A 230686-nucleotide genomic window follows, 5' to 3' on the forward strand; every position below is an offset into this window, starting at 1 on the left:
TCGGGCAGCCTGGTTCGCATTCATCTTTATCGTCGTAGGTGATCACAAAAGGTAGTGGAAAAACCTGAATAGGCGTATTCATAATAGGTATATCACAGGCAATATAATGCCAATACACCATTTCCCATGGCATGTCGGTCAGGTCATAGACGTCGAACTGAGAGCCCTCATCACGCCTTTGAAACCGACTTACCCCTGGCAAGGTACTCACGGTTCCGGAGTAATAATTACCGTGCATATCGGTCAGCTCGCACCATCCGTTATACACAACAAACTGGTCATTCTGCTCGACAAAATCAGTACACTGCGCTATCACCTCGGCCAGATTATTACCCGATAAAACCGTCACTTGTTTACTGCGATCAAAGAACTCCCTGAAGTAATTAAACACCACATCTAGATCTACATCCTCATGAGGCTCACCATCTCCCATATATATTTCGGTTAGAGGATAATGATGCCCATACCCAGCTTCTGGGCCATTGAAGTCAATAACATTGCAGTGATAAAGCGGCGCGCTGGCCTGAACAGCAAAGCTGCCCAGCAGATGCCATAAGGTTAACAAGCAAAACAGCAGCGTACGAATCAACATAGCGATACCTTCCCTGATCAAATTCAGTAGAAAGTACCAATTACAAGAACAAATTGCAATTTAAACGTTGCAAAATTAAATGAAGATTTAATGAATATACTTTTCAGCGTTACAATAGGTGTAAAAAAAGCCCGGCTGGAAATCCAGCCGGGCTTTCTTGTACGTACAATTCGCTTATTTGGCTTCTGGCCGCATATGCGGAAACAGAATCACATCCCGAATGGATGGCGCATCGGCCAACAGCATTACCAAACGATCGATGCCTATGCCCTGGCCAGCCGTAGGCGGCAAGCCGTGCTCCAGCGCAGTCACGAAGTCCTCGTCGTAGAACATGGCTTCATCATCACCGGCATCTTTTTGCTTCACCTGCTCAAGGAAACGCTCGGCCTGATCTTCAGCATCGTTTAGCTCGCTAAAGCCATTCCCCAGTTCGCGGCCACCGATAAAGAACTCGAAGCGGTCGGTAATCTCAGGGTTATGGTCGTTACGACGAGCCAGTGGTGATACCTCTGCTGGGTACTCGGTAATAAAGGTAGGATGACGCAGCTTGGTTTCTACCAGCTCGTCAAATACCTCCATCAGGATACGGCCATGGCCGTAGTTGGCTTTGACGTCAATACCCAGGCTTTTCGCCAGTTCAGCCACTGCTTCACGCGTAGCCAGTTGCTCTTTGGTTACTGTCGGGTTGAAGTGCAAAATGGACTCGGTCACCGACATCCGGGCAAAGGGCTTACCAAAATCAAAGACTTCACCCTGATACGGCACTTCGGTACTGCCCAGTACTTCCAGCGCCAAACCACGGAATAACTTCTCCGTTAAGTCCATTAAGTCGTTGTAATCCGCATACGCCCAGTAAAACTCCAGCATGGTGAATTCCGGGTTATGGCGGGTCGAGACCCCTTCGTTGCGGAAGTTACGATTGAGCTCAAAAACTTTTTCAAAACCACCAACCACCAGCCGCTTTAAATACAGCTCGGGCGCTATCCGCAAAAACATTTGCATATCCAGTGCATTGTGGTGGGTTTCAAAGGGGCGCGCCGAGGCGCCGCCTGGAATGCCTTGCAGCATTGGCGTTTCGACTTCTAAAAAGCCTTCATCATTGAAAAAACGACGGATATAGGCCACGGTTTTGCTGCGTACCAGGAAAGTTTTACGCGATTGCTCGTTGGAAATTAAGTCCAGATAACGCTGGCGATAGCGCGCTTCATTATCGGTTAAGCCGTGGAATTTATCTGGCAAGGGCCGCAGGGCTTTGGTCAGCAGGCGGATATCCGTCAGCCAGACCGTTAATTCACCGGTCTGGGTTTTAAATAAATGGCCACTGGCACCGATAATATCGCCCAGATCCCACTTTTTAAATTGCTCGTTGTACACGCCTTCCGGCAGGCTGTCCCGGGCTACATAGAGTTGAATTTTACCGCCCATATCGGCAATGGTGGTAAAGCTGGCTTTGCCCATAATGCGCCGGGTCATAATGCGCCCACCCAGACTGACGGTGATCTTCTGTTCTTCCAGCTCTTCCTTGCTCAGGTGGCCATACTTGGCAATCACATCACTGGAAATACTGTCGCGTCGAAAATCGTTCGGGAATAGAAAACCGTCTTCGCGCAGCGCCGCTAATTTATGTTTTCGCTCAGCAATCAGCTTGTTAACGTCCTGAATTTCGTTATCTTGGTTCTGCTGTTCGGCCATGTTTGATTCCTGAGTGTTGTAAGTAAGAGCGTTTGGTGACTTATAAGCCGGCTTTTAAGCTGGCTTCAATAAACTTATCCAGATTGCCGTCTAACACCGCCTGGGTATTGCGGGTCTCAACGCCGGTACGTAGATCTTTGATACGGGAGTCATCCAGCACGTAAGAGCGGATCTGACTGCCCCAGCCAATATCGGACTTGCTGTCTTCCAGCGCCTGCTTCTCGGCATTTTGTTTTTGCAGCTCCAGCTCATACAACTTGGCGCGCAATTGCTTGAAAGCATTGTCACGGTTTTTGTGCTGCGAGCGGTCGCTTTGGCACTGTACCACCGTATTGGTCGGTAAGTGAGTGATCCGAATGGCTGAATCAGTCCGGTTAACGTGCTGACCACCAGCGCCGGAGGCGCGGTAGGTATCAATACGTAAATCGGCCGGATTGATTTCAATTTCAATATCATCGTCAATTTCCGGTGCCACAAACACCGAAGCAAAGGAAGTATGACGGCGATTGCCGGAGTCGAACGGACTTTTGCGCACCAGCCGGTGCACACCGGTTTCAGTGCGCAACCAGCCATAGGCGTATTCACCACTGAACTTGATGGTGCAGCCTTTGATACCAGCCACATCACCATCGGTGACTTCGTAAAGCTCAGGGTTAAAGCCTTTGTCTTCACCCCAGCGCAGATACATCCGCATCAACATGCTGGCCCAGTCTTGCGCTTCGGTGCCACCCGAACCCGACTGAATATCCAGATAGCAGTCGGAGGCATCGTGTTTGCCAGAGAACATCCGGCGAAACTCGAGTAACTCCAACTGTTGCACCAGCTCCGCCAGCTCAGTTTTGGCTTCTTCAAAAGTATCTTCGTCGTCGGCTTCTACCGCCAGCTCTACCAGGCCAGCCACATCCTGCACGCCCTGCTCCAGCTTCTGGATGGTGCCAACCACCTGCTCCAATGCCGAGCGCTCTTTACCCAATGCCTGCGCTTTTTCCGGCTCATTCCAGATGGCAGGATCTTCCAGTTCGCGGCTTACTTCTTCCAGGCGTTCTTGCTTGCTATCGTAGTCAAAGATACCCCCGAAGCACAGCAGTGCGCTCGGTAACGTCTTTGATACTCTGGTGGACTGGGTTAACTTCAAACATGGGATCTGAACCTTGCTACGGCGACAAAAAAATTGGCGTGGATTGTAGCAAATTTCCACGCCAAGGGCAGTAGTTTTCGCCGTTTATACGGCCATCATATGCCGCACCAGCAATTGCAGGTTTTGTTGTTGGCGAAATTCGTTCACATCCAGTTGATAGGCCAGCCGCACCTGCTGCACATTCACATCCGGCCAGTTGTTGCGGTCGGCATTAAACCAGATGGCATCCAGCAATTGCCCCGAACTGTGCTGCAGCATCAATTTGAGATGTTTATCAGCCAGCACTTTTTGTTGCAGCAGGCGAAACTCGCCTTCAAATACCGGCTCTGGGAAAGCCTGCCCCCAGGGGCCCGCTTGCTGCAGTAGCTCAGCAAACTCCAATGCCAGACAATCTTGCGGTAACTCACCGTCGGTGAGCAGCTCGGCCTGCAATAGCTCGTCACTGATCCAACGACTTGCCACGTAATTAAGTGCTAACTGAAAAGTATCCAGTCGCTCAGCATCGATGGTAAGCCCCGCAGCCATCGCATGACCGCCAAATTTTTTCAGTAACCCCGGATACTGGCTGGCAATGGCTTCAAGCATATCACGGATATGCAAACCAGGAATGGAGCGGGCCGAGCCTTTTAGCTCGCCGCCATCGCCCTCGGCAAACACCACCACAGGGCGATGGTACTGCTCTTTGATGCGACCTGCCAGGATGCCAATCACGCCCTGATGCCAGTCGGCCTGGTACAAGCACAAACAAGCAGGCAACTCAGCTTGTTGCAAGGATAACTGCCGCAAAAACTGCTGCGCTTCCAGTTGCATGCTTTGCTCAATGGCCCGCCGCTCCACATTAAGCTCATCCAGCCGGGCAGCCAACTCTCGTGCTGGCCCAAGTTCTGGTGCCAACAGGCAACTGATACCAAGCGACATATCATCCAATCGGCCAGCAGCATTAAGCCGCGGTGCCAACGCAAAGCCAAAGTCGCTGGCTGTCAGCCGGCTGGCCGTGCGGTTCGCCACATCTATCAGGGCCTGAATACCTGGCCGGCAACGTCCAGAGCGGATCCGCTGCAGCCCCTGATGCACTAAAATACGGTTGTTGCTATCCAGCGGTACCACATCGGCGACAGTACCCAGCGCGACCAAATCCAGCAACTCCGCCAGGTTGGGCTCTTTGAGTGCTTTTTGCTGAAAATACTGCTGCTCACGCAAACAGGCACGTAACGCCAGCAATAAATAAAAAGCAACCCCAACCCCGGCCAGGGCTTTACTTGGAAAGTCACAACCCGGCTGGTTTGGATTCACTATCGCATCGGCCGCTGGTAACTCACTGCCCGCCAGATGATGATCTGTGACCAGTACCTTGACACCAGCCGCCTTAGCAACCGCCACCCCATCGACAGCAGAGATGCCATTATCAACAGTAATAATCAGCTCTGCCCCCTGAGCTACCGCAAGTTCGGCTATTTCCGGGCTTAAGCCATAGCCGTACTCAAAGCGATTGGGTACCAGGTATTCCAGGTATTTAAAACCAAAGGCTTTCAAGCCGGCCATCAGCACTGCGGTACTGGTGGCACCATCGGCATCAAAGTCTCCAACAATCACAATATGCTGCTGGCTTTGCAATGCTGTGATCAACAGCTGGGTGGCCGCATCCATGCCTTTTAGTTGCTGCCATGGCAGCAAGTCAGCAGCAGCACGATTCAACTCTTTGATATCGCGTATGCCGCGGCTTAGGTACAAGCGCTGCAACACTGGGTGCAAATCACCAGCCAGGGTGGCACCAGGTACGCTGCGCTGACGAAGCTGCTTGGTCATCATATCAATTGGTCAGTTGTTGAATCAGTGCAGCAGCCGGTTGATAACCAGGGATCATCTGGCCACTTGGTAACACAATGGCCGGGGTGCCAGTCACACCAAAAGCCTGCCCCAGTTGGTAGTGATTCGCCACCGGGTTACGGCACTCAATGGCACGAACTGAACGCCCTGCTTTGGCATCATCCATGGCACTGTTTTTATCGCGCGAGCACCAAATAGCAGCCAGATCTTTGCCGGTATCGGATGCCAAACCACCACGAGGGAATGCCAGGTAACGTACTGTGATGCCGGCTTTGTTGTAATCAGCAATTTCCTGATGCAAACGACGGCAATAGCCACAGCTTGGATCGGTAAATACCGTCACCACATGGCGCTCGTCTTTGGCTTTGTACTCAATGTAATCGCTGTGCTTGTCTAGTTGCTGCTGGCGGAATGGCCGCATTTGTTGCTCATTCACCAGTTCACGATTTTGAATATCGAACAGGTTGCCTTCAAAAAAGAAATTGCCGTCGTTGCTGACAAAAAACAGCCCGCGATTGGTAAACACCTGCACCAGGCCAGTAACTGGCGATGCTGTCATCGAGTCAACCTGCAAACCCAGCTGGCCTAATTGGCGGTTAATGTTGGCTTCGTCGAAGGCAGTTGTACTTTCCGCCAGCGCCGAACCAGCCCATAAACCAAGTGCAGCCATTAATGTTGTCAGTCGAAGCATGATGAATCCTTTACTCTACTTTGGTTAACCCCGAGGGTGATGTTGTTGATGCAGTCCCTTCAAGCGGGCCTGCGCTATATGGGTATAAATCTGGGTGCTGGACAAATCGCTGTGTCCAAGCAGCATTTGCACAACCCGCAAATCAGCGCCATGGTTCAATAAATGGGTCGCAAAAGCATGCCGCAAGGTGTGCGGTGACAGCGCGCTTTGAATGCCCGCTACCTTAGCGTAAAACTTGATACGATGCCAGAAGGTCTGCCGGGTCATCATCTGGCCCCGGCTACTCGGAAACAACACCTCAACCGGCTGGTTAAGCAGCTCTGGCCGGGCATCGGTTAAATAATGCTGCAGCCAGTCCATCGCTTCTTCACCTATGGGTACCAGCCGCTCTTTGCGGCCTTTGCCCTGCACCAGCAAGACCCCCTGGCGTAAATTCAGTTGCCGCAGGGTCAATCCAACCAACTCACTCACCCGAAGGCCAGCGGCATACAAGACTTCCAGCATGGCTTTATCACGCAATCCTATGGTAGTTGTCAGATCAGGCGCAGCCAGTAAAGCCTCCACCTCACTTTCCGACAAGCTTTTTGGCAAGTTGCGCCCAAGCTTAGGGTTGAGCGTTTGGCTAAGCGGATGATCTGCCCTTTGGCCACTCTGCTGCAGCCAGCCATAAAAACGGCGCAGTGCACTCAGTCGCCTGGCGGTGCTGCGTGCACTGTAGTTTTCATCTTGCAACTGTGCCAGGTAAGACTCAATCGCCTGCGGTTGCACCTGCAACAGATCATGACCCAAGTCACTCTGTGCCAAAAAACTGGCAAATTTGCGTAAATCACTGCCATAAGCGCTTAACGTATGCCTGCTCGCCGCAGACTCCAGCCAGAGTTGCTGCAAAAAAGTTTCAATCAACGGGTGCTCAGCTGCCGACACACTCTGCTCTTTCACGGTCAAATTCATCGGGCTGCTAGTGTACCGCGAACGGGATCGGACACAAAGCCTTCGCCTTACTTTTGCCAACAAGCCGCTTTTGGTAAACTTAGCCTTTCCAGAGCGATGCGGAGTACACGACTAATGCAGATTGGTCTGTTTTATGGTTCCACCACCTGTTATACCGAAATGGTAGCAGAGAAAATTCAGCAACTGCTGGGGCCTGAGCTGGTGGCACTGCACAACCTGAAAGATACCCCTCTGAGCCGAATGCAGGATTACGACATTCTTATCCTGGGTATTTCTACCTGGGACTTTGGTGAACTGCAGGAAGACTGGGAGGCTTGTTGGGCCGATATCGCTGAGTTGGATCTGAACGACAAAGTCATTGCGCTTTATGGCATGGGCGATCAAATCGGCTACACCGAATGGTTTCAGGATGCGCTGGGCATGCTGCACCACGCCATTAGCCACAATCGCTGTGACCGTATTGGGCTATGGCCCAATCAGGGCTATGAATTCGAAGCATCTAAAGCACTGACCGAGGATGGTCAGTGGTTTTATGGCCTGGCACTGGATGATGAAAACCAGTACGAGCTAACGGATGCCCGCCTACAGCAATGGGTTGATCAGTTGCTGGCTGAGCTGGCAGCGCTGTAACAACACCTAAAATTTCAGGTAAAAGTCTTTTAACAGTTGCCGGTAGTCCCCACTATACTGGCCATCGCTCTGTTGGATACACAACTGGCTGTACTCCGGGACAGCCGGTTGCCGGCTGAGCTGCAGCAAAGCACGGCGCACGGCTTTCTGTGGGCCTGGTTGCACCCGGCAAAGTCGTTTTAGCTGCCAGCCCGCCAGCGTGGCTGCCTGCAGCAACAACGACACACTGCTATCCGGGATCACCAGCGCAAAATCTGCATCATCACTGGCCAATTGCGCCGCCTGTTGCAACAACTGTGGCCAGGGCAGGCTATCACTATGCCGTGCCAGCTGGCGGGCAGCATCCCGTGCAGGCACGGCCTGATGAAAATAAGGTGGATTGCACAGCAGCAAAGAGTAACGCTCCGCCGGCTGATAGGTTAGAATATCCTGTTCCAGCACTTGTATGGCTGATCGCCAGGGGCTGGCTGCCACATTCATACGGCTTTGCCGCACGGCACCGGCATCCAGATCCAATGCAGTAATAGGCTGCAGGCCCTGGCTGCGCTGTGCCAGCATCAGGCTAAGAATGCCACTGCCGCAACCAATATCCAACAGGTTGCCGCTGGCGGGAATACGGACCCAGGCACCCAGCAAAAAAGCATCGGTGCCCACTTTCATCGCACAGTGCTGATGGCCGATGAAAAACTGTTTACATTGAAAACCTGCTGCCATAATCCCTCCGGGGCCAAGTGTATCTGGCGGCAGCCACCTTGTCATCCGCCCGGCGTTGTTACGGCAAAAGCCCAGCGGTTTATAACAAGAGCCCGGCGGTTTATACCAAGAGAGTAGTGCATGCAATTTGATGAGTTCGATCTGCACCCGGCCTTAGGCCGGGCGTTGCAAAAATGCGGCTTTAAGCAAGCCACCCAGATCCAGCAACTGGTGTTGCCCTATGCACTGGAAGCGCGTGATATCCTGGCGTGTGCCCCAACAGGCACCGGCAAAACGCTGGCGTTTTTAGTGCCAGCGATTCAATACCTGCTGGATTTCCCGCGCCGCGCACCTGGCTTTGCCCGGGTATTGATTATGACACCGACCCGGGAACTGGCGTATCAGGTGCATCAGGAGATCCAGCGACTGATCCAGTTTACCGAGCTCAATGCTGGTGTGATCACCGGAGGCAGCCATTACGACAGCCATACCGATGTGCTGACTAAGAACAACGATTTACTGGTAGCCACCCCAGGGCGCCTGATCGAATACCTGGATAAAGAAAAATTCCAGGCCGAGCATATTGAGCTGCTGATCCTGGATGAAGCTGACCGCATGCTGGATATGGGCTTTATTGGCGAAATGAACCGCATTGTGCTGGAAGCCCGTCAGCGCAAACAAACCATGTTGTTCTCTGCCACGCTGGAAGGTGCCAATCTGGAGCGTTTTGCCGGCCACTCGTTGCATGAACCAGAACGGATTGAAGCTGAGCCGCCCCGGCGTGAGCGCGGTAAAATTACCCAGTGGATCCACCTGGCCGATGATCTGAACCATAAGCTGGCGTTGCTGACACATCTGCTAAAGCAAGATGAGGTACACAAAGCCATTGTCTTTGTTAAAACCAAAGAGCGGTTGGCACAACTGACCGGCCAGCTGCAAACCGCTGGTATTCGCAATTGCTGGCTGCAAGGCGATATGCCACTGGATAAACGCCAGCAAGCCATCTTCCGCTTTCGACAAGGCCAGTCTCCGGTGCTGATCGCTACCGATGTGGCGGCCCGCGGCCTGGATATTGACGACATCAGTCATGTGATCAACTACGATATGCCACGCACCGCCGATATCTATGTGCACCGCATTGGCCGCACCGGTCGGGCCGGCAAAAAAGGCACCGCCATCTCGCTGGTCGAAGCACACGATATGGCGATTCTCAGCAAAATTGAACGCTACACCGAGCAAAAACTGAAACGCCGCTTTATCGAAGGCCTAAGGCCAAAGCACAAAGAAGCCAAGGTACCGGTAAAAAAGAAAAAGCCAGCCGCCAAGAAAAAAGCCAAAAAGAAGTAAGGATCTTTCCACCTGCTTATGCATAGTCAGACCACATCAGCCAGCAAGGCAGCCACCCCATCCCTGGCACTGGTTGCCTTGCTGGCCGCGCTATTTGCCACCACTCCCCTGGCCATCGACATGTACTTGCCGGCCATGCCTACCATGGCAGAGGGCATGGGCGCTCCGATCGGTATGGTGCAACAATCACTGAGCATATTTTTGGTTTTTTATGCACTAGGGATGTTGATTACCGGTCCACTGGCCGATAGCCTTGGTCGCCGCAAACTGGCATTAAGTGGCTTAGCAGGCTTTGCCCTGGCCAGCGTAATGCTTAGCCAAACCAACTCCATTGAAGTCTTCCTGTTTTGGCGGGCGATCCAGGCCTTTAGTGGTGCCGCGGCAACCGTGGTTGTGCCAGGTATTATTCGCTACCTGTACCAAGAGCATACCGCCAAGGGCATGTCGTATGTCGCCATGACCATGATGCTGGCACCTTTGCTGGCACCTGCTCTTGGCAGCCTGGTAATGTGGTTCAGTAGCTGGCAAATGATTTTTGTCAGTCTGGCACTCTACGCTGCAATCATGTTATTAATTTGCTGGCGTTACCTGCCCAATATAAACCAGAGCAAGCCGGCAGAAACTGCTGCCAGGCTGCAATTCCTGCATGGCTATAAAACGGTGCTTTCGCTTAAAGCCGCCAGACCCGACATTGCCACCTCGATGTTCAGTTCATTTGCCTTTTTCTGCTTCCTGACTGCCGTACCTTTGGTGTACATCGAATATTTTGGTGTCAATGAGCTCTGGTTTGCCTTGCTGTTTGCTTTTAATGTGTTGTTGTTGATGCTGGCCAACTTACTGAACAGCCGCTTAGTCAGCCGGACCGGACCTGAGCGCATGCTAAAACTGGGCGTAATACTGGCTCTGAGCAGTGCCAGCTTGCTGGTACTCTTTAATGCCTTGCACTTATCCCTTTGGTTTACCGTACTTACGATAGGTCCTTTAATGGCCAGCCTTGGTTTAATTGCCACCAACGCCGATGCGATGATTCTAATGCGGTTTCCCGAACATACCGGAACAGCCACGGCAGTGATAGGCACCTTACGCTTCGGTTCAGGTGCTTTGGCCGGCCCTTTACTGGCTCTTACTTATACAGGGACGGCTTTGCCGTTTTCTGTGCTGATGTGGCTGGGTGTCCTGTGCATCCTACTCAGCCAATGGCATAAGCAGAAAGCATTTCGATGAAACAAAAAAAGCACCCGAAGGTGCTTTTTTTGTAGAGAGCAGGCGTAATTAACGCTTGCCCACCATGCTGAAACGCTTTTTGAAGCGATCAACACGACCACCAACGTCCAGTACTTTTTGCTTGCCGGTGTAGAATGGGTGGCAGGCAGAGCAGACGTCCAGGTGGATGTCTTTGCACAAGGCTGAACGGGTTTTGAAAGAGTTACCGCAAGTACAGGTTGCAGTAATTTCTTGGTATTCTGGGTGAATTCCTGGCTTCATGGGTTACCTCAGTTTAAGGCCGTATCGCCACCTGGTCGCTAAACGCCGGGCACCATACGCGGTTACAGTTCAATTAGGGCGCGTAGTTTATTCGATCTACTCTGGCCTTGCAAGCAGCAGAGGTACGATTCAACATGCTTTTTCGGTTGCGAAGCCATGGTGCCAGTCGATACACTAGCCGTATTACGAATCGGTGGCCCAGGGCCACACTCAACGGGTAGCCGTGCCAGTGTCAGTGATCCGGGTTGCTTTGCCAGTCCCCTTGCGTCAATCCTTTGATTATCGGTTGCCTGTCGGTATCGAAGTGCAGGTGGGTTGTCGGGTTTTAGTGCCTTTTGGCAAACGAGAATTGGTAGGAATTGTCTGGCAACTGCAACCAGCAGATGCTTTTGCTGAAGACGCCTTAAAATCCATAGTTGCAGTGCTGGATGACAGCCCTGTGCTGTCCGGGCAGCTGTGTCGGTTGCTGTCTTTTGCCGCCGATTACTACCATCACCCGCTGGGAGAGGTGCTGATCTCTGCCATCCCTGCTTTGCTGCGGGAGGGCAAGCCACTGCCTGGCTATCAGTCGTTGCATTACCAACTTACCCAGGCAGGTCAGGCTGTCACCGAGACAGATTTACAGCGAGCGCCCAAACAATTGGCTCTGTGGCAGCAACTGCGGCAAGGGGGATTAGCGGCTGATAGCATCACCTCCGAGCAGCGGCCGGCACTGCGAGCACTGCTGCAAAAACAACTGGTAGCCGCCATCGAGGTACCTTTTTCTCCTTACCCTGCAGTCACCAGTACCCAAGCAGGTTTAAAACTAACCACCGATCAGGCGCTGGCAGTATCTGCGATTGTGCAGGCGCAGGGTCGTTTTCAGCCATTCTTGCTGGAAGGTATTACCGGCTCTGGCAAAACCGAAGTGTATTTGCAAAGCATCGCCCCTTTGCTGGCAGAGGGGAAACAGGTGCTGGTGCTGGTGCCAGAGATAGGATTAACCCCGCAAACGCTGGCTCGTTTTGCCGATCGTTTTCAGGTACCGGTGCTTAGCTGGCATTCCGGGCTAACGGATACCGAACGCCTGGCCTGCTGGCAACAAGCCGCCACCGGCAGTGCCGCTATTGTGATTGGCACCCGCTCGGCGCTGTTTTTACGCTTTGCCAGCCTTGGCCTGATCGTAATCGATGAAGAGCATGATGCCTCGCTAAAACAGCAGGACGGCTTTCGCTACCATGCCCGTGATCTGGCGGTAAAAAGAGCTGCTTTGGAGCAATGCCCGGTAGTACTGGGCTCAGCCACTCCCAGCCTGGAAAGTCTGTACAATGCTCTGCACAAGCGCTTTCAACTGCTGACACTTAGCAGCAGAGCCAGTGGCCAGCAATTGCCAACACTGGAACTGGTTAATTTACAACAGCAAGCAGTGCAATTTGGTCTGGCCGATAGCAGCATCCAACAAATAAAGCACACCTTGCAGCAAGGCTTTCAGGTGATGCTGTTTTTAAACCGGCGCGGTTTTGCCCCGGCTTTATCGTGCGATGAATGCGGCTGGGTCGCCGATTGCCAGCGCTGCGATGCCAGCATGACCTGGCACAAGCAGGATCGCCAGCTCAATTGCCATCATTGCGGCAGCAGCCGGCCGGTGCCCCGGCAATGCGGCCATTGCGGCAGCACCCGGCTGGTGCCGCTTGGTCAGGGTACCGAGCAACTGGAAGCCCAGTTGCAACCGATGTTTCCGGAGGTTCCGGTAGTACGGCTGGATCGCGACAGCACACGGCGCAAAGGCAGCCTGGTCGAAGCACTGCAGCACATCACCGCAGGCGGACCACAATTAATCGTCGGTACCCAGATGCTGGCCAAAGGCCATCATTTTCCCAAAGTCACTTTGGTGGTGATTGTCGATGTCGATGGCGCTCTGTTTAGCAGCGACTTTCGGGCACCGGAGCAACTGGCGCAATTGATCACCCAGGTGGCTGGTCGAGCTGGCAGGGCGCAGCATGCCGGCAAAGTGCTGCTGCAAAGCCGTTATCCGGACCATGGTATTTTGCAGGATATCATTCACAACGGCTACGACTCCTTTGCCCGGCTGGCTTTAAAAGAGCGCCAGCAAACCCTGCTGCCCCCCTATCAGTATCTGGCGCTGTTTCGCGCCGAATCGCATCAGGACGACGCCCCCAGGCAATGGTTGCAACAGTTGGTTGAACTGGCGCAAACAGAGGCGCCCAAAGTACAGCTGCTGGGTCCAATTCGGGCACCGCTGGAACGCAAAGCCGGCAAATACCGCTGGCAACTGCATTGCTACAGTGCCAGCCGCGCTGGCCTGCACCAATTGCTTAATCAGCTGATTGCCGCCAGTCAAAGCTGGCCACTGACCCGCAAGCTGCGCTGGCAACTGGATGTAGATCCTGTGGATTTGTCCTGACTAGCCCCAAGATGTGTTCGAGTGTCGATTGCACTGCTGTCCCCTAAACCGCTAGAATAGCCATTGATTCGATGTTGGAGTACCAGGCCCACCATGCCAAAACATGATTATGTAAAAACCGCCCGCCCCAAAGCCAAACCCCGCAAAAAAGCGCCCGCAAAAGCGCCTTTTCCCTGGCTGGTGCTGTCGGTTACGGCCGGGTTGGTGCTTATTTTTGGCTGGTTTCTCTGGACCATCAACCAGCAAGAGCCGGTAACCACCAAGCCTCAGCCTCCTGTGGCAGTGAAAGATGAGCTACCTGAGCGCCCGACAGAAGAACCGTACCAGTACATTCGGGAGCTGGAAAACCGCGAAGTGGTGGTGGAAGTACGTGAGCTCGAATCGCGCGGGCCTTTCCAGATGCAATGCGCCTCCTTTCGCAGTGAAGAACAAGCCGATGCGATGCGGGCACAGATTGCTTTTGCTGGTTTTTCTTCCAGCATCCGCCGCACTGAAGGCAGCAATGGTGTCTGGTATCGGGTAGTGCTCGGCCCATACGACAGCCGCCGTCAGGCCGAGTCTGATCGTAACCGGCTGCGCCGTAATGGCATCAACAGCTGCCAGATCTGGAATTGGAACTAACTGCGTCATCAGTCTCCCCTTGAAAAGCGCTGACGGAGCCCTCAGATAGCTTTCATCGAAAATGCCATAAGGGCTCCTCATGACTACCATAGTTTCTGTCCGCCGTAATGGCCTGGTCGCACTGGGCGGCGATGGCCAGGTTTCTCTCGGCAATACCGTAATGAAAGGCAACGCCCGCAAAGTACGCCGCCTGTATCACGACAAGGTACTGGCTGGCTTTGCCGGTGGCACTGCCGACGCTTTTACCTTATTTGAGCGTTTTGAAGCCAAGCTGGAAATGCATCAGGGCCATCTGATGCGAGCTGCAGTGGAACTGGCAAAAGACTGGCGTACTGATCGCATGCTAAGACGCTTAGAAGCATTACTTGCAGTAGCTGATACCACCGCATCACTCATCATCACCGGCAACGGCGATGTGATCCAACCGGAGCATGATCTGATTGCCATCGGCAGCGGCGGCCCTTTTGCGCAGGCTGCAGCCACCGCTTTGCTGGAAAATACCGAGCTGGCCGCCAAGGACATTGTCGAGAAAAGTCTGACCATCGCTGGCAATATTTGCGTATTTACCAACCAGCACCACACCATTGAACAGTTATAAGCAGGTTACCTTATGTCCGATATGACACCCAGAGAAATTGTGCACGAGCTGGATCGGCACATCATCGGCCAACACCAGGCCAAGCGAGCCGTGGCCATTGCGCTGCGAAACCGCTGGCGCCGGATGCAGCTGCCTGAAGCCCTGCGCCAGGAAGTCACGCCGAAAAATATTCTAATGATAGGCCCGACCGGGGTGGGTAAAACCGAAATTGCCCGGCGTTTGGCCAAGCTGGCCAATGCGCCTTTTATCAAGGTCGAAGCCACCAAGTTCACCGAGGTGGGCTATGTCGGCAAAGATGTGGAAAGCATTATCCGCGATCTGGCCGACAGTGCGGTAAAAATGCTGCGCGAGCAGGAAATTGCCAAGAACCAGTACCGGGCGGAAGAAGCGGCCGAAGAGCGTATTTTGGATGCTCTGTTGCCACGCGCCCGTGATAACTGGCAAGACGAGCAGCCGGCAGAAAACAGCAACACCCGTCAGGTGTTTCGCAAAAAGCTGCGCGAAGGCCAATTGGATGATAAAGAAATCGATATTGACATCGCTCAGCAGCAAATCGGTATCGAAATTATGACCCCGCCTGGCATGGAAGAAATGACCTCGCAGTTGCAAAGCATGTTTCAGAACCTCGGCAGCGAGCGTAAGAAAAAGCGTAAACTAAAAATCAAAGATGCCTTTAAACTGCTGGTAGAAGAAGAAGCCAGCCGCCTGGTCAATCCAGAAGAGCTGAAACTGCAAGCCATTGAACTGGTAGAGCAAAACGGCATTGTGTTTTTGGATGAGGTGGACAAAATCTGTAAGCGGGAAAATACCGGCGGCCCGGATGTCTCCCGCGAAGGGGTGCAACGTGACTTACTGCCATTGATTGAAGGCTGTACCGTCAACACCAAGCACGGCATGATCAAAACCGATCATATTCTGTTTATCGCTTCGGGTGCTTTCCAGATGAGTAAGCCGTCGGATTTGGTACCAGAGCTGCAGGGCCGCTTGCCCATCCGGGTCGAGTTATCCGCGCTTACCGCCGACGATTTCGAACGGGTATTGACCGAGCCCAAGGCTTCGCTAACCGAGCAGAGCATTGCCATGCTGGCGACCGAAGGGGTCAAGCTGGAATTTACCAAAGATGGCATTCGCAAGCTGGCTGATGCGGCTTTTCATGTCAATGAAAAAACCGAAAACATCGGTGCCCGTCGTCTTTATACCGTGATGGAGCGTTTGCTGGATGAAATCTCCTATGAAGCGGCTGATCATGCCGGTCAGAGCGTGTTGGTCGATGCAGCTTATGTGGATAAACATCTGGATGCATTGGTGCAGGACGAAGACTTAAGTCGCTTTATTCTGTAATCATGACCAAAGCTGCTGTGGTCCGCAAGCTGCATTATCACAGACGCAGCAAGCAATTGGAGCTGCATTTTGCCGATGGCAGCAGTGCCACCCTTTCGGCCGAGTTTTTACGGGTGCATTCCCCCTCGGCCGAAGTACAAGGCCATGGCAAACCGGTATTGGTAGTAAATAAGCAAGCGGTAGGCATCGAACGGCTGGAGCCGAGTGGTCATTACGGAGTACGAATTTGCTTTGATGATGGCCATCAAGCCGGAATTTATCGGTGGGCCTACCTGCACCAACTGGTAACAGAGCAAGCAAGGCTATGGCAGCAGTATCAGCAGCGGTTGGCGACAGCCAAAGCACAGCAAGATAATGTGCCCATTCGCTTTATTGATGCTTCAGCCCCACCCCACAGGGACTAAATCCACTAGCAGTGTCATTCTGGCCGCTCGCGCGGCATCGGTTGCGAAACACCATGCAAACGCTGCCAGGCCTGTTGCAACCGCTCCACTAGATGGGGATCGGTTGTTTTACTGGCAGCCAGGTAAGCGGCAGCACCTGATACAGGCAATAGCCATAACAGCTGCAAAGTATCACCAGGCAACTGATAAGGCTCTAGCAACTCAGTCAGTAATGCCGGGTTTTCGACCACCGCATCCACCCGTTTATGCACCAATAGCTGAAAGGCCTCGTCGGTAGTGGCCGTGAAAAACAGATCCAATTGGCCAGCTTCAGGCATCGCCTTGAGCAACGGCACCGCAGCATGATCACGCGGCACCGCCAAACTCATACGGCCCCCCTGAAGTAACTGCTGTTTGAGTGCCGCCTGTTGTTCTGTTTTTACCAGTACTGCCAGCTCAAAGTTGGCGATAGGGCCAATCCAGTGAAACTGGCTTTCACGCTCGGGCAGGCGGGCCATGGCGTAGATCAGCACATTGGGCTCGGTTCGTGCCAGTTGATAGGCCCTGGCCCAGGGGTAGATAACAAAGTCTGCATCCAAACCTGCTTCATTAAGCAGTTGCCGCACCCAAAGCGTATTGCTGCCGGCCACTTCCCCATCGACCATGGTCTGGTAGCTACCCATCGGAGTGGTGACGGCCGTTAACGGCTCTGTTGGTACAGCATTCGCTGCCAGCATAAGTGCGGCTCCCAACAACAGCTGCATGCCTCTCCCCCTCTGCCACACCTTACCTTGTCACCTCAGGCCTTAAAGCGATCCACCGTCTGATGCAAGCGGGCTGCCTGCACCGCCACTTCATCACTGACCTCTGCATTGTGCTGCGCATGCTGATAGGACTGCACCGAGATATCACGAATTTTCACCACATTCTGGTTCACTTCGGCAGCAACCTGGCTTTGCTCTTCGATGGCCGCCGCTATCTGCGTGGTCATGTCCATAATACCACTGACATCTTCGGTGATTTGCTCCAGCAACTGCCGGGCCAACTGCGCTTGGTCAGCACTGGCCAGCCCCTGCTCCCTACAATGCAACATCACCTGGACAATGTCTTTGGTCCGCCCCTGCAACCCCCCAATAATCTGTTCAATCTGCCGGGTCGATTCCTGCGTCCGCATCGCCAGGTTGCGAACCTCGTCCGCCACCACCGCAAAGCCCCGGCCCTGTTCACCAGCACGTGCTGCTTCAATCGCAGCATTCAGTGCCAGCAAATTGGTCTGCTCGGCGATGCCGCGGATCACATCCAGCACCGATCCAATGGTTTGGCTGTCTTGCTCCAGCGCTTCGACCACCTGGGTAGCATCCTGTAATTCAGCGGATAACTGCTGAATACCGGCCACTGTTTTTTCGACCTCCTGCTGACCATGCTGAGCGTTGTCGTTGGTGCTGCTGGCCCGACTGGCCGTGCTTTCGGTATTGCCGGCAATTTCATTGATGGTGGCGCCCATTTCGGTGACAGCCGTTGCCACCATATCGCTTTCCTGCTGCTGCAGCTGCATGCCATCGCTGGTTTCATTGGTCGATTTGGCCAGTTGCTGGGTCGCGGTATCCAGCATCTCCAGGGCCTGGTTGACATTATTCACCAGATCCTGAAAGTCACCAATCATGCCATTGACATCATTGGCCAGCTGGGTCATTTCATCCTTGCCTTCCACCTGAATGCGCTGTCGGAAATCATTGTCGCGCCGAATCAACCCCACCGTCTGACACACAGCCAGTATGGGTTGCAAAATGCTGCGGCTGGTTGCAAATACCAGAGACAACGCCAGTACGAGTACCAACACAAAAAAGCTTAAAGCCAGCCATTGGGTACGATCTACGGCACGGCTGATGGCTTGACCGGTGGCCTCGGATAGTTGCTGCAAACTTTGCTCAGTAGCCTGAATCGCCCGCCGCATTTCTCCTTGTAAGCCAGAGTTCTGATCCAACCCGGCCTGCTGGTAAGCCGAAACCAGATTGGAAAAAGCCAACTGGTAAGCCGATAGCAACTGCTGCATTTGCTGGCCGCCTGCAGCATCGACCATATCAGTCTGAATAGCGCGCTGCAGAGTTTGTACTTCACGGCCGAAACGCTGGTAATAATCCGCATCACGTCGTAACAGGAAATCCTTCTCATGGCGACGCAACAACAGCAATTGCGCCATCAGACGATCATCGCCACGCCGCTGCACCAGTTGTTCAATCTGCTGGGCGGCCTGACGCAACTCCCCCTGCAACCCCTGCTCTGGTGTCAGCCCCATGCGCTGATATTGCTGCACCAAAGCTGCAAAGCTTTGCTGGTAGCGCTCGGTCAATTGACTGAACTCCTGCAAAGGGCGACGATCAATGCCATGCTGCTGCAGGTTGGCATCCAGGCTGCCGACTAATTGCTGCGTACCGCTATAATGCTGCTGCATGCGCTCCAGGTAACGGCTTTCAAATCGCAACAAGAAATCCTTTTCATGGCGTCGAAACATCAATACATCGGTATTGAGCCGCTGCACACTTTCCTGCGCCTGAGCCAGACTGGTTAACTGACTGCTTTGGTAAAACAGTAGCCACAGCATCACCAACATGGCAAGCAGTAACGCAATACCATTAGCCATCAGCCGTTGTTTGATACTAAATTGTCTGAACATACTGCTCTCCTAACAAGCGAAGGTTTTTGAATGCATTAACAAGCATAGTCAGTGCCTGGAAAAGGTGCGCGAGAATAGCAGAAAAAAATCCTGCCAGATACCAAGTACCCTACTTAACTTCCTGATAGCGCAGATAAGCGCTTGAGCTGTCACACAGGCCAGTTATACTATGGGTTACCCGCGCTGTTCATCCGGAGCCACCCATGGAATACAATACTTCTGAATTATCCGATCTCTACGCCGACTCAATTGATGTGGTAGAGCCTATTTTCAGCAACTACGGTGGCCGCCGCTCCTTTGGTGGCCGGGTACGCACCATCAAGTGCTTTGAAGACAATGGCCTTATTCGTCAGGTACTGGCTGAACCAGGTGTAGGCATGGTATTGCTTATTGATGGTGGAGGCTCCAGCCGCCGTGCTTTGCTGGATGCCGAGCTGGTGTCGCTGGCTAACAGCCAGGGCTGGGAAGGCATTGTCTGCTATGGCTGTGTGCGGGATGTGGATGCACTGGAGGATTTCGATGTCGGCGTTCAGGCCATCAATGCCATCCCGGTTGGGGCTGATGACAAAGGCTTCGGCGAACTGGATGTGCCGGTGAATTTTGCCGGTGTTACCTTTTTACCCGATGATCACCTCTACGCCGACAATACCGGCATTATCCTGTCTCCCGATCCATTGGATATTGAATAAGCCATGGCACTGCTGCGTTACACCACCGAGCAACTGAATGCCTGGTTTAAAACCAGACCAGCAGAACAACGCCAGGGTCAAAGTGTCCTGCTGCCAGACCCGGCACTGCCAATCGCCGAAGCTTTGCAGCAAGCCAGGGCCAAAGGTGCCCGCTTTGCCCTACTAGGGATCCCGGAAGACATAGGCCCAAGAGCCAACCTCGGTCAGGGGGGAGCAGAGCTGGGCTGGCAAGCCTTTTTACACTGCTGGCTTAACTTGCAAGCCAATGCCTTTACCCAAGCGGCAGGCCCAATCCTGCTGGCTGGCGAAGTGGATTGTAGCAAGCTGTTGCGGCAAAGCCGTGAGCTGGATGCCACGAACCCAGCGCAATTGCAACAACTGCGACAGCTGTGCGCAGAGTTGGACCAACAAGTAGAGCAAGCCATACTGCCGCTCTTTGCCGCAGGTTTTGATGTTCTGATCATTGGCGGCGGCCATAACAATGCCTACCCTATTATAAAAGCACTGGCCAAGCAAACAGCTTTGCCTGTCAGCTGTGCCAATCTGGACCCTCATGCAGATTTCCGCCCGCAGGAAGGTCGTCACAGCGGCAATGGCTTTAGCTATGCGAAAACAGAGCAATTACTGGATAAGTACTTTGTCTTAGGCCTGCATGAACTAAAGAACAATCAAGCCAGCCTGGATGCTCTGCAGCAGGCAGAAGCAGAGTTTATCAGCCTGCAAAAGCTCAGCCCGCGACATGAGATCTCCTGGCCTGAGGCCGTGGATCAGTGCATCGACTTTGTGGCCAACTCCGAAGGTGCCATTGGTATTGAGCTGGATACCGACAGCATTGAAGGCATGCCTGTCAGCGCTTTTACCAGCAGCGGGCTTTCGGTACAGGCCGCCGAGCACTATGTCTATCAACTGGCTCAATTACCACGCTGTCGCTATGTGCACCTGGCTGAAGCAGCACCTGCCAGACACCCTGCCGGCATCGAAGCTGGCATGCTGCATACGGGCCAGGTACTGGCCACCTTGTGTTATGCCTTTATTCAGGCGCGGGCGAACCTACCGGACCAGACGACTTCTGCCACTGTTTAAGCCAGGGAGCCAGCCCTTTTAGCTCAAAAGGCCGGGAGTAGTAAAAACCCTGGCCTCTGGTGCAACCCATCGTCAACAGCTTTTGTTCAACCTGTTTCTCCTCAATCCCTTCAGCAACCACCCCCAAACCAAGGTTTCTGGCAATATCGATAATAGCCCCGGTAATGGCAATATGGGTATCGCTTTTATGCAGGTCGTTGATAAAGCTGCAGTCAATCTTCACATGGCTGATTGGCAACTGCCGTAAATGAAACAGGGAAGAAAAACCGGTACCAAAATCATCCAGCGCCAACTCAACACCCAACTGCTGCAAACGCAACAACATGGTAATTGCCTGCACGGGTTCATGTGTCAGAGCTCGCTCGGTCAGTTCAAGCACCAGGCTAGCCGGCCTGACCTGGTGTTGCAGCAATAAGGCTTGAATAAAATCCACCAACTCATCCTGCAACAGATCTTTGCTGGATAAATTCACTGCCAGCTTCATCGCTGGAAACTCTGCCTGCAGCTCTGCCAGGCTTTGGATGGATTGCTGCAACACCCATTGTGTCAGTGAATAAATAACCCCAAGCTGTTCGGCAGTCTCCAAAAAATCATCCGGCGCTAACTGGCCAAGCCTTGGATGTTGCCAGCGAACCAACACCTCAGCAGCCTCTAAGGTTCCTTGCTTTAGATCCATTTGTGGTTGAACATAGAGCGCCAACTGCTGCTGTTCGATGCCCTGGCGCAACTCGGCCATAAAGCGTAATTTGTCATCGGTGTATGTCAGCAGACCAGGATCAAATACCGCATTATCTGGGGTATGCCAGCGGTGGTGTTGCAACGCCAGATAAGCCCGCTCCAATAATTCATTCAGTTGCCCTCCGTGCTCCGGAAAGTAGGCAATCCCGGTGCATACCTGATAGCTCATCGCACTACTTTGCAGCAATAGCGGCTGCACAACATGCTGCTCCACTTGCCTTGCTAATTGCTCTGCCAAATAAGGGGACCTTGAAATATCCGCCCAGGCTACAAAATCGACACCACCAAGATGACACAGCCGGATGGCTTTTTGCTCCCGCAGCTCCAGGCAAAGCAAAGCCTCCTGTGCATGCAATTGCTCATTAATGCGGTGGGCCAGTTGCATCAGCAGTAAGTTGCTGTTTCGATAACCCAGCGCTTCATTGATGGCCTCAAACTGAGTCACTTTGAACAACAAAAGAGCACAATGCTTATCAGCTTGCTGTTGAAACACGGTGGTCAATTGCTGGCGCAATAATTCTTTGTTAGGAAAACCTGTGATTTCATCGTGCAAAAGCTGATGCACGCGCAACGGGGACTCCGCTGACCTGGCCAGTTGTTGCTGCAGCCTTCGGTTCTGCCATAACAGCACCACAATCGGTAGTACCAGCAGCAATGGCCACCAGGGCAGCCAGGCAGAGAAACTGTCATCAGCGGCCCAGACAAAATAAGGACATGCCCCCAGGCACAAGAGACTCAGATAGCGCATTTGGGATAACTCAGCATCAGGTATTGGCTTAGCATAACGACTTTGTCTGGATTGTAAAGTAAAGGTCAAATCTGTAGCTGACGCCCGGCAACAACCAATTGTCGCAAAGGATTTACCCCCTGCTGATACACCAACTCCGCCGGCTGGCTGATGGCATAACAGCCAAAGTTGGCTTTGTTGCCAACCGCCAAAGTTCCGGCATCACGGATACCCAGCGCTGTCGCGGCATGACGGGTCACACCAAGCAAAGCTTCTTCCGGGGTTAGCGCAAAGAAGGTACAGGCCATATTCAGCATCAGCGGCAGATTGCACAGCGGCGAGGTGCCTGGGTTAAGATCGGTGGCAACCGCCATCGGCACCTGGTAGCGGCGCAGCAGCTCAATCGGCGGCTTTTTGGTTTCTTTTAAAAAGTAAAAAGCACCCGGCAGCAGCACTGCCACGGTGCCGGCTTTGGCCATCGCCTGCACACCGGCTTCGTCCAGATACTCGATGTGATCGGCCGACAGGCCGCCAAACTCGGCCACCAGTGCACTGCCACCCAGGTTGGACAACTGCTCGGCATGGGCTTTGACCGGCAATCCCAGCGCTGTGGCGGTTTCAAACAGCCGGTGGCTTTGCTCAACGCTAAAGCCGATGCCTTCGCAAAACACATCGACCGCATCGACCAGCTGCTGTCGGTGCAGCTCGGGCAACATGGTCTGGCACAGGTAATCGATGTAGGCATCGCTGTCACTAAATTCCGGCGGCAAGGCATGAGCCCCTAAAAAGGTGGTATGGATACGAATGGGATGATGGACCGCCAGCTCACGCGCTACCTGCAGCATTTTTTGCTCGCTGGCCAAGTCCAGCCCGTAGCCGGATTTAATTTCCACTTCGGTTACCCCTTGCGACAGCAAGGCATTGAGCCGGTCTTTGCCTAGCACAAACAGCTGCTCGGCACTGGCCTCGCGGGTGGCTTTAACGGTGGAGCGAATACCGCCCCCGGCTTTGGCAATGGCCTCATAGCTGGCCCCTTGCAGCCGCAGTTCAAACTCATTGGCCCGGTTGCCGCCATAGACCAAATGGGTATGGCAATCGATCAGCCCCGGCAGAAGCCACTGCCCCTGCACATCGTACAAAGGGGTACTAAGCGCATCAAAGGCGGGAAGTTCGCTTTTCGGGCCCAGCCAGGCAATGCGGCCATCTTTCACAGCAATAGCACCATCGGTGATGGCGCCATAGGGTTCGCTGCCGGCTTGCATGGTGGCCAGATTGGCATTGAGCCAAACCGCATCAAATTCAGTCATTAAGCTACTCCGGGATCAATTAAGTGCTGTTTTAATAAAAATAGTGTACCGCAAAAACTTGTATATACAACCAAGATCAGCTATTTTTATTAGCAACCGTTGCCACCAAGGGATCGCCAGCGCATGGCCGTTGCCAAATTTGCTGAAATCAAAGATTTTATGCTGACCCAGATCGAAATCGGTGCCTGGCCCGAACACAGCCGGGTGCCGTCCGAGAACGAGCTGGCCGAGCAGTTTGCGGTGAGCCGGATGACCGCCCGCCGCGCGCTGCAAGAGCTGACCGAGCAAGGCATTTTGTACCGTACCCAGGGTGTGGGCAGCTTTGTTGCGGCACTGAAATCGCAATCCTCCTTGCTGGAAATTCGCAACATTGCCGATGAAATCCACAGCCGTGGTCACAGCTACCGGGCAGAGCTGATCCAGTTGACCGAGCTGCCCTGCCCGGCCACCGTGGCGGCGGCGCTGGGTTTAAAGCACAACGAGCGGGTGTTTTTCTCACTGATTGTGCACTTTGAAGACCGACAGCCGCTGCAGCTGGAAGCCCGTTACGTCAATCCGCGGCAAGTTCCGGATTACATGGCGCAGGATTTTTCCGCCATCACACCGCACCTGTATTTAAGCCAGGTGGCACCGCTGACCGAGGCGGAGCATACGGTGGAAGCCATCTTGCCGGATAGCTTCACCTGCCAGCATTTGCAATTGAAAAAACCCGAACCCTGCCTGCGTCTGACCCGTCGCACCTTTAGCCGCGATGGTGCCGTCAGCCTGGCGTACCTGACCTCCCCCGGCAGCCGTTACCGGCTCGGGGGCCATTTAAATTTCGCGCCAGCAGGCGCAACCAGGAGCTAATGATGTCTGATCCACGTATCGATAACAGCCGGGTGATCCGCGCCACCAGAGGCGCGGAAAAAACCGCCAAAAGCTGGCTGACCGAAGCCGCCAAACGCATGCTGATGAACAACCTGGACCCGGATGTGGCCGAGCACCCGCAATCGCTGGTGGTGTACGGCGGTATCGGCCGGGCGGCCCGCGACTGGGCCTGCTTCGATAAAATTATTGAAGTACTGGACCGGCTGGAAGACGACCAGACCTTGCTGGTGCAAAGTGGCAAGCCGGTCGGGGTCTTCCCCACCCACCCGGATGCACCCCGGGTGCTGATTGCCAACTCCAATCTGGTGCCGGCCTGGGCCAACTGGGAGCACTTTAACGAGCTGGATAAAAAAGGCCTGATGATGTACGGCCAGATGACCGCCGGCTCCTGGATTTACATCGGCTCGCAAGGCATCGTGCAAGGCACTTACGAGACCTTTGTGGCCATGGCTAAACAGCATTTCAATGGCGATGCCAGCGGCAAATGGATCCTGACCGGTGGCCTGGGCGGCATGGGCGGCGCTCAGCCACTGGCCGGCACCATGGCCGGTTTTCATATGATTGCCTGTGAAGTGGATGAAAGCCGCATTGATTTCCGGCTGCGCACCGGCTACGTCGATGTCAAAGCCACCAGTCTGGATCAGGCGCTGCAGCTGCTGGAGCAAGCCAAAGCCTCCGGCAAGCCGACCTCCATTGGTTTGCTGGCCAATGCCGCCGATGTCTTTGCCGAGCTGGTAGAGCGCAACATCATCCCGGATGTGGTGACCGATCAAACCTCTGCCCACGACCCACTGAATGGGTACCTGCCACAAGGCTGGAGCATGACTGAAGCAGCCGAACGCCGCCTGCAAAACCCGGATCAGGTGGTCAAAGCCGCCAAGCAGTCAATGGCAGTGCAAGTTCAGGCCACGCTCGATATGCAGAGCAAAGGCGCCGTCGCAGTTGATTACGGCAACAACATTCGTCAGATGGCCAAGGACGAAGGCGTGTACAATGCCTTTGATTACCCGGGCTTTGTGCCGGCCTACATCCGGCCGCTGTTTTGTGAAGGTGTTGGGCCATTTCGCTGGGTGGCGCTGTCGGGCGATCCGGAAGACATTTACAAGACCGACCAAAAAGTCAAAGAGCTGATCCCGGACAACCCGCACCTGCACCACTGGCTGGATATGGCGCGTGAGAAAATCCACTTCCAGGGTCTGCCAGCCCGTATCTGCTGGATTGGCTTAAAAGATCGGGCCCGCATCGCACTGGCCTTTAACGAAATGGTGCAAAACGGCGAGCTCAAAGCTCCTATCGTGATTGGCCGCGATCATTTGGACTCCGGCTCTGTTGCCAGCCCGAACCGTGAAACTGAAGCCATGCTGGATGGCTCGGATGCCGTCTCCGACTGGCCACTACTGAACGCCTTGCTGAACACCGCCGGTGGTGCCAGCTGGGTCTCGCTGCACCACGGTGGTGGTGTCGGCATGGGCTACAGCCAGCACTCAGGTGTGGTGATTGTGGCCGATGGCACCGAAGCGGCCGCCAAACGACTGGGCCGGGTGCTGTGGAACGATCCGGGTACCGGCGTGATGCGCCATGCCGATGCCGGCTACGACATTGCCCAAAACTGCGCCCGCGAGCAAGGGCTGGATTTACCGATGCTGAGCACCAAGGAGTAAGCTATGACCACCCCATTTACCTTGACACCCGGCCAGCTCAGCCTGAGCCAATTACGCCAGCTTTGGCAAAATGACCAAGCCATTGCCCTGGATAAAGCCGCTTACCCGGCGATTGCAGCCTCGGCCAAAACCGTGGCCGATGTGCTGGCCAAAGGCAAAACTGTCTATGGCATCAACACCGGTTTTGGTCTGTTGGCCAATACCAAGATCGCCCCGGATCAATTGGAATTGCTGCAGCGCTCCATCGTGCTATCGCATGCCGCCGGCTATGGCGAGCTGATGGCCGACCAGACGGTGCGGCTGATGATGATTTTAAAGGTCAACTCCCTTTCGCGTGGCTATTCGGGGATCCGGCCAGAAATCATCGATGCGATGATTGCCATGATCAATCAAGGCGTGTACCCCTGCATTCCGGCTCAGGGCTCGGTCGGCGCCTCCGGCGATTTGGCGCCGCTGGCGCACATGGTACTGCCGCTGATTGGCGAAGGTGAGGTGCGTTATCAGGGCAAGCAACTGCCAGCCAAAGAAGGCTTGCAACTGGCTGGGCTTGCGCCTGTGGTGCTGGCGGCCAAAGAAGGTCTGGCGCTGCTAAATGGCACCCAGGCCTCCACCGCCCTGGCGCTGGAAGGTCTGTTTAAAGCCGAAGACTTGTTTGCTGCAGCCAGCGTGATTGGTGCACTCAGTGTGGAAGCCGCCCTTGGCAGCCGCTCGCCCTTTGATGCCCGCATTCATGCCATCCGTGGTCAGCAGGGGCAGATCGATGCTGCTGCCATTTACCGCCATCTGCTGGCTGAGCGCTCTGAGCTTGGCGACTCGCATCAGGATTGTGAAAAGGTGCAGGATCCCTACAGCCTGCGCTGTCAGCCACAAGTGATGGGCGCTTGCTTAACGCAAATCCGTCAGGCCGCTGCGGTGCTGGAAACCGAAGCCAATGGCGTCACCGACAACCCACTGGTGTTTGCCGATGAAGGCGACATTCTCTCCGGCGGTAACTTCCACGCCGAGCCAGTGGCAATGGCGGCCGATAATCTGGCGCTGGCCATTGCCGAAGTCGGCTCTTTGTCCGAGCGGCGGATGGCACTGCTGATTGATGCCAGCTTAAGCAAGCTGCCGGCCTTTTTGGTCAACAATGGCGGTGTCAACAGTGGCTTTATGATTGCCCAGGTTACTTCGGCGGCTTTGGCATCGGAAAACAAGTCGCTGGCGCACCCAGCCAGTGTCGACAGCCTGCCGACCTCGGCCAATCAGGAAGATCATGTGTCGATGGCGACCTTCGCAGCACGGCGGCTGGCCCAAATGGCCGACAATACCCGTGGTGTATTGGCCGTCGAGTACCTGGCTTCGGTGCAGGGGCTGGATTTTCGCGCACCGCTTAAATCCACCGAGCGGCTGGAACAGGCCCGGGCGCTGTTGCGCGACCAGGTCAGCTTTTATGCCGAAGATCGCTACTTCGCGCCGGATATCAAAGCCGCCGCCGAGCTGCTGGCCAGTGGCCGCTTAAGCAGCCTGCTGCCTGCGGCCATGCTGCCTAGCCAGTAAGCGATTAAAGCACTAATACCGCACCCCATGCACCAGGCTGCAAGCCGGCAGCCGCACTGGGGTGCTTAGTGGTAACAAGCGGGTAATGGCCGCCTTGCCAATGGCATCGCGGCTATCACTGCGCTCAATCTGGTAATAAAAGTTCAGGTAGGGCTGTTCCTGATACAGCTGCAGATAAGGGTAACCGGTAAGACGCCAGTTCGCCTGAAAGGATGGATACGCCGGGTTGTCGCTTTCAAACACCATGCGGCCATCTGGCTGCAAGTTAAGCCGATAATCAAAGTCACAGTCTTCGGCACTGTAGGGATGCGCAAAATCCACCTCGGTGCGGCCACCATGCACCTGCACCCCGGCCGGTACCAGAAAAAGCCCCAGATTATCCCGGGTAAACCATTGATTCGACTCCACCAGCAAGCGGTTGTCGCGCAGATGCCAACCGGTGTCATCCAGCGCTTGCTGCAACCGGCTGGCTGTTGCCTCTGGGTTTCGCAACATTGGCGAGTAGATCAGGGTGTTTTCACTGACTCGTGCCGGAAAAGGATGCTGATTCAGTTCCACCCGTAGCCCTTGCTGCTGCAATGCAGTGACCAATACACTGGTCTGCTGCGCATCCAGATAACGATGGTTCAAGTGAACGGTTGGTTGGGCGCAGCTTACTAACAGCAATAGCGGCACCAGGGGAGCAGCGAACATGACCACTGCTTTGCTCAACAAGGGATGACCAGCCACAGAAAAAACCACCTATAATTAACAAAACAAGAAAGGATAGCAGTAACATCAAAACAAAATCAAGCAAACATTAACAATTTCCGTTCCTTTTACTACTCAGAAACTGAACATCGTGAGCAGCGGGATCTGGCTAGACCAGTTGTGCAAAGTTTGCTAAGGTCAGGACCAGCTATAATAAAAAAAACAATCAGGCTGGAACCTTACCATGACGCTAACCATTGCTCACCGTATCATCCTTGGATTTGGCTTGATGATCCTTCTGCTGATTGTGGCCAGCGGCTCTGCGCTGCTGAGCTTTCTGTCCATCGAAGCCTCCACCCGCAATGTGAATGAGCGCGCTATTCCTGCTCAGCAGCTTAGCAATCAAGCGCAAATTCAGCTACTAAGCATGGCCAACGCCAGTGCTCAGGGGTTTGCCGCCGAACAACCTGCTTTGATCAATCAGCAACACCAGCTATTTGCACAAGCCGACCACGGTCTGGTGCAATTGCTGCAACAAGTGACAGAACTTTCCCAACAACACAGTGCGCTGCAACAGGCTTTGCAGCAGAGCGAACAATACAGCAGTGCCTACCGGCAATCGGTGCAGCAGATGTTTGCGCTCAGGTTGGAGGTGGAGCAAAGCCGGGCGGAGGTGCAGCAGGTATTTCAGCAATTAGAGCAGCAATTGGATGCTCTTGGTGCTCTGTTACTGGATCTATCCTATCTGGATGGGGTCGATAGCGATACGCTGGAGCTGATCGAAGGCACCGCTGGTCGTATTGACGGCCAGTTGCTTGGCCTCATCAATACCTTACGAGAGGTGGCGAATGCCACCGAGCTCGGCCAGTTGCAGCGCAGTGAAGACAATATAAACTTCGCCTATAGTGATATGCAGGTCAATATCGACTACCTGGCTCAGTTGGTGGCAAACATTGACACCGCTGGGCTTTGGTCGGATTTTCAGGCTCAGCGACAACAACTGGAACAGAACTTACTTCAGGAGCAACCGTTACTTCGCCTGCAACTGCAGCGCCTAACGCAACAGCAACAAGCTCGCCAGCATCTATACCAGGCGGAACAGGAGCTCAGCAACGGCATCATGGCCCTGCAACAAATGGCCAGTGCCGCCGATCAGCAAGTCAGTCAACTGCAGCAAGCCGTTAGCCGTACTATTTCACAAGGCAATTGGCGCAATGTCATCATATTGCTGGTGCTTATCGTGCTGGCCACAGCCATTGCCTGGGTGACCATCCGCGCTATGCTGCAACCATTGGCCAAAATCAACCAGGTGCTGGGCGTGATGGCCAAAGGCGATCTTAGTCAGCGTTTGACCATTCAGCGCGATGACGAGTTTGGCAAGTTGGCCAATAACGTCAATCAGTTGGTCGAGTCGCTTAGTAGCCTGGTCCAGCGTATTCAAAACTACGCCCGCGAACTGAACCAGAATGCACAGCGCTCCGGTTTGGATGTGCAGGATATTCGTCAGGCCTTGCAGCAACAAACCAGCCAAATTGCCAACATTAACACCAGCACACACCAATTAAGCACACAAAGCCAGCATATTGCCGAGCAAGCAGAGCAAGCAGTGCACGAAATGCAGCAAGGCATGCAACACAACCAGCAGGTACATCAGCTATCAGAGCAAAACAATCAACGCATAGGCCACTTAGCTGAACAACTGCACAGTATTGATGCTTTGATGCAACAGGTGAGTGAGCAAGGCAAACAGATTGGCGGCATTCTCGATACCATCAGCAGCATTGCCGAGCAGACCAACCTGCTGGCGCTGAACGCTGCCATAGAAGCAGCCAGAGCAGGTGAGCAGGGCCGGGGGTTTGCCGTGGTCGCTGATGAGGTACGCACCCTGGCTGGCCGCACCCAGCAAGCCACCAACGATATCCAAGCCATGATAGAGACCTTGCAGCACAGCACCATGGCGGCAGCAAAAGCGGTGCAACAGGGCAATCAGGATGCCAGCCAATGTGTCGAGGAAAATCAGCAGTTATTGCAGGCGCTGCAGCAAATACACCATGCTATCCACCAAATACATGGCATCAATAGCAAAATCGCGGATGCAACCGCGACACAGCTGAGTCAGGGCGAAACCATAGGGACGGCGATGGAGTTGGTAGTGCAACTGGTGCAAAACAGCTCGGATAAAGCCGAAAGCACCCAGGCGCATAGTCAAGATGTCACCAAGCTGGCATCAGAACTGGAGCACGCCAGTGCGACCTTCCGCTTGCGGGGTTAAACCGAAACTAAAACGAAATTCTTTTTCCATCAAGGCTGGTTGGTACTCGATCAGTTCAATATTTGCTTCGCGGGCAAAAATACGCTCCTGACTGGTAAAACTTTGAAAGCTGATAATCATGCCTTGCTGGCAATGAAAGCCAAGCATTTGCTGAAAGCGCTCCCGCAAACACTCCATGGATACCATGCTGTCGGCATCAGGATGAAAATACACCAATGTTTTACTCTCTGGATTGTGCCAAAAGAATACCTCGTTATCATCCGCGGTTGCAGGCTCCAACTCACCATGTTGCTGCAAAGACTGTTTCAGGCGACTGAAAAAAAATTCCTGCTGCCTGAGCCGTTCCTGCTCTCGTTGAAACCGTTGTGGCAATGACAACCAGCGGTTGCCAGAGTCCATTTCAATAAAAGCTATCAAATTAAACATCAGGGCCGACACAAACAGCAGGACAAAAGCCCACAACAGGAAAGTGGACCAGAACTCTGAGAGCACCAGAGCGGGTTGGGAAAAAACGATGGAGTGTTCAGAAAAAAGCAAAAAAATAGCACCTGCCGCTATCCCTAGCAAAGTACTGATAGTGGATAATAATAACCATTGGCTACGCATAACGACTCTACCCTGAGTGGCAAAACTACTAAGGTTAGTATGCGTAGCCAGGCACGCTAAGTCCTGACAAAAGCCTGATAAAACTCCGATAAAGTCACTTTTACTCTGATAAATTTGTGTCTGAAGCAGACAATGGCGGCTTATCAACCAACTTCAACGCATCGAGTGCTGATGCATAGCGAAACTGGAATGGCAGTTGACGGCCGATCTGATCCGACAGCACCCTCCGCTGATTATGTCCTTGTGCTACTCCAATTTGCAGAGCATCCAATGCCAGACTGGCTCTGGCTTGCTGATAAAACTGCTGACGACTGGCCCGCACCGGGCAACATAGATTGAAAAGCGCCGGCCAGGCTTGTTGCCGCACAATCTGCTGCACAGCTGCCAGCACATCGCTACTGTGCACCATATTCACAGCTGCATCCGGCTCATCAATCACCCCGGAGCGCAAAAAGTTGGCAGGATGCCGGCCTGGTCCGAATAACCCTCCCAACCGCAAAGTGCAAGTGGGAACTGCGGCTCGCACAATCTGCTCTCCTTGCACCAGCAACTGTACTTTGGCATCACTGAGCTGCAATGGCGTGGACTCATCCACCTCACCACTCAGCCCCTGATACACCCCGGTAGAACTGAAATGGATACAAGCCAGACTGCCGGCAGTCTGCATCAGTGCAGCCAGTGACTCCAGTGCTGCTACATAGCCAGCGCCAGCCTGCTTGCGCCAACCCGGGGTCAGCGAACAAATCACCACAGCCTGCTGAAATAGCGCCTGCAACTCTGCCGTGATTGGCTCCGACAGCGGCAAACTAAGAACCACTCCTTGCACTGTACCCGGTAACTGCTGCACGGCGGCGGCTGATTGCCGGGTCACAATCAACTGGTGACCATCCTGCTGCAACAGCGGCAACAGTTGCTGCCCCAGCCAGCCACAGCCAAGCATGATAATTTTCATGGCGTATTCCTCGGTAACAAGGCTTTGTAGTGGCCGGAAAACAGGGCCACTACTTTATTGGCACTAAGCAGCTCCACGTCGATCCGTTGGCTGGCATTTTTCCCCTGCCGCAATACGGTCAGATCCCCTTTAGCCCCCAGCAAGGAGCAGCGTGCTTGCGGCTGAGTTTGCATGGGTTTCAGATAACGGATGCTGGCATCTGCCAACACCAGGTCCGCCTGCAACTCAAGCGCTTGCAGCTGCAAATGCAGCAACCCCCAACCTGTGAGCGTCGCCAGACTGTAGATACTACCGGCGAACATGGTGCCATGCAGATTGATGTTAGGTGGCAGCGGCACCTGGCATCGTAGTTCACAGCCATCGAAGGCAGTAATCTGCAATTGCATAAACTGGCTGAGTGGAATTTGCTGATGCCAAACCTGCTCTAACTGCTGACATTGCTGTTGCCAGCTCCCGGTGTTAGCTGTGAAACGAATGAAACGCTGCATCCGAAAGTGACGAACACCAAACTGGCTGGCCAGCTCCTCTTGTTGGCTGTAACCCAGCTTTTGATAAAAGCCGAGTGCATTTTCGCGTGCGTTGAGCACCACTTCGCTGCAGCCCAGAGCTAAAGCCTGTTGCTCCAGCTCTGCAACCAGCCTGGCACCTAATTGCTGCCCCTGATAACTGGAGGCAACCGCCATATAACGCAGCTGCGCTCTGGTCGCATCCACCTGATGCAGCCGCCCTACCCCAACCACAGTTTCGCCATCCAGCAGCATGCGATGAATGCTGCTTGTCTCCAGCTCGTCACGTTCCGAGCCTATCGGCTGCTGCCAAGGGGCTCTGAGTTGCTGCCAGCGAAACTGATAATAGGCTTGCCATTGTGCATCCGATTGCGGACTGCTTAGTCGAATACGCATAAATTAGTGATTATCCGTTTGCAGTAAAAAGGTTACAGGGCCATCATTGACTAAGGCAACCTGCATATCTGCTGCAAATCGGCCGGTTGCAACCTGGAGTTGATGTGCTTCACAGCGCTCGACAAAATGCCGGTATAACAGCTCGGCTTGTGCAGGGGCGGCTGCCTGCGAGAAACTGGGCCTTAGCCCCGAGTTGGTATCTGCCGCCAGGGTAAACTGTGATACTACCAGCAACTGTCCTTTGATTTGTTGCACATTCAAATTCATCTTGCCGTTATCATCGCTAAAGATCCGGTATTTACAGACTTTATCCGCCAACAGGGCGGCACTGAGCTCGGTATCCGCTTGCTCCACGCCCAAAAGAACCAACAAACCCTGCTCTATCTGCGCAATTTGCTCGCCAGCCACGCTGACACTGGCGTGACGGACCCGTTGAATTAAAGCTTTCATTCGCAGCATTCCTCCGCTTCGCTGGTATCACCCCCGCTAAGTTGCTCCCAGTCTTTCAGGTAAGCAGTCAGTTCTGCTCCGACTAAAACCACCAGCCAGCACAGATACACCCATAAAAATAAGATGGGAACTAATGCCATGGCGCCATAGATCACCTGGTAGGATGGAAAGTGGGTGATGTAGAGCGCAAAGCCGTACTTCAGCACTTCAAACAGCAGCATGGCCAATAAACCGCCCCAAAAAGCATGCCGGATCCTTACCTTGGTATTGGGCACCACCAAATACAAAATACAAAATGCCAGCCAGGACATCAGATAAGGCACCAGGCCCAATAAGAAGCTGGACAAGCCTGGGGTAAAATCATCGGCAAAGCGGGTCAGCGTGACCAGATAGGAGCTAACCGCGATCGAGGTGCCAAACAAGATAGGGCCTAAAGTTAAAATCATCCAGTAAATGGAAAACGAAATCACCGGCCGTGGCCGCTTGCTAATCCGCCAGATCTTGTTCAGCGTTTTGTCGATATTGTGAATAAGCAGCAAGGCCACTACGATCAGTGCCGAAATACCTATGGCCGTCATGCCCCGGGTATTGCCGATAAATTCATTCAGATAGTCTTTGATTTCATCGCCACGCGACGGCACCACATTGGCATAGAGCAGACTTTCCAGGCTTTGGCGGAACTCCGAAAACATCGGAAAAGCGCTCAGCATGGAAAACATCACGGCAATAAAAGGTACCAGTGATAACAAGGAAATATAGGCCAGATAGCCACCCACCAGATTGATCTGATCCTGCTGGCAACGCTGAATATAGCCTTTGATAAATTGCGGGCTGGCATTGATATAGTCCCGCCACCTGATTGCGTGCACTCACCATCTCCTTGCGTTGGACGCCTGGCTATCATGGTATCAAAAAAATACGCTAAGAACCTGCCTGACGTACAACAACTTTAGTTGATTTGGTGCCTGCTGTTTAACTGGTTCGCCTTAGCAGATGCATCTGCATAGCAAGTTCATCCTGCTGTTTTTGCTCCTGTCGCCGCAGTAACTGTTGCTGATGCAGCTGACGCTTTTGCAATAACTTTGTCATCGCCAGATTATAGGCCGCCTGCTTATTGCAAGCTTGTTGCTGCCTGGCAACATCCTGCTCTGCCTGCACACTCCGCTGCTGCTGCTGCTCTGTCAGGCCCTGCAAGATATGTTTTAAACCGGATAAGTTCTGCAGGCTTAAACTGCACAGCATCTGCTGATTGGATTCCAGGCTGCCTAAATGCTGTGCCAGTGAATAACTCCGTGCTTGTTCCTGCACCGCCAGTGCCTGCAACTGGCTGTGACGACTTTGCATGACTTTGAAGTTTTCTTGTTGGGTTTCCAGATATTTTTTAAGCATACTTCGCCACCAGAGTTGCCAGCTGTTCTTCAGTTTCTGCCAGTGTGACTTGTTGCTGTAAGCCCTGACACAAAAAATGCTCGATGTCTGGATAGAGGGCTACCGCTTTATCCAGTTCTGCGTCCCGTCCCGCCTGATAAGCCCCTAACGGGAGCAGCTCCCGCACTTCCTGGTAACGGCCATACAAACGCTTCAGGCTGTAACAGTGCTTCAGTTGTTGCTCTGAGACAATATTGGGCATCACCCGGCTGATTGAAGCACCGATATCAATGGCCGGATAATGACCACTCTCAGCCAGCTCCCGGCTTAACACCACATGACCATCCAGAATAGCACGGGCGGCATCGGCAATCGGATCCTGCTGGTCATCCCCCTCGGCCAGTACCGTGTAAATAGCCGTCATGCTGCCAGAGCTGTCGTTGCTGTTACCGGCACGCTCGACCAGTTGAGTAAGCTTGCTAAACACCGAGGGTGGATAGCCCCGGGTAGCAGGTGGCTCGCCAACAGAGAGGGCAATCTCCCGCTGCGCCTGGGCATACCGGGTTAACGAGTCAACCAGCAACAACACATGCAAGCCCTGATCACGAAACCAGGCCGCTAACCGGTGCGCCAGCTCTGCACTGCGCATTCGCAACAATGGCGACTGATCGGCCGGAGCCGCCACCACTACAGCTTTACGCATGCCATCACGGCCCAGACTGTGTTCAATAAAATCCTTAACTTCCCAGCCACGCTCTCCCACCAGGCCAACAATAACCACATCAGCACTGGTAAAGCGTGTCATCATGCCAAGTAATTTACTTTTTCCCACCCCGGAGCCGGCAAATAAACCCAGCCGCTGCCCTTGGCCAACAGTAAACAAGCCATTGATGGCTTTAATACCAACATCCAGTGGTGTGGTGACCCCTTTCTTTTGCATGGGATTCACTGCGGTCAATTGCGCTGTGATAGGCTCACCTTTGTTCAAAGCCGGGCCAGCATCCAGCGGCTGCATCAAGCCATCGACCACACGTCCAAGTAAAGCATGACTGACTGTGAGTGCCTGATCCTGCATCAACGGCCGTACCCGGGCCCCGGTTGTTAAACCACTGGCATCCGTCAGAGGCATTAAAAAAGCCTGGTCACGATCAAAGCCAACCACTTCCGCTTCGATCCAGTGGCCATGTTGCCCTTCCACCTGGTAACGCTGCCCCAGGGTATACTGACCGCCTGCAACCGTGAGGATCATGCCATTCACCCGCACCAAGGTGCCAAAACTCAGGCTAAGTGGGCCAGGTTGCACCTGTTGTGTTGCTTGCTGTAAGCGCTCAAGCACCGGCATCGGTCCCCCCCAGCAATTGCTGCTGCAGCTGCGGCAACATAGCCGTCAGGCGCTGACGAAAGTCTAGCAGGTGCAACTGCGCCGCCCCCACAAAGACCGCACTGCCGGCGGTGACACTGGGATCAGCCTGCAACTGCACACTGCCCAGGGTGGAGACGTCCAATTGCTGCCATACCAGCATATCCTCTGGTGCCAGCTTCACCGTGTGGATCTGTTCTTTTAACTGCAACAGCGGCAGCAATGACTGCACGGCCTGCAGTAAATGCCTTGGTTGCACACTGAGCTCTGCTTCCAGGGTACTTTCAGCCAGGGTACTGACCAATTCATACAGGGCCTGGGCCAACTGCTGTTCCTGCAGTTGCTGATGCTCTGCCAATTGCTGCTGTAACTGCTGCAATTGCTGTTCGAATTGTTGCCGTAGCGCCCGTACAGCCTGCCTGGATTGTTCATCCACCGTACGCTGTGCCTGCTGCTCAGCCTGGTGTAAAGCCTGCTCTTTTCCTGCATCAATACCCAACAGCTTCCCTTCAGCCAACCCGCGCTCATAGGCCAGTTGCACTTGCTGCTCAATGCTTTGCAGGGATGTATCACGTTGCACACCGGGAAAACGATACAGGTCCGCCATCATTTACCCCAGGGTTGCTTCTTCGTAGAGGCGATAGTCCACTTCACCTTTGGTCATCATTTGCCGGATCATTTGCATTATCTCTGCCCTTGCCGCTTCAACTTTGCTGATGGTTTGTGCTTTGGTGTTTTCAATTTGCTGCCGGTACACCTGAGCCAGCCGCTTTGGCAAGGCCGCCATAATGTTGTTTAGCAGCTCTGCCTCACAGCCTTTGAGCGCAACCACCCATAGTTCATCCGGAATTTCATTGAGCAAATACGCCAATACATCCGCATTTTGCCGCGCCAGCGAGCCAAAGTCGTACATTTTGTCCTGCACCGCTTCCGCCGTTTCTACATTGTGCAGTTTCAGTAAATCCATGATCTCGGCTTTATCCCCGCGGTACCGGTTCATGATTTCGGCTACTTTTTCCACCCCATTTACCCGGGCCCCAACCTGCTCTCCAACGTAAGCAATGCAGGCATCCAGTGTATGGCGTAAATCATCCATCACGTGTTCACTTACTTCGCGTAAACTGGCAATCCGATACAAAATATCGTCATGCTTCGGCTTGGGAAACAGCATAATCACAGCAGATGCCTGCTCGGCTGGTAAAAATGCCAGCAAGAGTGCTTGCATCTGGATATGCTCTTGCTCTAAAAAGCGCGCCAACAGCTCTGCTGGCACCCATTCCAACCGGCGAATATCATCTGCCAGTGCACCGCCATAGATATCATCCAGCATACCCCGCGCCAGCTTGCGCCCGACAGCCCTGTCCAGCGCTCGTTCCAGATAAAGCCGGGAAGCACCACTGACACCACTCTCACTGCGGTAGCAATCAAAGAAGTCCTGCAAAATCAACGCAACATCTTCTTGCGTCACATTGGTGATTTTCGCCATCCGCTCAGACAAAGCCTGGACTTCATGCCGGTTCAGCTTTTTAATGATACCGGCTGCATTTTCTTCGCCCATGCTCAACAATAAAATGGCCGCCCGATCCAGATCGGTGATGCTGCGGCCAGACTCAGATCTTAGTTGATTCAATGCTGACTCCCTGCTCTACCCAATATTTAATCACTGCGGTGACCCGCTCAGACTCTTTGCTGGCTAACAGCTGCATATGAGCAATTTGCTCAGCAAATTCAGAGCCAACCTGTGGCAAACTAATGACGTTAAAGCCAGGCTGCGGCATATCCCCGCTGTTTGCTTGACGATTGTCTGTCGCACTGTCATTCAGCGAAGCTGCCTGACGGTCAGACAATGCTGCAACCGGCTCATCTTGCGGCAGAGCAGCCGTCGGTTCGGTATCCAGAGGGCGTTGCTTTTTGCCACTAATCAGATGATTGACCAAGGGCCGGACCCCAAACAGAATAAGCGCCAGCGCAATTAAGCTGCCAAACAAGTAACGGGCGTATTCTCTGATCTCCGGCAACTGCCACCAGGGCAAACCAGCCAGCGGGGTGCTCAGGGGCGCTACCGGCATAAAATCAAAACTGGTAATATTAAACTGGTCACCACGCTCGGCCTGAAAGCCGGTCGCAATTTTGACCATCTCACCCAATTGCTGCAGTTGCGCCTCGGTCCAGCCTTCCTCGCCGGCGGCTCCCTGATTCACCAACACCGACACACTCATTGACCGGAGCCTCCCCACTTCATAGCGGGTGTGGGTCACCGCCCGGCCACTCTCAAACTGCCGGCTGCTTTCATTGCGTTCAGAGGTACGCTGATTATTGTCTGCGGCTTGCTGATCGGCCGGCAGGGGTGGCTGATTTGCCAACGCGCCAGGGATCCCCATGGCCAGTTGATCCAGCATGGTATCTGTTTTCACCGACTCGGAGCGAAGCACTGAGGCAGGATCGATGGCTTCACGGGTTTCTTCGACCACACTAAAATCAACATCAGACGACACCTGAATGCGGTAGTTGCCATCGCCTAAAATAGGGAGCAGCATAATGGCAGCACGCTGTTCGATATTGCGTTCCAGCTTCTGCACAAAGGCGAGTTTCTTATCTGTTTCTTTGCCGATTGGGGCATCGTCGTACAAATCACCGGTCAGCAACCGGCCTCGTTGATCCACCACAGATACATTGCGGGGATCCAATCCGGAGACACTCCCAACAATCAGGCTCACAATCGCCTCGACCTGATTACCGCTTAGCTCATAGCCCGGCGCTAAATCCACCATCACCGAAGCTGCGGATTTCTCTTCCTGCCGGCCAACAAACAAACTCCGTTTCGGAATAGCCATATGCACCCGGCTGTTACGAATACCATCCATGGTAATAATGGTACGTGCCAACTCACCTTCCAAGGCATGCTGATACTGCATGGACTCCATAAACTGACTGGTTCCCATCGTGACTTTGTCACCAATAGTCGACAGCCCCTCAGGCATGGCAGCTTTGACACCGCGAGCCGCCAGCATAATGCGCGCATCAGCTAAACGATTTTGTGGCACCATGATATTGCCGGTGTTGGTATCAATACGAAAAGTGACCTTCTCCCGGTCCAGTATTTCCAGAATTCCAGCTTTGTCGTAATGCTCCTGGTTGCCATAGAGCGGCACATAATTCTTGGCGGAAGTCCAAAGAATTAACACAATGGTGGCCGCCACCAGCGTTGCCAGCAAGGCAATGGACGCAATGCTCCGGTCCCCGGCCTGCAACCAGCTGAAACGGCTGGACAGGTTAATAACCTTCTCCCGCAAGTTACTGTCGCTGGCAGCCGCTGGCGTGGCTTTTACAATTTCACCTTTCATCACAGTGTCCTTACAATGACATCCGCATCACATCATCGATGCCGCTCAATACTTTATTGCGTACCTGCAGCAACATAGAGAAACTTAAATCCGCTTTTTGGCTCGCAACCATAGCGCCAACCACATCATCGCTGCGACCGGTATCCACAGCCGTCATCAGATCCGCGGCAATATTCTGTTGCTGGTTTACCGCGCGAATGACCTGGGAAAAATCACTGCTGATGCCGCTGTCATTGCGGGCAGGCGCAATGCCTTCATTCCCGGCGACTTGCTGCAACCTGGTCATCATGTCCAGCATCTGGCTTTGACTGTTTACGGGTGAAATCATCATCGTTATCCTTAAGAAGCTAATGCATCAATGTTGACACCATGCTCACGCATGGCAGCTAATTTGTAACGCAGGGCACGGGTGCTCACCCCCAATGCCTGGGCAGTGAGTGTACGGTGACCGTTGAACTTGTTGAGTACATTTAAGATGTAATCAAACTCAGCATTTTTCTTGCTTTGTTTTAACAAACTGGCGCAAATCGCCGCCGCTTGTGGATGGCATTGCGGTAAATTCAGATCGGCAATTTGCAGCTCCATACCACGAGCCATCACCAATGCCCGCTGCATCACATTCTCCAGCTCACGCACATTGCCCGGCCAGTTGTATTGCAGCAGCACATTCGCCGCGTCACGACTTAAGCGATAGTTGCCATTGCCGTATTTTTGAAGAAAGAACTCCGCCAGTGGCAAAATATCGTCCCGCCGCTCACGCAAGGCCGGCCAACTGAGTGGCAACACATCCAGCCGGTAAAATAAATCTTCCCGGAATAAGCCTTGCTCCACCTGGCTGCGCAGATTTTTGTTGCTGGCGGCAATCACGCGAATATCCAGCTTGATGCGATTGTTGCTGCCCAGCCGCTCTACTTCACGCTCCTGCAGTACCCGCAACAGCTTGGCTTGCAGCGCCAGCGGTAGCTCTGAAATTTCATCCAGCAAAATAGTGCCGCCATTGGCGGCTTCAAATTTACCAATCTGCTGGTTTACGGCCCCGGTAAAGGCGCCTTTGTTGTGGCCAAATAACATGGCTTCTAACATATGTTCAGGAATGGCAGCGCAGTTCACTGCAATAAAAGGCTGGTCGGCACGATCTGAAGCCTGATGAATAAAGTTAGCCAAACGCTCTTTACCTGTGCCGGACTCGCCAAGGATCAACACACTGGCTTCTGTTTGCGCGGCCCGGTTGGCCAACTGCAAAATCTGCCGGCTTGCATGCGAAACCGCGACCAGATCTTGTAAGCCCCGGCTCATTGCTGTGGCATTGCGAATGGACGTTTTTAACTGAGACGTAAAAAAAGGCTTCAGTAAATAATCAATTGCGCCGCTTTGTAAGGTATCGGATGCTACTACACTTTGGTCGTTACCCACCATGCTGATAATTTGTGCTGACGGCAGCTTGCGACACACCAGACTGACCAAATCCGGCAACGCCATTTGTGTCATATCGCAATCGATAAACACCAGCGCCGGTTGATAATCATGGCACAGGCTGACGATGTCAGTAACCTGGGCGGTATGCAGCAGTTGATAGCCTTCACTACAGATACATTGGCGGATTTCCGCATCCGGCTGTTGTTGTGCTATCCAAAGGACATAAGCAACATTCATCGAGTAGTAACCTCCTGTTCTGTTCCTGCGCGAATAAGTCGGACGGTAACCCGACTGTTCGTCGCTCCAGACGTGCCTTGGTGATGTAACAATGGGTAGCGATTACCATGGGCCCTCACCTCCAACATGGCGGCTTTGACACCCAGCTCGATCAGCTGTGCAGCCACTTCATCGGCTCTTTCTTTTGATACCAGTCGGTTGGCTAACGAGGTACCCACATCATCACTGTGGCCATCAATCAGAATTTTGTGGACGGATGGATCAAATTGCAGATAACGCACCAGTTGAGCCAACTGCACCAGCTGTGGTCGGGTGAGAGTACGCTGGCCAGCTTTAAATGGAATGTCGCTATCTCTGGCTTGTTGCCAGGACAGCGGTGCCATCTGTGCGATGCAGCGGCGAAACTGCGCGACAGCTTCCGCGCCACGCACACTGGTGAGTAACAGTGGTTGTACCTGACCCGGAGCACCCAACTCGAACTCCAGCCAATGGCCGGATTGTATCTGTTGCAATAGCGGCAAAGCCGCTGCGATAAAGCTAACCTGCCGGTCGTGGTACAACTCAGCACTGTAAGGATAGGAGCTAGTGGCAACGATGCGCTGCTGCCAGTCTGCAGGCCGGGCCATCACACTGGCCTCGGTTAACGCCTGATGCGGTTGTATCAATTCCAATTCCAGCCGCAGAGAATAACCGGGCTCTACCAGGAAACTTACCTGGCCAAAACCACGAACTTCCTGTTGCATACGGCAATAAAAGGCACTGCCGTGCAACTGCCAGTCAGCCCGTTCCGCCGGTTGCACCAGCACAGGTGCAGGCAGGGCACCAGCTGCGGCAGTGAACCAGAGAGTCAGAAATACCATAGACACATCGTAAACCTTTTAATAAACCACAACGGTCACTGCCAGGCAGCAACACCAAGGTTGAAGAAACTAAAAGGAAAACTGCATAGAAAAGCGCTCTGCTTTGCAGCGGACAGCCGCGCAGACAGAGGCAACCCAGAAGGATGCCGCTAAGCTAATGCAACCCCGCTATCGTAGCGTACACATACGCTGTAGACCGGAGGCTTTGCGTCCTGCCCTTTCGGTGCAGTTTGCCTTTTAATTGTCTTAACATTTTTCATAAACAGCAGTGCTGATTATGAATTGAAACTGAACAAATTAAACGATAACTAAATCAGTACCATAAGGCAAGCATATTTTCTTGCACCATGGTGTTTACTTTTTAAAATCACAGGCTTATCGCCGTACATTTTTTCACCTATCACAAATACACTGCCGTAACTGTTCGGACCAGAGTAGCTTATGCAAGACATTAATGTTAATAAACCGGTGCCATTTCGCCAGGAAATGCAACCATAGCACCGGGCTGTGACCAGCAGATGACAGCCCACTATTCAGCCTGGCTGACCGTTCAATCACCACTTAACCCAAGGCCCCAATCACGTTAACCCGCACCGTTTCCGGGATTTCATTGTAGGACAACACCGCCAGTGAGTTTTGCGTAAAAGTACGGGCATAACGTGCCAGCAAAGGTCTTAATTGTGGCACCACTACCAGGGCTGGTGTTAAACCTTGCTGCTGCATCTGGCTGCTGATCAGTGGCATATGGCGCTGGAACTGACTGAGCAGATTGGGCGCAACCGGAAAACTATCCAGCGCCACCTTACCCGCCTGCATCGCCTGGTTCAGCGCACTTTGCAGCGTTTGCTCCAGCTTCTCATCCAGCGTATAGGCACTGAGCTCTTCTTTGTCACCACTGATTTGCCGCACCAGCGCCCGCTGCAAAGCGCAACGCACATCGGACGTGAGCAGAATAGGATCTTTGGTCACCTCGCTGCTGTCGAGCAGGGTACTGGCAATGCTGAGAATATCACCAAGACTGACCTGTTCACGCAGCAACAGGCGGTACACCTTCAACTGCACAGTATCGCTCAGGGCTTTATCCAGGGCTTCGGCCAGTACTGGTGCTACCGCAGCCAGTCGCTTATTCAGTTGTTTTACATCTTCATACACAAAGAGATCGGCCAAATGCTCTTTAATGACTTTGCCGGCATGGGTGGCGATCACAGTAGCCAGATCCACCACCGAGTACCCCAGGTTCAGAGCTTTCGCCCGGTTGTCAGCTTCAACCCAGACGGCCTCCAGGCCATAGGCTGGATCCCGGGTTATTTCCCCATCCAACTGGCCATAGACTTCACCAGTGTTCAGTGCCAGTAACTGCTGCGGATTTAACCGGCCGGTTGCTAAGGGCACCCCCGCCAGTTTGATACGGTATTCCTGCGGGTTTAACTGCAGGTTATCCCGCACCCGCACTTCGGGTAATAAAAAACCGCTCTGTTCAGACAAGGTTTTACGAATGCCACGCAAGGTCTGCACCAGTTCCTCCCCTTTGTCTTTGTCGGCCAGATAGACCAGTCGAAAGCCCAGCTCAATCGAAATACGATCCACATAAGGGATATCCTCCCAACTAAGCGCTGAGGGGGTTTGCACTATGGTCTCGGTAAATTGCTCCACCTGCGCCAGCTCGCCCTTATCCACCCGCTGCTGCATACGCCAGGCAACATAAATAAGCGGCAAAGCAAAGCCAATAAAAGCCATCCCCGGCATACCGGGGACCAGCCCCAGGATCAGCATAATGCCACCAGTGGTGAACAATACCCGTGGTGATGCCAGCAGCTGCCGCCCCACTTCATCGGACATTTCACCTTCATCGTTCATCCGTGTCACGATAATGGCCGCCGCTACGGCCAGCAGTAACGAGGGGATTTGCGCCACTAAGCCGTCACCTATGGTCAGCAAGGCAAAGCGCTGGAAGGCTTCCCCCATGCTCAGACCATGCTGGAAGGCACCAATGCTGATGCCACCAATCAGGTTGATCACCAGAATAATTAAGCCGGCAATGGCATCCCCACGCACAAACTTGGAAGCACCATCCATGGAACCATAGAAATCGGCCTCGCGCGCCACTTCATTGCGTCGCTCTTTTGCCTGCTCCGGGCCGATTAAACCGGCATTTAAGTCGGCATCTATCGCCATCTGCTTGCCGGGTAAGGCATCCAGTGTAAAGCGGGCAGCGACTTCCGAAATCCGCTCGCCCCCTTTGGTGATCACCACAAAGTTAATCACCATCAGAATAACAAACACCACCAGACCGACGACGTAATTGCCGCCAATCACTACTTCACCAAAGGCCTGGATCACCCGACCAGCAACATCAGAGCCTTCATGGCCATGCAACAAAACCACCCTGGTTGACGCAATATTCAAGGTTAGCCGCATCAGGGTAGCCACCAGCAACACAGTTGGAAACACTGAGAAGTCCAGCGGCTTCTTACTGGATACCGCCACCAACAAGACGATCACGGACAGTACAATGTTGAAGGTAAACAATGCATCCAGCATCCAGGCGGGCAATGGCAACACCACCATTGCCAAAATGGCCAGCAGTAGCACCGGTATTGCGGTGTAAGGTTGGGTAAGAGTTCGCCAGTTCACTGTTTAACTACCTCGGACATTCGCTTTATCTAACAAACTTTTCGGGATCTCCAGCGCCGGTAAGGGGGCTGGTTGCTGACCACGGCCATTTTTATATGCCTTTAACTGCATCACATAGGTCAGCACATAGGCGACCGCCGTGTATAAACCTTTCGGGACTTCCTGATCAACCCGGGTCGAGTAATACACCGCCCGGGCTAATACCGGCACTTCCAGCACTTCAACCTGGTGACGCTGCGCCACCGCTTTAATCCGTAGCGCCATCTCATCAATGCCTTTCGCCACCACATAAGGGGCTTTGGCATCTTGCTCACTGTAGCGAATCGCCACCGCATAATGGGTTGGGTTCATTACGATGACATCGGCCTTCGGCACCCGCTCCTCAATTTTTCGATTCGCCATCTGGAACTGGATCTGACGGATCCGCCCTTTAATTTCCGGGCTGCCATCCGACGACTTCCGCTCTTCTTTGACTTCCTGCTTGGTCATCTTCACCTTGGAGGAAATCTTGTACTGCTGATAAGGCACATCTATCGCTGCAACCAGCAACAACAAAGTGACTGTGATCATCAAACTCAATGCCAACAGGGCAAAGCCTTCCTGCAGGGCGGCGGTGAACCCCATCCGTTGTAAAAACAGCAAGCGTGTCCAGAGCTGACTTAAAAAGCCATACAAGCAACCGCCCAGCAGCACTACCTTAATGATGGATTTCAGCAGCTCGACCAGGGCATTCATGCTAAACATCCGTGCCAGACCAGTCAGCGGGTTGAGCTTATTAAACTTGGGTGCAGCCAAAGCTGCTGAAAACGTAAAACCGCCCGGCAAGGTCCCCACAACCCACATCGCCACAAACAGCAAGACTAAAAATGGTGTCAGCGCACTCAGCATCGCCAGCAATGCCTGACCAAGCGCCAGCGGCATCAGTTTATCGTTTGCCAGCATCTCTTTATTCAGTTGCATGCTGCTTTGCATCAGTTGCATAAACAGCGTGAACAACAACTGCGAAAACCACAGCAAACCACCGACTCCCAACATCAGCAAGATGGCCGTATTCAATTCTTTCGAGCGCGCGACCTGACCATCTTTACGGGCTTTTTTCAGGCGTTTTTCGGTGGGCTGTTCGGTTTTTTCCTGGGAACTGTTTTGCTCTGACATCCCTTACCCCACCAGCAACCGCATGCTATCCAACACCTGGCTTGCCAGTGCCGCATAATGCACGCCAGTTTGGCTTAAGGTTAAATACACGCAGACAAAGCCAAGCAGTAAGGTCATCGGAAAACCCAGCACAAAGAGGTTTAACGATGGTGCCGATCGCGTGGCCACCCCAAAGGTCAGATTCACCAGCAGCATGGCTATCACCGCCGGCAAAGCGACCAGCAGTGCAGCCCCAAACATCCAGCCAAACAACTGCAGCAACACCCCAATATTCAACTGATACAAACCACTGCCTACCGGCCACAAGGTCAGGCTGTCGACCAGAATAGCCAGCGTCACCAGATGGCCGTTCAGCGAAAAAAACAGCAGAGCTGACATCACCCAGAATAAATGGCCCAGCAAGGATGTCGAATCACCGCTGCCGGGATCCATCATCATCGCCATCGACAAGCCCATCTGCATCGATAAAATAAGCCCGGTCAGGGCCAGGACTTCAAACAAGATACGGACAGCCAGCCCCATCATAATGCCAAAACTAATTTGTTCGACCGTGATCACCACCGCATCCAGCGAAAAGGGATCCACCTCTGGCATGGCCGGTAGGGTTGGCCCTACCAGAAAACTTAAAAATAGCGCCAGAATAATGCGCGAGCGTGGTGTCACCGCCGGGTTATCAAACACCGGCATCGCCCACAGCAGCGCCGACAACCGGATAAAAGGCCACCACACAGTGCCTATCCAGCTCATCAACTCACCACTGCTTAGCGATATCAGCGAGTTCATCCAAATACACCCGGAATAATTTGCGACAAATTTGCAAACCAGTTCAGCAGGGTTTTAATCAGCCAATGGCCGGAAAACACCACCATCAGCAACGTCAGCAACATCCTGGGCAAAAAGGTCAGGGTTTGCTCCTGAATCGAGGTTGCCGCCTGAAACACGGCGACGACGATGCCAAGGATCAGGCCCGGTACAATCAATACCAACAACATCTGAATAATGGTATAGACGGCCTGGGAGATCAGCTCCGTGGCCTGTTCCGGACTCATGGGAAGGCTCCGAACGTCGCTGCCAGGGTTCCTGCCACCATGGACCAGCCATCGGCCAGCACAAACACCATCAACTTAAAGGGTAAACTGATAATCAGGGGGGACAACATCATCATACCCATCGACATCAGCACACTGGCCACCACCAGATCAATGATTAAAAAAGGAAGAAACAACATAAAACCAATCTGAAATGCCGTGGTTAGCTCACTGAGCACAAAGGCCGGCATTAATACTTCCAGCGGCACATCAGCCGCGGCCATGCTGGTGGGCTCATTGGCAATCAGCAGCACCTGGTGCAATTCGTTTTCACGTGTTTGCGCCAGCATAAACTGCCGTATCGGCTGTTCAGCCCGGGCCAGCGCCTGCTCCATGGTCATTTCTTCAGCCTGGTAGGGTTTAAAGGCGTTCTGGTAGACGTCCTGCCATACCGGCCGCATAATCAGCAGGGTTAACATCAAAGAGATACCAATTAATACGCGGTTTGGCGGGCTTTGCTGCAAGCCCAGTGCCTGGCGTAATATCGCCAGCACAATGATGATGCGGGTAAAGGACGTCATCACCATGAGCAAGCCGGGGATCAGGCTGAGCGCCGTCATCAACAACAGGATTTGCAGTTTAACACTGTACTCCTGGCCACCATCGGTATCCCGGACCGATAGCAGGGTAAGCTCATTCGCCGACGCCAAACTTGGTACCAGCAGCAATACCAATGGCAGCAGCCACAACAGACCGGACGACAGCTTGTTACGCATCTTGTTCTTCCACAGCATTGCGCTGTACAAACTTAAGACCATATTTGCCATCGACCATCACCACTTCGGCTCTGGCAAAGAGGACACCATTGACTTTTACATCCAGCGGCTCTCCAACCGCTTTCTCCAGCGGCAGTACATCCCCTACCGCAGCCCGGCTCAGCTCACCTAAGGTGACCTCAGCACTGGCAACTTCCAGGGTGACGGTCAGCGGTACATCACGAAACATTGACAAGCCATCGGTTGAGGCTGACTGCGGCAGACCTTCCGGCTCAAACATCTCGTCCATATCCATCATATCCAGTCCGGCCAGGGCTGCATCCAGACCATTGCTGTTATTCAGAGTGTCGCTCATTGTTCTTGCTCCCGGGTGACGATATCAGTAATTTGAAATACCAGACGGTTGCCTTCTTCAGCTACTTTGCCGTAAAACAACCGCTCTTTATTTAAGTGAAGCGCCATAGCACTGTGCAGCTCAATAGGTAGCACCTTGCCATTCAGACAGTCCTGCAACTGGCGCAAGCTAACTTTCTTACGTGCCATCTCAATGCTGCACTGCACAGGTACGTGCGACCATTGGGCAGCATCTACCGCGGCTATCTGTACCGGGCTGCTGTTGTCTTCTGGTTGGATAAAAAAGTCCTGTGGTAACCACAAATACCAACTGATGGCTTCGCTTTCGAGCAGCAGCCGCACCTTCAAGGGCAGATATTGAAACTGTTCCGACTCCAACTGCTGCTTCACCGCCGTAGCTGGCAACACCGATTGCTCCTTAAACAGCCGCTGCTGCATGGCCTGTAACTGGCGCTGTGCAATGCGGCTGCAAATGCGTAACTCAGAGGCACTCAACTCGGTTTTATCTTCGCTGGCAACGGCTTTACTCAGTTGTCCCCCCAGCATCAGATCCGCCAGGTGGTGTACACCCGTGTAATCCAGCGCCAGATAGCAGTTGCTGTCTGTCGGCACCAACACCGGACAGTGCAACAGTAAACGACCGGGTTCGGCCAACCAGCTGTCCAGGCCTGTGCCCTGACATAGATTCATCTCAATACTAAATTCAACATCTTGCAGCAGGCGGCTAAGCTCCAGCTCGACGGCCTGAGCCAGCTCTGGCAGCCTCTGCCTGGCCAGTACCAGCGCCCGGCTATAGTTGCGTTGGTCCAGCACCAGTGCAAAAGGTGGATAGCCTGCTGCCTCAGCGGCAGGTATGATTTTTGAGCGTGTCATCATCTTATTCATCTGCGGTTTTTTGTGTGGTGCGGGCACTGTCTTGCGACAGGCGATACGCTTTTTTACTTAACAGGCGTAGTAACTTCAGTCGCTGTTCACGTTTAGCATCCAGCCAGCTCAAACCAAGGAACACCAGCTTGTCACTGACCTGACGGCGGTAAACCACTTCAGCAGCCATCCGGATCCGTTCATCGTACTGAACCAGAATCACATCCGGCACGTTTTTACTCAGCGGCGCCAGCAAGCCAACACCCCCTAAACTCATATCCTTGACGACAGCCTTACAAATCTGGCTGCCAAACAAGCTGCTTTGCCACAGCGTCACCGGCACTCCCTTCGTTTGCACTTCATGAGGCTGATTTGCCGCACAAAAGTACCAGCGTAAATACTTGCGGGATACATCTGTCTTAGTGATTGGCATCGTGTACCTGTACCCCTGAGCGTCCGACGGGCTGATTACGACGTGCAGCATCGGCCGCATGCTGTACCGCGTCTGCGCCATGATCCGGCGAAAACAATTTATTCAGCTCGGCTTCGGCCGCACTGGTTAAAATAAGCAGTTCAATCCGGCGATTTTCGCTGCTGCCTTTATCTGCTTTGTTTAACGGCCGGTTTGCTGAAAAAGCCGCCACCTGAGCCACCCGCTCTGCTGGCATGCCACCAGCCACCAGCACCTGGCGGGCCTGAAGAGCCCGATCTCCAGACAGCTCCCAGTTGCTGTATTGGCTACCGCTAAAGGGGGTATTATCGGTATGGCCGGAAATAATCAGTTTGTTCTGCACTTTGACGAACACCGGCCCCAGGCTAAGCAGCAAATCTTCGAAAAAGGGGGTCATGTGGATTTGCCCACGCACGAACATTTGCCGCTCCTGTGCATCGCGAATAATCACTCGTAAGCCGGATGGCACTATATCCAGTTGAATGTGTCCCTGCGCCAACTGTTCTGCCATCAGTTGCTCAAACGCCTGCAGCAGTAAGCTTAGCTGGGCCGGGCTATCAAACTGACCGTCAATCAGCGAGTTTAGCTTGTCCCCCATGCCAGCCAGCGGCTGCTCATCACCAGAGGGAACCTGCAGGTACTCCGACATGCCTGGTATCGGGTTATCCGGTGGCAATCGATTGGCCGAGTGCGAGTCCGCCACCGATGGAGTCCCCCCCAAATCAACCGGAAATGGGCTGTTTTTTGGGGCAAAGGGATGTGGGCTGCCATCAAAAATGGAGTGGGTGCGCATGTAATTAGCAATCTCCGCCCGCTCTTGCACGTTTGAAACTTCTAAAATCCACAGCACCATAAAAAAGGCCATCATCGCCAGGGTAAAATCGGCAAAAGCAACCTTCCAGGCACCACCGCCTTTGCCTTTTCCTGAGGCGCGTGGGCCGCGCTTAACTATTATTGGCATGCTGTTCATCAGGCGGCCCTGTCATTGATCCATTGTTCCATCGTGGTGAAAGATGGCTTTTGCTCTTCATTGATCATGCGCCGGCCTGAGTCCGTTGCTACGATAGCAACATGCCCTTTGGCGTGCGCCACCAGGATAGCCCGTACACACTCCAGCAAGGCGATCTGCTTTTTCACATACTGCTCCATCGCAGCACTGAGCGGTGCCATAAAACAATAACAGCCGAAAATACCGATAAAGGTCCCCACCAAAGCTGCGGCGACGTGATAGCCGATGCTGCTTAAAGGCCCATCCAGATGCTGCATGGTGATAATAATGCCGCCGACAGCAGCCAAAATACCAAAACCGGGCATGGCCTCAGCAATCACCCCCATCGCCGACGATGGTTTCAGTTTTTGTTGCTCGATGGTGTAGATTTCCTGCTCCAGCAAGCTGTCAAAGTCGTGGGCAGTTAATTTGCCCATGCTCATCAGCCGCAGGTTGTCGCAGACAAAGACCACCAGGTCCTCATTTTCCAGCACCAGCGGGTAGGCCAGAAAAACGGAGCTGGTACTGGGGTTTTCCACATGCTCGTCCAGCTCGCGTAAACCTTTACTCTTGGCCAGATCCAGCAAGGTATGCATTAATAACAGCAGCTCTCGATACAAGTCCGCACTGTTTTTTTGTTTGATAAATTGCGACCGTACCTGACTCCACATTTCTTTTAAGACATAGCCGGAGTTCCCCACGATTAAGGCGCCAAAACCAGCACCGAAAATAATCAAAAACTCGGCTGGTTGCCACAAAGTGGCGACATTGCCCCCGGCAAACATATAGCCACCAACCACTGCACCCAGCACTATGGCAAACCCTAAAATTCTCTGCATGACGTTGCTTCCTGTACCCTTACCACTGCGCCAGCTTTTTGCTGAGCATTTCGACCGATTGTTTATGCAACTGACACACCCTGGACTCTGTCAGCTCCAGTACCAGCGCAATCTCCTTCATATTCAGCTCATGGCTGTAATACAGCTGCAGCAGCAGCCTGTTGCGTTCCGGCAGCGATGCCATGGCTTTTTTTAACGATAGTTTCAACTCCAACTGATTCAGATTGCTGCTGCCCAGCTGCGATTCGGACTGCTGCTCCAACAGCATATCGAGGCTTTCCATGGCTTCAGCCTGGCCGACATACTGCAGCTCCAGCAAGGTTGTCATATCAATACCTAAGGCGGCACACAGTGCCTCATCACCCGGCACATGCCCAAGCTGCCGGGTCAACTCACGGGTTTTATCCCGTAATTGATGCGATTGCTGCCGCAACTGACGTGGGCGCCAATCGGTCCGACGAAATTCATCCAGCATGGCACCCCGGATCCGTTTAAAGGCATAGGATTCAAATTGCTCATCCGGCTCCCGGCCGTACCGGCGCAATGCACTGAGCAGGCCCATCAAACCAATTTGCTGCAGATCATCTTTATCGACCATGCTGCCCACCAGGCTGCGCAAGTGGGCTGCCGCCCGCTTCACCAGATATCCGTAGCGGTTCAGTGCAGCGGTTTCCTGCGCTTCTGTCCGTGTAAAACTGCCAGCCTGCTCAGGCTCACACCATTGATTGGTTGCCAACATCATCGCGCCTTACTGGATAAACACATTCGTAACCAGCACCTGTTCAATCTGATGACTGAACTTGTGCAAACGTAAAGCCTGATTGAACTCGTGCAGCAGTTGCGCCTGCACCTGTGGAATATCTTTAAAGTCATTCTTCACATCAAGATGCTGGCTGTTGCTAAAGTGCTGGACCAACGCATTGCGCAGCAATGGCACAGCGTCCTGCAACATAGCCAGCACCACAGGATCATGGCTGACCAGGGTCAGCTCCAATACCAGATAACGAGAGTGATGCTGGCTGTCGACACTGATTACAAAGCGTTCCAGCGGAAAAAACAGTGGCCTGGTCGGCTCTGCTACTTGTGGGTTTTGCTGGCTGTACCAGTAACTACCACCCACACCCACCGCAATCAGGCAAACGGCTGCAACGATCAAAATTAATGTTTTCATCTTTTTGGTTCTCCTATACCAGCCGGTCCAGCCAGCCTGTACCCTGCTGCGAAGCCGCCGTGTTCAGTTCGGCCTCCTCACTGCCCTGCTGGCTGGCAATCGTCTGTACTGCACTTTGATGGTGTTTTGTCTGCTGTTGCGCCTGATCACGCACATCCAGCTCCAGGCTATGTTCTGCTCCAAAACGCTGCGTCAGTTGCTGGCGCAATTGGTCAAGATGCTGTTGCATGGCCTCACGCAGCTGGCTGTTCGCGGCGTACAGCTGCACACTGGTTCTATCGCCATCGACACTCACACTCAGCTCAATCACACCCAATTGCGGTGGGTCAAGCCGAATTTGCGCGCGCTGAATCTGTTGCCCCAGTTGTACATTGATTTTGTCTGACAGCAGATGCACCAACTTTTGCCCCCACTGGCTGCTTTGTAGTCCGGTCAGGTCAGCTTTCCAGTGTGTCAGTGGCTCAGCCGCCTGGGCGCTACTGCCGGTAGCTGTTGCACTTGCCAAGGGGCCGGAGACAGCAGCAGGGTTATCCTGCTGCTCAATGTTCACCGCCTGCCAAAGCAACGGCGGCAAGCTGGTATTTTGCGGCGATAACGCCTGATGCAAACTGGCAGCATGCTGCGCCGCAGGCAAGACAGTTAAGCGTTGCTCAGCTGCCTGCACGATGCTTTGCTGCACGGCGGCTGGCTCTGTCACCGTTGCCGTAATACCGTGGTTCAGACCATGCCCGCCAGACAGATCTGGAGCAACACCGGTCTGCATGGTGCTGTAAAACACACTTCGCTCTGCGCCAAAGCTGTAAGACAACTGCATTGCAGCGTTCATGCTGTCACTTTGGCTGCTGTGCAGAGACTGCTGGCTGCTTGTTGTTGCTTCCGTCAGCTCCGCCACGACCACGGCCACTGCCTGATCGGCTGCGGTTAACAACGCTGCGTCACTATCGCTTCGACCGGTATCGTCCGCCGCGGCCAGCGGTGTTGTCTGCTGGGTTAAACCAGCAATCAAGGCTGCATAGTCCTGCAACCCGGCATCCGGCTCTTGAGAGACCGCAGAGTTGCTTGGTAACGCCGCTGACTGCGACTTGTTAATGACGGCTAGCAACGGGGTCACGACAGCTTTCCTTCCGTCGTTTGCCTGTAGGCCACCAGCCCCTGTCGCTTTTGATTGAATTGCTTCATTTGGATCTCAGTGCGTTTCAGTTCATTGTTAGCCAGCTCCAGCACATGCTGGTAATTCTGCCGCAGGGTACTTAGCTGAGCCGTAAACAGTTCTTTCACCCCGGCCTGCTCCAGTTGCTTTACTAAAGCCAGCAGTTGCCGATCCAGGCCACGCAATTTCTGCCAGTCCTGCGCCCGTACCGCCAGTAACAAATTGTGCTGCAACCGCATCAGCTGCCTGGCTAGTTCAGTTGTCTGTAGAGGGGTTAATGCCACATTCAGTCCCGGTTCAATACATTTCAGCTACCTGTGTTAGCCATCAAGGTTAGCAAGTCACGGGCCACAAATTAAACTGTTGTTTTTGAAGGATTTAAATCAATTGGAACCAAGAATGCGGAAGTGTTACTTCCGCCAAACGGAACTGCTGCCGATGCTGTTTTCCGTTCGGACAGCGGTTGCCATGATGAAGGGGGTGTCAGTTATTCAATACAAAAACCGCTGCAAAAGCAGCGGTGCAACCTGGTATGGTATGACAAAAGCAGCAGGTAGAACCTTTGCTGTTCAGGCTGCCTGTTGTGCCAGCCCTTGCCAGCCTTCCTGCAGGTTGGTCATAACAACCCGAACAGTATCCAGTTCGGCTAGATCGTTTTTAAGGCTGGCATTAAGCAGGGCTTGACCACAGTGCTGATACAGCTGTTGCATCGTCGCCGCTACTTCGCCGCCATTTTGCTGATCCAGTGAAGCATCAAGGCCCCCAAGAATTTTCAGCATACGCTCGATACCCGCAGCCTTTTTATTAAAGCGCTTTGCCTGGATATGCCCCTCAACCCGTGCCAGTTCATCGAGAAAGCCATCGAACAACATCAGCACCAGTTTATGAATGTCAGCACCGGCGGCTTTGCCTTCAACTGAAGTGTTTTGGTACGCCTGATACCCATTGGAAAAATCTAACATAACTTGTCTCTCTAAAATCAAAACTGGCCAAGCGAGCTTTCCAGTTGCGCTATGGTCACCTGCATCTGGGTAAACTGGCCCAGATAGCGTCGAAAGGCTAACTCCATGGAATAATCATGCCGCTTTTTTTGATCGGTGATTAAATCCAGACTGGCCTGTAAAGTTTTCTGCTTATCGGTCAATAAACCAAAGTTTTTGCTGTAAGGCTCTATGGTATTTTCCAGCTTTGCCAGCATGCCGTCCTCACCTGTCAGCATGGCCTCCAGCTTGGCTGGATCTGCTGCCAGTGCCTGCTCAAACCGGCTTGCATTGATACTTAAAACACCATTGCGATCAAACTCAATACCAATGCTGTACAAAGAGCTGCCTTCGAAAGTGCCCTGCAAAGCAGCCCGGAACTGATTCTGAATACTGCGGGCCATACTGTCTCTTTTCAGGCTGTCATCTTTGCTGATGCCGCTCACCACACTGTTGTAGCTGGATATAAACTGTTGCAGGTTATCTTTAATCGCCTGCTCATCCTGACCAATGGTGACGCGAACCGGACCATCGGTGCCAGCCTGGGCTCTGAGCAAGTCGATGCTAACGCCTTCAATCACATCGGTCAGCGTATTACTGGCGCTGGTCACACTGATGGCTGCATCACTACCAAACCGCACTTTGGCATCCTGTGCCTTAGTCAGCTCTTGTCTGGCTGCCAGGGCCGCGGTGATATCAGCACCGGCGGCATCTGCACCGGGGGTAAAATCAAGCGTCAGCTGATTGGCCTCTCCGCTTTCTTCACTGGAAATCACCAGGAAGGTTTCAGTACCGCTGCGCATCAGTGTTGCCTTCACGCCTGGATTATCGACATGATTATTGATGGCTGCCGTCAGATCCGTTAACGTTGCCCCGGCAGGCAAGCTGGCCAGGTCGACTGAAAAGCTGCTGCCAGCCAGATCGATACTGAATTCACCATCCGTGGCCAGGGTGGCATTGGGATCAAAGGACATCGCCAACTGATGATTTTGTGCCAGTTGCTCGACAAAAATCTCATAACTACCGGCGACTGCTTTGGCACCGGCTTTCACACTAAGCGTCGACTCACTGCTGCTAGTGGCAGTATTTGCCAGCATGCTGTTGTCGCCGCTGCGAAAATCTTTTAACTGGGTAGAGAAGTCTTTTAAAGCGGTTTGTAACTTTCGAATCGCATTCAACTGGCCGGTAAATTGATTCGCTTTATTGGCCAATACTTTATCTTTGCCAGCCCGTTCAATTTGGGTGTACTGGCTGGCCAGATACTGCGGATCTATCGTAAGAAATGACGACATAGTCGTTCCCCTTTGCCAGAGAATAAGGTGTTAAAGCACCCGGCGACCATGGCCGCCAGGATGCGAATACAAAAAGCACGGGGCACGCAGGCCCCGGCTAGCTGCGATTAACGTAGCAGTGAACCAATCATCTGAGTGGTGCTGTTCGATGCGCTCAGTACAGAAATACCAGAGTTCATCAGCAACTGCTGCTTGGTCATATTGGAAGTTTCTTTGGCAAAGTCAGCATCCATCAGCTGTGAAGCCGCCGCTTGCGTATTTTCTGTCATATTGGTCAGGTTATTGATGGTATGATCCAAACGGTTCATGCTGGCACCCAGTGATGCGCGAGCAGCACCGATATTGTCAATCAGGGTATCCACGGTAGCCATCGCAGCAACACCAGCGGCCTGATCACCCAGAGCACCTGGTGCACCAACTGACGCAGCAACAGCAGTAATTTCAGCAGAGATATCTACTTCCAGCGTTTCCGCAGCAGAAGAACCAATCTGGAATGTCACGGCAGCAGCAAACTTACCACCATCCAACAAGGTAGTACCTGAGCCGTAAGAGGTATTGGTCATAATGCTGTCCAGCTCTGCAGCCAAAGCCTGGTACTCGCTGTCTAAAGCAGTGTATTCAGACGCGTTGTTGGTACCGTTAGCCGCCTGAGTTGCCAGCTCTTTCATCCGGAAAGCAATGTTGGTCATCTCTTCAAACGCGCCTTCTGCGGTTTGCAGCATAGAATTGGCATTGTTGGCGTTGTAAATAGCCGCTTCCTGACCACGCACCTGCGCATTCAGGCGGTTAGCAATTTGCAGACCAGCCGCATCGTCTTTCGCTGAGTTGATACGGAAACCAGAGCCTAAACGCTCCAGCGCTACCGACAAATCGCTGTTGGTGCGGCTCAGTTGGTTTTGAATTGCTTTTGACGCCATATTGGATTGAATTGATAAAGCCATCGTAGGATCTCCTGTAATTGATGCTCAAAGATATAAAGCGACAAGGCGCCAACAGAACTGAAATTTTTTCTCGAATTTTTTCACGATGGCTGAGGGATGCTTTGCGCCGGCAAAAACAAAAAATCCCGCCGTAGCGGGATGCATTGAGACTAAGGACGACACACTCAGCCTAAACCAAAAGCAACCAGACTGCGGGTAATATTGGCCTGAGACATCACCACCGACACCGTACTTTTCGTGCCGCTTTGCATATCCAGCCGTAACTGCTCACTTCGTGCCTGCAACTCTGCATCACTGCTCTGGCTCTGCTGGATGGCTGCCAGCTGTGCCTGCAGGGCTGTACGCTGCGCCTGCACCTTGCTTAGCACTTCTTTTAATTGCTGCTGTGCCTGCTGTATCTGTTGCCGGTACTGCTGCACAGTGTCAGCCGAGGTTGCTGCCTTGCCCAGTTGCGTTAACAAGCTGTCTGCCGGCTGCAACTGCACACTGACAGGGTTGCCGGCTGCAACGCGAACCCCCTGGCCAGTCATCAGCCAGGGCTCCTGCAACTTACGGGCGTCACGAGCTTCGGCAGAAAAATACAGCTGCTGCTGTGAATCCACACTGACGCTGATGTGCTGACGACTGAATGCCTGCTGCACCGCCTGCAGGTTTTGCCCGGCACTTTGGCCGGCAGCCAGGGTCAGACTCACCGCACTGCCACTTCGACCCAGCAGTATCTGAACCTGCTCGGTTTGACGGCGTTCACTAAGCAAATCAATACTCTGGTTTAAGGTGGCTTTAAAAGGGACGGCTGTGGCCCCGGCAAGGGTCAGATTCTTCGTCAGAGCCCCAGCAGACCCTTGCAGCCGCTGCTCCAACTGTTGCAGTTGTTGTTGTGCGTCTTGTTGCTGTTGGGCCGATAACTTAGTGTACGCAGGTGAATTTAGCTGTCGCTTTAAACGCTCCAGTGCCTGATAGGCCTGGCGGATCTGTCGTTCGGTTTGTTCAGTCTGGCTTAATTGCTTGCTGACATCCGCTGCCTGCGCCCATTTACTTAATACCTGAATTTGCCGCGCCTGACGCGATATCGGTACCTGCTGACCACTATCATCCTGGCGAACAGCCTGAATCACCGCCGCCCGATCGGTCGCACTAAGGGGACTAAGAGCACTAAGGCTGATCGTATCTGACGTAGCGGATAGCTGCATGAACGAACCTTATTCAGACGTAAGAAAACAGTGTCAGCCTGGACACACTGGAATAGACTTTTAACGAGGATTCATACGATGCCATCGCCTGATTCATCTGCACAAAAGCCGTTGGGTAATCGACGTTTTTAATATCATCACGCAAAGTTTCGGTAAAAAGCGCTATATCATCATTGCCCATTGCCATCTCATCCAGCGACGCCAAAGTGCCACCTATACGGGTTACCTCGCCGTTGACTGTGGCCAGAAAACTGCTGATATGAGCCAGCATGGCACGCGATTCATCACCGACACCAGCTACCGGCGCAGTACTGATCAGATCCAGGTAATCCTGCATCTGATTTAAGAAGTTAACCCCCGGGTCCAGCGCACTGCCCACGATGTTGCCTGGCACACTGGAATTGTCCGATACGGCGATCTGCCGCACCCTGTCATCCCCTTGGTACTGATAAACACCCAGCGCATCCCGTTCGAAAGGTTTGACACCGGTTAAACTGCCGGAGAAATAATAATTGCCGTTGCCGTCGGTGGCATTGAGCAGATCAACAATGGCTGGAAACAACACCGACAACTCCTGGCTAAAAGCTTCCAGCTCGGCTTGCCCCATGGAGCCATCGGCTGCAGTAGTGACAATTTCCTGCACCGAGTACAGCGTATTGATGATGCTGCTGAGTTGGGTTTCCTGCTGCCCAAGATTAAAGTGCACCGCATTCATATTTGCCTTGAACTGTTCCAGCTTGGTCAGTTCACTGTTTAATGTCAACAGCATGACGGTACCCAGCGGATCATCCGACGGCTTTTGAATACGTTGATTGGTGCCAAGCTGAGTGGATAATTTGCTGTACTCAGCTGTCGCTTGCTGAATATTGCGAATCGTATTCAGGTGGTATTGATTGCTGCTCACGCGCATAGCCACGGCCTCAGAAAATGTTAATCAGGGTTTTAAACAATTGATCGGCGGTGCTGATAACCCGGGCATTTGCATCGTACAGCTGCTGGTAATACATCAGGTTTGCGGCCTCTTCGTCCAGGTTGACCCCGCTGACATTGTCGCGCGCTGCCACCGCATTCTGGTTTAACAGCTGTGCTGTTTTAATGCTGCTTTGTACCTGTTTGCTTTGAATCGCCAGATCACCAATCAGGGTATCGTAACCGGCGGTGCCCCCCTGTAAAGACGACACCAGATTGGCAATATTGCCATTATCACCACGACCACCAGCCGGGATCCAGCCACCAAAGCCATCGTCCACCCGGCCGATAAATGCCAGATCATCTGGCTGCAGCGAGTCGTTTACCCGGATAGTGCCCAGTACATCAGCCGGGTTGTACTGAAACAATGGCTCTCCCGGCTGTCCGTTTAGATCAAAGCCTTCGGATAAAGCCGTATTCACCGAGTCGGCAATATTGGTGACAATCTGCTCCAATTGCAGCCTGGCCGGTTGCAGCACAGTCGCATCGACATTCAGCAGGCCACCGATACGGCCACCAATAAATTCATTCAGCGGAAAATCCAGACCATTGAAGCTGACATGAACGTTGGTGCCGCTGACATGCACTTCAGATGCTTTGGAGCCAACCACCAAAGGGGCGCCATTTTTACTGCTGACCGTCAGGGTACCGTCCCCCGGATCAAGAATGTCCACCCCGATAAAACCGGCCAATTCGCTAATCAGCACTTCACGAGCATCGGCCAACTCCGCAGTTGCCTGGCCCAACGCCTGAGCTTTACTGATTTTGCTGTTTAACTCGGCCACTTGCTGCAGCAAAGCAGTGCTGTTATCCGCCAGGTTGGAGAGCTCTTTGCTCAACTTATCCTGCTGATCCGACAAGGCACCATTGATTTGCGATAAGTCCTGCACCAAAGCCTGAGATGAAGACAACACCTGCTGGCGATAGGCGTTGGAGTCTGGTGCAGACATGGCGGCATTAAAGGCAGCATTAATCCCAGCAACTGCATCGTTCAGGTTCAGTGATTCAGTCCCGAGAATTTCCTCCAGATAGCCCAAATAGCTGTGAAACCCTTGGTAATAATTGAGATCCGAGCCGGTGCGCCAAATGTCATCGTTCAGAAACTCATTCACGATGCGATCCACCTTGACCACTTTGACGCCATTTAAACCACCGGCCGCGGTTTCCAGGTACACTGTCTGCCGGCTATACCCTTTGACCGCCGCATTGGCCACATTTTGCCCGACCACGTTCAGGGCACTGTTGGCAGCGTTAAGCCCGGACACACCGTTTAGAAGCATACTCATAAGCTGGATTTCCCACCCTTTTCAACCGGCCATAATGGCTGGCTAAAGGCGCTGTTTGTGTATTTAAGTGCTGTTGACGACAGCACCTCCTTCTCTGGTAAAGCGACCGCCTCCGCCAGTTGCTTAAATTTATTTTCGGTTTGGCTTAAACCTTCACCCAACTGCCGGACGATGGCTTCTGCCAGACCAAGCTGCTGATTCGCGGCTAAGCTTTGCGCCAGTTGGGCATCATGCATCTCGCGGAAAGTGCCGGCCTCTTTGCTGCTGAACAGGCCATGCTCACCCGCCATCGCATCGGTACCAGCGTGCATTTTTTTAAGCACCAGTTGTAAAAAGATGGCTTCAAACTGCTCGGCGGCTTTGTTCAGACGCTCTGCCGGCGATTGATTGGCATCAATGGCTGCAGCAGCGCGAGGATCGATGGCCAAAGCTGCACCAACTTGGGTCTGGCCGGACAAAGGGGGAATAGTCATTCAAATCACCAGTAAATCAGCATCCAGTGCGCCGGCATTATCCAGCGCGATCAGGATGGACATCAATTCTGCCGGGGTAGCCCCCAGCGCATTTATCGCCTGCACAATGGCATCCAGCGAACTGCCTTCCGGCCACAACATCATGTTGGCGGTGCGCTCTTCCACACTGACATTGCTGTTTTGCACCGGCATGGTGGTCCCACCGGAAAAAGGCGGTGGCTGGCTGACCCCATGCTGCTCACTGATGGTGATGGTCAGGCTGCCATGGCTGACGGCTGCCCGCTTCACCCGCACCACGTCGTTCATCACCACGGTGCCGGTACGGCTGTTAAACACCACCCGGGGGCGCTGGCTGCCCACTTGCACCCGGATATCCTGCAGCAATGACATAAAGGTGATGCGGCTGTTGGCATCCCGCGGTGCACTGACAACCAGTTTCCCCTGGTGTTCAGCACGGGCAATATCGGGGCCAAAGACATCATTGATGGCCGTCACCACATTGCGTGCAGTTTGAAAGTTCGGCTGTTTCAGGTTCAGCACCACTTCGTGCGGTAAATGATGCTGCGGCACAGCCCGCTCAATAATGGCACCAGAAGGAATAATACCGGCTGTTGGCACATTCACAGTGACCGAAGAGCCACTCTGGCCGCTGGCACTGACGCCACCTACCACCAGATTGCCTTGTGCCAGGGCATAGACGTTGCCATCCACCCCCCGCAGTGGGGTGAGCATTAAGCTGCCGCCATGCAAACTTCTGGCATCCCCAAGCGACATAATGGTGACATCCAACTGCTGGCCGGGACTGGCATTGGCCGGTAACGTCGCCGTGACCGCAACGGCAGCTACGTTCCTTGAGCGGGGCAGGCTGTTTTCATCCAACTGCACACCAAACTGCTTGAGCATATTATTCAGCGACTGGGCCGCAAATGTCACCTGAGCCCGATCACCGGAGCCCGGCAAGCCAACCACCAACCCGTAGCCAACCAGTTGGTTATCCCGAACCCCCTGAATATCAACCAGATCCAGCAAAGGCCGGGCTTGCAGCAGCAACGGACACAATAAGCATACCAACGCAGTGATTACACCTTTCATCATAGCTTTGCTGCCTTAAAATGGATTCAAATAGCGGTTGAACAAGCGGGTGAACCACCCTGGCCGGCTGGCACTGGCCAGATCGCCCTGCCCCGAGTAACTGATGCGGGCATCGGCGATGCGTTGCGAGGAGATACGGTTGGTAACATCAATGTCTTCCGGTCGCACCAGCCCTTGCAACCGGATGTACTCATCGCCCTGATTGAGCTTAATTCTCTTTTCCCCACGAATGGCCAAAGCGCCATTGGGCAGTACATCGGTCACCCGCACCGTGATAGAGCCCCGTAAAAAGTTCTGCTGACTGGCTGAGCTTTCGCCGTCAAACTGCGAACGGGAATTTAGCTGCATCGCCAACTCCGACGTATTCAAGCCCCCAACCAACGGCACCCCCACATTAATGCCGGTATTTCTGTCGATACTGCTGTCGGCACTCTTACTGGATTGCGTCCGCTCATTCAGTTCAACCGTCAGGATGTCGCCAACCCGGTAGGCTCGTTTGTCTTCGTACAAGGTGAACATATAACGATCGCTGTACAGGCTGCCGTGTTGCTGTGACAGCACTTGCTCATCGGCACTGCGCTCAGCCACCACTTGTTCCCAGTCGTCCTGATGCACCGGCTCTGGCTGGCTGGCACAGCCCATCAGCACAAAAGCACCCGCCAGAAAGTAGAATTTGTTCATCCGATTACAGGCTCTGATTCAAAAAGCGCAACATGTCGTCTGCTGCAGACACTACTTTGGCGTTCATCTCGTAGGCACGCTGGACAGCGATCATGCTGACCATTTCATCCACCACACTGACGTTCGAGCCTTCAATGGTGTACTGCTGCAAAGCACCAAAGGCATCCTCACCGGGGATGCCCTCAATGGCTTCACCGGAGGCGGCGGTCGCACGGAACAGGTTTCCTCCCAGCGCCTCCAGCCCGGCCGGATTGACAAAGTTCACCGTTAGAATTTGTCCCAGCTCCACCGGCTGTGCCTGGCCGGCAACGGTCGCGCTGACAGTACCATCACGACCAATGGTGACACTCATGGTGTTCTCCGGTATGGCAATGTTTTGCAGCAGTGGCAAGCCATTGGCATTCACCATCAGCGATTCGGCATTTAACTGGAACTGACCATTGCGGCTGTACAGTACCTCACCATCCGGATTTTCGATCTGGAAAAAACCCTGGCCGGCAATCGCCAGGTCCAGCGCATTGCCACTGGTTTCGAAATTGCCTTCAGTAAAGACTTTCTGGGTACCATTCACCCGTACGCCAGTGCCCACCTGTATGCCCGACGGCACCTGATTCAGCTCATCGGCCTGAGCACCGGGCTGGCGCTGCACCTGATAAAACAAGTCCTCAAACACCACCCGGTCTTTTTTAAAGCCGGCGGTGCTAACGTTGGCCAGGTTATTGGAGATGGTGGTCATACGCATATCTTGCGCTGCCAGGCCGGTTTTACTTACCCATAAGGCAGAATTCATTGCACTGCTCCTGTTAGCTGTTGCCGCTGATTAATTTATTGCCGGAAACCGCCAGTTCATCCGCTGTTTTCATCATGCGAATATTCATTTCAAACTGCCGGCTGATGGTCATGGTATTCACCATTTCTTCCACCGCATTGACGTTCGAGCCTTCCAACGCACCAGTGCGCAGGGTGATGGTGGCATCGGCATCCAGTGGCTGCTGTTGCTGCGGCCGCAATAAGCCATCCAGCCCTTTGACCAGGGTGTCTCCGGCTGCACTCACCAGCTTTAACTGACCTTCCTGCACCAGAACACCACCACCCACTGGCAGCAAGTTGATGCTGCCATTGCTGCCAATCTCGATGGCGCCGAACTCCGGCAACAGGATATCGCCCTGATCGCCCTGCACCGCGTAACCGTTGAGCGTTAAGCGGCCATCGGCTTCCACCATCAGGTTACCGGCGCGCGTATAGGCTTCATTGCCATCAGCATCGGTCACCGCCAGAAAGCCACCGTCACTTAGCACGACGTCCAGATCCCGGCCGGTTTGCTGCACCGGACCATTGCTAAGACTGGTAAAGACCGGCATCAACTGCGCCTGATAACGGGTACGAAAACCATCCCCACCAATCATCCTGGCCTGAGCCTGCTCGATATCCGCTTTAAAGCCAGGCGTATTGACATTCGCCAGGTTGTTGGCCGATACCCGCAGCGCCGTTTGGTTGAGCTCAGCGCCGGATACTGCGGTATAAATTAAGCGTTCCATATCGGTTCACCTTTAGGTGGCGTTAAACAAAATCTGCATCATTTGATCGGCACTACTGATGGTTTTAGCATTGGCCTGGTAGTTTTGCTGAAACGCCATTAAATCCACCAGTTGCTCGCTGATATCCACGTTCGAGCCAATGTAAGCGCCGGATAACAAGGAGCCATAGCTGCCGGAATCCGGCGTTCCATAAAGAGCGGCACCGGATTCATTGCTGGCATACCACATGGTTCTGTTAGCGGTTTCCAGGCCATGCAGATTAGAGAAATTCGCCAAGACCACCTGGCCCTGCAATTTGGTTTCACCATTGGTGAAAGTAGCGAATACCTCGCCACTGGCCGCAACGGCAATGCCGGCAAACTCACCGGCGGTAAAGCCATTACCATCGTTCTTATAAATATTGAACCCGCTGCCAAACTGGGTACTGTTGGTCAGGTTGATATTGAAGTCTAAATCTTCCGCCCCGTTCATGGGGTCATGGGTTAACGGTACAGTTACTGCGGAAGTCAGTTGACCACTGGCATTAAATGTCATCGTTGATGGCGTTCCAAGCGAATCGCCATTCACAAAATAATGCGCTTCCCAGGTGTTCGAGCCGGTATGAATAAAGTACTGGGTTAGGGTATGGCTATTGCCTAATGAATCAAAAATTTCGGTCGATTGCGAATAGTTGTAACTGCTGCCATCAGTGGGATCAAAAACACCTGGGGGTACTGGCGCTGCGATAATATCACTGGCCGAGCTTAAATTCAGTGAGAACTCTACTTCGGTCGTGGCTTCGGCCGGAATATTGGCCGCTTCCACTTTCAGGCTGGTTAATACGCCCGGTACCAGGTTGCCATTGGCATCAATGCCATAGCCCTGCAGTTGGTTGCCATTGGCGTTTACAATCTGCTGATCTTTATCCAGCCCAAACTGACCGGCCTGGGTATAGGCCATGCGGCCATTCTCAGACACCACAAAAAAACCCTGACCGGTAATGGCCAAATCCAGTGCCGAGCCAGTACTGACCACGCTGCCTTCGCGGCTGAAGTTTTCTTTAATATCGCTGACCGTCACACCACCACGCTGGCCGCCGTTGTAAACAGAAGCAAACTCGGCACTGCCGCTTTTAAAGCCAGCGGTGCTGGAGTTGGCAATGTTATGGCTGGTTACTTCCAGCGCTCTTTGCGTGGTTTTCAGCCCACTTAAGCCAATAGTAAACATAGACATAGTACAGAGTTCCTTAACTGTTGCTGCCAAAGGCCAGCTGATTGGTGTCTAACAAGGCATGGTTACCCAAGCCATTGACCTGCAAGATAATGTCGTCTTTGTTGCTGCCAACCGATACCCGCTCCACGTCACCGCTTAACCAGGTTTGCAGTGGATGAGGCTGGCCATTGATGGTGGCATCGGCCTGCACGTAGTAACCGCCGGCCGCTTGCTGTTCAAAGGAAAAACGCAACGTACCAATGCCGGTATAGGGCAGCTCCTGCTGCTGCATCAACTGCCCCTCGGCGTTGTACAAGCGCAGCGTAATGCTTTGCGCTTCGACCCCGAGGTTGATAGCGCCTGTCACCGCAGCCGGCTGCTCCAATACAATGGTGTCTGCCGCTACGTCCACCTGCTTACCAATTAAGGCAGTCGCTTGCAGGGCTTGCTGGCTGGCTTGCAGGGCCAGATTTTTACCCGAGTCGATTTTCAGACTTTGCAGACTTTCAACATTGGCAAACTCAGCCAGTTGACTGACATACTGAGTGCCATCCATCGGATCCAGCGGGTTTTGGTGGCTGATTTGTGCTACCAGCAACTCCAGAAACATGGTGGATAAGCCTTCGGCCGCTACGGTGCCATTTTTGGCAACTGCATGCTCATGGCCGGAGGCCGGGTTCGCTGCAAAACCGCTGATTGTTGTCACTTGATACTCCTTACTGGCCTAACCGCAGCACACTTTGCTGCATGCTGGCGACTCGCCCCATCACTTCTACCGAGGTTTGGTAACTGCGTGATGCGGACATCATGTCGGCCATCTCTTCGAGCACATTGACGTTGGAGTAAAAAACATACCCCTCCTGATTCGCCAACGGGTTGTTTGGCTCATAGCGCTGTTCTACCGGCCTGGTTGAGGTAGTCACACCCAGCATCTGCACCTCTGCCGACAAACTTTGCTGCTCGGTGGTTTGTTTGTACAAAGCAGCAAAAACCGGTTTTAACGCCCGATATGCCGTTGCTTCGGTCGGCGCTGCCGTATTGGCATTAGCCAGGTTCGAGGCAATGGTATCCAGTCGCATCACCTGGGCCCGCATAGCGCTGCCACTTACCTCATAAATACTGTTAAATGACATCCTTACTCTCCCTTAATGGCTTTGTGCAGGCCATTGATCTTCATATTCATAAAGGTCAGGCTGGTCTGAAAATCCATGCTGTTGGCAGCAAAGTTCGCCTGTTCTATGTTCAGCTCGGCTGTGTTGCCATCGGCGGATGGCTGGTACGGTGTGCGGTACAATAAGCGATGGCCCTGCTCTGCCGCCGCATAGGGCCGTGCCTTACCCTGTTCGATGCCGTAGGCGACATCCTGCATCACTTGCTTGTAGTCGATATCGCGTGCCTTAAAACCGGGCGTATCGACATTGGCCAGATTGCCTGCAATAATTTCTGCTCTGTCCAGCCGCAGCTGCAATGAAAACGGGTGTACACCGAGTGCTTTATCAAACATATTCTGTAGAACCTCTTCACACAGGTTGTCACATGCTGAAGCTCTATGTACAAGCTCCATGCCAAATTTAAAAAGCGATATTTATCAATGAACTACTATAGATTTAGCACCATTCAACCCCAGAAAGCGGAAGCTGTACTTCCGCTGCGGAAGCGACGTATTTTGCCGGCGCTGCAATGGGTTGCGCTGTGGTGCTTACTCTGGCTTGCTTTACTACCGGTTGCGACTGCTGCCACCATAGAAATGCAGCTGCAGCAGCATGTGGAACAGGAATTAACCCAATTTTTGCAGCAGTTGGGTAGGCCCGCTCAGCAACAAGACATTCAACTGACCGTACCTGCAGCGGTTGCCAACAGTCAGTGCGATAACTTACAGATTTCCAGGCGGCAGCAACAAGAGCCGCCACTTGGCAGGGTGAGCTACACCTTAAGCTGCAGCAGCCCGCAGCGCTGGCAAAGCCGTGCCACCGCCAGGGTAGAACTGTGGCTGGAGCTGGTTGTCGCCGGTCGTACTCTGGAGCGCGATGAAGTATTAACGCAGGACATGCTAAGCCTGCAAAGCCTGCCGATTAGCAGTATCCGTCGGGGGCTGGAGTTTGACAGCGACGCGCTGTTGGGTATGACCGTGCGACGACGCATTAACCTCGGCAGCCCAGTAAGCCGCCATTTGCTGCATGCCAACTGGCTGGTGCAAAAAGGGGCTCAGGTCACCGTGCAGTTCAGTGGCGAAGGCTTTGCTGTCAGCACCAAAGCCCTGGCCCTGAGCAATGGCCAGTTAGGCGAAAGGATCAGCGTGCAAAACCTCAGCTCCGGCCAGATCATTGATGCCATAGTGGTCGGTGCTGATTTAGTAGAAACCGGCCATAAATAAATTTAAGTTGCAGCACCTTTTGGTCGCTTTAACTAGACAGAGCCAGATTGTGGAAGAAAAACCATGCATATAGATCCAAAAAATACCCTGCAGGTAAACCCGGTAAACCGGCTACAGAATGAGCAGCAGCCTGCTGCCCGTAAGGAGACGGCCGTCACACCGGGCCAGGGCGAAGCGCCTCAAAGCCAGGTCAGTGCCTTTAGCCGGGCACTGGAGCAAAGCTATCAGGCGCTGTCGGAGCATGACAGCATTGATATGGCCAAAGTGCAGCAGGTAAAGCTGGCGATTGCCAATGGCGAGCTGAAGCTGGATGAAGACACCATTATCAATGCCATGCTGGATATGCATAAACGATGAGCGCTCAGCTGCTAAAACAGTTTATCAGTAAGCTGCAACAAGATGTGCAGCGGTTGGATCAGCTCAGCCATCTGCTGGAGCAGCAATATGAATTGATGAGCCAGCGCAGCTCCGGCCCGCTGGAGGAGCTGAATCAACAAGCACTGCAGTTAATGAGCGCTTTGCAGCACAACCAGGTGAGCCGGGACCAACTGTTACAACAATTTGGTCTTGAGCACAGCAGTGACGGCATGCACCACCTGGTCAGTCGACTGCCAATCCCGGTGCAACTAGGTACCAGGCTGTTGTTGCAGGAATTAACACTGAAAGCCCGGCTGTGCCACGCGCAAAATGAAAAAAATGGCATTTTATTGGCATCACAGCGTCAGTTATTAGCCAAACTGACTGGGATGCAAAACCGTACCAGCTATCCTGCGATGCCGTTGTAAGCACCCTGGCTGGAACTATTACAGGAAGTCCAGACTATGTTCTTAACCAAAACAGCTACAAACAACGCAACCTGCAAAGGCACAACCATTATTTCTGAAGGCTGTGAGCTGGAAGGTGACCTGGTGCTGGATTGTCCGATGCAAGTTTATGGTCAGTTGCAGGGGCATATCCGCTGCAGTCACTCGGTCACCATCAACCAGCCAGGCAAGGTGCTGGGTAAAATAGTAGCCGATCATATTATTGTGAAAGGAGAGGTCGAAGGCGAGTTTTATGCCGACCGGGTTGATGTGCTGCAATCCGGGCTGATCCGGGGAACTATCTACAGCGATAACCTGAGCATTGAGCAAGGCGGTCGCTTTATCGGTGAAGTGCACGCAGCCAGCAGCCAACAACAACAGCGACCACAAAGCAAGCCTGCGGCCATTGCCAGAACCCAGGATGCAGCTGGGTTAACTCTGCAGACTACGGCCCCCTCTGCCAGCTAATTCGCTGCCGCGCTCCCACACCTTCCCCCCAGAAACAACATGGCCCTGCGCAAAGCAATGATTGCTTAACAACAGGGCCATAAAAGCTGTGAGCTTAGGCACCACTGAAGTCACAGTGGTGCTTCACACACTAAAGCAAGCCGACGGATGCTCAGGAAGCAGTCCGAGATGCCCGCTTCCGCTCGTTCTCTGTCAGGTGACGCTTGCGAATACGGATAGACGCTGGGGTAACTTCCACCAGTTCGTCGTCGTCAATAAACTCCAGTGCCTGCTCCAGCGTGTAACGGATCGGTGGTACCAGGTTGATGGCTTCATCGGTACCGGATGCACGTACGTTGGTCAGCTGTTTACCTTTTAAGCAGTTCACGGTCAGGTCATTGCTGCGGCTATGAATACCAATCACCTGGCCTTCGTACACTTCTTCAGCATGGCCAATAAACATCCGACCGCGCTCTTGCAACGAGAAAATGGCATAACCAGCCGCTTTGCCCATCGCATTGGAAATCATCACACCATTGTTGCGCAGACCAATGGTACCGCCTTTGAACTCACCGTAGTGATCAAAGCTGTGGTACATCAGGCCAGTACCGGAAGTTAAGGTAATAAACTCGGTCCTAAAGCCAATCAAACCACGGCTGGGCACCACGAAATCCATCCGCACCCGGCCTTTGCCGTCCGGCTGCATGTTGGTCATCTCCGCCTTACGCTCACCCATTTTCTCCATCACGGCGCCCTGATGCGACTCTTCACAGTCGATGGTCAGTTGCTCGTAGGGCTCCATTTTAACGCCATCAACAGTTTTCATGATCACTTCCGGCCGGGATACTGCCAGCTCGAAACCTTCGCGACGCATGCTTTCAATCAAAACACCCAGATGCAATTCACCACGGCCGGAGACACGGAACTTATCGCCATCTTCGGTTTCCTGTACCCGCAGCGCTACGTTGTGTTTCAGTTCGTTTTGCAGACGCTCTAAGATCTGGCGCGAAGTCACAAACTTGCCCTCTTTGCCGGCAAATGGCGAGGTGTTAACCTGGAACGTCATGGTGACGGTTGGCTCATCCACCGACAAGGCAGGCAGAGCCTCCACCGCCGAAGGCGCACAAATGGTATCAGAAATTTTCAGTTCACCCAGACCGGTAAAGGCCACGATATCGCCCGCTGTTGCTTCAGTGGTATCGATGCGCTCCAGGCCAAGGTAACCAAAAACCTGGCCCACTTTGCCATTGCGTTTTTTGCCATCGGCACTGACGATGGTAACCTGCTGGTTCGGCCGCAAGGTACCACGTTTAATCCGGCCAATACCGATAATTCCCAGGTAGCTGGAGTAGTCCAGCTGGGAAACTTGCAACTGGGTGTCACCTTCCGGATCAACATCCGGCGGTGTGACATTATCAACAATGGCCTGGAACAGCTCGGTCATGTCGGTTTTCGGCTCGCTGTGATCCAGTGTGGCCCAGCCATTTAACGCCGAAGCGTACACAATTGGGAAGTCCAGCTGCTCATCGGTCGCACCCAGGTTATCAAACAGGTCGAACACCTGATCAATGACCCAATCCGGCCGGGCACCAGGACGGTCGATTTTGTTTACCACCACAATCGGCTTCAAGCCATGGGCAAAGGCTTTTTGGGTGACGAAACGGGTCTGTGGCATCGGGCCGTCAACCGCGTCAACCAGCAACAGCACCGAGTCGGCCATCGACAATACCCGCTCAACTTCACCACCAAAATCGGCGTGTCCCGGGGTATCCAGAATATTGATGTGGTAATCGTTCCAGCGCACCGAGGTGTTTTTCGCCAGAATGGTAATACCCCGCTCTTTTTCCTGATCGTTCGAGTCCATCACCCGCTCTTGCAATTTGGCACGCTCATCAAAGGTACCCGACTGCTGCAGCAGTTTATCGACTAACGTGGTTTTGCCGTGGTCAACGTGCGCAATGATGGCAACATTACGTAGTTTCTGAATATCGGTCGCGGTAACGCTCATGCTTTCTCTTTCCTCTGTGGCACCCTGTGACCGTCAACGTGACCACCTGGCAAACAACAAACTCTTTAAATAAGGGCGCATATTCTACTCTGTTTCGCGCAAAAGAAGAACAAAAGTCGGATTTTTTTCCCTCTGGCAGTCAAAGCCCCCTGCTGTCCCTTGGAATTGTGCTAGGCTGGTATGCACCAACATAGAGAATGACTGCATCAATTTGGTGCGCCAACGCAGTGCAAAGGCATTGTGCAAGTTTTATCTATTTGATTTTAATGGCATTGAATGAATGGCACATATCTGGCATCTATTCAGGCGATAAAAATTTTCCTATGGAACCAACTGGAGGAACCCATGGCTGCATCTGTAATGAAGATGATTGAAGAGAATGAAGTCAAATTTGTTGATCTGCGTTTTACCGATACCAAAGGCAAAGAGCAGCACGTGACCGTGCCTGTCAGCCAGATTTCGGAAGACTTCTTTGAAGACGGTAAAATGTTTGATGGCTCTTCCATCATGGGCTGGAAAGGTATTAATGATTCCGACATGATTCTGATGCCGGATCCAGAGACTGCCGTGATGGATCCTTTCTTTGAAGAAAGCACTCTGAATATTCGCTGCAATGTTATTGAGCCAGGTACCATGCAGGGCTACGATCGTGATCCGCGCTCTATTGCGCTGCGCGCCGAAGAGTACCTGAAATCTACCGGCATCGCCGATACGGTGCTGTTTGGACCGGAGCCAGAGTTCTTCATGTTCGACGACATCCGGTTTCATACCGATATGTCCGGCTCTTTCTTTAAAATCAACGATGGCGAAGCCGCCTGGAACTCCGGCGCTGAAATGAACGATGGCAACAAAGGCCACCGCCCACGCGTCAAAGGTGGTTACTTCCCACTGCCTCCGGTCGATTCGTCGCACGATATCCGTAGTGCCATGTGTACTGTACTGGAAGAAATGGGCCAGGTGGTGGAAGCCCACCACCATGAAGTCGCTACCGCCGGTCAAAACGAAATTGCCACCCGGTTCAATACCCTGACCAAGAAAGCCGACGAAGTACAAATTCTGAAGTACGTTATCCACAACGTAGCAGACATTTACGGCAAAACCGCTACCTTTATGCCAAAACCACTGTTTGGTGATAACGGCTCTGGTATGCACTGTCACCAGTCACTGGCCAAAGACGGTGTCAACCTGTTTGCCGGTGATAAATACGCCGGTCTGTCTGAAATCGCCCTTTACTACATCGGCGGTATCATCAAGCATGCCCGTGCCATCAATGCCTTTACCAACCCATCGACCAACTCGTACAAGCGTTTGGTGCCACACTACGAAGCACCGGTGATGTTGGCCTACTCGGCCCGCAACCGCTCTGCCTCCATCCGTATTCCGATGGTACCCAGCGCCAAAGCACGTCGTATTGAGTGCCGTTTCCCGGATCCGGCAGCCAACCCTTATCTGGCCTTTGTTGCTCAGTTAATGGCTGGTCTGGACGGTATCCAGAACAAGATCCACCCGGGCGATGCGATGGACAAAGACTTGTACGACTTGCCAGCAGAAGAAGCGGCCAACATTCCACAAGTTGCTACCTCGCTGGATCAGGCGCTGGATGCGCTGGATGCCGCCCGCGAAGTTTTCACCAAAGGTGGCGTGATGTCGAACGATATGATTGATGCCTACATCGCCATCAAGCGGGAAGAAGCCCGCCGGGTGAATATTGCCATTCATCCGCTGGAGTTCGAACTTTACTACAGCGTCTAAGCTTGATACCGTTTGTTAAGCCCACCGCTTGGTGGGCTTTTTTTGGCGTCTGCTTTGCTTGTACCAAGAGCCCAACAAATCTGGCTAAATGGTTCAAACAAGCGTACAGTTAACAATGGTGTATTGAGCATTGAACGAACAGGACTGATACAGTGATCACACGACTCCTTACCACTGTGGTTTTGCTTCTGCTGTGTTTGCCTGTCACGGTGCAGGCCAATAGTGGCAAAGTCTATGTATGGCGAGATGCCAACGGCGTGCTGGTATTTTCAGACAGTCCAAAACCAGGGGCTGAAGAAGTCAACCTGACCACCAAAATCAACCTGATGGAAACCGCACCATCCTTTCGGCCACCACCATCAGAAGCCTCCGTCTCCTTTACTGTTGAAATTACCAATCCAGAGCAAGAAGCCACCATTCGTGACAATACCGGTACCGTCCATGTTGCCGGGCGAGCACTGCCCCGTTACCCCCGGGGTTTTCAGATCAGTCTGCTACTGAATGGCGAGCCCTACCAAAGCCCGCAAACTGGTACCAACTTTGTACTGCGTGATCTGGAACGCGGTGAACATCACTTGCAAATGGAATTACTCGATCAAAACGGCAAGCTAATTGCAAAGAGTGAGGTCATCACCTTTTATTTGCACAGAGCAACGGTGATACCCCCTAGATAGCGCATTTGTGATGCATTTCTAAGCTTTGTGACTTACACTGGCATCGCAAATGCACCATTATGGTGCGAAGAGGATAAGCCGTGATCGAGTCAGAGCAACAGCCAACAAACACAACGGTTTTTCAAGCAGAACAACTAAGTGAACTGTTAAATACAGCCGTATTGGTGCTGGACCAGCAACTGCGTATCTGCTTTTTTAATGCCGCAACCTGCCAGGTATTGGCCATCAGCGAAAAACGCCTGAATGGTCAGCCATTCCCGGAGCTATTTCAGCACTGCGATCTGGGTAAAGAGCCCTTGCTCCGTGCATTGCAGCAACAGACCAGCTTCGCCATCAGTGATGTACAAACCATCCTGCACGATGGCCACCCCACGTTACTGGATCTGTATCTCAGCCCTTTTGAACATCAACAGCAATGGTATTTGTTGATGGAAGTGCGCCAAATTGAGCGCCAGCGTAAAATCAGCCAGGAAAATGTGCAGCAGCACCAACACCATGCAGCCCGGGAGTTGGTTCGTAACCTGGCGCACGAAATCAAGAACCCGCTCGGCGGCTTGCGTGGTGCCGCCCAGTTGCTGGAATCCTCTTTATCCGACGAGCAAAAAGAATACACCCAGCTGATCATTGCTCAGGCCGATCGGTTACGCAAACTGGTCGATCGACTCCTTGGTCCTTACCGGCCGCCGCAGCAGCAATTTGCCAACTTGCATCAGGTGATCGAGCGGGTCTGCCAACTGGCGCAACTGGATAACCCAGCGCAAATTCGTTTTCAGCGCGACTACGATCCAAGCATACCGGTCTTCCGCTTTGATCCGGAGCTTATCGAGCAAGCCTTGCTCAACATAGTCCGTAATGCCCAACAAGCGCTGGAGCAAGGCGGTCAAATCCTGCTGCAAAGCCGGATCCTGTACCAGCACACCCTGAATGGTCAGCGCCATAAATTAGTCGCTGCCATCAAGGTGATCGACAATGGCCCCGGCATTCCGGCCGACATTCGCGATACCCTATTTTATCCCATGGTCAGTGGCAAACCCGGTGGCAGTGGCCTTGGTCTCACCATAGCGCAAACTCTGTTGCACCAACATGGTGGCTGGATCGACTGCGACAGTTGGCCAGGCCATACCGAATTCACCTTGTATCTTCCCATCAGTGACACAGAGGAAAGCGTATGAATCAGGATGTATGGATCATTGATGACGACAACTCCATTCGTTGGATTTTGGAAAAAGCACTGCAACGTGCCGAGATCCCGTGCGAAAGCTTCGCCAGTGCCGATTTGATGCTACAGCGGTTGGAATATCACCAGCCAGCGGTGGTGGTTTCCGATATTCGCATGCCAGGTACGGATGGCATGGCATTGCTCGCACGCTTGCAGCAACTAGCACCAGAGTTGCCGGTCATTATCATGACCGCACACTCGGATCTGGACAGTGCCGTCAATGCTTTTAAGAGCGGTGCCTTTGAGTACCTGCCGAAGCCTTTTGATATGGACGAAGCTGTGGCTCTGATCAGCCGGGCTCTGGAGCACAGCAAAGCCAGCAGTAAAAAAAGTAAATCCACTCAACCACAGCTGTTACCAGAAATCATTGGTGAAGCTCCTGCTATGCAGGAAGTCTTCCGTGCCATTGGCCGGCTGAGCCGTTCCAGCATCAGCGTCCTGATCAACGGTCAATCCGGTACCGGCAAAGAGTTGGTTGCACAAGCGCTGCACAAACACAGCCCCCGCAGCGACCAGCCTTTTATTGCACTGAATATGGCAGCCATTCCAAAGGATCTGATCGAATCCGAGTTGTTCGGCCATGAGAAAGGCGCCTTTACCGGTGCCGCCAATGTGCGTAAAGGTCGCTTCGAACAAGCCGATGGTGGCACTTTATTTCTGGATGAAATTGGCGATATGCCACTGGATGTACAAACCAGGCTGCTGCGGGTACTGGCCGATGGCCAGTTTTACCGGGTTGGCGGTCATCAGGCGATTAGCGTCGATGTGCGTATTATTGCCGCTACCCACCAAAACTTAGAGTTACTGGTTGCCAAACACCAGTTCCGGGAAGATTTATTTCATCGCCTCAATGTGATCCGGGTGCATTTACCCAGATTGAAGGAACGACGCGAAGATATCCCGGCCCTGGCGCGGCACTTTTTGCAACAAGCCTCCCGGGAACTCAATGTCGAAGCCAAACAACTCAGCACAGAGGCGGAAAAGTTTTTGCAGCAACTGGACTGGCCAGGCAATGTGCGGCAACTGGAAAACACCTGCCGCTGGCTCACCGTGATGGCCAGCGGCAAACAAATCCTGATTTCGGATCTGCCTCCCGAGTTAAGTGGCCCACCACCGCAGGAAAACATGGCCAGCGCAACAGAGCCTGGTAACAGCAGCTGGCAGGACAGCTTTCGGCATTGGATGCAGCAGCAACTGAAACTCGGCCGGATGGATATCCTGAATGACGCCAGCCAGCAACTGGAAAGCATCGCTTTGCAACAGGCACTGCAGCATACCCACGGCCATAAACAAGAAGCGGCCCGCTTTTTAGGCTGGGGCCGCAATACACTGACACGTAAGTTAAAAGAGTTGGATCTTAGTAAGCATCAGGCCTGATGGTTAACATGACGACCACCACGTTGTCTTGGCTTAGCTTCTGAGCGTTGCTGTTGCAACTGCTCACGCTGTTCATTGGTCAGCAACTGCCAGACCTGATGACGAAACTCGAGCTTTGCTAACTGACGCTCCAATTGCTGTTGCTGGCGTTGCTCCAGCAGCAAACGTGCAGCCGTGGCATCAAAATTGTCGGCTTGTACCAGTTGCTGCAATTGCTGATGCTGCTCACGCTGTCCGGCTCTGTCACCAGCCTGCTGCCGATGCTCGCGTCTTAATGCTTGCAACTGCTGTTTCTGCTCATCGGTCAGGTTCAGTTGCTGCCAACCGTAGCGTCCGGCTCTATCCGCTTTTGGGCTATGCTTGCCAGTACCTTGCTGCCAGCGCCGGGTACTGCGCGGCTCGAATGTTGCGGTGCCTGATTCGGCACTGACTTCATGGCTACCAGCCAACACTGGTGCTGCGGTACACAACAAAGAACCGGCTACTACTAGGGTCATCAAATACGTTGCTTTCATGGTCTGTCTCCTTTTGCTTGACGATTTCAGATTAGCAGGTTGAATGCAAAGCAGTGCAAAGGCAGTGTAAAGGTTCCGTAAAGCCCTGTTCGCCAGAGAACGATAACGTTAGACTAACCAAAAAGTCGATAACCCGAGGCTGCCATGAACCGTATACTGATGATCGATGATGATGTCACCCTGACCGGGCTGGTCAAAGACTACCTGCAGTTGGATGGCTTCGATTTCTCTGCTTGCCACGATGGCCCGACTGGCTTGGCGCTGGCCCGGGAAGAGCAACACGATTTACTGCTGCTGGATGTGATGCTACCGGGTATGGATGGCTTAACCTTGCTGCAGGAACTGCGCAAAACCAGCAGTTGCCCGGTGTTGATGCTGACAGCCCGTGGCGACGAAGTGGATCGTATTGTTGGGTTGGAGCTGGGGGCCGATGATTATCTGGCCAAGCCCTTTAACCCGCGTGAATTGGTCGCACGTATTAAGGCCATCTTCCGTCGCATCGAATTGGTGCAGCACAACAAGCAACAGCAAACCGCCGTGCTTGAACTGCACGATCTGCGGCTGGATACAAGCAGCCATCAACTAATGGCGCAACAACAGCAGGTACCACTGACAGCGACCGAGTTCCAGCTATTGGATTATCTGATGCGCCGGGCCGGCCAGGTGATCAGCAAAGAAGAGTTAAGTAAACAGGTGCTTGGCCGCACTCTGCAATTGCATGATCGCAGCCTGGATATGCATCTGAGCAATATTCGCCGTAAGCTGGCGCAATACAGTGAACAAGAGTACATTCAGACCCTGCGCGGCAGTGGCTTTCGCTTTATCCCGGAGCCAGCAGCATGCTAAAAAATCCCATGCATTATTTGGCCAGCCGGATTTTTCTCTGGTTCTGGCTGGTGATTCTGGCCACAGTGGCAGGTACTTTGCTGATTGGCCGCGGCTTACCAGAACATACCGAGATCAGACGTTTACCGCCGCCACTGCAACATCAGTTGCATAATGCTGCGCGCTCATACAGCGACGCAAGCTCGCTGGAAGATCTATTGCAGCGGCTGGAACGAGGACGTCAAGGCCGCTGGTTGCTGGTCGATCCACAACAGCAGCAAATCCTGAATCCCGATGGCTTGCCAAGGCAATTTGATCACAACTGGCTGACCGAGCTATCCAACCTGGAACAACCACGATTGCTCCGTCACTCCAACCTGTATTTAGCCGGCCCTGTCACGGTAGAAATAGAGGGAAAAACCCTGGCACTTTATCAACAGCGACAACGACCAAAGCAACCCTGGTGGCAACTCAGTGCTCTGCCGCAATCGCTGTTATTGGTCAGTTTGTTTCTGGTGTCTGCAGTAGCCAGTTTATTTCTGGCCGTATCCATTACGCGGCCTCTGCGGGAGCTGTTGCATAGTTACCAGAGCTTTGCTGGCGGCGACCTGACTCAGCGCAGCAACAAACTGGCCAGGCGTACCGATGAGCTGGGCGCTTTGGGTCGGGGCTTTAATGCGATGGCCGATCGGATCAGCGGCTTGCTGCAGGCCCAGCAACGCTTACTGCGGGATGTCTCCCATGAGTTACGTTCACCACTAACCCGGGCGCAACTGGCACTGGCTTTGGAAGAGCGCCAGCAACTTGGCGAGCAGCTCCCTCGTCTGCAGCAGGAGTTAGAGCAAGTGGATGCGCTGCTGGATGAATTGCTTACCTACAGCAGGCTGCACAGTGGTCATTATCCGTTTGAACCTGAACGGCTGGATGCTGCTGACATCGTACGTCAACTGATAGCGAGCAGTCAGTTAGAAGCCCAAAATAAACAGCAGACCATCCTGTTGGATAGTCCGGCCACAGTAGAGTTGCTGGCTGATAAACGTCTGCTCTGCCGGGCGCTGGAGAATATTTTGCGCAATGCCATCAAATACAGCCCGCCGGCCAGCACCATTCACTGCCAGTTGGCGACAACAACAACACAGGTGTTGGTGCGTATCTGTGATCAGGGTCCGGGTGTGCCAGAGCCACAACTGGCCGCTATTTTTACACCTTTTTACCGGGTGAGTGACAGCCGTAATAGCCAGACCGGCGGCTTTGGGTTAGGGCTGGCCATTGCAGCAGAGTCCATTCGCCATCATGGCGGGCAATTGGCAGCTACCCCGAACCAGCCACAAGGTCTTTGCCTGCAGCTAACCTTACCACGACACCCGACTGGTACTAAGGAAACTGGTTATGACAGCCTCTGACAACACCGCAACAGACAACCTGGTACAACAAAACTGGCAACGGCTGTGGCAGCCTTTATGGCAACAGATGCATCATGGCAACTTAGCCAATCAGCGTGGGCTGCAATTGCACTACAGCCATTACCGGCAGCCCGGTGTCAGTACTGCCGTTGTGATAAGCTCAGGCCGTATTGAAATGGCGGTTAAGTACAGTGAAGTGATCTTTGAGCTGGTGCAGGCTGGCTACAGTGTCTATATTCTGGACCATCAGGGGCAAGGCAGCTCACAGCGTGAGTTGAGTAACCCGCATAAAGGTCACATCAGCAATTTTGATCACTACAGCGATGACTGGCAACGCTTTATGCAACACGTCGTTCTTCCCGGCCAACACCAAGGCTACCTGGCTTTGTGCCACTCTATGGGCTCGGCCATTTTTGGCAATTATCTGCTCCGGACTCCGGATCACCCGTTCTCTGCGGCCGTACTTTGCTCACCGATGCTGGGCATTTATTCCGGACCGGTGCCTTTTGCTGCCGCTATGCCACTGGTTCGGGCACTGCGCTGGTTAAACTTGCAATTGGCAACGCAAAGCTGGTACCTGCCAGGTCAGGGCAACTACCGGCCTGAGCCGTTTCATAGGAACCGCCTGACCAGTTGCCCGGCTCACTATCAGTGGCTGCTGTCTTTGTATCAGGCTGAACCGGCCTTGCAGCTGGGAGGTGTTACCCTGGACTGGTTGCTGGCAGCTCATCAAGTGATGCAACGACTAGCCAGCAGCGGCCATAGTATAGAACTGCCATTGCTGGTTCTGCAGGCAGGTGCCGATCGGGTCGTGGATAATAAAGCGCAACAACGCTTTGTCGCCCAGCGCCCGGAGCTACGCGAATTACGTACTCTGGCTGGCGCTAAACATGAGTTATTATTGGAAAATACCCCTATCCGTCAGCAAGTCATGCACTGGATACTGGCATTTTTTGCGCGCTATACCGCAACCGATAAGGTCTCTGGCGGCTAAAGACCACCGGCAAAGTCATGCTGGCGCCAGGCCTCGTAACTGATAATGGCAACCGCATTGGCCAGGTTCAGGCTGCGGCTGCTTTGCTGCATCGGGATACGGATCCGCTGCTCTGGTGGAAAAGCATCTCGGATAGCATCCGGCAAACCCGAGGTTTCCGAGCCAAACAACAACGCATCATCGTGTTGATACTGCACTTTGTGGTAGCTCTGACTACCTTTGGTGGTGCAGGCCAGAATACGACGAGACCCAATGGCGGCTTCAAACGCAGCATAATCTGGATGGCGATGCACCCTGGTTAAGTCATGGTAATCCAAACCGGCACGGCGTAACTTTTTTTCCTCCAGCTCAAAACCCAGCGGCTCTATCAAATGCAACTGAGCACCAAGGTTGGCACATAAGCGAATGATATTTCCGGTATTTGGTGCAATTTGTGGCTCAAAGAGGGCGATTATCACAGGGGAACCTCATAACAATAGTTTGGCTGCGCAGAAAACGAATGAAATATAGCAGAAAGACAGCCCTAACTCACTCGCCATGCACCGCTTATGTAAAGCCTTCCGACACTTAATGTCACATTAGCTTGCACTTAAACAAATTGTTCGACAAAGTGCTGTAGAAATGGGATTAACAGTTGCTTTTCCGTACAAGCGGGCGCTATAGTTAAATTCGGTTTTTTTGTATACACAGGGATGTTGTGATCATGGCACTGTTCTGCCGCCTACTTTGTTTTGGCTCCCTGCTGGCTGCGAGCTGGCCGGCGGCGGCGTATCAGTTTCCTTATGTCTCTTTACCAGGCTCCCTGGCGCTGCTTTTTCTTAGCATCCTGTGCCTGATTTTAGGGTGGAAACTACGCAGTTCAATGCAAAAATCCCAGCAACTTGATAACTTCATGCAACACCATCAGGATGCTGTCTGCCTGCTTAATGCCGAGCTGCACATGCTGCAAGTGAATCCCGCCTTTACTGCCATTACCGGCTTGACTGATGCTCAGGCAATAGGTCAGCCCCTTAAACTGTTTAACAGCAAAGGCGAACCAGAGAATATCGCACGTGCGATTCAAAAAGCTTTACTAAAACATCAGCACTGGCGTGGCGAGATCTGGAGCAGAAAAGCCAATCAGCAAGTCTTTGCTTTGGATTTGGCTATCAGTTGTATTCGTGTGGCGACCAAATCGCAAGCGGCATTGTATATGGCAACCTTCTGCGACATCAGTGCCCGGAAAATGAGCGAGCTGGAGTTGCGACGGGTGAATACCAAGGATCCGGGAACCCGGCTGCCCAATCGAGCCGTATTTTTAGACTACCTGGAGCGGGAAATACAAACCGTTTCGGAGCAACACCCAAGATTCGCGGTTATGATTTTGCGTATTGAGGCCTTATCCTCCCATGAGCTGCAGCACCAGATACCACTGGCCGAATTAGCTGCAACGATCCGTGCTGAAGTACCCCATGGGGCCATACTGGCCCGCCTTAGTAGCAATGAGTTTGCTGTGTTGCTGCCGGCACATTTAGTCAGTCAGCGTATTGATTTGCAAAGTTACCGGCTGGCCCAGCGGCTATTGTCCGCGCTGGCGGCATCGTCACAGATGGCACTGAATCCATGCCTGGGAATTGCATTGTATCCCGAAGATGGTCACAGCTATGATCAATTACTGCGCAGTGCTGATCATGCCTTGCAGCGTAGTCAGGTTACCGATGCCCAACCCGTGCAGTTCTTTCATCAGGCGGCTCTGCCCCGCACCAGTGAGTCTTTTGCCCTGGAGCAAGAGCTGCAACAGGCTTTGCAACAGCATCAACTACGCCTTAGCTACCAGCCAAAGCTCTGCGTTAGCAGCAACCGAGTTACCGGGCTTGAGGCACTGGTTCGCTGGCAACACCCCAAACGCGGCTTATTATTACCCCAACAATTTATCCCCATTGCCTCTGAAAGCCAGTGCATGGTGCAGTTGGATCAGATGGTGCTGCAACAAGCTTGCCAGCAGTTGGCTCAATGGCAAAGCACAGGACTAATGCGCGGCCGGCTGGCATTGAATATAGCCAATCAGACTTTTTTCCAGCCAAGCTTTTTAGCGCAATACTTGCAACGGATACAGCAGCATAATCTTTCACCAGAACAGTTCGAATTGGAACTGGATCAAAGCATCCTGACCGAGCAACCAGAACTCAGCAAGCAGATTTTAGCCAACGCCAAAGCAGCCGGTTTTTTTCTGGTGCTGGACCGCTTTGGTAGCGGTTTATCAGCCTTACAGCATCTAAGGGATTACCCTTTTGATCAGATCAAGATTGATGGCCGCCTGATACAAAAGCTGGAGCAATCGGAGCAAGATCGTAACATCACAGCAAGTCTGATCCGCATGGCTGGCTATTTGCAGTTGTCCGTTGTTGCCTGTCAGGTTGAAAATGAGATGCAGGCCTATTTGCTGCATGTGATGGGCTGTGAAACCATCCAGGGCCACGTGTTCAGTAAGGCTGTTTTGCCTTCCGAGCTGGCAGCAGTACTCACCCGGGAATCCAGAGCCATCCAGCAAAAATCGGGCTGACAGTGAATACAGTTGTACAACATAAAAAACGCGCTGTCAGAGCGCGTTTTTTATGTTGTCACTAAAAGCGGAATCACTTAGTTGATTTGTGGAGCTTCGCCCGCTTCTGCCTGACGCTTTTGTACATACTGAGCAAACAGAGCATCAAAGTTTACCGGAGCCAGGTTTAGCTGCGGGAAAGTACCACGGTTCACCAGGTTAGAAACTGCCTCACGCGCATAGGGGAACAAAATGTTTGGGCAGAACGACGCCAGCATATGCGCCAGCTGATTTTCTGGTAATTGTGCGATACTGAAAATACCGGCTTGCTGCACTTCACACAGAAAAGCAGTTTCGTCACCGACAGTGGCGGTCACGGTCAATGACAGAGTCACCTGATAAACATCGTCTTCCAGTTTGTCACTGCGGGTATCTAAATCCAGCTTAACTTCTGGCTTCCACTCTTTGCGGAAGATGGCTGGCGCATTAGGAGCTTCAAACGAAATGTCTTTCACAAAAATACGCTGAATGGCAAATTGAAGTGCTTGTGGATCCTGTTGCTCTGATGCAACGCCGTTTGCTTGTTGTTCGGCCATGATAAGTCCTAAAAATATTGATTCATTTAATTAAATAGCGGGTCCAGTTTGCCGGCCGCATCCAGCGCAACCAGATCATCGCATCCACCAATGTGTTGATCATTGATAAAGATTTGCGGCACCGTGCTACGGCCACCGGCCTTTTCAATCATCTGCGGGCGCAGTTCAGGCTGAACATCAATACGGATCTCCTGAAATGCTACTCCTTTGCTGTTGAGAAGTGTCACTGCGCGAACACAATAAGGACAATACGCCTTGGTGTAAATAGTTACGTCTGCCATAGGGTTCCTCACTTTGCACGAACAACAGGTAAACTTGCGCCAAGCCAGCTGTTCATTCCGCCTTGTAACACTCTGACCTCACTACAACCTTGCTTCGCCAGAGCAGCGGCGGCTTTTTGTGCGGAAATACCAGCTTGACAGACTACAATAATGGGGTTGGCTTTAAGCTTTTCAAGCCCCTTGGCCTTGCCTTGAATAATGTCGTCTAATGGCAAGTGCTTAGCGGCGGTGATATGACCTTTGGTGTAATCTGCTTCCGGGCGAATATCGAGCACCGCTGCATTTTGTCGGTTCACCAGCATGGTCAGCTCAGTTGGACTCACCAGTTTGATGTTGGACAAGCGGGCTTTGATCATGCCAAAAATCAACATAAATGCCAACGCAGCCCAGATCAGACTTAATATAAGGTTATTGCCGATAAATTCTATCCACTGCTCCATGACGCTCTCTTGCACTCTTAGCAAATTGAAAGAGCAAGAGTATACCCGCTTTGCATCAATAAAACAGCCCCATCAGCCCAGCTTGAGGGCTGCAGCCTGCAGAAAAAACAGGTAAGATAAATGACAAAGAACGAGGCCTAACACGATGGAGAAATCAACAGCATGAGCCAGGCAAAAAAACCGTTAGTATTGATGATTCTGGATGGCTGGGGTTACCGTGAAGACAAGGATGCCAATGCCATAGCTCAAGCGGCTACACCAGTGATGGACCGCCTGTGGCAAGATTACCCGCATACCTTGATTTCAGGCTCTGGCATGGATGTTGGCTTACCCGATGGTCAAATGGGCAACTCCGAAGTTGGTCATGTCAATCTGGGTGCCGGTCGCATCGTCTATCAGGACTTTACCCGGGTAACCAAAGCCATTCAGGACGGCAGCTTTCAGCAGAACCAGGTGTTGCAACAGGCCATTGCCAAAGCGGTTGCCGCAAAGGGTGCCGTGCATGTGATGGGCTTATTGTCACCAGGCGGTGTGCACAGCCACGAAGACCACCTGCTCGCCATGCTGGAGATGGCAAGGGCGCAGGGAGCCAGCAAGGTTTATCTTCATGCTTTCTTAGATGGGCGTGACACTCCACCTCGCAGTGCTGAGGCTTCATTGCAGCGGATACAAGACTATTTCACACAGCAGCAATGCGGCCAAATCGCCTCCATAGTGGGCCGTTATTACGCCATGGATCGGGACAATCGTTGGGATCGGGTTGAAAAAGCCTATCGTTTGCTAACACAGGGGCAGGCTGATTACCGCAGTGGTGATGCCATCAGCGCTTTGCAGCAAGCCTACCAAAGAGATGAAAACGATGAGTTTGTAAAACCCACAGCTATCACCGATACACAAGGGGATCTTATCCGCATGTGTGATGGCGACAGCCTGATTTTTATGAACTTCCGGGCCGATCGAGCCCGTCAATTGAGCCAGGTGTTTGTGCAATCAGACTTTACCGGCTTTGACCGGGGACAGCGTCCGCAATTAAGCCAGTTTACAACCTTAACCGAGTACTCTGCCGAGCTGAAAGCACCTGCAGCCTTCCCGCCTGAGGGGCTGGACAATGTACTGGGCGAATGGTTGGCTAAACACCAGAAAACCCAGTTGCGGATTTCTGAAACGGAAAAGTACGCCCATGTCACCTTCTTCTTCAGCGGTGGTCGCGAAGAGCTTTTCTCTGGCGAAGAGCGTATTTTAATTCCCTCTCCGCAAGTAGCAACTTATGATCTGCAGCCTGAAATGAGCTCTGAGGAATTGACCGACCGCCTGGTCGAAGCTATTCACAGTGGGAAATTTGATGTCATCATCTGCAACTACCCGAATGGTGACATGGTTGGTCATACCGGCATCCTGTCAGCAGCCATTCAAGCTGTTGAAGCGGTAGATCACTGCATAGGCCGGGTGGTAGAGGCTCTGCAGCAGGTGGGGGGTGAATGCCTGATCACCGCCGATCATGGCAATGCCGAACAAATGACCGATCACCACTCCGGTCAGGCACATACCGCTCATACCAGCTGCCCGGTGCCACTGATTTATGTTGGCCGGCCGGCCAAGGCGGCCCAACATGGGATCTTAAGTGATATCGCACCAACCATGCTGCGTCTGATCGATATGGCTATTCCTGCCGAAATGACAGGCCACAGCCTGTTTGAGTTAAGCTGACAGATGCCGCCACGAGCATCCATGCTGTTTGGTCTGCTGTCTCTGCTGATAGCAGCGCCAGCAGCGAGTGATCCCCGCACCAGCTCGGAGCAAGAGCTGGCAGAAGTGCAGGCATCCATTCGTCAGACGGAACAGCAACTAAAACAACAGCAACAGGCCCTGCAACAAGCAGAGCAGCAGTTGCAGCAAGCCGATCGAACCCTGGCACAAGCCGGTCAGCAAGTACAGCAGCAGCAACAGGCGCTGGCTGAAACGCAGCAGCGGATGCAACAACTGGTTGCCGAGCAACAAGCATTGGAACAACAGTTTGGGCAACAGCAACAACAGTTGGCAACACAGTTACGCAGTGCCTACCAACTGGGCCAGCATGATTACAGTCAGATGCTGTTAAATCAACAGGATGCCAGGCAACTGGAGCGGGTACTCACCTACTATCAGTACTTTAACAGAGCCAGAATGCAACAACTGCACGCTATCCGGCAGACCGCCGAGCAACTGACGCAAGTACAACAAGAACTGCACTCACGTCAGCAGCAATTGGAACATCAGTTGCAGGCACTGCAACAACGTCAGCAGCAGTTGCAGCAAGCGCGTACCGAGCAACAAAGCACTATTCGTTCGTTGCAACATTTGCTGCAAGAACAAGGGCAACAACTAAGCTATTTACGCCAGAATGAGAGCAGCCTGCAAGCCACTATTGACGCCTTAAAAGCCAAAGCTCAGCAGGTGCAACTGGCTGGTTTGACTGCGCTCAAAGGCCAGTTGCAATGGCCGCTGCAAGGTCGTTTACTGCAACGTTTTAATGAGCTGCGCCAGGGCGGGCTTCGCTCACGAGGAGTGCTTATTGAGGGTACCGAAGGCAGTGCCGTCAGTGCCATCGCCAATGGCCAGGTGATCTATGCCGACTGGTTAAAAGGCTATGGCTGGGTGCTGGTACTCGACCACGGTGATGGCTTTATGAGCTTGTATGGCCACAACCAATCCTTACTCAAAGAGCCAGGGGAGCAAGTTATGGCAGGAGAGCAAATCGCCCAGGTCGGCCGCAGCGGTGGCCAGGCTACAGCCGGCGTCTATTTTGAGATCCGCGAAAAAGGTGAGGCCGTTAATCCACAAGCCTGGTTGCAAAGTCGCTAGCTTGGTATGGCCAGCCTGGATGGTGACCAATTTGCGCTTCCCCTGCCGGAAAAACGATTTATAATGGCACCACGAGCTAAAGGTGAAGTACCTGACAGTACTTTTACTACCAACAATAAAAACGAGCGCGAACTGTGCACGGATTACTAAAACTGCTCTTGCTGTGTCTGCTTGGCTGCTGCACCAGTGCGGCAGCCAAACCACAAATTGCCATTATCATTGACGATATTGGCTATCAGCGTAGTGATCTGGATATGGTACGCCTGCCCTATCCCCTGACCATTGCGATCCTGCCCTTTACACCTTACGGTCAGCAATCCGCTCAATTGGCTTACAGTCAGCGCAAGGATGTGATGCTGCATATGCCAATGCAAGCCAGCAATGGCAAAGCTCTGGGACCAGGTGGGCTTACCCGGGATATGACTCAGGCTGAATTTACCCACCAGCTTAGCCTGGCCTTGCAGGATATCCCCTACGCCATTGGTGTGAATAACCATATGGGCAGCCTGTTGACCGAGCTGGACCAACCGATGGCCTGGTTAATGCAATATTTGCATCAACGGCAGTTATTTTTTGTCGATAGCCTGACCACGGTGCAAAGCCGGGCACGCCACCAGGCCAGGCAACATGGCGTTACCAGCCTGAGCCGGCATGTGTTTTTGGATAACGACGTCAGCGAAGAGGCCTTGCAACAGCAGTTTGATCAACTTCTCCGCATTGCCAGACAACACAACAAAGCCATTGCCATTGGTCATCCCTACCCGGAAACGTACCATTTTTTACAACAACAATTGGCTAAACTACCGGAGCTTGGAATAGAGTTGGTACCGATTTCAGCATTCTTACCAAAAGAACACCGTGTCATTGCCGCGGGTTACACGGCACCTGCGGTAGCAGCCCTAGAGTAACAGTGCACCGCACATACCCAGCAACATCGGGGGCAAAACAGTCAGGCGACTATTTCGCATCATCACGCCTGTCGTTCATTTCAGCTCCTTGCCATTGCCAATCACAGTCCAATCAGGCTTTTTTTACAAACTCAGATTTTAACTTTATCGCCCCGATACCATCAATTTTACAATCAATGTTGTGATCTTCATTCACCAGGCGGATGTTCTTTACCCTGGTGCCCACTTTTACTACCAGGGAACTGCCCTTCACTTTCAGATCTTTTATCACTGTTACGCTGTCGCCATCCTGCAACAGATTGCCATGGGCATCTTTTACCACCAAAGCATCGTCTTGTTGGGCTTCATCACCCGCTTGCCATTCATGGCCGCACTCGGGGCAAAGTAACATCACCCCATCTTCATAGGTATAGGAGGAGCCACAGCTCGGACAGGCAGGTAAATCACTCATGGTTCAAAGCTCCATTGGTCTGGAATTTCGCAGCGCCAAACCATACAGCAAAGCGCTGTTGTTTACCACCAGTCCGTTGCATGCAGGCATTGTGGTGCGGCTATCAAACCCCAGGCTCGGGCAGCACAGCAGCCGTACTGTCCATAAAGGTGAGGAAGCGTTGCCAAATTTCATGGGTACGCCCCTGGGTCTGTTGCGTCATACAGGACAGTGCCATAGCTCCCCGAATGGTGCCATCACGCCACTGGGTATAAACCGCCTGACAATGCGTATTGGCATAACGCTCCCAATCCTGCTGGGCTGCTTTTATCGCCTTCACCAATTCGGCATCATCACTGTTGTGCTCAAGTGCGGTGTCCAGGTAATAAGCCAGCTGTTGGTTGGCTTTGTCCAACTCCATCGCTGCGCACTGATTGATTTCGAAAGTCGTGTAGGCCTTGTCGCAATCAATCCTATGCTCCTCACAGGCAAAAACCGCCAATGAGCACAAGCCAAACCACCATACCAAAAAGTTTTTCATCGCATCCTCTTAGTTTGATTTATCTACATCGATACAACTCTTTCCCCGCAAACGCTGCATACCTGCGTATGAACTGAGTCAAGACGACAGTAGTTCGTAAGTACGGCAAGGTAGTTGTTTGCTATTTTTCAATGCTTTCAATCTAACCCAAAAAACATACTTTATCCGCATAATTCTAATAACGACGAATTAAACCCCTTATCGACCTGCAACTTAGACATAAAAAAACCACCGTCCTGCGGTGGTTTCTTGAAACGGGACTGCTTAGCTCATGGCGGCTTGCAGTTTCTTCATAGCATTTTTTTCCAGCTGGCGTACCCGCTCGGCAGACACCTCATAACGTGCAGCCAGTTCCTGCAGTGTCATCTTGTTCTGCTCCAGCCAGCGTGCCCGGATAATATCCTGGCTGCGCTCGTCCAAAGTACGCAATGCTGCGTACAGTTGATCGTGCGCCATGTCATCGGACTGCCGCTCTTGCACCTGGCTGGCCAGATCTGAGCTTTTATCTTCCAAATAATAGGCCGGTGCAGTGTACGCCTGGTCGTCATCACCTTCTGGTGCATCAAAAGGCATGTCGTAGTTGCTCATGCGTGATTCCATTTCACGCACCTCATGCTCTGCGACACCCAGCGTCTCTGCAACATGGGCGACTTCATCCTGGCTAAACCACCCCAGGTGCTTCTTGGATTTACGCAGGTTAAAAAACAATTTACGCTGCGCCTTGGTGGTGGCAATTTTAACAATACGCCAGTTTTTCAGCACATACTCATGAATCTCTGCTTTAATCCAATGCACAGCGAAAGAGACCAGCCGCACACCTACAGCAGGATTGAAGCGCTTTACCGCTTTCATCAGGCCGATATTGCCTTCTTGCACCAAATCGCTTACCGGTAAACCATAACCTGAATAGCTGCGGGCAATATGCACCACAAAACGCAAATGCGACATGATCAGTTGCCGGGCTGCCGTTAAATCACCTTCATTATGCAGCCGTTCAGCCAAACCTTTTTCTTCTTCCGCACTGAGCATCGGAATGGAGCTTACCGTCTGCGTATAGGCTTCAAAGCTGCTGCTGGCGCCTAAGGTCAGGGTCATAAGTTCAGATGATTTCGTCATGATGTACTTCCATCCATCTCAAGTTGAAAAATATCTTAGCACTCTTTGACCGAGAGTGCTAATTTTAGTTTCTGCCTTTTTATAACTGATTTATCTAAAGAGTTTCTGGTCATGCTAATACGCAATATACGGCCTGATTAAATTGCATTACACTGAAGCTAACTTATTGACGGAGCAGAAAACATGTACAGCTATATTGCTCGTCAGCCAATTTTTGATCAGCGGCAACAACTGATTGGCTATGAATTGCTGTTTCGCGATGGTGAGCAAAACAGTTTTCCGTCTATCGATCCGGATGAAGCCACCAGCCGGTTGATCACCGAGCACCACTTCCTTGTCGGGCTGGAGCGTATTACCCAGCATAAACTCGCTTTTATTAATTTCACTGAAGACAGCCTGCTGTACCAGTTCCCGCACGCTTTGGATCCCGCCAACACCGTGATTGAAATCCTGGAGTCGGTCCCCTTTAGCAGTGAGCTGTTAACTGCCTGCCGCCAGTTGCATGAACAGGGTTATCAACTGGCACTGGACGACTATACCTTTAACCCACAGTGGCAACGTTTAATGCCTTATATTCATTTCCTGAAAGTGGATATCCGGCAAAACCCTTTGCCCACACTGGCAGCACAACTGGCACAGTTGGAAGACTTTCGCGGTAAGTTACTGGCTGAAAAAGTGGAAACAATGGAAGAGTTTCAACAATTGAAACAACTTGGTTTTGATTATTTTCAAGGGTATTTTTTTGCGCATCCACAGATGCTCCGACACAAAAAACTGGGTCACCATCAAATCCATCTGCTGGCACTCATTGCTGAAGCCGCAGAGCCAGAGCTTGATTTCGATAAATTAGTGCGCGTGATGGAGCGGGACTTGGGCCTGTCATACAAATTACTGCGCTTTATCAACAGCGCTTTCTACGCCCGCACCAAACCCATCCAGACGCTCAAACATGCCATGGTATTTATGGGAGCAATCGAGTTAAAAAAATTCATCGCCCTGGTAGCCTTATCCAACCTTGCTGAAAACCAGCAGCCTGAATTACTGAAGCTGTCCATTATCCGGGCCCGGTTTTGCGATCTGATTGCGCAAGCGAGCGGCCAAGCGCAACTGCAATCCAGCGCCTTTTTAACCGGTTTATTATCCCTGATCGATGCTTTATTGGAACAACCGCTGCCGCAGGTACTGACACAACTACCGGTGCAAGATGCGATCAAGCAGGCGCTATTGAATCAACAAGGTCCGTTAAGCCAACCTCTGCAACTGGTGCTGCACTATGAGCAGGCAAATTGGCAGAGCTGCCAGCAACAGCTGCAGCATCTAAGCTCCGAGCCCATGGATGTTCGGGCTATGTACCTGGATGCCATCGAATGGGCCGAGCAGCTGCAGTTGTAAACTCGGGTTTGGGCCAGTTAAGGCCCGGTAGGCTCAATGGCACGAATATGCCGGCTGACGGAAATATAGGAGCCTGCCAGGCCAAGGGCAACAGCCAATAGCAGCAAGCCAAGGAACTCGCTAAAAGTCATCGTCATCAGGCGGAAGTGACTTTCGTACAGCTCGGTAATTTGCCCTATGGCCCCCTCCAGCCACCACACCATCATCTCGACCACCAGAAATGCCAGCAAACCACCAAACAAACCAAACCAAACACCGGTGTATAAAAAAGGTCGCTGAATAAAAGCATCGGTCGCCCCCACCAGCTTCATTACTTCAATTTCTTCTTTTTTATTCATAATGGATAAGCGAATGGTATTGCCGATAATCAGTAACACCGCGGTTAATAACAACAAAGCAATGGCCAGCACCGCCTGGCGCAACAACAATAAAATAGCATCCAACCGCTCTAACCAGGCAATATCCAGTTTGCCAAAATCAACAATACGCTCTTGCTCAATCCTGCGCCGTAATTGTTCTGCCGCTTGCGGATGGGTATGGCGCGGCATTACCAGCAGCACATCAGGCAATGGATTGTTGTCCAGCAGTTGCAACGCCTGGCCGAAACCGGAAACTTGCTGAAACTCTTCCATAGCCTGCGCTTTGGAAATAAAGCGCACCTGCTCTACATCGGCATCAGCACTGAGCATGGTGATCAGGGTAGTAATTTGAGCATCACTGGCACCATCGTGTAAAAAAAAGCTAATTTCTGCCGCCTGGGTAAAGTTGCCACTGATGCTCTGCACATTTTTCACCAGCACATGCAAGGTAGTCGGTAAGGTTAGACTAACGCCCAGTACGGCAATCGTCATTAACGAAGCCAAGGGCGTGCGCCACAGCTCGCCTAAACTACCAATGCATTGACGCAGATGCTGTACCCAAAACATCACCCAACGCTGCACCAGGCTGATTTGCTTGCTGCTGGCACCAGCCGCCCGGCCAGAAAATAAAATACTCACAGTGGCTCCTCGTATTGCAATAAGCCATCGTTGATCATGCTCCCCTGTTTCAGAGTGAGGGTGCGATAACGCATGCGCGCGACCAAACCGTGATCGTGGGTTGCCACCAAAACTGATACCCCCACCTGGTTGAAGGCTTCAAATACCTGCATAATGTCTTTTGATAGTTCCGGATCCAGGTTCCCCGTGGGCTCGTCCGCCAATAGCAAAGGGGGCTTATTCACCACCGCCCGCGCAATACCGACCCGTTGCTGCTCACCACCCGACAAGGTTTCCGGCAAGCAACGGACCTTATCCAGCAAGCCAACTTTATCCAGCGCTGCATGCACCCGTTTCACCATTTCTTTACCGGTAAAGCCTTCAATCACCAACGGCAGCGCCACATTGTCGAATACGGTATGCTCCATCAGCAAACGGTGATTCTGAAAAATAATGCCGATATCGCGCCGGATATACGGCACCTGGGAGCGGCGAATGCGCTTTAAATCGACGTTGTTGATCAGCACCCGGCCACTGGTCGGGCGTTCAATCAGGCTGATAAGCTTCAATAAGGTGCTTTTACCAGCGCCAGAGTGGCCGGTTAAGAACGCCATTTCGCCTTTGGCCAGCTCGAAACTGATGCGGTCCAGCGCGATAAAACCACCGGGATAACTTTTACTAACCTGATCGAAAGTCAGCATAATCAGGAGTCCTTGTTAAACAAAGCCTGGATAAAGTCAGTACTGTTAAAGGTTCGCAAATCATCGATCCCTTCCCCAACCCCAATGTAACGGATCGGTACTTTAAACTGGTCGGCAATAGCAAAAATGACCCCGCCTTTGGCGGTACCATCCAGCTTGGTCAGGCTGATGCCCGTTAAAGGGACGGCCTGGTTAAAAATTCGTGCCTGACTTAATGCATTCTGACCGGTACCGGCATCCAGGGTCAACATGACTTCATGTGGCGCATCCGGTTGGATTTTTTGCACCACCCGGACTATTTTTTTCAGCTCTTCCATCAGGTGCGCTTTATTCTGCAACCGGCCGGCGGTATCAGCAATCAAGACATCTACCTTTCGGGCTTTGGCAGCCTGGTACGCATCAAAAATAACCGAGGCACTGTCGGCTCCGGTATGTTGCGCCACTACTGGGATCTGGTTACGCTCACCCCACACCTGGAGTTGCTCGACCGCTGCAGCCCGAAAGGTATCTCCTGCCGCCAGCATCACACTTTTGCCCTGCTGCTTAAACTGCTGTGCCATCTTACCAATGGTGGTAGTTTTACCAACGCCATTCACCCCGACCATCAGAATGACAAAGGGACCATCGCTGTGGATTGGCAGCAGTGGTTGTTCTACATCCTGCAGTAAAGCGGCCATATCCTGCTGCAGCTTTTGGTACAGTTGCCCGGCATCTTTTAGCGCTTTACGATCCGCATGCTGTGTCAGTTGTTTGATCAATTTCTGCGTGGTTTCTACCCCGACATCGGCCAGCAGCAACTGAGTTTCCAGCTCCTCGTATAATTCGTCATCAATTTTTTTGCCCAGAAATAAAGCGGCCAGGCCAGAACCAAGGTTTTGGCTGGTTTTGCTTAAGCCCTGCCGCAAACGGGCAAAAAAACCTGGTTTATTAGTCACTGCAGGCTCAGGTTGACTGACCGGCAATTGCTCTGACCTGGCACTGGCGACTGGCTCTGGCGCTGCAGAAGATTCAGGTTGGGTGCTATCAGCTAACTCTGGTGTAGCCTCAGCTTGAGGGCTGATTGGTTCTGGGCTATCGGTTGGCTCAGGGTTGTCTACTGGCTCAGGGCTGTCTACTGGCACAGTTGTGTCTACTGGCTCAGGGTTGTCAGCTGTTGTCGATTTCTTACCAAAGCCAAGCCAGGAGAAGAGTTTGGATTCTTTGCTCATAAGTCGGTGTCAGTGCACTTCAGATCGGGTAAAATTGGTGGTTATACTAGCATCTTCACCAACAGGCATAAACCATTAGATGAGACGATCAGCAGCAGGAAAAAAACCAGCCAGCCCGGGACAAATCCGAATCATCAGCGGCCGATGGCGGGGCCGGAAAATTCCGGTCGCCGATGCCGAAGGGCTCAGGCCCACCACTGACCGGGTGCGGGAAACACTCTTTAACTGGTTGATGCAGGAAGTTGCTGAACAACGGGTGCTGGACTGCTTTGCCGGCAGTGGAGCCCTGGCGCTGGAAGCTTTGTCCAGAGAGGCCAGCTTTGCTTTGCTGCTGGAAAAGGACAAACCACAAGCCCAGCAACTGAACAATCTGTGCCAAAGCCTTGCTGCCAGTGCAGAGGTACAACAAACCGATACGCTGCAATTTTTGCAACAAGGCTGCAGCCAGCCCTTCGATCTGGTGTTTATAGACCCACCATTTCGCCAAAACCTGGCCGAGCCCTGCTGTCAATTGCTGGAGCAACACGGCTGGCTTAGTGGCAATGCCTGGATCTATCTGGAAACCGAAAAAGAATTGCCCCTGCAGGCACTGCCAGTCAACTGGCAGCTGTACCGGGAAAAAATCGCCGGTCAGCTGGCATATCGACTGTTCCGCCGAGAGGCTTAACCTTTCTTTCTGGCCTTCGGCTTGCCTTTAGCTGCCGGCTTGCCTGGCCGGCCTTTGGCTGCGGGTTTGGCTGCAACGGCCTTACGCTTGGTTCCTGCCGGCTTTTTCGCACTTTTGACCACCACCTTGCCTGGCAACGACGGAGCCGCCTCTTTGGCTTTGCCCTTACTACGGCGCGGCGTACCTTCTTCTTCCAGTGCTAAGTCAATGGTACGGCTTTCCAGGTTCACAGCCATCACCTTGACCTTGACCAGATCGCCCAGCCGGTAGCCCTGACGCGAATGCTCCCCCATCAGGATCTGGCGCTCGGCATCAAAGTGGTAGTAATCGTTTTTCAACGAGGTCACATGCACCAGCCCTTCGATATAGAGTTCAGTCAGCCGGATAAAGAGGCCAAAACTGGTCACCGTGGAAACGACCCCATCGAACTCCATGCCCAGATGATCCTGCATGTACTCGCACTTCAACCAGTCCGATACTTCGCGGGTCGCGTCATCAGCCCGGCGTTCGGTCATCGAGCAGTGCTCACCGAGTTGCTCCACCTGCTCAGGGCTGTAGCGATGAGCCCCTTTGGTCTGCTGACCCTGCTGCTGCAAAATCGATTTGATGCTGCGATGCACCACCAAATCCGGATAACGCCGGATTGGGGAAGTGAAGTGGGCATAAGCCGGCAGCGCCAGGCCAAAGTGCCCCTCATTATCGCCCTGATAGACCGCTTGTTTCATCGAGCGCAGTAAGGTGGTTTCAATCAGCTCACGATCGGGTCGGTCGGCCAGCTTTGCCAACTCCTGCACCAGTTGCAGCGGCTCTGGCTCATCCGGTAAGGTGGTTTCAATGCCAAGCTCGGCCAGGAAACGGCGGAAGTTGGCGAAACGATCCGGATCCGGCTGCTCGTGCACCCGATATAACGCCGGGGTTTTATGCTTCTCAAGGAAGCGGGCCGCCGCCACATTGGCCATGATCATGCACTCTTCGATCAGCTTATGCGCATCGTTGCGGTGCACCGGTACAATCTGCTCAATTTTGCGATGGCTATTGAAAATAAATCGGGTTTCAACGGTTTCGAATTCAATGGCTCCACGCTGGGCACGGGTTTTGGCCAGCCGGCGGTACAGGCTGTACAAGGTTTCCAATGCTGTCAGATTGGCCTGGTATTGCTGACGCAACGCCAGATCGCCTTGCAAAATTGCATACACTTTGCTGTAGGTCAACCTTGCTTTAGAGTTCATGACCGCTTCGAAAAAGCGGTAATTCATTAATTTACCATTGGCGCCAATATCCATTTCGGCCACCAGGCAAAGCCGGTCGACATGAGGGTTTAGTGAACAAAGCCCATTCGACAGTGCTTCGGGCAACATCGGCACCACCTGATCCGGGAAGTACACCGAAGTACCACGCAGCAGCGCTTCCTGATCCAGCGGCGTATCCACCTGAACATAGCTGCTGACATCGGCAATGGCCACCCAAAGCCGCCAGCCACCATCATCTCGGGACTCGGCATAGACAGCATCGTCAAAATCACGTGCATCTTCACCATCAATGGTGACAAAAGGCATAGCGGTTAAATCGACCCGGCCGGCTTTATCGCTGCCGGCGACCTCTTCACCATACTTGCTGACTTGTTTGTTCACAGCTTCCGGAAACTGATGCGGGATCTGGTGATTCCGAATGGCCACTTCAATTTCCATACCAGGCGCCATATGCTCACCCAGTACTTCAATCACCCGTCCCACTGCATTCACCCGCTTAGTGGGCCGCTCGGTAATCTCCACCAGCACCACCTGACCATGCCGTGCTTCGCCCTGAGCACCCTCCGGTACTACAATATCCTGGCCGATGCGCGGGTCGTCCGGCACCACAACAGCCAGCGCATAGTCTCGGTAATAACGCCCTACCACAGCTTCAGTACGAGGCTCCAGCACCCGCACGATGCGAGCTTCGGTTTTTTGCCGGCCGCGACTGCTTTCGGTCAGGGTCGCTAATACCTGATCGCCGTGCAGCAAACGATGCATTTCATGATTGGGAATAAACCAGTCCGGACCGCCTTCATCCAGCTTCAGAAAGCCAAAGCCATCACGATGACCAATAACCCGGCCTTTCTTTAAGTCCATCCGATCAACCAGCCCATAGCGCCGGTTTTTGGTAAAGATTAACTGGCCGTCACGCTCCATAGCGCGCAGCCGCTTTTTCAAGGCAAAGATGTGATCGTCATCACTCAGCTGCAACTCGGCAACCAGCTCTTCAAAGTAGGCAGGTTGTTGCCGCTTTTCAATGTGCTCCAGAATAAATTCCCGGCTTGGGATCGGATTGTCGTACTTTTCCTGCTCACGGGCCAGGAAGGGATCTTTAATGGTCATGCATGACTCTTCTGTAACCTAACTAGCCTTTAGTGTAACACCTTCAGCGCATCCTTGTATGACATTCAGGACACAGGTCGACGCGCCCGCTGCACTACCCGATCCGGCATCCGTTGTTCGAACTGACGCAACAACTGACTGATTTTCTGGTGCATTGATGCATCGGCCGTGACCGAATGATGCAACCAGCGGTATACCTGCTCGTAATCTCGCGGACTGCCGGCATCGGCAAGCAGGATTTCGGCCAGCCGGATGGTGGCGGGCAAATTACCCAGAGCTGCGGCTTCTCGCAGATAGACAATGGCTTTTTCGGCATCAGGCTGCACAAAACGGCCAATATGATAATACCGGCCTACTTGCTCCAGCCCTTCAGGTAACCCTTGCGCAGCCGCGTCTTGCATCAACTGCCAGCCACGTTCAATATCGCGAGGTACACAGACGGCGTAAGCCAGCATATCGCCCCATAAAAACTGGTAAGCCGGTAATTTCATAATATCGGCCCGGGCTTCAATGTCTCGAACCAGTTGACACTCATCATCCTGCACCCGACGCAAATGACTGTTGGTGCGGATCAATGCCAACAATTCATCCTGGGTATACAGCTGTACCGCCTCCAACTGCCGGATGCGGTTTTCCTCGGCCTGAGCTGCACTTACCAGCATCAGTCCCAACACCACTGCCTGCCAAAAATACCGTATCATCTCTGTTCTCTTTTCCAGTGCTGCCAGGCATCTTCCTGGCATGGCTTGGTTTCGTCTTGACTGACAAAACTCCTGACAAAACTATAGCAAAAAAAAGGCCAACCCGGTGAGGTTGGCCTTTATCACTGTGCTTTTATCGCCTACTGCTCGTTCCACTGCCGCCAGAATGGCTGCGCCAGATTTTGCTTTGGAGCTGTCAGTCGAACTTGTTCAGCCGATTGCGGCAACAGAGGGGCAAAGTACTGCTGCGATGCACTGGAACAACTTTCGGTGCTCAAATAATACAGAGCCTCCTGCAGCAAGGCTTCAGTCTCTAGCCCCCAGTCACCCGGTATGGTTTCGCGCACCGGACAGTGTGGCATCAGGCCATCGAAATAGTCACCAAAGCCCAGCGCATTGACGGTTTGGAAATTCACTGCAAACATCACCTGCTGCCGACGGTCAAAGTATTCCGGCTGCTGGCCAACCGGCTTGCCACAGGTGGCTTCACCAATTTGCACCACTTCGATAAAAGGGGTCAACGAATTGATCACCAACTCGCTGGAGGAGCAGGAACCCGGCGTAGTAAGTACCAGCACCCGAGATAAATTCAAGAAGCTCTGGCCTCGCTGCCCCAGGCTAAACTGCCAGGTCCGGTTGTTTTGCGGGTTCTTGTCATTGTGGGAGAAAGTAACAAAGGTCTTGTTTTGTAATGTGGGCCAGGCGATGTGCGAGGCCAATTGACTGGCCACCCGAATCAAACCTCCACCGTTGTATCGCACATCCAGCACCAGTTCATCAATATTTTGTTGTTTAAAATAGCTAAATGCCTGCTCCAGTTCGGTTTCCGACAGCTCAATAAATGAATTAAACACCAGATAGCCAATACGTTTACCTTCCTTTTCCAACACTGAGCGATGCAACACCGTATTGGTAGTGACCTCACGCTTAATAAAATCGGCTTGCAGAGCAGTACCGTCCGGTTTAATCCAAGCAAAGTGGCGCATCACACCATCATCATTTGCACCAAACATATCATCGTTGGTTGCCCGGCCAGCCTCTATATCGGCGTACCACTGTGCCACCGTTTTGCCTTCAATTTCAGTAATGCGATCGCCACGTTGCAAACCATTCTCTGCAGCAGAGCCATCGCTGTAAACAAAACGGATCAACAAAGCACTCTCGTTATCAACGATCTGAAACGACATGCCATAGCCGAAAAACCTGGCATCGATAAAGCGCGCCTCATACTCTTCAGCCGATAAGACATAACTGAAGCGATCATGCGATGCACGGACGGCCCGCACCAATTGATCGGCGCTGTTAAACTGGTTCAGATTGACCCGCTCTGGCATCTCCCGATACCACAGATAATCTTGGAACATCAGGCAAAATGCTTCGGCGTTGGCAGAAGCCGTCGATGGGCAATGCTGACCAGAGAACTGCGCAGGGTTAACCAGGTTGGCACCCGATGAGCCGGATGAACCAGAGCCGCCGCATGCCGCCAATAAAAACGATGCAAAAACAAGAAGATAAAATTTCATTGAGGCAACCCATTCATTACTTGATAACACATCATATAAAAAAAGCTGCCCGAAGGCAGCTTTTTTCAAGGATGCGAACAAACAACCTCAGGATTCGATAAACGGATGCCGTAAAGTGATCGTTTCAGTTCTGTCCGGGCCGGTAGAAATAATATCAATTGGCACACCGGTCAGTTGTTCCAGCCGGGCAATGTAATTACGTGCCGCTTGCGGCAGAGCCTCCACCGACTGACAACCAAAGGTGCTGTCCTGCCAGCCTGGCATGGTCTCATAGACAGGTGTTACCTGCTCGTAGCCTTCAGCTGCCAGCGGCGGCACATCCAGCACTTCACCCGATGGCATCCGGTAACCGGTACAAATACTGACAGTTTCCAGCCCGTCCAGTACATCAAGTTTAGTCAGGCAAAAACCAGAAATGCTGTTTAATTGCACAGCACGGCGTACAGCGACGGCATCAAACCAACCAGTACGACGTTTACGGCCGGTAGTCGCACCAAACTCGTGGCCTTTCACCCCTAAATGCTCACCAGCAGCACAGCTTAACTCGGTCGGGAATGGACCAGCGCCTACCCGGGTAGTGTAAGCTTTAACAATACCCAGCACATAATCCAGGTAACGGGGACCAAAACCACAACCGGTAGCAACACCACCTGCAGTGGTGTTGGAGGAAGTGACATAGGGGTAAGTCCCGTGGTCAATATCCAGTAAGGTACCCTGAGCCCCCTCAAACATAATAGCTTTGCCATCCCGACGCGCTTTATCCAGCAAGTCGGTGACATCGGTTACCATGGCTTTTAAGGTATCCGCAATCGCCAGTGCATCATCCAGGGTTTGCTGGTAATCCACCGCGTCGGCCTGGTAGTACTGGGTCAGGGTGAAGTTATGCAACTCCATCACAGTTTTCAGCTTCTCAGCAAACAGCTCTGGGTTGAACAAATCACCAACACGTAAACCACGCCGTGCCACTTTATCTTCATAGGCCGGGCCAATGCCGCGACCCGTGGTACCAATGGCTTTGGCGCCCCGGGCTTTTTCACGGGCAATATCCAGTGCTACGTGAATAGGCAGGATCAACGGGCAAGCCTCACTAAGCACCAACCGCTCTTTCACCGGAATGCCGCGTTGCTCCAGCATCGCCATTTCTTTTAACAGCGCTTCGGGAGATACCACCACACCATTGCCAATAACGCAGGTGACATTGTCACGTAAGATACCGGATGGGATCAGGTGCAGGACTGTTTTCTCACCACCAATCACCAGGGTATGACCTGCATTATGCCCGCCCTGATAACGCACCACATACGAGGCTTTATCAGTTAACAAGTCAACGATTTTACCTTTACCTTCGTCACCCCATTGGGTGCCCAGCACAACGACGTTTTTGGCCATGGTTCCTACAACATGGAAAAAAAATAGGCGTGGATTCTACCAAAACTCTGAGCAAACTGCATCTGGATGGCTGAAAAAAAGTCAGCTGCTCGTCGAAAATAATGCCAGACAGCCCAAATCAAACTGATCCGCGCATTGGTACATGGCAAAGCCAAAACGTAGCCGGTTGCCCCGGTAATCCGTAAGAATATGATGTTGCTTTAAAAAATTGGAAACAGCAGCGGCATCATCGGCGGTTGGCAAAGCAAAGGTCAAAAAGTGACCATGCTGCTGCAAATTCCGTTGTAAAAGCTGTGTCTCATTCAGCACCGATGGCACCAAAGCTCTTAATTGCTGCAAAAAGACCTGTTGCAACTGTTGCACATACCGATGAATAACCGGCACCGTCAGTTGCTCTTGCTGCAATAACAATAAGACAGCACGCAACCGGTATAAGGCGCTGTAGTCCATAGTAGCGCCGGCAAAGCGAAAGCCATTGGTGCTGTAAGGTACCTGTTCCGGACGTTGCTGTGCCAGTGCGCCAAACTCGGCAAACCAGCCGGTGTAGACAGGCCGGTATTGATTCCCTTTTGGGCACAGCATAAAGCAACAGCCTTCACCGGCCTGGGCGTACTTATAACTGCCGGCCAGATAAAAGATGCGTGATTCAATCGCTGATACATCCAGCGGCAGCGCCATAAAAGCGTGGTAACCATCGATGGCGATCATGGCCTGCGATACCGCTGCCAGTTGCTGGACAAAATCGGTCAGATCGGCAATAGCCACGCCTGAGTTAAAAAACACCTGGCTGCAGAAAATCAGCTCAAACTCATTGCTGTTTGCTGCTGCAATAAAGCGCTGTTCAAAATCGGCAAAGGGTTCGGTCGGGATCACCGTCAACTCAACCAGGCCGTCCTCCTGCATCCGGCTTACCTGCCGTTGGAAGCTGTAAAATTCACTGTCGGTGGTTAACACCCGGATCGGCTTACGCCAGTCAAAACAGCTGAGCAAGCGCATCACCAGTTCATGGGTATTGGGTGCAAACACCAATTGCTCCGGTTGCTGGCTGCCAAGCTGTGCCGCCAGCAAACGCTGCGTTTGTGGTAGCACCTCAGCAAAAATAGTTTGCCATTTTTCATCCGAGCAACGCGCACTTAAGTCCCAGTAATCCAGCATCGCCTGACGGGTTACATCCGGCCAGAAATGATGCGAGTGGCTGGCAAAATGCTGCTTACCCTGATGCCCTTGTAAAAAGTGTTGGTACAGATGCTGATACATAAAAGCTCACCCAGTAAAAAGGCCCCGCAGGGCCTTTTTCATTTATGGTTTCTGATTGGTTTTCATGTGTTTAAAGAAGTCATTGTCTGGTTGAATCACCAACACATCATCTTTATTACGGAAACTCCGCCGGTACGCTTCTAAGCTACGGATAAAGGAGAAGAACTCGGCATCTTTGCTGTAGGTTTCTGCGTAGATGTTGGCAGCCTGGGCATCTCCTTCACCTCGGACGGTACGGGAGTTACGCTCTGCATCGGCCAACATAACGGTCACCCGGGCGTCGACATCAGCACGAATTTTCTCCGCATCTTCCATACCACGGGAACGATGCTCCCGCGCTACGGCCTGACGTTCGGCACGCATCCGGGCGAATATTGAAATACTGATTTCATCCGGCAGGTTGATTTGTTTCACCCGAACATCAATGACCTCAATCCCCAACTCATTGGCTGCGATGCCAGCCTGCTCCAATGCACTTTCCATCAACTCGGTCCGCTCTCCGGAAACAATTTCCGGAATGGTACGGGTACCGAACTCGGTCCGTAAGCCGTTGTTGATGTACTGCTTTAACAGCACTTCAGCCTGTTGGGTATTACCGCCGGTACTCAAAAAATACTGACCGAAATCACGAATACGCCATTTCACATAGCTGTTCACCAACAAGTCTTTCTTCTCTGCGGTGACAAAGCGGTCTGCCGGATCATCCAACGTCTGCACCCTGGCATCCAGTTTGCGGACCGTCTCGATCATTGGAATTTTAAAATGCAGGCCAGGCGCAAACACCTGCACTTCGCCTGCTGCATCCCGCTGAATTTTACCGAATTGAATCACAATGGCCCGCTCGCCTTCCGGCACCACAAAAAGTGCCGAAGACAGGATCAGGCCGGCAACCACCAGGATTGCAACAATTAAATTTTTCATGCCTTAACGTCTCCCATCACGAGTAGTGGTACCGCGAATGCCATCCTGCCGCGGCGCAGTATTTTGCGACTCCTGCAGTGACCGCTGTGGCGTTACCGGAAGTGCACTGGAAGAACCAGAGCCAGCACTACCACCTTTAAGCATCTGATCCAATGGCAAATACATGATGTTGTTGCCGCTGGTCACATCGATCAGCACTTTGGAGGTATTGCTATACACTTCTTCCATCGCTTCCAGGTACAGACGCTCGCGGGTTACCCGCGGTGCAGCAATGTATTCTGGCAACAGTTGTTGGAAACGGGCAACTTCACCCTGAGCGCGTAGAATAACCTGTTGGCGGTAAGCTTCCGCCTCTTGCATCACACGGTTGACCTGACCACGGGCACGTGGCTCGATTTCACGGGCATAAGCATCCGCTTCCCGCACAAAACGCTCCTGATCTTCCTGCGCCGCTATGGCATCGTCAAAGGCATCACGCACTTCTTCCGGCGGACGGGCATCACGGAAGTTGACATCGACCAGCGTTAACCCCATCTGGTATGGGCTGATAATGGTTTCCAGCTCCTGGCGGGTATTTTGCCGCACGACTTCACGGCCACGGGTTAGCACATCATCCATCAGGGAGTGACCAATCACAAAACGCAGTGCCGCGTCAGTCGCTTCTTGCAGACTGTTGTCGGCATTCACAACCGAAAACAGGTAAGCACGCGCATTGTACACCCGGTACTGAATTTCAAAGGTCACCCGCACCAGGTTCTGATCCTGGGTTAGCATAAAGCCATCGGTACGGAAAGAACGCACACTGGCGATATCGACCGGTCGTACCTGGTCAATAAAGGTGGGCTTCCAGTGAATGCCAGCTCCAACTTCAGTATGGTATTGACCAAAACGCAGGATCACACCGCGCTCTGATTCTTTGATGGTGTAAAAGCCACTAAAGGCCCAAACCAAAGCAGCAACAATGGCAACCAGCAATAACACCGTGGAAACGGAGCCACCACCTGAGGTGCCCCGGTTGCCGCCACCGGCTCCACCGAAAATACCACCAAATTTTTTGCCAAAGTTACGAAATACTTCATCTAAATCGGGCGGGCCCTGATCACGACCACCTTGCTTCCAAGGATCGTTATCTTTGCCATTCTTGCCCGGCTCATTCCAAGCCATGGTCTACTCCACTGATAGTACGATTTGGGTTAATGTATCAAAAAAGCGGTTCACTGACGATATAGTTTTCCAGCAAGCCTGCACTTTGCTGCAATAAGCGCCCCCAATCGGCCGCTGACACACGAATGTGTAACTCAGTGTTGCCTTGTTCAGTAAAATGTTCTTGTTCTACCGCCTGCAACTGATGCAAGCGAGCTCGCCAGAGCCCCGCATCGGTTGGCAAGAGCAAGGTAAGCCGTAAATAATGCTGGGCCAAGCGTTGCCGAATGGCGTCCAGCAACAAAGGCAGACCATCTCCACTTTTGGCCGACAGGTAGACAGACTGAGGCAACCCTTGCTCGTCATAATCAATACGTGGCGCCAGCGCACACTGATCAATCTTATTCCACACCAACAATTGCGGCACATCAGCAGCATCGATATCAGCCAGCACTTTTTGTACCTGTGCAAGCTTGGAGGGATGATCTGCATCGGCATAATCCACCACCAGCAACACCAGATCGGCATCACGGGTTTCTTGCAAAGTGGATTTAAAAGCAGCCACTAGATCGTGCGGCAACTCACGGATAAAACCAACGGTATCGGCCAGTACCACGGCACCAAAGTTAGCCAGTTCCAGCCGGCGTAAGGTGGGGTCCAGGGTAGCAAACAATTGGTCGGCTGCATGCACATTGGCTTGGGTCAGCCCGTTAAACAACGAGGATTTGCCTGCATTGGTATAACCTACCAGCGCCAAAACCGGCACCGCTGCTCGTTGTCTGGCTTGCCTTCCCTGCTCGCGCTGTCGCGTTAGTTTGTCAATACGCTGGCGCAGCGCCGTCATCCGTTGTCGCAATAAGCGCCGGTCGGTTTCCAGCCGGGTTTCACCCGGACCACGCAAACCAATACCGCCTTTTTGCCGCTCGGCATTGTCCCAGCCTCGCACCAGCCGTGAAGACAGGTGACGCAATTGCGCTAGCTCGACCTGCAACTTCCCTTCGTAACTGCGGGCTCGCTGCGAAAAAATATCCAGGATTAGAGTTGTACGGTCAATAACCCGGCACTGGCAACAACGCTCCAGATTACGCGTTTGCGCAGGACTCAAATCGTGATTAAAAATAAGTACCGTCAGCTCAAGCGCTTCTACCTGCTGTGCCAGAGACTCCGCAATACCAGAGCCAACATAATAGCGGCTATCCGGTTTTTGCCGCCGGCAGCGCATAGTATCAACCACTTCAACCTGAGCAGAATGAGCAAGCAATACCAATTCCTGCAAAGTCTCCTGCGGCCATTGCGCAGAAAACTCTACCTGAACCAGAATTGCCCGTTCATGATCCACTGCAGATACATCTGAAGTGTTTAACCGTGCTGAGGCCGGGGAATTAATCGTCGGCTTCGTCAGATTCATTTCCACTGTTGGTGTGAGCTATCATGGTGTTCACCGCCCGTGAAGGCACCACAGTAGAGATGGCATGTTTATACACCATTTGGCTGACGGTATTTTTCAGCAGAATGACGAATTGATCAAAGGATTCAACCTGTCCCTGCAATTTAATACCGTTTACCAGATAAATAGAAACCGGGATCCGCTCCCGCCGTAATGTATTCAGGAAAGGATCCTGTAATGATTGGCCTTTTGCCATGTGCCGCATTCCTTATTGTTATAAGTCCGCTTGATCTATGGATTCATTCAAATTTTTCAAGATGTACAACTGACTATATTTTTGCGTCCCGGATTTTAGCTTAGCGAAGATACCACCGCTTGCAAGTTTTCCGTCAGTTTTGCTTCAGTTTTCAACCAGTTTACATTATTCCAGCCTCGCAACCAGGTTAGTTGTCGCTTTGCCAGTTGCCGGGTCGCAGCGATCCCTTGTTGCTGCATCTGCTGATAATCAATGTCACCATCCAGATAATGCCACATCTGTCGATACCCAACGCAACGCATCGATGGCAATTGCAGGTGCAAATCACCCCGTTCTTTCAGTTGCCGGACCTCCTGCTCAAAACCAGTCGCCAGCATCTGCTGAAAACGCACCTCAATACGTTGGTGCAGCTGAGCCCGATCGCTTGGCGCAATCGCAAACTGCTGTACCGGAAACGGCAAAGCAGGTCCTTGCTGCGCGGTCAGTTCTGTCATACTCTGACCTGTGAGCCGAAAAACCTCCAACGCCCGGTTGATGCGTTGCGGATCATTTGGGTGTATCCGAGCAGCTGAGACCGGGTCTATCACAGAAAGTTCCTGATGCAATGCCTCCCAGCCTTTTTCTTTAGCCTCGGACTCCAGCTGTGCCCGCATCACCGGGTCGGCTGCCGGCAACGGGGAGATGCCCTCCAGCAATGCCTTAAAATACAACATGGTGCCACCCACCAATACCGGCAAGCGGCCTCGCTGCCTGCTCTGCTCAATACAAGCCAATGCATCGCTACGAAAATCTGCCGCTGAATACGCTTCCGCCGGGTCCTTAATATCAATCAAATAATGTGGAGCTTGCGCCAACTCTTCCACTGTGGGTTTCGCAGTACCAATATCCATTCCCCGGTAAATCAACGCACTATCGACACTGATAATATCCACCGGGCGTTCAGCTGCAAGCGCCAGTGCCAAAGCAGTTTTACCTGCTGCGGTCGGCCCCATCAAAAAAAGCACCGGACTTTGCGGCATACTTAGCTCTCCAACGTGTTGATAGCGGCACTTAGATCAACAGATACAGTCGCTTCCATAAGAGTAGCTGTCAGCAGCTCAGGCAAGCATTCTACGAGATCGTTCAACGCAACCCAATGCGCCTTAAGTAGCATATCAAATGCAGCAACCAAACCGCTTTGCTGCAGTTGCTGAAAGAATGGCAATAAGCAATGCTCGAGCGGGCTACGCTGCAACCAACGCGGCATGGCCCGCACGATCAGCAACTGATCACGTAGCACTGCATCAAAGCCAAGCGCTACCAGGGTGTCCGCCTGCTGCTGCAGCAACATCACTTCGTCGGCACTGAGCTTCAATCGCATAGGTACCAATAAGGCTTTAGTGGCTTCGCAGGGCTGACACAGCTCGGCCATGGCTTTTGCTGCACTGCGCAGCTGCACAGCGTCATCGGTCTGCAGCAGTATAAAGCGATTGTGCAGCAACATTGGTTTCGGACCTGCCGAAGTTGTTGCTGCAGCGCCGGCAGGTGCCAACACATAGGCGGCCTGGCTGGCTTCCTGCAAAGTATCCAGGTACTGCAACTGCCGCGCAACCTCAGCCGGCTTAGCTTTCGTAAGCGGATAGCCTGCGCGGCCAGCAGCGGCTCGTGATGCACTGCCCACTGCCATGGTCGGTTGTGGTGGTGTTTGCGGCGGCCAGGCCGCTGCAGTGTGTTGCTGGGCCTGTAGGTCCTGCGGTTGCAGTTGCCCCAAAGCACTGCTCAGAGCGCTAACGACAAAATCATGCACCAGCCTGGCCTGATGAAAACGCACTTCGTGCTTGGCCGGATGCACATTTACATCCACTTCGTCTGCCGGTAGTTGCAAATAGAGCACGAACACCGGCTGTTGATCGTCCCCTAACCAGTCACCGTAAGCCTGACGAATCGCATGGTTCAGCAGTTTATCGCGCATCATGCGGCCATTCACGTAGCTGTACTGGCAGCCGGGTTGACGCTCGATGGCCGTCGGAGGCAACAACCAGCCCCATAATTTCAGTTGTTGATGCTGATTTTCAATCCAGCAGGCACTGTCAGAGAAGCGACGACCACAGAGTGTAGCTACCCGCTGTAATTGCTGCTCCGGTGTCATCGCAGGTTTAAGCCGACGGACGTTTTGACCGTTATGAGATAGAGTCCAGCCAACATCAAAACGACTAAGTGCCAGCCGCTTAATCAGCTCATCAATATGGAAAAACTCGGTTTTTTCAGTCCGCAGAAATTTGCGTCTGGCCGGCGTGTTGAAAAATAAGTCCAGTACTTCGACGCTAGTCCCCACCGGATGAGCGGCAGGTTGTAACTGCACTTGCATGTCGCGACCTTCAGCACTGGCTTGCCAGGCCGTCTCCTGACTGGCAGGTCGGGACGTCAGGCTTAAACGCGCCACCGAACTGATACTGGCCAAGGCCTCACCACGAAAGCCCAGGCTGAGTATGCGTTCCAGATCATCCAGGCTGCTGATTTTGCTGGTGGCATGGCGGCTTAGTGCCAGAGTAAGCTCTTGCTGAGCAATACCACAGCCATTATCCCGGATACGCATTAACCGGGCCCCACCTTTCTCAATCTCAATATCAACTTGGCTGGCACCGGCATCCAGCGCATTCTCTACCAACTCTTTCACCACAGAGGCTGGACGTTCAACCACCTCCCCCGCCGCAATCTGGTTAGCCAGTTGTGGCGGTAAAATCTGAATCGGCATTAGTCTGGGATCCGTAGCACCTGGCCAATACGAATGGTATCGCCATTAAGCTGATTATGCTGGCGCAGCGCCTCTACCGACACATTGTACCGCTGTGCCACCAGGGATAACGACTCGCCGCGCTCGACCCGATGCTCTCGCGAGCGATGCTGGGCAAACAATGAATCGGCCGGCGGTGATTCACGAAAATGCCGGCGCAGGCCTTGGAACATTGACTGCGCCAAACGTTGCTGATGCTGAGCCGTACGAAGCTGCTGTTCTTCCTGCGGGTTAGAAATAAAGCCCACTTCGACCAATATTGAAGGAATATCGGGTGAGCGCAGCACGGCCAGGCTGGCCGCCTGTGGCTCGCGCCGGTGCAAACGGGTGATTTGCCCCAGCTCCGACAGGACATGGGTGGCAGCCTGGTGGGCCGACACCATCGAGTGGTTCATTGATAAATCCAGTACCGTTTGCGCCAGATAACGCTCTTGCGCCGAGTCACGGATAATTTCGCCGACCCCACCAAGCAGCTCAGAATGACGTTCTTTCTGCTCCAGCATCCGGCCGACTTCCGAGGTGGCGCGGCGTAGCGACAATACCCAGACGGCTGCTCCACGGGGCTGTGGTGAAGTAAACGCATCAGCATGGATCGACACCAGTAAATCCGCCTGCATCTCACGGGCAATGTCGGTACGGCGGTTCAAATGCACAAAATAATCGCCAGTGCGCACCAGCACCGCTTTCATGCCTGGCTCGTTGTTGATGAGTTCGGCTAGCCGGCGGGCAATTGGCAACACCAGATTTTTTTCATAGGTTCCGGCAGGCCCGATCGAACCTGGATCCTCACCGCCATGACCTGCATCTATGGCAATGATAATATCACGACCAGGCTGACGCTGCGCTCTGGCCTGAGCTACCGGCAGCTCGCGTTGCTCCCCTTTGAAATCAACCACCAAACGATGACCATAGGGCCCGGTCGGCGGCAAGCTAAAGACGTTGGCAGACGCTTTATCCGATAGATCCAGCACAATCCGTAGGGTCTGATTATTGGCCGTGTAACTGGAGCGGATACTCTGGATTAAGCTGGCTTCCCCCGTTGCCGTCGGCAGACGGTTTTGCGTCTTATGCTGCCGTAAATCAATAACAAAACGGTGGGGGTTCTCCAACGAAAAACTGCGATGATCCGGTGCAGCAGCTAAATCAAACACCACCCGGGTGTTTTCCGGCGATGGCCAGATACGGATGCTCTGTACTTCATTGCTGGCGGCCCAAAGCGAACCAGCCCAACAGCACCACAGCAGTCCTAACCAGCAGAACCTTTTTCTATTGTTAATCATGCGCACTCATCGTTTGTACTATCGAGCGACCAAGCTCAGTCTGGCCCTGCATTTCAATGCAGCGAACAGGCTCATCATCTGCAGCCTGGTAACTTAGCTGCACTACTAAATCCGGTTCTGGCAAAAATCCCTGCCCCTGCTCTGGCCATTCAATCAGGCAGATTGCCTGGTCGCTGAAATAGTCGCGACCCCCAATAAATTCAAGTTCTTCCGGATCTGTTAACCGGTATAAATCAAAATGGTAAATTTGTCTAGCACCCAGCATGTATGGTTCTACCAAGGTGTAGGTTGGGCTTTTGACCGCGCCCGAATGTCCCAGCGCTTGGAGCAAGAAACGACTGAAGGTAGTTTTACCGGCACCAAGTGGCCCTTGCAAAAACAACACCGCCCGCTCTGGAAGCAATAGAGCCAGCCGGGCAGCAAGTTGCTCCGTTACCGTCTCATCCTGCAAAATTCGTTGATAACTGTTTGCTGCCTGCACGCGGTTTGCCTCTGCCCATTTGCTGCTATGACCGGAGATTTTAACAAAAATTCCGTGCAACTGTTATACCCGATAGCAGTGGCACGAAAGATTACCTGCCAAGGATGCTTATGCTACCATCTGCACATCCGATCTTTACTTCCCCCATGGTATGAGCTTAGCAGCACTGGCAGCGCACATTAAAACCTGGGCCAAAGAGCTTGGCTTTTCCGACTGTGGCATCACCGATACCGATCTGACGCGGGAAGAGCCGCGTTTACAAGCCTGGCTGGAGCAAGAATTTCACGGCGAGATGGATTACATGGCACGCCATGGCATGGTACGAGCAAGGCCCGGTGAGTTATTGCCAGGTACCCAAAGAGTCATTTCGGTACGGATGGACTACTTGCCACAGCGTGCAGCCTTCGCCAGCAACCTGCAGGATCCCAGCCAGGCCTATATCAGCCGTTATGCATTGGGACGCGATTACCACAAAGTGATCCGTAAAAAACTAAAGCAGTTGGCCGAACGCATAGAGCGGGAGGTTAGCGAACTGGGCTACCGGCCTTTTGTCGATTCAGCGCCGGTGCTGGAGCGGCCACTGGCGCAAAAAGCAGGGCTTGGCTGGGTAGGCAAACACAGCCTGTTGCTGAACAAAGAAGCAGGCTCCTGGTTTTTTCTGGGCGAGCTGCTGGTGAACCTGCCGCTGCCCATCGATCAGCCACATCAGGGCGATTGCGGCAGTTGTGTGGCCTGCATCACCAGTTGCCCGACTCAGGCCATCGTCGCCCCCTTTATCGTGGATGGCCGGCGCTGCATTTCCTACCTGACCATTGAGCTTAAAGGCGCGATTCCACTGGAGTTTCGCCCTTTGCTCGGCAACCGTATCTATGGCTGCGATGATTGCCAGTTGGTTTGCCCGGAAAACCGGGCGGCACCCCTTAGCCTTGAGGCTGATTTTCAAATCAAAAACCATTGGCGTGATCAAAGCCTGCTGGCTTTGTTTCGCTGGGATGAAACCACCTTTTTGCAGCGTACCGAAGGCAGCCCGATCCGCCGGATAGGTTTTGAGCGCTGGCAGCGTAACCTGGCAGTCGCCCTTGGCAATGCGCCTTTTTCAGAGGACATCGTGCAGGCACTGCACCAAGCCCAGGCTGACGCAACCGAACTGGTGCAAGAGCACATCGATTGGGCCTTGCAGCAACAGCAGAAAAAACAGTGGCTGGAGGACTCGATCCTGCCACGGCAAACGGAACGACTGGTACGGATTGTGAAAAAAGGCCTGCCCCGTGATGCCTGAAGCAACTTCGCGCTCATGGCCTGGCTCAGGGTAGAAAACAAAAAAGCAGCCAGAAGGCTGCTTTTTCAGAATTTGGAGCGAGTTACGAGGTTCGAACTCGTGACCTCGACCTTGGCAAGGTCGCGCTCTACCAGCTGAGCTAAACTCGCAATACACATCAGGCCTGGTAACGTTCCTGATGCCGCGCATTTTACAAAAACCAGCGGCCAATGCAAGCCCTTTATTGCGGAATTTTGAAAAAATGCGTGCGATAGGTGACTAATTCGCCGATGGAGTCGCGAATATCATCCAGCGCCAGGTGGCTGCCCTGCTTTTGCACCTGCTTCAGTACCTCTGGTGCCCAGCGCCGGGCCAGCTCTTTCACGGTACTGACATCCAGGTTGCGGTAATGGAAAAAGGCTTCCAGCTCTGGGGCGTACTCCACCAGAAAACGGCGGTCCTGACCAATGCTGTTGCCGCACATCGGCGACTTGCCGGCTGGCACATACTGGCGTAAAAACGCCAGCGTTTGCTGCTCGGCCTCGGCCAGGCTCACTGTGCTGCTGCGACAGCGCTCGGTCAGGCCGCTTTTGCCATGCTGCTCGACACACCAGGGATCCATGCCATCCAGAACTGCATCCGGCTGCTTAATGGCCAGCGAAGGCCCTTCCGCCAAAATGTTCAGTTGGCTGTCGGTGACGATGGTGGCGATCTCCAAAATCACATCTTTTTTCGGGTCCAGCCCGGTCATTTCCAAATCCAGCCAGATTAAATTGTGTTCATTCACTGCCATCGCTGCCTCATCTGCTTACCCGCTTAAACAGCAGGATGCTTTGTAACTTGTTGGATAAGCGGTATCATACACCGCAATTTCCCATGCGACCAGCCGGCTTACTGCCTCAGCCGAGCCCGCGCAAAACAGGCAAAACCGAGTGAGCCCGAAACGACGCTTAACCAAACAACAACAGGCACGCATTGCCCGTCAGAATGAGAAACGCTTAGACACCAGCCAACAAGGTGCTTCAAGCGATGACGATCTGTATTTGCCAGCCGAGCCGGGGCTAATTTTAAGCCGCTTTGGCAAGCATGCGGATGTTGAAGCGGCAGATGGCAGTGTGATCCGCTGCAATCTGCGCCGCACGTTAAGTTCGGTCGTGACTGGCGATCGGGTGGCCTTTCGCCGGGTCCGCCAATCGCAAGGCAGTGTCGATGGCATTATTGATGCGGTAGCCGAACGTGACACTGTGCTGCTGCGCCCTGATTTTTACGATGGCTTAAAGCCGGTAGCAGCCAACATCGACCGTATTGTGGTGGTGTCAGCGGTACTGCCCGAGTTTTCTGCCCACATCATCGATCGCTATCTGGTGGCGGCCGAAGTGACCGGTATTCCGCCGGTGCTGGTGCTGAATAAAACCGATCTGCTGAGCGCTGAACAACGACACGCCTTGCAGCAACAGCTGGAGCTCTATCGCGAGCTGGGCTATGCCAGCTTATGGCTGAGTGCTAAGCAGGGCGAAGGCATGGACGCACTGCAGCAGTTGCTGCAAGAGGGCACCAGTATTCTGGTTGGGCAATCCGGTGTCGGCAAGTCATCCATTATGAATGCTATTTTGCCGGAGCTGGCACTTTCTACCCAACAGGTCTCGGATGTATCTGGCCTTGGACAGCACACCACCACCGCCTCACGGCTGTACCATTTGCCTGGCGGTGGCCAGTTGATTGACTCGCCCGGCATTCGTGAGTTTGGCCTGTGGCATTTTAGCCCGGAGCAGGTCACCGCTGGCTTTGTCGAGTTTCAACCACTGCTTGGGCATTGTAAGTTTCGGGACTGTAAGCACATCAAAGACCCAGGCTGTGCTATTCTGCAAGCAGTGGCCGATGACAACATCAGCGAACAGCGGTACCAAAGCTATCTGCGGATTCTGACCAGCATGGCAGAAGACAAACCGAATCATTTTTAACAGCAAAAGAGCCCGTTATGGACCAAGTAAAAATCATCCTGCAATACATTCTGCCCAAGCACCTGATCTCGCGACTGGTCGGTTACCTGGCAGCCGCCAGATTGGGCTTCTTCAGCCATCTGCTGATCAAGCTGTTTATCAAAGCCTATAAAATCGATATGACCGAAGCCAAGTTTGAGCAGGCGCGTGAGTACCGCAGCTTTAATGAGTTTTTTACCCGGCCACTCAAAGACGGTATCCGGCCACTGGCGGACGCTGCCGATATCATCGCTCACCCGGTCGATGGCACCATCAGTCAGTTGGGACCCATTACCGATGGCAAGCTGGTACAGGCTAAGAACCACGATTATTCGCTGCAAAGCCTGCTGGGTGGTGAAGCCGAGACCGCGGCGCCCTTTTTGGGCGGTCTATTTGCGACCATCTATCTGGCACCGAAAGATTACCATCGCATCCATATGCCGGTAAGCGGCACCCTGCGCGAAATGATCTATGTGCCGGGCGATTTGTTCTCCGTCAATCCTTTAACTGCAGAAAATGTCCCTAACCTGTTTGCCCGCAACGAGCGGGTAGTCACCATCTTTGATACCGAGCTGGGCCCGATGGCGCTGGTCTTGGTCGGTGCGACCATTGTTGCCAGCATCGAAACGGTGTGGGCCGGCACCATTACACCACCAACGGGTAAAACCGTGCATCGCTGGCAGTACCCGGCCACCGGCCCCACAGCAGTGCGACTGGAAAAAGGCGCCGAAATGGGTCGCTTTAAACTGGGCTCCACTGTGGTGTTGGCGTTTGCCCCAGAGCAACTGGAATTTTTAGCCGACCAGCAGCCCGGCAGTACCACTCGCATGGGCGCAGCTTTTGCCAAAAGACTGCAGCCAAACGACTAACGGCAGCCATTGACGGCCAATTAGGCTAAGCACCAGCATCGTTTTTAAGGAGCCTGTATGCAGATCATTGCCCATCGCGGAGCCAGTGGTGAGTTTCCGGAAAATACCTTGCTGGCCATCGCTCAGGCCATTTTGCAGGGTGCCGATGCCATTGAAGTGGATGTGTATGCAGTAGAAGGCGAACTGATCGTCATTCACGATCCCAAGCTGGAACGCACCACTAACGGCAACGGCACCATTTACCAGCACAGCCTGGCGTATCTGCGACAACTGGATGCCGGTGAGGGCGAGCCCATTCCAACTCTGTGGCAGGTGCTGGAGCTGGTACAAGACCGCTGCTGGTTGAATATCGAACTGAAAGGCAAAGATACTGCTCAGCCCCTGCTGGCCTTACTGGCCAAAGCTGAGCAAGAGCTTGGCTTATCACTCAGTGATGTGCTGGTGTCGTCTTTTAATCATCATCTGCTGCTGCACTTAAAACAGGCGTTGCCAGAGCTGCGATTGGGGGCTCTTACCGCCAGTCTGCAACTGAACTATGCTCAGTACGTGCACGATTTAGGCATGTACTCGGTGCACTGCGATCTGAATTTTATCGACCAGCAACTGGTGCATGACGCCCATCAACTCGGTTTGAAAGTCTTTGTCTATACCGTGGATGGGCTGGATGATATCACTGAGATGCAGCAGCTGGGTGTGGATGGTATCTTTACCAATTACCCGGCGCGCAGCCGGGTGTGGGCATTCGAAGGCGGCTAAGCTTTAACTTTGCTGGGTCACAGCCTCATTATCTTTGCAATCAACCTCTGTTTTGCAACCGCTGCAGCGCTGACACAGCCGCATATTCATCACATGAGCCAGCACCACAAAAGCAGCGCCAATGGTCAACACCGCCGGCTCCCAGTGATGGCCGAAAATATCTTTGTGCCAATAAATAAAGCCACCTAAAAACAGCGAATAAAATGGGTAAAGCTTGCGGTGATAACGGTGAAAACCGGAGAACAAGGCTATGAAGCCCAACACCATGGTCAGTAGTAAGACGGCCCGCTCAAAGCTTTCATCGGCCAAAAAGCTGGCACCCAGCAAAGGCAGCACTGGCAGCAAAACCGGCAGTACAATGCAGTGCACAGCACACAATGATGTGAGCGCAATACCCGCTTTATCCAATACATTTCGTCCCAGGCCAAGCACTGTAATTACCTTCGATGAGCAACAGGAATGAGATGATATAACAAATCGGCAAAAAATGAAATACAGAGCGAGCTGAAGCGGCTGCGGGTCGCCAGGCTTTATGGCATAATTGCCGCATGATGTTGTATGAGACCGGGACTATGGACCAACTGCTAGACCAACTGGATACCAACCTGAAAGAGTTGTACCGCAAAGCGCTGGATGCCGATCAGACCTTGGATGCATTAAAGCAGCAGGGGAAAGGTAAGTATCAGGCAATTTTCCCGGCCAGTGCCGGTTTTCAGGTACAAAGTGCCCGCTTTATGCCGTACTTAGCCGAAACCGCCGAACTGGTGGCTGCCATGCGTCAAAGCCAGCAGTTCAGTACCGCGACCTTGCAACGAGCAGTACAGCAACTAAAACAACTGCATCAAACCTTGCAAGAGTTCCAGCAAGCTTTAAAAACCCATTAAGCAAAACGGCAAGCTCAAGGCTTGCCGTTTTTACCCAGCCAGGCTTACTACTCGCTCACTTTAGGTAATTTGGCCTGATGTGCTTCAATTTGTGGCATCAGGTCACGCTCAAACCAACGCTTTAACATGGTGTACTCGTAACGTAGCTCCTGGTGACGTGGTCCCACCATGCGCGGACTTTGCAAAAACCCCATATCACGAAGGTTTTCATCACCAGCGGCGACCTGCTCGCCATAGCCATCACGCAGCACATGCGTAAAAGCGACTCTGGGTGAGTACAAGTCTTTCACCACCCGGATATCCTGCCCTGTGCGGCTGTACATCGGATTGACATCACCGGCCAAATCAATGTCCGTCACTGTCACCTGCCATTGATAACCTTCCGGTAGCTCGGCGGCAAATTCTTCAAAAATTCGCTCAAAACCTGCCAGTGTCCGCTCACGAAAACGCGCCCGGCTTTCATTGGCGGGCCGGATATCGGTGAACTTTTCCGGCTCCTGGAAAGTCAGGGTTAAGTTGGATGCATCCTCCGCCAGACCATGAAAGCTTGCGCTCATCAGCCCAGCCAGGGCACCTGCCATCATTAGTTTGCGCCAAATAGGTGTGGTCATTGTTGCCTCCAATTAATAGCATACACCGCTACCAAGCCCGACAACACAGCGATCGAGCCTGACTAAATTCTAGTCAATATTATATGACTATAGACTGAATTGGATTCATTAAGTTGTCATTTATTGTTATTTATTGTGCCTGTTTCCAGAACGCTACCCAATAAAAAACCCGGCACCAAGGCCGGGTTTTCAGGGGTTCAGACGGGGTCTGAGGGCATCACATCATGCCGCCCATGCCACCCATTCCGCCCATGCCACCCATATCTGGGGCAGCGGCTTCGTCTTTTGGTACTTCGGTCACCATGGCTTCGGTGGTGATCATCAATGAACCAACAGAAGCAGCGAACTGCAGTGCAGAACGGGTTACTTTGGTTGGATCCAGGATACCCATTTCCAGCATGTCACCATAGGTTTCGTTGGCTGCGTTGTAACCGTAGTTGCCAGAACCATCTTTTACTTTGTTCACGACCACAGACGGCTCTTCACCGGCGTTGGCGACGATTTGACGCAGAGGAGCTTCCATCGCACGCAGGGCGATTTTGATGCCGTGGTTCTGGTCTTCGTTTTCCGCTGTCAGGCCTGCCAGCTTGGCAGCAACACGAACCAGAGCGACACCACCACCAGGGACCACGCCTTCTTCCACCGCAGCACGGGTAGCATGCAGCGCGTCTTCAACGCGGGCTTTTTTCTCTTTCATTTCGATTTCAGTCGAAGCACCAACCTTGATCACGGCAACACCGCCAGCCAACTTGGCCAGACGCTCTTGCAGTTTTTCTTTGTCGTAATCCGAGGTCGCTTCTTCGATTTGCTGACGGATTTGCTTCACGCGGCCAGCAATGGCTGCTTCGTCACCAGCACCATCAATGATGGTGGTGTTGTCTTTGGTCAGTACCACGCGCTTGGCAGTACCTAAGTCTTCCAGCGTGGCTTTTTCCAGATCCAGGCCGATTTCTTCTGAAATCACAGTACCGTTGGTCAGTACAGCGATGTCCTGCAACATGGCTTTACGGCGGTCACCGAAACCTGGTGCTTTGACTGCCGCCACTTTGACGATACCGCGCATGTTATTCACCACCAGCGTAGCTAAGGCTTCACCTTCCACGTCTTCAGCGATGATCAGCAATGGCTTGCCTGCTTTGGCCACACCTTCCAGCACCGGCAACAGCTCACGGATGTTGGAGATTTTTTTATCCACATTCAGGATAAACGGGCTTTCCAGCTCAACCTGACCAGCTTCCTGGTTGTTGATGAAATATGGAGACAGGTAACCACGGTCAAACTGCATGCCTTCAACCACGTCCAGCTCGTTGGCCAGCGCCTGGCCTTCTTCGACCGTGATCACGCCTTCTTTACCTACTTTGTCCATTGCATCGGCGATGATTTGGCCAATTTCTGAGTCCGAATTCGCAGAAATAGTACCTACCTGAGCAACTGACTTGCTATCAGCACACGGCTGAGACAGGTTTTTCAATTCAGCAACGGCTTCAACCACAGCTTTGTCGATACCGCGTTTCAGATCCATTGGGTTCATGCCAGCAGCAACGGCTTTCACACCTTCGTTGATAATGCTTTGAGCCAGTACTGTGGCGGTGGTGGTGCCATCACCGGCTTCGTCATTGGCTTTAGAAGCAACTTCTTTCACCATCTGAGCGCCCATATTTTCGAACTTGTCTTCCAGCTCGATTTCTTTGGCGACAGACACACCATCTTTGGTGATCAGCGGTGAACCGAAGGATTTATCCAGGATCACATTGCGGCCTTTCGGACCCAGAGTGACACGAACGGCATTGGCCAGAATATTGACGCCTTTCAGCATTTTATTGCGGGCATCATCACCAAAACGAACTTCTTTTGCTGCCATTTTCATTTTCCTCTAAATTCAGTTAGTGCAATGATTGATTAGGCTTCGACAACAGCCAGGATATCGTTCTCACTGACGATCAGCACTTCTTCACCATCAATTTTTTGCGTCTTAACGCCGTAACCATCGTTGAAAATCACAGTGTCGCCAACTTTGACATCCAGTGCTTTCACATCACCGTTATCCAGAATGCGGCCATTGCCAACGGCGATCACGGTACCGCGGGTGGATTTTTCTGCAGCAGAGCCAGTCAGAACGATACCACCGGCTGACTTGGATTCAGCTTCCTGACGTTTGATGATGACGCGGTCATGTAAAGGACGAATATTCATGCTCTATCTCCTAAAGCGAGTTTGCGTTTTAACATGGGTTGTTAAAATGGGTTGCGCTGTATATGGGGCAAGCAAAAACTGAATCCAAGGGGGAAGCTAAAAAAATTTTCTGCAGAGATCTGTGTGGCAACAGATTTTGCTAATGATAGCAGCAAACTGGTATTGTATCGCTTCAGACAAGACTGGAACCTGTCGGGCAGCGTATAGTCTGACCTGCCTGAAACCAAGAAGAGAGCCGATAGATGTTACGATCGTTATTGACTGGCGTGTTGTTGTGCTGGCTGGCGCTGTTGCCGGCCCAGGCCAATGACAGTGTATTGGCTGCCATTACCGGTGAGTCGTCACGCTTTTTACCGGTCGATCAGGCCTTTCAGTTTGATTTTCGCCAACAGGACGATGAGCTGCTGCTTAGCTGGACCATTGCCGACGGCTATTATCTGTACAAAGAGCAATTTCAGTTTGCCGGTATTGCGGTAAGTTTCTCACACCCCAGCTACCCGGCGGCCATGACCATTGAAGACGAATTCTTCGGTGTGACCGATGTGTACTACCATCAGGTGATTTTGCGCCTGCCCTTATCGGATATTGGCGAGGACGCCGAGTTACGGGTGCGTTATCAGGGCTGTGCTGAAGCTGGCTTTTGCTACCCGCCCACCACCAAAACGGTGCCGCTTGGCGAATCTTCCGGTAGCTCTGCCGTCGATGCTGCCAACGGTACTGCAGCCACTTCCGCTTCTGCACCGGTATCCAGCCAGAATACCCTGGCCGAGCGTCTGGCAGGTTCCGGCTTCTTACTGACGCTGGGCGTGTTCTTTGTGTTAGGCCTTGGCCTGGCGTTTACCCCGTGCGTGTTTCCGATGTACCCGATTTTATCCAGTATTATTGTCGGTCAGGGCAAGGATTTATCCAACAAGAAAGCCTTTCGCCTGTCCTTTGCCTATGTACAGGGCATGGCACTCACCTATGCCTTGCTCGGTTTAGTGATTGCCAGCCTGGGGGTACGTTTTCAGGCCATGTTGCAACACCCGATGATATTAGTGCTGGTCAGTCTGTTGTTTGTGCTGCTGGCCCTTGCCATGTTTGGTGCCCTGAACTTCAGTTTACCCAGTGGCTGGCAGGCCAAAGTTGCCGCTATCAGCAACAAGCAACAACGTGGCTCGGCCAAGGGCGCTTTTGTGATGGGCAGCTTATCCGGCCTGATTGCCTCCCCTTGTACGACAGCCCCATTGACTGCCGCCCTGCTGTACGTAGCGCAAAGTGGCGATCTGCTGCGCGGTGCCATTACGCTCTATGTACTCAGTCTGGGCATGGGGCTGCCACTGCTGATCCTCGGCAGCTCGGGCGCTAAGCTGCTGCCTAAAGCCGGCCAGTGGATGTATGCGGTGAAAAATATCTTCGGCTTTTTGCTACTGGCGGTGCCGGTCTGGTTATTGGATCGTTTTGTGCCTGGCTGGGTGACTCTGCTGCTGGGCTCGGTACTAGCCTTGTCTGCCGCCTTGTACCTGCATTATGTATCGCAGCAACTAAGCAGTGCCAAAGCCCGTAGCGCGCTCTGGCTACCGGCGCAATTGCTGCTGATTTTAACTGTACTGGTTAATGTGCAACTGCTGTGGCCTCAATCGGCCAGCCCTTCGATGGCAACAACTGTTGCAGGGCAACAAACCCCGGGCCAGTTCCGGCTGGTAGCCGATCAGGCAGAATTGGATCAGGCGCTGGCCGAGGCCAAAGCCAATGGCCAGGTGGTATTACTGGATTTGTACGCGGAGTGGTGCGTGGCCTGCAAAGAGTTCGAGCTGCTGACCTTTCCAGCCGAGCAAGTACAGCCCTACTTGCAGCAAATGGTACTGCTGAAAATTGATGTCACCCGCATGACCCGGGCCAATCAGCAATTATTGGATCGCTATCAGGTGCTGGGCCTGCCCACCCTACTGTTCTTTGATGCCGATGGTGAGGAAATGACACAATCCCGTGTCACCGGCTTTATGGCAGCCCGCCCCTTTGCCCGCCATTTAGCAGCCATTCTGCAGTAAGCTGCCATGTCGCAACAAGGCGCTATATGGGTATAAACGGCAGCTTAGTGAGAACAAACTGGTCTTTTCCTGCTGATTAGACCAGTATTTTGCTGCCATTTGTCACGATTTCACTATAATAAGCCGTTAAATCGGAACCAAGCGCACGTTATTTACTCATAAAGCTCGAGGCAGCTGTTTATTCTGGCTGCTTCAGGCATAATGCAGAGAACTAACGTGAACGTGCAGGAAATGTGCAGCTTATGGTGAATAAAACGCGGATTCTGTTGTTAAATGGCCCCAATCTAAATATGCTGGGTGTACGCGAGCCTTCGGTCTATGGCTCGCAAAGCCTGACGGAGCTGGTGCAGCAACTGCAGGATTTTGCCTCGGGTTTGAACGTGGAGCTTAGCCACTTTCAGAGCAATGCCGAGCATGAACTGCTCGACCGCATTCACCGGAGCCTGGGCCAGATAGACTTTATTGTCATCAACCCCGGTGCTTTCACTCATACCAGCATTGCCCTACGTGATGCCCTGCTGGCAGTAGCCATTCCCTGCATCGAAGTGCATCTGAGCAATGTGCATGCCCGCGAGCCATTCCGGCAGCACTCGTATCTTTCGGACATTGCCAAAGGCGTGATTTGTGGCCTGGGGCCACAGGGTTACCGCTTTGCCATTGAGGCAGCAGTGTCTTTTACACAATCCAATCCATCCACCTAGAATGACAGGTTAAACCTTTATGGACATTAGAAAAATCAAGAAACTGATCGAGCTGGTTGAAGAGTCCGGTATCTCTGAACTGGAAATCACCGAAGGCGAAGAATCGGTTCGCATCAGCCGTCAAAGCACAGCACCACAGCAAATCCACTATGCGGCGGCACCAGCCCCTATGGCTGCACCTGCCCCGGCAGCAGCACCAGCGGCAGCACCAGCCGTTGCCAGTGCACCGGCAGAAACCTCAGGCCATCGGGTACGTTCACCCATGGTTGGTTCTTTCTACCGTTCGCCTTCGCCAACGTCCAAGCCATTTATCGAGGTCGGCCAAAGCGTGAAAGTCGGCGATACCCTCTGCATCGTCGAAGCCATGAAAATGATGAACCAGATCCAGTCCGACAAAGCCGGTGTGGTAAAAGAAATCCTGGTTCAGGACGGCGAGCCGGTAGAGTTTGACCAGCCACTGGTTATCATCGAATAAGCAAAAAAGGCCAATCCTATGTTAGAAAAAGTCTTGATTGCCAACCGGGGCGAAATTGCACTGCGTATTCTGCGCGCCTGCAAAGAGCTCGGGATCAAGACGGTCGCCGTGCATTCTACGGTCGATCGTAATCTGAAGCATGTGCTGCTGGCCGATGAAACCATCTGCATCGGTCCGGCGCCTTCGCCAAAAAGCTACCTGAATGTACCGGCACTGATTGCAGCGGCCGAAGTCACCAATGCCCAGGCCATTCACCCTGGCTATGGCTTTTTGGCAGAAAATGCTGAATTTGCCCAGCAAGTGGAAGAAAGCGGCCTGGTCTTTATTGGCCCGCGGCCCGACTCCATTCGTCTGATGGGCGATAAAGTCTCGGCCATCGAAGCGATGAAAAAAGCCGGTGTGCCTTGTGTGCCAGGCTCGGATGGCGCCGTCGGTGATGATGCTGCCACCAACAAAGCCATTGCCAATCGCATCGGTTACCCGATCATTGTCAAAGCTGCTGGTGGCGGTGGTGGCCGCGGCATGCGGGTGGTCCGCTCTGAAGCCGAACTGGTCAGCTCGATTGAAATGACCAAAGCCGAAGCCAAAGCGGCTTTTGGCAACGATATGGTCTACATGGAAAAATTCCTGGAAAACCCCCGCCATGTCGAAATTCAGGTACTGGCCGATGGCCAGGGCCATGCCATCCACCTGGGTGAACGTGACTGCTCCATGCAGCGCCGTCACCAGAAAGTGGTGGAAGAGGCACCTGCCCCGGGCATTAGCCAGGAGCTGCGTGACTTTATCGGTGGCCGCTGTGTCGAAGCCTGTAAGGTAATGAACTACCGCGGTGCCGGCACCTTTGAGTTCCTGTTTGAAAACGGCGAGTTCTTCTTTATTGAAATGAACACCCGTATTCAGGTGGAACACCCGGTTACGGAAATGATCACTGGTGTCGATCTGATCAAAGAGCAGTTGCGCATTGCCTCTGGCTTGCCGCTCAGCATTAAGCAGGAAGACATTGTGATTCGTGGCCATGCCATTGAATGCCGTATCAATGCCGAAGATCCGGCCAGCTTTATTCCGTCGCCGGGCACCATCACCCGCTTCCATCCGCCGGGTGGCCTCGGAGTGCGTTGGGATTCGCACATTTACGCCGATTACACCGTACCACCGAACTACGATTCGATGGTCGGCAAACTGATCACCTATGGCGACACCCGCGAAGTGGCAATAGCTAAAATGCGCAATGCGCTGTCTGAGCTGCTGGTGGGTGGGATCAAAACCAATATCCCGCTGCACAAAGACATTATGAATGATGCTGGTTTCTGCGCCGGTGGCACCAACATTCATTATCTGGAAAAGAAACTCGGTTTATAAACCGGGTGTTCAATCCTTTAAAACAGGCTCTGCGGAGCCTGTTTTTATTTTCCACGGCGGCTTTATTTCAGCTTTGATGCCAGCAAGTGTTAGAATGGGTGTTTCGTTTTGCCAGCAAGAGACCCTCAATGCCCTGGATCCAACTTCGAATTCAAACCACCGAGCACCACGCCGAACAAGTGAGTGACATGCTGATTGGCTGGGGAGCCCAGGCCGTCACCTTTATTGATAGTAAAGACACCCCCATTTATGAGCCTCTGCCCGGTGAAGTCTTGTACTGGCAAGACACCACCGTGATGGGCTTGTTTGAAGCCGATTACCCGATGCAGTCGGTGCTGGATAAACTGCAGCAAACTGCTTTGTTTAAACAGGGTTTAAACTACAAACTGGAGCAACTGGAAGACAAAGACTGGGAACGTGAATGGATGGATAACTTCCACCCTATTCAGTTTGGCGAGCGGCTTTGGGTTTGCCCCAGCTGGCGTGAAATACCAGACCCGGACGCCATCAATGTGCTACTGGACCCAGGTATTGCCTTTGGCACCGGCACCCACCCAACCACCGCCCTGTGCATGCAATGGCTGGACGCGCATATCCAGCCAGAGCAAACGGTGGTGGACTTTGGCTGCGGCTCCGGCATTCTGGCAATAGCAGCTTTAAAGCTTGGCGCTAAACGGGTGGTCGGCATTGATATCGACCCGCAAGCCATTCAGGCCAGCCTGGCCAATGCCGAACGCAATGGAGTTGCCGATAAACTGGAGCTGTATTTACCGAAAGACCAGCCCAGTTTAAGTGCTGATGTGGTGGTGGCCAATATTTTGGCCGGCCCTTTGGCCGAACTGAATCAAATCATTGCAGCCTATGTCCGCCCTGGCGGCAGCCTGGTGATGTCCGGCATTTTGCCGCAACAGGCCGAGCAAGTGATGGCGGCCTACCGCGACCGTTTTGAATTCGATGCTGTGGTCGAGCAGGACGAATGGGTACGACTAAGTGCCCGTAAACTGAACTGATTCGCTTCCATCCTGCAACGGCATCCATGCCGTTTCGCCCAGTTGCCAGGGAAAACACCGTTTTCCCTGGCTCGAAATACAGCTCCGATCATCGTTCAACAGCTTAAAATTCCAGCCCAAGAGGCTGGTCAGCCCCACCGGTTTGGTGTTATGTTATAACAAATCATAACATACTGTCGGAGACTTGCTGTGCGCACTTCAACCTCTTTTCCTTTGGCTGCCACTTTGGCATTGGCCAGTGGCTTAGTATTAATGGGCTGTAACGACAGCCATACCTATCAGGATACGGTAGCAGAGGATCCACATGACCATGACCATGATCATGGTCATGACCACGGCCACCACAACACGGAAGGTGGCCGATTGGTCATCACCGCAGCGCCGCATCATGACGATGATCACAGCCATGACCACGATCATCACCATGTCTATGTGTTTGATTTGCATGATAACGAAATCATCGCCGAACTGGAAACGGAGCATGAAGTATCCCAGCTCTATGCCAGCCCGGGTTTTCGCTTTGCGCTGTTGAATCAACGCAGCGAAAATAGTACGCAAATTCTGGATGGCGGCCAGTGGCAGGAGGATCATGGCGATCATATGCACGATTATGTGCAGGCTCCTGCGATGCTGAGCTTTGAACTGGCAGGGCCGGCACCCACTCATTACGAAGCACACGAAGGCCTGGCAGCACTATTTTACGATGGCTACGCCGATCCACAGCAAAATGCTGCTGTATTCGTGTTCAATGATGATGACTTAGCTCATGGCCGCATTGGTGCCAGCCTGACGCTGGCTATCAACCAACATGGTACAGCCGAAGTACGGGGTGACTACCTACTGACCACTTACCGGGCAGAAGGCACAGCAACAACCCTGCCAAGCCAGGTGGAGTTGTACCATCGCCATGGTGATCACTATCACTATGAAATCCGCTTTACCGAGCCCTGTGCCAGCCTGCATGGCAGTTATTCAATTGAGGATTACACCCTATTTGGCTGCGCCGACGGTGTGCTGTTGGTAGAGCAACGCGGTACTCAATTTTTAGCCAGTAAAATTGCCAATGCCGACGGCCTGACTGGTCGTATTGGTAGCTTCAGCGGCCATAAGCACCAGCATGAGGTCATTGGATATGCCGGTCAAACCATTTGGATCATCGATGCTGTTCACGGCACCATGCGTGAGCTGGACTGGCGTGGCGACAGTGAAGTCACCCGCGTTGCTTCAGCGGTCGATGCGCATGGCGAGCATTATGCGGTCTTGGATAGCAGTGGTGCCCTCCATGTCTTTGACTGGGATGCGGACTTTGCCTTGAAAGACAGCCTGGCATTGATCGAAACCATCGATAACAACAACAGGCCACGCATTGCTGTGAACCAGCAAAACGAAACCATCTACCTGACCGATCCGGTCGCCAAACAGCTGGTGGTAGTCGATTTGCACAGCCTGACGGTTGAGCGCATTGCACTGGATTTTGAGCCGGCTCTGATCACCTGGCTCGGTGTGGCTGAGCCATCCGATGATGAGCACGATCATTAAGGATTCTGCTCCTCCCTGTTTCCTGCACCTCTGTTCCTGAGTGTTGGATATTGGCGCTGCCTATGGGTAGCGCCTTTTTTATCCTGAGGGTAGCTCTGGCCTGATGCCGAATAAAATTCAATCAGTTAGCTTTTGTCAAGGCTTCAGGGCGCAATAAATTTCAACATTGTTTAAATATTAGCCTTTGCAAGGCGGGCAAAAATCCGTAAACTTGCGCCCCCTGAGGGTAAGAGCTGTGCGAGCGGAGCAAAAAGTGCGAATCGGTCCCTATCAACTGCCGAACAATGTGATTTGTGCTCCGATGGCAGGTGTAACAGACGTCGCCTTTCGTCAGCTGTGTCGTCGTTTTGGTGCTGGCCTGGCCGTATCGGAAATGCTCTCCAGCAATCCGCTGGTGTGGCAAAGCGAGAAATCACAAAAACGCATGACGCATCAGGCTGAAACTGGTATCCGCTCGGTACAGATTGCCGGTGCCGATCCGGCACAAATGGCCGAAGCCGCTCAGTACAATGTGGCGTTGGGCGCCGATATCATTGATATCAATATGGGCTGCCCGGCCAAGAAAGTGAATAAAAAACTGGCTGGTTCTGCTCTGCTGCAATTTCCGCAATTGGTGGAACAGATCATCCAGGCCGTGGTCCAAGCCGTGTCGGTGCCAGTTACGCTGAAAATTCGTACTGGTTGGCATCCGGACCACAAAAATGGGGTGGAAATTGCCCGTATAGCTGAAGCCAATGGCATTCAGGCGCTGGCGGTTCACGGCCGTACCCGCGCTTGTATGTACAAAGGGGACGCAGAATACGATACAATTCGCGCCATCAAACAGGCAGTCACCTTACCGGTGATCGCCAACGGTGATGTAACCTCACCACAAAAAGCCAAAATGGTGCTTGATACCACCGGCGCGGACGCCATTATGATAGGTCGCGCAGCGCAGGGGCGTCCTTGGATCTTCCGGGAAGTAGTACACTTCCTGGCCACAGGGCAAGAATTAGCGCCCCCTGAGCTTTCGGAAGTCGAGTCCATTTTGCAAGAGCATGTGCAGGGATTGCATCAGCTCTATGGCCCACATTTAGGGCCACGCATCGCACGTAAACATGTCGGCTGGTATCTGGCCGAACATGATGCAGCCGGTGCATTTCGCCGAGAATTCAACGCCATCGAACTGCCAGAGCAGCAGTTGGCAGCGTTAACTATGTATTTTCATCAACTAGCAGCAACTTAAGTAAAGAGAATCGCAATGTTTAATGAAACTGTTTCTTCGCCTTTTATCACCAATGCCCATGTGCAGTCTCAGGAAAAACCTCAAGCGCTGAGAACCGCTGCGCAAAAAGCCGTTGCCCACTACCTGCAGCAGCTAAATGGCCAGGACGTCAACGACCTGTATGAGCTGGTATTGTCTGAGCTGGAGCGTCCTTTGCTGGAAGAAGTGATGAAATATACCCGTGGCAACCAGACCCGTGCTGCCAACCTGATGGGTATTAACCGTGGCACGCTGCGGAAAAAATTAAAACAGTACGGCATGAGCTGAGACTGATGCAGGGGCCCGGCCCCTGCTTAAAAGCACCGCCAGGTGCTTTTTTCATTTTTAATCGCCCCGTTTAAGCAACAGAGAAACAAAAATGACTACCTATCGCCCCATTCGTCGTGCACTGCTAAGTGTGTCGGACAAAACCGGTATTGTTGAATTTGCCAGCGCTTTGCATCAGATGCAGGTAGAAATCCTGTCCACTGGCGGTACCGCCAAACTGCTGGCCGAGCATGGCATCCCAGTGCAGGAAGTCTCCAATTACACCGGTCACCCGGAAATTATGGCTGGCCGCGTTAAAACGCTGCACCCGAAAGTACATGGTGGCATTCTGGCACGTCGTGGCCAGGACGAAGAAGTGATGGCCGAGCATGGCATCGGTGCCATCGATCTGGTAGCCGTGAACTTGTATCCTTTTGCTAAAACCGTTGCCAACAAAGAGTGCAGCTTAGAAGATGCCATCGAGAACATCGACATTGGTGGCCCAACCATGGTGCGCGCAGCAGCAAAAAACCACAAAGACGTGACCATAATCGTCAATGCCGCTGATTACGAGACCGTGTTGTCCGAAATGCGTTCACATCAGGGCGGCACCACCCACGCCACCCGCTTTAGCCTGGCCATTGCTGCGTTTGAACACACCGCTCAGTACGACGGCATGATTGCCAATTACTTTGGTGCCATGCTGCCAGCCTATGACAGCCCAGCCGAGCCTGCCAGTCGTTTCCCGCGTACCTTCAACAGCCAGTTCGTGAAGAAGCAGGATTTACGCTACGGCGAGAACAGCCACCAGCAGGCGGCATTCTATGTGGACCCAACAGCACAGGAAGCATCGGTATCAACCGCCACCCAGCTGCAAGGCAAGGCTCTGTCGTACAACAACATCGCCGATACGGATGCCGCACTGGAATGCGTGAAAGAGTTCAGTGAGCCAGCCTGTGTCATCGTAAAACACGCTAACCCATGCGGTGTGGCCATTGGCGACAGTATTCTGAGCGCCTATGAGCGTGCTTACCAGACGGATCCAACCTCCGCTTTTGGTGGCATCATAGCTTTTAACCGTGAACTGGATGAGACCACCGCCAAGGCCATCATTGATCGCCAGTTTGTCGAAGTAATTATTGCCCCGGCAGCCACCGAAGCGGCTGTTGCGGTGATTGGCAGCAAGCCAAATGTCCGCTTGCTGGTGTGTGGCGCCTTTAGCGCCCCAGCCCCGGCAGTGGATATCAAACAGGTCAATGGCGGTATTTTGCTGCAAGACCGTGATCAGGCCAGGGTCAGTGCCACAGATTTGACAGTAGTCACCAAGCGTCAGCCAACGGAGCAGGAACTCAAAGATTTATTGTTCTGCTGGAAAGTGGCCAAGTACGTCAAATCCAACGCCATCGTTTATGTGAAAGACAGCATGACCATCGGTGTCGGTGCCGGCCAGATGAGCCGGGTGTACAGCGCCAAAATTGCCGGCATCAAAGCGGCTGATGAACAGCTGGAAGTGAAAGGCTCGGTAATGGCATCCGATGCTTTCTTCCCGTTTCGTGATGGCATCGATGCAGCCGCTGCTGCCGGTATCACTGCAGTGATCCAGCCGGGAGGCTCAATGCGCGATGCTGAAGTCATTGCCGCTGCCGATGAGCACGGCATGGCCATGGTGTTTACCGGTGTGCGTCATTTCCGCCACTAACAGCACGACTTCCCCATGCAACGGCAGCCATCGGCTGCCGTTTTTATTTGCTACTTTGCCACGCTTACCAAACAGGCTACTCTATACTTCAGTGTCCAACAGAGTATCAATGGAGGCTCCATGCACCACGAACGCTGGCAACTGCAGATCCATGGCAAAGTACAAGGCGTGTTTTACCGTGCCTCTACCCAGCAACAAGCCCGGATGTTGGGCCTGACCGGCTACTGCCAGAACCTGGACAATGGCCGGGTACAAGTAGTTGCTGAAGGCATGCCCGATCATTTGCAACAACTGCTGGAGTGGTGCTGGCAAGGCCCACCTCAGGCACAAGTCAGCGCCATTGATATCGATAAAGACATACCAACTGATGAATGGCAGGATTTTCAAATTAGACGTTAGTTTAGGCTCCTTAAATTCAGGGGTTATTCAGAGAGCCAGCCTATACTGAACTGGTTTTTTAGAGCAATCGAAGGACGATGCGATGAACTATTTACCCGCAAGCTTTTTAGTAGCCAGCATGTTATTGCTCGGCTGTGCCGAACCGGATGTGTCTTTAAATGCTGATAATGGCACCACAGCAGCAGTAGCAGACCCGGCTCACAGCAGCCGCAATGCTCTGGACTGGGATGGGCGCTATGAGGGTGTGTTGCCCTGCGCCGACTGCGAAGGTATTAAAACCAAACTGACCCTGCACCAAGATGGGCATTACCAGTTAGAAACTCAGTATCTGGGTAAATCCAACGAAGTATTTCGTGAAGATGGTAACTTTGACTGGGACAGCAGTGGCCAGATCGTACGTTTGCAGCGGCCACAGCCTGGCGGTGACCAGTTTTTTGTTGGTGAAAACATACTCTGGCAGTTGGACCTGAACGGCCAGCGTATTACCGGTAAGCTGGCAGATCATTACCAGTTGCATAAAGCCCCTCCCCCACAACTAGCCACAGCACCGCTGGCCGATACCAAGTGGCAACTAACAGAGCTGATGGGGCAACCATTAGCAGCCGACAACCCGATTTATATCGTATTTAGCGGCACCGAAGCCAGAGTGTATGGCCATGCGGGTTGTAATCGTTTCTTTGGCGGTTATGAGCTGAACAGCGATGCTCTGCGGCTACGGGTTTCCGGCGTTGGCATGACGCAAATGGCGTGCCTGCAAGACAATTACGAGTCGGAGTTTTTGGACGTTCTACAAAGTTTTGACAACTTTAACCTGACCGATGACAGCCTGACACTGAACCGGGCCAGGATGGCACCACTGGCGCGCTTTAGTGCCGCAGGGCCAGCCGGGGAATAACCCGGCTCCCCTGCACAAACAAGATGACAACGTTGTCATTTATCCTTATTTCTGCTATGTTAGCTGCCTAAAATTCGGCCACCTGCGCCAGGTGGCTTTGCTGTAAAAACCACAGGAAGTCGTTATGCAGATCGTGATCCAGCCCAATGCCGATGCTGTTGCTGAGTACGGCGCCGACCAGTTCAGTCGTTTGCTGAGTAAAAAGCCCGACGCTGTGCTGGGACTGGCCACCGGCTCTACCCCGGTTGCGCTCTATCAAAAGCTGATTGGCCGTTACCAGGCGGGCGAGCTGAGCTTTGCTAAAGCTACCAGTTTTAATCTGGACGAATACCTGGGTCTTTCACCCGAACACCCGCAAAGCTACCGCTATTTTATGCAGCAGCAATTATTTGATCTGATTGATATTGCCCCCGAGCATACTCATGTACCACCGGGCAATGCCGCCGATCCCATCACCGCCTGTCACGATTACGAAACCCGTATCGAAGCAGCCGGAGGCATTGATTTGCAATTGCTGGGGATTGGCCGCAACGGCCATATTGGTTTTAACGAGCCATCATCCGGCCTGCGTTCGCGTACCCGGGTAAAAACCCTGACCCAGGCCACCATCCACGACAATGCCCGCTTTTTTACTGAGGGTGAGTACCAACCGCACTTGTCCATCACCATGGGCATCGGCACCATCCTGGATGCCCGCAAGGTGCTACTGCTGGCAACAGGTGAAGCCAAAGCCGATGCGGTCAAAGCCATGGTGGAGGGCCCGCTAAGCGCCGCCTGCCCGGCCTCGGCACTGCAACTGCATCAGCATGCGGTGGTGGTGCTGGATGAAGCCGCTGCCAGCAAGCTGGCTGATCTTGAGTTTTACCGCCATATCGAGCGGGAAAATCAGCTGCTGCTGCAGCGGTTGGGGAAAAGCTAAGCCGCTAATCTGCGGCTTTACTGGCCAGGCCAGAGTTCTCTTGCCGCACCCCTTCCAGGTAGGCATACAACTGCTCGGTAAAAAAACCATGCATTAAAAAGCGCTGGCTTAAATTCCAGGGCCCTACCAGATAATGCGGGTGTTTGTTGTACGCCATCTCGGCCAGCTTGGGATTGCCCACCAGATCACCAATGCGTAAAGCAATGGACTGATCCAGATTGAAGCCATTGATGGCGTCCCGGTATTCTTCCCGCGTTAGCAACAAGCAGAACAAACACATAAAAAGCGCGTGAGCACTTTCAAAGTCCAGCCACTGGGTGCGCTTTTCGACAAAGTGAAAATCTGCCATCTTTACTGGCTGCCAGTGCTGCCAGCTCAGCTCATCGACCGGCAGGGGCTTGGCCGGATGGTGCCAGACGCCAAGCTCCCCGAACAAACGAAACAACTGCTGGTCATGCTCGACAAAGCTGGCGTCCAGCATGTCATCAATGCTTTTGGGGTACAGCTGCACCGGCTGATAATGGTCCACCGCACTATTGGCAGCCAGAAAATTCAGTACATTGGATTCGGTGGCATAATGACGCAGGATCAACAGATTGGCTTCTTTACTGACAAAGTGGCGGCAAAACCAACAAATCAGCCGTTGCAAGCTCTGATGCGCACTGAACTGAGGCAGCGGCAAGCGCTTAAAAAACCAAATCAAGTGCAGCAGGATGGCAAAGACAAACTGCAGCAAGGGCCGGATGCCCCAGCGCAGCGGATTTTGCAAATCCTTCAACCATAAATCCAGCGCACTTTGCTCTATGGGCAGTGAGTTGTCACGCGCAATGGCTTGCAAATAGGCGCTGGGTTTACTGGCCATGTTCCACCTCTTCCAATTGCAGACAGTACAGCCTGGCAACAACTTTGGCAGTCCGGACAATGGCGGCCAATTGCTCTGGCGTGCTGCATACCCTGTCCAGCAACTGATACAGTTCCTGCATATGGTGTTCATCCTGCGAGCCATGGTAACGCATAAAGCGGGTGCAGTTGCTGTCACAGCCAGTGGCCTGTTCGATTTGCCCGGCCCAACTTGAGGCCATTTTCTGCCCCAAGCCTTCGATAATCCACATGGCACCGACTAAATCGACCGGGTTGGGCTGACTGGCCCGATACATAATAAAACCATGCAGGGCTTCCGAGCCGATGTTATCCGCTCTGCTGGCGGCATGAATGGTCGCCAGTTTCCCGCCGGCGGCGACAAAGTCCTGCTCCAGCATTTCATAATCCCGGTGCTCGTCACGGGCATGGCCAATAATGGCAGAGCGCACATCGCTGTAATTGCGATCAAAGCTCGAGGCGCAGCGGCTGATCCAGCGCGAACCCTCAATCACCTGCTGACGCCAGTGCAGCAACAGTGTTTGGTAATCGTCCAGCGAAAACTGGCCACGCTGCAGACGCTGCAACAAAGGGATACGTCCGAGCTGACGCTCGAAATCAAACCAAACCCGCATCAGGGCCTGCAAACCTTGTTGGGCAACCTCACTCTTGATGACTTCCGACATCCGGCTCTCCTAGTTCAATCCATCACGGTTAACTGCATATAGACCGTATTAAAGCGACCGCTTTCCGGTACCATGCATAAGATGGTGTCGCCCGGCCGATAGCTCTGGGTCCGTCTGAATTCATCCAGCATAATAAAGATCGAAGCACAGCCGGTATTGCCGCGCTGATACAGATTGCTGTACCACTTGTCCTCAGCCAGCCCGACACCAGCCCGCTGCATCATGTCGAAAATCTTGCCTTTGAAGTAGTGCGATGAATAGTGGCACAGCACATGATCAATGGCCTCGGGTTGGATAAGGCCCTGTGCTATTAAGCGCAAATAACCATCGCCCCCCAGTTTGACAATGGCATCCAGTACCCGCACATCTTGCCTCAGTAACAAAGCCCCGGCGGCTTCTGCTTCGGCATAACTTGGATAGTCTTGCCAGCTTCGGCTCTCATTCGGTGCCTGGCCGACACTCATACACACCGGGTAAGCATCAGCATGGGAAAAGCCGCGGATCCAATCAATCCGGAAACAACCTGCCCTTGGATTGCTTTCCAATAACAAAGCTCCGGCACCATCCGACAGCATCCAACGCAGAAACTCGGCATTAAAATCCAGCTCGGCTCCGGCCATTTCGTAACGGCGCGCTTTAAACAAACGCGATGTCAACTCACTGGCAACCACCATGGCCGCGCGATGTTCGCCGGCCAGAATACCGGTATAGGCCGCTTTGAGCGCCATCATGCTGCTGGAGCAAATACCATGACTGGTATGCAGTTCCACATCAGCCAGTTGCAACTCGGCCTGCACCATGGAGCCAAAACCAGGCAATACCATATCGCCCTGACTGGTGGCAGCACTGAGCATAGTCAGTTGTGGTTTGCCGATAAAGCTGTTTGCCAGACAATCTTCTACCGCCTTGGCAGCCATATCACTGTTGGAAAACAGGGTGCGGTGCTCTGCGTCGATCGCATAATGGCGTTGCTGAATGCCATTGGATTGCAAAATACGCCGCCGTAACCGGCTGGGTTTGCCATGCACCAAACCAAGGATCGGCTCCATCTCCTCATTGCTAATCGCCGGGCCTGGCAGGAAGTGCCCTGTACTGGTGATAAATACACTCATGCCGCCGCCCTTTGTTGCAGATAGACCCGCAAACAGCGCAGGTTCTCCTCCAGATAGGGCAGTACGCACACCAACAGCATAAATCCAAGGTAATACAGCAAATAACTATCACCACCATGAGCATAAGGCATACGCTGAAACTGAAACTGTCCTTGCCAGTCCAGAGTGACCAGTTGGATAAATACCGGGAAGTTGATCACGATAATCAGCAACAGCATAAAGAGTGGTAAGGTAGCCAGATAGTTGTGGGCATGCATTTCCCAAATACTGATGTGTCGTCTGGGCGCAGCATAATGCACATCGTAATGTGCCACCAGCTCATGTGCCAGCCAGGCCAGCAGACAAATCAACATAATCAGCACATTTACCTGAAACAACAAGCACAGCAAAATAGGAATCGCCATTTGGATTCCCATCAGCGAATGCACCAGAGATTCTTTCACACCAGACGTGTGCTCAATGCGGGTAGCCCGGTGGCAACACCAATCAATAAAGCCTGCAATCCCCCACAGGGGCAGGAATACATAGAGCATCAATTGAATTAATAAGTCACTGGTTTGCAAAGCGGCTTCATCCTTTGAATGGCTTTTTTATTTATTGTAAATGAAAGGTCTGGGCTTGCCCATCCCTAATAGCATTCACGAAAAACAGAGCAGCCATCTGCCAAACACGCTGTCGGCTTTAGCAAACAGTGGAGCCAGCGACTGCCAACAAAAACCAAGGGTGTCAGGCCCCCATAAAAAACGGCCACACGAAGTGGCCGTTTTTTGGTGCAGCGCTGAAACGGTTAGCTCCAGTTCAGGATCACTTTACCGGATTGGCCTGAACACATAATATCAAAACCCTCCTGGTAGTCATCGACCGGCATTTCGTGGGTAATCATTGGGCTGAGATCCAAACCGGATTGGATCAGGCTGGCCATTTTGTACCAGGTCTCAAACATCTCACGGCCATAGATGCCTTTAATGATCAAGCCTTTGAAAATCACCTGATTCCAGTCCACCGCCATATCCGACGGTGGAATACCCAGCATGGCAATCTTACCACCGTGGTTCATGGTGCTGAGCATGCTGTTAAAGGCAGACGGTACACCCGACATTTCCAGACCGACATCAAAGCCTTCGGTCATGCCGAGCTCTTTCATCACATCGGTCAGCTTTTCTTTGCTGACATCCACCGCCCGGGTGGCGCCCATATCCAGCGCCAGTTGCAGGCGGTAAGGATTGACATCAGTAATCACCACATGACGGGCACCGACATGGCGCGCTACCGCTGCGGCCATAATACCAATCGGGCCAGCACCGGTGATCAGCACATCTTCACCGACCAAATCAAACGACAGCGCGGTATGCACAGCATTGCCGAAGGGATCAAAAATTGAGGCGATGTTGTCCGGGATATTATCCGGAATTTTAAAGGCGTTAAAGGCCGGGATCACCAGGTACTCAGCAAAAGCACCCGGGCGGTTCACCCCTACCCCGGTGGTGTTACGGCACAGATGCACCCGACCAGCACGGCAGTTACGGCAATGACCACAGGTGATATGACCCTCGCCGGATACCCGGTCGCCAACCTGGAAACCACGAACCTCCGAGCCCATGCCTTCAACCACACCGACGTATTCATGTCCGACCACCATGCCATGTGGGATGGTGTTCTGCGCCCACTCGTCCCATTTGTAAATATGCACATCAGTACCGCAGATGGCGGTTTTTTTGATGCGAATAAGCACATCGTTCGGGCCGACTTCCGGCTTCTCGGTTTCGGTTAACCAGATACCAGGTTCGGCTTTTAATTTGGCTAAGGCTTTCATTGAATTACTCCCATCTCTTTACCAATGCGGATAAAGGCGTCAATGGCCTGATCCAGCTGCTCACGGCTGTGTGCTGCCGAGATCTGGGTACGGATACGGGCCTGACCCTTCGGCACCACCGGGAAAGAAAAACCCACCACATAAATGCCTTCGGCCAGCATGCGCTGCGCCATCTCGGCCGCCACTTTGGCATCACCCAGCATCACCGGGATAATGGCATGATCTTTACCGGCCAGAGTAAAGCCCGCCGCTTGCATCCGCTCGCGGAAATAGCTGGCGTTTTGCCACAGCTTAGCCCGGAGGGCATCGCCCTCGGCCAGCAGATCCAGCACCCGGATGGAGGCCGTCACAATGGCCGGTGCCACCGAGTTGGAGAACAAATAGGGCCGCGAGCGCTGACGCAGCCATTCAACGATTTCCTTGCGGGCCGAGGTGTAGCCACCGGATGCGCCGCCTAGTGCTTTACCCAGCGTGCCGGTAATAATATCGACTCTGTCCATCACCTCGCAGTATTCGTGCGTGCCGCGCCCCTTAGCACCAACAAAGCCAACGGCATGGCTGTCGTCGACCATCACCATGGCATCGTACTTGTCGGCCAGATCGCAGATGGATTTCAGATCAGCAATCACGCCATCCATCGAGAATACGCCATCGGTGGCGATCAGTTTAAAACGGGCGCCATCGGCCACTGCCTGTTGCAGTTGCTGCTCCAGTTCAGCCATGTTGTTGTTGGCGTAGCGGTAACGCTTGGCTTTGCACAGCCGCACGCCATCAATGATGGACGCATGGTTCAGTGCATCGGAGATAATCGCATCTTCCGGGCCAAGCAGGGTTTCAAACAAACCGGCATTGGCATCAAAACAGGAGGAGTACAGAATGGTGTCTTCCATACCAAGGAAGTGGCTGATTTTTTGCTCCAGTTGCTTATGAATGTCCTGGGTGCCGCAGATAAAACGCACCGAAGCCACCCCAAAGCCATGGCTATCCAACCCCTGCTGCGCCGCTTTGATCAATTCCGGGTGATTGGCCAACCCCAGGTAATTGTTGGCGCAGAAGTTCAGCACCTTGCGCTCACCCACCTGAATGGCAGCACTTTGCTGCGAGCTGATCAGGCGCTCGGCCTTGTACAGGCCTTCGCTTTTAACGTCATCGATTTGCTGTTGTAAGTGCTGCAAAAACGCAGTGGCTGGCATAGAGATCTCCTGGAAAAACGGTATGACTGAGTCAGTAGTACCGCATATTGTACTGACTCGGCCGAACTTCTGCAGTGTTTTTCACAGCGGACCTGTTGGCAAAGCGGGAGGATGTAAAGTTCGCTATACGCTCATGCTTGTTGGTAAGCCGGCCAAGCGTTGATAATGCTGCTGTAGTTGCAGAATACGCGGCATAGCTGCCGGGCTGGCATAAGGTTTAAACAATAACAACACCTTCAAAACCCCCTGATAGACGCTGGCCTGATCAATGGTCTGTTCCGGTGCCTGAGTCTTCAGATAACTGATCCAAAAGGTCACCACTAGCTTGATGGTATGGGCGAACTCACTGATTTCCTGCTCTGGCATCTCGACCACACCAGCCTGGCGCAAGGCATTCAGCACCCGTACGACCCTGGCCAGCACTTGCTCCTGTACCGCCTGATACTCTTTATGCAGTGCCGGATCACGCGCCAGAATATCCGGCAGGTTGGCGTAAAAGAAATGAAAGCGCCACATCAACTCAAACACCACATCCAGATAATTGGCCAGCGCATCCAGTGCTTCGGTGCTGTCACCCGGCGGCTGAATACGACTTTCCAGCAAGCGGGTATACTCTTTAAAGATATGCCGCAGAATGTCTTCTTTATTGCGAAAATGGTAATACAGATTCCCCGGGCTAATGCCGAGGTGGGCAGCAATGTGATTGGTGGTGACCTGACGCTCACCCTGAGCATTAAACAGCTCGATGCTGGCCTGCACGATTTTGTCTTTGGTACGAAGTTTCTTTTCCATCCCGGCCTGTCTTTGTTGTTTTTGTTTGGACTGTTTTTTTAGGTACTTCTTTTCCAGCTATAGTAACGCTAAACTGACTAAAAACTCTAGTCGCTATTTTTCCACTTCAGGATACCCATTCACTAATGAATATTACCGCCATTTATCCCGGAACCTTTGACCCGCTGACCAATGGCCATGCCGATCTGGTGCTGCGCGCTGCCCGGCTGTTTAGCACTGTACTGGTCGCAGTCGCCGCCAACCCCAGTAAGAAGCCGTTGTTTACCCTGGGTGAGCGGGTCGAGCTGGCCCGTGAGCTGTTCGCCGGCCACAGCAATGTCAAGGTAATCGGCTTTTCCGGCTTGCTGGCCGATTTAGCCCGCGAGCAGGACGCTCAGGTGCTGATCCGGGGTGTTCGGGCCGTGGCCGACTTTGAGTACGAGTTTCAGCTGGCCAGCATGAACCGCACGTTAAATCCAAAACTCGACAGTATTTTTATGACCCCTTCGGAGAAAAATACCTTTATCTCCTCTACTCTGGTGAAAGAAGTCTGCCGCCATGGCGGTGACGTTAGTGGCTTTGTCTCACCTGAGGTGGAAAAAGCCTTGAAAGCCAAGTTTGGCAAGTAATGCAGTTATCAGCATTAGAGCCATGCGGGCACAATTCGCATTAGGCAAGGAAGAAAGAAGGTCTTTTTCCCAGCATATAACCCTCTCAGGCTGAAAGCAGGCATGTACCAATCTTCGGAAAACATTTTCCGTTATAAGGATAAAAACTAAAATCAAAAGTTGATAATAAGAATGATTACCATTAAGATCTCACCCCCTTGATATCCAGTACAGAACAACCAAGCGGATGGGATGGACATGACTTTTCTACGAAGCATGCTGATGGTGATCGGGCTGGCTAGCCTGGTGGCCTGTAACAGCGACAATTCAGGTTTAAACGAAATAAGCATTAATGCAGAACTCGATCAGGGGGCTCAGTGGCAACAGCAACTAGAGCTTGGCCAATTTCCCAGTGTGCTTTCGGCTCCTGAACACGGCCATATCTCGTTAAACAGCAGTCAGGTAACCTACACACCTGAAGCCAGTTTTCGTGGCACCGATCAAGCCAGAGTTGAAGGACGCAGTGCAGTTTACGTATTTACCTTCCTGGTTCGTGCTGTTAACCAACCGCCTCAGTTGATAAATACCAGCATTGAAGTCATCGCCACCCGTGAAATCGAAGGGCAACTCGAGGTTTATGATCAGGACGGCGATGAGATTAGCTTCGAACTATTGCAACCACCTGAGCGAGGTGAATTTACCCTTGAGCAGAACGGTTATTTCCATTATCAGCTAGCCGATTTGGCGCTACCCAATGCGTCATTCACTGTTGCTATCAGCGACGGCGTTAACGACCCTGTGCAGGAAACCGTAACCCTGCTGCCAGCCTACGGTACCAACGAAGAAAAGTCGGCATACTACTACTTCTCCAACCACTCACATTTATTACAGGCAGAACAACGCTTACGCCAGATTGATTCAGACACAGACACTGAAGCCGCTTACAGTGTGCTGGCAGAAGGATATGTAATAGCAAGCATGGATGACGAGGTTCAACGTATCTCAGACCAATTTATCCGCAGTCAGGAGGGCAGAGCTCGTCACGCACTGGCATTGGCGCGGCTTTACCAGGCACGGGGTAACACAGACACAGCAGCGGCACTTCGCCGTCAAGCCTTCGATACCTTTACCCAAATGACGGTTGATAACGGCATTGATAATATGAGAGGAACGGATGCTCAGTTTTACCTGACCATGCAACGGCATGCGCAGGAAATTGGAGATGCGAACCTTGTTGAACGAATCAATGCGCAGGTTCGCACTTTTATTGGCGACCTGGGCGGTGGTGTTTATAAGAATGCTCACGGTTACATCGCCAATACACTACGAGGCTCCACCTTCGACTATTTAGAGGAGATGCAGGCAGACGACAGCCAACTGGCCTTCGAACTTGCTATGCAGAACGTACATGCCTTGTCTTATCTGGTTGAGGTCGGTGGGTATCACGAGTTTACCAACCGACCTACACATTATCGTATTCCGCCACTGCACAGTATTTGGGCCGCTGAGCTCTATTACTTTCTGGGGGAGTTTGAAGCTGCGAAGCGTCAGCTCGCCTATACCATGTCATTTTACGGTCATGGTGACTACGATCCGAACTACACCTTTGCAGACAAGCCTTATGCCGAAGCTACACTTGAGGAATACCCGATCCCTCTGCAATTGTCGGCGGCTTACTTCTCGGTACTTTACCCCGATGCGGATACTAATCTGCCATTGAGCCTGCTTGATGAAGGCTCTACGCCTTACACCAGAGCACAGGCGGAGATTGATCGGATCCGCTTTGTATTGCGAGTGCTGGAAGGGGAACCTGCTGAAAGCGTGATCGATGATCTGCTGGAGCATTTCACAGGGCCTGTGCGCACTCAAATGAATGAACTGACAGAGCTATCATCAAGCAACCTATACTTTGGTAGCACTTTGCGCTTGTTAGGCTATACCGCAGAGGCTGACCTGGCACTTGAGCGAGCCTATCAACTGATGCTCACCCCTGAGTTCGCGGCACAAAATGGCCATTCGCCGCAGTATCATACAGGCACAAGTGGCTGCTTTAAGATCGTGAATCAAACCTTACGGACAGGCAACAGAGATCTGGCACAAAGCCGCGCCCGCAGCTGTGAAGACCTGCTGGGCTCTGCAACTGGCCAACTGTTCAGCCATGTAACCAATGTTATTCAAACCTACCTCCATGTCGGTCTAGATAACGACGGTATGAGCTTATATGAGCAAGCTTTGCATGCTTTAGAAAGCGAACGGGAACCTGGGTTAGAGCAGGCAAGCTCACAGTTGCTACTGGCTCGTTTACTGGCGTATGGGCGTGAATATGAACGTGCGCTCATCGCAAGTGAAGCAGGGATTGAGCAACTCAGTTCTGCGACTTACAGCAATAATTTAGAGCTTAGAAACATAATCAACGCCCTTGGGGCCTTTACACGAACCGACGGGATGCGCGGTATAAATATGCCGGCGGACACCGTATTGGTTGAACTGCGCTCGCATGCCTACAACCACCCGAACTACCAGCAGTGGATGTTACATCTTAATGAGTTGATTGCATCTCAGCTTACACGCTTAAACCATGAAGTGTTGCAACACCCCGCACCCGAGCACGCAGGTTTCAGCCGGGATTTAGTCGAAGCCCTATCTTACGCAAGACGCTATGGTGAGGCCGAACAAACGATTCGCGATATGAGTTTAGGTGAGGCAGAACGTATTCAACTGCTGTCCCGCATCTCTGCGATCCAGGCAGTGCAAGACGATTACCCGGCCAGTCTGATTGCAACGGTAGACACCGACCTTGATGGTCGCGCTAATTTCTTTGCTGTGGCCGCTACAGTGGAGCAGCTTAGTGAAACCGATATTGAGCTTGATGATGATGCAGACGGTGATGGAGTAAAAGATGAAGACGATCCTCAACCGTTGGGCTAAAGGTCAGGTGCGCCTGTCACTGGTCGCAATAACAACGCTGCTGGCACTCTATTCGGGGCTAAGTCATGCCGGGGAAGCAGCACAAGTGGCTGCCTCAGCAACGAAAAGCTCCGAACAAACCCAGGCAGAAATAAACCAGACCGTGCTGGCTGAAGCGGTCAACGTGGAACGCATTCAGGTATATGGACGGCGCTGGCTGCCTGAAACCTCTGGTGCCGAAGGAAGTTATACTCTCAACCGTACATTTCTCGACAATGCCCTCAAAGGCAATGGCAATATCACTGATATGCTATTATTTTTACCCGGTGTCCAAGGGGCGGAAGGAGCTTTGAGTGTCGATCGCCAGGCTGAAATAAAAAGCCAGCTGATCTCGATATCTGGTGCGCAGCCTTGGCATACCTCCTTTGTTCTCGACGGGTTAGACAATAATTCGTATCTTGATCCAGGCAGCTCCGGGCGCTCGGCAACAGCAGTCAATGATGTTCAGGGCCATCCGGAAGCGACCTTTGTCAATCATGAGTTAATTGGCAGTGTGACACTGTACGACAGCAATGTACCGGCGCGTTTTGGCGCCTTCAATGGTGGCGTCGTCGACATGACTTTACGTGATGCTGACAGCGCACCGCGCTTTACCCTGGACTACCGGCGCTCAAACAGCGGTTGGGGCAGTTACCACTTTATCAATGATCGTGTGTACAACGATAGCGCTGACGCAGAAGCCAGAGATGTTGACTGGCCTAGCGAACCGAGTTTTGATAAGGAAAGCCTGACTTTCAGCATGAGCCATCGCATATCACCCCGGCAGTCATTCATGCTCAGTGCAGCACGCACCACATCGACAATTACAGATATTTCGCTGAATGAAGCAGTGCAGACCAAACGGGAGTCGATCAGCAGCTCACTCAGTTATCAGTTAGATGATGTTTTACTTGAGCGTATTCGTATCAACGCGGGGTATTCCCCGTATACCGGTACCCATATTATTCGTAACGTACAGGACTCAGCGTTTGATATTAAAGGCGGTGGGATGCGCCTAAGTATGGATGGCTGGAATCCGTTATGGGGTGGCGACTGGCATGCCAAACTGGCTTGGAGTAAAAGTGAGAACAGCCGCAGTGCACCAGGTGTCTTTATTCCCTGGTTTCGTGCAGCAGGTAAATCCTGGGGGATCGACAGTGGCTCGCCACCATTTAGCAGTGAAGGTGGTTATGGTGATCTCGACAAAACTCAGACAAGCTGGAGTGGGACCACTCGCTATTCCCGCGAATTAACTCAGCGTTTCGGTGCCAGACAACATATTGAGATTGGTGTTGGCGCTGAACATATGATGTTAAACCGGCAACGGAGCGATGCGGCCGCCATTTACTCGGCACCTTATCGTGACGCTAACATTCATTGTGCCGGAGTGTCCCTGGATTGTATCGAGCAGTCCTATCAAGTACCACTTGACCAGTTGGCGGAGCAACTGGGTGGTGCTATTGATTTTAGTAACCCAGCGCATATTGCCGCCTATCAGGCCAACCTGTTAAGCCGAGGGCAGTATCTGCGTTATCGTCGGTTATATCTGGCGGAAGACATTGAAGTGTCGTTGCAACAACTGAATGCCTATGCAGAATATAGCCTCGATTGGTCGCGAGTCCAACTGACGCTGGGTGGACGCCTAGACTACGACGATTTTCTCGAGAACCTCAACTTGGCGTACCGCTCTCGTGCGGCGATAGATGTGTTTGGCAATGACATCACAACCCTGACGGTGGGCGCTAACCGCTACTATGCGGCGAACTTAATTACCTATCGTTTACGTGAGGCACAGCGCCCCTATGTGACCCAATACCGGCCACTGAGCGGTGGTCAGGTCGGTGACTGGGTAACTTCATCGACCGCATCGCGTTTTCGCTATCGCTTTGATAACGTCCGCACGCCTTATAGCGACGAACTGAGCTTCGGTATAAACCAGTACCTTTGGAGCAATGCCATGATCTCTTTGCGCTATGTTCAGCGCAAAGGGAAAGATCAAATCACGCGGGGGCCGCAGGAGTATATCGACGGTTATACCTACCTGTACCAGACCAATGAAGGCAGTAACCAGCACGATAGAGTTTCGCTGTCATTTAATCAGGCATGGCAACATCACTCTCTGACGTTCAACATTAGCTATACCGACAACAAGACCACGGCAGAGTCCTACGACGATACTGTTATTGGTGTACCCGAAGATGAGCTGGTGGTTTTACAGAGGCATGCGGGAGAATACATACTGACATCCTATGACGACCTGACTCGTCGGCAGATGGATTTTAGTCGCCCAATCACTGCAAACCTGGTCTGGAATGCTCGCTGGTTTGATGCGCTCAGCTCAACGCTAAGCCTTTCCTACGTAGGTAAATTCGATACCGTGCTGGACACAGGTCAGTTATACGAAGTACAGCGGGATAACCTGATTATTTGCGACACCTGTGAAATTCATAATCTAACCTACCCATTATTTACCGAGTTTGAGCGGCGGGAGCGATTACTCGTCCATTCGCGACTTGAATACCGACTACAGCTATCACAGAGCTGGAGCGCCGCCCTCAGCGCTGAAATCAGCAACTTATTCAACCAGCGCACCTACACAGTCGCACCAGGCACTGCGGGTATTGAGGTAGGCAGAGAGTTCTGGTTTGGGGTTAACCTTCGATGGTAAAGACGGTTTCTCGAAGTCTGGCGGCATGTTTATTTTGTGTCGTATGGGGAGTTCACGTTAATGCGTCTGAGATGGTTAATAGCGAAGCAGCAGAGGCATATCTGCAACCTCAGTCGCAATGGCCTCCTAAGCATAGTGACGCAGCGGAAGACGTTGCGCCGGTTCCCTTACCCGTGAAACTGGATGACTACCTGGTACAATTAGGTAAGGTGCTTTTTCATGACAAGGGGCTTTCAGGTGATAGCAGTGTGAGTTGTGCATCCTGCCACCAGGCCGATATACATTTTGCTGACCACAGTAAACTGTCTCCAGGCGTCCAAGGCCGTTTGGGTAAGCGAACGACGCCGATGCTGCGCTTGGTCGGTTTGTGGGAAATCCTGTTTTGGGATGCGCGGATAGACACCCTGGAGGCATTGATCGAGCAACCTTTGACAGATCCACTGGAGATGGACAATACAGTCGAAGCGGCGGTTACCTATATCACCAGCCAAGCTAAGTACGTGGAGGCCTTTACGATAGCCTATGGCGATGATGCAATTACCTGGCCACGAGCAGCCCAAGCGATAGCAGAGTTTATGCGCAGTATCCCTTCGCCAGAACGGCCTTTTGATCTGTTTATGCAAGCAGTTAAAATGGAGGACTTTACCCAGGCCGAAGATGTATTGAGTAAACAGGAGCGTGAAGGCTTACATCTGTTCAGAACCAAGGCTGGCTGCGTACAATGCCATAGTGGTGCGTTATTTTCAGATCAACGCTTGCATAACACCGGACTAACCTATTACGGCCGACGCTTTGAAGACCTGGGGCATTTCAACATTAGTGGGAAACCCGAGGATGTTGGTAAGTTCAGGACGCCATCGCTGCGTTATTTAAGTGAGCGTAACCATTTTATGCACAATGGTTTGTTTGATGATTTACTGGGGATTGTACGCATGTACGCCCATGGTGGTTCGCGCCCAAAGCCTCGTGGTGAACAGGTCAACGATCCATTGTTTCCAAAAACCACGGATTTACTGCAGCCCTTCGACCTGAGCAAAGAAGAAGAGCAAGCATTACTTGCATTCCTGAGAACCTTGTAAGCTTGCAACGCTTCTTCTGGTAAACAGCTTCAGTCGCTATAGCGAAACATTCGCTTAACCTGGCTTAAAATACACTACTCAGCTTCTGCGGCACTATCATCTGGCCGTAATTGCCGCTGCAGGCCCATCAGAAAGTTGCGCAAAATCTGATTTTGGCACTCACGGTAATTTTTATGCTCTGGCTTGCGGAAAAAAGCGCTGAGCTCATGCTTGCTAAGCCTAAAATCAACCAGCTGCATAATCGCCAGAATCTCTTCCGCCTGCAGGTTTAACGCAATGCGCAGCTTTTGGAACACCATGTTATTGGTGAGTTTACTTTCTGCTTTCGGCTGCTCGCCCTCGCGCTTACCGCGCTTTAACGCAATAAAACCATTTAAAAAGGAAGCCAGCTCGTTATCTGCCAACGCCACAAAGCCCGGCTCGTCCTCTTTTTTTAGCCAGGCGGTGACCTGCTGCTGACTGACATTGACTTCAGCTAAGGCGAAAACCTCAATCAAAGCGCTATTTTTTAAATCAAATACATAGCGGATACGGCGTAAAATATCGTTGTTGGTCAAAATAGATCCTAGTCTTAGGTGGGCCAGCAGCATCACCACGATGGCTGGCAAACTGGGATTTTAGCAGACATAGTGCCGAAGCCCTATCGTTGGCTGGCTGTTCATGCCGGATTTCGACCGCTTAAAGCTTAATAAAAATCCGCCGCTGATACAGCCAGTACGACAGTCCCCAGAACAGCAGCACATGCAGTAGGGCGAACAGCAGCGATGCCAGTTTGGCTGGTAGCAGCACATTTAAACTATCAAAGCCAAACTGATAGAGACTGATGGTCTGGCCGCCGTAGCTAAAGCGAATCAACTGGGTGGCAGCGCTGGCCCAAAGCCAGGACAGCATGTAAATAAACAGCGGATTGCTGCCATAGATCACCAGCGGCTGCAGCGTTTGCCGCTGCCGGACATCCATCCACCAGACCATGGCAGCCAGCAACAACAGAATTAAGCCACTGGAAAATGCGACGTAACTGCCCGACCAGAGCGGCTTATTGATGGGCCACAGCAAGTGCCACAAGAGCCCAAGCAGACTTAGTGCCCCCCCCCACTGCAGCAACCTGAGCACACTGCTGGCTTTGTCCATTTGCCGCAGTGCCGTTGCCACCAGATACCCTACCAAGACCGAGCTCACGGCTGGCAAGGTACTGAGCAGCCCTTCCGGGTCAAAAGCAGCGCCAAAGCCTTGATACAGATGAGCGCTGCCCAGCAACCAGAGGTCGAAACGCTGCACCGCATTGCCGGCAAGCTCATAGGGGTGCTGGAGTGAGAACTGCCACAGCAGCCCCCAATACAACAGTGGCAGCATAACCGTCACCAGCAGCAGAGACCGCGGTTTCAGATAAAGCAGCAATAAAGCGGCCAGGCCATAACAAAGCGCGATGCGTTGCAGCACACCGAGGATACGTAGCTCCGTCAGGCTTTGGGAAAAAGGAAACCAGTGCAGAAATAAGCCGCAGCCAAACAGCAATAAGGTGCGTTTGGCTATTTTGCCAAAGACTGCCGCGGTTGGTGTGGCTTTGGCCATGGAAAAGGCCATCGCGGCCCCTACCGCAAATAAGAACATCGGAAAGACAATATCGGCAAAAGTAAAACCATGCCACTCTGCATGCAGTAAGGGAGCATACACCTGGCTCCAGGAGCCAGGTGTATTGACCAGGATCATCAGCGCAATGGCCAGGCCTCTTAGTGCATCCAGCGCCACAAAACGTTCAGACTGGCGCTGGGCAGCTGCAACCGTCATATGGTTATTTCCAGCTTTTCAGTTTATGGCCTTTGACGGCATAGAACAAGATAAAGGCATAGCATGGCAGCATGACAAAATAAGCGCCCTGCTGGCCTAAACCTGTGTCACTGAACAAGCCCCACAGCAGCGGACCAAAAGCACCACCGGCGATGCCCATAATCAATAATGCCGAACCAATGCTGGTCAGATGGCCAAGGCCGGATAAAGCCAGCGGCCAGACCGCCGGCCAGACGATAGCATTCGCCAGACCCAGCAGTGCAATAAACATCAGTGTATCAGGCAAGGCCACCCCACCAAAGGGCACCAGCACCGTATTGGCGATAGCGTACGACTCGTTATTGCCAAAAACCACCGCCAAAGTCAGTATCACCCCAAGCACGGCTGAAATTGCCAGCGCGGTTTGCTGTGACAGTACCCGTGGGATCAATGCGATGCCCAAACAATAACCGACCACCATACATACCATGGTGTAGGAGGTCATCACACTGTAGCGCTCGACACCAAGCGACAAGGCATACATGCCGATGGTATCGCCGGCAATCACTTCCACCGCCACATAGACAAAGAGTGCCACCACCCCCAACACCAAGGCAGGCTTAGCCAACACCACTTTTAGCTGGCTTTGGCTGGCACTGGCTGCATCAGGCTGTGCCTCTTCTACCAGTTCCGGCAAAGGCGAAAAACGAACCGCCAGTGCCAGTAAGCCAAGAAAAATGGCTAAGCCAAGATAAGGCAATACCATGCGATCGGCCATGGTATCGATTTGGCCCTGTGTTAACTCAGCACCAGCCGGTGCGCTCAGGCTGCCAATCACCAGGGCAGTAAACACCAGAGGAGCGACCACACCGGCGCCTTTGTTTAAAATACCCATAATGCTGACCCGCACTGCCGCCGTTTCTTCCGGCCCAAGCCGCACTACATAAGGGTTGACTGCGGTTTGCAACAAGGTTTGACCGGCACCAATCACCAGCTGAGCAAATAAGAACACTGCAAATATCTGCGTTTTCGCCGCTGGTATATACAGCAACCCCGCCAGCATCATCACACCAATACCCAGCGCCATGCCATTTTTATAACCGACTTTACGGATCAGCCAGGCCGATGGCAGCGCGGTGAAGGTCACCGCGATGTAGAAAGAAAACAGAATGAGCGCGGCCTGCGTGGTATTCAGTTGCAGCATCTGGGTCAGATACGGCATTAAAGAACCATTTAACCAGGTGGCAAAACCCAGCACAAAAAATAAGATGGCGACTATCACCATCGGCATCAGTTGTGTACGCCTGACGCTTTGTGTTGCTGCAGCTTCCATAAATACCCCTTGTTGATAAAATGTCCGGTTACAACCGGATCTGGCTATAGCTGCCGGTAGCAGCCTGAATTAGTACCTTTAATTACCAAGCCAAAGCGGTTGGCCTTGCCACCAGCTTCGCTGGCACTGTAAATCATCCGTCAGCAGCACCATATCGGCCAGATAACCCGGCTGCAATTTACCGCGCACATCCGCACAACCAATGGCTTCGGCCGGATAGAGTGCCGCCATTCGCAGGGCTTCAGCAAGCTCCAACCCCAGCACCTGTACGGCATACTGTACTGCCGCGGCCATATCCAGCACCGAGCCAGCCAGCGAACCGGCCTCATTGGTCAACTTATTGCCTTGCCGGGTTACCTTGCCATCAAAAAAAGCAAACTCGGTATCACTGGTACCAACCGGTGACATCGCATCGGTCACCAGTAGCAGCTTTCCTGGCGGTTTGGCTGCTAATGCGACTTTCGCCGCAATAGGGTCCATATGGTAACCATCCAAAATAATACCGCACCAGCTAGCAGGGTCGGCCAGCGCTACCCCAACCATGCCGGGCTCACGCGACGTCAATGGTGACATGGCATTGTATAAATGGGTAAAGCCGGTAGCGCCGGCCTGCAGTGCAGCCTGTACCGTAGCTGCATCGGCATTCGAGTGGCCTAAGAATACAATGACACCGGCAGCAACCAGTTGACGTATTTGCTGTGGCGGTATGGTTTCCGGTGCTACCGTTACCATGCGAATGCCAAGATCGGTGCGCTGGTACAACGCCAACTCCTCCGCCGATAATGGCCGGATCTGACTTGCCGGGTGCACGCCTTTTTTGGGTACCGACAAGTGCGGCCCCTCAAAGTGAATTCCCAGAATACCTGGCTCGCCGGCAGCGATGGCCTCAGCCACTGCATCTGCCGCTTGCTGCATGGTAACCAGGCTATCGGTAATAACGGTTGGCAACATGGCGCTGGTGCCAAAACGAGCGTGAGCCTGCATCATGCAAGCCAGTGTCTCCTTAGTTGGCGCAGTATTCAATAAAACGCCGCCGCCGCCATTGACCTGAATATCAATAAACCCCGGTACCAGGATACCGTCAGTGACAGCGCTGGCATCGCAAGGTGCAATAGCGGAAATACGGCCTTGTTCAATCGACACTGTGCTGTTGGAATGCCAGTGCTCGCCATCAAACAGACGGGCAACGTTCAGCTCAAAACTGTTCATAACGCGGGGATCCTTGCTGCTGTGTTAATTGCTGAGCATACCATACAGCCCCCCACTCCGGCGCAGCTTTTGCATTGGTTATATGGCAGCGTACCGCCGGATCCAGGTAAGGCTCTAACTTATATGCCAGCCCGCCAATCAATGCCAGCTGCGGTGGCTCAATGGCCAATAAACGATGTGCAATGGCATTTATATGCGAAGCCCCTTGTTGCACAATAACATTGGCGCACAGATCCCCTTGCTCAGCGCAGGCAAACACCAAAGGAGCATAGCGGGCATAACTGGTAGGGGTGGCATGCATAAAATGCTGCACCAGCGCCAATTGGTCATGGCAATGGCTGGCTTGCAGTAAAGCCGACGTCATCGCTGTTGGGGCAGCTAAACCATCCAGGCTTAACAACACATGATGCACCATTTGCAACCCAAACCAGGCACCGCTGCCATTGTCGCCATAAGGAAAGCCATGACCACCCACTTCGATGATCTGTTCCCCAACCTGGGCCAGACCACAAGACCCGGTGCCAATAATAATCACAGCACCGTCTTTGCCCTGATGGGCGCCCATGCAGGCAATATGCAAATCACTGGTGAGATGAAAGGCAGCAAAAGGATGCTGCCATTCCCGGAATAAAGCGTAATACTGGGGTACATTGACCCCGGCCAACCCCGCACCTACCGTGATTTCAGCCATACTGCGCTCAGGCAGGCCGGCACAAAGTAACGCCTGACGCGTGGCATCCATAATGGACGCCGTTGCTATCTCCATACCCCGTAGTGGATTCCCTGGCCCGGCAATGCCTTCACCCAGCACCTTTGAATCCTCGGATACCAGAATAGCGCGGCATTTACTACCGCCACCATCAATGCCCAGATACAGATGCTGCGGCTCTGTTGCTGTTTTCATTCAGTTCCCCAATGCAACCTGCTGCTAAGTGCTGTCGATTAATTGTGCAAAAAAGCCGATTGACAGCGTTGTCATTTTTACCAAACAGCATATAATAAATCTGCAAAATGACAAGACCTATGATGATTATTTGAGCTTATTTTTTTATGCAGTATGGTTTAAGCTTATGAAAAAACGGAGATTACCTGATGATAAAAAACCTACTCGCGCTCAGTCTGAGCGGCCTGAGCTGGCTGGCACTGGCCGGACCATTTCAGAGCCAACAGCAGCTGACTGACTTTACCGCCGGCACCCAATGGTTTTTTGCCATTGACTCCGATGTGCTGGCTTCAGACAGCCGCTTTCGAGCCAGAATAGAGCTGCACAATCAATCAGGCCTTGACTTACCCGGCGGCGAACAGGACTGGGCCTGGTACTTTCATTCCATTCGCAAAATTAATGATACCGAGTCTCATGGTTTGCTGATCCAGCATATTCAGGGCGACTTGCACAGTATCCGTCCTACAGCCAGCTTTGCAGGCCTGGCACAAGGTGAGTCTGTGACTTTGCCTTATTACCCCAGCGCCCCAAAATTGAGTTATTCCGATTGGATGCCCCGAGCCTTCATGGTGGTTGCAGACATGCCTCCGGCCATCTTTAAAAATACCGATACCGAAGACTACCGTCAGTTTGTCCGCCCGATTGCTACGCCAGAGCATATTCCACTGGCCGAGCAGGCGGATCATCCGGCCGCCACTATGACCAATGCCAGGCGCTATCAACAAAACTCCAGGATAACTAGCGGCTCAGCTTTATCTACCGAAGCTTTGCAACGGCGTATTATCCCGCAGCCGGTTCAAATGCAACACCGCAGAGGCTTTACCCCTTTCAGCGCAGCTTGGCAGTTGCAGGCGCAAGGCGGCCTGATCTCAGAGGAAAGCTATCTTTCGGCGCAACTGAGCAGCTACTTTGGCCAACCACTTAGCAGCCAACAGAACAGCCCGGTAATCAAATTGCGTCTGGATAATAGCTTGCCAGGACTAAAGCCTGAAGGCTATCAGCTGTCAATTGAACGGCAACGCATTCAGATCACCGGCTATGACGAGGCAGGGGTATTTTATGGTATTCAAAGCTTACTGGCCCTGTTACCAGCCCAGGGCGGTGGAGAGGTACAACTCCCTCAGCTCAGCATACTGGATTACCCGCGTTATCGCTGGCGCGGCATGCATTACGATATGGCGCGAAACTTTCATGGCCTGGATGTGACCTTGCGCTTAATTGAGCAGATGGGCCGCTACAAACTGAACAAGCTGCATTTGCACCTGACCGAAGATGAGGGTTGGCGGCTGGAAATTCCTGGCTTACCGGAATTAACCGAGGTGGGTGCGAACCGCTGCTTTGATTTATCTGAACAACAGTGCTTGCTTACCCAGCTCGGCACAGGGCCCTACGCATCAGGCTCTGGCAACGGTTATTACAGTCGGGATGAGTTTATTCAGTTGCTGCGCCATGCCAAAAAACACCACATCGAAGTGATCCCGGAAATTGATATGCCTGGCCATGCCCGGGCGGCTGTGAAGGCGATGGATGCACGCTATCAGCGCTTGTTGGCCGCCGGACAACCCGAAGAAGCTCGTCGTTACCTGCTCTCGGAGGCGGATGATCGCTCTGAATACCTGACCGTACAAAATTACAACGACAATTCCATCAACGTCTGTCTGGACTCCACCTATGCCTTTGTCGATAAAGTCATGTACGAACTGCAGCAAATGTATCGTGCAGCTGATTTACGCCTGCAGGTATTTCATATGGGTGGTGATGAAGTGGGCGCAGGCTCCTGGCAAGCCGCCCCGGCCTGTGAGAAGTTATTTGCCGAGCCATTGAATGGCGTAGCTGGTGTAGCAGATTTAAAACCCTACTTTATCAATAGAGTCGCTCAACTCAGTCACCAGCGCGGCCTGGCGATGGCGGCCTGGGAAGATGGCTTGATGGCAGATAAAGTTCGCCCATTCCGCCGGGAGCAATTCGACAACAAAGAAGTCATTGTCAATGCCTGGGACAATATCTGGGAACTAGGTTATGGTGACAGAGCCTACCGCTTTGCCAATGAAGGCTTTCAGGTAGTGCAATCTTCAGCCACCAATCTGTATTTTGATCACCCCCATGAGGTTCACCCCGAAGAACGTGGCTACTATTGGGCAGCCCGCTCTACCGATACCGAAAAAACCTTTTTCTACCGGCCCGATCATTACTACAGCAATGCTGAGCACACCCGGGATGGCAGCCCTATCACCGATCTGGCAACACTGATGGGACGCGCCCTGCCAGCGCTGGAAAAGCCCGAGAATATGCTGGGTATTCAGGGACAGGTGTGGAGTGAAAGTATCCGTCTGCCAGAACAATTAGAGCCAATGATCTATCCACGTATTATTGCGCTGGCCGAACGAGCCTGGCACAAAGCTGATTGGGAGCCGAATAAAAACAGCGCCGCAGCACGTCAGAGCTGGCAACAGTTTATCCAGCGACTCACCTCAGTAGAGTTTCCACGCCTGGCACAAGCGGGCGTTGGCCACTATGTGCCACCACCTGGAGCAATCCGCGAGCAGGGCCAGATCAAAGCCAATCATGCCTGGCCCACAATCAGCATTGAATACAGCCTGGATCAGGGGCAAAGCTGGCAACGCTATCAGGAACCATTGTCGCAGGATGCAAATACCGAGGTTTGGCTAAGAAGCCGAAGCCTTTCAGAGCAAAACAGTCGCATTATCCGGCTGTAAGTATCCAAGCTTCAGGCCCCGCTGCAGCGGGGCTTTTTTTGGCCCATAAAAAAACCAGCAAAGCACGCTTTGCTGGTAAAAGACCCTTGGATAAAGGATTGGCAATAAACTCAACATCCATGTTAGCCGTCGGTGTTTGCTACCAACTACCAATAACAAACACCAGGGAATTACCGTTTGATCCGGCACCATCAAACTCCCAGGGAGTGGATGCGACAAAACATCCCAGCGTGCAATCCCCACAGAAATGACAACGCTGTCAAATGCAACTATATGCTGTTTTTTTCGACAGCGCAAGTGCTTTACAGCAAAATTTGACGTGCTAATTCAAACCAAAAGGCAGAAAAAAAGGGCCAGATGGCCCTTTATACAGCAAAGTACCTCAACTATCAGGCGGTAGCCGCTGATTCCGCCGGTGCTTCTTTCTCACTTTGCCAGCGCGTCAGGTGCTGTACTTGTTGCACCGACAACATCTGAGCGTAGATAGGAGCCAGATAGCCTTGCTTGCGCAACTCGTTAAACTGCTCATCACTCAGCTCATTGAGTTTCTTTTCATCAATTAAAAACAGTCCATTGATCTCACGCTTATTGCCATTAATCTGCACTGTCAGCGTTTTTGCTTCCAATAGATTCAGGGCTGTCAGCTTCTCAACAAAGGTACGTGTGACCCGGCTGGTATCAAAGAAGTCGGCCAGCTGTTGCTTCGCACGTTGCAGCAACTCGGACTCTTCACCCTGCTCGGTGAACAGAGCTTCGCCTTCATCTGTTGCGAAACGCGGGCTGTTCTCATCGATACCAATAGTCAGCTGTTTGTCGTTTTCCGGATCTGCAGTTAAGAAAAACGGATAGTTACGGGCAGACATCGGCACATAGGAAGCCTGCATTTGCTCATCCCGCAGATACAGGTTTTTACCCGGCTCCAGGCCAAGCAGTACCACAGGCTGGAAGTTACCAGAGTCATTATTCTTCACAAACACGATTGGGTAAGCAGCAGAAGCCGGACCAAACTCATGCACTACTACCGGCAGCAAATGCTCCTCGGCGATATGGGCAAAAGGTTGTTTGAAATGCACTCGCAGCCCCTGGTGCTGCTCTTTGGAAAGTGGAACTATCTTAGCTGTCATAGTAAATCCATACGTCATGTTATGTACAAAAAAATCGCCCGATTACCTTACTGCAGTTTGCCGCGGGGTGCCATAGCTGGTCGAAAGAAATTTGTAGTCACCAAGCGGCGATAACCCTGCTCTTACATGTGCACAAAAATCACACAACAATATTGACAGCGCTGTCAAATCGCTTTACCTTTAAATTGCAACACAAAGATAAACAGACGTTAAACATATGGCCTATTTATATCAGGATTCTTTTACCTGACATTATCTGAGTATGGGCGCAGTCATAGAGAATAACCTGAATGTTTTCCATGTAATTAAGGACTATAAAATGAAAGCAACTACGTTAGCACTGACAGCCTCCTGTGCTTTTACGATCTCAATCTTGTCATTTCCTGCCGCCACTGATGATTTACAAAGTTGGCGTGGATTACCCGATTACAGCGGTGAAGTATCAAGCCATCATGGCTTGCCAAAGCTGCGACCGGATCCTGAAAAATCTGAACGTTATATCATCAAGTTTAAAAGCACTGAATTGCTAGCTTATGCCGGTACACCAGTGACAACAGGTGCCGAGCAATTATCAGAGATGAAAGCATCTTATACCCAGGCCGCGGAGTCTGTGCTGTCGCAGCATCAGGCAGAGACCATTATGCACCTTGACTTCGCCCAAGCCAGCGTAGCTAAGCTGAATCAGTATCAGCTACAGGAGTTGGCAAAGCATCCGACGGTAGAGTACATCGAACAGGACCATAAACGTTACATTGACGATGTGAAAAGTTTGGACACCATCACTGCAATGTCACAAACGACGCCTTACGGCATTACCATGGTACAAGCCAATCAGGTCAGCGATGCCAATGCCACCACTATGAAGGTGTGCGTGATTGATAGCGGTTATCAGCTCAGTCATCCTGACTTACCATCAGCCGGAGTCACAGGTTCCACCTTCTCCGGGCATGGTGCCTGGTCAACAGATGGCAGCGGACATGGCACTCATGTGGCGGGTACCATAGTCGCTTTAAACAACAACATTGGCGTAGTGGGTGTACTGCCTTCAGGCCTGGTTGGCTTGCATATTGTTAAAATTTTCAATGATTCAGGGAGTTGGACACATGCATCCAACCTGATCCAGGCTGTTCAGTTGTGTCAAAACGCCGGAGCCAACGTGGTTAATATGAGCCTGAGTGGCCCTAGCTCAAATACCACTGAAAGCAATGCCATGAGTAACTTCTACAACAACGGCATGTTGTTAGTCGCCACTTCAGGGAATCTCGGTAATACCAACTTTCGTTACCCGGCATCCTATGATGCGGTGATCTCAGTGGCCGCTGTGGATGCAAATAAAAACCACGCCAGTTTCTCTGTAAGAAACTCTCAGGTTGAGCTCTCCGGTCCCGGAGTGAATGTGCTTTCCACTTGCAACAATAGCAATTATTGCAATAAATCTGGCACCTCGATGGCAGCACCACACGTTACTGGTGTTGCCGCACTGGTATGGAGCAATCATCCGCAGTGTACCAATGCTCAAATTCGGAATGTGCTGAATCAGACTGCAGAGCATCGGGGTACGTCAGGTCGCAATAACAACTTTGGCTGGGGTATTGTCCAGGCTAAAGCTGCCCATGATTGGATTACTAGCAATGGCTGTGATGGAGGAGGAAGCAGTGATTATACATGGCAATATGCGCCAACTTTCAATAGCCGTGTTTGCCCTATAGGCTCTATTCCGGGAACTGTAACACTCCAGAATCTCGGCTCAACCTGCCCTAACCATAACAAGATTGCCAGAACTAATGAATATGTAACAGGTCTAGGAGGGGCGGGTGGTCCTGGGTGCTACAAAGCTTTGCAATGCCGTTAATTGCAACATGCAAGGCTAGGCTGACTTACGCAGCCTGGCCTTGCGAAATAACTGCGTTATCAATGCACGCTAACGCAACCTTTTATTGCTTATTTATACCTGTGAAATGGTTTCTCTATGCCGCTGCAGTGCTGTTTGTAGTCAGTTCGGCTGTGAGCGCAGATGAAGTGAGTAACACCAAAGAAAGCCTGATCCACCTATCTCAGCCAGACTTTCATGATCAGATAACCAGCCAAAGTTGTGGCTACTGGGATGAACGCTTGGTACGGGTGTGTGATTATCGTACGGTATTGGTGGATGAGCCTTACACCGCTTGCCACTATAATTGTGTTGGTGGTGCTTGTGGTTATTACCCACAGACGCTAACCAGAACCCACCATGGAAACCACAGCTGTGTGGTGAGTTTCAATTATAGAGACAACATAGCACCGGTTCCAGCTGGAGTGTATCAACTAGTGCAAACTGAGCAACGCATCCGTCAGGTAGAACGCACAGAAGAGTACAACTGCCGGATGGAGCACCGGATGGTGTGGGTGCAATTGCCTCCATGGCATTGTGGCGGCATACATCCATAACTTTTACCATACCGCGATCTTGCTCGCCAAAGGTTGTGACTACTGCCTCAATAGGCTCGCAGAATTTCTGATGTAATCACATTTATAATCAATTTTTTGCCTTGGCAAATAAAGAAGGGGAAGCCTTTGGCTTCCCCTTCTTCCTGCTTAAGCAATTATTGTGACATTTTAAAAACGGACGTTTACACCTGCAGTAAAACGACGACCATTCTGGTACAAAGACGCTGGACGAGTCTTATCAATATGGTATTGATACAAGTCCTCATCCAATAAGTTCACAGCCTCTACCACAAATGAAACATTGTCATTGAAGTTGTATGTCAGGCTGGCATCCAACTGACCGAATGAATCGGTATAGACTTCATTACCAAACTCACCAACCCCATTGAAAAACTCGGTCCGGTAGTTGTAACTTAAGCGGGCACTAAACATATCATTCTCAAAGTAACCGGTCAGGTTAGCCATATGCCGGGAGTTACCTGCAATCAAACCAGAGCCTGGGTTATTTACAGCATCACGGTCCTGGTCACTCTTAGCATCTGTATAAGTATAGTTGGTGATAAACCCAAAATAACCAAAAGCTTGCTGGTACGAAACTTCAAGTCCTTGTACCCGGCCACCTAAACCATTTTTCGGCTCTGTAATTGTGACTTCTACCATCTCATTATTCGCTTCATCAAACGCCATTTCACGAGTAACAGAGTTAAGTACAGAGCCCTGAATATCCTTGTGGAAGTAGGTAAAGGCAATTAAGGAGCTTGAGTTAAAATACCACTCATAGCTCAAGTCAAATTGATTGGCGCGTACAGGCTCTAAGAATGGGTTCCCCCTATTACCGCTGCGAGTTGGGATATTAACTGACTGCTGATTAGCAATATTGACATAATCAGGTCTAGACATAACACGCGCAGCAGAGAAGCGAACCAAGCTATCGTCTGACAAATCAAATACCACGTTGATATTTGGCAACACATCCGTATAGCTATGTTTCAGTGTATCGTATGCCACCCCCCAGTCACCACCCTGACTCGGCTCCAGTTCATTCGCTAAAATACTGTAGCCACCAACCATATTAACTGACGCTGCAACCCAATCACCATTCCAGCTATAACCTGATGAGGAAACATCCGTTTTCACCACCCTCACCCCAACATCGCCACGCACTCTATCGCTGGAAAAGTCAGCCTTTGCATAACCAGCCCAAATTTTCTCATTAACTTCCCAGGTATTTGGCAAAAATAAGAAGGTTGCGGTTGGTGAATCATACGCCTGTGCAGGGAAGGCTAACTCTGCAGATTTAGCACGACTCATTAAGGGATAAAACGCATAGCTATCACCACTAGCGAACGAGGAAAACGGAATAGGGTTGCCTGTCCATCCCATTGCGGCGGCTCCCCAACTACCTTGACCGGCTCTTACGTCGCCATAGGGACCATTGATCGGATCATTGTGCTGAGAGTCTGCTAACCAATGAAAGCGGGTTCCATCCTGACGTTGGCTTTTATCATGGTCCTGAACCAGAGTTCCAACTTTTAATGTATGGAAAATACCATGATCAATGTCAAACTGAAGATCCAGGCCAGCATAATTTTCTTTGTCGGTCATCAACCGAGAGCCTTCTTGCATCCAGTCTAAAGTACGATTTTCAATATCAGCGAAAGTCTCCAAATTACCGGCTGTGACATAGTTGCTAAGATTTAAGCCTGAATCATAATATGAGCTAACATAACTGCCATTGAATTGGTGATAACGGTCGCGTGAAGTACCACCTTCGGCTTTAGTAGTTCCTAGTTTACCAGTAATTATCACGCCACTTGGCAGCTCATGGTTAATCTCTAAATCGTAGGACTTAGCATCGCTGTATGAAATACGGTCAATGATAGCGAATTCAGATGAGGCGTTATTTACCTGCCCAGCAACAATACCGCTACCGGAAATAACAGCAGAGTCTTCAACAAAGCCACTATTGAAGAAAGTATAGAGATTGTGATTAATGTTGTTAGCATCCAACTTTGTGTCCAGCACATTCAATACCACATCAGTCTGAGCTGTTGGTCGCCACTGTGCTGTTACCAAGGCAGTGGTTCGCTTACGCTCTTGCTGAAAGTAAGCATTCCCAATAATACGGGGAGCCCAGTAATCTTCGCCATCTACTTCTTGTCGGTCGAAACCAAGAACTTCTTTCCCTTTACGTGCTAAAGAGCGCTCCTGACGCGTTAAGGAAACCAAAAGACCAAAAGTCTCATCAGCATTTTTCCAAGAATAGAGCCCGGATAATTGCGGATCCCACTCTTTAGATACATCGCTGTACTGTCCCTGCACTTGTAAAGATATGGTATTGGCATCCAAATCCAATGGTTTACGAGTTTTCAAATAAACCGTACCACCTAAAGAGCCTTCCTGGATATCCGCTTGTGGTGTTTTATAAACCTCTAAGTCGGACACGACGTTTGATGGTAGTAAAGTAAAGTTAAAAGCGCGCGAAGGATTATCCAACACAAACCAGTCAGCAGATGCTACTGAGGCACCATTGAGTAAGGTACGGTTTTGCGCAGGATCGGTACCACGCACAGCTATTTTTTCGCCCTCACCAAAACCACGGGTTACTGACACACCCGTAATACGAGATAGAGATTCTGCTACGTTTTTATCCGGAAACTTGCCGATATCCTCAGCAGTAACGACATCAACGACGGCGCCAGAAAACCGCTTGGCATTTAAATTGGCTTCTTGCGAAGCTCGGATACCACGAATTTGAATCACTTCTACATTTTCATCGGTAGCACCATCATTGGCCATAACCGGCATGGTGAGGCCAAAGGCTCCCACCATTAAGCCCATTTTGACCGCCAGGGCGCATTTAGTTATTTTATTGCTGGACATAAGTTTCTCCCGTTCCTGTTATTCTCTTGTGCTGTCTTTTTTCGAATCCCGCAATGACAACGCTGTCATTGAAATTTAACTTACACAAAAAAAATTCGTAATGCAAACCAAAACCGATGAAAATTTCAACTATTTTCTGCTCAATTTATCAGCTATCAAGCCAATGAACTGTGCAACACAACGCCCTAAAGCTTAGAAACAAAGGGCTGCTTGCTAATTGAACAGTGCTTGATATCCTTTATAATAGCGCTAAGGATAGCATCAGACCATTGGATAACTTGCGATTTGGTCAAAAAACGCGTATCACTATCACATAAATGCTAAAAATTTGACCAGCGCTGTCATCTTGGTTCCATAACCTTAATGACCCCTTGCCTACTCGTCCAATTTTAAGTGTAACGAATTGTACTTAATTTGCAGGATAAATCGATGAAAGTCACCATCAATGATGTGGCCAAACGGGCCGGAGTGTCGATAAAAACCGTGTCCCGGGTGATGAACAATGAACCCTCGGTGCGCAAAGACACCTACGATAAAGTAATGGCGGCCATCAACGAGCTGCATTACCAGCCAAACTCCGCCGCCCGTAACCTGGCCAGCACCCGGTCGTACAGCATTGGCTACATCTACGACAACCCCAATGCCTATTACATCATTGATATGCAAAAAGGCTTGCTGGATAGCTGCAAAAAACATGGCTACGAGCTGCTGATCCACCCCACCAACGCCAAATCCCCCGGCATTGTCGAGGAAGTCAAAGAGCTGGTCAGCAAGTCGCGGCTGGCCGGTTTAATTTTAACGCCGCCTTTTTCAGAAATGCCGCATATCGCCGAGGCACTGGAAGATATGAAGGTGGATTTTGTGCGAATTGTTTCTGGCTCGACCCCATCACCGGGCGTGCACAACTGCGTGCTGATTGATGACTTTACTGCAGCTTTTAAAATTACCAACCATTTGCTGGAGCTGGGCCATACCGATATCGCCTTTTTATGCGGTGATGAGGAGCACAGCTCCAGTGGCGAACGTTTGGCTGGCTTTAAAGCCGCCCTGACCAAGCGTGGCTTGCAGGTGAATCCAAAGTTTATTGTGCCGGGTCATTACTCTTTTGAATCTGGCGTGGAAGGCGCAAAAAAACTGATGGCATTGCCGAAGAAGCCAAGCGCTATCTTTGCCTGTAACGATGAAATTGCTGCCGGCGCCCTGTTCAGTGCCCGGCTGATGAATATTAGCATTCCAGAGCAATTATCCATTGCCGGTTTTGAAAATAGCCCCTTTTCCCGCCAGACCTGGCCACCACTGACTACAGCGCATCAGCCAAACAGCACCATTGCTTCGCAAGCAGCCGAGCTGCTGTTTAAACACACCCGGCCCAATGCCAATAAAACGCAAATCACCGCCCAACCGGTGTTTATACCTGAGTTGCTGGTGCGGGAGTCGACCTGCCCGGCCAACAGCAAGCAAGGGTAACTAGCCGTCATAACAAGGGCAGCCTAAGCTGCCCATGTTGTTAACCTTCGAAGCTGTAATAAGTTGGCGAACCTGGACCTACCGGTAAGCCCAGCACAAAGACCCACAGACAAAACAATGTGACCCAGCCGATAAAGAACACCATGGTGTAGGGCAACATGGTAGCAATCAAGGTACCAATACCCATGTCTTTCTTGTAGCGTGCTGCCACGGCCAGAATCAAACCGAAGTAGCTCATCATTGGGGTGATCAGGTTGGTGACCGAGTCGCCGATGCGGTAGGCTGCCTGCACTACCTCTGGCGAATAACCAATAATCATCAACATTGGCACAAAAATAGGAGCCGTGATAGCCCACTGTGCTGAAGCCGAGCCCAGCATCAGATTGACGAAACCACACATGGCAATAAACAGAATGAACAACAGTGGGCCAGTTAGCCCCATCTCTTGCAGAAAGGTAGCTCCTTTCACCGCAAAAATAGTCCCTAAGTTGGTCCAGCCAAAGAAAGCAACAAACTGTGCTGCAAAGAATACCAGCACAATATAGAGCCCCATTGAGCCGATACTTTTCGACATAGCATTGATCACATCTTTATCATTTTTCATGGTGCCGGCGATTCTGCCGTAGATAAAGCCGGGAATAGCAAAGGTAATAAAGATATACACCACAATGCCGCGCAAGAACGGCGAGCCCAGCACTCCACCGGTGTCCGGATTACGCAGTATGCCATTTTCGGGTACAACCGTTAATGCCAGCAAACCAAGCAAAGCAGCCAATGCAAGGCCGGCACCGATCAGGCCGCGTTTCTCTTCCGGGCGCAGTGACTCCAGTCCCTGACTTTCCAGATCAATGGATGCTTCCGAACGGTCGTATTTACCCAGCTTAGGCTCGACAATTTTTTCGGTGACAATGGCACCTAAAATGGCGATCACAAAGGTGCTGACCACCATAAAGAAGTAATTTGCTTCCGGGCCTACGGTGTAGTCCGGGTCAATCAAATGTGCCGCGGCTTCGGTAAAGCCAGCCAACAAGGGATCAATGGTACCGATAAGTAAATTAGCACTGTAACCGCCGGATACGCCGGCAAAAGCTGCAGCCAGGCCAGCCAGCGGGTGGCGCCCAAGCGAATAGAAAATAGCGGCTGCCATGGGGATCAGCACCACATAACCCAGCTCAGAGGCCGTATTGGAGACGATACCGGCGAAGACAATAGTGACCGTTACCATACGCGGTGACGCGTTCATCACCATGCCCCGCATGGCAGCTGAAATCAGACCGGAGTGCTCTGCCACACTGACACCCAGCAGCGCAACCAGTACCACACCAAGCGGCGGGAAATTGGTAAAGTTTGTCACCAGGTTGGAGACAATGCGCTGCAGGCCATCAACACTAAGTAAGCTAACGACGGTAATGACGCCATCTGGCGCACGACCAGCAGCCCCTTCCGGCCTTGGATCTATAGCACTTAACTCAAAAAAAGCAGCCACACCACTCCCCAGTATGACCGCCAGGGCAAAGAGCGCGAATAAAGTTACCGGATGGGGCAAAAGATTACCAAGCCACTCAACCGTATCCAAAAAGCGGGTAAACCAACCACGTTTTTCAGTCGGGGTATCGGATTGCTGAGAACCAGCCATAAAAGCCTCTTCATTGTATTTATTGGTCGTTCAACTGCTGCAGCAATCAAGCCTATAGTGGTGAGAATAATACTTTTAACACCTTATCGCTAAAAATAGGCAGAACAGCGCAAATTCAGCATTAAAATAAGCAGGAACCCAGCAGAAACGACACTTTAATCGTAATAAACCGCCAGACTGTACCATAATTAAAGCCGACCAGAAAAGCCGATCAGTTGAATTTGCCCCCTATAGCCACCCGGATGGCTATGACCATCTGGCAAGCTGAAACATCGCTATAGCACTAAAGTACCGTTGCTGCTTGCCAGCTGTCTGCCTAGCATAGGCCATAGCAATTCATCAAAGGAGCCGCAGTTATGCGTATCGTCATTACCGGAGCGACCGGTGGTATTGGTTATGCCGTTGCCGAACATTTTGCCCGAGAGTCCCATCAGGTGGTACTGGCCGATCTGTTGCCAGAGCGCATCGAGCAATGCGTCGCAACCTTGCGCCAACAAGGACTGGATGCTGAAGGTGTGGTGCTGGATGTTACCAACGCTGATGCTATCGCGCGCTGCGCCAAGGATTTTCCAGCCGATGTACTGGTGAACAATGCCGGCATTCAGCATATCGCCCGGTTAGAGGATTTCCCGGCCGAGAAATGGCGTTTGCTGCTGGAGGTAATGCTGACGGGGCCTGCCATGCTTAGCAAAGCCATGCTACCTGGTATGCAGCAGCGAAATTTCGGCCGTATTATCAATATCGGCTCCATTCATGCTCTGGTTGCTTCACCATTCAAATCAGCCTATGTTGCCGCTAAACATGGGTTGATTGGCTTTAGCAAGGTAGTGGCACTGGAAAACGCCAGCCACAATATCACCATCAACACCATTTGCCCGGCTTATGTCAAAACCCCTTTGGTAGAGCAGCAAATTGCTGCTCAGGCCAAAGAACATGGCATTAGCGAGCAACAGGTCATTGACACTATTATGCTGGCACCAATGCCACAAAAGGCTTTTATTGATGTGGCCGAAATAGCCGCCAGCGCAGCCTTTTTGTGCTCGGATGCCGCCCGGCATATCACAGCCCAGACTCTGGTACTGGACGGTGGCTGGACTGCACGGTAAGCTCAATATCACCAGAAACAGGTAGACCACTGTGCTGCCAACGGAGCCTGCATGAAAGAAGCTGTCGACTTGATTGCGGAGCAAGGCCACATCGGCCTGGGTACCATAGCCGCAATTTCAGTCATCTATCTGGTGGTGTTATTTAGTGTCGGCTACTTTGGCCGCCGCATTGACGGCAAACACCCGCTGGCGCCCTGGGTATTCAGCTTTGCGTTATCCATTTATTGCACCTCCTGGGCTTTTTATGGGGTGACGGCCCAGGCGGCGGTCAATGGCTGGTGGATCCCTCCCACCTACATCGGTTCCTTTATTCTGTTCTGGTTTGGCTTTCAGTTGATGGCACGCATCGCTATCGCCTGCCGGCGCTACCGCATCACCTCCATAGCCGATTTTATCGCTACCCGTTTTGGCCATTCGCGCTTGCTGGCCGTTAGCATTACGCTGATTTTATTTCTGGCAGTGATCCCGTACATCGCATTGCAGCTGCATGCGGTATCGACCAGCATTAATGTGCTGGTTGCCACAGAGCAAGCCAACGACTGGTTTCGTGATACCGGCCTTTATGTCAGCTTGTGGATGGCCGCTTTTGCCCTGTTGTTTGTCAGCAAAAGTGCCAAGGCACACCAGCCCAACCCCGGCCTGATGACTGCCATAGCCTTCGAGTCACTGGTTAAATTGCTGGCGCTGCTGGCGATTGGTGCCTTTGTTTGTTTTGGTATTTACGATGGTGTCCAATCCATTTTTTCTGCCGCCCGGGAGCACCCTGGCCTGCTCGAGCTGCAGCGTCAGGCACTGCCAACCCACACCTACTGGGTGCATGTACTGTTGGGCTTTACCGCCACGCTGTGTTTGCCGCGCATGTTTCATGTATCTTTTGTGGAGAATCAGCGGCTGGGGCATTTACGCAGCGCCCGGTGGATTTTCCCGCTCTATTTACTGCTGATGAGCATCTTTACCCTGCCACTGGCGATGGCCGGCGTGATGTTATTGGGCCATGAGGGCAATATTGATCTGGTGGTATTGCAACTGCCGCTGGCAGCAAATCGCACCGATATTGCCTTGCTGGCTTATTTGGGTGGCTTTTCTGCCGCCACCAGCATGGTGGTGGTGGCCACTGTGGTGCTGGGCATTATGATTACCAACGAATTACTGACTCCGCTGCTGTTTCGGGCCCGTCAAACCGAACACAGCCCACCCGGGTTATTAAAAATTGCCAATCTTCGTCGTGGATCCATGCTGCTGGTGCTGATGCTGGGCTTTGTTTATTACCGCTGGATTGGAACCGACACCGGCCTGGCCCAGCTTGGCCTGATGGCCTTTACCCTGGTTGCTCAACTTGCGCCGGCGCTGATCCTGGGTTTGCTATCACGCCAGGTGAACCAGCAAGGTGCTCTGGCAGGCTTACTGAGCGGAGCTGTGGTTTGGGCCTACATTCTGTTGCTGCCAGAACTTAGCCGGGCTGGCTGGTTAAGTACCCAATGGCTCACCCAGGGGCCTTTTGGTATTGGCTGGCTGGCACCACATCAATTGTTTGGCTGGCAGGTCGATGCCATTACCCTGGGTGTCTTACTAAGCCTGAGCTGCAATTTGCTGATGGTACTGCTGGTTAGCCAGCTCACCCAAACCCGGGTGGGCGAATGGTTGGAAAGCGGCCGCTTCTTGCAAAAACAACAAACAGCCACTGTGAGCCATCGCCAGGCCCGTTTATCCATGCAGGATTGCTATCTGCTGCTGCGTCGCTTTGCCGGCGAATCCGAAGCCAACCGGGTGCTACAGCGTACCGTGCGCAGCACTCAGCTGGAGCAGTATGTGCCAGCACCAGCCAATTTATTGCAAGCGTCCGAGCGGGCTTTATCGGCAGTGATTGGTGGTGCTTCGATGCGCTTGGTGATGGATGCCGCCAGCCGGCACAGCCAGTTGCCATTGGAGACGGTGGCTCGTTTTGTCGATGAAGCCAGTCAGGTGTTTCAGTTTAACCAGGCCTTGTTGCAGGCCACCATTGATAACATCAGTCAGGGCATCAGTGTGGTCGATGCCGATTTACGGCTGATTGCCTGGAACCAGCGTTATCTGGATATGTTTGCCTATCCCCCTGGCCTGGTCGAGGTCGGCCGGCCGGTGGCCGATTTAATTCGCTTTAATGCCGAGCGCGGCCTTATTCACAGTGCCGATGTCGATAGCGAGGTCGAAAAGCGGCTAAGTTACCTGCGCCAGGGCAGCAGTTATAAGTTTCAGCGACCACAAAAAGATGGCCGGGTGTTCGAGATGCAGGGCAACCCGTTGCCCGGAGGCGGCTTTGTCACCACCTTTACCGATGTTAGTTCCTTTATTGACGTGCAGCAAGCGCTGGAGCAAAGCAATCTGACACTGGAGCAGCGGGTGGCCGATCGCACCCGCAAACTGGAAACCCTGAACCAGCAACTGCAACAGGCGCAGCAAAAAATTGAAGCCAGTACCCAGGCGAAAACCCGCTTTTTTGCCGCCGCCGGCCACGATTTGATGCAGCCTTTCAATGCTGCCGCTCTCTTTGCCGGCTTACTGCGGGAAAAAGCCGACTCGGTAGAGCAAAAACAGCTGAGTGAGCATTTGATCAGCTCACTGGATTCTGCCGAAGAACTCCTCACCTCTATTCTGGAACTGACCAAGCTGGATGCCGGCGTGATCAAAGCCCATCATCAGCCCGTTGCACTCCGTGAACTGCTGGACAATTGTGCCCGTGATGCAGCCATGCTGGCAGCTGAAAAGGGCCTGACCTTCCACTACCTACCAAGCAAGCTGGCGGTAACTACCGATCGCAAATTGCTCAAGCGAGTGATACAAAACCTGCTGGCCAATGCCATCCGCTACACCGATCATGGCCGCATCGTGCTCGGCTGCAAGCGCTACGGCGAAACCATAGAAATTCGGGTGATCGATACCGGCATTGGCATTGCACCAGAGGATCAACAACGGATCTTTGAGGAGTTTCAGCAAGGAGACAGCCAGCATCACAAAGGCCTGGGGCTTGGGCTTGCCATTGCTCACCGCATTACCGGCATGTTACAGCATCCATTGATGGTACACTCCGCCCCAGATCGCGGCAGTTGCTTTAGTATCCGCCTGCCGCTGTGCCGCACCTCACAGATGCGACTGGCACCAAACACAAAACCCGATATTACAGCCAGCTTTGCTGGCAAGTCAGTACTGCTTTTGGATAACGATGAGCGACTGCTGCAAGCCGTGACCGAACTGCTACGCAGCTGGGATTGTCAGGTACACCCTATTGGCCGGCCGGAGCAGGCGCTGCAAGCCATTCGCCAGGGTATCACACCAGATATACTGCTGTTTGATTACCATCTGGATAATGGTGCTACCGGGGTGATGGTGGCGGAACAACTAAGCAACCATTTTTCGCTGCAACTGCCGGTAATTATTCACTCGGCCGATCACAGTGAACAGGTCCGTGAATATGCCTTGAATGCCGGCTTTCATTTTCTGCTCAAACCCCTCAAGCCGATGGCATTAAAACGCTTATTCCAGCGCTTACTTCGCTAATCTGTTCTTAAATATTCGTTCTCGAAAAAAGTTCGCAGCCAGTGTGGCCGGTACAGCGCCATCAAGGTCACCGCCATACCATTGAGCAACGCTTCGGGAAAGCTGATCAACAACGACAGCACTAAGTAGTTATCCTGAATAATGTGCCAGGGGTAACGGCCATCGAGGAAGAACCAGGCAGAAGTTAAACCCATATGCAGCAACATGGTTAGGGCACTGGCGAAAAAGGCCGCCACAAAGATATAAATAAACAAATGGCGCGGTAAAAAATAGTAACTAAACCAAAAAATGCCAGCACTAAACAATGCTGGCAGCACAAAGGTGCACAGGGCATAGAGGCCACCATCGGCCGGTGGTACCTGGCCCAGCGCCAGCATCACCAGCAACGGCAACAAACAGATCCAAACCGCAATGCGCCAGCCATGGCAAAGCGTGACCAGGGTAATACCGAGAAAATGCACCGCCAGCCCATCGTAAATGCGGGCCTGTAACAACCAAAGCAGCAGCAACACTGCCGCCGAGCCAAACACCAGATGCTGGTACTCTGGCTCTGCTTTGAGTTTTGGCCAGAATTCGCGCGGAAAGCTTAGCCAAAGTAGCGCCAGCAACAAGCCCCAACCTAACATATTCAGTACCATTGAAACGGCCCCCGAGCAACACACACTGAGGCTATGGTACCATTTTTCAGGGTGACACTCCGCTATCCAGTCAACCGCTCTGAGTACGCTTATCAGGCTGTGCTTAGCTGCTTTTCGCTGTCGCTGGCATTCTTTCGCACCGCATTATCAGCTTTGAGTAGCTGATCCAGCATTCCAAGCGGGTTTATGCCATCAGACACAAGGCGATGAAGAAATAAGCCCACTCCGGTTGAGCCAGCAGCGAAGTCGCAACTTATCTTGGTTCTGTTATCATCCGGAAAGGCCATCCCTTCATTTTTAGGTACCGCAAAGAGTTTCAGGCCATCGGCAACATGCCAGGCCAGTTGCCGGCTCTGTTCATCTTTTAGCAACAAGTACGCATCCAACAAAAAATGGCCAATCCCAGCCAGGCCAATCATCAGCCCTGAAGTTATGGCGTATTTTTGTGCAACCGAGGCTTTGGTTTTAGTGACGACTTCCAGATAGGATGGCTTACTGGTTACCAAGTAATAGCGTAAAGCCACACTGGCCACACCAGCACTGCCGTACGCAAAGTAAGGATACAATATCGTGTCTTCACTATGCCGGGGAAAACCATAAGAACCCTGGGTTTGCCTGCCATGCGCAATGTCGAACTGTAAAGCCGACTCTCCTATCGCCAGATACTTCGTCTGATTCGTTTCACAGTACATACACAGTAAAAACAAAGCCACACCACTGGAGCCTTCAAGGAAACCAATATCATGCCCCAGCTCTTCTGGTTGCCCCCAGTAGCAGCCGTGCTCACTGTGCTGTGCGGTACAACACAGCGCATCGGCCATTTGCTGTGCCAGCTCAAGACAGTCGGACTCGGCAGTCTGCAACCAAAGCTTCAGAGCCGTCTGGCCAACACCTGCCACACCGTAACCCAGCGACATCGATTGAAACAAATAACGGTGGTGTTGAATCAGTGGTAGCAATTGCAAGGCTTGCTGATGCATACCCAGTTCTGCCAGAGCCCAGACTGCCCCGGCCAACCCATCCATCAAACCAACCGGTGATTGGCCATTTTGAAAACGAACCTGTTGTGCAAGCCAGCTTTTTAGTTCTGATGGAATGCTTCCCTGCATTAATTGCCAACCATAGGCCACACCACCAATGCCATAATCAAGAGCCAAGGGGTAATCCAGACCGGCTCCAAGTGGCAATAACCTTTTGCTTTTCGTGCAATCTAATAAGGTGTGATGATACCGCAGGATTTCAGCAAGACTGTGTGTAACAAACTGGCGTAGAGCGGTGTCATCTGATACTGCCGCTACGGTTTTCGCCTGAAAGCTCCCACTATCCTGCAACAGCGCCAGACATGGTCTTAACGATGTTAGCTCACCAGATAGCAGCAGCAAAGTGCAGTCCATATATGCCTGGGGTAAACCTATGTCTTGCTGTAACTCCTGCAGAAAGAGTCTGGGGTACTCTGGCTGCAGGTTGATCAAAGTAGTATTTGGTACCAGCATCGCCAGCAGCACACAACCTAATGCGTAATAATCATCTTGCCATGTGACTTCATCGCTACTGGTCCGCTCCCACCTGGCATAACCGGGTGTGCAGATATTGATTGAGGCATCCACCCCAGGCTCCAAGGCCGCCTCAAAATCAATCAGCTTTAACTGCTTGGTTTCAAGGTCAATCATAATGTTGTTCAGGGATAGATCACCAAACAAAATACCTGACTGGTGCAATGTATTCAGCATGTTCAGTAATGCCTGGGCAAGGAGCATAAGTTCATCTAACCAGGCCTGCATCTCTTGCTGGCTGCTGCCAGTATGGATCAACTTGTTCTGACGAACTTGATATACTCGCAAAGTCTCTCCGGCCAGGAACTCCTGAGCTAAAAAGGTATGCTGCCACTCAGTAAACAATTTCAAAGGCTTAGGAGCAATATCAAATGCAGCAACTTTATGCAGTAGCCGGTACTCTTTTTGCAGCAAGCTGATGCAATCGGTATGCTGACCATGACCAACATAAGGCCGAGCTTCTTTAATCAAAGCTTTGCAGTTTGCCGCAGGATAATCCGCCAGATACACGCCACCTGCATTTGAAAACTTGATGGCCCCTTCCATCACAAAATCACCACCAAACAACGCATGCTCTTCCTCCTCATGCAGCATTGGCTCATGCAGCATTGGGAATACTTCAGTGATAAAGTCGGGCCGCCAATAATGCGGTACTCGCTGATCGTCAACAAAGTGGTAATTATCATCCAGTATTTGCGCAACACGACCTTTCCTGCTTCGCCTTTCGGATAAGCTTTGAAAGCCGCCATACCGGTAAAAAACAATGGATGAATCTTGAAATTGGGTGTCTGAAAAGATGTAGGGACCTTGCTCACCCTCTACAGCCTCAGCCAGTGATTGGATCAAATACTCGAATTGATGCTTATCACGAGGATACACGGTGATAAATTTTCCTGACGAGGCACGGCTGCAGTTTTTGCTCAGTAACTTTTTTAGAATTCCATTGTCACTGGCAAACTTAAACTCCACCTCTGCCGCTAGCAACACCGGAACCACTTTGCCAAGGATCCGTACTGCAGAGTCCAGTGTCGCCGTAAGATGGATTTTCCAACCTTGCACTGTATCGGATGGGAAAGGGGGACGGGCATAGATCCAAAAGTAATCCTGCTGCAAACGCCAGGTTGGCGGCAACAGGGGCTTCACTGCATCCAGATAAATTTTACCAGGCTTGCGCCACTCAAAGGGAATGTAGAAATCCTGATCAACATTCAGATCTTGCATGCGGTATCCTCAACAGAAATGGATAGCGAGCAGCCGAAGGCTAAGAACGCTGGCTAAAGCAAGACTTCAGCCAGCACAGATCATGCTTAGTTAGGGGCAATCACCTTATCGCGACAACCATTGCTGCCCATGCTCCATTCATTTGATTTGACACCACCACAATTATTGCTCCAGGTGCTCCAGGCTGCAGGCGCCAGATCGCCCGCAGTACGACCACCTTGAACTTGTTTCAATTCTTGCAGGCCAAGAACTTTCATTTTGCTGTTCTGTTTCATGATGCTTCCTTATAGTCGAATTGACATACACTAGATCGTTGAAAACATATGGAGTGAGCTCACATCGCATGCAGCTGAGAAGTTTCCAGCCTCAGCTCAACCACACCAAAGAGTTTCACTTAAAAAACGATTAATTCAACCAGGAAAAACAGATATCATAATTTAATCATAAAATAATAACGATTCTATCAGCAGCAAACGCAGTCTATAGCGCTGCTTTGCGGGGTACTATCGCAGCAATAAAAAAGGGCAGCCCGAAAGCTGCCCAATCAAAGCCCCAACCAAGGCCAAAACTAGAACTGGTTCATGGTGTTGTCTTTACCAGAAGCTTTTAACGCCGCATCACCCGAGAAGTACTCTTTGTGATCGTCGCCCATATCCGAGCCGGCCATGTTCTGGTGCTTGACGCAGGCGATACCCTGACGGATTTCTTTGCGCTGCACCCCGGCTACATAACCCAGCATGCCGGCTTCGCCAAAGTACTCTTTCGCCAGGTTGTCGGTCGAAAGCGCTGCCGTGTGGTAGGTTGGCAAGGTGATCAGGTGGTGGAAAATGCCAGCCTCGCGCGCACCATCGGCCTGGAAGGTCTGGATGCGACGGTCTGCCTCAATCGCCAGCTCACTGCTGTCGTACTCGGCGCTCATCAGTTTGGCGCGATCAAAGGCCGATACATCTTTGCCTTCCTGCTGCCAGGCATCGAACACCTGCTGACGGAAATTCAGCGTCCAGTTAAAGGATGGGCTGTTGTTGTATACCAGCTTGGCATTAGGCACCACTTCACGGATGCGGTTGACCATGGCTGCAATCTGGCCGACATGGGGCTTCTCAGTTTCAATCCACAGCAAATCAGCACCGTGCTGCAAGGAGGTAATGCAATCCAGTACCACCCGATCTTCACCACTGCCAGGACGGAACTGGAACAAACCACTGGCCAGGCGTTTTGGTTTTAACAGCTTGCCATTGGCTTTCACTACCACATCGCCATTGGCAATGTCGTCGGCGCTTTGCACGTAGTCGCCATCCAGGAAGCTGTTGTACAAGTCGCCCAGATCGCCCGGTTCTTTGGTCACAGCAATTTGTTTGGTCAGGCCGGCACCCAGCGAATCTGTGCGGGCTACAATAACGCCATCCGGCACGCCCAGTTCTAAGAAGGCGTAACGTACGGCGCGGATTTTGGCCAGGAAGTCGGCATGCGGAACCGTCACCTTGCCATCCTGGTGACCGCATTGTTTTTCGTCCGACACCTGGTTTTCAATCTGAATACAGCAGGCACCGGCTTCAATCATTTTCTTTGCCAGCAGGTAGGTGGCTTCTTCATTGCCAAAACCGGCATCGATATCGGCAATGATCGGCACAATATGGGTTTGGTGGTTGTCGATTTGCTGCTGCAGCTCTGCAGCTTTGGCGGCATCACCCGCATCTTTGGCCGCATCCAGCTGGCGGAACAAACCTCCCAGCTCACGGGCATCGGCCTGGCGTAAAAAGGTGTATAACTCCGCGATCAAGGCTGGTACCGAGGTCTTTTCATGCATCGACTGATCCGGCAATGGGCCGAACTCAGAGCGCAGTGCTGCAATCATCCAGCCCGACAAGTACAGGTATTTTTTGTCGGTGCTGCCAAAGTGTTTTTTAATGGCAATCAGCTTTTGCTGGCCGATAAAACCATGCCAGCAGCCCAGTGACTGGGTGTACTTGCTGCTGTCGGCATCGTAGTCGGCCATATCACGGCGCATAATGCCGGCGGTGTAACGGGCAATATCCAGCCCGGTCTGAAAACGGTTTTGCAGCGCCATACGGGCGGCGTATTCAGGGCTGATTTCCTGCCAGCTGCTGTCTTTGCTGCCGATCAGGGTGGCGAATTGGTCCAGGGTGCTTTGGTAAGTCATGGGATCTTCCTCAGGGCTTTTGGCTGTTGTGATTTAAATCTAGCCCTGTTCTTCTCATAAATAAAATCAATAAATACCATCCCTGACATTCATTGAAGATATGACACAACCTCCTAACCAGCTCTCTTGACCCCAGGCCAAAGGATTCACTTAAAGCATTGATATTATTTATAAATAGCTGTCTTAAGCACCATGATCGCTTGTCTGACTACTCAGCTCATCCGCATCAGATGAAGCTGAGCAGTCGTTAAAACGATGATTTAACCGTGAAATGCAGTGATAGCCATAATAACTATGAATGCATAGCATCACTGGTATTGATTAGAAGAATATCAGGAGTAGCTCTCTGGCAGCTTGAGCTTTTCAAATAAAATACCGGCCTGAGTGCGGTTGTTGACATTGAGCTTGCGCAAAATAGCCGACACATGTTGTTTGATGGTAGTTTCCTGCACATTCATTTCATAGGCGATTTGCTTGTTCAGCAAACCATCGGCGATCATCTTTAGCACCCGAAACTGTTGTGGCGTTAATTGCTCCAACCGGCTGGCAAAATCATCGTCAATCAAACTACTGGCATCAGCAACCTCCTGACTAAGCCCGGCCGGCAGCCAGCTATCGCCCTGTTGCACGGCGTCAATGGCTGCCGACATCAGCTCAAGCGGAGCTGACTTCGGTACATAGGCCGCTGCGCCAAGTTGCAGTGCTTGCTTAATCACGGCAGGATCCTCCACCGCCGACACCATTAACACCGTCACATCCGGGTACTCGGTCCGCAAGGCGGTTAAACCAGCAAAGCCATCGGCACCAGGCATTTTCAAATCGAGGAAGATCAAGCTGGTATCCGGATGCTGCCGCAATAAAGCCCAGACCCGCTCCATGGTATCGGCCTGCAGCAACAATGCCTGGTCGCCCAGAATGGTTTGGGCGGCCTGCGACAAGGCAACGCGGAACAACGGGTGGTCATCGGCTATGATGGCAATCATGGCAGCTCTTGGCTCAGGTTCAGAAGAAGGTACCGCTATCATAGCCGGAACTGGACCTGGCAGTACAGTTCCGGCTATGGCTGCCTTAGAAACGGTAGCCGACCGTCAGGCTAACAGTACGGGGATCAATGTAATAACCGGTAATGGTTTGCTCCCCAGCCAACAAGTCAAAGTTGTAGCCGGCAATACGAGCCTGTTTATTGCCCAGGTTTTTGCCTTGCAGCGCTACATCCCAATGTCCATCGTTGGAGTACCAATTAACCCCGGCATTCAGCAAGGTGTAGCCGCCATAATCCAGCATGGAGGGCAACTCAAAAATCTGCGTTGCACTGCGATAAGCCGCACTGGCAGTCAGTACAAAATCACCCAGCTCGGTTGGCACCGTATAACGCCCGGCTAAGGTCGCGGTGGTTTTAGGGGTATTGGCAAAGGACCAGGCATTGGATACGTCAATTACGGTCTGACTGACAGGGTCGAAAAAGTCCACCTGCTTAAAGTTGGCGTTTAAGTAGCCCAGAATCAAGCTTAGATCCAGTTGATGGCTGGCGGCCAATATGGCCTCAATTTCACCGCCTTTGATATCGGCACTGGCAGCATTGAGCACTTGCGAAGCCACATCGTTTGGCACTGCACGCTGCACCGTGACCTGCATGTCATCGTACTTGGAGTAAAAAGCAGCAGCATTCAAACGCAGCCGCTGATTAAGCCACTCGCTTTTTATCCCCAGCTCAAAAGTATCCACCGTTTCTGGTTGATAGGGATTGGCAGCCTCTGGGTTTATGCTCTGATTCGCACGCATATCAAAGCCACCGGATTTAAAACCATTGGTGTAGCTGGCGTAATACATCAAATCGCGGCTATGCTGGTACTCCACTCCCACTCGGGGCGAAAAGTGACTAAAACTGGCTTTGTCGCTAAAGTCAGACTGGACTTGCAAAATAGTCCCACCCGATTCGCGAGGAGACTTGTTGCCAAGATACATAAAACGATAGACATCGGCTTCTTTGTCATCCTTGGTGTAACGCCCTCCTAAAGTCAGTGACCATTGTTCATCCAATTGATAGCTGCCTTGTGCATAGACGGCAATGCTGTCGGTATCCACACAACCACCGTTTTCAATAGTCACTCCCGCACCAGCGACAATCACAGTGCCAAAAGCGCCACAAGCTTCACCGGTGTAATAATAAATACCAGAGGTGAATTGCAACCGGTCGCCGCTGAACAAAAACTGCAGTTCCTGCGATGTTTGCTTGTCTTCATAAAAAGCGGGAATATCCAAAGAAGGCAGTGGCGTTGAATCAAAGTCGATGTTGGTATCGGTTTTGCCTTTACGCTTTGCAGTAATGGACTTTACGGTCCAGTCAGCACTCAGATCCCAGCTTAAGGTGATGGACTGACCGCTGGTTTCTACTTTGTTGTCCACCGGCATACTGGTGTAGGAGTCATAAACACTGTCTGTTAATGGCGTCTCCGGTGAGAGCAAGCTTTGAGTTAAGCGGTAACCGCCTTTGGCATTGGAGTCATCCACAGTTTTATCTGCATTCAGATGCACTCTGAAGGTATCGGAAAGATGCCATAATGCGCTGATACGTCCAGACAGCACATCCTTGTTGTAATTGTCGTCGCCGGTATTAATAAAGGTACCAAAGCCATCCCGGTTAAACGTAGCGAGGGCACCGCTGACAAAAAAGCTATCGGACAAAGCGGTTTGTCCCGACACCCGCAGATCACGCTGATTATAGCTACCAACAGTACCCCGAATACTGAATTCGTTATCACCGGTCAGCTCGCGTGTCACATACTTAACCGCACCACCTATGGTATTACGGCCATACAGCGTGCCTTGCGGCCCCCGCAATACCTCGACCCGCTCGACATCATACACATCCAGTGCCGCACCTTGCGGCCTGGCAAGGTACACATCATCGATGTAAATACCGACACCGGGCTCAAAGCCCCAGAGTGGATCCTGCTGCCCGATACCTCGGATATAAGCGGTCAGAGTGCTGTTGGTACCCCGTGAGATTTGTAAGGTGGTATTCGGGGAATATTGTTGCACAGCCGTGATATTGTCCACGCCACGCTGCTGTAACTCTGTTTCACCCAGGGAGGTAACGGCCACTGGTACCCTTTGCAAATTCTCCACCGTACGACGAGCTGTTACTTCAATACGCTCTAGCCGAAGTTCAGACTCTGTCGAGTTTTCATCGTCCGCGGCAAGGGCGCTTGCGGCAATCAGGCCGGTGCTCACAGCCAGTGCCAGAGCATTCAATGTAAATCCCCGGGCTATAGCGGCGTTCTTTTTTGTTTTATTGTTCGTTGCCATCCTGTCTCTCCTGCTGAGTCGTTAACAATACGCTTCTACTGTAGGCGCAAATGCAGAATTTTTAACCTGTACCTTAGTACTATGGCTTGGCTGGTGTTGTTGTATCACACTGAATCAAAATACAACGAGGGAATTTGCATGCTGGGGTTATTCGGCTTGATCCTTGGGTTGTTGCTGCTCATCATTTTGACCATGCGCGGCTTCAACCTCTTTATTACCGCACCGCTGTGCGCCTTGCTGGTGGCCTTCACCAATGGTATTCCATTTTGGGATATTGCCGACAAAGTGGATTTTGTGCATGGTTACATGACTGGTTTTTCCGGCTTTGTTGCTGCCTGGTTTTTAATGTTTTTGCTTGGCTCTTTGTTCGGCAAACTGATGGAACACACCGGAGCCGCCGATGCCGTGGCTCTGGCGATTGTGAAACGAATTGGCCATACCCGGGCTGTACTGGCCGTTGTGATGGCTTGTGCCGTACTGACCTATGGCGGCGTCAGCGTCTTTGTGGTGGCCTTTTCCGCCTACCCAATGGCGGTAAGTTTATTTAAAGGCGCTAATTTGCCCCGACGCTTTATACCGGCGGCGCTCGCGCTTGGCTCGGTCACCTTTACCATGACTTCGGCCGGATCGCCAGAAATTCAAAACTGGATCCCAATCCCTTACCTTGGAACCACCCCTTATGCCGGCTGGGAAGTCAGCCTGGTAGTGGCGGTCATTATGGCCATCAGCGGCTACATCAGCCTGATGTGGATGATCCGCAAAGCCGTAGCCAAAGGTGAGCATTTCATGCAGCGCGCCAGTGACCCAGTACTCGAAGATCGCAATCTGCCTAATCCTGTGTTTGGTATTATCCCACTGCTGGTGGTGCTGACGTTGTCGTTCTTTTTGCACGAAAGTCTGCAGCAGGCGGCACTGATTGTCGCTTTAGCCGGTGGGGTCAGTAGTTTGTACCTGCTGAATATAAAGTTTTTACGCAACCCGGCAGCAGCAACCAATGAGGGGGTGCTGGGTGCCTTACTGGCTATCGGGAATACGGCCGCTGTGGTTGGTTTTGGCAGTGTAGCCCGGCTAACGCCTGCCTTTGCCGGCGTGGTGGATTACATGACCCATTTACCCGGCCCCGAGTTATTAGGAGCTGCAGTAGCGGTTAGTGTTATTGCCGGCCTTACTGGTTCGGCCTCCGGCGGCCAGGCCATAGCGCTGCCGGAAATCGCGCCAACTTATCTGGATCGCGGCGTCGACCCCGAGCAACTGCATCGGGTAGTGGCGATCTCATCCGGTGCGCTCGATTCTTTACCACACAATGGCTATGTAGTGACCACCATTCGTGCTATTTGTGGTGAAACGCACCAAAATGCCTACTGGCCGGTTGCTGTAGTCAGTGTGGTAGTGCCTTTGGTCGGTGTCTTTATTGCCATTGGCCTGTTTCAGTTATTTTAAGGAGAAACCTTATGCTGGTACGGATCCTGTTCCTCAGTACTTTGTTGTTCAGTGGCCTGGCGCAGGCCATGTTGGTGGAAAAGCAGCGCTTCGAAATTGCGAAGTTTACTACCGAAAACGGTCAGGTTATTGCACCGGTACAGGTGGGCTGGGAGGCTTACGGCACTCTGAATGAAGCCAAAGATAATGTGATTTTAATCACGCACTTTTTCTCTGGCAGTTCGCATGCTGCCGGCAAGTACAGCCCGGATGATGCCCTGCCCGGCTATTGGGATGCCATTATAGGGCCGGGCAAAGCCATTGATACCGACCAATTTTATGTCATCAGTGTCGATACTCTGGTCAATGCCAATGTATTTGATCCCAATGTCATTACCACCGGTCCCGCTACCATCAACCCGGCTACCGGCAAGCCCTGGGGACTGGATTTTCCGGTGGTGACCATCGGTGATTTTGTCGAAGTGCAAAAAGCCCTGCTCGACAGCCTGGGGATTGAGCGCCTGTATGCGGTGATTGGCGCGTCGATGGGATCTTTCCAAGCCATTGAGTGGGCCAGCCGCTATCCGGAGCGGGTGGAGCGTCTGGTGCCAGTCATCGGCACTGCTTTTATCGATGCCTGGGCAGCGGTAAGGCTGGAGCGCTGGGCTTACCCAATCAAAGCCGATCCAGCCTGGAACAACGGCGATTATTATGCCAAAGGCCAACCAACCGAGGGGCTGATCACAGCACTCTCCTACATTATTCAGGATGCTGTTTATCCAACCGGTTTCAATCTGCGCTATCCGGCACCGCACACCGATGCAGCTCCCCACCAGGACATTCGTGCCAGTTTCTCTGCCTGGCAACAACTGCGGGAGCACGCTGCAGTCCGGGCGGCCTATCAGGATGCCAATCATATTTTGTATCTGGTGCGGGCCTCCCAGCTGTTTCGGGCTGGTATGGGCGACAACTGGCAGAATGCACTAAAAAAGGTACAGGCTCGTACGTTATTACTGCCGGCTACCGGCGATCAACTGTTGCTACCACAAATGAGCCGCACCACACAGCAAGCTCTTGAGGCAGCAGGCAAAGAAGTGGAATACCATGAGATCCCTGGTATCTGGGGCCATCTGGATGGTGTGGTCGGTATCGCTGCTGTAGCTGAAGTGCTTAACGACTTCCTGTTGAACTAGTAGTTGCTGACTGCTTTTTCCGACACTGGCGCCCTAATGGGCGCTTTTTTGTGCTGCAAACCCTTAAGCTCGCAACCCGGATCGATTTTTCGTCGCTTATTACGATAAAAACCGTTACATTTTGCTGATGGCTAACACTCGATGAAGGAAGTAAGTATTATGGCCTTTGATTACGGCAGCGAGTCACTTGGTATTCGCAACCCCTTTAAAATGGAAGGGTTTATCCGTGCTTGTCGTGGCTTGATTGTCACACTGATGGGGGTCTACCCACTACTGCAAGTAGCTGAAGTGATTCAACAAGATAAAGCCCTGGCGTGGGTTTATGCTATTATTGGCTTTGTATTGCTTTCAGGGGGACTGCGCTCCCTTGGTGGTGGTAGCTTTCAGATGCTGCGCTTTTTTGTTGGCCGAAGCGTACCAACATCTTTAGCCCCAAACCTCAGCAAGTCAGAGCGGGAAACATCTAAACTCGAACAGCCAGCCTACCGCAGCATTGATTTGGAAGAAATGCTGATGGGCCGCAAAAACAAGACGTTTCTCGAGCCCGATGGCTTTATTTCCAGACTGGTACATACACTGGTGCCAAAGTTAATTTTCCTCCCCTACCCATTGCGTAATATTGCTCAACGTTATGCTGGTGCAGTTATTGCGACAGCAGTAGCTTTAATGGCTTTTGCGCTCACCTGGTTTGTCAGTGTGACCGGACTGATCGGCAATATTGGTGATATTTTACTGCCTTTCTTTGCTTTTTTCCTGATGCTGTATCTTATCCTCAGCTGGCGTAAAGCCAGCACCGTCTATCGCTCGGCCGAGCGTACTATCGAGGCGCAAGGGAATATCGCACTCGCTAAAATTATCGCCTTCGCTATTCTGGCCCCTGTAATACTTGGCCTTGGCCTGAACTGGTTATTGCAGCAAACAGAGATACAAGCACTTTACAGCGAGTTGCAGCATGCTAGCCTGGAGCCCTTTGCCGTATTACCACCTCTGCTTTTACTGTTGGCGTTGATGAGCATCAGCGGCGTGCTGATTATGCTGTTGCTAAAAGAGCGCACGCAGCAAGTAAAAGCCATCACCCGCGTTTCGGAGTTTCGTGATAACTGGCAGGAAAACATCCATCCACGCGAACTCTTTGTCAATATAGACAGTATTGTGATGGCTAACCGGCGCTACAAAGAGATCCCGAACAGGATTTACCGGGAACTGGAGCCTAAACTCAATGAGCAATCGTCCAGTAAAGGTGATTTCACTGGCGAAGTAATGATTGAAACGCAACCTGAATATGCTCCGTTGCCTCAAACCTCTCTGTTCAAAACACTTCGTCTTATGGCTACCCTCTTTGGTCAGATACTCCTGCTGGCAGGCCCGATCATTCTGTTTTTTATGCTGTATGAAGCAAAAACAGTGCTGAACCTTTGGCAGGACTATCAGGCCATCACTTCGGCAACAGACAGTCAGCATTTGCAGGCATTGATCGCCTTATTTAATGAAAGTCAGTTCCTGCTTAGTTTGCTTTTTTTGTGGTTAATCGCATCCAGCTTTGGTCGTTTATTGGAAAACTACTCCCATACTTTCTGGGCAGAGCTTAACTTCCAATCTTTATTGATTTACCTCAAATGCGAAGGTACTTATACCGAAAGCAAGCTGACCACAGGAAAAGGAATTTACGATTCTACGGCCTCCGAGAATTATGTGATGCGCTCTTCACTCACACCCTGGATCATCAGCTCACGTATTACTACCAGCACCTTTGCAGACAGTGGCGCAAAAAATGTTGAGCACCCAAGGCACATTATGGAGATGGAGGATAATCAAGCTGAAATGCAGGCCATTCTGGATGATATCCAAAGCTTCCTGTCGGATAGAGAAACCATTGCCCGGATAAAAAACAGTACAGACCTGAGCAGTGCAGAGCAGATTTACAAAATTAATCAGCAGTCCCGTGCCATACCAGTGCAAAATGATCAGGCTAGCTTAGCAAGCCCACAGCAAGATGCTGCCGCAAGCTCCTCAATCACCAATAAGAACTCTGGTTAACCATGCCACAAGCAGCGACAGCGCTTTGCAACCTGATGCAAGCGCTGCCGCCTCTGCCAGACTGCAGCATAACATCACCCAAGTTACCATGACGGCTCCCGAACACTGTGCTTTGATTGCGCTTTCACAGCTGTTGTCTTATCTTAAACTTCTGCCTCTGCATTTTTTTACAGGACCAGCCCCACATTGAACCAAGCACCAGCGACATCGCCGGCCAGGGCGCCAAAACCAGCTGCACACGGAATGCAACCATTGCGGATCCGGCGCCTGTTACAAATATCCGCTATCACGTTATGCGGTTTGCTGCTGGCCGCTATTGTTTCAACTGGCTGGACGCAGGCTGTGCTGCTGGTTGGTAGTGCCTGCCTGGGGGTATCCTTTTTATCGGCCTGGTGGCAGCGACCTTTGCTGGCGGCTTACCTGTTGCTCTGGCCAATGGCACTGATGCTGACAGCCCTGGCGCTGGTCTCTGGTGGTATTCGTGATCTGGCCGTGGTGGGCTACCCTGGTGTACTGGTGTTTGCTGCAATTCTTGGCAGTCGTAATCTGTTTTTGTTTTTACTGAGCTTTATTATCCTTGCTGCGGCAGCAATGGGCTATGGCAGCATGCAGGGCTGGCTAATCCCCTATATCCCGGATGACAGCTGGCGCCATGTGCTCTATGTGAGCCTGATACTAAGCATTACCGGCTTTAGTGTGCTGCTGATGGCGCAGGATCTGCATCGCTCATTGCGCGCGCTGCAGGCAGAAAACAAACGGGTGCGCGCGACCCAGCAACAGCTGCAGCGCCTGGCAATGCACGATAAACTAACCGATTTGCCCAACCGCAGTTTGTGTGAAGATTTATTTCGCACCATGCAACAACAGTGTCTGCAACAGCATCAACGACTGGCCATGCTTTTTTTGGATCTGGATAACTTCAAGCCCGTCAATGATGCGCTAGGCCACGCCGCCGGTGATTTGCTATTGCAACAACTGACCAAACGATTGCAGTCCGAGCTCAGCAAGCACGATGTGCTTTGTCGCTTTGGCGGTGATGAGTTTATGGTCCTGTGTCCGGCGGACGCCAATGACAGTACCTTGGCTGATCTGGCCGCACGACTGCTGCAGCAAACCACCCAACCCTTTACCCTGATGCAAACCAAGGTAGAAGTATCCGGCTCTATTGGCATTGTGATTGTCCCTACGGACGGTATTGAGTTTCATGTGCTGTGCCGCAAAGTAGATCTGGCCATGCACAATGCCAAATCAGAAGGACGCAATACCTGGCGCTTTTACAACGAGGCGATGGATCAGGCCAATACCGACAAATTCAATTTGCTGCAACGCATCCGTGATGCCCTGAAAAACAATGAATTTAAGCTTTATTACCAGCCTAAAATTTGCCTGAAGCAAGAAGCTGTACTCGGCGCTGAAGCCTTACTACGCTGGCCGCAACCTGATGGCAGCTTTATCAACCCAGCCGACGTCATCGAGTTGGCAGAGCGAAGCGGCCTAATACTGGAGCTTGGGAGCTGGGTGCTGCAGCAAGCCTGCAGCGACTGTCAGTATTGGCAGCAGCAAGGGTTTCCAGCGGTAAAAGTTGCTGTGAACCTGTCACCTATTCAGTTTCGCGATGGCAGGCTGGAGCAAACGGTTTTGACTGCACTGCGCCACAGTGGTTTAGCACCTGAAGCCCTGGAGCTGGAGCTGACCGAGTCCCTACTAATTGATAACAGCGACTTTGTGCAGCAACAGCTCGCCCGTCTAGGCGCCTTAGGCATCACCTTTGCCATTGATGACTTTGGCACCGGCTACTCCAACCTCAGCTACCTGCGTCAGTTCAATGCTTCCAGCCTGAAGGTGGATAAGTCCTTTATCAGCTCACTGTCAGTGTCTTTGCGGGATAAGCCATTGGTACGGGCTATTATTCAACTGGCCAAAAGTCTGGAGCTTACTACGGTGGCCGAAGGCGTTGAAGACACCGCAACCTTTACGATGTTACAACAACTCGGTTGTGATGCGGCTCAGGGCTATTTATGGTCTCCAGCCGTACCAGCAGAGCAATTTATCCAATACCTGCAATGCAAGCGCTAAAATCAGTTGTCGCTATCTGGCAGATCTTTTAAGGTAGGGCAGAATCAAAATTAAGGGGCTTGTTATGCGTCTCATTGTTGTTGCTATCGGCCTGTTGCTGTCAGGCTGCGCCACTTTAAGCAAAGACGAGTGTCTGCTGGCCGACTGGCAGACATTGGGTTACGCCGATGGGGTGCAGGGCCGCTCGCCAGCCAGGATAGATACTTACCGCCAGGATTGTGCCAAACATCAGGTGACACCGGATCTGGCCTTGTACCAGCGCGGCCATCGACAGGGATTGCAACTGTTTTGCCGCACCAGCAATGGCTATGAATATGGCCGTAAAGGCCAAAGCTATCAGGGGGTGTGTCAGGGTGATGCCGAAGCCGATTTTTTACTGGGGTTTGATGCCGGCCGCCGGATTTATTTGCTGGAACAGCAAGTGCAGCAAACCGAACGCGCTATGGCACAAAATGACCGTGACCATCAGCAGTTGGGCAACAGCATTCGGGCCAAAGAAGCCTTAATGTTTGGCGATGAGCAAACCCCGGATGGCCGGCAGCAGTTGTACCGGGAAATCAGTGAACAGCGCCAGCAACAAGCCGAGCTGCTGCGGGCCCGTACCCAACTGGAGTATCAGTTGGCCGGACTGGCACATCAAATCCAGCAGTTGGAACAGACGTTTAGTTTCTATTAAGCCGGCTCTTGGCTGGCAACTGCCAGCCTTGGGTACACCACCATGTGATCCAGATCGAGCCGGATCCCAATCATTTCACCAACCGCATGATTGTGATGACTCAAAGCCAGGCAGTACACCTGATCGCCGCTTTTCAATTCCAGACTATACAAAATATGCGAACCACGAAAGGATTTTTCCAGCACTTTAGCCGTAACACCACTGTCATCATCGTGCACGATATCGTCAGGCCGAATCAACACATCCACCTGATCGCCCTGCTGTAAGCCCGGCTGATAACTCTGGCGAAAAACCCCAAACGAGGTTTTCACCTGCTGCGCATCGAGCATCTGCCCAGCCAGCAGCACTCCCCGACCAATAAAGTCAGCCACAAAGCGGTTTACCGGCTTGTGGTACAGCTCATAGGGCGTGGCCCATTGCTGCATCCGGCCATGTTCCATCACCCCAATCAAATCCGCCATGGTAAAGGCTTCGAATTGATCATGAGTCACCATAATGGCGGTCATCTGCTCATGCTTTAAAATCTGCCGGATATCCCGTGCCAGCGATTCTCGTAGCTCGGCATCCAGGCTGGAGAAGGGCTCATCCAGCAACAAGACCTCCGGTTTAGGAGCAATGGCACGAGCCAGCGCAATACGCTGCTGCTGCCCTCCTGAGAGCTGATGAATATAACGCCTGGCTAAATCGGGTAAGCCAACCAGTTGCAACAATTCGCGAATACGCTGCTGGCTGGCATTGCGGCTTAAATGCCTTAAACCAAAACCAATGTTTTGTGCCACCGTTAAGTGTGGAAATAAGGCAAAATCCTGGAACACCATCCCCAGCCGGCGCTGCTCTGGCGGGCATAGCAAGCCAGGCGCACTGACCACGCCCTGTGACAAACTGATTTGCCCCTGTGCTACCGGCTCAAAACCAGCAATGGCACGTAATAGGGTGGTTTTACCACACCCAGATGGCCCTACCAGGCAGCCAATTTGCCCTTTCGACAGCGACAAACTGATGTCTTTCACCACAGTGTGGGGTCCGTAAGCAACCGCAAGTTGTTCCAATACCAGCATGTTCGATCCGTTTTATTGCACCCGTTCCATCGAACGGGCCAAAATTATCACAGGCAATAACCCCACCAGCACAATGGCCAGTGCCGATAAAGATGCATCGGCCAGCCGTTCATCTGAGGCCAGCTCAAAAGTCCGTACTGCCAGGGTATTAAAATTAAATGGTCGCAGAATCAAAGTTGCGGGCAACTCTTTTAACACATCAACAAACACCAGAAGCAAGGCTGTCAGTACACTACCACGCAACAGGGGGACATGCACCCGCCACAACACCTGCCGTGGTGAGCAACCAAGGGAGCGTGCAGCCTGATCCATATTGGGCCGGATCCGCTGCAAACCAGCTTCCACGCTATGTAACGAGACGGCCAAAAAGCGTACACTGTACGCCAGTAAGAGCGCAAACAAAGTACCGGAGAACAATAAGCCAGTCCGGATCCCAAACCACTGCTCAGCCAGCAGATCAATGTGGCGATCAAGAAAAGCCAGAGGCAACATCACGCCAATCGCAATCACAGTGCCGGGGATGGCATAGCCCAAAGCCGCCAACCGGACCGGAACAAGCACCAGCCAGTCGCGACGAAGCCGCCTGGCATAGGCAAAAATCACCGCCAGCAGTACTGCCAACAATGCCGCCAATGCCGCCAGCGAAAAACTGTTCCATACCAACTGCAAAAAACGTTCATCCATTGTCTGTTGCCAGGTAGCAAGAGCCCAGAGCGTTAATTGGGTAGCAGGCACGACAAACCCAAACAGCAACGGCAGCAAACACAGCAACAACACCACCCAGCCCCGGCCACCGGTTAATAACTTGCGAGGTGTCCGGCTATCCTTTTGCCCCTGATGATAATAACGAATTTTCCGCCTGGACCATTGCTCCAGCACCAGTAAAAACAACACAAAGCTGGTGAGCATCGCCGCCAACTGAGCCGCCGCCAGGCTGTTATTTAAGCCAAACCAGGTCCGGAAGATCCCGGTGGTAAAGGTATCCACCCCAAAATATTGCACCGTGCCATAATCAGCAAAGGCTTCCATCATTGCCAGCGCTGTACCGGTTAAAATGGCAGGCCGGGCTAATGGCAATGCCACTTGCCAGAAGTGCTGACGGGTGGTCAAACCCAGGGTGCGGCTGGCTTCCTGCAACGAGGCTGCCTGCTCACGAAAACCGTTGCGCGCCAGCATATAAACATAAGGGTAAAGGACCAGTGACAACATCAATATGGCGCCACCTAATGACCGGATCTCAGGAAACCAGTAATCACCATAACGCCAGCCGAATAAATCGCGCAAATGGGTTTGCACCGGGCCAGCAAAATCCAACAGGCCAGTGTAGGTGTACGCAATGATGTATGCAGGAATAGCCAGTGGTAGCAGCAGCATCCACTCCAGCAGGCGACGCCCCGGGAATTCATACTGTGATACCAGCCAGGCGCTGCCAGTCCCCAGAAACAGAGCGCCAACACCAACGCCAAAAGCCAGCAACAGCGAGTTACTGATATAAAGCCACAGTACCGTCTGGCGCAGATGCGACCAGACATCCCACTGCGGCTGCAGCAAGCTCAGCAGAATAACCAGCACAGGGATCGCCAGCACAATGGCTGGTAGTAATACCAACCAACGCCAGGGATCAAAGCGCAACGACACCTTAGCTAACACAGCCAGACTACTCGAGGCTTAGCAGTAGGCACCATTAACGCCAGCGAGCCCGATCCATCAAACGTAAGGCTTCTGCATTCAACTCACCCAATCGCTCCAGCTGCAGCGTATCGGCTTTGAAGTCACCGTAGGATTGCAGCGTCTCGCTGTAGGCTACCCCCGGACGAACCGGGTACTCATGATTAGCCTCGGCGTACCACTGCTGTGAACTTTCGCTTAACATAAACTCCAGCAGTTGCAGCGCTTGAGATGGGTTCGGCGCATGCACCGCTACACCGGCACCAGAAATATTGATGTGAGCACCTTTGTCATCCTGCTCTGGCCAGAACACTGCAATAGCAGCTGCAGCTTGCTGATCACGCGGGTCATTCATCATGCCAGCCAGATAATAGGTGTTGGCTATGGCAATATCACATACACCGGCCGCCAAAGCCCGTAACTGATCACGATCACCACCACGCGGTGGACGCGCAAAATTTTGTACCAGCCCACGAACCCATTGTTCGGTAGCGGCAGTGCCATCATGGGCTAACCGAGCCGCTACCATGGATTGGTTGTAAATATGGCTGGAACTGCGCACACAGATGCGGCCACGCCACCGCTCGGCGGTTAGATCTGATAGTTCAGCTTTATCCTCAGCACTCAGCCGATCTTTGGCATACATCACAGGACGGGCCCGCACAGTCAGACCAAACCAGTAGCCGGCTTCATCACGCAAATGAGCAGGAATTGCCTGTTGCAGTAATTCAGATGACTGCGGTTGCAGCAGTTGCTGTTGTTTGGCACGGTACAAACGCCCAACATCGGTGGTGATCAGTAAATCAGCTGGGCTATTGCGCCCTTCGCTGGCAATCCGGGTGATAAGCTCATCGGCATTACCCGTAATCAAATTCACCCGAATACCGGTACTGGCGCTGAACTGGTCCAGCACTGGTTTAATAAGCTCTTCCTGACGTGCCGAATACACATTAACCTCGGCACCAAACACAGCAGCACTTTGGCTGCCTAACGCAATGAAGGCACTGCAACACAACAACATGGATGCAAAACGCATGGCGGACTCCTGACAGGGTACAATCGCACAAAGAAACTGGCGCCAAGTATAAACCCAATGAGAATTATTCTCAATCATGCCTGGCAATATATTCCGTCACTTAACGATGCTTTTATTGTGTTAATCGCGCTGACTTACGTTCAGCGGTCCTGCTGTGATAATCTGCTTGGTAATACAAGAAGCCTCCTGAGGTTGCATGAAGATAGTTCATTTGATCCTGACGACACGCTTTGCCGGCAGCGAACGCTATGCTGTTGAGCTTGCCAATGCTCAAGCCGAACAGCACCAGGTCTACCTGGTTTTACGCAAGGCTGCGGCTGAACAGCGTCCGGATGCCATTGCCCACCGGGTCAGTCCGAAAGTCCAAATCATACTGGTGCATGACTTTGCACTGTTCTCTCATTTTCAGATCCGATCTGTACTCAAGCGTATTCAACCCGATGTCGCCCATGCGCATTTAAGCCGTGGCTGCCGGGCTCTGGCCAGCTTGCCCACCAGTACCATGCTACGCACCGCTACGTTGCACATCCATTACAAACCACAGCAACATGCTAAACTGGATGCCCTGGTCGCCATTGCCCCAGCTCAACTGGCTACCTTACCTGAGCCTCTCAAACAACACAGCAGCCACATTGACAACTGGACCTGCGCCACGGCATCCAGTCGCGAAGCTGGGCTCGCCTTGCGCAGAGAACAACAAATCCCGGATGATGATATGGTGTTTGGCAGCCTGGGGCGGGTTGAAGCCAGCAAAGGCACGGAAACATTGATTCAGGCTTTTTTACTTGCCAAACCAGCAAAAGCGCATCTGGTGATCGTAGGCCAAGGCAAAGATTGGGCTGCTCTGAAAGCCAAGTATGGTCATCAGCCACAGCTGCACCTGGTTGGTTTCAGTGCGCAGCCTCAAGCATGGCTGGCCGGTTTTGATTGTTTTGTCAGTGCCGCCCGAACGGAACCTTTTGGTTTGGTTTTTCTGGAAGCCATGACGGCCGGGCTGCCCATTATCGCCAGCCAGACACAAGGTGCCATGCATCTGGCACACTATTTCCCGTACCCTTTGGTTGCTCCGGATGATGCCAGTGGTCTGGCTGAGCGCTTGCAGCACTTTACTGCCCAGCCTTTGCCTCGCCAGCAGTACGACCTGTCGGCTTTCAATTACCAGGCACAGGTAAGCAAAATTGAACAATTCTACCAACAGCAATTGGCTCGGCTTAGTCGCCATCCTGACAATAGAGTACAGCAGAACTGATTTCGGGATAGCTAGCAAGCCCATAGAAATTAAGCCATAATACAATTCGTTATACACTGTGTGAGTGTTTTAAGGAGCGACACATGATGCTGATAGCCGTGCTGTCATGCTTTATTTTAGCCTGTTTTGCCCCCTGGCTGCACCGGCTGGGTGGCCGCCATAGCGGCTGGTTGCTGGCAACTTTGCCAGCCTCCCTGTTTGCCTACTTCGCCAGCATGTTGCCTGTGGTCAGTCAGGGACACAGCCTGCAATTTGCCTACAGCTGGTTTCCAGGCATGGGGATCCAACTCAGTTTTCTGGTCGATGGCTTATCGCTGCTCTTTGCCTTGCTGATCACCGGCATCGGCTTCTTTATCCTGGCCTACGGTGGTCGTTATCTGGAGAAGCACAAGGATCTGGGGCGCTTTTTCGTATTCCTGCTCGGTTTTATGGGCTCCATGCTGGGCGTGGTGCTATCGGATAACCTGATCAGTCTGTTTGTGTTCTGGGAGCTAACTACGGTGACCTCTTTTATGCTGATTGGTTTTAACCATGAGCAGGAAGACGCCCGTAAGAAAGCTCATCAGGGGCTGATGATTACGGTAATGGGTGGCCTGGCATTGATGACCGGCTTTATTATGCTGGGCATGGCCGCAGGCAGTTATGAGCTCAGCACCATTTTGAACAGCAATGGCTTGACCGAGCATGCCCTGTATCTGCCCATGTTGTTGCTGATCCTGCTGGGTGCCTTTACCAAATCGGCTCAGGCCCCCTTTCACTTCTGGCTCCCCAATGCAATGGCCGCCCCGACACCGGTATCGGCTTACCTGCACTCAGCCACCATGGTAAAAGCCGGCGTTTATCTGCTGGCCCGGCTGAACCCGGGCCTAGGTGGCACCGAGACCTGGCTGCTGTTACTCACCTTATTCGGCGCTTTAACCATGCTGACCGGTATTTTTCTGGCCAGCCGTGCTACCGGCGTCAAAAAGGTACTGGCCTACTCCACTGTGATGGCGCTGGGAACACTGACCATGCTGCTGGGTCTGGGTACCGAAACGGCCGCTCTGGCCGCGGTCACCTTTTTGCTGGCCCATGCACTCTACAAAGGCGCGCTCTTTATGGTGGCCGGTATTTTGGACCATTCAGCCGGTGTGAAAGATTTCCAACAAGCAGGCGGTTTACGCCACAGTATGCCGAAAACCACAGTAGTGGCGGTACTGGCATCCCTCTCGCTGGCCGGCATTATTCCGCTGTTTGGTTTTGTTGGCAAAGAACTGTTGCTGGAAGCTGTGCTTACAGCGTCCAAATGGCATATTGGCCTGACCATAGCGACGGTGATTGCCAATATCCTGGTGGTGCTGGTAGCGGCCATCGTGGCGCTGAAACCCTGGTTTGGCGCCGTAGTGGAAACCCCGAAGAAACCGCATGATCCGGATATTGCCTTACTGATTGGCCCGGCAATACTGGCCACCTTGGGCCTGGTGTTTGGCCTGATGCCCTTTATCGCCGATAAAGGCTTACTGGCAGCCGCTGCAGGCGCTGTCTATGGTCAGCCGATTGAGCTTTACCTGGCGCTCTGGCATGGCATTAACCTGCCGCTGATACTGAGTCTGAGCAGCCTGGTACTGGGATTACTGCTGTTTAAAGTTTGGGGCGGCTGGCGCCAGCTAACCAACTTTATGCACAGCGCCGAAAAAATTGGTCCGGAAGTGGTGTATGAGCGCTTAATGCTTGGCATGACCCAGTTTGCTGCCTGGCAAACCCAAACGCTGCAAAACGGCTACCTGCGTAATTACCTGATCACCACTCTGGGTACGGTGATTATTGTCGTAGGATGGGCCTTACTGCGGGTCAACCAACTGGAGCTAAATATCAGCTTCCAGGATATGCGGGTGCATGAGGTCGCTGTGGCAGTACTGCTTATTCTATCCGCGCTGATTGCCGTACTGGTGCGCTCTTTCCTGGCAGCAGTAGCCATGTTGGGGGCTCTGGGCTTTGGTGTCGCACTGCTCTATGTGTTCTTCAGTGCCGTTGATGTCGGTATCACTCAGGTGCTGGTGGAAACCATCACCGTACTGTTGTTGGTGCTGGTGCTGTACCGGCTGCCAGAGTTCCGCAGTTTATCATCTACGGCCAACCGGATCCGTGATGCCATCATCGCCGGTATGACCGGCCTGTTGATGACCATCTTAATCCTGGCGATCACCGGTGCCCGCCAGTTGGAAGGCATCTCCGAGTACTTCCTGCAAAACAGCGGGCCACTTGGTCATGGCCGCAACGTGGTCAATGTGATTCTGGTCGATTTCCGGGCACTGGATACTCTGGGTGAAATTTTCGTACTGGCTCTGGTGGCTATTGGCGTGTATGCCATGATCCACTTACGTACCGGTGCTCTGCCGGTCACCAACTCGGATCGCCGGGCAGCCTTTAATCTGCGTCGCTCGCAAAAGGACAAAGCGAAAGCCGCAGCAAAAGCGGAAACCGAAGCAAACGCCGTAGCCGCTAAAGGAGAAGACTCATGAAACCACGCCGCTTTAACATGCGCTCCTTAATTTTAAATACAGGTAGCTCGCTGCTGCTGCCCTTGCTGGTGTTATTTTCATTGTTCTTACTGCTGCGAGGCCATGATGAGCCGGGTGGTGGTTTTATCGGTGGTCTGGTTGCCGCTGCGGCAGTCGCACTGAAGTTGTTTGCAGAGGATTACAAAGCGGCGCGTGAGATGCTGCGCGTTCACCCTTTGCAGCTGGTAGGCATTGGTCTGGTGCTGGCCGCGGTTGCATCCTTACCCCCATTGTTTGTTGGGGAGTCCTTTTTCACCGCTCAATGGTGGAGTCTGGACTTGCCCATTTTTGGTGAATTAAAACTAAGTACGCCCTTGCTGTTCGATATTGGTGTTTTTCTTGGTGTGATAGGCACCGTCTTGACGGTTGTTTTCACTCTGGCGGAGGCAGAACACTCATGACTACTTTAATGGCCATTTTGATTGGCACTTTTTATGCGGCTGCTATTTACATGATGCTACGCCGCTCCGTCGTTAAACTGGTGATTGGCTTGATCTTACTTTCCAATGCCGCCAACCTGCTCATCTTTACTGTTGCCGGTATGGACAGAGGCATACCGCCACTGATCCCGAAAGGCGAATTACTGATTGAAGGCCCTGCCGCCGATCCATTAGCGCAAGCGGTCATTCTGACTTCCATTGTGATTGGCTTTGGGGTGCTGGCTTTTGCCGTGGTGTTGATCCACCGGGCGTGCGAAGTGGTGCAGACCGATGACATGAACGAAATGAAAGGAACCGATTGATGGATCTGGAAGTATTGGTTGCACTCCCGATTATAATTCCGCTACTGCTCGGTGCCCTTTCGCTGACAGTGCTCAGTAACCACAGCGCCCAGCGTTGGTTAGGTGCTATAGGCACCGGCGCTTTGTTGATATGCTCGGTTTGGTTGCTACTGCATACCCGCCAGGTTGGTATCCAGGTATTAGAGGTTGGGTCCTGGCCAGCACCCTTTGGCATTGTATTGGTATCCGATATGCTGGGTGCCATTATGGTGGTGCTGGCGTCCATTACCGGCTTCGCAACTGCTTTGTATAGTTTAAAGACTGTGCGCAAGCGCTTTGAGCGTTTTGGTTATTACCCGCTGCTGCATTTGCTGCTGGCCGGGGTAAACGGTGCTTTTTTAACCGGCGATATTTTTAACCTCTATGTCTGGTTCGAAGTATTGCTGGTTGCTTCTTTTGCCTTACTGATTTTAGGCGGTGAGCGGGCTCAAATGGAAGGGGCCATTAAGTACGTCACACTGAACCTGCTTTCTTCGGCTTTATTCCTGACCGCCATCGGCTTAACCTATGGCCTGGTTGGCACCTTGAATATGGCCGATATTGCGGTGAAGCTGGCCAGCCTGGAAGATCAGAAGATGGTGACGGTGATTGCCAGTCTGTTCCTGATTGCTTTTGCGATTAAAGCAGCAGCCTTCCCGCTGTTTTTCTGGCTACCTGCGTCTTACCACACCCCTCAGGTGGCAGTATCGGCTATTTTTGCCGGCTTGCTGACCAAAGTGGGTGTTTATGCGCTGTATCGGGTATTTACGCTGATTTTTACCGCCGATACTGGCTTTACCCACGAAATTTTGCTGTGGATTGCCATTTTCACCATGTTAACCGGTGTGCTTGGTGCTGCGGCCCAGTTTGAGGTACGGCGCATTTTAAGCTTTCACATCATCAGTCAGATTGGCTACATGATTTTAGGCCTGGCACTGTTCACCCCGCTGGCATTGATTGGCGGTGTGTTCTACATCATGCACCACATCATTGTGAAGGCCAACCTGTTCCTGGTAGCCGGCTTAATGTACCGCTTAGGCGGTAGTTTCGAACTGAAAAAGCTCGGTGGTCTGTACCGCAACCACCCAGGCTTGGCGGTGTTATTCCTGATCCCTGCTCTTTCACTGGCAGGTGTTCCACCATTATCAGGTTTCTTTGCCAAATTTATTCTAATCAAGGCCGGTGTCGAGGCCAGTGCCTGGTGGGCGGTGGGTATTGCCCTGTTGGTTGGTTTACTGACGCTGTTTTCCATGATTAAGATCTGGAATGAAGCTTTCTGGAAAGCCTCGCCAGAACCCAATCCGGCAGTACCGGCACCGACCCGTAATGCGCTGCTGTATTGGACCATCGGCCTGCTGGCTGCCATGACGGTTGCTATCGGCCTGTTTGGCCAACCCATTTATCTGATGGCTGAGATGGCGGCAGAGCAGCTACTCAACCCGGCTGGTTATATTGAAGCAGTATTGGGAGGCACCACACCATGAATGTATTGCTTTCGAACCTGGTATTGGCGCTGATCTGGGCAGCCCTGACCGACACCATGAATGCCGGGGGTTTGCTGATTGGTTTTATTATCGGTTATCTGGTGCTGGTGCTGGTCTTTCGGCAACACCCGGATGTTCGCCAGTATCGTCTGCGGGTACCGCGCATGTTCAGCTTTGTGGTGTTCTTTACCAAAGAACTGATTATGGCGAACCTCAAGGTTGCCTACGATGTGTTAACCCCCATCCACCTGATGAAACCAGGTGTGATTGCGATGCCACTGCGGGCAGAGTCTGATCTGGAAATAACCATGCTGGCCAATGCGATTTCACTGACTCCGGGCTCATTAAGCCTGGATGTATCTTCGGATCGAAAGGTGCTCTATGTCCATGTTATGTACCTGCATAACGAAGCAGATGTGATGAATGAACTAAAGCGAATGGAAACCAAAATTCTGCGGGTGATGCGATGAATCCAGTACTCGATTACACACTCTGGTTATGTTTTGCTGTCCTTAGCGTAGCCATGTTTCTGGCGCTCTGGCGCTTATTTAAAGGCCCTACCCTGCCGGATCGGGTGGTAGCCCTTGAGTTAATAGCCTCGATGACTGTCGGCTTGATTGGACTCTACGCCATCCGCACCGGCCGTGATGCCTTTATTGATGTCGCCATGGTGCTGGCATTGACCGCATTTCTTGCCGCCATCGGTTTTGCCCGTTACTTAGAAAAAGGGAGTCATCGCGATGATCATTGATATTCTGGCGGCTCTGTTTATCGTCGCCGGCAGTTTCTTTATGCTGGTAGCCTCCCTAGGCGTATTTCGCATGCCGGATCTGCTGACCCGTATGCACGCCACCACCAAGTCAGGCGTACTGGGGGCAGGCCTTATTATGTGTGGTGTGATGCTGTTTTTTGTCGATAGCGGCGTCACTTTAAAGGCACTGGCAGTGATGGCCTTCACCACCTTAACATCGCCGATTGCAGCCCACGCCATTGGCCGGGCTGGTTATTTTATTGGAGTGCCGTTGTGGGATAAAACCGTGAAAGACGAGCTGCACGGACGTTATGATGAAGAGACCCACGTTCTGCGTAGCCCGGAGCAAATGCAAGATCAACAGGATAAACCCTAAAGGTCCTGCCTGAAGCGGTTCTGATACGCCTTAAAGTCCGGAACCTCGCGTTGGTAATCCTGCTGCAACAAGCTGGAATGAACAATAAAATCTGCGGTGGCCCTGTTGCAGGCCACCGGGATATTCCATACAACAGCCAACCTGATCAAAGCTTTCACATCTGGATCGTGCGGTTGCGAGCTAAGCGGGTCCCAGAAGAAAACCAGCCAATCTACTTTTTGTTCAGCAATAAGAGCTCCAATTTGCTGGTCCCCCCCTAGCGGACCACTGGCGAAGCAATGGACGCTTTTGCCAAGAACATCTGCCAATAAAGAGCCGGTTGTCCCTGTGGCATACAACATTTTGTCGGCAAAAAAATCAGTATGGGCCTTCACCCAATCCAGTAGATCCTGTTTCTTCCCATCGTGTGCTACTAAGGCTATGGATTTCATCAAATTGCTCCACTTTGTTGTTAACAACCATCTTAACCGGATCTGCCATAAAAAAAAGCCCTGCAAAGCAGGGCAAACAACCAAGGTCCACGTATAACATCGTTATTGGTCCGGTAGTTGCTGCGCTTCTGGCGCTGTGCAACTCACCGTTGACCACATCATTCGTTGGCGGCTTCTCGAAACGGCGTGGATGCCGTTTCAGGATGCGAGCTAATTAGTGCTCGGCCGCGACAATTTTTTTCATCGCAGTCATGTAACCGCGTAAAGTTTTTCCAACCACTTCGACCGGGTGGTTGCGAATAGCTTCGTTAATGGCAATCAGCTCCAGATTATCAACACCTGCCTGTGGTGCAGCCAACCCCTTACCTACCAGCTCTGCCGGCAGGCTGTTGACGGTATCACGCAGCAATGGGATAGCAGCATTGGCGAATAAATAGTTGCCGTACTCTGCGGTATCTGAAATCACCACGTTCATCTCGTACAAGCGCTTACGGGCTATGGTATTGGCAATCAGTGGTGTTTCATGCAGCGACTCGTAGTAAGCCGATTCGGCAATAATACCGGCATCCACCATGGTCTCAAACGCCAGTTCAACCCCGGCTTTTACCATAGCCACCAGCAGAAGACCCCGATCAAAGTAGCTTTGCTCTGCTATGTGCTCATCCGACACCGGTGCCTGCTCAAAACCAGACTGGCGGGTTTCTTCGCGCCAGCGTAGTAAGTTAGCATCATCATTGGCCCAGTCCGCCATCATGGTACTGGAAAACTCACCGCTGATGATGTCATCCATATGCTGTTCAAATAAAGGCCGCAGTTGTTGCTTCAGCTGCTCGGACAGGCGATAGGCTTTGACCTTGGCCGGATTCGACAACCGATCCATCATATGGCTGATGCCGCCATGCTTCAGTGCTTCGGTAATCACTTCCCAGCCCTGCTGGATCAGCTTACCGGCATAGCCTGGCTCCATGCCATCCGCTACCATACGATCAAAGGCAAGGATGGAGCCTGTTTGCAGCATGCCACACAAGATGGTTTGCTCACCCATCAAGTCCGATTTCACTTCAGCAATAAAGGACGAGTGCAACACACCGGCGCGATCGCCGCCAGTCGCGGCTGCATAGGCTTTAGCAATGGTCAGGCCCTGCCCTTTCGGATCATTCTCCGGATGCACTGCAATCAGAGTAGGTACACCAAAGCCACGCTTGTACTCTTCACGAACCTCAGTACCAGGGCATTTGGGTGCCACCATAATAACGGTTAAGTCCGGCCGAATTTGTTTGCCTTCTTCCACGATATTAAAGCCGTGGGAATAGGCCAAAGTAGCGCCCTCTTTCATCAGTGGCATCACGGCATCTACTACGGCACTGTGCTGCTTATCCGGCGTCAGGTTTAATACCAAATCGGCCGTTGGGATCAGCTCCTGATAGGTGCCCACTTTAAAGCCATTGCTGGTTGCCTTTTGAAAGGAAGCACGCTGTTCACGAATCGCTTCTTCACGCAATGCATAGCTGATATTCAGACCAGAGTCACGCATATTCAGGCCCTGATTCAGGCCCTGAGCACCACAACCAACAATAACAATATTCCAATCTTTGATGGCGCTGCAGCCATCAGCAAACTCACTGCGGTCCATAAAGCGGCACTGTTTCAGCTGCTGCAGCTGTTGCCGCAAGTTCAGGCTATTAAAGTAATTACTCATAGTATGTCTCTAAATTCTGGTACGCTGGCCAGCCACTCTGGCTCTGGCAGACAGTGCTGCTGCGTCAATGAACTCATTCTAGGCTGGCAATATAATTGCGTGAAGTGATATATTGACAACTCTGTATTGCAATAAATGAAATAGAATGGACATCAAACAAGCACAGCTATTTATGCATCTGGCAGCTAGCCTGAACTTTGCACGGACCAGTGAGCAAATGTTTGTCAGCCCTTCCACCTTAAGCCGTGCCATCCAACGACTGGAGCAAGAGCTTGGGGTGTCGCTCTTTGTCAGGGATACCCGCTCAGTGCAGCTAACCCGTGAAGGTCAGACTGTATTGAGCTTTGTTCGCCAGTATCTGGATGACTGGCACCAACTGCAGGCCGATTTATCAGGCGACCAGGCAGGGCTTCAGGGTAGCATCCGCTTATTCTGTACCGTCACCGCCAGTTACAGCCATTTACCAGCTATTCTCGACAGATTCCGTGTACTCTGCCCCAAAGCAGATATTCAACTAACCACTGGGGATGCGGCTTCTGCACTGGAACGATTAAAGCAGGATGAAGTTGACCTTGCCCTGGCAGCAAAACCAGCCTATTTGCCCTCCAGTATGGTGTTTCACAGCATTGCCAAACTGCCAGTATCCCTTGTGGCACCAACCATCCCCTGTAAAGTCAACGATCTGCTGATCAAGGCGCCGATCCCCTGGCATGAAGTCCCTTTAATCGCGCCAGCGCATGGCCCTGCAGCGGAGCGATTTAGCAAATGGTTACAGACAGAGGGTTTTCAGCCTAATATTGTTGCGATGGTCGATGGCCACGAAGCCATGGCCAGTATGGTGGCACTTGGAAGCGGTGTTGCCGTTTTGGCAGATGTGGTGGTACAGCATAGCCCGGTCATGGACAGAGTACGTCCATTCGATAGCGGCTATCGTTTCGAACCCTTTGATTTGGGGGTCTGTTATTTAGCAAAACGGTCAAGCGATCCGCTGCTAAAAGCCTTTTGCCAGTTGGTCAGGCCACACTCCAATCTATAAAAAAATGCAGCCTGAGCTGCATTCTTAAGCCAGATAAATCCAGTTACTTGATCACCTTAAGGTGACTGGCCTTAGCCAGCTTCTTACTCGCAGGCTCTGTCGCAACTGGCTCAGGCGGGCTTTCCATCTCGTGCTCATCAGGGAAGTCTTCATCCTCATCCAGGGTAAAGACAGTACCAGCACCATTTTCCTTCGCATAAATCGCCAGCACAGCTCTTACTGGGATATAAAGCGCAAACGGATGACCACCAAACCGGGCACTGCAACTGATCACGTCATTTCCCATCTGCATCTGAGCTACCGCGGATGGTGCTAAATTCAGCACGATCTGGCCGTTTTGCACAAACTGCTGCGGAACCTTGGTCTGAGGGTAGCTCGCATCCACCACCAGATAAGGAGTACAGTCGTTATCCACAATCCACTCGTAAAATGCGCGCAGCAGGTAGGGACGATTCGGCGTCATCTCAGACTCCTTTGCCGTGCCGGTATTCACGCTCAGCATCGGTCAGAGACGCCAAAAATGAGTCGCGATCGAACAAGCGCCCCATATAATTCATCAGTGTTTTACTGCCCGGCCCGGCAAGCTCAATACCCAGCTTTGGTAGACGCCATAGCAATGCCGCCATATAGCAATCCACCAGGCCGAACTCTTCACTCATAAAGAAAGGTGCTTCATCAAACAGTGGTGCTACCGCCAGCAACCCTTCGGTCAGATCCTGCCGGGCCTGGTCGGCATCATCGTCATGACGGAGAATTTTCTCGGCCAGCGCGTACCAGTCTTTTTCAATACGGTACATCATTAATCTGGCTTGTCCACGGGCAACCGGGTACACCGGCATTAAAGGTGGGTGCGGGAAACGTTCGTCCAGGTACTCAATAATGATTTGTGCCTGATACAACGACAGCTCACGATCCAATAAGGTGGGCAGACTGCCATAGGGGTTTACTTCATACAGCTCCTCAGGCAAGTTATCCTGAGTGACCTGGAGAATATCAACACTGACGCCTTTTTCTGCCAGTACAATACGGACCTGATGACTGTACATGTCATCGGCAGCAGAAAACAGTGTCATCACAGGGCGTTTATTGGCTGAAATCGCCATGCATTCCTCCGGTTTACAATAAACAGCAAAGGGGCCAGCAGGCCCCTATCATTAAATACTCTTTTGGATCAGATGCTTACTTAACATCTTTCCAGTATTCTTTCTTCAGCAGATAAGTTAACACGAAGAAAATGGCTAGGAAGATCAACACTTTGATCCCCAAACTCTCCGACTCCAGCCGATAAGGTTCTCCAGTATACACCAGATAGTTGACCAAATCTGCAACAGCACGATCGTATTCTTCGTCGCTCATCTCACCCGAACCATCGGTACGAATACCGACGTAAACCTGGGTTTCCTTCCCATCCACCAAACGGGTTTCATACGCTTTGTATGGCACACCTTGCAACTCTTGCAGTACATGTGGCATACCAACCATAGGAAACACATCGTTATCGACCCCAAAAGGGCGGCTCTCGTCTTTGTAGAACGATTTCAGGTAGGTATAAATCCAATTCGGACCCCGTACCCGTGCCACATTGGTTAAGTCCGGAATCGCATCACCGAACCACTCAGCGGCATCAGCCGGATCCATGGTATTGGTAATGTGGTCACCCACCCGCTCACCACTGAACATCAGATATTCCATGCCCAGCTCTTCCGGAATATTCAGATCACGGAAACTACGTGCATAACGTTGATACTGCATCTGGTGACAAGCAAGACAGTAGTTCTGATACAGCATAAAACCACGCTGTAACGACTCGGTGTCACGGATGTCCACCGGCGCTTTTTGCAGTGGAATATTCGGACCGGCAGCCAAGGCAATGGACGATACCAGCAAGGCTGCTGCAGAAATAATATGCTTCAACATCAGGTCAACCTCTCTGGCAATGGCTTGGTGTTTTCATTCTTACTGTAGAACCACAACAGAATAAAGAAACCGAAGTAGGTAAACGAGAACAGCTGCGACAAAAGAGTGTACAACGGCGTCGCTGGCAGCACACCCAGGATACCTAATGCCACAAAGCTGATGCAGAAGTTGACCAGGTTCAGCTTGTGCAGGCCACAACGGTAGCGCACTGAGCGAACTTTGCCGCGGTCAATCCATGGCAACAATGCCAGGGCCAGGATGGCAGCAAACATGGCGATAGCACCAAATAGCGGGTTAGGCACAGCCCGCAAAATGGCGTAGAACGGCGTGAAGTACCAGACCGGTGCAATATGCTCCGGGGTCTTCATTGGGTTCGCCAGTTCAAAGTTTGGCGCTTCCAGGAAGTAACCACCCCCTTCCGGCATAAAGAAGATCACATAGGCAAACAGGAACAGGAAACCAGCCAAACCAACCAGATCTTTCACTGTGTAGTAAGGGTGGAATGGGATAGAGTCGATAATGACTTTCTTGCCACCCTTGGTGAAGTTGTTATGAAACTCAAACTTACTAACCGCATCCGCTGGCACAGTGCCATCGTTATCGCGTTTAGTTTCAATACCGTCCGGGTTGTTCGAACCGACTTCGTGCAATGCCATAATGTGCAGGAAGACCAGAATCACCAGCACCAACGGCAGCGCAATAACATGCAGCGCAAAGAAGCGGTTTAAGGTTGCACCTGAGATAACATAATCACCGCGGATCCACAGCGTTAAGTCATCACCAATAAACGGAATAACCCCGAAGATGGAGATAATCACCTGGGCTCCCCAGAACGACATCTGGCCCCAAGGCAGCATGTAGCCCATAAAAGCTTCAGCCATCAGCACCAGGTAAATTAGCATACCGAAAATCCACAGCAATTCCCGTGGTTTCTGGTAGGAGCCATACATCATGCCACGCAGCATATGCAGATACACCACCACAAAAAATGCCGAAGCACCGGTGGAGTGCATGTAACGCAGCAACCAGCCGTATTCGACATCCCGCATGATGTATTCAATCGAACGGAAAGCACCTTCAGCCGAAGGCTCATAATTCATGGTCAGCCAGATGCCGGTCAGAATTTGGTTTACCAGCACCACGATGGCCAAAGAGCCAAAGAAGTACCAGAAGTTAAAGTTTTTCGGTGCCGGATACTGCGTCATGTGGATTTTCATTTTTTCCACAACCGGCAGACGGTACTCTATCCAGTTCATCAGATTTTTCATCAGGCCGTCTCCTCGTCTTCACCGACCAAAATGGTGAATTCATCTGTAAACATGTACGGAGGAACTTCCAGGTTGGTTGGGGCAGGTACGTTTTGAAATACCCGACCGGCAATATCGAAGCGTGAACCATGACAAGGGCAGAAGAAGCCAGAGCGCACACCCTCTGCCTGGGCAGCAAAATCATTGGGCAAATAGGTTGGGGAGCAACCAAAGTGGGTGCAGATACCAACGGCAACGAAAAACTCAGGACGTACCGAACGATGGCGGTTCTGAGCGTAATGCGGCTGTTGTGGTTCTTTCGAGTCAGGATCCCGTAACCGCTCTTCATGATTCGGTAACGAATCAATCATTTCCTGGGTGCGTTTTACAATCCAAACCGGTTTCCCACGCCACTCTACCCGTATCAGCTGCCCTTCTTCCATTTTGCTGACATCCGCAGTTACTGCAGCGCCAGCCTGGCGAGCCCGCTCACTTGGGCTCCAGGACGCAATAAAGGGAACAGCGGCTCCAATGGCTCCGACCCCGCCCACGACCGATGTTGCAATGGTCAGGAATCGGCGGCGGCCATGATCGACAGGCGCGTTGCTCATCCACTCATCTCCACATTAACACTTAAACACAACTTGATTTAAGCGGCTGTTTGCCAGCAATTATTATAAATGAATAAATATCGACGATCATAATGAAAAGCCACGCTTTACACAAGGATTAACCGCCGCTGAATCGCAATAAAAAACCCGACACAAGGCCGGGTTTGCAGGTACAAAACAAGCTTAACGCTTGGAGTACTGTGGACGTTTACGTGCTTTACGCAGACCCACTTTCTTCCGTTCAACCTGACGAGCGTCACGGGTTACGAAACCTGCTTTACGCAGTTCCGGACGCAGTGTCTCGTCAAATTCCATCAAAGCACGGGTGATGCCATGACGGATAGCGCCGGCCTGACCGCTGATACCACCGCCTTTCACGGTGATATGCATGTCGAATTTGCCAACCATATCAACCAGCTCCAGTGGCTGCATCACCACCATGCGGGCAGTTTCACGACCAAAGTACTCAGTGATAGAGCGCTTGTTGATCACGATGTTGCCTGAGCCGGCTTTTAAAAATACACGGGCCGTTGAGCTTTTACGACGACCAGTTCCATAGTATTGATTCTGTGCCATGTGATGCTCCGATTAGATGTCTAAAACTTGCGGTTGCTGAGCAGCATGCTGATGCTCGGCGCCGGCATACACTTTTAACTTACGGAACATAGCACGACCCAATGGGCCTTTTGGCAACATGCCCTTGATGGCTTTTTCCAGCACCATCTCAGGTTTTTTCGCCAGCAGCTTTTCAAAGTTAATTTCTTTGATGCCACCTGGGAAACCACTGTGCGAGTAGTACATCTTGTCTTTGGCTTTGTTGCCAGTGACAACCACTTTGTCCGCATTAACCACGATGATGTAATCACCGGTGTCCACGTGTGGTGTAAACTCAGGCTTGTGTTTACCGCGCAAGCGCGCAGCGATTTCAGTTGAGATACGTCCCAGCGTCTTACCAGCCGCATCAACAACATACCAGTCGCGTTGAACGCTTTCTGGTTTAGCAGTAAAAGTTTTCATTTATATAGTCCAAAACTTACATAGTTACACCTGATACCCGCAGGGCTATTGCGCAGTATCGTGACCGTACCCCTTCGAGTACAATTACTGCCTGGCTAAAGGGCAGTAGAGGCTGTAACGTAGGCCGGGCGCGGATTATAATTCATCCGAAGCAAAAGATCAGCCCTTCTGGTTAAAAAATATCAATTTTTCTACCGAAATACTTTATTTAAGGTAGGTGTGCCCGCGCCAGATACTCATGCGACTGCATTTCCTGCAAACGACTGATGCAACGTTTGAACTCAAAACTCAGTAAGCCACCTTGGTACAAGGCCTCCAGTTCGACTTCAGCCGACAGAATCAGGGTGACATTGCGCTCATAAAATTCATCAACCAGCGCAATAAAACGCCGCGCCACATCGTCGTTGTGCTGCCCCATCACCTTGACCCCGGATACAAGTACGGTGTGGTAACAACGGCTCAGCTCCATGTAATCGTATTGACTGCGGGCACTTTCACACAGCTCGCTAAAGCCAAACCAGACCACGCCATCGGCCTCATACCGAGCCTGAATGCTGCGGTTAGCCACTTCAATGGCTACATTCTGCTGCCTGGGTTCATCCGATAATGCCTGGAAATACTGTGCCAGATTCAGCTCAGCCTGTTGATCGAGCGGCGCATGGAAAATCTCAGCCTGCTCCAGTGTGCGCAGCCGGTAATCAATACCACTATCGACATTCACCACCACAGTGTGTCGTTTAATCAGCTCAATCGCCGGCAAAAAGCGCGCCCGCTGCAGCCCGTTGCGATACAAACCATCCGGTTCAATGTTTGAGGTTGCGACCAGAGTGATGCCTCTGCTAAACAACGCCTGCATCAAGGTACCTAACAACATGGCATCGGTAATATCAGAGACAAAGAACTCATCAAAACAAATAATATCAGCCTGTTGTTTAAAACGATCGGCCACTATTTCAAGTGGGTTCGCCTGGTTGTGCAAACTTTTTAGCTCTTCATGTACCCGATGCATAAAACGGTGAAAATGCACCCGTATTTTGCGCTCAAGCGGCAGACATTCATAAAAGGTATCCATCAGGTAGGTCTTGCCCCGGCCAACCCCCCCCCATAAATACAAACCAATGACATCAGGTTTTGGCTTGGTGCTGAATAACTTCTGCCAGAAACCCACCGGGCAATGGTATTGCTGTAGTAAATCATCGTACAAACGTTGCAGATGACGGACCGCTTCCGCTTGCGCCGCATCGGGCTGGAAATCCGCACGCATTAAATCCAGCTGATATTTTTCCTGTGGTGAAGGCATAATGGCTCTACTTGAAATAAGGCTGTTCAGCCACAATTAAACCAGGGCTGTTATCTTAACATGCCTTACCACTGTAACTAAAAAAATCGGTTACACTTAGAGTGGAACCCATTGATGTAAATGCAGGAGCAGATATGACCCTAACAATGACTTTAGTGTGGCTGGCAGTTGGCTTCGTTTGTGGAGGTCTGGTGGCATGGTTTCTTGCCCTGCGACAGCATAATCAAAGCCAGTTGCAGCAGGAACTGACCGATACCCGCGAGCAGCTGAAAAAGTACCGGGCAGATGTATCCAACCATCTGGAAACCACCAACCAGCTTATTACCCAGTTGCAGCAAAACTACGGTAAAATTGCCAGCCACCTGCAGCAAAGCAAGATGGAGCTGGTAGAAAAACCGATGCTGGAGAAAAAATCCGAACCTATATCTTATTTATCGGCCGATACTGCCAGCCAGATCCGTGAATCCATCCACCAGTTGGATGAACGCAAGCCAACCTTTTCTGAATCTTTTGAGCAACCGAAAGATTACGCTGGTGGAGCCAGTGGTCTCTTGAAAGATAGCGCTAAGAAAGCGGCTGCCGCCGAGAGTTAATCCATAGCAATCCTGAAACTCTGTTTCAGGATTTTGCTCCCCTCTGGACGATGAACTTTTTTGAATGCTGAGCGTCTTTAGCAACATCCTGACTCATAAATTTTATGCTCAGCGTGTTTAATGGAGATCTGCGTGTATGAAAAGAAGCATCCTTACTTTGAGTGGTCTGCTTGCCAGCCTGTTCTTAACGGTTGGGCTGGCACAGGCAAACCTCCCGTTAGCCCAACTAAGCCAGGGCGAAATACCAACCCTGGCGCCCATGTTGGAACAGGCTACACCTGCCGTGGTGAATATTTCAGTGCAAGGCAGCCGTGAAGTTCGGCAACGCATGCCCGATGCATTCCGTCATTTTTTTGGTCCAAGAGGCCCGGGAGAGTTTCGTGAAGAGCGCCCTTTCCGTGGCTTAGGCTCCGGCGTCATTATTGATGCAGAACGAGGCTACATTGTCACCAATGCCCATGTTATTCGTGATGCTACGGATATCATCATCAACCTGCAAGATGGCCGCACCTTTGCCGCTAAAAAGATTGGTGACGATCCTGAAAGTGATATCGCCTTACTGCAAATTGAAGCCGACAATCTGATTGCGTTATCCATCGCAGACTCAGACCGACTGCGGGTGGGCGATTTTGCCATCGCTATTGGCAACCCATTCGGCCTTGGCCAAACCGTGACTTCCGGCATTGTCAGCGCCCTGGGGCGCGGCAATCTTGGCATGGAAGGCTATGAAGACTTTATTCAAACCGACGCAGCTATTAATAGTGGTAATTCAGGCGGAGCTCTGGTCAATTTACGGGGAGAGCTGATCGGTATTAATACCGCCATCCTGGGACCCCATGGTGGCAATGTCGGTATTGGCTTTGCGATTCCGTCGAATATGATGAAAAACCTGGTAGATCAAATGATTGAATTTGGTGAAATTCGCCGGGGAAGTCTCGGGATCCGGGGGATTGATGTGACCTCCGAGCTTACTGAGGCTATGAACTTGTCCGTCACTCAGGGGGCTTTTGTCAACGAAGTTTTACCAGATTCTGCAGCAGAAGCAGCAGGTTTACGCTCTGGTGATGTCATTGTTGGCATGAATGGCAACCGCATTATTAACTTCCGTGAGCTCAGAGCCAAGATCGCCACTTTAGGCGCAGGTCGTCAGGTGCGGCTAGCGGTACTGCGTGATGGCCGCACTCTGGATATTGATGTCACTCTGCGCCGGGCAGAGCAAGCTCAGGTAGCCGCTAATGTACTGCATCCAATGCTGGAAGGTGCCACCTTGTTAAATGACCAAACCCAGGATGGCAAAGCCGGGGTGCTGATTAGTGAACTGGAGCGCACAGCGCCTGCAGCCCGCCTTGGTTTGGAGAAAGGCGATGTGATTATTGGGGTGAACCGTCAACGTGTTCATAATCTGGCGGAGCTACGCAAGGCTCTGCAAGAGCAGCGTGGTGTGGTCGCACTGAATATACAACGCGGCAATCAAACTCTTTATGTGCTGATCCGTTAGGGAGTCAGTGCACTTTTCAATCATTACCAGCAAAGCAGTAGTGTCAACATGCTACTGCTTTGCTGTAAATAATGATATCCTTTGCAGATTCAACCCTCAGCTAAACCGATGTCAGTGCTTAAGATCCTGTTTTTTTTATTACGTAGTATTGCTTACGGCCTGGCGCTGGCGCTTATTCTATTGCTGCTGTTCCCTGGGCAGCTACGCTTAGCTGGACCAGCCCAAACCACAGCCGATGCGGTGCAAAAAGCTGCGCCCGTGTCTTATGCCCGAGCGGTAAGACAGGCGGCCCCTTCGGTGGTAAATGTCTATACCCGCACCACCATTAGCCACCCGCGTTCATTACGAGCTCGCACCATTGAACGCCAGGAGCTTGGTTCAGGTGTTATCATGAGCCCTGAAGGCTACATTTTAACCAATCACCACGTGGTCTATGGTGCCGATCATATCGAAGTTGCATTACAAGATGGTCGCTGGCTTGAAGCCTTGCTGATTGGCCACGATGAAATTACCGACTTAGCACTTTTGTACGTAGAGGCCGATAACCTGCCAGCTATTCCGCAAGATCCTGAGTTGCAACCTCAGGTCGGTGATGTAGTACTGGCCATTGGTAACCCGCTGAATCTGGGTCAAACCGTCACCCAAGGCATTATCAGTGCCAATGGCAATAATGGCTTGAGTTCGCGTGGTTATATTGATTTTATGCGGATGGATGCAGCCATTAATGCCGGCAATTCCGGTGGAGCCCTGGTGAACAGCAATGGGACTCTGGTAGGAATTAATGCAGGCACTTTTCAGCGCCAAAGCCAGGATGTGCAAGGTATTTTTTTCGCAGTTCCCTATCAGCTAGCCTATAGAGTGATGGAAAAGCTGATCCAACATGGTCGGGTGATCCGCGGCCATCTTGGTGTTAATGGTGAGCCGGTGATTAATGCTGCGGGCGATCGACTCATTTCAAGTGGACAGCCTTTGTACGGTGTTCAGCTTACTTCCATTGCGCCACACAGCCCGGCTGCGGAAGCTGGACTGCAGGTGAATGATATTTTATTGGAAATTGATGGCATGCCACTCAGAAGTACACAACATGCCTTGAATGTGATTGCAGAAACACCACCTGATACTCTGGTGGATCTCACCATCAGCCGCAACAATGAGCGAATGGTGATACCTACCATGATACGCGAGTTCCGCTAGTTCACGTCTGACAACTCAACACAGGGTTGGACTCAGCCAACCCGCTCGATCCGGGCTCCCAGCCCTGCCAGTTTGTGTTCAATCTGCTCATAGCCACGATCAATATGGTAAATCCTGTCCACCACAGTGGTACCATCAGCCACCAGGCCTGCAATCACCAGGCTGGCTGAAGCACGCAGATCCGTTGCCATCACCTGAGCGGCTGTTAAATGCTCCGTGTGCTGACAAACCGCGGTATTGCCCTCTAACTGGATACGGGCCCCCATTCGCTGCAACTCAGGCACATGCATAAAGCGGTTTTCAAAAATGGTTTCCGTCACCGTACCTACGCCTTGTGCCACCACATTCAACACCGTAAACTGCGCCTGCATATCGGTAGGAAATCCCGGGTGTGGCACAGTTTTCACCTGAACCGCTTTAAGAGTACGACCAGCCATAGACAAGCGGATCCAATCCTCACCAGTGCTGATATCAGCGCCAGCTTCGCGCAACTTGTCCAGCACCACTTCCAGCTCACCAGGCTGTGTATTACGACAGGTCACATCTCCCCCGGTAACAGCTGCCGCTACCAGAAAAGTGCCGGTCTCTATCCGATCGGGAAGCACACGGTACTGGCCACCACCCAGCCGCTCGATGCCCTCAATACGAATGGTATCGGTGCCAGCACCTTCAATACGAGCCCCCAGAGCAATGAGGAAATTGGCCAGATCGGTTACTTCGGGTTCTCTGGCTGCATTCTCGATAATGGTGGTTCCACTGGCAAGCACTGCCGCAGCCATCAAATTTTCAGTACCAGTGACACTCACCATATCCATCACGATGTGTGCTCCTTTCAACCGGCTGGAGCGGGCTTTAATATAGCCATTTTCCACCGTGATCTCGGCACCCATTTTCCGTAAGCCATCAATATGCAAATTCACCGGGCGTGCCCCTATGGCGCAACCACCAGGTAAAGAGACCTCGGCCTGGCCAAAACGGCTGAGCAGCGGCCCTAACGCCAAAATAGAGGCGCGCATGGTTTTTACCAAATCGTACGAAGCCTGGTAACTGTTAATGGCCTCGGCATGAATTTGGACCTGGTGCCCTTGCCGCTCAACAGTTGCACCAAATTGGCGCAGTAATTTAAAGGTGGTGTCAATATCTTTTAATTCAGGGACATTGTCGATCAGCACCTGCCCTTCGGACAGAATACTGGCAAATAAAATAGGGAGGGCTGCGTTCTTGGCACCGGAAATGGTTACCTCGCCACGTAGTTCAGCACCGCCGGTCACAAGGAATTGCTGCATAAGTAATTACATCGATGGGTTAAGTAATTTTTCTCTACGCCATTGCTCTGGTGTAAAGGTACGAATGGACACCGCATGAATGCTGCCATCTTGAATAGCAGCCATCAGAGGGCCATAGATCATTTGCTGCTGCCGCACGCGGCTAACATCAGCAAAACAGTCGCCAACAGCCAAGACCGAATAATGCGAGCCATCAGCGCTGACTTTGACTTCAGATAACTGCAATTGTTCCTTAAGAAGGCTTTCTATCTGTTGAATTTCCATCACTAACCTGATTATTCGTTGATTGGCAACAGCTCAAGTACATCACTGACTTGAGCCAAAGAACGCAGTTGCGGTGGTACATGCTGCAATTGGACCATTAAGCCAGCCTGTTTGGCAAGCGCTACTTGCTTTAGTAACCAGGCAAGGCCTGCAGTATCAATACTTTCCAACTGACTGAAGTCAAAAGTCACTTCGCCGGATACATTTTTAAGTAGTGTTAAGGGCCAATAATTCAGTAAGGTGTTGCGATCAAGCACCCCTTCAATCATTAGCCGCTGTTGCTGCAGCTCAATCTTTAACACGCCTTATTCCTCTGGCTCTGACAGCTCAATGGGCTGTTTTGCCCGCTCTTGCAAGAGTTCGGTTACCCGGGCCAGGCCTTGCTGGCGAATCATGCCTCCCAGCTCTGCACGCTTGCTATCCAGCAAGGAAATACCTTCAGCAACCATATCAAAAACCTGCCAGTATTCACTGTCACGATGACGGATCAGCTTAAATTCAATATTGATATCCGGCTTGCCCGGGTCAATCACCCGGGTACGCACAGTGGCAACCCGGCGATTACCAACATCCTGACCAGGCTCTATGATCACACGCTGATCTCTGTACAGCGTAAAAGTGCCGGCATAAGTAGAAATCATGTATTCCTGAAATGCGGCGACAAAAGCATCCCGCTCTTCTTCCGTGGTGTTGCGAATATGGTTACCAATTACCCGAAAGGCAGCATAGCGTACATCGATGTAAGGCAATAACTCATCGTGTACCAAGGTACGAAGAATTTCAGGGTTTTGTTGAATATTGTCTTTTTCTTCGGCTAAACGGCTGAAAGCGTGATCTGCAACAGTGGATATCATCTGATACGGATCGGTGTAGCGCGGCACTTCTGCCACAACAAAGCCACTGATGAGAAAGGTTGCTGCCAACAACAGTCGGCTTACTGTGTTCACTATATTCATAATTAATTCCGGTTAAATAGAAACTGACCAATCAACTCTTCCAGCACCATGGCTGAACGCGTGTCTTCAATGACATCCCCATCTTGCAGAATATGTACAGTGTCATCGATAAAGCCCGGTTGAATACCCAGGTATTGTTCACCAAGCAGTCCTGACGTCAAAATAACCACGGAGCTTGTTTCCGGGAAATTATCGTATTGCCGACTAATTTCCAGGCGTACTCTTGGTGTGTAGTAGGTTTTATCCAACTCAATCGATGCCACCCGTCCTACCACCACACCGCCGACCTTAATCGGTGAGCGGGCTTTTAAGCCGCCAATATTTTCAAAATCAGCGTACAAGGTATAGGTATCGCCAGAGCCGGCAAAACCGGTATTGGCTACTTTCAACGCCAGCACCAGAAAGGCGGCAATTGCTAAAGCTACAAAAACACCCACAAAGATTTCAATTTTCCGTGTATTCATCTTATCCACCAAACATTAAAGCGGTTAGTACAAAATCAAATGCCAGCACCGCCAAAGACGCAGTAACTACTGTTTCTGTGGTTGCCCGGGCAATGCCCTCTGAGGTTGGCACTGCATCAAAGCCTTTATGCAAGGCGATCGCCATCACGACAAAAGCAAACACCACACTTTTTATCACGCCGTTAAAAACATCTTGGTACAAATCGACGTTGGCCTGCATCGCTGACCAGTAACTGCCAGCATCCACGCCCAGCCAGTCGACCCCTACCAGATGACCACCTAAAATGCCAACAGCAGTAAAAATGATCGCCAATAGCGGCATGCTGATAACACCAGCCCAAAAACGAGGCGCGATTATTCGCCGTAATGGGTCTACCGCCATCATTTCCATGCTGGAAATTTGTTCAGTGGCTTTCATTAAACCAATCTCAGCCGTTAAAGCACTGCCTGCACGGCCAGCGAACAGCAAAGCGGTTACAACGGGTCCCAGCTCGCGCAGCAGACTCAGCGCAACTAATGGGCCTAACATACCTTCGGCACCAAATTTCACCAGTACGGTGTAGCCTTGCAGTCCAAGTACCATGCCAATAAAGAGGCCAGATACCAGAATAATCAGCAAAGACAACACCCCAACCACGTAGAGTTGCTTGATGAGTAAAGGAAAGCCTTTACGAACATCCGGCTTCCCAACAACTGCCCCAAGCAGCATCAGAGCAGCCCGGCCTAAACCAGCCACAGTTTGGATGGTATTGGCACCCAGGCGCTGTATGCGATCCACTAACATTACAACAGCTCCATCAATTCATCGGCATAAGGTGCCGCTTTGTAGTGAAAGGGGACAGCTCCGTCTGCTTCACCCTTTAAGAATTGTTGCACTAAAGGGGATGGATCTTGTCGCAGCTGTTCTGGTGTTCCCTGGCCAATCACATGCTTTTCCGCCACCACGTACACATAGTCCGCAATGCTCATCACTTCCGGCACGTCATGAGAAACTACGATGGAGGTCAGCCCCAGCGCATTATTCAGCTCACGAATCAGTTTGACCACAATCCCCATCGAAATCGGATCCTGGCCGGCAAAAGGCTCGTCATACATAATTAGTTCCGGATCCAGGGCAATGGCTCTGGCCAGCGCAGCCCGGCGAGCCATACCGCCGGATAACTCTGATGGCATCAGGTCTCTTGCTCCTCGCAACCCAACCGACTCCAACTTCATCAAAACGATGGTTCGGATCAACGTCTCAGGCAGCTTGGTATGCTCGCGAATAGGAAAAGCAACGTTATCAAACACCGACAACTCACTAAACAAAGCGCCACTTTGAAACAACATGCTCATCGATTTACGGGTTTGATACAGCTCTGAGCGGCTCATTTTCGGAATGGAGCAGCCTTTAAACAAAATATCACCGCGATCAGGCCGCAACTGGCCACCGATCAACTTGAGTAACGTCGTTTTACCGATGCCACTGGGCCCCATAATAGCAGTCACCTGACCACGTTTCACCTGCATGCTCATATCGTCGTAAATCAACCGCTCACCACGACTGAATGTCAGATTTTTAATATCCACCAACAAATCGGACAAGGTTCTCTCCATAGCATAATTAAGCTTACTGCCGCAGCAGTGCGGGCGAACTATAACGACCTCATGCCGCCAATTCAATCGGGCAACGCCGGATAACCCTGTGCAAGTCCAGCTCCGATCAGCCGATTGTAACAAAATTACTGCGGCACTACCTTGTTATTATTCGTAACAAGTCATTGCAAAAAGTCGAACAGTACCAGCATGCATAAGTTTTGCTTTTCCTGACAATAAACGGGAAAATACGACTTTCGGACCAATTGACCCATAAGGAACACCCAGTGTCTCCACTGATTGTTGCCACCATTTTCGTTCTGGTTGGCCTGGTGCTACTCATCTGGAGCGCCGATCGTTTTGTCTACGGGGCTTCGTCCATCGCACGTAACCTCAATATTTCTCCCATGATCATCGGCCTGACGATTGTGGCCATGGGTTCGTCAGCGCCAGAAATCATGGTCTCCGCCACCGCTGCCTGGCAAGGTAGGCTGGACACCGCGGTTGGTAATGCGCTGGGCTCGAATATCACCAATATTCTTTTAGTGATAGGTGCAACCGCGTTACTGAAACCCATCGCAGTGGCTTCCATGACCATTAAACGCGAGTTTCCGTTGCTCATTCTGGTCACCCTGCTTGGCTACCTGTTTTTAGCCGACCAAAGCTTAACCCGCGCTGAAGGGGTACTGTTTTTGGCTGGCTTTGCATTATTCCTGATGCTTATGGTGTATTGGGGCAAACATGCTACTCCCGATGATCCATTACGCACAGAGTACGAGGCTGAATTGCCCCCCGTTAAGCCTACCTGGCAAGCTGTTGTCTGGGTATTGCTTGGCTTAACATTACTGCTGGCCAGCTCACAACTGCTGGTGCATGGTGCAGTCACTATTGCCAGTCACTTTGGCATGAGTGATTTGATGATTGGCCTGACCATTATTGCCATTGGTACCAGCCTGCCAGAGCTTGCCGCCAGTCTGATTGGTGTGCTCAAAGGTGAAGATGACCTGGCACTGGGCAACATTATTGGCTCAAATATCTTTAACATTCTGGCAGTGCTTGGCGTTGGTGCTGTGATAGCTCCCGGTATGATCGATCCTGCTGCTGCCGGACGAGATAGTTATGTCATGATGGCTGCTACACTGGCCTTGTTGCTGATGAGTTTGCGTCTTGGCAAACTTCGGCGGATAAATCGGGTCGAAGGTTTTATTCTGCTGGCAGCTTTTGTCGGCTATCAGTACTTATTATTTTCCAGCATGAATTAACAGGTAGCGCATGACCACAGATTTCAAGCAACAGGCGTTGCAGGTATTACAAATTGAAGCAAGCGCTATTCAGCAACTGGCGCGCTTTATTAACGATGACTTTAATCGGGCTTGCCAGTTGATTATGGACAGCCCTGGCCGGGTGATTGTCTCCGGTATGGGCAAATCCGGCCACATTGCCAATAAAATAGCGGCCACCTTTGCTTCAACCGGCACTCCGGCCTTTTTTGTCCACCCGGGTGAAGCCAGCCATGGTGACTTAGGCATGGTAACCAAAGACGATGTGGTGATTGCCATATCAAACTCCGGCGAAACCGGTGAGGTACTCACCATTATTCCGGTACTAAAGCGTATAGGTGCCCACCTGATCGGTATGAGTGGTAATCCAGCGTCAACCCTGGCCCGGTTGTCGGATGTTCATGTCTGTGTACAGGTAGAACAAGAGGCTTGCCCGCTTGGGTTGGCCCCTACAGCCAGCACCACAGCCACACTGGCAATGGGGGATGCTATGGCGGTTGCTTTGCTCAATGCCAGAGGCTTCTCGGCCGATGACTTTGCCCTGTCGCATCCGGGCGGAAGCCTGGGGCGCCGTTTATTGTTGCGGTTAGAGGATGTAATGCATACGGGCAGCAACATGCCAGTAGTTCCCATCACCGCCACCATTAAAACTGCTTTGCTGGAAATGAGCACCAAAGGCCTGGGAATGACGGCGGTGGTAGATGATGCTGGCATCATGCAGGGGATTTTCACCGATGGCGATCTACGTCGCATTTTAGATCAGCGCTTTGATATTCACGACACCAGCATTGCTGCCGTGATGACACCAAACTGCATCACCGCCAAGCCACAGATGCTGGCTGCAGAAGCACTAAAACTAATGGAACAGCGTAAAATCAATGGCTTGGTGATTGTTAACCAACAACAACAGCCTATTGGCGCCATGAACATGCATGATTTATTAAAAGCAGGAGTGCTTTGAATGCAACAACTCTTTCAACAGTGCTACCAGGCAGTCCCGGCCAAGCTTTGGCAACAGGCCCAACAAATCCGCTTGCTGATTTGCGATGTCGATGGTGTTTTTTCGGATGGTCGTATTTATTTGGGGAACTCTGGCGAAGAATTAAAGGCTTTTCATACCCGGGATGGGTACGGCATTAAAGCCTTGCGCAAAGCCGGGATCGAAGTCGCCATTATTACCGGGCGACAGTCCAGAATTGTGCAACAACGTATGCAATCCCTGACGGTGCCTCATATTTACCAGGGCCAGGAGCATAAAATACCTGCCTTTGAAGAAGTGCTCACCATAGAGCAGCTGGAGCCACACCAGGTCGCTTACATTGGCGATGATCTCAGTGATTGGGAAGTGATGCAGCAGGTCGGTCTTAGTGTTGCCGTGCAGGACGCGCACCCCTACCTGCGACTTCACAGCCATTACGTGACCAGTTGCCCCGGCGGCTTCGGTGCTGTACGGGAAGTAGCCGATCTGTTGCTGATGAGTATCGGCGCCTTCCAGCAGTTCCGGGGCAGCAGCACATGAAACCTGTCGCTTACCTGTTGCTCGGTGTTGTGCTGTTTACTTTGCTGTATCGGTGGTTCAGCAGCAGCGATGACAGCCGGCAAATCCTGACTGAGCGCGAGCTGATACCTGACTTTATCGCTGAGCAGCTTACGCGTATTGTGTATGATGAACAGGGACAACTGAGTGAACTGGTGCAGGCTGAGCGCATGGAGCACTACGACTTGCTTGGCTTTACCCAGCTCGATCGACCCATCTTTACCTTATTGGATCGAGCTCATAATCTTAGCTGGCAAGCATCCAGTCGCTCGGCAGTACTCTACCCGGATGATAAATTGATTCTAGATGGTGACGTCTTGTTGCAGAACCTGGTCACAGAAGCACTGATTGATCGGGTACAAACCAGTTATCTGGAAATGTCACTGGCATCCGAGATATTATCTACCGAAGAAAATGTAGATATCTTTGGTGCCGGCTTCACCATTTCCGGCCGGGGCATGCAGGCCAGCATTGCAGAGCAAACCATTCACATTGAGCAGCACTACAGAACGGATTATCACAATGAACCTTAAGATCGTATTGGTAGCTTTCTTGCTAACAACACCAGCACTGGCTTCAACCCAGCAAGATTTTCAGCAGCCGCTGAGCATTGACTCCGAGGCTTTTTTCACCGATTTACAAAGTTCCAATGTCGTCTACGAGCGCAATGTGCTGGTACAGCAAGGCAGCCTGACTATCCGAGCAGAGCGGCTGGAAGTCGATGGCTCCGCAGGCAAAGGCATGGAAGTCTTTATTGCCACAGGCTCTCCGGCGACCTACAGTCAACGCATGGAAGATAACTCGCTGGTAGAGGCAGAAGCTTTTGAGATCCGATACGACCGTGCCAGTCGCATCCTGTTGATGGTCGGAGACGCTGAGTTAAAACAAAGCGGCAGCCTGGTACAAGCTGCAAAAATTGAGTACAACATGGAAACTCAGCAGTTGCAGGCCGAACGTGGTGAGAATGAGCGGGTGCGGACTATTTTTGCCCCTGAAAATCAACAACCATCAGCTATCAATGAAGAGAACCAACAACCATGAAGTTAACTGCATCGCATCTGGCAAAAAGCTACAAAGGGCGGCAGGTTGTCAAAGACGTAAGTCTGGAAGTTCGCTCGGGCCAGATCGTCGGCTTGTTGGGTCCCAATGGAGCCGGCAAAACAACGACATTTTATATGATTGTTGGCTTGGTACCCAGTGATAAAGGCAGCATTCAACTTGGTGAGCATGATTTAACCGATCAACCTATTCATCAACGTGCCCGTCTTGGTATTGGTTATTTGCCACAGGAAAGCTCTATTTTTCGTAAGCTGACGGTTCGTGACAACCTGATGGCAATTCTACAAACCCGTAAGGATTTAACCCCCGCGCAGCAGGAAGAGACAGCCGATGATTTGCTGGAAGAGTTCCATATTGGCCATATCAGCCAAAGCCTGGGTATGAGTTTATCCGGAGGAGAGCGCAGACGGGTAGAAATAGCACGGGCACTGGCTGCTGATCCGCGCTTTGTGTTGTTGGACGAACCTTTTGCCGGTGTTGACCCAATCTCGGTGCTGGATATAAAAAAAATTATTCAGCATCTGAGCCAAAGAGGCATTGGCGTGCTAATTACCGATCACAATGTGCGCGAAACCCTTGATGTCTGTGAAACCGCCTATATTGTTAGTCATGGGGAGTTAATTGCAACAGGCACTCCGGCGGATGTACTTGCCAATCAGCAGGTCAGGGATGTATACCTAGGTGAACAATTCAGGCTATAGTTATAGCGACAGGCTTTCTATTCTTATGCAGGAGCACAGTACACGCTAATGAAGCCATCTTTACAACTTCGCCTTGGCCAGCAACTTACCATGACTCCTCAACTGCAGCAGGCTATCCGGCTGTTGCAGCTGTCGACCATTGAGCTGCAACAGGAGATCCAGGAAGCTCTGGATGCCAATCCTCTGCTGGAATCTGAGGACGATTACGAGCAACTGAATAACAGTGAGGAACATGGGTTAGGTGAATTAGCCCGTGATCGTAACGATGCCCCGGACGACAGTGGTAATGACGAGCCAAATGAACCTGATACCGGCGAAGCCATGACCAGTCAGGACATTAGTGAGGATTTGCCCCTTGATAACCACTGGGATGATTTAGTCAGTGCCGCCCCGGTTACCTCCGGCAATTACAATGGTGAAGACGATACCGCCTATCAGGGAGAAACCACCGAAACGCTGCAAAGCTATTTGCGCTGGCAGATGGAGCTAACACCTTTCTCCGATACCGATCGCGCCATCGCCGAAATTATTATCGAAGCCATTGACGAAAGTGGCTTTCTTACCATCAGCTGTCAGGACATCCTGGAATCGCTCGGCCTTGCCGACGTAGAGGAAGATGAAGTTGAAGCCGTGCTCAAGCGCATTCAGTTGTTTGATCCCATCGGGGTAGGCTCACGCAATGTACAAGAATCCTTGCTGGTTCAGTTACGGCAATTCAGCCCGGATACTCCCCATCTCGCTGCAGCCAGGCAACTGATTAGTGAGCATACCGACTTGCTCGCCAATCGGGATTTTCGCACCCTGATGAAACTGACCCGACTGAAAGAAGATGAGCTGCGCGATGCGATGCGGCTCATCCACAGCCTGAACCCGCGCCCGGGTACCACCGTGATTCGGGAAGAACAAAGCTACATTATTCCGGATGTGACAGTAAAAAAAATAAAAGGCCGCTGGCAGGTGGAACTAAACCCTGATTCCATGCCCAAAATACGTATTAACCAGCAGTATGCAGCCATGACCAGAACCGCCAGAAACTCGGCAGACAGTCAGTTCATTCGCTCGCACCTGCAAGAAGCCAAATGGTTTTTGAAAAGCATCGAAAGTAGAAACGACACCTTGCTCAAAGTTTCAAACTGCATTGTGCAACAGCAACAGGGTTTTTTTGAGCATGGCGAGGAAGCCATGAAACCTATGGTGTTGAACGATGTCGCCGAAATGGTTGGTATGCATGAATCCACCATTTCGCGGGTAACGACACAAAAGTACATGCATACGCCCAGAGGCATTTTTGAGCTGAAATTCTTTTTCTCCAGCCATGTCAGTACCGAAAATGGTGGGGAATGCTCATCGACAGCCATCCGGGCACTGATTAAAAAGTTAGTGGCGGCGGAAAACCCGGCAAAACCACTGAGTGACAGTAAAATGGTGGAAATTTTGTCGGACCAGGGCATCAATGTTGCCCGCAGAACCATTGCCAAGTACCGCGAGGCCTTGCTGATTCCGCCGTCAAATCAACGCAAGACCTTACTCTGAGTACTTAACTAGAAGGAAACAGGCTATGCAAATCAATCTTACTGGTCGTCATGTTGAAATCACCGAAGCCTTGAAAGACTATGTGGACAATAAGTTTGCCAAACTCGAACGCCACTTTGAGCATATAAACAATGTACATGTGGTGCTAAACGTGGAAAAATTACAGCAGATTGCAGAAGCCAAGCTCAACCTGAACGGCGGTGAAGTTTTTGCCGTATCAGAAAGTGAAAACATGTATGCAGCGATTGACCAGCTGATTGATAAACTGGACAGGCAGGTCATCAAGCATAAAGAGAAATTAGCCCGACACTGACCAACATGACAACATTAAGCACCATGCTAGCTCAGGACTGCACCAAAAGTGCAGTCCTTTTTAACAGCAAAAAGCGCATTCTTGAATACATCGCCGAGCTGGCGCATAAGCAATTGCCCGAGACATCCGAGTACGTCATTCTTGAGTCTTTGATGACCAGAGAACGATTAGGCTCAACGGGTATTGGTGGCGGCATCGCCATCCCTCACGGCAAACTGAAAGATGTTGAGCAGCCGGTACTGATCTTTGTGGTCAGCAAAGAGCCGATCCAATTCGATGCTATCGATAACCAGGCGGTGGATATTTTTTGTGCCATCCTGATCCCGGAAAACCAGTGTCAAATGCATCTGAATACTCTGGCATCCATTGCCAGATTACTATCGAAAAAAGAGCTGACCCGCAAAATACGGCATGCAGAATCCGATAGTCAGCTGTATCAGATCTTAATTGATGCGCAACAAGAGGCGGAATCGTAAATGAAACTCTTGGTCGTCAGTGGTCGTTCAGGCTCAGGAAAATCCGTCGCCTTGCGGGTGCTGGAGGACCTTGGTTATTACTGTGTCGATAACATCCCGGTGAATTTATTACCGACCCTGGCAAATGCAGTGATGGATAAATACGAGCGGGTCGCTATCAGCATTGATGTGCGTAACCTGCCGGAAGATCCGGACGAGCTGGCAGAAATTCTTTCCTACCTCCCCCGCAAACTGGAGCTGACCATCCTCTATTTGGATGCGGATCACAACAGCCTGATCAAGCGCTTTAGTGAAACCAGACGGCTACACCCTTTATCTCACCAGGCCATGTCGCTGGAAGATGCCATTTTACGGGAACAGCAACTGCTCGATCCTATCGCCAGCCGGGCCGATCTGTATATTGATACCACAGAGCTCAATGTCTATCAGTTGGCCGATCAACTGCGTGAACGCTTGCTGGGTCAGCAATCTGGCAGGCTGGTGATTCTGTTTGAGTCTTTTGGGTTCAAATATGGCATTCCCAAAGATGCCGATTTTGTGTTCGATGCCCGCTTTTTACCCAATCCTCACTGGGAGCCAGAGTTAAAGCCTCAAACCGGTTTGGATCAACCAGTACAACAGTACCTTGCATCCAAAACAGTAGTGCACGATTACATTCAACAGATCCATCAGTTCGTCAATCACTGGTTGCCGCAGCTGGAAAAAAATAACCGCAGTTATCTGACCATTGCCATTGGCTGCACAGGCGGACAACACCGTTCGGTCTTTATTGCAGAGCAATTGGCTACGTTATTGCGCGAACAACGCAGCGATATACAAATTCGTCATCGCGAGCTGGTACGTCACCATGGCCACAAAGTATAGCGCCGAAGTTACCATCGTTAATCCGCTCGGCCTGCATGCCAGGCCTGCCGCCAAACTGGCTCAGTTGTGCCAGCAATTTCACAGTAAAATCGAATTAATTCAGGATGGTAAAACCGCTGATGCCAGCAGTGTACTGGCATTGCTTATGCTCGCCAGCAGTAAAGGTAAATTGCTTGAAATTGTGGCTGAAGGTGAAGATGCCTGTCAGGCCTTACAGGCGGTGGTGCACTTGATTGCCAGTGGCTTCGAAGAATCCTGATACCACACCGTAAACAATTACGGTGTGGTGCGATTGAACAATCCTTACGGTTGTTGGCGTTGCAGCAGATCAAGAATAAAAGCATATTCTTCCGCAGTTTGTCCTACTCTGGCAAAGCGGCCGGACCGGCCCCCATGACCTGCCTCCATGGTTGTCCGAAACAGGATTGGCTGATTTGATGTATTCATTGTCCGTAATTTGGCAACCCACTTCGCGGGCTCAAAATACTGTACCTGAGAGTCGTGAAAGCCTGTGGTCACAAAAAGCGCTGGGTAAGCTTGTTTACGGACCTGATCATAGGGCGAGTACGAGAGCATGTAGTCGTAATACTGCTTCTCATTCGGGTTGCCCCACTCATCGTATTCGTTGGTGGTTAGCGGTAAGCTCTCATCCAGCATGGTGGTAACTACATCCACAAAAGGCACATGAGCTACCAGGCCAAGGTACTTCTCTGGTGCCATATTGGCGACAGCCCCCATCAGTAAGCCACCAGCACTCCCGCCCATACCAAACACCTTATCACCAGCAACGTATTGCTGTTTCACCAGGTAATCTGTCACTGCAATGTAATCAGTAAAGGTGTTGTGTTTGTTCAGCAGCTTGCCATCTTCGTACCACTGCCGCCCCATTTCCTGGCCACCCCGTATGTGTGCTATCGCGTACACAAACCCCCGATCGACTAAGGATAAAATATTTGCATTAAAGCCAGGATCCATCGAGATACCATAAGAGCCGTACGCCATCTGATACAAGGCCGCACTGCCATTTTGCTTAAAATCTTTGTGATACAGCAAGCTTACGGGGATCGTCACCTCACCGGCTACCGGCACCCAGACCCGCTCGGTCCGATAATTGCTGCGATCAAAACCTCCGGGGATTTCTGCTTCTTTCAGTAAGCGTCGCTCCCCGGTTGCCATATGCACCTCGTACACACTGGCCGGGGTAGAAAGCGAGGTGTAACCATAACGCAACCAGTTGCTGTTTGTTTCCGGGTTGGCTGAAAACCACATCACATAGGCAGGCTCATCCGACTCCACAAAGTGGCTTTCTTCTGGCTTATCCCAGGATAAAAAACGGATACGACGCAAACCATTGCTGCGCTCATTAATCGCAAGGTAGTTATCAAAAGCCACAAAGCTTTGCACAAACACCTGCTCATCATGAGCAAGCAATTCTTGCCAATGCTCCCTGTTGCCAATTTTAGTGTGCGCTACTGTCATCAGCCGATAGTTGGGTGCATCCCAATCGGTATTGATGATCCAACGCCCGGCATTATGATCCACTGAGTATTTGAAATCGCGCTGGCGTGGTGCGATTAACTGAAACTCCCCCTTGGGTTGCCTGGCATCCAGCACCCGTACTTCGTCGGAAACCGTACTGCTTACCCCGATCACCACAAAGTTACGATCACGGGTGTTGCCAACCCCCATGTAGAAACTGTTATCCTGCTCCTGATACACCAGCGCCCGTTGCTCTGGTGCAGTGCCCAGTTGATGGCGATAGACCTTGGTACTTAGCAGCGTGACAGGATCATTTTCCACCACAAAGAGATGCTGACTGTCAGCACTCCAGGCCAACGAAGAAGACAGGCCAGTCATGGTGTCCGGCAGCAAGGCCCCAGTGGTCAGATCTTTCACACGCAGCTGATACTGGCGACGGCCACTGGTATCTTCCAAATAGGCCAGCTTGTTCTGATCCGGGCTAACGGACCAGTTAGCAACCTGAAAATACGCATGGCCTTCTGCCAAGGTGTTCACATCCAGGATAATCTCTTCCTCACCACCAGCAACTGGGGTTCGGACATAGATAGCATATTCTTTACCAGCTTCCACACGACTGCTGTACAGATAATCTCCTATCACATACGGCACAGTGCTGTCATCCTGCTGGATCCGGCCAATAAGCTCAGCAGTCAACTCCTCCACTAACGCACTGTAAGGCTCCTGATAGGCCTGATAATAGCTATTCTCTGCCTCCAGATAGGCAATCACTTCAGGATTACTCCGACTGTCATCGCGCAACCAATAATACGGATCCTGTCGTTCACCATGTGCCGAACTGACGGTATAAGGTCGTACCTCTGCTATCGGGGGCTGTGGCGGTGTATTTGCCAGGGCCTGGGCGCTAAGCCCGAGCTGCATTCCCATGAACAATGTTAATAACTTCATTCTTTTTCCTTTCTTATCATTTTGTTAACCTGCGAAAATTACCATGACATTTCGTTTAAAGCTACGGCCAGGTTTATGGTAAGGTGTAACGAGGTGTTTCAACCCAACGGAAAAATTTTGATTCACAAATCACAAATTTTGCGCTTTACTTAAGCTTAAACAATTAACTAGTTCAGAAAAGGCAATGAAGCCAACAAAAGGAAACCATCATGGCACTGATGACCGTGGATGAAGTAGCGGAGTATCTTGGCGTTCAGGGTATTCGGGTAGAACGACTGGCGCGGGAAAACCTGCTGGTGACAACGGATAAAGACGAACAAGGTAAACCCTTGTTTAAAAAGGAAGATGTAGAGCGATACAAAATACTGGCCGAACGGTTAGGTGGTCTTTAACTTGCTCTCAGCCTGCCAGAGCTGCAGCACCTGCTGCAGCCGTTGCAGATGAGACTGTGCTTGCAGTCTGCCTTCTGGCAAAGCCAGGTACCAAAGCCAGCAAAACCCCTGATACAATACCCTGGCCGCAGCCAGCTTTTTCCGCAAAAAAGCTGGATGAATACCAACATTACGCTGCTGATAATACCTGGTCAGTAACTGCTGACTCTGCTCAGAGGGTAGCGGGAAGTTTTCCAGCAGCGAAGCCAAATCCAGACTGCTGTCGGCTAATTGAGCATACTCAAAGTCCAGCAACCAGATCCGCTCCTCTTGCCACAGCAAGTTACCGGCATGCAAATCCAGATGACACAATACCTGATCCTGCGGCATCTGTTCAAAAGCAAGCACCACCGCCACTAATTGTTTGAAGACTGTAGCCTGAGCTTCCTGCCAGGGGCCCGAAGCATGAGACTTTAGCTCTTGCAAATAGCGTCCTGGATGCAATAAAGGCGTTTGAACTTGCAACCGGTGCAAACGCACCAGCTGAGATGCCATCGCATCGATTCGGGCGGCAGTCAGTTGCAAAGGCTGCCCCGCCGGTAAAAATTCAGAAATAAGCACTTGCTGATGGTTATTCAGACACAAGGGTGCAGGCGCCAACTCAGCCACTGCCGCTGCATGCTGACACCGCAACTCCTGCTGACGACAGACTCCGGTTACATCCGGTGAATAATGCCGCACCACGTATTCACCGCGAATGGTTTGTACCCAGTAACTTAAATTGGTGCTGCCCTGCGACAGAGGTCTCATGGCCAAAGGTGGATGACTGGCAAAAAACTCCAGATGCAGACATAGCTGACGAATACGCTGCTCCGCTTCATCTTCGCTCAGGCCGGCTGCAGCACCTGCCCGCTGGTATGTTGTTGTTGCCGGTAATGGCTGCGCCATGCCAGGTATCCTATCACTGCCAAGAAGGTGTAGAGTACAAAGAGGCCGGTAGTGAAGTACAGGCCTTTCTGAAAATAAACATAGATGCAAACCGCATCAATCACCACCCAGTACAGCCAGTTCGATAACACTTTGCGCACCACCAGTACCGTGGTCATAATGCTAAAGGTAGTAGTCTGGGCATCCAGCCAGGCAAAGTCAGCCGCTGTATGATTGGCCATATAATAGCCCAGCACCAGGCCAGTGCCAGCGGCCATGCCTATCCAGCCAAGGTGCTGCTTTAAACGCCATTCAATCACTGGCTTCACGGTTTCAGGCTGCTGCAGTTGTTGCTGCAACTGTTGCCAGTGCACCAATCCGTATACCGCCATAGCGGCATAGTAAAGCTGCAGCAAGGTTTCTGAATACAGCTGATGTTGCCACATTACATAAGTGTAGATAAGCGTGCTGGCTAAGGCCGCGGGCCAGCACCATAAACTATGGCGCATCGCTAGCAGCAAATAAGCCAGCGCCAGCAACATGGCGACCAGCTCCAGGCTGGTTAGCAACTGCCACTCTTGCCAGAATTGCTGCAAAGCCGCCGTCATGGTCGCAGATCACCGGGAATAAACTTGCAGACAAATACCAGTTTACCGTACCGCTCAAACGACCATTTCATGCAGCGCTGCAATGCCGCCATCACCACATCGTAGTCACCAAACAACTGGGTACTCATGGTGTTGGTGATTATATGCAGCTGAGGCTCTTGCTGCAGCTCAGCAATAAAAGCCTTGATGGGGCCAATGTACTCATCGGCCAGTGGGTACTTGCTGATTTCAACCGACAGTTGCATCATTACCTCCTGAGAGTGCTGTTAAAATTGATAACTGGCAGTCACACCAAAGCGGCGCGGCTCCCCCCATTGCTCATAGGTATGAGGTGCGTATTCATCACGTGGATCATTGCCAAAGTAAAAACCACGGACCGCCTGATCTTTATCCAAGGCATTGCGCGACCAAAGTGCAAACTGCCACTGCTCCAGCTGATAGGTCAGGCGAAGATTCACCAGCTCTGAGCTGGTCGAGCGGGCATTGTGGCCATCGGAGTAATAGAAGCCGCTTTTGCCCTGCACACTGGCCTGCAGCGTCAACTGCTCGGTTAAAAACCAGTCGCCAGCCAATTGGTAAGTAAAACGCGGGGCATGGGCCTGATCGCGCCCGGTCATATCCAGACCACTTTGCGTCACATAAGGGCCCAGCTTGGATTTCAATAGCCCTGCATTGACATGCAGGGTAAAGCTTGGATGCAGCACAATGCGGTTTTCCATCTCAATACCGTAATTGCGGCCACGACCAGCATTGTCGATAAAACCGGCAAACTCCGGGCCCAGGTCCGGGTTCAGCCAACCTTTCACCTGCATAGCATCCCGCCACATATGAAAAGCTGCCACCCGGGTAACCAGACTGCCATCAATAGCCGCCCCTTTCACACCAAACTCGGCGTTCACCAGAGTTTCCGGCTCGAATGTTGCCTGCTGCAACAAGGACGCAAAACCATCATCACCAGCACGGGACAGGGCCTCACCGTTCACCCCTCCCACCTTGTAGCCACGTGACAACAAGGTATAGATCATCGCCTGCTCACTGGCCTGGAAGTTCAGGCTGAGCTTGCCACCCCACATGGTATGCTGTTGTTTAATGCCTAGCTCACCACTATCTGTGTACTCATCTTTATACCGCTCGACACGACCACCCACAATCAGAGTGACTTGCTCAGATAACGCAGTGCTGGTTTCACCATAGAGTGCCAAATTATCGCGGTACAAACTGCTGTCGAACTGACGGAATTCAGAGCCGGCCCGGCGCAAACGCTGCAAATCCAGCTCACGGCCGCTGGCATAGAACCCCAGCACCCAGTCGGTGTGCTCGCCAATACGCCCTTCATCATCCGATACCAGACGGTAATCCAGCGTCCACTGCTCGCGGGAACGCAGATAACGGTCAAAATAAGAGTATTCCCAACCTGGACGAATCCCCACGAAAGACCAGTCTTCATCAAAACTGTAATCCGAATCGGCTGATAACCAGCTTAGCTGCCACATCAGATCCACTCCGCCTAAACCGTTGTAATCCGAGCGCAGCGCCAGCGCCTTGCTGCTGAGCTTGTCTTTGCCGGGTTCATCCGATAAGGTGGTACGGTTTCTATCAAGCGAAAACGCATCGTAGCCATTGTTCTGCTCTATGACGTGGGCAATCAGTTGCCACTGCAGCTGGTCGCTGTGGCGATACAACAGCCGGCCGCGGGCAGTCAGCTCATCAATGTCGTTGGTATCTTTGCGGTTTAAATAGGTATTTTCGATAAAGCCATCTGAGACTTGTTTGTCCAGCGTCAGGCTAAAGGCCAGCTGCTCGCTGATGGCATCGCTGACCATACCGCTTAGCTGCCAGCTGTTGTAATTGGCCAAAGTAGCACTGACCGCGCCATCGCGGCGAAAATCCGGCTGTTTCGAAGTCAGGTTTAGCATGCCTGCCATGGCATTGGTACCAAAGCGGGTGGCCTCCGGGCCACGAAACACTTCCAGTTGCTCGGCATGAGCGATGCTGCTGATGCCCAGGCCAGAGTAATCAATGCCATCAATCAGCACACCAACCGAAGGATTGATCACATCAATAAACTCGCTGCGCTCGCCGATGCCGCGCATTTGCACAAAGCGGCCGCGTGATGCGCCAGCAGCAAAGTTCACATTGGCTAACTGATTCAGTACGTCATCAAGATGTTGCGCCGAGCTACGCTGCATATCGTCGGTTGAGAGCACCGCAATGCTGCCGGCAATGTTTTGTACCGATAAACGCCGAAAATCACCCTGCACTTCCAGGCGTTCAATGGATTCTTCAGCAACACCACCAAAGGAGGCAAGGATACAGGCAGCAACAACGGAATAACGACAGCGCATGGTGGTCTCCGGTAAAGGGATCATCCGCGCAAAAGGGGTCAGCAACACCATCCCTCCGCCGGCATGATCCGGATCAGGTTCTTGGGGTTCGCCATTAAGCATCTCAGCACTCTGTACAAATAGAGCACACCCCCTGGTAGGCCGGCAGTGTAACGATTTTCGCACCAGCTGGCAATCCTGCTCCACCAACCACTAAACGCTTTTGTCTTACAACTTTCATACAGCCCGACTAAAATCAATCCAACTGTCTTTCTATGCCGGGGAAAACCCCGCTGTTTTATTAGGGTATTATTTTGAAAAACTACTTGTTATTACTGGTACTACTGCCTTTCCTCAGCGCCTGTAGCAGTGTCCCGACCAGCAACACCACTGCACCGCTGCCGCCTACGATTATTTTAATCTCTATCGATGGCGCCCATCCCAGCTATCTGCAGCGTTACCCCAGCCCCCATCTGAATGCGCTGGCCCGGGCAGGCCTGGTGGCGGATGCGCTGCAGCCGGTGTTTCCCAGTAAAACTTTTCCCAACCATTACTCACTGGTGACTGGCCTGCACCCCGAGAATCATGGCGTGATTGATAATGGCATGTACGATCCTGAATTTGATGCCCGCTTTACCATGAGCGATAAAGAGGAAGTCGGTAACGCCCGCTGGTGGGGCGGTGAGCCGATTTGGGTCACCGCTGAACAACAAGGCCAGGTAGCCGCCACCTACTTTTTCCCTGGCTCTGAGGCCGCAATTAAAGGGGTACGTCCAAGCTACTGGTTCCCCTACGATGGTGATGTTTCCAACCGACAGCGGGTAGAGACCGTATTAGAGTGGCTGCAATTGCCAGTTGCCGAGCGACCGCGCATCATCACGCTGTACTTTAGCGATGTCGACTCTATGGGCCATATGCATGGTCCCAACTCCAATCAGGTACGTCAGGCCATGCAGGACATTGATGCAGAAATTGGCTATCTGGTAGCTGGACTGACCGAGCTGGGGCTGCTTGAGCAGGTGGATTTGCTCATCACCTCGGATCACGGCATGGCTGAAGTGGATCAAACCAGGCATATTGTCATTGATCAGGCCTTCGACCCGGAGTTGGCTCACTATGTACGCTATTCCCGCGAGTTGGTGAGTATATTTCCAAAAGACGGGCAAAAAGAGGTGATTTACCAGCAACTGAAAGCAAACCTGCCACCGCAGGCCCGCTTGCTGCGCAAATCCGAGATGCCGGAGCGTTTTCATTTTCAAAACCATCGCCGCATTGCTCCCTTGCATGTACTGGCCGAGATTGACTGGATCCTGGTACGACGCAGTTGGCTGCCCGATATGATCAAGGCCCCTACCTACCGTGAGCCACGCGGCAGCCATGGCTACGACAATAAAGAGCCCGCAATGCAAGCCTTGCTCATCGCCCATGGTCCCAGCTTTAAAACACACACCCGGATAGAGCAGGTACGAATGGTGGATTTGTACCAGGTGATGACGGAAATTTTAGGGCTTACGCCGGCGCCGCACGATGGCGACCCGGCCGTGATCCCACTGTTGCTTCGTAGCGAATAGCTAGAGCCCCAAATACCAGGTAGCAATGGAAAAATAAATCAGCACGCCCGCGACATCGGCAATCGAGGTGATCAGCGGGCCACTGGCTGTGGCCGGGTCCAGGTTAAAACGACTGAGCAAAAACGGCAGCGACATACCAATCAGACTGCCGGCAATCACCACCAGTGTCATGGTAGCAGCCACCACCAAGGCAATATCGTAGCCGCCACGCCACCAGCCAATGGAGGCGACTGCCAGCGCCATGGTTACCCCTAGTAAAGTGGAAATCACGATTTCCCGCCCCAGCATCCGGCCCCAGTCTTTTAACGCCACATCACCAGTTGCCAGTGCCCGCACCATTAGGGTACCGGCCTGAGCTCCGGCATTACCACTACTGGCAATTAACAAGGGCAGGAAAAACAGCAACACCAGGTAACTGGAAATGGTCTCTTCGTAATAAGCAATGCCGGCACCGGAAAACAGGTTGCCAAATACCAGCAGTACCAGCCAGCCCACCCGCTTGCGGTACAGCAGGTTAATAGCCGCATCTTTCACGCTGCTGTCCAGCTTGCCGATGGTGGCCGTTTTGTGAAAGTCTTCGGTGGCTTCTTCGGCCGCTACGTCCATCGCATCATCGTAGGTGACAATACCGACCAGCTGCATCTCCTGATTGACAATGGGCAAGGCCAGCAAGTCGTATTTTGAAATCAGTACCGAGACTTCTTCCTGCGGCATATCGACCTGGCCAAAAATCGGCTCGTAGGTCATCAGCTCGTGAATTTGCATGCCCACAGGGGCCAGGATCAGCTCTTTTAATGAAATTACCCCAATTAAACGGCGCTCTTTATCCACCACATAGGACTGATAAATGGTTTCTTTATCCGGTGCCTCTTTGCGCAACACTTCAATGGCTTCTCGCACCGTCAGATCGGGGGCTAGTGAGGCATAATCCGACGTCATCACCGCACCAGCTGTACCTTCCTCATAGGAAGCCAGTAAACGCAAATCATCGCGCTCAGCCTGTGCCAATGCGGGCAACAAGGTTTCCTGTTGTTCTTCGGTTAGGCGGTTAAACAAGTCAGCCCGCTCATCCGACGACATTTGCCGGATGATGGGTGAAAGTTTGCGCCGACTGATGGAAATAGCCAGGGTCACCTGGGTTTCAGGTGGCAGGTAGCCAAAAACCTCGGCCTGCTCGGCCCGGGGCAAAGTGGACAGCAGCTCCCACACGGATTGTGGTTCAAACTCGCCAAAGGCGGCAGCCAAATCAGCCGGGTGGATGTCCTCAAACTGCTCACGCAGTTCATACAGGCTGTCTGACTCCAGCGCCAGACGAATGGTATTTACTAAAACCGGCAGTTCCATGATGCCCCCTTACAACGTGATCTGTCAGCTCCGGTAAGGGGTTGGTGAGTGAAATCAGCTTACCGGAAGGCTGTGGTAAAAGTTAGGAAATGTCATCAGGCCAGGCCTGCAACTGGGTACGTCCATCGCTGGAATGTGCTCCGCACAAGGTATCTAAACACCTGCTTATTTTAGTGCCTAACGGCAGTTAGCACAACCACCTAGCAGTTGAAGTTATTGAGCCCCCTATTCTTTTTCCAGCCGCTGCTTGCTAAGATAGCTGCATTCCCCCAAGGAGAAGATGGCATGGTACAGACTGAGCTGCACGCATCCGATACAGTCCCTTTAGCCGACTGGTGGCAACCACGCCGTCTGAGCGAGCAAGGCTGCTGGCACCTTGGCATTGGTCCTTTGTCGATTTATCTGGAGCGCATGCCTGGTGAATGGCTGGTAGGCCATCAACGCCACCCGGACACTGAGCTGTTGCATCAGGTGGTGCAAATGCCGCTGGATGGACGACCAGACACTATCTCCTTTCAACGCTATGTGTTTCGCAAAGCGCCGCTCGATTTCCGACTGCAACCAAGATTAATGGACAGACCTGTGGTGGTAAAAACCCGCCAGCCGGTGCTGATCCCGCCTGGCGAAAGCATCGACTTTTACATCAGCACCCCCCTGTGTGTGCGCTTGCTGCTTGGCAACGATATTCAATTGCAGGAATGGCCGGTACTGCGTTTATCTGATACCTGGTTTGGCCCCTCCACTCGCATTGGAGAGCTTTGCTACGCCGCCAAAACCCATGCCCGCCATAGCCTGGATGAAGTGCCGCTTCGTCCCCACCGTGCAGTCACCCCTCTGACCATCAGCAATCAGGACAAAACCATTCTGAGTATCGATAAAGTCAGTTTGCCGGTGCCGCTGTTGTCGCTGTTTGCCCGGAGCGACCATACCCTCTGGACAGAGGCGGTGACCCTGGTGCATCAAGCAGATCAACCCTTGGCCAAGCTGAAAATTGAACGCAAGTTACCATTAGGCATCAAGGCTGCTCAGCGTATCACTGAGCCAAGAGAACTGGCAGAAAAAAACGCCTTGGTGCGAGCTTTTGCCGGCATCTTCAGCGATTAACAGGAGTAAGTAATGGACATCGTACTGCAATGGCTGGAGCATCATCACGTAGTGACAGGTTTGCGGGCTGCTCTGTTGTTTTTTACCGGCTTGTTGGTGGCCCATCTGTTAGCCAGGCTTACCATTCGGCTAAGTAAAAATCTGACGCCCCACCATCAGGTACTATTAAAACGCCTGGTGTACTGGCTGGTGCTGTCCTTATTTCTGGCGTCGGTGCTTAAAGAGCTGGGCTTTAGCTTAGGCGTATTGCTGGGCGCCGCCGGTGTGCTGACCGTCGCTATTGGCTTTGCCTCACAAACCTCAGCATCGAATCTGATCAGCGGCTTGTTTTTAATTGGCGAAAAACCTTTCCAGCTAGGAGACGTGATCAAGGTGGGCGAAACCACGGGTGAAGTGCTGTCCATCGACTTACTCTCAGTGAAACTCCGTACCTTTGATAACTTATTTGTTCGCATCCCGAATGAAAGCCTGATTAAGTCACAAATGACCAATCTGACCCGCTTTCCCATCCGGCGCTTTGATTTACAGCTAGGTGTCGCCTATAAAGAAAGTATCAAACAGGTTCGAGAGCTGTTGATGACAGTGGCAGATGCCAATCCACTGTGCCTGGACGAGCCATCACCTTTATTCGTTTTCAATGGCTTTGGCGATTCCAGCCTGAACATTCAATTTTCAGTCTGGACCAAGCGGGAAAACTTCCGTGACTTACGCAACAGCCTGCAGGAAGAGGTAAAAAATGCATTTGATGCCGCCGGTATTGAAATTCCGTTCCCACACCGCTCTTTGTATGCCGGCAGCGAAACCGCACCTTTTCCAATTACCATTGTTCCGGCCAAAGCAGACAAAGCAGACAAAGCAGGTGATGATGCCGATATCAGCCCCTGAGCCAAGAAAGGGGTCTGTATGCGGGGGCTAACTCTGCTGAGTGGGGCTTGCCTGCTCGCCAGTGCGGTGCAGGCCAGTGACTGCCAACTGCTGGAAAATACCGATGCATTGCCCGAGCGGGGCGATATTCGTATCCGCTCCATTGATTTTGATGCCAGCAATGTGTTCGATCTGAACGAGCCGGGCACCTTCTGGCTGCATCGCTTTGCCAACTACAGCCACATCATCACCCGGGAAGATACGCTGCAACAGGACTTATTATTTGCTGAGGGCGATAAACTTAGCCTGGCCGAGCTTGAAGAGACCGAGCGCTTATTGCGAAGCCGGCGCTATCTACGTGAAGCCAAAGTCAGTATCAGCCATTACTGCAGCGAATCGCATCAGGTGGATGTGCTGGTTGAAAGCTGGGACAACTGGTCCTTATTACCAAAAATTGATTTCAAA

223 protein-coding genes, 1 tRNA gene and 2 riboswitches (1 of these 226 cut by a window edge) are annotated in these 230686 nt (G+C 52.1%); of the genes, 91 read left to right on the top strand and 133 right to left on the bottom strand.

What is annotated here, in order from left to right; genetic code table 11:
• The 6 genes from ABC502_RS17060 to xerD form a co-directional block, all read right to left on the bottom strand.
• A partial coding sequence (locus tag ABC502_RS17060) for a hypothetical protein (RefSeq protein ID WP_345916758.1) occupies positions 1 to 592 on the bottom strand: 592 nt, incomplete at its 3' end.
• Between the two features lie 174 nt (positions 593 to 766).
• Positions 767 to 2284 (bottom strand): lysine--tRNA ligase, encoded by a 1518-nt coding sequence (lysS, locus tag ABC502_RS17065; RefSeq protein ID WP_330087434.1) that lies wholly within the window; start codon positions 2282 to 2284, stop codon positions 767 to 769.
• Between the two features lie 40 nt (positions 2285 to 2324).
• Positions 2325 to 3423 (bottom strand): peptide chain release factor 2 gene (gene prfB, locus ABC502_RS17070; RefSeq protein WP_345916759.1). Its coding sequence is split into 2 segments (ribosomal slippage): positions 2325 to 3347 and positions 3349 to 3423, totalling 1098 coding nucleotides; the frame shifts between segments, so codons are not numbered across the junction.
• 83 nt (positions 3424 to 3506) lie between these two features.
• On the bottom strand, positions 3507 to 5231 hold the full coding sequence (gene recJ, locus ABC502_RS17075) for a single-stranded-DNA-specific exonuclease RecJ (RefSeq protein WP_345916760.1): 1725 nt from the start codon (positions 5229 to 5231) through the stop codon (positions 3507 to 3509).
• A 1-nt stretch (position 5232) separates the two neighbouring features.
• Entirely contained in the window at positions 5233 to 5940 is a 708-nt protein-coding gene (gene dsbC, locus ABC502_RS17080; protein WP_345916761.1) for a bifunctional protein-disulfide isomerase/oxidoreductase DsbC, read from the bottom strand.
• Positions 5941 to 5964: 24 nt separating this feature from the next.
• On the bottom strand, positions 5965 to 6864 hold the full coding sequence (gene xerD, locus ABC502_RS17085; protein ID WP_345916890.1) for a site-specific tyrosine recombinase XerD: 900 nt from the start codon (positions 6862 to 6864) through the stop codon (positions 5965 to 5967).
• Positions 6865 to 7005: 141 nt separating this feature from the next.
• Here xerD and fldB point away from each other — a divergent pair, with 141 nt between their 5' ends.
• Positions 7006 to 7521 (top strand): flavodoxin FldB, encoded by a 516-nt coding sequence (gene fldB, locus ABC502_RS17090; RefSeq protein WP_330087430.1) that lies wholly within the window; start codon positions 7006 to 7008, stop codon positions 7519 to 7521.
• Between the two features lie 6 nt (positions 7522 to 7527).
• Here fldB and ABC502_RS17095 read toward each other — a convergent pair whose 3' ends face one another.
• Positions 7528 to 8235 carry a methyltransferase gene (locus ABC502_RS17095; RefSeq protein WP_345916762.1) on the bottom strand — a complete coding sequence of 236 codons (708 nt, stop codon included), beginning with the start codon at positions 8233 to 8235 and terminating at the stop codon, positions 7528 to 7530.
• Positions 8236 to 8355: 120 nt separating this feature from the next.
• Between ABC502_RS17095 and srmB the strand changes: the two genes are divergently transcribed.
• Together srmB and ABC502_RS17105 are read left to right on the top strand one after the other, a co-directional pair.
• On the top strand, positions 8356 to 9561 hold the full coding sequence (gene srmB, locus ABC502_RS17100; RefSeq protein ID WP_345916763.1) for an ATP-dependent RNA helicase SrmB: 1206 nt from the start codon (positions 8356 to 8358) through the stop codon (positions 9559 to 9561).
• An 18-nt stretch (positions 9562 to 9579) separates the two neighbouring features.
• On the top strand, positions 9580 to 10785 hold the full coding sequence (locus ABC502_RS17105) for a multidrug effflux MFS transporter (RefSeq protein WP_345916764.1): 1206 nt from the start codon (positions 9580 to 9582) through the stop codon (positions 10783 to 10785).
• Between the two features lie 48 nt (positions 10786 to 10833).
• Here the strand turns inward: ABC502_RS17105 and rpmE are convergent, their stop codons facing one another.
• The gene (rpmE, locus tag ABC502_RS17110) at positions 10834 to 11046 is read right to left on the bottom strand and encodes a 50S ribosomal protein L31 (RefSeq protein ID WP_330087426.1); all 213 of its coding nucleotides are present in this window, start codon (positions 11044 to 11046) and stop codon (positions 10834 to 10836) included.
• Positions 11047 to 11275: 229 nt separating this feature from the next.
• On the opposite strand from rpmE, the gene priA reads away from it, so the two are divergent.
• From priA to ABC502_RS17135, 5 genes are all read left to right on the top strand, one after another.
• On the top strand, positions 11276 to 13450 hold the full coding sequence (gene priA, locus ABC502_RS17115) for a primosomal protein N' (protein WP_345916891.1): 2175 nt from the start codon (positions 11276 to 11278) through the stop codon (positions 13448 to 13450).
• Positions 13451 to 13543: 93 nt separating this feature from the next.
• A complete protein-coding gene (locus tag ABC502_RS17120; protein WP_330087425.1) occupies positions 13544 to 14071 on the top strand; it encodes an SPOR domain-containing protein in 528 nt (175 codons plus the stop codon).
• 79 nt (positions 14072 to 14150) lie between these two features.
• Positions 14151 to 14669, top strand: coding sequence for an ATP-dependent protease subunit HslV (gene hslV, locus ABC502_RS17125; protein WP_330087424.1), 519 nt, complete (start codon positions 14151 to 14153; stop codon positions 14667 to 14669).
• 12 nt (positions 14670 to 14681) lie between these two features.
• A complete protein-coding gene (gene hslU / locus ABC502_RS17130) occupies positions 14682 to 16010 on the top strand; it encodes an HslU--HslV peptidase ATPase subunit (protein ID WP_330087423.1) in 1329 nt (442 codons plus the stop codon).
• 2 nt (positions 16011 to 16012) lie between these two features.
• Positions 16013 to 16414 (top strand): gamma-butyrobetaine hydroxylase-like domain-containing protein, encoded by a 402-nt coding sequence (locus ABC502_RS17135; protein ID WP_345916765.1) that lies wholly within the window; start codon positions 16013 to 16015, stop codon positions 16412 to 16414.
• Positions 16415 to 16428: 14 nt separating this feature from the next.
• Here ABC502_RS17135 and ABC502_RS17140 read toward each other — a convergent pair whose 3' ends face one another.
• On the bottom strand, positions 16429 to 17157 hold the full coding sequence (locus ABC502_RS17140; RefSeq protein ID WP_345916766.1) for a transporter substrate-binding domain-containing protein: 729 nt from the start codon (positions 17155 to 17157) through the stop codon (positions 16429 to 16431).
• A gap of 35 nt (positions 17158 to 17192) precedes the next feature.
• A complete protein-coding gene (locus tag ABC502_RS17145) occupies positions 17193 to 19067 on the bottom strand; it encodes a methyl-accepting chemotaxis protein (protein WP_345916767.1) in 1875 nt (624 codons plus the stop codon).
• A gap of 203 nt (positions 19068 to 19270) precedes the next feature.
• Here ABC502_RS17145 and rraA point away from each other — a divergent pair, with 203 nt between their 5' ends.
• Both rraA and ABC502_RS17155 read left to right on the top strand, forming a co-directional pair.
• Entirely contained in the window at positions 19271 to 19756 is a 486-nt protein-coding gene (gene rraA / locus ABC502_RS17150; RefSeq protein ID WP_345916768.1) for a ribonuclease E activity regulator RraA, read from the top strand.
• Between the two features lie 3 nt (positions 19757 to 19759).
• Positions 19760 to 20839: a formimidoylglutamase gene (locus ABC502_RS17155; protein ID WP_345916769.1), complete on the top strand. Its 1080-nt coding sequence runs from the start codon at positions 19760 to 19762 to the stop codon at positions 20837 to 20839.
• Here ABC502_RS17155 and ABC502_RS17160 read toward each other — a convergent pair.
• Both ABC502_RS17160 and hutI read right to left on the bottom strand, forming a co-directional pair.
• Positions 20787 to 22394, bottom strand: coding sequence for a GGDEF domain-containing phosphodiesterase (locus tag ABC502_RS17160; protein WP_345916770.1), 1608 nt, complete (start codon positions 22392 to 22394; stop codon positions 20787 to 20789). The two genes, ABC502_RS17155 and ABC502_RS17160, sit on opposite strands and share 53 nt — an antisense overlap.
• Entirely contained in the window at positions 22391 to 23611 is a 1221-nt protein-coding gene (gene hutI / locus ABC502_RS17165) for an imidazolonepropionase (RefSeq protein ID WP_345916771.1), read from the bottom strand. Before hutI ends, ABC502_RS17160 begins: the two co-directional genes overlap by 4 nt.
• Before the next feature lie 123 nt (positions 23612 to 23734).
• Between hutI and hutC the strand changes: the two genes are divergently transcribed.
• The 3 genes from hutC to hutH are packed head-to-tail and all read left to right on the top strand — an operon-like array spanning position 23735 to position 27681.
• Positions 23735 to 24460 carry a histidine utilization repressor gene (hutC, locus tag ABC502_RS17170; protein WP_345916772.1) on the top strand — a complete coding sequence of 242 codons (726 nt, stop codon included), beginning with the start codon at positions 23735 to 23737 and terminating at the stop codon, positions 24458 to 24460.
• Positions 24461 to 24462: 2 nt separating this feature from the next.
• Positions 24463 to 26142, top strand: a complete 1680-nt coding sequence (gene hutU / locus ABC502_RS17175; protein WP_345916773.1) for a urocanate hydratase — start codon at positions 24463 to 24465, stop codon at positions 26140 to 26142.
• A 3-nt stretch (positions 26143 to 26145) separates the two neighbouring features.
• Positions 26146 to 27681, top strand: a complete 1536-nt coding sequence (hutH, locus tag ABC502_RS17180) for a histidine ammonia-lyase (protein ID WP_345916774.1) — start codon at positions 26146 to 26148, stop codon at positions 27679 to 27681.
• A gap of 12 nt (positions 27682 to 27693) precedes the next feature.
• On the opposite strand, the gene ABC502_RS17185 is transcribed toward hutH, so the two are convergent.
• Complete coding sequence (locus ABC502_RS17185; RefSeq protein ID WP_345916775.1) at positions 27694 to 28374, bottom strand: hypothetical protein; 681 nt, start codon at positions 28372 to 28374, stop codon at positions 27694 to 27696.
• Between the two features lie 241 nt (positions 28375 to 28615).
• Between ABC502_RS17185 and ABC502_RS17190 the strand changes: the two genes are divergently transcribed.
• Positions 28616 to 30643, top strand: a complete 2028-nt coding sequence (locus ABC502_RS17190) for a methyl-accepting chemotaxis protein (RefSeq protein ID WP_345916776.1) — start codon at positions 28616 to 28618, stop codon at positions 30641 to 30643.
• Here the strand turns inward: ABC502_RS17190 and ABC502_RS17195 are convergent.
• From ABC502_RS17195 to flgB, 42 genes are all read right to left on the bottom strand, one after another.
• Positions 30599 to 31249: a hypothetical protein gene (locus ABC502_RS17195; RefSeq protein WP_330087406.1), complete on the bottom strand. Its 651-nt coding sequence runs from the start codon at positions 31247 to 31249 to the stop codon at positions 30599 to 30601. The two genes, ABC502_RS17190 and ABC502_RS17195, sit on opposite strands and share 45 nt — an antisense overlap.
• Positions 31250 to 31349: 100 nt before the next feature.
• Positions 31350 to 32201, bottom strand: a complete 852-nt coding sequence (locus ABC502_RS17200) for an epimerase (RefSeq protein WP_330087405.1) — start codon at positions 32199 to 32201, stop codon at positions 31350 to 31352.
• Entirely contained in the window at positions 32198 to 33103 is a 906-nt protein-coding gene (locus ABC502_RS17205; RefSeq protein WP_330087404.1) for a bifunctional GNAT family N-acetyltransferase/hotdog fold thioesterase, read from the bottom strand. The genes ABC502_RS17200 and ABC502_RS17205 overlap by 4 nt, the downstream gene beginning before the upstream one ends.
• Positions 33104 to 33106: 3 nt before the next feature.
• Complete coding sequence (dtd, locus tag ABC502_RS17210; protein WP_330087403.1) at positions 33107 to 33553, bottom strand: D-aminoacyl-tRNA deacylase; 447 nt, start codon at positions 33551 to 33553, stop codon at positions 33107 to 33109.
• Positions 33550 to 34422, bottom strand: coding sequence for a virulence factor BrkB family protein (locus ABC502_RS17215; RefSeq protein WP_330087402.1), 873 nt, complete (start codon positions 34420 to 34422; stop codon positions 33550 to 33552). The genes dtd and ABC502_RS17215 overlap by 4 nt, the downstream gene beginning before the upstream one ends.
• A 103-nt stretch (positions 34423 to 34525) precedes the next feature.
• Positions 34526 to 34942 (bottom strand): hypothetical protein, encoded by a 417-nt coding sequence (locus ABC502_RS17220; RefSeq protein ID WP_330087401.1) that lies wholly within the window; start codon positions 34940 to 34942, stop codon positions 34526 to 34528.
• A complete protein-coding gene (locus ABC502_RS17225; RefSeq protein ID WP_330087400.1) occupies positions 34935 to 36263 on the bottom strand; it encodes a FliI/YscN family ATPase in 1329 nt (442 codons plus the stop codon). Before ABC502_RS17225 ends, ABC502_RS17220 begins: the two co-directional genes overlap by 8 nt.
• Entirely contained in the window at positions 36250 to 36888 is a 639-nt protein-coding gene (locus ABC502_RS17230) for a FliH/SctL family protein (protein WP_330087399.1), read from the bottom strand. The genes ABC502_RS17225 and ABC502_RS17230 overlap by 14 nt, the downstream gene beginning before the upstream one ends.
• 3 nt (positions 36889 to 36891) lie before the next feature.
• On the bottom strand, positions 36892 to 37911 hold the full coding sequence (locus tag ABC502_RS17235; RefSeq protein ID WP_330087398.1) for a FliG C-terminal domain-containing protein: 1020 nt from the start codon (positions 37909 to 37911) through the stop codon (positions 36892 to 36894).
• On the bottom strand, positions 37892 to 39625 hold the full coding sequence (gene fliF, locus ABC502_RS17240; RefSeq protein ID WP_345916777.1) for a flagellar basal-body MS-ring/collar protein FliF: 1734 nt from the start codon (positions 39623 to 39625) through the stop codon (positions 37892 to 37894). Before fliF ends, ABC502_RS17235 begins: the two co-directional genes overlap by 20 nt.
• Positions 39626 to 39635: 10 nt before the next feature.
• The gene (locus ABC502_RS17245; protein WP_330087396.1) at positions 39636 to 39956 is read right to left on the bottom strand and encodes a flagellar hook-basal body complex protein FliE; all 321 of its coding nucleotides are present in this window, start codon (positions 39954 to 39956) and stop codon (positions 39636 to 39638) included.
• A gap of 8 nt (positions 39957 to 39964) precedes the next feature.
• Positions 39965 to 41278, bottom strand: a complete 1314-nt coding sequence (locus ABC502_RS17250; RefSeq protein WP_345916778.1) for a sigma-54 dependent transcriptional regulator — start codon at positions 41276 to 41278, stop codon at positions 39965 to 39967.
• Complete coding sequence (locus tag ABC502_RS17255; RefSeq protein WP_345916892.1) at positions 41275 to 42138, bottom strand: OmpA family protein; 864 nt, start codon at positions 42136 to 42138, stop codon at positions 41275 to 41277. Before ABC502_RS17255 ends, ABC502_RS17250 begins: the two co-directional genes overlap by 4 nt.
• Positions 42139 to 42293: 155 nt before the next feature.
• Positions 42294 to 42383, bottom strand: a riboswitch (cyclic di-GMP riboswitch).
• A 316-nt stretch (positions 42384 to 42699) separates the two neighbouring features.
• The gene (gene flhA / locus ABC502_RS17260; protein ID WP_330087394.1) at positions 42700 to 44772 is read right to left on the bottom strand and encodes a flagellar biosynthesis protein FlhA; all 2073 of its coding nucleotides are present in this window, start codon (positions 44770 to 44772) and stop codon (positions 42700 to 42702) included.
• 3 nt (positions 44773 to 44775) lie between these two features.
• Positions 44776 to 45927, bottom strand: coding sequence for a flagellar biosynthesis protein FlhB (gene flhB / locus ABC502_RS17265; RefSeq protein ID WP_330087393.1), 1152 nt, complete (start codon positions 45925 to 45927; stop codon positions 44776 to 44778).
• A gap of 3 nt (positions 45928 to 45930) precedes the next feature.
• Entirely contained in the window at positions 45931 to 46710 is a 780-nt protein-coding gene (gene fliR / locus ABC502_RS17270) for a flagellar biosynthetic protein FliR (protein WP_330087392.1), read from the bottom strand.
• A complete protein-coding gene (locus tag ABC502_RS17275) occupies positions 46707 to 46976 on the bottom strand; it encodes a flagellar biosynthetic protein FliQ (RefSeq protein ID WP_345916779.1) in 270 nt (89 codons plus the stop codon). The genes fliR and ABC502_RS17275 overlap by 4 nt, the downstream gene beginning before the upstream one ends.
• Positions 46973 to 47731: a flagellar type III secretion system pore protein FliP gene (gene fliP / locus ABC502_RS17280; RefSeq protein ID WP_345916780.1), complete on the bottom strand. Its 759-nt coding sequence runs from the start codon at positions 47729 to 47731 to the stop codon at positions 46973 to 46975. Before fliP ends, ABC502_RS17275 begins: the two co-directional genes overlap by 4 nt.
• Positions 47724 to 48086: a FliM/FliN family flagellar motor switch protein gene (locus tag ABC502_RS17285; RefSeq protein WP_345916781.1), complete on the bottom strand. Its 363-nt coding sequence runs from the start codon at positions 48084 to 48086 to the stop codon at positions 47724 to 47726. Before ABC502_RS17285 ends, fliP begins: the two co-directional genes overlap by 8 nt.
• A complete protein-coding gene (locus ABC502_RS17290) occupies positions 48083 to 48961 on the bottom strand; it encodes a FliM/FliN family flagellar motor C-terminal domain-containing protein (protein ID WP_345916782.1) in 879 nt (292 codons plus the stop codon). Before ABC502_RS17290 ends, ABC502_RS17285 begins: the two co-directional genes overlap by 4 nt.
• Before the next feature lies 1 nt (position 48962).
• The gene (locus ABC502_RS17295) at positions 48963 to 49382 is read right to left on the bottom strand and encodes a PilZ domain-containing protein (protein WP_330087387.1); all 420 of its coding nucleotides are present in this window, start codon (positions 49380 to 49382) and stop codon (positions 48963 to 48965) included.
• A complete protein-coding gene (locus tag ABC502_RS17300; protein WP_345916783.1) occupies positions 49369 to 50361 on the bottom strand; it encodes a flagellar motor protein MotB in 993 nt (330 codons plus the stop codon). Before ABC502_RS17300 ends, ABC502_RS17295 begins: the two co-directional genes overlap by 14 nt.
• Before the next feature lie 8 nt (positions 50362 to 50369).
• Positions 50370 to 51227, bottom strand: coding sequence for a flagellar motor stator protein MotA (gene motA, locus ABC502_RS17305; RefSeq protein WP_330087385.1), 858 nt, complete (start codon positions 51225 to 51227; stop codon positions 50370 to 50372).
• Positions 51228 to 51246: 19 nt separating this feature from the next.
• Positions 51247 to 51969 (bottom strand): FliA/WhiG family RNA polymerase sigma factor, encoded by a 723-nt coding sequence (locus ABC502_RS17310; RefSeq protein WP_345916784.1) that lies wholly within the window; start codon positions 51967 to 51969, stop codon positions 51247 to 51249.
• A 6-nt stretch (positions 51970 to 51975) separates the two neighbouring features.
• Positions 51976 to 52398 carry a flagellar basal body-associated FliL family protein gene (locus tag ABC502_RS17315; protein WP_330087383.1) on the bottom strand — a complete coding sequence of 141 codons (423 nt, stop codon included), beginning with the start codon at positions 52396 to 52398 and terminating at the stop codon, positions 51976 to 51978.
• A 13-nt stretch (positions 52399 to 52411) separates the two neighbouring features.
• Positions 52412 to 53509 carry a flagellar hook-length control protein FliK gene (locus ABC502_RS17320; RefSeq protein ID WP_345916785.1) on the bottom strand — a complete coding sequence of 366 codons (1098 nt, stop codon included), beginning with the start codon at positions 53507 to 53509 and terminating at the stop codon, positions 52412 to 52414.
• On the bottom strand, positions 53506 to 53832 hold the full coding sequence (locus ABC502_RS17325; protein ID WP_345916786.1) for a hypothetical protein: 327 nt from the start codon (positions 53830 to 53832) through the stop codon (positions 53506 to 53508). Before ABC502_RS17325 ends, ABC502_RS17320 begins: the two co-directional genes overlap by 4 nt.
• A 285-nt stretch (positions 53833 to 54117) precedes the next feature.
• Positions 54118 to 54510, bottom strand: a complete 393-nt coding sequence (fliS, locus tag ABC502_RS17330) for a flagellar export chaperone FliS (protein ID WP_345916787.1) — start codon at positions 54508 to 54510, stop codon at positions 54118 to 54120.
• Positions 54511 to 54527: 17 nt separating this feature from the next.
• Complete coding sequence (fliD, locus tag ABC502_RS17335) at positions 54528 to 55820, bottom strand: flagellar filament capping protein FliD (RefSeq protein WP_330087379.1); 1293 nt, start codon at positions 55818 to 55820, stop codon at positions 54528 to 54530.
• Between the two features lie 107 nt (positions 55821 to 55927).
• A complete protein-coding gene (locus ABC502_RS17340; RefSeq protein ID WP_345916788.1) occupies positions 55928 to 56761 on the bottom strand; it encodes a flagellin in 834 nt (277 codons plus the stop codon).
• A gap of 164 nt (positions 56762 to 56925) precedes the next feature.
• Positions 56926 to 57951 carry a flagellin gene (locus ABC502_RS17345; protein ID WP_345916789.1) on the bottom strand — a complete coding sequence of 342 codons (1026 nt, stop codon included), beginning with the start codon at positions 57949 to 57951 and terminating at the stop codon, positions 56926 to 56928.
• A 13-nt stretch (positions 57952 to 57964) separates the two neighbouring features.
• On the bottom strand, positions 57965 to 58861 hold the full coding sequence (flgL, locus tag ABC502_RS17350) for a flagellar hook-associated protein FlgL (protein WP_345916790.1): 897 nt from the start codon (positions 58859 to 58861) through the stop codon (positions 57965 to 57967).
• Positions 58862 to 58871: 10 nt separating this feature from the next.
• The gene (gene flgK, locus ABC502_RS17355; RefSeq protein WP_345916791.1) at positions 58872 to 60206 is read right to left on the bottom strand and encodes a flagellar hook-associated protein FlgK; all 1335 of its coding nucleotides are present in this window, start codon (positions 60204 to 60206) and stop codon (positions 58872 to 58874) included.
• A complete protein-coding gene (locus ABC502_RS17360; protein ID WP_345916792.1) occupies positions 60203 to 60679 on the bottom strand; it encodes a rod-binding protein in 477 nt (158 codons plus the stop codon). Before ABC502_RS17360 ends, flgK begins: the two co-directional genes overlap by 4 nt.
• On the bottom strand, positions 60680 to 61771 hold the full coding sequence (locus ABC502_RS17365) for a flagellar basal body P-ring protein FlgI (protein WP_330087565.1): 1092 nt from the start codon (positions 61769 to 61771) through the stop codon (positions 60680 to 60682).
• A 15-nt stretch (positions 61772 to 61786) separates the two neighbouring features.
• Positions 61787 to 62452, bottom strand: coding sequence for a flagellar basal body L-ring protein FlgH (gene flgH, locus ABC502_RS17370; RefSeq protein ID WP_345916793.1), 666 nt, complete (start codon positions 62450 to 62452; stop codon positions 61787 to 61789).
• A gap of 4 nt (positions 62453 to 62456) precedes the next feature.
• Positions 62457 to 63242: a flagellar basal-body rod protein FlgG gene (flgG, locus tag ABC502_RS17375; RefSeq protein ID WP_330087372.1), complete on the bottom strand. Its 786-nt coding sequence runs from the start codon at positions 63240 to 63242 to the stop codon at positions 62457 to 62459.
• Positions 63243 to 63255: 13 nt separating this feature from the next.
• Positions 63256 to 63990 carry a flagellar basal body rod protein FlgF gene (gene flgF, locus ABC502_RS17380; RefSeq protein WP_330087371.1) on the bottom strand — a complete coding sequence of 245 codons (735 nt, stop codon included), beginning with the start codon at positions 63988 to 63990 and terminating at the stop codon, positions 63256 to 63258.
• 12 nt (positions 63991 to 64002) lie between these two features.
• Positions 64003 to 65202 (bottom strand): flagellar hook protein FlgE, encoded by a 1200-nt coding sequence (gene flgE, locus ABC502_RS17385; RefSeq protein WP_345916794.1) that lies wholly within the window; start codon positions 65200 to 65202, stop codon positions 64003 to 64005.
• A gap of 13 nt (positions 65203 to 65215) precedes the next feature.
• The gene (locus ABC502_RS17390) at positions 65216 to 65887 is read right to left on the bottom strand and encodes a flagellar hook capping FlgD N-terminal domain-containing protein (RefSeq protein ID WP_345916795.1); all 672 of its coding nucleotides are present in this window, start codon (positions 65885 to 65887) and stop codon (positions 65216 to 65218) included.
• A gap of 10 nt (positions 65888 to 65897) precedes the next feature.
• Positions 65898 to 66314, bottom strand: coding sequence for a flagellar basal body rod protein FlgC (flgC, locus tag ABC502_RS17395; RefSeq protein ID WP_330087368.1), 417 nt, complete (start codon positions 66312 to 66314; stop codon positions 65898 to 65900).
• 2 nt (positions 66315 to 66316) lie between these two features.
• Positions 66317 to 66685 (bottom strand): flagellar basal body rod protein FlgB, encoded by a 369-nt coding sequence (flgB, locus tag ABC502_RS17400; RefSeq protein WP_330087367.1) that lies wholly within the window; start codon positions 66683 to 66685, stop codon positions 66317 to 66319.
• 87 nt (positions 66686 to 66772) lie between these two features.
• Here flgB and flgA point away from each other — a divergent pair, with 87 nt between their 5' ends.
• The 4 genes from flgA (at position 66773) to ABC502_RS17420 (ending at position 68826) form a co-directional block, all read left to right on the top strand.
• Positions 66773 to 67555 (top strand): flagellar basal body P-ring formation chaperone FlgA, encoded by a 783-nt coding sequence (gene flgA / locus ABC502_RS17405; RefSeq protein WP_345916796.1) that lies wholly within the window; start codon positions 66773 to 66775, stop codon positions 67553 to 67555.
• 63 nt (positions 67556 to 67618) lie between these two features.
• Positions 67619 to 67912, top strand: coding sequence for a flagellar biosynthesis anti-sigma factor FlgM (flgM, locus tag ABC502_RS17410; RefSeq protein ID WP_330087365.1), 294 nt, complete (start codon positions 67619 to 67621; stop codon positions 67910 to 67912).
• Complete coding sequence (gene flgN / locus ABC502_RS17415; RefSeq protein ID WP_345916797.1) at positions 67909 to 68340, top strand: flagellar export chaperone FlgN; 432 nt, start codon at positions 67909 to 67911, stop codon at positions 68338 to 68340. Before flgM ends, flgN begins: the two co-directional genes overlap by 4 nt.
• 36 nt (positions 68341 to 68376) lie before the next feature.
• Positions 68377 to 68826 carry a polymer-forming cytoskeletal protein gene (locus ABC502_RS17420; RefSeq protein ID WP_330087363.1) on the top strand — a complete coding sequence of 150 codons (450 nt, stop codon included), beginning with the start codon at positions 68377 to 68379 and terminating at the stop codon, positions 68824 to 68826.
• A gap of 151 nt (positions 68827 to 68977) precedes the next feature.
• Here ABC502_RS17420 and typA read toward each other — a convergent pair whose 3' ends face one another.
• Positions 68978 to 70813 (bottom strand): translational GTPase TypA, encoded by a 1836-nt coding sequence (typA, locus tag ABC502_RS17425; protein ID WP_345916798.1) that lies wholly within the window; start codon positions 70811 to 70813, stop codon positions 68978 to 68980.
• Between the two features lie 345 nt (positions 70814 to 71158).
• On the opposite strand from typA, the gene glnA reads away from it, so the two are divergent.
• The 4 genes from glnA to glnG all read left to right on the top strand — a co-directional run bounded on the left by glnA (position 71159) and on the right by glnG (position 75835).
• Positions 71159 to 72565, top strand: coding sequence for a glutamate--ammonia ligase (gene glnA, locus ABC502_RS17430; RefSeq protein WP_345916799.1), 1407 nt, complete (start codon positions 71159 to 71161; stop codon positions 72563 to 72565).
• Positions 72566 to 72717: 152 nt separating this feature from the next.
• Complete coding sequence (locus tag ABC502_RS17435; RefSeq protein ID WP_330087360.1) at positions 72718 to 73239, top strand: DUF4124 domain-containing protein; 522 nt, start codon at positions 72718 to 72720, stop codon at positions 73237 to 73239.
• Between the two features lie 83 nt (positions 73240 to 73322).
• On the top strand, positions 73323 to 74411 hold the full coding sequence (gene glnL / locus ABC502_RS17440; RefSeq protein ID WP_330087564.1) for a nitrogen regulation protein NR(II): 1089 nt from the start codon (positions 73323 to 73325) through the stop codon (positions 74409 to 74411).
• The gene (glnG, locus tag ABC502_RS17445) at positions 74408 to 75835 is read left to right on the top strand and encodes a nitrogen regulation protein NR(I) (protein WP_330087359.1); all 1428 of its coding nucleotides are present in this window, start codon (positions 74408 to 74410) and stop codon (positions 75833 to 75835) included. Before glnL ends, glnG begins: the two co-directional genes overlap by 4 nt.
• On the opposite strand, the gene ABC502_RS17450 is transcribed toward glnG, so the two are convergent.
• Complete coding sequence (locus tag ABC502_RS17450; RefSeq protein WP_345916800.1) at positions 75826 to 76350, bottom strand: Spy/CpxP family protein refolding chaperone; 525 nt, start codon at positions 76348 to 76350, stop codon at positions 75826 to 75828. The genes glnG and ABC502_RS17450 overlap by 10 nt on opposite strands.
• Positions 76351 to 76494: 144 nt before the next feature.
• Here ABC502_RS17450 and ABC502_RS17455 point away from each other — a divergent pair, with 144 nt between their 5' ends.
• The 3 genes from ABC502_RS17455 to ABC502_RS17465 are packed head-to-tail and all read left to right on the top strand — an operon-like array spanning position 76495 to position 79572.
• A complete protein-coding gene (locus ABC502_RS17455) occupies positions 76495 to 77196 on the top strand; it encodes a response regulator transcription factor (protein WP_330087357.1) in 702 nt (233 codons plus the stop codon).
• Positions 77190 to 78578, top strand: a complete 1389-nt coding sequence (locus ABC502_RS17460) for an ATP-binding protein (RefSeq protein WP_345916801.1) — start codon at positions 77190 to 77192, stop codon at positions 78576 to 78578. The genes ABC502_RS17455 and ABC502_RS17460 overlap by 7 nt, the downstream gene beginning before the upstream one ends.
• Complete coding sequence (locus ABC502_RS17465; RefSeq protein ID WP_345916802.1) at positions 78565 to 79572, top strand: alpha/beta fold hydrolase; 1008 nt, start codon at positions 78565 to 78567, stop codon at positions 79570 to 79572. Before ABC502_RS17460 ends, ABC502_RS17465 begins: the two co-directional genes overlap by 14 nt.
• On the opposite strand, the gene ABC502_RS17470 is transcribed toward ABC502_RS17465, so the two are convergent.
• Positions 79569 to 80030 carry a tRNA (cytidine(34)-2'-O)-methyltransferase gene (locus tag ABC502_RS17470; RefSeq protein WP_330087354.1) on the bottom strand — a complete coding sequence of 154 codons (462 nt, stop codon included), beginning with the start codon at positions 80028 to 80030 and terminating at the stop codon, positions 79569 to 79571. The genes ABC502_RS17465 and ABC502_RS17470 overlap by 4 nt on opposite strands.
• A gap of 245 nt (positions 80031 to 80275) precedes the next feature.
• Between ABC502_RS17470 and ABC502_RS17475 the strand changes: the two genes are divergently transcribed.
• Positions 80276 to 82114, top strand: a complete 1839-nt coding sequence (locus ABC502_RS17475) for an EAL domain-containing protein (RefSeq protein WP_345916803.1) — start codon at positions 80276 to 80278, stop codon at positions 82112 to 82114.
• Positions 82115 to 82191: 77 nt separating this feature from the next.
• Here ABC502_RS17475 and secB read toward each other — a convergent pair whose 3' ends face one another.
• The 3 genes from secB to ABC502_RS17490 are packed head-to-tail and all read right to left on the bottom strand — an operon-like array spanning position 82192 to position 83410.
• Positions 82192 to 82689 carry a protein-export chaperone SecB gene (gene secB / locus ABC502_RS17480; protein WP_330087352.1) on the bottom strand — a complete coding sequence of 166 codons (498 nt, stop codon included), beginning with the start codon at positions 82687 to 82689 and terminating at the stop codon, positions 82192 to 82194.
• Between the two features lie 26 nt (positions 82690 to 82715).
• The gene (gene grxC / locus ABC502_RS17485) at positions 82716 to 82970 is read right to left on the bottom strand and encodes a glutaredoxin 3 (RefSeq protein ID WP_330087351.1); all 255 of its coding nucleotides are present in this window, start codon (positions 82968 to 82970) and stop codon (positions 82716 to 82718) included.
• An 8-nt stretch (positions 82971 to 82978) separates the two neighbouring features.
• The gene (locus ABC502_RS17490; RefSeq protein ID WP_330087350.1) at positions 82979 to 83410 is read right to left on the bottom strand and encodes a rhodanese-like domain-containing protein; all 432 of its coding nucleotides are present in this window, start codon (positions 83408 to 83410) and stop codon (positions 82979 to 82981) included.
• A gap of 162 nt (positions 83411 to 83572) precedes the next feature.
• Here ABC502_RS17490 and gpmM point away from each other — a divergent pair, with 162 nt between their 5' ends.
• The 3 genes from gpmM (at position 83573) to ABC502_RS17505 (ending at position 87159) form a co-directional block, all read left to right on the top strand.
• Positions 83573 to 85117, top strand: a complete 1545-nt coding sequence (gene gpmM / locus ABC502_RS17495; RefSeq protein WP_345916804.1) for a 2,3-bisphosphoglycerate-independent phosphoglycerate mutase — start codon at positions 83573 to 83575, stop codon at positions 85115 to 85117.
• 3 nt (positions 85118 to 85120) lie between these two features.
• Positions 85121 to 86251, top strand: a complete 1131-nt coding sequence (locus ABC502_RS17500; RefSeq protein WP_345916805.1) for a peptidoglycan DD-metalloendopeptidase family protein — start codon at positions 85121 to 85123, stop codon at positions 86249 to 86251.
• A gap of 134 nt (positions 86252 to 86385) precedes the next feature.
• The gene (locus ABC502_RS17505) at positions 86386 to 87159 is read left to right on the top strand and encodes a divergent polysaccharide deacetylase family protein (RefSeq protein ID WP_345916806.1); all 774 of its coding nucleotides are present in this window, start codon (positions 86386 to 86388) and stop codon (positions 87157 to 87159) included.
• Positions 87160 to 87271: 112 nt separating this feature from the next.
• Here ABC502_RS17505 and ABC502_RS17510 read toward each other — a convergent pair whose 3' ends face one another.
• From ABC502_RS17510 to rpoH, 3 genes are all read right to left on the bottom strand, one after another.
• Positions 87272 to 87610 (bottom strand): zinc ribbon domain-containing protein YjdM, encoded by a 339-nt coding sequence (locus ABC502_RS17510; RefSeq protein ID WP_345916807.1) that lies wholly within the window; start codon positions 87608 to 87610, stop codon positions 87272 to 87274.
• 103 nt (positions 87611 to 87713) lie between these two features.
• Positions 87714 to 88130 (bottom strand): lysozyme inhibitor LprI family protein, encoded by a 417-nt coding sequence (locus ABC502_RS17515; RefSeq protein ID WP_330087344.1) that lies wholly within the window; start codon positions 88128 to 88130, stop codon positions 87714 to 87716.
• Positions 88131 to 88394: 264 nt separating this feature from the next.
• Positions 88395 to 89246 carry an RNA polymerase sigma factor RpoH gene (rpoH, locus tag ABC502_RS17520; protein WP_345916808.1) on the bottom strand — a complete coding sequence of 284 codons (852 nt, stop codon included), beginning with the start codon at positions 89244 to 89246 and terminating at the stop codon, positions 88395 to 88397.
• 183 nt (positions 89247 to 89429) lie between these two features.
• On the opposite strand from rpoH, the gene ABC502_RS17525 reads away from it, so the two are divergent.
• Positions 89430 to 90638 (top strand): HDOD domain-containing protein, encoded by a 1209-nt coding sequence (locus tag ABC502_RS17525; protein ID WP_345916809.1) that lies wholly within the window; start codon positions 89430 to 89432, stop codon positions 90636 to 90638.
• A 17-nt stretch (positions 90639 to 90655) separates the two neighbouring features.
• Here the strand turns inward: ABC502_RS17525 and ftsX are convergent, their stop codons facing one another.
• Genes ftsX through ftsY form a run of 3 tightly spaced genes read right to left on the bottom strand, consistent with a single transcriptional unit; the run spans position 90656 to position 93524 of the window.
• Positions 90656 to 91636, bottom strand: a complete 981-nt coding sequence (gene ftsX / locus ABC502_RS17530; protein ID WP_345916810.1) for a permease-like cell division protein FtsX — start codon at positions 91634 to 91636, stop codon at positions 90656 to 90658.
• Positions 91633 to 92316: a cell division ATP-binding protein FtsE gene (ftsE, locus tag ABC502_RS17535; protein WP_330087340.1), complete on the bottom strand. Its 684-nt coding sequence runs from the start codon at positions 92314 to 92316 to the stop codon at positions 91633 to 91635. The genes ftsX and ftsE overlap by 4 nt, the downstream gene beginning before the upstream one ends.
• A 2-nt stretch (positions 92317 to 92318) precedes the next feature.
• Positions 92319 to 93524, bottom strand: coding sequence for a signal recognition particle-docking protein FtsY (gene ftsY / locus ABC502_RS17540; protein WP_345916811.1), 1206 nt, complete (start codon positions 93522 to 93524; stop codon positions 92319 to 92321).
• A gap of 79 nt (positions 93525 to 93603) precedes the next feature.
• Here ftsY and rsmD point away from each other — a divergent pair, with 79 nt between their 5' ends.
• Positions 93604 to 94191 (top strand): 16S rRNA (guanine(966)-N(2))-methyltransferase RsmD, encoded by a 588-nt coding sequence (gene rsmD / locus ABC502_RS17545; RefSeq protein ID WP_345916812.1) that lies wholly within the window; start codon positions 93604 to 93606, stop codon positions 94189 to 94191.
• Here rsmD and rnr read toward each other — a convergent pair.
• The 13 genes from rnr to tsaE all read right to left on the bottom strand — a co-directional run bounded on the left by rnr (position 94188) and on the right by tsaE (position 109632).
• Positions 94188 to 96548: a ribonuclease R gene (rnr, locus tag ABC502_RS17550; RefSeq protein WP_345916813.1), complete on the bottom strand. Its 2361-nt coding sequence runs from the start codon at positions 96546 to 96548 to the stop codon at positions 94188 to 94190. The two genes, rsmD and rnr, sit on opposite strands and share 4 nt — an antisense overlap.
• Before the next feature lie 65 nt (positions 96549 to 96613).
• Entirely contained in the window at positions 96614 to 97210 is a 597-nt protein-coding gene (locus ABC502_RS17555; RefSeq protein ID WP_330087563.1) for a flagellar protein MotX, read from the bottom strand.
• 179 nt (positions 97211 to 97389) lie between these two features.
• A complete protein-coding gene (locus ABC502_RS17560) occupies positions 97390 to 98772 on the bottom strand; it encodes a S41 family peptidase (RefSeq protein WP_345916814.1) in 1383 nt (460 codons plus the stop codon).
• Positions 98773 to 98859: 87 nt separating this feature from the next.
• The gene (locus tag ABC502_RS17565) at positions 98860 to 100161 is read right to left on the bottom strand and encodes an adenylosuccinate synthase (protein WP_330087335.1); all 1302 of its coding nucleotides are present in this window, start codon (positions 100159 to 100161) and stop codon (positions 98860 to 98862) included.
• Positions 100162 to 100242: 81 nt separating this feature from the next.
• Positions 100243 to 101418: an aminotransferase class V-fold PLP-dependent enzyme gene (locus tag ABC502_RS17570; protein WP_330087334.1), complete on the bottom strand. Its 1176-nt coding sequence runs from the start codon at positions 101416 to 101418 to the stop codon at positions 100243 to 100245.
• A 42-nt stretch (positions 101419 to 101460) separates the two neighbouring features.
• Positions 101461 to 102339, bottom strand: coding sequence for a protease modulator HflC (hflC, locus tag ABC502_RS17575; protein WP_330087333.1), 879 nt, complete (start codon positions 102337 to 102339; stop codon positions 101461 to 101463).
• A gap of 3 nt (positions 102340 to 102342) precedes the next feature.
• The gene (hflK, locus tag ABC502_RS17580; RefSeq protein ID WP_330087332.1) at positions 102343 to 103503 is read right to left on the bottom strand and encodes an FtsH protease activity modulator HflK; all 1161 of its coding nucleotides are present in this window, start codon (positions 103501 to 103503) and stop codon (positions 102343 to 102345) included.
• 37 nt (positions 103504 to 103540) lie between these two features.
• Positions 103541 to 104890, bottom strand: a complete 1350-nt coding sequence (gene hflX, locus ABC502_RS17585; protein ID WP_345916815.1) for a ribosome rescue GTPase HflX — start codon at positions 104888 to 104890, stop codon at positions 103541 to 103543.
• Positions 104865 to 105125: an RNA chaperone Hfq gene (gene hfq / locus ABC502_RS17590; RefSeq protein ID WP_330087330.1), complete on the bottom strand. Its 261-nt coding sequence runs from the start codon at positions 105123 to 105125 to the stop codon at positions 104865 to 104867. The genes hflX and hfq overlap by 26 nt, the downstream gene beginning before the upstream one ends.
• 95 nt (positions 105126 to 105220) lie before the next feature.
• Positions 105221 to 106144, bottom strand: a complete 924-nt coding sequence (gene miaA, locus ABC502_RS17595; protein WP_345916816.1) for a tRNA (adenosine(37)-N6)-dimethylallyltransferase MiaA — start codon at positions 106142 to 106144, stop codon at positions 105221 to 105223.
• A gap of 2 nt (positions 106145 to 106146) precedes the next feature.
• A complete protein-coding gene (gene mutL, locus ABC502_RS17600) occupies positions 106147 to 107859 on the bottom strand; it encodes a DNA mismatch repair endonuclease MutL (protein WP_345916817.1) in 1713 nt (570 codons plus the stop codon).
• On the bottom strand, positions 107859 to 109178 hold the full coding sequence (locus ABC502_RS17605; RefSeq protein ID WP_330087327.1) for an N-acetylmuramoyl-L-alanine amidase: 1320 nt from the start codon (positions 109176 to 109178) through the stop codon (positions 107859 to 107861). The genes mutL and ABC502_RS17605 overlap by 1 nt, the downstream gene beginning before the upstream one ends.
• Positions 109171 to 109632: a tRNA (adenosine(37)-N6)-threonylcarbamoyltransferase complex ATPase subunit type 1 TsaE gene (tsaE, locus tag ABC502_RS17610; protein WP_330087562.1), complete on the bottom strand. Its 462-nt coding sequence runs from the start codon at positions 109630 to 109632 to the stop codon at positions 109171 to 109173. Before tsaE ends, ABC502_RS17605 begins: the two co-directional genes overlap by 8 nt.
• A gap of 178 nt (positions 109633 to 109810) precedes the next feature.
• Here tsaE and queG point away from each other — a divergent pair, with 178 nt between their 5' ends.
• Complete coding sequence (queG, locus tag ABC502_RS17615; RefSeq protein WP_345916818.1) at positions 109811 to 110938, top strand: tRNA epoxyqueuosine(34) reductase QueG; 1128 nt, start codon at positions 109811 to 109813, stop codon at positions 110936 to 110938.
• Positions 110939 to 111011: 73 nt separating this feature from the next.
• On the opposite strand, the gene ABC502_RS17620 is transcribed toward queG, so the two are convergent.
• Both ABC502_RS17620 and orn read right to left on the bottom strand, forming a co-directional pair.
• Positions 111012 to 111087, bottom strand: a tRNA-Gly gene (locus ABC502_RS17620).
• Positions 111088 to 111158: 71 nt separating this feature from the next.
• Positions 111159 to 111710, bottom strand: coding sequence for an oligoribonuclease (gene orn, locus ABC502_RS17625; RefSeq protein ID WP_330087325.1), 552 nt, complete (start codon positions 111708 to 111710; stop codon positions 111159 to 111161).
• Between the two features lie 139 nt (positions 111711 to 111849).
• Between orn and rsgA the strand changes: the two genes are divergently transcribed.
• The 3 genes from rsgA to ABC502_RS17640 are packed head-to-tail and all read left to right on the top strand — an operon-like array spanning position 111850 to position 114521.
• Entirely contained in the window at positions 111850 to 112878 is a 1029-nt protein-coding gene (rsgA, locus tag ABC502_RS17630) for a small ribosomal subunit biogenesis GTPase RsgA (protein ID WP_330087324.1), read from the top strand.
• Positions 112879 to 112895: 17 nt separating this feature from the next.
• Positions 112896 to 113765, top strand: a complete 870-nt coding sequence (gene asd / locus ABC502_RS17635; RefSeq protein WP_330087323.1) for an archaetidylserine decarboxylase — start codon at positions 112896 to 112898, stop codon at positions 113763 to 113765.
• Positions 113766 to 113822: 57 nt separating this feature from the next.
• A complete protein-coding gene (locus ABC502_RS17640; protein ID WP_345916819.1) occupies positions 113823 to 114521 on the top strand; it encodes a glycerophosphodiester phosphodiesterase family protein in 699 nt (232 codons plus the stop codon).
• 3 nt (positions 114522 to 114524) lie between these two features.
• On the opposite strand, the gene ABC502_RS17645 is transcribed toward ABC502_RS17640, so the two are convergent.
• The gene (locus tag ABC502_RS17645) at positions 114525 to 114953 is read right to left on the bottom strand and encodes a MerC domain-containing protein (RefSeq protein WP_345916820.1); all 429 of its coding nucleotides are present in this window, start codon (positions 114951 to 114953) and stop codon (positions 114525 to 114527) included.
• Between the two features lie 140 nt (positions 114954 to 115093).
• Between ABC502_RS17645 and ABC502_RS17650 the strand changes: the two genes are divergently transcribed.
• Entirely contained in the window at positions 115094 to 115405 is a 312-nt protein-coding gene (locus tag ABC502_RS17650; RefSeq protein ID WP_330087320.1) for a prephenate dehydrogenase, read from the top strand.
• Positions 115406 to 115452: 47 nt separating this feature from the next.
• Here ABC502_RS17650 and ABC502_RS17655 read toward each other — a convergent pair whose 3' ends face one another.
• From ABC502_RS17655 to ABC502_RS17665, 3 genes are all read right to left on the bottom strand, one after another.
• Entirely contained in the window at positions 115453 to 116016 is a 564-nt protein-coding gene (locus tag ABC502_RS17655; RefSeq protein ID WP_330087319.1) for a DUF3016 domain-containing protein, read from the bottom strand.
• 217 nt (positions 116017 to 116233) lie between these two features.
• A complete protein-coding gene (gene groL / locus ABC502_RS17660; protein ID WP_330087318.1) occupies positions 116234 to 117877 on the bottom strand; it encodes a chaperonin GroEL in 1644 nt (547 codons plus the stop codon).
• A 38-nt stretch (positions 117878 to 117915) separates the two neighbouring features.
• The gene (locus tag ABC502_RS17665) at positions 117916 to 118209 is read right to left on the bottom strand and encodes a co-chaperone GroES (protein WP_330087317.1); all 294 of its coding nucleotides are present in this window, start codon (positions 118207 to 118209) and stop codon (positions 117916 to 117918) included.
• Positions 118210 to 118451: 242 nt separating this feature from the next.
• On the opposite strand from ABC502_RS17665, the gene ABC502_RS17670 reads away from it, so the two are divergent.
• From ABC502_RS17670 to nagB, 12 genes are all read left to right on the top strand, one after another.
• Positions 118452 to 120239: a protein-disulfide reductase DsbD gene (locus ABC502_RS17670; protein WP_330087316.1), complete on the top strand. Its 1788-nt coding sequence runs from the start codon at positions 118452 to 118454 to the stop codon at positions 120237 to 120239.
• Positions 120240 to 120481: 242 nt separating this feature from the next.
• Positions 120482 to 120940 carry a type II 3-dehydroquinate dehydratase gene (gene aroQ / locus ABC502_RS17675; RefSeq protein ID WP_345916821.1) on the top strand — a complete coding sequence of 153 codons (459 nt, stop codon included), beginning with the start codon at positions 120482 to 120484 and terminating at the stop codon, positions 120938 to 120940.
• Positions 120941 to 120959: 19 nt separating this feature from the next.
• Positions 120960 to 121415 (top strand): acetyl-CoA carboxylase biotin carboxyl carrier protein, encoded by a 456-nt coding sequence (gene accB, locus ABC502_RS17680; RefSeq protein ID WP_330087314.1) that lies wholly within the window; start codon positions 120960 to 120962, stop codon positions 121413 to 121415.
• A gap of 18 nt (positions 121416 to 121433) precedes the next feature.
• Positions 121434 to 122774, top strand: a complete 1341-nt coding sequence (accC, locus tag ABC502_RS17685) for an acetyl-CoA carboxylase biotin carboxylase subunit (RefSeq protein ID WP_330087313.1) — start codon at positions 121434 to 121436, stop codon at positions 122772 to 122774.
• Positions 122775 to 122902: 128 nt separating this feature from the next.
• Positions 122903 to 123784, top strand: a complete 882-nt coding sequence (gene prmA / locus ABC502_RS17690; RefSeq protein ID WP_345916822.1) for a 50S ribosomal protein L11 methyltransferase — start codon at positions 122903 to 122905, stop codon at positions 123782 to 123784.
• A gap of 189 nt (positions 123785 to 123973) precedes the next feature.
• Positions 123974 to 125323: a hypothetical protein gene (locus ABC502_RS17695; RefSeq protein ID WP_345916823.1), complete on the top strand. Its 1350-nt coding sequence runs from the start codon at positions 123974 to 123976 to the stop codon at positions 125321 to 125323.
• 253 nt (positions 125324 to 125576) lie between these two features.
• Positions 125577 to 126548, top strand: a complete 972-nt coding sequence (gene dusB / locus ABC502_RS17700) for a tRNA dihydrouridine synthase DusB (protein ID WP_345916824.1) — start codon at positions 125577 to 125579, stop codon at positions 126546 to 126548.
• Between the two features lie 15 nt (positions 126549 to 126563).
• The gene (fis, locus tag ABC502_RS17705; RefSeq protein ID WP_228590975.1) at positions 126564 to 126854 is read left to right on the top strand and encodes a DNA-binding transcriptional regulator Fis; all 291 of its coding nucleotides are present in this window, start codon (positions 126564 to 126566) and stop codon (positions 126852 to 126854) included.
• 91 nt (positions 126855 to 126945) lie between these two features.
• Positions 126946 to 128532, top strand: a complete 1587-nt coding sequence (purH, locus tag ABC502_RS17710; protein WP_345916825.1) for a bifunctional phosphoribosylaminoimidazolecarboxamide formyltransferase/IMP cyclohydrolase — start codon at positions 126946 to 126948, stop codon at positions 128530 to 128532.
• Positions 128533 to 128652: 120 nt separating this feature from the next.
• Positions 128653 to 128931 carry an acylphosphatase gene (locus ABC502_RS17715; RefSeq protein ID WP_345916826.1) on the top strand — a complete coding sequence of 93 codons (279 nt, stop codon included), beginning with the start codon at positions 128653 to 128655 and terminating at the stop codon, positions 128929 to 128931.
• An 82-nt stretch (positions 128932 to 129013) separates the two neighbouring features.
• Positions 129014 to 129826, top strand: coding sequence for a copper resistance protein NlpE N-terminal domain-containing protein (locus ABC502_RS17720; RefSeq protein ID WP_345916827.1), 813 nt, complete (start codon positions 129014 to 129016; stop codon positions 129824 to 129826).
• A 124-nt stretch (positions 129827 to 129950) separates the two neighbouring features.
• Positions 129951 to 130745: a glucosamine-6-phosphate deaminase gene (gene nagB / locus ABC502_RS17725; RefSeq protein WP_345916828.1), complete on the top strand. Its 795-nt coding sequence runs from the start codon at positions 129951 to 129953 to the stop codon at positions 130743 to 130745.
• A gap of 4 nt (positions 130746 to 130749) precedes the next feature.
• On the opposite strand, the gene ABC502_RS17730 is transcribed toward nagB, so the two are convergent.
• The 7 genes from ABC502_RS17730 to ABC502_RS17760 form a co-directional block, all read right to left on the bottom strand.
• On the bottom strand, positions 130750 to 131607 hold the full coding sequence (locus ABC502_RS17730; protein WP_345916829.1) for a hypothetical protein: 858 nt from the start codon (positions 131605 to 131607) through the stop codon (positions 130750 to 130752).
• Complete coding sequence (locus ABC502_RS17735; protein ID WP_330087299.1) at positions 131597 to 132289, bottom strand: iron-containing redox enzyme family protein; 693 nt, start codon at positions 132287 to 132289, stop codon at positions 131597 to 131599. The genes ABC502_RS17730 and ABC502_RS17735 overlap by 11 nt, the downstream gene beginning before the upstream one ends.
• A gap of 14 nt (positions 132290 to 132303) precedes the next feature.
• Entirely contained in the window at positions 132304 to 133401 is a 1098-nt protein-coding gene (locus ABC502_RS17740) for a beta-ketoacyl-ACP synthase III (RefSeq protein WP_345916830.1), read from the bottom strand.
• Entirely contained in the window at positions 133398 to 133964 is a 567-nt protein-coding gene (locus ABC502_RS17745; RefSeq protein ID WP_330087297.1) for a diguanylate cyclase, read from the bottom strand. Before ABC502_RS17745 ends, ABC502_RS17740 begins: the two co-directional genes overlap by 4 nt.
• Before the next feature lie 224 nt (positions 133965 to 134188).
• Positions 134189 to 135214, bottom strand: coding sequence for an L-threonine 3-dehydrogenase (tdh, locus tag ABC502_RS17750; protein ID WP_345916831.1), 1026 nt, complete (start codon positions 135212 to 135214; stop codon positions 134189 to 134191).
• Complete coding sequence (locus ABC502_RS17755; RefSeq protein ID WP_330087295.1) at positions 135211 to 136407, bottom strand: glycine C-acetyltransferase; 1197 nt, start codon at positions 136405 to 136407, stop codon at positions 135211 to 135213. The genes tdh and ABC502_RS17755 overlap by 4 nt, the downstream gene beginning before the upstream one ends.
• A 123-nt stretch (positions 136408 to 136530) precedes the next feature.
• Positions 136531 to 137199, bottom strand: a complete 669-nt coding sequence (locus tag ABC502_RS17760; RefSeq protein ID WP_330087294.1) for a TetR/AcrR family transcriptional regulator — start codon at positions 137197 to 137199, stop codon at positions 136531 to 136533.
• 125 nt (positions 137200 to 137324) lie between these two features.
• On the opposite strand from ABC502_RS17760, the gene coaD reads away from it, so the two are divergent.
• The 4 genes from coaD (at position 137325) to ABC502_RS17780 (ending at position 144479) form a co-directional block, all read left to right on the top strand.
• On the top strand, positions 137325 to 137807 hold the full coding sequence (coaD, locus tag ABC502_RS17765; protein WP_345916832.1) for a pantetheine-phosphate adenylyltransferase: 483 nt from the start codon (positions 137325 to 137327) through the stop codon (positions 137805 to 137807).
• 237 nt (positions 137808 to 138044) lie between these two features.
• Positions 138045 to 140714 carry an Ig-like domain-containing protein gene (locus ABC502_RS17770; RefSeq protein ID WP_345916833.1) on the top strand — a complete coding sequence of 890 codons (2670 nt, stop codon included), beginning with the start codon at positions 138045 to 138047 and terminating at the stop codon, positions 140712 to 140714.
• Positions 140686 to 143400 (top strand): hypothetical protein, encoded by a 2715-nt coding sequence (locus tag ABC502_RS17775; protein WP_345916834.1) that lies wholly within the window; start codon positions 140686 to 140688, stop codon positions 143398 to 143400. The genes ABC502_RS17770 and ABC502_RS17775 overlap by 29 nt, the downstream gene beginning before the upstream one ends.
• Positions 143394 to 144479, top strand: coding sequence for a cytochrome c peroxidase (locus ABC502_RS17780; protein WP_345916835.1), 1086 nt, complete (start codon positions 143394 to 143396; stop codon positions 144477 to 144479). Before ABC502_RS17775 ends, ABC502_RS17780 begins: the two co-directional genes overlap by 7 nt.
• Positions 144480 to 144553: 74 nt before the next feature.
• Here ABC502_RS17780 and ABC502_RS17785 read toward each other — a convergent pair whose 3' ends face one another.
• The 5 genes from ABC502_RS17785 to ABC502_RS17805 all read right to left on the bottom strand — a co-directional run bounded on the left by ABC502_RS17785 (position 144554) and on the right by ABC502_RS17805 (position 149692).
• The gene (locus ABC502_RS17785) at positions 144554 to 145036 is read right to left on the bottom strand and encodes a DUF1456 family protein (RefSeq protein WP_345916836.1); all 483 of its coding nucleotides are present in this window, start codon (positions 145034 to 145036) and stop codon (positions 144554 to 144556) included.
• Between the two features lie 121 nt (positions 145037 to 145157).
• Positions 145158 to 146267, bottom strand: a complete 1110-nt coding sequence (locus ABC502_RS17790; protein WP_345916837.1) for a heparan-alpha-glucosaminide N-acetyltransferase domain-containing protein — start codon at positions 146265 to 146267, stop codon at positions 145158 to 145160.
• Between the two features lie 4 nt (positions 146268 to 146271).
• Positions 146272 to 147579, bottom strand: coding sequence for a sugar MFS transporter (locus tag ABC502_RS17795; RefSeq protein ID WP_345916838.1), 1308 nt, complete (start codon positions 147577 to 147579; stop codon positions 146272 to 146274).
• A gap of 78 nt (positions 147580 to 147657) precedes the next feature.
• Positions 147658 to 148788, bottom strand: coding sequence for an N-acetylglucosamine-6-phosphate deacetylase (nagA, locus tag ABC502_RS17800; RefSeq protein ID WP_345916839.1), 1131 nt, complete (start codon positions 148786 to 148788; stop codon positions 147658 to 147660).
• Positions 148775 to 149692, bottom strand: coding sequence for a BadF/BadG/BcrA/BcrD ATPase family protein (locus tag ABC502_RS17805; protein WP_330087288.1), 918 nt, complete (start codon positions 149690 to 149692; stop codon positions 148775 to 148777). Before ABC502_RS17805 ends, nagA begins: the two co-directional genes overlap by 14 nt.
• Before the next feature lie 188 nt (positions 149693 to 149880).
• Here ABC502_RS17805 and ABC502_RS17810 point away from each other — a divergent pair, with 188 nt between their 5' ends.
• Positions 149881 to 152448 carry a family 20 glycosylhydrolase gene (locus ABC502_RS17810; RefSeq protein ID WP_345916840.1) on the top strand — a complete coding sequence of 856 codons (2568 nt, stop codon included), beginning with the start codon at positions 149881 to 149883 and terminating at the stop codon, positions 152446 to 152448.
• A gap of 389 nt (positions 152449 to 152837) precedes the next feature.
• Here ABC502_RS17810 and ABC502_RS17815 read toward each other — a convergent pair whose 3' ends face one another.
• On the bottom strand, positions 152838 to 153572 hold the full coding sequence (locus tag ABC502_RS17815) for a SapC family protein (RefSeq protein ID WP_345916841.1): 735 nt from the start codon (positions 153570 to 153572) through the stop codon (positions 152838 to 152840).
• 319 nt (positions 153573 to 153891) lie between these two features.
• Here ABC502_RS17815 and ABC502_RS17820 point away from each other — a divergent pair, with 319 nt between their 5' ends.
• Together ABC502_RS17820 and ABC502_RS17825 are read left to right on the top strand one after the other, a co-directional pair.
• Complete coding sequence (locus ABC502_RS17820) at positions 153892 to 155424, top strand: S8 family serine peptidase (protein WP_345916842.1); 1533 nt, start codon at positions 153892 to 153894, stop codon at positions 155422 to 155424.
• A 167-nt stretch (positions 155425 to 155591) separates the two neighbouring features.
• Positions 155592 to 155999 carry a hypothetical protein gene (locus ABC502_RS17825; RefSeq protein ID WP_345916843.1) on the top strand — a complete coding sequence of 136 codons (408 nt, stop codon included), beginning with the start codon at positions 155592 to 155594 and terminating at the stop codon, positions 155997 to 155999.
• Positions 156000 to 156167: 168 nt separating this feature from the next.
• Here ABC502_RS17825 and ABC502_RS17830 read toward each other — a convergent pair whose 3' ends face one another.
• Positions 156168 to 158882: a TonB-dependent receptor gene (locus tag ABC502_RS17830; protein WP_345916844.1), complete on the bottom strand. Its 2715-nt coding sequence runs from the start codon at positions 158880 to 158882 to the stop codon at positions 156168 to 156170.
• 429 nt (positions 158883 to 159311) lie between these two features.
• Here ABC502_RS17830 and ABC502_RS17835 point away from each other — a divergent pair, with 429 nt between their 5' ends.
• On the top strand, positions 159312 to 160349 hold the full coding sequence (locus tag ABC502_RS17835; RefSeq protein WP_345916845.1) for a LacI family DNA-binding transcriptional regulator: 1038 nt from the start codon (positions 159312 to 159314) through the stop codon (positions 160347 to 160349).
• 40 nt (positions 160350 to 160389) lie between these two features.
• Here ABC502_RS17835 and ABC502_RS17840 read toward each other — a convergent pair whose 3' ends face one another.
• On the bottom strand, positions 160390 to 161985 hold the full coding sequence (locus ABC502_RS17840) for an AbgT family transporter (protein WP_330087282.1): 1596 nt from the start codon (positions 161983 to 161985) through the stop codon (positions 160390 to 160392).
• 356 nt (positions 161986 to 162341) lie between these two features.
• On the opposite strand from ABC502_RS17840, the gene ABC502_RS17845 reads away from it, so the two are divergent.
• Together ABC502_RS17845 and ABC502_RS17850 are read left to right on the top strand one after the other, a co-directional pair.
• Positions 162342 to 163091 (top strand): 3-hydroxybutyrate dehydrogenase, encoded by a 750-nt coding sequence (locus ABC502_RS17845; protein ID WP_330087281.1) that lies wholly within the window; start codon positions 162342 to 162344, stop codon positions 163089 to 163091.
• A 51-nt stretch (positions 163092 to 163142) separates the two neighbouring features.
• Positions 163143 to 166625: a PAS domain-containing hybrid sensor histidine kinase/response regulator gene (locus tag ABC502_RS17850; protein ID WP_345916846.1), complete on the top strand. Its 3483-nt coding sequence runs from the start codon at positions 163143 to 163145 to the stop codon at positions 166623 to 166625.
• Here the strand turns inward: ABC502_RS17850 and ABC502_RS17855 are convergent.
• The 6 genes from ABC502_RS17855 to ABC502_RS17880 form a co-directional block, all read right to left on the bottom strand.
• Complete coding sequence (locus tag ABC502_RS17855; protein WP_345916847.1) at positions 166622 to 167263, bottom strand: energy-coupling factor ABC transporter permease; 642 nt, start codon at positions 167261 to 167263, stop codon at positions 166622 to 166624. The two genes, ABC502_RS17850 and ABC502_RS17855, sit on opposite strands and share 4 nt — an antisense overlap.
• Before the next feature lie 92 nt (positions 167264 to 167355).
• The gene (lanKC, locus tag ABC502_RS17860) at positions 167356 to 170037 is read right to left on the bottom strand and encodes a class III lanthionine synthetase LanKC (protein WP_330087278.1); all 2682 of its coding nucleotides are present in this window, start codon (positions 170035 to 170037) and stop codon (positions 167356 to 167358) included.
• An 86-nt stretch (positions 170038 to 170123) separates the two neighbouring features.
• On the bottom strand, positions 170124 to 170312 hold the full coding sequence (locus ABC502_RS17865; protein ID WP_330087277.1) for a hypothetical protein: 189 nt from the start codon (positions 170310 to 170312) through the stop codon (positions 170124 to 170126).
• A 293-nt stretch (positions 170313 to 170605) separates the two neighbouring features.
• A complete protein-coding gene (locus ABC502_RS17870) occupies positions 170606 to 172198 on the bottom strand; it encodes an isocitrate lyase (protein ID WP_330087276.1) in 1593 nt (530 codons plus the stop codon).
• Between the two features lie 332 nt (positions 172199 to 172530).
• On the bottom strand, positions 172531 to 173181 hold the full coding sequence (locus tag ABC502_RS17875) for a response regulator transcription factor (RefSeq protein WP_330087275.1): 651 nt from the start codon (positions 173179 to 173181) through the stop codon (positions 172531 to 172533).
• An 85-nt stretch (positions 173182 to 173266) separates the two neighbouring features.
• Positions 173267 to 175507 carry a TonB-dependent receptor gene (locus tag ABC502_RS17880; protein ID WP_345916848.1) on the bottom strand — a complete coding sequence of 747 codons (2241 nt, stop codon included), beginning with the start codon at positions 175505 to 175507 and terminating at the stop codon, positions 173267 to 173269.
• 138 nt (positions 175508 to 175645) lie between these two features.
• On the opposite strand from ABC502_RS17880, the gene ABC502_RS17885 reads away from it, so the two are divergent.
• The 5 genes from ABC502_RS17885 to ABC502_RS17905 all read left to right on the top strand — a co-directional run bounded on the left by ABC502_RS17885 (position 175646) and on the right by ABC502_RS17905 (position 182908).
• On the top strand, positions 175646 to 176947 hold the full coding sequence (locus ABC502_RS17885; protein ID WP_345916849.1) for a GntP family permease: 1302 nt from the start codon (positions 175646 to 175648) through the stop codon (positions 176945 to 176947).
• Between the two features lie 11 nt (positions 176948 to 176958).
• Positions 176959 to 178119 carry a homoserine O-acetyltransferase gene (locus ABC502_RS17890; protein ID WP_330087272.1) on the top strand — a complete coding sequence of 387 codons (1161 nt, stop codon included), beginning with the start codon at positions 176959 to 176961 and terminating at the stop codon, positions 178117 to 178119.
• 141 nt (positions 178120 to 178260) lie between these two features.
• Complete coding sequence (locus tag ABC502_RS17895) at positions 178261 to 180156, top strand: hypothetical protein (protein ID WP_330087271.1); 1896 nt, start codon at positions 178261 to 178263, stop codon at positions 180154 to 180156.
• 243 nt (positions 180157 to 180399) lie between these two features.
• Positions 180400 to 182232: an EAL domain-containing protein gene (locus ABC502_RS17900; protein WP_345916850.1), complete on the top strand. Its 1833-nt coding sequence runs from the start codon at positions 180400 to 180402 to the stop codon at positions 182230 to 182232.
• Between the two features lie 64 nt (positions 182233 to 182296).
• A complete protein-coding gene (locus tag ABC502_RS17905) occupies positions 182297 to 182908 on the top strand; it encodes a DUF2799 domain-containing protein (protein ID WP_330087269.1) in 612 nt (203 codons plus the stop codon).
• On the opposite strand, the gene ABC502_RS17910 is transcribed toward ABC502_RS17905, so the two are convergent.
• The 3 genes from ABC502_RS17910 to ABC502_RS17920 are packed head-to-tail and all read right to left on the bottom strand — an operon-like array spanning position 182905 to position 186670.
• Positions 182905 to 183966: an ABC transporter ATP-binding protein gene (locus ABC502_RS17910; protein WP_345916851.1), complete on the bottom strand. Its 1062-nt coding sequence runs from the start codon at positions 183964 to 183966 to the stop codon at positions 182905 to 182907. The genes ABC502_RS17905 and ABC502_RS17910 overlap by 4 nt on opposite strands.
• Positions 183967 to 183978: 12 nt before the next feature.
• Positions 183979 to 185616 carry an iron ABC transporter permease gene (locus tag ABC502_RS17915; protein ID WP_330087267.1) on the bottom strand — a complete coding sequence of 546 codons (1638 nt, stop codon included), beginning with the start codon at positions 185614 to 185616 and terminating at the stop codon, positions 183979 to 183981.
• A 34-nt stretch (positions 185617 to 185650) separates the two neighbouring features.
• A complete protein-coding gene (locus ABC502_RS17920; RefSeq protein ID WP_330087266.1) occupies positions 185651 to 186670 on the bottom strand; it encodes an extracellular solute-binding protein in 1020 nt (339 codons plus the stop codon).
• Between the two features lie 196 nt (positions 186671 to 186866).
• On the opposite strand from ABC502_RS17920, the gene ABC502_RS17925 reads away from it, so the two are divergent.
• The 8 genes from ABC502_RS17925 (at position 186867) to mnhG (ending at position 193830) form a co-directional block, all read left to right on the top strand.
• Positions 186867 to 187919: a glycosyltransferase gene (locus ABC502_RS17925; RefSeq protein WP_330087265.1), complete on the top strand. Its 1053-nt coding sequence runs from the start codon at positions 186867 to 186869 to the stop codon at positions 187917 to 187919.
• A gap of 86 nt (positions 187920 to 188005) precedes the next feature.
• Positions 188006 to 190420 (top strand): putative monovalent cation/H+ antiporter subunit A, encoded by a 2415-nt coding sequence (locus tag ABC502_RS17930; RefSeq protein ID WP_345916893.1) that lies wholly within the window; start codon positions 188006 to 188008, stop codon positions 190418 to 190420.
• A complete protein-coding gene (locus ABC502_RS17935) occupies positions 190417 to 190860 on the top strand; it encodes a Na+/H+ antiporter subunit B (RefSeq protein WP_330087264.1) in 444 nt (147 codons plus the stop codon). The genes ABC502_RS17930 and ABC502_RS17935 overlap by 4 nt, the downstream gene beginning before the upstream one ends.
• Positions 190857 to 191201: a Na+/H+ antiporter subunit C gene (locus tag ABC502_RS17940; RefSeq protein ID WP_091339192.1), complete on the top strand. Its 345-nt coding sequence runs from the start codon at positions 190857 to 190859 to the stop codon at positions 191199 to 191201. The genes ABC502_RS17935 and ABC502_RS17940 overlap by 4 nt, the downstream gene beginning before the upstream one ends.
• Before the next feature lie 5 nt (positions 191202 to 191206).
• On the top strand, positions 191207 to 192703 hold the full coding sequence (locus ABC502_RS17945) for a Na+/H+ antiporter subunit D (RefSeq protein WP_330087560.1): 1497 nt from the start codon (positions 191207 to 191209) through the stop codon (positions 192701 to 192703).
• Complete coding sequence (locus ABC502_RS17950) at positions 192700 to 193173, top strand: Na+/H+ antiporter subunit E (RefSeq protein WP_330087263.1); 474 nt, start codon at positions 192700 to 192702, stop codon at positions 193171 to 193173. Before ABC502_RS17945 ends, ABC502_RS17950 begins: the two co-directional genes overlap by 4 nt.
• Positions 193170 to 193454, top strand: coding sequence for a cation:proton antiporter (locus ABC502_RS17955; RefSeq protein WP_345916852.1), 285 nt, complete (start codon positions 193170 to 193172; stop codon positions 193452 to 193454). Before ABC502_RS17950 ends, ABC502_RS17955 begins: the two co-directional genes overlap by 4 nt.
• Positions 193444 to 193830 (top strand): monovalent cation/H(+) antiporter subunit G, encoded by a 387-nt coding sequence (gene mnhG / locus ABC502_RS17960; protein WP_345916853.1) that lies wholly within the window; start codon positions 193444 to 193446, stop codon positions 193828 to 193830. The genes ABC502_RS17955 and mnhG overlap by 11 nt, the downstream gene beginning before the upstream one ends.
• Here the strand turns inward: mnhG and ABC502_RS17965 are convergent.
• Together ABC502_RS17965 and ilvC are read right to left on the bottom strand one after the other, a co-directional pair.
• Positions 193827 to 194261 carry a methylglyoxal synthase gene (locus ABC502_RS17965; protein WP_345916854.1) on the bottom strand — a complete coding sequence of 145 codons (435 nt, stop codon included), beginning with the start codon at positions 194259 to 194261 and terminating at the stop codon, positions 193827 to 193829. The genes mnhG and ABC502_RS17965 overlap by 4 nt on opposite strands.
• A gap of 214 nt (positions 194262 to 194475) precedes the next feature.
• Positions 194476 to 195960: a ketol-acid reductoisomerase gene (gene ilvC / locus ABC502_RS17970; protein ID WP_345916855.1), complete on the bottom strand. Its 1485-nt coding sequence runs from the start codon at positions 195958 to 195960 to the stop codon at positions 194476 to 194478.
• Between the two features lie 145 nt (positions 195961 to 196105).
• On the opposite strand from ilvC, the gene ilvY reads away from it, so the two are divergent.
• Entirely contained in the window at positions 196106 to 196996 is an 891-nt protein-coding gene (gene ilvY / locus ABC502_RS17975; RefSeq protein WP_345916856.1) for an HTH-type transcriptional activator IlvY, read from the top strand.
• A gap of 43 nt (positions 196997 to 197039) precedes the next feature.
• Here ilvY and ABC502_RS17980 read toward each other — a convergent pair whose 3' ends face one another.
• The 8 genes from ABC502_RS17980 to zapE all read right to left on the bottom strand — a co-directional run bounded on the left by ABC502_RS17980 (position 197040) and on the right by zapE (position 203088).
• Positions 197040 to 197459 carry a ClpXP protease specificity-enhancing factor gene (locus ABC502_RS17980; protein WP_330087257.1) on the bottom strand — a complete coding sequence of 140 codons (420 nt, stop codon included), beginning with the start codon at positions 197457 to 197459 and terminating at the stop codon, positions 197040 to 197042.
• 1 nt (position 197460) lies between these two features.
• Entirely contained in the window at positions 197461 to 198099 is a 639-nt protein-coding gene (gene sspA / locus ABC502_RS17985) for a stringent starvation protein SspA (protein ID WP_330087256.1), read from the bottom strand.
• 76 nt (positions 198100 to 198175) lie between these two features.
• The gene (locus ABC502_RS17990; protein WP_330087255.1) at positions 198176 to 198913 is read right to left on the bottom strand and encodes a cytochrome c1; all 738 of its coding nucleotides are present in this window, start codon (positions 198911 to 198913) and stop codon (positions 198176 to 198178) included.
• Positions 198913 to 200181, bottom strand: a complete 1269-nt coding sequence (locus ABC502_RS17995; protein WP_330087254.1) for a cytochrome bc complex cytochrome b subunit — start codon at positions 200179 to 200181, stop codon at positions 198913 to 198915. Before ABC502_RS17995 ends, ABC502_RS17990 begins: the two co-directional genes overlap by 1 nt.
• Positions 200181 to 200771 (bottom strand): ubiquinol-cytochrome c reductase iron-sulfur subunit, encoded by a 591-nt coding sequence (gene petA, locus ABC502_RS18000; RefSeq protein ID WP_330087253.1) that lies wholly within the window; start codon positions 200769 to 200771, stop codon positions 200181 to 200183. The genes ABC502_RS17995 and petA overlap by 1 nt, the downstream gene beginning before the upstream one ends.
• 183 nt (positions 200772 to 200954) lie before the next feature.
• Positions 200955 to 201347: a 30S ribosomal protein S9 gene (gene rpsI / locus ABC502_RS18005; protein WP_091339226.1), complete on the bottom strand. Its 393-nt coding sequence runs from the start codon at positions 201345 to 201347 to the stop codon at positions 200955 to 200957.
• 12 nt (positions 201348 to 201359) lie between these two features.
• Entirely contained in the window at positions 201360 to 201788 is a 429-nt protein-coding gene (rplM, locus tag ABC502_RS18010) for a 50S ribosomal protein L13 (RefSeq protein ID WP_228612410.1), read from the bottom strand.
• A 208-nt stretch (positions 201789 to 201996) separates the two neighbouring features.
• Entirely contained in the window at positions 201997 to 203088 is a 1092-nt protein-coding gene (gene zapE, locus ABC502_RS18015; RefSeq protein ID WP_345916857.1) for a cell division protein ZapE, read from the bottom strand.
• Positions 203089 to 203222: 134 nt separating this feature from the next.
• Between zapE and ABC502_RS18020 the strand changes: the two genes are divergently transcribed.
• The 3 genes from ABC502_RS18020 (at position 203223) to ABC502_RS18030 (ending at position 206373) form a co-directional block, all read left to right on the top strand.
• Positions 203223 to 203681, top strand: coding sequence for a YhcB family protein (locus tag ABC502_RS18020; RefSeq protein WP_330087251.1), 459 nt, complete (start codon positions 203223 to 203225; stop codon positions 203679 to 203681).
• Positions 203682 to 203817: 136 nt separating this feature from the next.
• Positions 203818 to 205179, top strand: a complete 1362-nt coding sequence (locus tag ABC502_RS18025) for a Do family serine endopeptidase (protein ID WP_345916858.1) — start codon at positions 203818 to 203820, stop codon at positions 205177 to 205179.
• A 114-nt stretch (positions 205180 to 205293) separates the two neighbouring features.
• Complete coding sequence (locus ABC502_RS18030; protein ID WP_345916894.1) at positions 205294 to 206373, top strand: trypsin-like peptidase domain-containing protein; 1080 nt, start codon at positions 205294 to 205296, stop codon at positions 206371 to 206373.
• Positions 206374 to 206405: 32 nt separating this feature from the next.
• Here the strand turns inward: ABC502_RS18030 and murA are convergent, their stop codons facing one another.
• The 7 genes from murA to mlaF are packed head-to-tail and all read right to left on the bottom strand — an operon-like array spanning position 206406 to position 210927.
• Positions 206406 to 207659: a UDP-N-acetylglucosamine 1-carboxyvinyltransferase gene (murA, locus tag ABC502_RS18035; RefSeq protein WP_345916859.1), complete on the bottom strand. Its 1254-nt coding sequence runs from the start codon at positions 207657 to 207659 to the stop codon at positions 206406 to 206408.
• Between the two features lie 6 nt (positions 207660 to 207665).
• Positions 207666 to 207923: a BolA family protein gene (locus ABC502_RS18040; protein WP_330087247.1), complete on the bottom strand. Its 258-nt coding sequence runs from the start codon at positions 207921 to 207923 to the stop codon at positions 207666 to 207668.
• Positions 207924 to 207934: 11 nt separating this feature from the next.
• Positions 207935 to 208225: an STAS domain-containing protein gene (locus tag ABC502_RS18045; RefSeq protein ID WP_345916860.1), complete on the bottom strand. Its 291-nt coding sequence runs from the start codon at positions 208223 to 208225 to the stop codon at positions 207935 to 207937.
• Positions 208226 to 208228: 3 nt separating this feature from the next.
• Positions 208229 to 208879 carry an ABC transporter substrate-binding protein gene (locus ABC502_RS18050; RefSeq protein WP_345916861.1) on the bottom strand — a complete coding sequence of 217 codons (651 nt, stop codon included), beginning with the start codon at positions 208877 to 208879 and terminating at the stop codon, positions 208229 to 208231.
• A gap of 2 nt (positions 208880 to 208881) precedes the next feature.
• Positions 208882 to 209343, bottom strand: a complete 462-nt coding sequence (gene mlaD, locus ABC502_RS18055) for an outer membrane lipid asymmetry maintenance protein MlaD (RefSeq protein ID WP_330087244.1) — start codon at positions 209341 to 209343, stop codon at positions 208882 to 208884.
• 1 nt (position 209344) lies between these two features.
• On the bottom strand, positions 209345 to 210127 hold the full coding sequence (gene mlaE / locus ABC502_RS18060) for a lipid asymmetry maintenance ABC transporter permease subunit MlaE (RefSeq protein ID WP_330087243.1): 783 nt from the start codon (positions 210125 to 210127) through the stop codon (positions 209345 to 209347).
• Positions 210127 to 210927 carry a phospholipid ABC transporter ATP-binding protein MlaF gene (gene mlaF, locus ABC502_RS18065; RefSeq protein ID WP_330087242.1) on the bottom strand — a complete coding sequence of 267 codons (801 nt, stop codon included), beginning with the start codon at positions 210925 to 210927 and terminating at the stop codon, positions 210127 to 210129. Before mlaF ends, mlaE begins: the two co-directional genes overlap by 1 nt.
• 287 nt (positions 210928 to 211214) lie before the next feature.
• Here mlaF and ABC502_RS18070 point away from each other — a divergent pair, with 287 nt between their 5' ends.
• Genes ABC502_RS18070 through ABC502_RS18120 form a run of 11 tightly spaced genes read left to right on the top strand, consistent with a single transcriptional unit; the run spans position 211215 to position 218940 of the window.
• Positions 211215 to 212180, top strand: a complete 966-nt coding sequence (locus tag ABC502_RS18070) for a calcium/sodium antiporter (protein ID WP_345916895.1) — start codon at positions 211215 to 211217, stop codon at positions 212178 to 212180.
• Positions 212181 to 212190: 10 nt separating this feature from the next.
• Positions 212191 to 213159, top strand: coding sequence for a KpsF/GutQ family sugar-phosphate isomerase (locus ABC502_RS18075; RefSeq protein ID WP_330087241.1), 969 nt, complete (start codon positions 212191 to 212193; stop codon positions 213157 to 213159).
• Positions 213160 to 213717: a 3-deoxy-manno-octulosonate-8-phosphatase KdsC gene (kdsC, locus tag ABC502_RS18080; RefSeq protein WP_345916862.1), complete on the top strand. Its 558-nt coding sequence runs from the start codon at positions 213160 to 213162 to the stop codon at positions 213715 to 213717.
• Positions 213714 to 214268, top strand: coding sequence for an LPS export ABC transporter periplasmic protein LptC (gene lptC, locus ABC502_RS18085; RefSeq protein ID WP_345916863.1), 555 nt, complete (start codon positions 213714 to 213716; stop codon positions 214266 to 214268). Before kdsC ends, lptC begins: the two co-directional genes overlap by 4 nt.
• Entirely contained in the window at positions 214258 to 214776 is a 519-nt protein-coding gene (gene lptA / locus ABC502_RS18090; protein ID WP_345916864.1) for a lipopolysaccharide transport periplasmic protein LptA, read from the top strand. The genes lptC and lptA overlap by 11 nt, the downstream gene beginning before the upstream one ends.
• Positions 214773 to 215495: an LPS export ABC transporter ATP-binding protein gene (gene lptB, locus ABC502_RS18095; protein ID WP_330087237.1), complete on the top strand. Its 723-nt coding sequence runs from the start codon at positions 214773 to 214775 to the stop codon at positions 215493 to 215495. Before lptA ends, lptB begins: the two co-directional genes overlap by 4 nt.
• Before the next feature lie 48 nt (positions 215496 to 215543).
• The gene (locus ABC502_RS18100) at positions 215544 to 217028 is read left to right on the top strand and encodes an RNA polymerase factor sigma-54 (RefSeq protein WP_345916865.1); all 1485 of its coding nucleotides are present in this window, start codon (positions 215544 to 215546) and stop codon (positions 217026 to 217028) included.
• A 25-nt stretch (positions 217029 to 217053) separates the two neighbouring features.
• On the top strand, positions 217054 to 217341 hold the full coding sequence (gene hpf, locus ABC502_RS18105) for a ribosome hibernation promoting factor (RefSeq protein ID WP_091339274.1): 288 nt from the start codon (positions 217054 to 217056) through the stop codon (positions 217339 to 217341).
• A gap of 5 nt (positions 217342 to 217346) precedes the next feature.
• Positions 217347 to 217817, top strand: coding sequence for a PTS IIA-like nitrogen regulatory protein PtsN (gene ptsN, locus ABC502_RS18110; RefSeq protein WP_330087235.1), 471 nt, complete (start codon positions 217347 to 217349; stop codon positions 217815 to 217817).
• Positions 217818 to 218681, top strand: a complete 864-nt coding sequence (gene rapZ, locus ABC502_RS18115; RefSeq protein WP_345916866.1) for an RNase adapter RapZ — start codon at positions 217818 to 217820, stop codon at positions 218679 to 218681.
• The gene (locus ABC502_RS18120; RefSeq protein ID WP_345916867.1) at positions 218665 to 218940 is read left to right on the top strand and encodes an HPr family phosphocarrier protein; all 276 of its coding nucleotides are present in this window, start codon (positions 218665 to 218667) and stop codon (positions 218938 to 218940) included. Before rapZ ends, ABC502_RS18120 begins: the two co-directional genes overlap by 17 nt.
• 44 nt (positions 218941 to 218984) lie before the next feature.
• On the opposite strand, the gene ABC502_RS18125 is transcribed toward ABC502_RS18120, so the two are convergent.
• A complete protein-coding gene (locus tag ABC502_RS18125; RefSeq protein ID WP_345916868.1) occupies positions 218985 to 221108 on the bottom strand; it encodes a S9 family peptidase in 2124 nt (707 codons plus the stop codon).
• A gap of 209 nt (positions 221109 to 221317) precedes the next feature.
• Here ABC502_RS18125 and ABC502_RS18130 point away from each other — a divergent pair, with 209 nt between their 5' ends.
• Entirely contained in the window at positions 221318 to 221500 is a 183-nt protein-coding gene (locus ABC502_RS18130) for a helix-turn-helix domain-containing protein (RefSeq protein ID WP_330087231.1), read from the top strand.
• On the opposite strand, the gene ABC502_RS18135 is transcribed toward ABC502_RS18130, so the two are convergent.
• From ABC502_RS18135 to ABC502_RS18150, 4 genes are all read right to left on the bottom strand, one after another.
• Positions 221486 to 222427 carry a phosphotransferase gene (locus ABC502_RS18135; protein WP_345916869.1) on the bottom strand — a complete coding sequence of 314 codons (942 nt, stop codon included), beginning with the start codon at positions 222425 to 222427 and terminating at the stop codon, positions 221486 to 221488. The genes ABC502_RS18130 and ABC502_RS18135 overlap by 15 nt on opposite strands.
• Positions 222367 to 223014, bottom strand: coding sequence for a nicotinamide riboside transporter PnuC (pnuC, locus tag ABC502_RS18140; RefSeq protein WP_330087229.1), 648 nt, complete (start codon positions 223012 to 223014; stop codon positions 222367 to 222369). The genes ABC502_RS18135 and pnuC overlap by 61 nt, the downstream gene beginning before the upstream one ends.
• Positions 223011 to 223259: a hypothetical protein gene (locus tag ABC502_RS18145; protein ID WP_330087228.1), complete on the bottom strand. Its 249-nt coding sequence runs from the start codon at positions 223257 to 223259 to the stop codon at positions 223011 to 223013. The genes pnuC and ABC502_RS18145 overlap by 4 nt, the downstream gene beginning before the upstream one ends.
• Positions 223260 to 223280: 21 nt before the next feature.
• Entirely contained in the window at positions 223281 to 225410 is a 2130-nt protein-coding gene (locus tag ABC502_RS18150; protein WP_345916870.1) for a TonB-dependent receptor, read from the bottom strand.
• A riboswitch (TPP riboswitch) is annotated at positions 225393 to 225503 on the bottom strand. Its footprint overlaps the gene before it by 18 nt.
• Positions 225504 to 225652: 149 nt before the next feature.
• On the opposite strand from ABC502_RS18150, the gene ABC502_RS18155 reads away from it, so the two are divergent.
• Positions 225653 to 226909 (top strand): ectonucleotide pyrophosphatase/phosphodiesterase, encoded by a 1257-nt coding sequence (locus ABC502_RS18155; protein ID WP_345916871.1) that lies wholly within the window; start codon positions 225653 to 225655, stop codon positions 226907 to 226909.
• Here the strand turns inward: ABC502_RS18155 and mgtE are convergent, their stop codons facing one another.
• On the bottom strand, positions 226910 to 228253 hold the full coding sequence (gene mgtE / locus ABC502_RS18160; protein WP_345916872.1) for a magnesium transporter: 1344 nt from the start codon (positions 228251 to 228253) through the stop codon (positions 226910 to 226912). It lies immediately after the preceding gene.
• A 285-nt stretch (positions 228254 to 228538) separates the two neighbouring features.
• Between mgtE and ABC502_RS18165 the strand changes: the two genes are divergently transcribed.
• The 3 genes in view from ABC502_RS18165 to ABC502_RS18175 are tightly spaced (at most 18 nt apart) and all read left to right on the top strand, a layout consistent with a single transcriptional unit that may run on beyond the window.
• Complete coding sequence (locus ABC502_RS18165) at positions 228539 to 229357, top strand: hypothetical protein (protein WP_345916873.1); 819 nt, start codon at positions 228539 to 228541, stop codon at positions 229355 to 229357.
• Positions 229358 to 229369: 12 nt separating this feature from the next.
• Positions 229370 to 230242, top strand: a complete 873-nt coding sequence (locus tag ABC502_RS18170; protein ID WP_345916874.1) for a mechanosensitive ion channel family protein — start codon at positions 229370 to 229372, stop codon at positions 230240 to 230242.
• 18 nt (positions 230243 to 230260) lie between these two features.
• Positions 230261 to 230686: the beginning of a BamA/TamA family outer membrane protein gene (locus tag ABC502_RS18175; protein ID WP_345916875.1), read on the top strand. It continues 1197 nt past the right edge of the window; 426 of the gene's 1623 nt are visible here — the first part of the coding sequence; its start codon is at positions 230261 to 230263; its stop codon lies beyond the right edge, outside the window.

Source organism: Alkalimonas sp. NCh-2 (genome assembly GCF_039631345.1).
Classification (GTDB): domain Bacteria; phylum Pseudomonadota; class Gammaproteobacteria; order Enterobacterales; family Alteromonadaceae; genus Alkalimonas; species Alkalimonas mucilaginosa.

Bases quoted from the DNA above. Each gene is read 5' to 3' on its own strand.
- lysS (WP_330087434.1), bottom strand. From the start codon at position 2,284: ATGGCCGAACAGCAGAACCAAGATAACGAAATTCAGGACGTTAACAAG.
- recJ (WP_345916760.1), bottom strand. From the start codon at position 5,231: ATGATGACCAAGCAGCTTCGTCAGCGCAGCGTACCTGGTGCCACCCTG.
- dsbC (WP_345916761.1), bottom strand. From the start codon at position 5,940: ATGCTTCGACTGACAACATTAATGGCTGCACTTGGTTTATGGGCTGGT.
- fldB (WP_330087430.1), top strand. From the start codon at position 7,006: ATGCAGATTGGTCTGTTTTATGGTTCCACCACCTGTTATACCGAAATG.
- ABC502_RS17095 (WP_345916762.1), bottom strand. From the start codon at position 8,235: ATGGCAGCAGGTTTTCAATGTAAACAGTTTTTCATCGGCCATCAGCAC.
- srmB (WP_345916763.1), top strand. From the start codon at position 8,356: ATGCAATTTGATGAGTTCGATCTGCACCCGGCCTTAGGCCGGGCGTTG.
- ABC502_RS17105 (WP_345916764.1), top strand. From the start codon at position 9,580: ATGCATAGTCAGACCACATCAGCCAGCAAGGCAGCCACCCCATCCCTG.
- rpmE (WP_330087426.1), bottom strand. From the start codon at position 11,046: ATGAAGCCAGGAATTCACCCAGAATACCAAGAAATTACTGCAACCTGT.
- ABC502_RS17120 (WP_330087425.1), top strand. From the start codon at position 13,544: ATGCCAAAACATGATTATGTAAAAACCGCCCGCCCCAAAGCCAAACCC.
- hslV (WP_330087424.1), top strand. From the start codon at position 14,151: ATGACTACCATAGTTTCTGTCCGCCGTAATGGCCTGGTCGCACTGGGC.
- hslU (WP_330087423.1), top strand. From the start codon at position 14,682: ATGTCCGATATGACACCCAGAGAAATTGTGCACGAGCTGGATCGGCAC.
- ABC502_RS17135 (WP_345916765.1), top strand. From the start codon at position 16,013: ATGACCAAAGCTGCTGTGGTCCGCAAGCTGCATTATCACAGACGCAGC.
- ABC502_RS17140 (WP_345916766.1), bottom strand. From the start codon at position 17,157: ATGCAGCTGTTGTTGGGAGCCGCACTTATGCTGGCAGCGAATGCTGTA.
- ABC502_RS17145 (WP_345916767.1), bottom strand. From the start codon at position 19,067: ATGTTCAGACAATTTAGTATCAAACAACGGCTGATGGCTAATGGTATT.
- rraA (WP_345916768.1), top strand. From the start codon at position 19,271: ATGGAATACAATACTTCTGAATTATCCGATCTCTACGCCGACTCAATT.
- ABC502_RS17155 (WP_345916769.1), top strand. From the start codon at position 19,760: ATGGCACTGCTGCGTTACACCACCGAGCAACTGAATGCCTGGTTTAAA.
- hutI (WP_345916771.1), bottom strand. From the start codon at position 23,611: ATGACTGAATTTGATGCGGTTTGGCTCAATGCCAATCTGGCCACCATG.
- hutC (WP_345916772.1), top strand. From the start codon at position 23,735: ATGGCCGTTGCCAAATTTGCTGAAATCAAAGATTTTATGCTGACCCAG.
- hutU (WP_345916773.1), top strand. From the start codon at position 24,463: ATGTCTGATCCACGTATCGATAACAGCCGGGTGATCCGCGCCACCAGA.
- hutH (WP_345916774.1), top strand. From the start codon at position 26,146: ATGACCACCCCATTTACCTTGACACCCGGCCAGCTCAGCCTGAGCCAA.
- ABC502_RS17185 (WP_345916775.1), bottom strand. From the start codon at position 28,374: ATGTTCGCTGCTCCCCTGGTGCCGCTATTGCTGTTAGTAAGCTGCGCC.
- ABC502_RS17190 (WP_345916776.1), top strand. From the start codon at position 28,616: ATGACGCTAACCATTGCTCACCGTATCATCCTTGGATTTGGCTTGATG.
- ABC502_RS17195 (WP_330087406.1), bottom strand. From the start codon at position 31,249: ATGCGTAGCCAATGGTTATTATTATCCACTATCAGTACTTTGCTAGGG.
- ABC502_RS17200 (WP_330087405.1), bottom strand. From the start codon at position 32,201: ATGAAAATTATCATGCTTGGCTGTGGCTGGCTGGGGCAGCAACTGTTG.
- ABC502_RS17205 (WP_330087404.1), bottom strand. From the start codon at position 33,103: ATGCGTATTCGACTAAGCAGTCCGCAATCGGATGCACAATGGCAAGCC.
- dtd (WP_330087403.1), bottom strand. From the start codon at position 33,553: ATGAAAGCTTTAATTCAACGGGTCCGTCACGCCAGTGTCAGCGTGGCT.
- ABC502_RS17220 (WP_330087401.1), bottom strand. From the start codon at position 34,942: ATGCTTAAAAAATATCTGGAAACCCAACAAGAAAACTTCAAAGTCATG.
- ABC502_RS17225 (WP_330087400.1), bottom strand. From the start codon at position 36,263: ATGCCGGTGCTTGAGCGCTTACAGCAAGCAACACAACAGGTGCAACCT.
- ABC502_RS17230 (WP_330087399.1), bottom strand. From the start codon at position 36,888: ATGGCGGACCTGTATCGTTTTCCCGGTGTGCAACGTGATACATCCCTG.
- fliF (WP_345916777.1), bottom strand. From the start codon at position 39,625: ATGAAAGGTGAAATTGTAAAAGCCACGCCAGCGGCTGCCAGCGACAGT.
- ABC502_RS17245 (WP_330087396.1), bottom strand. From the start codon at position 39,956: ATGATGATTTCACCCGTAAACAGTCAAAGCCAGATGCTGGACATGATG.
- ABC502_RS17250 (WP_345916778.1), bottom strand. From the start codon at position 41,278: ATGAATGTTGCTTATGTCCTTTGGATAGCACAACAACAGCCGGATGCG.
- ABC502_RS17255 (WP_345916892.1), bottom strand. From the start codon at position 42,138: ATGGTATTTCTGACTCTCTGGTTCACTGCCGCAGCTGGTGCCCTGCCT.
- flhB (WP_330087393.1), bottom strand. From the start codon at position 45,927: ATGTCAGAGCAAAACAGTTCCCAGGAAAAAACCGAACAGCCCACCGAA.
- fliR (WP_330087392.1), bottom strand. From the start codon at position 46,710: ATGAACTCGCTGATATCGCTAAGCAGTGGTGAGTTGATGAGCTGGATA.
- ABC502_RS17275 (WP_345916779.1), bottom strand. From the start codon at position 46,976: ATGAGTCCGGAACAGGCCACGGAGCTGATCTCCCAGGCCGTCTATACC.
- fliP (WP_345916780.1), bottom strand. From the start codon at position 47,731: ATGCGTAACAAGCTGTCGTCCGGTCTGTTGTGGCTGCTGCCATTGGTA.
- ABC502_RS17285 (WP_345916781.1), bottom strand. From the start codon at position 48,086: ATGAGCGACACTCTGAATAACAGCAATGGTCTGGATGCAGCCCTGGCC.
- ABC502_RS17290 (WP_345916782.1), bottom strand. From the start codon at position 48,961: ATGATGACACGCTCAAAAATCATACCTGCCGCTGAGGCAGCAGGCTAT.
- ABC502_RS17295 (WP_330087387.1), bottom strand. From the start codon at position 49,382: ATGCCAATCACTAAGACAGATGTATCCCGCAAGTATTTACGCTGGTAC.
- ABC502_RS17300 (WP_345916783.1), bottom strand. From the start codon at position 50,361: ATGCCAATAATAGTTAAGCGCGGCCCACGCGCCTCAGGAAAAGGCAAA.
- motA (WP_330087385.1), bottom strand. From the start codon at position 51,227: ATGCAGAGAATTTTAGGGTTTGCCATAGTGCTGGGTGCAGTGGTTGGT.
- ABC502_RS17310 (WP_345916784.1), bottom strand. From the start codon at position 51,969: ATGATGTTGGCAACCAATCAATGGTGTGAGCCTGAGCAGGCTGGCAGT.
- ABC502_RS17315 (WP_330087383.1), bottom strand. From the start codon at position 52,398: ATGAAAACATTAATTTTGATCGTTGCAGCCGTTTGCCTGATTGCGGTG.
- fliS (WP_345916787.1), bottom strand. From the start codon at position 54,510: ATGTTAGATTTTTCCAATGGGTATCAGGCGTACCAAAACACTTCAGTT.
- fliD (WP_330087379.1), bottom strand. From the start codon at position 55,820: ATGTCGTCATTTCTTACGATAGATCCGCAGTATCTGGCCAGCCAGTAC.
- ABC502_RS17340 (WP_345916788.1), bottom strand. From the start codon at position 56,761: ATGGCTTTATCAATTCAATCCAATATGGCGTCAAAAGCAATTCAAAAC.
- ABC502_RS17345 (WP_345916789.1), bottom strand. From the start codon at position 57,951: ATGCAGCTATCCGCTACGTCAGATACGATCAGCCTTAGTGCTCTTAGT.
- flgL (WP_345916790.1), bottom strand. From the start codon at position 58,861: ATGCGCGTGAGCAGCAATCAATACCACCTGAATACGATTCGCAATATT.
- flgK (WP_345916791.1), bottom strand. From the start codon at position 60,206: ATGAGTATGCTTCTAAACGGTGTGTCCGGGCTTAACGCTGCCAACAGT.
- ABC502_RS17360 (WP_345916792.1), bottom strand. From the start codon at position 60,679: ATGACTATTCCCCCTTTGTCCGGCCAGACCCAAGTTGGTGCAGCTTTG.
- ABC502_RS17365 (WP_330087565.1), bottom strand. From the start codon at position 61,771: ATGAAAGGTGTAATCACTGCGTTGGTATGCTTATTGTGTCCGTTGCTG.
- flgH (WP_345916793.1), bottom strand. From the start codon at position 62,452: ATGAACAAATTCTACTTTCTGGCGGGTGCTTTTGTGCTGATGGGCTGT.
- flgG (WP_330087372.1), bottom strand. From the start codon at position 63,242: ATGAATTCTGCCTTATGGGTAAGTAAAACCGGCCTGGCAGCGCAAGAT.
- flgF (WP_330087371.1), bottom strand. From the start codon at position 63,990: ATGGAACGCTTAATTTATACCGCAGTATCCGGCGCTGAGCTCAACCAA.
- flgE (WP_345916794.1), bottom strand. From the start codon at position 65,202: ATGTCTATGTTTACTATTGGCTTAAGTGGGCTGAAAACCACGCAAAGA.
- flgC (WP_330087368.1), bottom strand. From the start codon at position 66,314: ATGTCATTTAACAGTATTTATGAGGTAAGTGGCAGCGCTATGCGGGCC.
- flgB (WP_330087367.1), bottom strand. From the start codon at position 66,685: ATGTTTGATAAAGCACTCGGTGTACACCCGTTTTCATTGCAGCTGCGG.
- flgA (WP_345916796.1), top strand. From the start codon at position 66,773: ATGAACTACTATAGATTTAGCACCATTCAACCCCAGAAAGCGGAAGCT.
- flgM (WP_330087365.1), top strand. From the start codon at position 67,619: ATGCATATAGATCCAAAAAATACCCTGCAGGTAAACCCGGTAAACCGG.
- flgN (WP_345916797.1), top strand. From the start codon at position 67,909: ATGAGCGCTCAGCTGCTAAAACAGTTTATCAGTAAGCTGCAACAAGAT.
- ABC502_RS17420 (WP_330087363.1), top strand. From the start codon at position 68,377: ATGTTCTTAACCAAAACAGCTACAAACAACGCAACCTGCAAAGGCACA.
- typA (WP_345916798.1), bottom strand. From the start codon at position 70,813: ATGAGCGTTACCGCGACCGATATTCAGAAACTACGTAATGTTGCCATC.
- glnA (WP_345916799.1), top strand. From the start codon at position 71,159: ATGGCTGCATCTGTAATGAAGATGATTGAAGAGAATGAAGTCAAATTT.
- glnG (WP_330087359.1), top strand. From the start codon at position 74,408: ATGAATCAGGATGTATGGATCATTGATGACGACAACTCCATTCGTTGG.
- ABC502_RS17450 (WP_345916800.1), bottom strand. From the start codon at position 76,350: ATGAAAGCAACGTATTTGATGACCCTAGTAGTAGCCGGTTCTTTGTTG.
- ABC502_RS17455 (WP_330087357.1), top strand. From the start codon at position 76,495: ATGAACCGTATACTGATGATCGATGATGATGTCACCCTGACCGGGCTG.
- ABC502_RS17460 (WP_345916801.1), top strand. From the start codon at position 77,190: ATGCTAAAAAATCCCATGCATTATTTGGCCAGCCGGATTTTTCTCTGG.
- ABC502_RS17465 (WP_345916802.1), top strand. From the start codon at position 78,565: ATGACAGCCTCTGACAACACCGCAACAGACAACCTGGTACAACAAAAC.
- ABC502_RS17475 (WP_345916803.1), top strand. From the start codon at position 80,276: ATGGCACTGTTCTGCCGCCTACTTTGTTTTGGCTCCCTGCTGGCTGCG.
- secB (WP_330087352.1), bottom strand. From the start codon at position 82,689: ATGGCCGAACAACAAGCAAACGGCGTTGCATCAGAGCAACAGGATCCA.
- grxC (WP_330087351.1), bottom strand. From the start codon at position 82,970: ATGGCAGACGTAACTATTTACACCAAGGCGTATTGTCCTTATTGTGTT.
- ABC502_RS17490 (WP_330087350.1), bottom strand. From the start codon at position 83,410: ATGGAGCAGTGGATAGAATTTATCGGCAATAACCTTATATTAAGTCTG.
- gpmM (WP_345916804.1), top strand. From the start codon at position 83,573: ATGAGCCAGGCAAAAAAACCGTTAGTATTGATGATTCTGGATGGCTGG.
- ABC502_RS17500 (WP_345916805.1), top strand. From the start codon at position 85,121: ATGCCGCCACGAGCATCCATGCTGTTTGGTCTGCTGTCTCTGCTGATA.
- ABC502_RS17510 (WP_345916807.1), bottom strand. From the start codon at position 87,610: ATGAGTGATTTACCTGCCTGTCCGAGCTGTGGCTCCTCCTATACCTAT.
- ABC502_RS17515 (WP_330087344.1), bottom strand. From the start codon at position 88,130: ATGAAAAACTTTTTGGTATGGTGGTTTGGCTTGTGCTCATTGGCGGTT.
- rpoH (WP_345916808.1), bottom strand. From the start codon at position 89,246: ATGACGAAATCATCTGAACTTATGACCCTGACCTTAGGCGCCAGCAGC.
- ABC502_RS17525 (WP_345916809.1), top strand. From the start codon at position 89,430: ATGTACAGCTATATTGCTCGTCAGCCAATTTTTGATCAGCGGCAACAA.
- ftsE (WP_330087340.1), bottom strand. From the start codon at position 92,316: ATGCTGACTTTCGATCAGGTTAGTAAAAGTTATCCCGGTGGTTTTATC.
- ftsY (WP_345916811.1), bottom strand. From the start codon at position 93,524: ATGAGCAAAGAATCCAAACTCTTCTCCTGGCTTGGCTTTGGTAAGAAA.
- rsmD (WP_345916812.1), top strand. From the start codon at position 93,604: ATGAGACGATCAGCAGCAGGAAAAAAACCAGCCAGCCCGGGACAAATC.
- rnr (WP_345916813.1), bottom strand. From the start codon at position 96,548: ATGACCATTAAAGATCCCTTCCTGGCCCGTGAGCAGGAAAAGTACGAC.
- ABC502_RS17555 (WP_330087563.1), bottom strand. From the start codon at position 97,210: ATGCTGGTAAGTGCAGCTCAGGCCGAGGAAAACCGCATCCGGCAGTTG.
- ABC502_RS17560 (WP_345916814.1), bottom strand. From the start codon at position 98,772: ATGAAATTTTATCTTCTTGTTTTTGCATCGTTTTTATTGGCGGCATGC.
- ABC502_RS17565 (WP_330087335.1), bottom strand. From the start codon at position 100,161: ATGGCCAAAAACGTCGTTGTGCTGGGCACCCAATGGGGTGACGAAGGT.
- ABC502_RS17570 (WP_330087334.1), bottom strand. From the start codon at position 101,418: ATGTATCAGCATCTGTACCAACACTTTTTACAAGGGCATCAGGGTAAG.
- hflC (WP_330087333.1), bottom strand. From the start codon at position 102,339: ATGAAAAATTTAATTGTTGCAATCCTGGTGGTTGCCGGCCTGATCCTG.
- hflK (WP_330087332.1), bottom strand. From the start codon at position 103,503: ATGGCTTGGAATGAGCCGGGCAAGAATGGCAAAGATAACGATCCTTGG.
- hflX (WP_345916815.1), bottom strand. From the start codon at position 104,890: ATGAATCTGACGAAGCCGACGATTAATTCCCCGGCCTCAGCACGGTTA.
- hfq (WP_330087330.1), bottom strand. From the start codon at position 105,125: ATGGCAAAAGGCCAATCATTACAGGATCCTTTCCTGAATACATTACGG.
- miaA (WP_345916816.1), bottom strand. From the start codon at position 106,144: ATGCCGCAAAGTCCGGTGCTTTTTTTGATGGGGCCGACCGCAGCAGGT.
- mutL (WP_345916817.1), bottom strand. From the start codon at position 107,859: ATGCCGATTCAGATTTTACCGCCACAACTGGCTAACCAGATTGCGGCG.
- ABC502_RS17605 (WP_330087327.1), bottom strand. From the start codon at position 109,178: ATGATTAACAATAGAAAAAGGTTCTGCTGGTTAGGACTGCTGTGGTGC.
- queG (WP_345916818.1), top strand. From the start codon at position 109,811: ATGAGCTTAGCAGCACTGGCAGCGCACATTAAAACCTGGGCCAAAGAG.
- orn (WP_330087325.1), bottom strand. From the start codon at position 111,710: ATGGCAGTGAATGAACACAATTTAATCTGGCTGGATTTGGAAATGACC.
- asd (WP_330087323.1), top strand. From the start codon at position 112,896: ATGGACCAAGTAAAAATCATCCTGCAATACATTCTGCCCAAGCACCTG.
- ABC502_RS17640 (WP_345916819.1), top strand. From the start codon at position 113,823: ATGCAGATCATTGCCCATCGCGGAGCCAGTGGTGAGTTTCCGGAAAAT.
- ABC502_RS17650 (WP_330087320.1), top strand. From the start codon at position 115,094: ATGGACCAACTGCTAGACCAACTGGATACCAACCTGAAAGAGTTGTAC.
- ABC502_RS17655 (WP_330087319.1), bottom strand. From the start codon at position 116,016: ATGACCACACCTATTTGGCGCAAACTAATGATGGCAGGTGCCCTGGCT.
- groL (WP_330087318.1), bottom strand. From the start codon at position 117,877: ATGGCAGCAAAAGAAGTTCGTTTTGGTGATGATGCCCGCAATAAAATG.
- ABC502_RS17665 (WP_330087317.1), bottom strand. From the start codon at position 118,209: ATGAATATTCGTCCTTTACATGACCGCGTCATCATCAAACGTCAGGAA.
- ABC502_RS17670 (WP_330087316.1), top strand. From the start codon at position 118,452: ATGTTACGATCGTTATTGACTGGCGTGTTGTTGTGCTGGCTGGCGCTG.
- aroQ (WP_345916821.1), top strand. From the start codon at position 120,482: ATGGTGAATAAAACGCGGATTCTGTTGTTAAATGGCCCCAATCTAAAT.
- accB (WP_330087314.1), top strand. From the start codon at position 120,960: ATGGACATTAGAAAAATCAAGAAACTGATCGAGCTGGTTGAAGAGTCC.
- accC (WP_330087313.1), top strand. From the start codon at position 121,434: ATGTTAGAAAAAGTCTTGATTGCCAACCGGGGCGAAATTGCACTGCGT.
- prmA (WP_345916822.1), top strand. From the start codon at position 122,903: ATGCCCTGGATCCAACTTCGAATTCAAACCACCGAGCACCACGCCGAA.
- fis (WP_228590975.1), top strand. From the start codon at position 126,564: ATGTTTAATGAAACTGTTTCTTCGCCTTTTATCACCAATGCCCATGTG.
- purH (WP_345916825.1), top strand. From the start codon at position 126,946: ATGACTACCTATCGCCCCATTCGTCGTGCACTGCTAAGTGTGTCGGAC.
- ABC502_RS17715 (WP_345916826.1), top strand. From the start codon at position 128,653: ATGCACCACGAACGCTGGCAACTGCAGATCCATGGCAAAGTACAAGGC.
- ABC502_RS17720 (WP_345916827.1), top strand. From the start codon at position 129,014: ATGAACTATTTACCCGCAAGCTTTTTAGTAGCCAGCATGTTATTGCTC.
- nagB (WP_345916828.1), top strand. From the start codon at position 129,951: ATGCAGATCGTGATCCAGCCCAATGCCGATGCTGTTGCTGAGTACGGC.
- ABC502_RS17730 (WP_345916829.1), bottom strand. From the start codon at position 131,607: ATGGCCAGTAAACCCAGCGCCTATTTGCAAGCCATTGCGCGTGACAAC.
- ABC502_RS17735 (WP_330087299.1), bottom strand. From the start codon at position 132,289: ATGTCGGAAGTCATCAAGAGTGAGGTTGCCCAACAAGGTTTGCAGGCC.
- ABC502_RS17740 (WP_345916830.1), bottom strand. From the start codon at position 133,401: ATGAGTGTATTTATCACCAGTACAGGGCACTTCCTGCCAGGCCCGGCG.
- tdh (WP_345916831.1), bottom strand. From the start codon at position 135,214: ATGAAAGCCTTAGCCAAATTAAAAGCCGAACCTGGTATCTGGTTAACC.
- ABC502_RS17755 (WP_330087295.1), bottom strand. From the start codon at position 136,407: ATGCCAGCCACTGCGTTTTTGCAGCACTTACAACAGCAAATCGATGAC.
- ABC502_RS17760 (WP_330087294.1), bottom strand. From the start codon at position 137,199: ATGGAAAAGAAACTTCGTACCAAAGACAAAATCGTGCAGGCCAGCATC.
- coaD (WP_345916832.1), top strand. From the start codon at position 137,325: ATGAATATTACCGCCATTTATCCCGGAACCTTTGACCCGCTGACCAAT.
- ABC502_RS17770 (WP_345916833.1), top strand. From the start codon at position 138,045: ATGACTTTTCTACGAAGCATGCTGATGGTGATCGGGCTGGCTAGCCTG.
- ABC502_RS17775 (WP_345916834.1), top strand. From the start codon at position 140,686: ATGAAGACGATCCTCAACCGTTGGGCTAAAGGTCAGGTGCGCCTGTCA.
- ABC502_RS17780 (WP_345916835.1), top strand. From the start codon at position 143,394: ATGGTAAAGACGGTTTCTCGAAGTCTGGCGGCATGTTTATTTTGTGTC.
- ABC502_RS17790 (WP_345916837.1), bottom strand. From the start codon at position 146,267: ATGACGGTTGCAGCTGCCCAGCGCCAGTCTGAACGTTTTGTGGCGCTG.
- ABC502_RS17795 (WP_345916838.1), bottom strand. From the start codon at position 147,579: ATGGAAGCTGCAGCAACACAAAGCGTCAGGCGTACACAACTGATGCCG.
- nagA (WP_345916839.1), bottom strand. From the start codon at position 148,788: ATGAACAGTTTTGAGCTGAACGTTGCCCGTCTGTTTGATGGCGAGCAC.
- ABC502_RS17805 (WP_330087288.1), bottom strand. From the start codon at position 149,692: ATGAAAACAGCAACAGAGCCGCAGCATCTGTATCTGGGCATTGATGGT.
- ABC502_RS17810 (WP_345916840.1), top strand. From the start codon at position 149,881: ATGATAAAAAACCTACTCGCGCTCAGTCTGAGCGGCCTGAGCTGGCTG.
- ABC502_RS17815 (WP_345916841.1), bottom strand. From the start codon at position 153,572: ATGACAGCTAAGATAGTTCCACTTTCCAAAGAGCAGCACCAGGGGCTG.
- ABC502_RS17820 (WP_345916842.1), top strand. From the start codon at position 153,892: ATGAAAGCAACTACGTTAGCACTGACAGCCTCCTGTGCTTTTACGATC.
- ABC502_RS17830 (WP_345916844.1), bottom strand. From the start codon at position 158,882: ATGTCCAGCAATAAAATAACTAAATGCGCCCTGGCGGTCAAAATGGGC.
- ABC502_RS17835 (WP_345916845.1), top strand. From the start codon at position 159,312: ATGAAAGTCACCATCAATGATGTGGCCAAACGGGCCGGAGTGTCGATA.
- ABC502_RS17840 (WP_330087282.1), bottom strand. From the start codon at position 161,985: ATGGCTGGTTCTCAGCAATCCGATACCCCGACTGAAAAACGTGGTTGG.
- ABC502_RS17845 (WP_330087281.1), top strand. From the start codon at position 162,342: ATGCGTATCGTCATTACCGGAGCGACCGGTGGTATTGGTTATGCCGTT.
- ABC502_RS17850 (WP_345916846.1), top strand. From the start codon at position 163,143: ATGAAAGAAGCTGTCGACTTGATTGCGGAGCAAGGCCACATCGGCCTG.
- ABC502_RS17855 (WP_345916847.1), bottom strand. From the start codon at position 167,263: ATGGTACTGAATATGTTAGGTTGGGGCTTGTTGCTGGCGCTACTTTGG.
- lanKC (WP_330087278.1), bottom strand. From the start codon at position 170,037: ATGCAAGATCTGAATGTTGATCAGGATTTCTACATTCCCTTTGAGTGG.
- ABC502_RS17865 (WP_330087277.1), bottom strand. From the start codon at position 170,312: ATGAAACAGAACAGCAAAATGAAAGTTCTTGGCCTGCAAGAATTGAAA.
- ABC502_RS17870 (WP_330087276.1), bottom strand. From the start codon at position 172,198: ATGACTTACCAAAGCACCCTGGACCAATTCGCCACCCTGATCGGCAGC.
- ABC502_RS17875 (WP_330087275.1), bottom strand. From the start codon at position 173,181: ATGATTGCCATCATAGCCGATGACCACCCGTTGTTCCGCGTTGCCTTG.
- ABC502_RS17880 (WP_345916848.1), bottom strand. From the start codon at position 175,507: ATGGCAACGAACAATAAAACAAAAAAGAACGCCGCTATAGCCCGGGGA.
- ABC502_RS17885 (WP_345916849.1), top strand. From the start codon at position 175,646: ATGCTGGGGTTATTCGGCTTGATCCTTGGGTTGTTGCTGCTCATCATT.
- ABC502_RS17890 (WP_330087272.1), top strand. From the start codon at position 176,959: ATGCTGGTACGGATCCTGTTCCTCAGTACTTTGTTGTTCAGTGGCCTG.
- ABC502_RS17895 (WP_330087271.1), top strand. From the start codon at position 178,261: ATGAAGGAAGTAAGTATTATGGCCTTTGATTACGGCAGCGAGTCACTT.
- ABC502_RS17900 (WP_345916850.1), top strand. From the start codon at position 180,400: ATGCAACCATTGCGGATCCGGCGCCTGTTACAAATATCCGCTATCACG.
- ABC502_RS17905 (WP_330087269.1), top strand. From the start codon at position 182,297: ATGCGTCTCATTGTTGTTGCTATCGGCCTGTTGCTGTCAGGCTGCGCC.
- ABC502_RS17910 (WP_345916851.1), bottom strand. From the start codon at position 183,966: ATGCTGGTATTGGAACAACTTGCGGTTGCTTACGGACCCCACACTGTG.
- ABC502_RS17920 (WP_330087266.1), bottom strand. From the start codon at position 186,670: ATGCGTTTTGCATCCATGTTGTTGTGTTGCAGTGCCTTCATTGCGTTA.
- ABC502_RS17925 (WP_330087265.1), top strand. From the start codon at position 186,867: ATGAAGATAGTTCATTTGATCCTGACGACACGCTTTGCCGGCAGCGAA.
- ABC502_RS17930 (WP_345916893.1), top strand. From the start codon at position 188,006: ATGCTGATAGCCGTGCTGTCATGCTTTATTTTAGCCTGTTTTGCCCCC.
- ABC502_RS17935 (WP_330087264.1), top strand. From the start codon at position 190,417: ATGAAACCACGCCGCTTTAACATGCGCTCCTTAATTTTAAATACAGGT.
- ABC502_RS17940 (WP_091339192.1), top strand. From the start codon at position 190,857: ATGACTACTTTAATGGCCATTTTGATTGGCACTTTTTATGCGGCTGCT.
- ABC502_RS17950 (WP_330087263.1), top strand. From the start codon at position 192,700: ATGAATGTATTGCTTTCGAACCTGGTATTGGCGCTGATCTGGGCAGCC.
- ABC502_RS17955 (WP_345916852.1), top strand. From the start codon at position 193,170: ATGAATCCAGTACTCGATTACACACTCTGGTTATGTTTTGCTGTCCTT.
- mnhG (WP_345916853.1), top strand. From the start codon at position 193,444: ATGATCATTGATATTCTGGCGGCTCTGTTTATCGTCGCCGGCAGTTTC.
- ABC502_RS17965 (WP_345916854.1), bottom strand. From the start codon at position 194,261: ATGAAATCCATAGCCTTAGTAGCACACGATGGGAAGAAACAGGATCTA.
- ilvC (WP_345916855.1), bottom strand. From the start codon at position 195,960: ATGAGTAATTACTTTAATAGCCTGAACTTGCGGCAACAGCTGCAGCAG.
- ilvY (WP_345916856.1), top strand. From the start codon at position 196,106: ATGGACATCAAACAAGCACAGCTATTTATGCATCTGGCAGCTAGCCTG.
- ABC502_RS17980 (WP_330087257.1), bottom strand. From the start codon at position 197,459: ATGACGCCGAATCGTCCCTACCTGCTGCGCGCATTTTACGAGTGGATT.
- sspA (WP_330087256.1), bottom strand. From the start codon at position 198,099: ATGGCGATTTCAGCCAATAAACGCCCTGTGATGACACTGTTTTCTGCT.
- ABC502_RS17990 (WP_330087255.1), bottom strand. From the start codon at position 198,913: ATGTTGAAGCATATTATTTCTGCAGCAGCCTTGCTGGTATCGTCCATT.
- ABC502_RS17995 (WP_330087254.1), bottom strand. From the start codon at position 200,181: ATGAAAAATCTGATGAACTGGATAGAGTACCGTCTGCCGGTTGTGGAA.
- petA (WP_330087253.1), bottom strand. From the start codon at position 200,771: ATGAGCAACGCGCCTGTCGATCATGGCCGCCGCCGATTCCTGACCATT.
- rpsI (WP_091339226.1), bottom strand. From the start codon at position 201,347: ATGGCACAGAATCAATACTATGGAACTGGTCGTCGTAAAAGCTCAACG.
- rplM (WP_228612410.1), bottom strand. From the start codon at position 201,788: ATGAAAACTTTTACTGCTAAACCAGAAAGCGTTCAACGCGACTGGTAT.
- zapE (WP_345916857.1), bottom strand. From the start codon at position 203,088: ATGCCTTCACCACAGGAAAAATATCAGCTGGATTTAATGCGTGCGGAT.
- ABC502_RS18020 (WP_330087251.1), top strand. From the start codon at position 203,223: ATGACCCTAACAATGACTTTAGTGTGGCTGGCAGTTGGCTTCGTTTGT.
- ABC502_RS18025 (WP_345916858.1), top strand. From the start codon at position 203,818: ATGAAAAGAAGCATCCTTACTTTGAGTGGTCTGCTTGCCAGCCTGTTC.
- murA (WP_345916859.1), bottom strand. From the start codon at position 207,659: ATGCAGCAATTCCTTGTGACCGGCGGTGCTGAACTACGTGGCGAGGTA.
- ABC502_RS18040 (WP_330087247.1), bottom strand. From the start codon at position 207,923: ATGGAAATTCAACAGATAGAAAGCCTTCTTAAGGAACAATTGCAGTTA.
- ABC502_RS18050 (WP_345916861.1), bottom strand. From the start codon at position 208,879: ATGAATATAGTGAACACAGTAAGCCGACTGTTGTTGGCAGCAACCTTT.
- mlaD (WP_330087244.1), bottom strand. From the start codon at position 209,343: ATGAATACACGGAAAATTGAAATCTTTGTGGGTGTTTTTGTAGCTTTA.
- mlaE (WP_330087243.1), bottom strand. From the start codon at position 210,127: ATGTTAGTGGATCGCATACAGCGCCTGGGTGCCAATACCATCCAAACT.
- ABC502_RS18075 (WP_330087241.1), top strand. From the start codon at position 212,191: ATGACCACAGATTTCAAGCAACAGGCGTTGCAGGTATTACAAATTGAA.
- kdsC (WP_345916862.1), top strand. From the start codon at position 213,160: ATGCAACAACTCTTTCAACAGTGCTACCAGGCAGTCCCGGCCAAGCTT.
- lptC (WP_345916863.1), top strand. From the start codon at position 213,714: ATGAAACCTGTCGCTTACCTGTTGCTCGGTGTTGTGCTGTTTACTTTG.
- lptA (WP_345916864.1), top strand. From the start codon at position 214,258: ATGAACCTTAAGATCGTATTGGTAGCTTTCTTGCTAACAACACCAGCA.
- lptB (WP_330087237.1), top strand. From the start codon at position 214,773: ATGAAGTTAACTGCATCGCATCTGGCAAAAAGCTACAAAGGGCGGCAG.
- ABC502_RS18100 (WP_345916865.1), top strand. From the start codon at position 215,544: ATGAAGCCATCTTTACAACTTCGCCTTGGCCAGCAACTTACCATGACT.
- hpf (WP_091339274.1), top strand. From the start codon at position 217,054: ATGCAAATCAATCTTACTGGTCGTCATGTTGAAATCACCGAAGCCTTG.
- ptsN (WP_330087235.1), top strand. From the start codon at position 217,347: ATGACAACATTAAGCACCATGCTAGCTCAGGACTGCACCAAAAGTGCA.
- rapZ (WP_345916866.1), top strand. From the start codon at position 217,818: ATGAAACTCTTGGTCGTCAGTGGTCGTTCAGGCTCAGGAAAATCCGTC.
- ABC502_RS18120 (WP_345916867.1), top strand. From the start codon at position 218,665: ATGGCCACAAAGTATAGCGCCGAAGTTACCATCGTTAATCCGCTCGGC.
- ABC502_RS18125 (WP_345916868.1), bottom strand. From the start codon at position 221,108: ATGAAGTTATTAACATTGTTCATGGGAATGCAGCTCGGGCTTAGCGCC.
- ABC502_RS18130 (WP_330087231.1), top strand. From the start codon at position 221,318: ATGGCACTGATGACCGTGGATGAAGTAGCGGAGTATCTTGGCGTTCAG.
- ABC502_RS18135 (WP_345916869.1), bottom strand. From the start codon at position 222,427: ATGGCGCAGCCATTACCGGCAACAACAACATACCAGCGGGCAGGTGCT.
- pnuC (WP_330087229.1), bottom strand. From the start codon at position 223,014: ATGACGGCGGCTTTGCAGCAATTCTGGCAAGAGTGGCAGTTGCTAACC.
- ABC502_RS18145 (WP_330087228.1), bottom strand. From the start codon at position 223,259: ATGCAACTGTCGGTTGAAATCAGCAAGTACCCACTGGCCGATGAGTAC.
- ABC502_RS18150 (WP_345916870.1), bottom strand. From the start codon at position 225,410: ATGGTGTTGCTGACCCCTTTTGCGCGGATGATCCCTTTACCGGAGACC.
- mgtE (WP_345916872.1), bottom strand. From the start codon at position 228,253: ATGGAACTGCCGGTTTTAGTAAATACCATTCGTCTGGCGCTGGAGTCA.
- ABC502_RS18165 (WP_345916873.1), top strand. From the start codon at position 228,539: ATGGTACAGACTGAGCTGCACGCATCCGATACAGTCCCTTTAGCCGAC.
- ABC502_RS18170 (WP_345916874.1), top strand. From the start codon at position 229,370: ATGGACATCGTACTGCAATGGCTGGAGCATCATCACGTAGTGACAGGT.